The sequence below is a fragment of the Paenibacillus sp. J31R122 genome, from assembly GCF_056269185.1.
This window is the reverse complement of sequence record NZ_JBWDNM010000011.1, coordinates 1-230,686: the sequence shown is the minus strand read 5'-3', so window position 1 is coordinate 230,686 and position 230,686 is coordinate 1. Positions and strand designations below refer to the sequence as shown.

Sequence of the window (230,686 nt, the reverse complement as noted above, 5' to 3'; positions counted from 1 at the left end):
TTTGTTTATGCTATTCACGTAGCTGGTATCATTTTTTTCATATGTATCGTTAATGTTATTCATGCTGCTTATCCATACTCCTTATTTCTTCTTTTTGGGAAGTAATTTAATTCCCTGCACCATTGGCGAGCGGCAAAGCGGACAAGCGCGCTCGGATGTCTGAGAGTCTTCGTATGTGATAATACGCTGCCATACCTCGCATGAGCTGCTGGTACATAGCCAAGCTAACGCGGATTCCGCATCGACGTTTGAATCGTCTTCCTTTAGAAAGGCTGATCGAATAAAACGGGATAGCTCGGATGGCTTGCCGTGGTATATAGCTGGCGAACTAATATAAAGTTCTTCTTGAGCGCGAGTAACGGCAACGTAGGCGAGGCGTCTTTCTTCCTCTAAGGCTTCGGCTTTCGTGTCAGTTCCCGTTTGAATCGAGCTGCGGTCGCTTAGCTTATCTGCGGCGAGGGCAGAGCTATGCGGAAGAATCCCTTCCGTAGCGCCAATGATAAACACAATTGGAAACTCAAGTCCCTTCGATTTGTGGATGGACATAAGCGATATTGCGCTGCGATCATGGTGCTGCTTCTGCTGCTGCTTTAAGGCTGTATGCTTGTCCGTTATATCATCAATATAAGTAATAAATGCTTCTATAGAATCGTGTGCGCCTGCTGCGGCCTCAAGCTCATCAAGCACTTCCTTGAGGCCCTCCTTATGCTCGGTCAAATCATGACGTTTACTCGTTTCAAGGAATTGATCATAGAAAGCTTGGCGAAGCTGAATGATGGCGGCGGCTGGCTTGACGTCGGATAACGATTTAATGAGCTTGATTCGTTCTTTCACTTTGTCCTTCTGGAAATCCTTCAGCTGCGGCAATTCGAGTAGATGGATAAGCGGCCACTTCTTAGCGCGCAGCTTGTCTTGATTCCAAATGAAGGCCATAGCCTGCTCGCGATTTACATATAAGGTTGGCAGCATGCTCTCCATCGCATCAAAATTACGACGATCGATGGCAAGCCTTAAATGTGCCAGCAGCGGCTTGATGGTCCATTGGTTGTAGAAGAGCTGGCCGTCTCCGAAATCGATGAACGGCAGCTCGCGTGTGAGCAGCAGCTCGACAAGGGCGCGACTGCTGCTGGCTGTTCGGAAAAGGACAGCGTAGTCGCCATATGACCGTTCTCCTAGCTTTGTTTGAGCAAGAATCGTATCCGTGATCAATTGCGCTTCATCCTGAGTTGTTTTGAGACGAGCGTAGGAGGGATTAACACCATTTGGCTTAACAGCTAGCAGCGTCTTCTCCTTGCGAAGCTTATTAGATTGAATAATGGCATTGCCTAGACCTACGATAGTGGATGTCGAACGATAGTTGATATCCAATACAATCGTAACGGCCTCTGGGTATTGCTTCTCAAAGTTTAATATATAATCATTCCGCGCACCGTTAAAAGAATAGATCGTCTGGTCGTCATCGCCTACGACCATGAGGTTACGGTGCTTCTCAGCCAACATTTGTACCAGTTTATATTGCACTTGGTTTGTATCCTGAAATTCGTCGATCATAATATATTGGAAGCGTCTTTGCAAAGAGGCTAGCAGCGCAGCATCTGAGCACATCAAGCGATAGGCTTCAAGAAGTAGATCGTCATAATCCAGTTTATCCTGATCTTTCTTCCACTGCTCGTAGCGTGTGAACAGGAGCTTGAGCTCTTTCTCTTCTGTCGTTTTTTCCGGTAAATCGTTAATGCTGATCATTTGCAGCTTAATCGCGGAGAGCTGGGCTAGCAGCGTCTCAGGTTCATAGTCATTTTGCAGAAGAAGCTCCCGTATTAGTCGTTTGAAAAAAATATGCTTCTGCCCAGTTTCTCCGAGTATCGACTGACGATATCCGCGGCCCCTTAGCAGCTGCAGACAGAATGAATGAAAGGTGCGCGCTTCTACGCCGCTCGCTGCCTGCGCATCAAGAACAGGCAGCGAGCGGATGCGACCGCGCATCTCGTCGGCTGCTTTCTTGGAGAAGGTCATGAGCAAAATATGCTGTGGTTGAATATGCCGTACAGCAAGCAAATAAGCGGCGCGGCAGACGAGTACCGATGTTTTGCCCGATCCAGCTCCTGCTAGTGTCAGCGCGGCGCCTGTATGATGACGAACCGCAGCAATTTGCGGTCTATTTAATGAAATTCCATATTGCTCCAAGGATCGGAAGAACGCCGCGTCGGATTCTTTTGGGCCTACAAGCTGGAGGCTTGTCTCTGCTTCTGCCTTACTGGCAACAGGGACGGCGCTGTTAGGAACACCAATTGGGATTGTATAATATTTGTTGCTCAGAAAATCACCTTCAGAAATAGGATTCATTAATTATAACAGATGCCAAATCGATAGGTAGACTTAGGAGGAAAAAAGATGATTCAACCAGCATTGAAAGAAGAAGTACATGAGGTATTGCCGTTACTGCTTGCCGCAATTGGAGATATTGCTTATACGCTCGCGGGTACGGACGATGAGATTGAGGCAAGACAGATTTTAGCGGATTTCTACATACAGGAAGGAAATCGAATTAGCTATGAAAATGTAATTGTTGATAAAAGGGACGAGTGTATTGCCGGAATGCTTATAAGCTATGGAGGTGATGGCGCCGACATGCTGGATCGGCCTTTTGTCACACGGATAGGACGTGAAAAGGGTCTGAAAAAAGGTGATATTATCGCGTTGGAAGCCAAAGAGGGTGAATATTATTTGGATTCAATCGCGGTGGATGAGCGCTACCAAGGACAAGGAATCGCAAGAGAATTGATGGCAGCTTTTGAGCAACGGGGGAGAGAGCAGGGCTATGCGAAGGTGTCGCTAATTGTCGAACCGGAAAATTCGCGCGCCTATTCTTTATATCAGAAGCAGAATTATATCGAGGATGGTTTCATCGATGTAAGTGGCACACGCTACATTCGAATGGTGAAGCCTGTTGAACCAGAGGTATCTAACTGATATCTAATAGGAAAGTTAATTATGGAATAATAAGGAACTTTACGGTAAGATGAAAGTAATTTTAGGCCTATAGGAATGTTACTTTCATCTGAACCGGGAGCGTGTTGTTTATGGATAGTGTTAGCTTTAAATCCAAATTAGCGTATAGCTCAGGAAACTTATCGGTCAATTTGCTTGCACAAGCATTCGCGGCGTATATCGTGTTTTATTATGTCGACGTTCTTGGTGTAAGACCTGGCCTAGTAAGCGTTGCGATGGTCATTCACGGTATTGTTAATGCGGTGCTTAATCCGCTGTTTGGACATATCTCTGATCAAACACGATCACGCTTCGGCAGGCGTATTCCGTACATGATGTTTGGTATGGTTCCGCTTGCGGCATTGTTTACCGCTATTTGGTTTCCAGTAGGGACAGGTATGGCTTTGTTTTGGTATTTTCTTACCATTGTACTCTTGTACGATGTGTTGTTTGTTATGGTTGTATTGAATTATTCGGCGTTATTTCCGGAAATGTTTACAACTATTAAGGAGCGCGCGAGCGTATCCGCATGGCGTCAAATGCTCGGTATTATTGGAATGATTATTGGCGTGGCATTGCCGCCATTATTGTACGGCAATCTGGGCTGGGGAACGATGGGTGCTGTTTTCGCGGGAGTTGCCCTTCTATTTTTCATTATTATGGTATCTGCTAGCAAAGAGAATTCAGCAGTTCAACAACCAAGCATTGGGTTTGTTAAATCGCTAAAATATACGTTTACGAATAAAGCATTCGTTTTTTTTGTTCTAGGCAGCTTCTTTACGCAGTTTACGTTTGCGATGATTCCCGCAGCTATTCCTTTCTTCACGAAATATGTGTTAGGAGCGACCGAGGACAGTAATACAATTATGCTAGGCGCCATTTTTGTAGCGGCCATTCCTTGTGTATACATATGGGGAAGGCTTGTACAAAAGTGGGGAACCCGTACTACGATCATGGTAGCAATCAGTTGCTATGCGGCAGCTATGCTGCCCTTTCTTTTTGCATCTAACGTAGCCTCCGCGGCAATAGCAGCCGCTGGCGTTGGAATAGGACTTGCAGGGTTAATGGTTTTGCTTGATATGCTGCTTTCCGAAATTATCGATGAGGATGAGAAGCGGACAAATGTTCGAAGGGAAGGTATGTATTTTGGGATGAACGGCTTTATTGTCAAGTGGGGAATATCGCTGCAGGCTGTCGTACTTGGGATCATATTAGAAACAAGCGGATATGTGAAGGATGCGGCAGAGCAAACGGATATAGCAGTATGGGGCATTCGTTCGATGTTAAGCGTAATTCCGTTCATCGTTCTGTTGATCGCTCTCATTTTCTTTTACTTGTATCCTATTCGCAGCACCAATGCGACCCTGCCAACGAATAAACAAAGTGATCACAGTATATGACAAAAACACTTGAATGGACGAAACAAAATAGACTGCTCATTTTATTATTTACAGCAGGAGCTATTGTGCGTCTCATGTATGCGGGATCGATTCCCGGCGGCTTAAATCAGGATGAGGCATCTATCGGCTATGAAGCGTATTCGATTCTTCATTATGGAATAGACCGCAATGGTGTTTCACTGCCGATGCATTTAATCGCGTGGGGAAGCGGGCAAAATGCCTTATATGCTTATTTATCAATGCCCTTTATCTATTTGTTTGGTTTAAATGTGTTAACGGTCCGCGCGGTTAGCCTTTTATTTGGACTAATTAGTATGGTTTTATTTTACTTAATAGCCAGCCATTTATTTAAAAATAGGCATGCAGCGGCAACTGCTGCTTTCCTCATCGTCATTTGCCCTTGGCATATTATGATGTCGAGATGGGCTTTAGAATCGAATTTGTTTCCTTCACTTGTGTTGTTAGCTGTGTTTTTTTTATTTAAAGCCATTCAACAGCCGAAATGGCTGATCGGATTTACGATTGCTATTTCCGCTTCCTTATATGCATACGGCACGGCCTATTTTTTTGTCCCTGTGTTCGTACTAGGACTCACCGTTTTATTTGTTGTGAAGAAGACCTTCAAGCTGTATATACTACTATGGAACGCAGCTGTCTTGATCATTCTATCATTGCCGATTCTACTATTTCTCTTGATAAATAGATTTAACTGGAAAGCTATAGAGGTTTTTCAATTCTCCATTCCGAAGCTGACTGTGCCTAGAGTGGAGCAGATCTCGACTGCATTTCAAGGCGAAGCGATCTCTATGCTCATACATAACTTTAAGCAGTTCATTAATCTGATCATCACTCAAAATGATGGCTTGCTATGGAATGCCTTACCTCCGTATGGATTTTTATATCCACTTGCGCTTCCTCTTATAGGGATAGGAATTATAGTCGTCAGCACAAAATTGTTCAAGCAGCAAGACACAGCTACTGCTGTTATAGTACTGTGGTTTTTAACCGCGGTCACGATGACGTTTATTACGGATGTGAATATCAACCGAGTTAACATTATCTTTTACCCTATCGTTATGCTGGCTGTGTACGGTTTAGTGTGGCTTCGATGCCAAATAAAAGCTCTATTTTTCACTGCTATTGCTGCTTTTTCTATTTCTTTTCTTTTCTTTTGTGTTAATTACTTTACCGAATATCCTGAAAAAATTAGTCCGCTCTTCTATGAATCCTTTGGGGAAGCAGTGGAGTACGCTTCGGATGCGACAGATGGCAACGTATATGTAACAGACAAAGTTATGATGCCTTATATTTACGTATTATTTTATGAGAAAATAAATCCTCATCATTTCTTATCGACTGTGAACTATGTAAACCCTGGCGGTCAGTTTCAGTTCGTTCAGTCATTTGGTAGGTACTATTTCGAGGAGCCACAAATTAGGCATGGCGAGGATGCTGCTTATATTTTCTCGAATGCTGAACAGCACCCAGCGGTGGATTCGGGTTACACGATCAAACGCTTCAAGCACTATACAGTAGTCAGTGGCAGCAGCTCAGTTGTTGAAGGCAGGCTCATGAACCATTTAAAAACGGATAAATCGATAGAATGAAAAGGGTACGCTCCTAAGCTTAGTTTATAGCTTGGGAGTGTACCCTTTATTTTAACTTATCCAATTGATTACTGGTTCAAGCTGTCTTAAGGCTTTGCAGGAGGTTGAAAGGGTCTTAGAAATAGCTTGGGAATTTCAGTCTCAAACCGCATAAGCTCACCTGTGATTGGATGGGCGAAGGCTAATATCCGCGCATGCAGCCCAAGGCGGCCGATCGGCTTCGTGCGAGCGCCATATTTTTTGTCGCCGACAATAGGGTGTCCGATATCCTCCATATGGACGCGGATTTGATTTTTTCGTCCGGTCTCAAGATGAACCTCAAGCAGTGAGAATTCTTTGCTCGTACGAATCACTTTGTAGTGGGTGACCGCATGCAGACCGTCATTCGCATGAAAGCTGGAGTACATCTTTAACGTCTTGCTTTCTCTTAGCCAAGAAGTAATCGTTCCTTGCTCCTTCTTAATCGTTCCTTCAACGAGAGCGACATATATCCGTTCCTGTACAGTGTCATGCCAGCTATTTTGCAGCAGCTGCTGAATCTTCTCACTCTTTGCAAACATCATGACTCCTGAGGTGTCGCGATCCAGTCGGTGTACGATAAAAATCCGGTTTTTTGGGTTTTCTATGCGTACATGTGCGGTCAATTGCCGATAGGCGGTCAATTCGTCTGTCTTCGCGGAGTCGGATGCAACGGACAGTATTCCCGCATCCTTCAGAATGATAATAATGTCTTCGTCTTCATGCATGATAGAAACTCCGACCATTTGAGGTTTTTCCTTTGGTCGCTCCTTGCTAATCGTAACCGTCTGACCTGGCTGCAGGGGGAAATTGTAGGCCGTTGTAAATTTTCCGTTAACCGCCACTTGTCCATTAGCCAAAATTGATTTAACAACATTACGTCCAGCACCCGATATATTCTTTATAAGAAAAGGAAGCAGCTCCATCGGTTCAGTAACCGGATAGGATTTACTTTTGTCTGCTTGTTGAGCTGGGCGCTTTCTCCCCATATTCATGCCAAAAACCTCCTAGATTCAATGCTCCTACTATAACACGACTAAAGGCAACTTTTCTAATTGTTCTATTTATAGGAAAGTGTTAAATCTATGAAAAGCATTTTCATAGACAAGTTATTGAGTAAGGTGGTAGGATGAATGTATTAAAAAATGGAAAAGGTTAGGTGAAGTGATTACGTGAAAACAAAATTAATTCAAGCATTGCTTTGTCCACTTCTAGTGACTGGACTATTGCTGGCTCCACTGCCTGGGCTCAGTCATTCATCTGTAAACGCAGCAAGCGCTGCGACGACAGCGTCAGCCGCTAAGACGAAGCAAATAGAAGTGTTTGTAGATGGGTCGAAGCTGTCATTATCTGCTCCTGCATATAAGGTGAATGGCGTTACTTTCGTTCCAATGAAAGATATCTTCACGGCGCTCGGCGGTACGGTAGTGTTGGAAACGAGCACACAAACGATTATTGGCCGGAAGGACAATATTTCTATTTCTCTTAAAATAGGGAAGAAAGAAGCGATCGTTAACGGCAAGACGATAGCGCTAGATGCTGCGGCGGTAATATCCAAGGGCGTTACCTTTGTACCCGTTCGTTTTATTTCGCAGTCACTTGAAGCCGAAGTGGAGTGGGACAGCGCTGCAAATGCGGTTCGTATTACATCTTTGGAAGAAGCAGAAGCTATTGAGTATGAGGAATGGCTTGAAGAGCAGAATAATAGACCTGTGTTTACCCCGAAAGAAATCGTAGATACCTTTGATGAAAGAGTAGTTACGATATATACGAATTGGGGGCAAGGAAGCGGTGTTGTTATTGGCGAGCAGTTGATCCTCACTAACTATCATGTAATGATGGACGCCTCCTCCGCTACAGCCGTTTCTATATATGGAGACGAGCTGAAAATAGCAGGTGTAGTCAGCTATGATAAAGAAGCGGATTTGGCGATCATTAAGACGGAGGAAATATTAGAACTTCCATCAGTAGCAATCAGTTATGACTTCTTATCTCGCAAAGGAGAAAAAGTTGTTGCGATTGGCAGCCCGGAAGGGTTAGAAAATACAGCCTCAGAGGGTCTAATAAGTAATATCATTCGTGAAAATGGCGTCACCTATTTTCAGACAAGTGCCCCAATTGACCACGGCAGCTCAGGGGGAGCGCTCTTTAACGAATACGGAGAGCTTATTGGTATAACGACAAGCGGTCTCTCCAATACGAACGCTGATTTGAATTTCGCGGTGTCGATTACACATGCAGCCCTTTTGAAGGATGAGGTAACTGATGCTATGATCAAGAACGCGAAGTTTCTGCCTTACAGCTTGCCTGATACGCTTGTAGGGGCGTCAATGGCTGATATACAAAAGCTGATGACTTCTGAATATTCATCTCTACAGACATCAGAAGGAATAGCTGAATTTACAAAGTGGGAAGCAAAAAAGGATTCAAATGGATGGCTTGTATTGACTGCTAACATCGATCCGGACTTCTATTTATATTATGGAGCCTCAGCCTCAACAGCGGAAGAGCTTCGTATTTGGTCTTTGAATTTAGGATATGAGCTTAAGCGAATGCTTCCTGATGAGAAAATTCAACTGCTTATATCTTTTGAAAATGATTACGGATTCGAGATTCGAGGTGCTAATGCCGGTGAGTTAACCTCGCTAGGTAACAATAAATGGCGCCTTAGATATTCGGTCATTGATATGCAGCTTAAGGATAAAATTTATATTAAAATGAGATTCCAAGCGTAAACGGCTGTCGGCTTCCTTGGCGGCTAAGCTCGTTTCGCGGTGGTTATAAAGAATCGGATAAAACGTATACATTCTCTATAACTAGAAATTGGGGTGTTTGTTGTCGCGAAAAGCGACAATGGACGCCTCTTCTTTTTTTCATTCATTTTCGGTACAATAGAAGTCATGCTGCTTTACAGCCTGCAGAAGTTCAAAATTTGATGTATAAGCATTCGCTTAAGTTAGAGAGGTCATGTTATGAAAGTCGTACTGTCGACTTTAAATGCTAAATTTATTCACACCTCGCTTGCGCTGCGCTGTTTGAAGGCGTTTAGCGGAGAAAGGTTCGATATCGATATTGCGGAATATACGATTAAAGATCCGGCGATGAATATCGTATCGGATATTTTTTCACGTAATCCCGATGTGGTTGGTTTTTCGTGCTATATATGGAATATAGAGGAAACTATAACTGTCATTAATATGCTGCGCAAAATAAAACCTGAGGTCAAGATCATCCTTGGTGGACCGGAAGTCAGCTATGATATGGATTATTGGATGGATAGAATTCCAGAGGTTGATTTCATCGTTGTTGGTGAAGGCGAAGAGACCTTTCATCATCTGCTCACCGAAATTGAGGGCGATGGTAAATATCATATGGTGTTTGGGGTTACTTACCGGAAGCAACGGGAAGATCGTGTAGAGGTTCTTATTAACCCGCCACGGCCAAAGCTGAATTTGAACGAGCTGCCTTCGCCGCATCGTTTCCAGGAGGATATCGCTAATTTAGGAAGTCGAGTCGTTTATTTCGAGACAAGCCGCGGCTGTCCATTTAGCTGTCAGTTCTGTCTATCCAGCATCGAGGTTGGCGTTAGATACTATGATATGGAGCGAACGAAAGCTGATATCTTGTATCTAATTGATGCAGGGGCTAAGCTGATTAAGTTCGTTGACCGTACCTTTAATATCAAACGTGATTACGCGCTTGAGATTTTTCACTTCTTAATCGAAAATCATGGTGGCTGCGTATTCCAATTTGAAATTACAGCCGATATTATGCGTCCTGAAGTGCTGGATTATTTGGCTGAGCACGCGCCTCCGGGCATTTTCAGATTTGAGATTGGCGTACAATCTACGAATGATCCGACCAATGAAGCGGTTCAGCGTCGTCAAAATTGGTTAAAGCTTGTTCGTACTGTATTGAAGGTGAAAAATTCAGGTAAAATCGATCAGCATCTAGATCTAATTGCTGGGTTGCCATTAGAAAACTACGATACATTCCGTGGAACATTCAACGATGTATTCGAGCTTCGCCCCGAGGAGCTGCAGCTTGGCTTCCTCAAAATGCTTCGTGGAACTGGCCTTCGTCGTGAGGCCGACAAATGGGGTTATATTTATATGGATAGATCCCCGTATGAAATGCTTGGAAACGACTTGATGCCATTTAGCGATATCGTTCGCATTAAGCGAGTGGAGGATGTGCTGGAGAAATATTGGAATGCGCACCGGATGGATCATACGCTGCTTTATTTAGTAGATCGAGTGTTTCCGTCGCCATTTGATTTTTTCCAATCGTTCGGGGATTTCTGGGAAAGAAGCGGCTGGCAGAAGATCGGACATCAGCTGGAGGATCTATTCTCAAGACTTTGGGCATTTCTGGGGTCACTGCCACTTGCAGACGCGAATGCAATCGAGTCACTTCCGTCAACAGAGGACAAATCCATTGAGAAGATTGTTTCATATGACCAAGTGATCACAACTGCTGGAAACCGATTAGACACTGAAGTTGTGCTAGGGCTGATGAAATATGATTATTTTCTCAATCATAACTACAAGCCTCGCAAAACATGGTGGGAATTCACGATGGATAAAGCGATATGGAGCGGCTGGATGCGTCGTTTGGCTGAACGCCCTGCTGATGTGTCGGAAGAATTCGCGGCGCTGCGCTTCGGCGAGAAGGAGCTGCACAAGCACGCTGTTATTGAGAAGCTGCCTTTCGATTTGGCAGCATTCCTTGCGACTGGCGAGATTAATAAAGAACGACACACGTTACTCGTTGTTCTTTATGCTCTGGAAGCAGGCAGCAGCAAACCTAAGCCTAAGCCGTTCATGCTCTCGATCGAAACGGAAAGTGAAGTTCTTCAAGGGAAGTAGTTGTGTAAGCAAACGAATTATACAGGCGTAAACGGCTGTCCTGTCGCCGTCCTCTGCGGAAAAAGCGATCGTTTCGCCGAGATAGAAATAACAAAGGCTGACCCTTGGTAGATAATTCTACTTTGGAGTCAGCCTTTTTTAGTTGAGGCTTAATAGAGGGTGAATTTAGATCTTATTGCGCAGGAACAATGCTTCTAAGTATCGTCATGCTTCCGGAAAGCTCATAACCGCCCAAGTTAGCAGGAAGCAGGAAGCTTTCTCCAGCTTTCAGAGCTTGTTCGCCATCTTCCCATTTCAACTGGCCTTCACCGTCAGCAACGACAAGAATGACGAAGCTTTCAAGTGAGGTAGACAGCTGCCACGGAGCCGATACGATCCCTTTTTCAACGACAAAATAAGGAGAGGAAGCAATGGTTAGCCATTGACCGGCTACAGCGTGATCAGTTCTCATTCGCTGAGCTCCTGCGCCGCTATAAGCAATAACATTAAGTGAATCCTCGATATGAAGCTCGCGCATTTGACCGTCTAGCCCTGGTCGGTCATAATCATGCAGGCGATATGTTGTATCGGAATTTTGCTGAATCTCAGCAACAACAACTCCTGAGCAGAGTGCGTGAACGGTACCCGCCGGGATATAGAATGCATCTCCAGCTTCAACAGTTACTTCCTGCAGCGTATCCATAATGCGTCCTTCGTTAATAGCAGCTTCCATGGCAGTACGGTCGATTCCGTCCTTAAGTCCATAAATGATTTTTGCGCCAGGCTTAGCGTCAAGAATATACCACATTTCAGTTTTACCTAGCTCACCTTCTGGAAGCCCTTCGTAAGCATCGGTAGGATGCACTTGAATCGAAAGATCATCATTGCAGTCCAGCAATTTGATTAGAAGCGGAAAACGTCCCTTTTCGGAATAGCCTTGCGTACCAAACCATTCGCGTCCGTAGGTCTCACGAATGTGATCGAGACCAACGCCAGTAAGCTCGCCGTTCATTACTTTTGTTGTACCGTTCGGATGATCGCCGATCATCCAGCCTTCCCCGATTGAACCTTCAGGCAGTTCAAGGCCAAATGCTTCGAGCGCTCTTCCTCCCCAAATGCGTTCTTTCATTTCTGGTTTGAATTGTAATGGATATGGTTTTACTGTCATCTCTTATTCCTCTCCCATGTGAAAAAATGATAGGTATAGCACTTGCTGTTTTAAAGCTAACGTTTCTCTGCTGCAATTAAATAAGGCGCTGAAGGGCGCTGTGGTTGACGGTATGTAACAGTCTGTGCCAACGGCTGCGGAAGCTGAGCGGCCCACGCCTCGACTGCAGCTGCTTCTTCCGCGCCGCCGGGATGCCCCGGATACAGCACACAGGTAACAATACCTCCAGGACGCAGCAGCATAATTGCCGCGTCCAGCGCGGCTATAGTTGTATCGGACTCCGTAATGACCGATTGATCATCGCCTCCAGGCAAGTAACCGAGATTAAACATAACGGCGGCTACCTTCCCTGTGTAGACCGGGTCAATCCATTCAGCCATTTGAGCGTGATTAGCTAATATAAGCTTTACTTCAGCAAGTTTATCAGAGGTGCTTGTATGCAGTCGCTCCTTCGTGCGGTTTAGCGCATCCTGCTGTATGTCGAAGGCGTATACGGTACCCTTGTGGCCTACGAGCTCCGCCAGAGCAAGCGTATCGACGCCGCCTCCTGCGGTTGCATCTATTACGATGTCACCATTCGCAGCACGTTCAGAGATCCATTTGCGCGCCATGCTTAATACGGATAGAAATCCCATGCTATACCTCCAGCTGCCATAGCTTGCCTTGCCAAGTGTTACGTCTGCGCAGCTCATCGTCAAAGGCGTTAAGCACTTCCCATTTTTTGAGACTCCACATCGGTCCGATCAAGAGATCACGCGGGGCATCTCCTGTTAGACGATGAACAATCATCTCGGGCGGCAGAAATTCAAGCGTATCCACGATTAGCTTCACATATTCATCCTGCTCTAAAAATTGCAGCAGTCCTGCTTCATATTGCCGAACCATAGGCGTCTTGCGCATAAGATGGAGCAGGTGGATCTTGATTCCCTGTACATCCATTTTAGCTACAGCGCGGCCGGTATCAAGCATCATTTCATGTGTTTCTTGCGGCAAACCGTAAATGATATGCGCACAGACGCGGATTCCACGCGCGCGCAATCTTTGAACGGCATCGATATAACATGCGGTGTCATGAGCACGGTTTATAAGCACAGATGTTGACTCATGGACCGTCTGCAGACCCATCTCCACCCATAAATAGGTGCGCTCATTCAGCTCGGCTAAATAGTCGACAACATCATCGGGCAAACAGTCAGGACGCGTAGCGATCGATAAGCCGACAACGCCGGGCTGCTGCAATATAACTTCATAATATTCGCGAAGCTCTTCAACTGGCGCATACGTATTGGTATAAGCTTGGAAGTAGCCGATATATTGTGCTTCCGGCCACTTCTGGTGCTGACGATCACGAATATTGTTGAATTGGGTGACGAGGTCATCTCGTCTGCTGCCGGCAAAGTCTCCTGACCCTCTGGCGCTGCAAAATGTACAGCCGCCCTTTGCAATAGACCCATCGCGATTTGGACAAGTAAAGCCAGCATCAAGCATAACCTTAAATACTTTGCCTCCAAATTGCTCACGCATTTCGTAATTCCATGTATGAAATCGTTTATCGTTCCAAAGCATTGGCTGTTCCGGCGACGTGTGTAATTCAATCATCGGTTTTCCCCTTCTTTCAAAACGTACACTCCTTATTTTATCGAAAAACGAGCGAAATTACCATGTTTGATCTATGGATGTCTCATGAACGTTCGGAAATCGCTTTATTTGGAAATTATTTTTGTAATATACAATTTTGGGCTTGTGTAACCTTACATGAAGTGTTATATTAAAAGTGCGACAAAACAACAAATAAACCTAACACAGCCCATATGAACCTGAATACATGAAACGTTGCTTGTCTGGAATTCGGTTAAATAAATCGATGAGGTGATATGAGATGAGTACTATCGCTAAAATACCGCATGGCGACGAAACAGTTAAGGTTGAATTGACAGTTAAAGAATTGATGGCTCTGACGGGTGTTCGATTTCACAATAATCATAGTGTAGAAATTTCCGCCCGCAAGAAGCTCAATGAAGTGCTTATAGGAACATACCAGAATGAGCAAGAAGACAACAGCGCGATCCCATATCAGCTGCTGTTATAAGCTCGACTTAATCCATACACAAAGCTCAAGCCGTAATGCCGTGAGGCAGCGGCTTTTTATTTTGAAAATAGAAGTAGCCCAAATTACCAATAAAAGAGTGTTTAACGACCAATAGAACACATTATTCGTATAGCTTCGACGAGACCCCCTTTACAACGCAACCATTGTTGGGCACAATAAGGACTAGCTGAAATATTGGAGGAAAACCGAATATGCGTCTAAGAGGAAGAAAAGGAATTCGTGAAAGCTTGGAAGGTCAACCGGAACTGGTTGTTCTGGATGCTGCTCCCCACAAAGGGAAATGGCGTGAATTTTTCGGAAATGACCAGCCTATTTATGTAGAGCTTGGCATGGGCAAGGGCCGTTTCATTAGTGAAATGAGTGCTCGTTACCCACATATAAACTTTATCGGTGTCGACATGTACGATGAGCTGCTTCGCCGCGCAAGCGAGAAGGCTCGCAACATTTGGGAACAGAAAGGTGAGAAGCATCCGCCTAATCTCGCGTTGCTGCGGGCAAATATTGAAGGAATAGAAACAATGTTCGCTCCAGGAGAGATCGAACGGGTTCATCTTAACTTCAGCGATCCATGGCCAAAAAGCAAGCATGCGCGCCGCAGGCTGACGCATCCGCGTCTTGTCGCCAAATATATGGAGCTGCTTAATGAACGTGGCGAGATCCATTTTAAAACGGATTCACAATCGTTATTCGAATTTTCACTAAACAGCTTTGCTGAAATGGAGCTCATTATGCGAAATATTTCGCTTCATTTGCATAAAGAAGGTCCCCGTGAGGACCTCGTGTTTACTGAATATGAGATGAAGTTTATGGAAAAAGGTCAAAATATTTATCGCTGCGAGGTTGTTATTGGTTCTGAGGCGCTTCAAAAGCACCGTGATGCTAAACGGGAAAAAGCGCTTAAGGAAGCAAACGAAGCAGATGAAGCAAACGAAGCGGATGATGCGCCCGATAATGCAGACACAAACGAGGCTTAAAGGATGCCATTCAGAGCGGCTGCCCAAGCGAAGGTTACCGCAATAGCAGTAACTGTTCCAATAAAGGCGCCTGCAATAACATCAGAAGGGTAATGTAAGCCCAGATAAATTCTTGACCACCCAACTGATATTCCGATTAGTAAAGCCACCGGCATAAGCAGAGACAGCCATATACCTCCGCTCGTAAGCAATATAGGGACGAGCCAAGCGAATATGGCTGTCGTATGTCCGGACGGGAAAGAAGAATCTTGAAGAGGCTTTGGACATGTATTCACATTGTTCGGCATGGCCTGATAAGGTCGCAGCCGTTTGAATTTTCTTTTACATATCGCTACTGGGAAGTGGCTGATAATAACGGCAGCCAAGCATTGCCAACCTGTTGTACTCCAAGGCGTTGGAGTTAAAAGCGCGTATGATAGAGCTGTTGTGAGCGTAAAGGTAGCGCCGCCCAAATGTGTTACCGAGCTTAACCATTTCCCAATCAACAAGTGAAGCTTTCCTTTAGAATGTCTACGATTCGCCCAAATGAACATTCGCAGATCACTCGTTTTAAGCCAGTCTATAACTCGTTCCATAGCGGCCATCCTCCCCATTGATGCATGCTTTTTCTCCTATTCCGATCGTAACATGTTTTTGTTTGCTGAACGTTAACATTTAATTAGCCTTTATTAACAGTGTATTATTTAATTTGTTTTACAGTAATCGTTTTACAAATCGCTTCTATGGGTAAAACTATTACAGAGACATCTGCAGCAACTATGAGATATGTCAGTAGAAAGGCTTAAAAAAAATGTCGAGATTGCAAAAATGTGAGTTTTTTAATGGTGTGTTCACACGTTTGTCACAATAAAGAGTCGGTTTAGACGAAACATTTATAAACTTTTCATCGTATTTAAGGACAATAGTGCTAAAAAATTAGCAAATGGTTGAAAATAAGGCTAAGTTGAAGAAAAAGGAGGTACTGCGTTCATTGATCGGGGATGCAAGCGTTTTTCTGACGAGATTAAGCCTAATCACGTCATTTTCAACTTTTGACAAAGAGGATGTTTCTGTGGAGAATCAGTAAGGGTCAAGAGGCGTTTACAGAAAAACGCTCTTAAATCGCGAAACGAGCATACTGTGCCAAAGAAAGGCGTCAGTCGTTTACGCTAGAGAGAAATATATAATAAAAAGCTTGTCACCCATCCTTGTGATGGCGTTGAAACAAGCAAAAAAATGGGGTCTCAAGGGGGCAGTACCGCATGGTCTTAAGTACGATCTTTATTGTTTTACAAGTGTTAATGGCGTCTATCGCGGTGTATCAATTCGGTCTCTCCATCTTTGGTTTTATGAAAAATAAAAGCCGAAAGCATCACGCGCCTCAAAAATCATTTGCTGTACTTGTCGCAGCCCACAATGAAGAAAAAGTGGTTGCAGCTTTGATTGAAAACTTAAAAGAGATGGATTACCCAAAGGAACTATACGATATTTTTGTTATTTGCGATAACTGCACAGACGGAACGGCTGATATAACTCGCAGCCACGGCGTACAGGCATGTGAAAGAACCAATCAGCATTTGCGCGGTAAAGGCTATGCGATTGAGTGGATGCTAAAGGAACTTTGGAGCATGCCAAGACAATACGATGCAATTGTTATGTTTGATGCGGATAACCTAGTCAACCGTGATTTCTTGCAGCTGATGAACAATGATTTATGTGAAGGACATCAGGTTATACAAGGTTATTTGGATACAAAAAATCCGACTGACTCCTGGGTTACCGCGGCTTACGGCATCACTTACTGGTACTGTAATCGCTTGTGGCAGCTTTCCAGAACGAATTTGAAAATGAGTAATTTTCTAGGCGGGACTGGAATGTGCTTCGACACAGCACTGATGAAGGATATGGGCTGGGGCGCGACTAGCCTGGTTGAGGACTTAGAGTTCTCTATGCGCTGTATTCAACGAAATATCTATCCTATTCTAAACTATGATGCGAAAGTATATGATGAGAAGCCTGTTACATTCAAAGCATCCGCTCGCCAACGGCTGCGCTGGATGCAGGGACATTTTAATGTCGCTCGGAATTACTTCTTTCCACTGCTATGGGCAAGTATTAAAGAGCGGAATTTCGTTAAATTCGATTCGGCTATTTACACAGTATCTGTATACAATACGCTTTTGGGGTTTCTGCTTACTCTGGTGATGTGGATCGATATGGCGATTCCTCAATTTAATGCACTGAATTCGGTTTACAGTTACTTACCATGGTGGGTTATGGCGATCGCGATTTTTGCAGGTGTTATTCAATTCCCGCTAGCAATGATGCTTGAGGGAGTTAGATCATGGAAGCCGTATGCTTATCTATTAACATTGCCAATCTTCCTGATCTCCTGGTGGCCGATCACCTTCTATGCCTTCTTCACGCAAAATAACAAGCAGTGGAGTCATACGGAGCATTCACGCGTTATACGGTTGGAGGAAGTTCAGAATAAGCAGCTTTAACGGAAACGGGTATAGAGTCGGTCAAAGATTATTACAGCTTAAGATTGACATCCCTTTGCGGGCTATGGTATAGTAACGAAGTGAATTTTCAACTAACTTAATGACGCACAAGTAGAAGCACCCGCTTCTCACCTTTCGGCTAAGGCTGGCTGGTTAGCGATAATCGATTAGCCATTCCTCTGAAGAGAAGAAGCGGCATTAATGTACGGTTATGAGATGCGGGTTCGAGCGAACCCGCATTTTTTTTATTGTCTTTAACTAGGTAAGATCCCAATTTGGAGGTGGCACGTTATTAGCAGAGAACATCAAATCAATGATGAAATCCGGGCCAGAGAAGTGCGCTTAGTAGGCGCTGAAGGCGAGCAAATCGGAATTAAATCGATTCGTGACGCATTGCAGCTTGCAATTGAGCTGAATCTGGATTTGGTTAACGTCGCACCGACGGCTAAACCACCGGTATGCCGCATAATGGACTATGGAAAATTCCGTTACGAGCAGCAGAAGAAAGAAAAGGAAGCACGCAAAAACCAAAAGGTCGTTGATCTTAAGGAAGTGTGGTTCCGCGCAAATATTGAGGAAAACGACTACCAAACGAAATTCCGTAACGTCGTTAAGTTCCTTAATGAGGGCGATAAAGTGAAAGCATCCGTTCGATTCCGCGGTCGTGAGATTACTCATGCTGCAATCGGACAAAGGATTTTGGATCGCCTCTCCAAAGAGGTTGCTGAGATATGTAACGTAGAACGCGCTCCTAAGCTGGAAGGCCGGAGCATGATTATGATTTTGGCACCCAAAACCACTAGTTAACAACTGGATGATAAACCTTAAGGAGGAAAACTGAAATGCCGAAGATGAAAACGCACAGCAGTCTGAAAGACCGCTTCAAAATTACTGGAACTGGTAAAGTAAAACGTTATAAAGCATACCGCAATCACTTGCTTTCCGGTAAATCCGGACGTCAAAAACGCGTTCTCGCTAGTCAGCCGCTTATGGCATCTGGCGACGTGAAACGCTTGAAGCAAGGCCTAGGTAACTTGTAAGAAATATATCGACCAAATAAGATAACTACAGGAGGTTCCCACCCATGGCAAGAGTCAAAGGCGGTTTTGTCCGCACTCGTCGTCGCAAAAAGATTCTAAAATTAGCAAAAGGTTATTTCGGTTCGAAGCATCGCCTGTTTAAAACAGCGAAGGAGCAAGTAGGCAAGTCCCTAATGTACGCTTACCGTGACCGTCGCAACAAAAAACGTGACTTCCGCAGACTGTGGATCGTTCGTATTAACGCGGCAGCTCGTATTAACGGACTTTCGTATAACAAATTCATGCACGGCTTGAAACTTGCGGGCGTAGAAGTTAACCGCAAAATGCTTGCTGACCTGGCTGTTAACGACATTAGCTCGTTCAACTCACTTGCAGGTATCGCTAAGGAAAAAATTAACGCCTAGTCGTTAATTGATTATAGAGGCTGTCCCATGTCGTCATTGCGATGACACGGGACAGCCTTTTGCTGTTTCCACACATTTATAGTTCTATCGGACAAACATACAGGCGAACACCTTATTTCCTGAATATGCTGAAGAACAACAGGAAAGGAGGGATTTCGCATGCGTAATGTTTCCAAGCAGGATGTCCGGAAACTGATCGGCAAATCCATTTATGCAGTTAATCAAGACGGCTCAGTTATCACTGGCAAGCTTGTTCGGATTCACCAAAATAAACTAGTTATGGCTCCGCTCAAAAGAGATAAAGGTAAACGGGTTCAAACAAAAGCATTTATACTGCCACTCGTTTTGTTTGATCTGCTGGCAATAGGTACACTTCCATTTGCGGGCGGCTTTGGCGGAGGTGGTGGATGCTGCAACAACAATTACAATAACAACTACAACAATAACTGTGGCTACGGTGCCCCTAATGGGCCTATTGGGCCTTATGGGTATGGCAATCAAGGCTACAATGGCTTTTAAATCAATTAAGTAGTTAAGTAGCTAAGGGTGGGGTCAACAGCTTAAGCATCTCATAGCAGCGGAGCTCTGGATGGTAGTGGACGGTATCGTATCCAAGCTTAATGTATAATTGATGAGCTTTGGCGTTTATTTGATCCACGAACAACCGAGCTACCTTGCACTGGTGTGCTTGGCCATAGGCCTCGCTTTGCGCTATTAATTTTCTGCCCCACTGGCGATTGCGGTGATCGGGATGTGTGACCATCATATCTAAATAAAGAACCTCGTCCATTACTTCAAAATGGATGAATGCGACGGGTGCGCTTTTTTTAGAGAGAGAAGCTACATACGTAACACCGCGCCTGAACCGTTTCGGGAGCTCGCGGATCGTTTGCGCATCAAGCTGATGCACGGTATGAGACAGCGGAATAAGCTCGGTACGAATAAGGCGAACCAGCTCTGCTTCGTCATATCTAGGCTCGTAATATCGAATCATGTTCATTCACCTATTTCTGCAGCGGTGATAAAAGATTAAGCTGCATGAATTTGCCGTTTAAAGGCTAAATTAGTATATGTCACATGTTGATGTAGTGCGCCCAATATAATTTATAGGAAGAGTTGCTTCTGGTTATTGACGAACAGGATTTAACGGCATATAATAAGGAAAGTCTTATCTACCATGTTATGGTGTACGCACCGAAATGGTAAATACAAAATCGGCAATGATGAGGACGAAGTGTTAAGGGCTCTTTTGAACAGAGAGCGGATGGATTAGCTGCAACCATCGCCAATATCCCTTTTCTACGAGCTCACCTCGGAGCTGTTTCCCTGAAAAGCAACAACAGAAGCTGTTACTTATTAGGGGAAATCGCAGGGCAAGCGTTACAGTGCCAATGGTATGAACGATATTTGTAGAGCGTTCTTACCTGTGGAGGTTATACTTTGGAAGAGGTATAACGAATTTGGGTGGTACCACGGAAGTTATACCTTTCGTCCCTCTTTGCTTTCGTATGAAGCATGAGGGATGGAAGGTTTTTTTGTTTTTTCTGAGAGGAGGATGACTGATGGTAACGCAAGGTGCAACACTGAAGTCAATAGAGGAAATAAAGGAAAGGCTTTCGAAGCCCGAAGTCATAAGCGGCTCGGAAATTTTGCTTCGTAGCTTGGTGCTTGAAGGTGTCGATTGTGTGTTTGGGTATCCCGGAGGCGCAGTGTTGTACATTTACGACGCTATGCACGGATTCTCAGATTTTAAACATGTACTAACTCGTCATGAGCAAGGTGCTATTCATGCGGCAGACGGTTATGCTCGTGCTAGCGGCAAGGTAGGCGTATGTATCGCGACATCAGGTCCTGGAGCAACAAATCTGGTTACTGGTATTGCAACTGCCTTTATGGACTCAGTACCGCTCGTAGTTATTACGGGTAATGTTATTTCGAGCCTAATAGGAAGCGATGCTTTCCAAGAAGCGGACATTACAGGAATTACAATGCCGATAACGAAGCATAGTTACTTGGTACGCGATGTGGAGGAACTACCGCGTATTATCCATGAAGCCTTCCATATTGCCAATACAGGTCGTAAAGGCCCCGTATTGATTGATATACCGAAAGATATCTCTGCAGCAAAAACATTGTTCAAGCCGGTAACTGAAGTAAGTATTCGCGGTTACAACCCAACTGTATCGCCTAATAAGCTTCAAGTTGATAAGCTGATTAAAGCGATTGAGCAAGCAGAGCGTCCACTTATTTTAGCTGGCGGCGGAGTTGTATACTCCGGTGGACATGAAGAATTGATGGAATTCGTAACGAAGACTCAAATTCCAATTACGACGACATTGCTTGGCCTGGGAGCATTCCCAAGCGGTAATGATCTATTTCTAGGTATGCCGGGTATGCATGGCACTTACACTGCTAATAAATCGATTCAAGCAGCAGATCTGCTTATCAATATCGGCGCTCGCTTCGATGACCGCGTAACTGGTAAGCTTTCAGGCTTTGCACCTCTTGCGAAGATCGTTCATATCGATATTGATCCAGCGGAGATTGGCAAAAACGTACCTACAGACATTCCGATTGTTGGAGACGTTAAGACTGTTCTTCAGATGGTTAATCAACAAGCTAAGCTTGCGGACAAAGCCGATGCATGGCGTGCTCAGCTTAAAGCGTCCTGTGCGGAATATCCGTTCTCTTATAAGGATTCCGATGTTGAGCTTAAGCCGCAGTGGGTAGTGGAAATGATCCACGAAACAACAAACGGCGATGCGATTGTAACGACTGACGTTGGCCAGCATCAAATGTGGGCTGCACAGTATTACAAATTCAACAAACCGCGTTCATGGGTGACATCTGGCGGATTAGGTACGATGGGCTTTGGCTTCCCTTCTGCTATCGGCGCTCAAATGGCGAATCCGGAACGAGTAGTTGTTTCCATTAATGGCGACGGCGGTATGCAAATGTGCGCGCAGGAGTTGGCGATATGCGCAATCAATAACATCCCGGTTAAAGTTGTCATTATTAACAACCAGGTGCTCGGCATGGTTCGTCAATGGCAAGAGCTGATCTATGACAACCGTTACAGTCATATCGACCTTTCTGGCAGTCCTGACTTTGTTAAGCTTTCAGAGGCTTATGGAGTAAAAGGGTTCCGCGCATCTAACAAAGAGGAAGCTCGTGCTGTATGGGAAGAAGCGCTTCGTCATCCTGGCCCTGCGGTCGTTGAATTCGTTGTTCGCAAAGAGGAGAATGTATATCCGATGGTTGCGCAAGGAAGCACGATCGACGAAATGATCATGGGGGATGCGGAATGAAAAAGCACACGATCGCAGTAATCGTAAATGACCAGCCAGGCGTTCTGCAGCGGGTATCGGGCTTATTCGGACGCCGTGGCTTTAATATTGAAAGTATTACAGTTGGTTCGAGCGAGGAGAAAGGCTTGTCGCGTATGGTCATCGTCACTTCGGGTGATGACCATACCCTCGAGCAGGTCACTAAGCAATTGTACAAGCTGATTGATGTTATCAAGGTAATTGATCTCAGCTCGAATCCGATGGTTGCACGCGAGCTTGCGCTTATTAAAGTTAGCGCTGAGCCGGCATCACGCCCAGAAATTTTGGGTGTTGTAGAGACGTTCCGAGCAGCTGTTGTAGATATTGGGACTCATTCGCTTATTGTCCAAGTCGTAGGTGATACCGAGAAAATCGACGCGATGGTCGAATTGCTTAAACCTTACGGTATCCGCGAGCTGTCGCGTACCGGAGTGACTGCATTAAATCGAGGCAACGTGAAGTAATACCTTTATACCTTTATAGCTTTATACATTTCAACTTCCCGCTTTGAGTGGGAGTTTAAGGGGAGAACCGTAGAATATGCGGTATTCTCTACTTAAACACCCACTCAAAAGGGTTAAATTAAAGGAGGCAATTATTAATATGGCAGTTACAATGTATTATGAAAAAGACGCGGATCAAGGCGTACTTCAAGGTAAAACAATCGCAGTAATTGGTTACGGTAGCCAAGGCCACGCACAAGCACAAAACCTTCGCGACAGCGGATTAAAAGTTGTTATCGGGCTTCGTCCTGGTAAATCTGCAGACGTAGCAAAAAAAGACGGTTTTGAAGTACTTACAGTTGCTGAAGCGACAAAAGTAGCAGATGTAGTTCAAATCTTGCTGCCTGATGAAACTCAAGCTAGCGTATATACAGCTGAGATCGCTCCAAACCTGAAAAAGGGCGCTGCTCTTATGTTCTCTCACGGTTTCAACATTCACTACGGCCAAATCGTGCCTAATAAAGATACTGACGTATTCCTAGTAGCTCCAAAATCCCCTGGTCACATGGTTCGCCGTACGTACCAAGAGGGCTTTGGCGTTCCAGGACTAATCGCAATTGAGCAAGATGCAACTGGCAATGCTAAAGCTATTGGCCTTGCATATGCTAAAGGTATCGGCTGTACACGCGCAGGCGTTATCGAAACATCTTTCAAAGAAGAAACAGAAACTGATTTGTTCGGTGAGCAAGCTGTTCTTTGCGGCGGCGCTTCCGCGCTTGTTAAAGCAGGCTTTGAAACGCTTGTTGAAGCCGGCTATGCTCCAGAAATGGCTTACTTCGAATGTTTGCATGAGCTTAAGCTGATTGTTGATATGATGTACGAGGGCGGAATTTCGTCGATGCGTGATTCGATCTCCAACACAGCTGAATACGGTGACTATGTTACAGGTCCTCGTATCGTTACAGAAGAAACGAAGAAAGAAATGAAACGTGTATTGGAAGATATCCAATCCGGTCGTTTCGCTCGTGACTTCATCCTTGAAAACCAATCGAACCGTGCTATGCTAACGGCAACTCGTCGTAACGAAGCTGCTCACCCTATCGAGCAAACAGGCGCTCAGCTTCGTGAATTGATGCACTGGATCAAGAAGTAATAAAAGCTTAACCAATGAAATAGTATTACGAATAAACGATCATATCCCGGTTCGCCGGAGCGTTTGCCGAAACTTTACTGCATCGGCAAACGTCTCTTGTGCGTATCGGGATCATTCTGTTCTCGGAGGTGTATGGCAGAAATGCGGAAAATTTATATTTTCGACACAACGCTGCGTGACGGAGAGCAATCTCCTGGTGTTAACCTGAACACGAAGGAAAAGGTGGAAATTGCGCTACAGCTCGAGAAGCTTGGTGTAGATCGTATGGAAGCTGGTTTTCCTGCGGCATCGCCTGGAGATCTTGCTTCGGTTAACGCGGTGGCTCGTGCGGTTAAGAATGCTACAGTCATCGGTCTATCTCGTGCAAGAGAACAGGATATCGACGCGGTGCGTGAAGCTTTAATAGGCGCACAGGATCCATGTATTCACTTGTTCCTTGCCACAAGCCCAATTCACCGTAAGCATAAGCTGCGGATGGAGAAGGAGCAGGTGCTTGAAACGGCTGAGCGCGCTATACGTTATGCAAAGCAATATTTTGATAAAATTGAATTCTCTCCTGAGGATGCAGGTCGTACGGAGCTTGATTTTCTTTGTCAGGTTACAGATATGGCTATTAAAGCAGGCGCTACGGTTGTCAATATTCCGGATACGGTTGGATATTTGTACCCAGTAGAGTACGGTAACATCTTTAAGACATTGAAGGAAAATGTTCCGAACATTGAGACTATTCAATTAAGCGCGCATTGCCACAATGATCTCGGGATGGCAACTGCAAACGCATTGTCGGCTATTCTAAACGGTGCTGATCAAATTGAAGGTACCATTAACGGAATTGGCGAGCGTGCGGGCAACACTGCGCTTGAAGAGATCGCGCTAGCGCTTGAGACACGCAGTGATTACTTTGGAGCGAAAACAACGCTTAACCTGAAGGAAATTGCAAAGACTAGCCGCCTTGTCAGCAAGCTGACAGGTATGGTTATTCCAGGTAATAAGGCGATTGTAGGAGCGAATGCGTTCGCGCATGAGTCGGGTATTCATCAGGATGGTATGCTGAAGGAAAAAACGACTTATGAGATTATCTCACCAGATACAATCGGTCTAAAAGAATCGAAGCTTGTGCTTGGCAAGCATTCCGGTCGCCATGCATTCCGTGAAAAACTGATCGATCTTGGCTATGAGCTGGATGAGGATGCGGTAAATGCGATATTCGCTAAGTTTAAGGATTTGGCTGACCGCAAGAAAACCGTAAATGATGAAGATATCCGTGCGATGATCGAAGAGAAGCTGATTGATACGCCTGAGGTGTTCACACTTGAGACGATTCAAGTAAGCTATGGCAATCAGTCTACTCCAAGCGCATCTGTACGCATTCGTAAATCAGAAGGTGAAGTAGCGGAAGAAGTGGCGATTGGCAATGGTTCAGTTGACGCCATCTACAATGCTATCGATAAAGTAACAGCTGAAGTAGTTGAGCTTGAAGATTATTCGATTAAGTCTGTATCGCAGGGCAAGGACGCACTGGGCGAGGTACATGTTGTACTTAAACAAGATGAAGTGTCAGCGCAAGGTCGAGGCCTTAGCACAGATATTCTTGAAGCTAGTGCAAGAGCTTATATTGATGCGCTTAATCGTTTGATCGACAAACGGAAGTCTCCAGGACGCCGCGACAAGATGAGTTTAGTCTAATATAAAAGATGAGACAGTAAGCCAAAGGGTTTCCTTAGGGCATACTGTCTTTTTTTTTTGTATATAAGATCATATCTGTTGATTAACCGATAAAAGGTATTTCGATCGAAAAATGATTGCTGAGTGACAAGGGGGAATGAGTAATCTTTATTATCCTTTATTTAGTAGGGGGGGATGGGGATATTACTGTTTAAGTGCATAGTCGTCTCGTGGCTTTGAGGTAATGATAATTTAGTTTCACATTGTGAAACTAATGAGAGTCATTGTGGAATTCGATACGAATTAGGTTCACATTATGCACCTAATTCACCGGAAGGTGTACACAGACCGAGCTAACCTAGTAATTATGTTCATCCCTTGACACTAAATCGCAGCTAACCCTTTCGCGGCCTCATTATAATTGCAAATATTGAAACTAAGGAGGCATAGTAACTAAGAAAGCGGACAGTCAATCGCACACCGTTTATATCTAAACCTTCCCTATGGGACGGCGACAGCCTATTACACTTGCGTAAAATTTAATAGGTAATGCCTAAATAAGACGAATGTCCTTTATCATTTAATGACACGCTGCAAGCCTTTATAGTTATAGTCTATAAAGGCAATAGAATTTATATCTTTGTGTTCGAATAGGTTTTATGGTACAAATGATAATAGAATGAGAATGATTTCATAGGTTTGTTTGTATGGCAGAGTGCGCAGCGCTGATGCTGAATGAGCCTATATGAAAAAGAGGAGTGTTAAATCTATTATGTCAGACGTAAAAAAAATTGCAGTTATTGCTGGTGACGGTATTGGTCCTGAGGTCGTAGGCGAAGCACTTAAAGTACTTAAAAAAACAGAAGAGCTGTTCGGCTACAAATTCGAAACGGAGCACGGCCTGTTCGGTGGTATTGCGATCGACGAGAAGGGCACTCCGCTTCCTCAAGAAACGCTTGAGCTTTGCAAAGGAGCAGACGCTGTATTGCTGGGCGCAGTTGGCGGACCGAAATGGGACAACAATTCGAAAGAGCTTCGCCCAGAAACAGGCTTGCTAGGTATTCGCAAAGAGCTTGGCTTGTTCTCAAATATTCGTCCAGCTACTGTTTTTGACTGCTTGAAAGAAGCTTCGACACTGAAGCCTGAAGTGCTTGAAGGAACGGATTTGATCGTAGTGCGTGAACTGACTGGCGGTATTTATTTTGGTGAGAAATTCCGTCGTGAGAGTCAGTTTGGTGAAGAAGCAGTGGATACTTGCGCGTATAACGTGCTGGAAATTGAGCGCATTGTACGTCAAGCTTTCGATATTGCAATGACTCGCGGCAAACGTCTTGCTTCCGTAGATAAAGCTAACGTTCTAGAAACATCGCGACTATGGCGTGAAGTTGTTAACCGGATTGCACCTGATTACCCAGAGGTAGAACTGGAGCATATTCTTGTTGATAATTGCGCGATGCAATTGCTTCGTCGTCCTTCCAGCTTCGACGTTATCGTAACTGAAAATATGTTCGGCGATATTCTTAGTGATGAAGCAGCAATGCTGACTGGCTCGATCGGTATGCTTTCCTCTGCTTCACTTGGAGAAGGAAGCTTCGGCTTGTATGAGCCGGTACACGGCTCTGCGCCTGATATTGCGGGTCAAGGCATTTCCAATCCAATTGCAACTATTTTGTCTGTTGCGCTTATGTTCCGTCTTACATTCGGCTACCACGAGGCAGCTACAGCAATTGAAACAGCTGTTAAAGAAGTGCTTGATGCTGGACACCGTACAGGTGATATCGCTGTTGATAAGAGTAAGGCAATCGGAACGACAGAAATGGGCGATCTAATTATTGCAGCAATTAGAAAATAATTATTAATTATAATTAATAATTATAATTATTATAATTTAGTAATCGTTACAATATTGACTTCATTCTATTCCAATGATATTATTAATCAGGTAAGTCACAAAGATGAAGTGACATAGAAAATAAAATTTATGGACAAGTCAAGGAGGTTTTCTATAATGGCAGAGCGTTTGGTAGGCCGTCAGGCCCCGGATTTTACATTGGAAACAGTACAAGGTAACGGTCAAGATTTCGGTCAAGCATCACTTGCGGATTACAAAGGTAAGTGGTTGGTATTTTTCTTCTATCCACTAGACTTCACTTTTGTATGTCCAACAGAAATTACAGCACTTAGCCAAGCTGCTGAAGAGTTCAAGAAGCTTAACACTGAAATTCTTGGTGTCAGCGTTGACAGCAAACATAGCCACCGCGCATGGATTAACACGCCGGTAAACGATAATGGCCTTGGCCAACTTGCATTCCCTCTTGCTGCTGACATCACGAAGAGCGTTGCTCGTGACTACGGCGTCTTGATCGAAGAAGAAGGTATCGCACTTCGCGGCCTATTCATCATCGATCCAGAAGGCGAAGTTAAATACCAAGTCGTTAACCACAACGATGTAGGTCGCAGTGTTGAAGAAACACTTCGCGTATTGCAAGCTTTGCAATCCGGCGGTCTATGCGCTATGAACTGGAAACCAGGACAACAAACATTGGTAGCGAAATAATAATATTTTCGTACCTTCTAAAACCCGTACCATTTATGGTGCGGGTTTTATTCGATTTATTGGGTCGTTGATCATGTTTCGAACTTTTAAAGCAGGAATTACAGCCATGCTCAGCGAATAGGTTATACATAACTAATGCAAACAATCAGATTCTTACGAAGTAGGTTTGCTGCGCAAACCTTAACGTATTCTTACGAAATAGGTTTGATGTTCAAACCATGGAGGAGGAGTCGTCAATGAGTTTTTGCTGTGGAGCTAGTATGATCGGTACGAAGGGGACGTTAAAGCATTTTCGGACGCATATTCATAATGTGCCGATCACGTTTTGTCCGGTATGCCACCGTGTAGACATTCATTATTTAATTGAGAACGAATATGAAATATTAGCCGAATACGCACATGGCGACGGAGCTGTTGAGGTTGATTTTGAAGAGTATGTTGAGCAAGAGGGAAAGGCACTATTAGAAAATTGTGTGAATCATGAAAACGAAGATCCAATGGATGTTGTTCACAGTCAAATTGATATGGCATTAGATTTGCTAAGCTTCGCTAAGCAGATTGAGGATACGGAGTGGCAGCTGCTATTAAAGAAGCGTCTAGGCATGCTCAATAGCAGACGGAATAAGCTGCGACAGCGCCGAACGTCCGTCTAGTTATTCGGGAAACGAATCGCAAGCCTCCCTATCGGAGGCTTTTCTTTTTTTGTTTAAAGAACGAGCGCTGTACCCCCTAAAACCATACATGTTGAAACGAATTATACAGTAGTGAGGTGGAGTGATTGTTACTTGTTTTGTTCAAACGCTTTTTGCGGAATTCCAATTCCGCAGTAGCAGAGGAGTCCGAGCAGAAGCTTGCTCCAGAACAATGGGTTGCTCAAATTCGTCAAGGTGACGAGCTGCAACGCGAGCAGTTCATATCAGACTACAAACCTTATATTATGAAAGTAACAAGCCGATTTTCAAAACGGTATATTGATCCGACTCGTGATGAGGAATTTAGCGTAGCGCTGATCGCTTTTAATGAAGCGATTAATCAATTCGACAGTCACGCTGGAAAATCATTCATCGGGTTCGCTGAAACCGTTATAAGACGCCGGCTTATTGACTATGTCCGAAAAGAACAAAGGCATTCCAAGGTTGTGCCATACAGTATGTTCGACTCTGAAGAGGAAGAGCAGTTGCAGTATAATTCTATCGAAACCAAACAGGCATTGAATGCTTATGAAATCAAACAGACTGAGGATGACAGGCGGCTGGAAATTCTACAGCTAAGTCAAGAGCTTGGGCGATTCAGTATTTCCTTTAGTGAGCTGGCTGATCAATCACCAAAACATGCCGATTCTCGAAAGCTGCTTATTAGCATAGCGCAAAGGTTTGCTAGTGAGACAGTGTTATTCGAATCACTTAAACTAACGAAAAAACTACCGGTCAAAGAGCTTACTGAGATGTGCGGCGTATCGCGCAAAACGATTGAGCGGAATAGGAAATATATAATAGCAATTGCACTTGTTATTTCAGGTACGTATCCATTCATGCATGATTATTTAAATGTTACGGATAGTCAAATTGCAAAGAATCAGGAGGCTAGCAAATGAAGCGTGGAATCGTTATGAGCATTAATAAACAACATGCTGTTGTGTTGACGGCAGATGGAAGTTTTTTGCGAGCCCCTATTCAAGGAACGACGCAAATTGGCGAAGAAGTAACATTTGAAGAAGAGTATAGCAGGCGAGTCACTTTTAAAAGGTCGTATTGGTATGCAGGAGCGGCAGCTGTCGTTCTCTTTATGTTTATCCCGCTGATGCTGTTCGTGCAGCGTGATGCTCATCCAATTGTTGCTTATATGAGTATGGATATCAATCCGAGTGTTGAGATCGGGGTGGATGCCGAAGAAAAGGTGCGTGAGCTGCGCGCTTTGAATGCGGACGGCGAGCTCGTTATCAAGGGTCTGGCCTATAAAGGGATCAGAGTTGAAGAAGTAGCTGCTTCTATTGTGGAAAGGGCATCAACATCACATTATTTGGATGAGCAAGATAAGGATATTTTTATAACGAGCATGCTGCTGGAAAATAACGAGGCGTTAAAACTCGACTATGAAGCTAATATAGCTGAAAAGGTCGATCAATCATTAAAAGAGCTGCTTTCCAAGCTTGAGACAGAAGCTTCTAGTGCTAATGTCACAACCTTGTCTGTGCCGAATGAACTATGGCAGGAAGCTGAGGCTAATGGCATTTCTTCAGGCAAGATGGCTGTGTACTTAATGGCGAAGGATGAAGGCTATGAGCTGGAACTGGAGCAAATGAAGCAAAAATCGATAGATTCTGTAACGGAGTCGATCGGCGGGGTGAAAACAATCGTAAATGAGGAGACTGACACGAGCAAGAAAAAACTTGTGGAGCTCGTTCAACGCGAACAAAAGGAAAAAGAAAAACAGCAGAAGACGAATAAGAATGGCGCTTCAGCTAAACCGTCTGAAAAACCTGTTGTGAATAAGCCGGACAAGACTAATAAGCCCGACAAGACTAATAAGCCCGACAAGACTAATAAGCCAGAGAAGACCAATAAGCCAGAGAAGACGGCGAAGCCCATTCATACAGAGAAACCTAAGAAGACAGAATTACCGTCAAGCTCTTGGAAAAATGATGAAAATGAAAAAAAAAATAACTTTAAGCCATGGATAGAATGGAATAAGCCGACTGCAAGCACCAAGCCAAATGGCAATAAAAATGACAATGATAAATATGGAAATGGTCTTGATCGTAAGTGGAATAATAAAGACGACGATGATGACAATGATGACAATGATGACAATGATGACAATGATGACAATGATGACGACTATGATCGTAATATAAATAAAAATAAAAATAACAACGAAAAGGATCGTGATAAAGACCATAAAAATGAGCGGAACGATGAAAGAGATTATGGTGATAGCAATCACAAAAATGACAATCGAGATCATGATAAAAAACAAAATAAGCAAAATAATAAAAATGACAAAAATCAACAAAAAAATAGCGATGAAAGCTGAAAGGGGTTAGGGGTTTGGGTATGATATAGTTCATGATCTTCTTGACATAATTCGACAGTATTTCCGATTGACAGGGCTTGTGATGTCCACCTATGATAAGGATGAACTTTAACCGTTGTTCATAGACGTTGCCAGGGAGGAGTACATGATGCAGGCCATTCGAAAGCGCTATTTCCCAGCGCTTGCCGAGTATATCCGAAGTGGTAAGGAAGCATCGCTATTTCATGCCAGTGAACTTGGCAAAGAGCTTTATGGAATTAATCCTGAGGAAATTATTGCTATACATGAAGAATGTATACAATCACTCGTAGTGAATGTTGACTCGGATGAAGCTATTCGGTTGTATAATCGGTCATTCGTTTTTTTGATGGAAATAATGGTTACTTGTCGCTTTCGGCTACAACCTGATATAACACCTGAGCAGAAGTTTACTGAAATGCGAGAAATGCTATTTCGTTCAAATCGTTCGTTTGAAATGGTTAAAAATAAATACGAGAACGTTTTGCAACATATGGACAGCGGTATAGCTATTTTCGATAACGACGGTATTCTATCATTTATTAATGTACAGATGGCCAAGTTGTTAGACATGCCACGCAACATGCTAATCGGGTGTAATTTACGGGAAATATTAATGCACCCGCAGCTGACAATAAGCACGAAGCGAACGATACTTAGGCTGTACAAAGAAATGTTTCTTATGAAAAGCCGATATTACGAGTTTGAATACAAAGATGGCAAACATCTGCTCGTGACGGTTACATACGGTGATCAGCTGGACGGAGATTTTTTGTTCAGTGTTAAGGATGTGTCGGAGTACAAGCAAATTGAACAAACAGCGATGCAAAACGATAAACTTGCCATGCTAGGCAAAATTGCCGCTGCAATCGCGCACGAGATTCGTAATCCGTTAACAAGTATACGCGGTTTCATACAACTGCTACGTCCTTATCTTCTTGAAGTAGGCAAGGAAGAATATGCGCGTATTATTTTGACAGAAATTGACCGTGCGAATGACATCATTTACGAGTTTTTGAATTCGTCTAAACCGTCCGCGCCCATGAAGCAATTAGTGTCTATTGATCATTTAATAAAAGAAGTCGTTCTGTTAACAGAGAGTGAAGCGCTTCTGCGAAATTGTGAAATAAAGGCGGAGTGCTATTGCTCGGAGCATTATGTTTCCATTGACGTGAAGCAGGTCAAGCAAGTAATTCTTAATATAATCAAAAATGCGCTTGATGCGATCGAGGAAATCCAAGGTGAACGTAGAGGCCTTATCGATATCATAACGAGAAGCGAAGGCAAATATACCGAGATTATAATAAGAGACAATGGAAAAGGCATGGATAAGGCAACGATGAACCGCTTATTCGATCCGTTCTTTACGACGAAGCAATCCGGTACGGGACTTGGCCTATCAGTAAGCTACCGAATTATACGCAATCATAATGGATCGATACGGGTTGATAGTCACGCTGGAGTCGGAACGGAATTTACGATTTATTTGCCATTAGCCTAATAAACGATTAAAATCGGGGTAAACCACCCTGATTTTTTTATTTTCTAAATGTAGAAAGCGAGGATTAATAATATGAATGTACTATTTACATACGGCTTACAAGCCGCTAACCAGGCAACAGCGGACGCGGTCATTCGATTCATAAGTGAACAGGAGCTAGGGCATGGAGGGGGGGCTGAGCTCATTGTGGAGCCTCAGATCGATGCCGCTCTAAGAGGAATGCACGCGAAAGGATTATTTAAAGCGGAACAGGAGCAAGTTGAGGTCATAGCAACGCTAGGGCTTTATCCAGCCTCCCATATTATATTTGTAGGACTTGCACAAGCTGGCGGTGCGAAAGGGCTCCGTCTAGCGGCTGCTGCTGCTGCAAAAACATTAAAAAGACTACGTGCGGAGACTGTTCAGCTGCTTTTGCCTGATGCTGTGCTCGGAGGTATAGTTACGACGATTGGAGCCTCCAGAACAGCCCAAGCGATAACAGAAGGGTTGCTGCTTGCGCTCCATGACAGACAGCCGATGAAACGTGATCAGAAAGACCGCTTTACACTTAAGGACGTTACGTTTGTACCCCAAGGAGCAGTTATAGCGGCTACTAAGCAAGAGCTTTGGGAAAATGGAATATCAAGAGGGAAGCTCTTCACGGAAGGCGTTAGCTTTGCACGTGATTTGACCAATTTGCCAGGCAATGATCTTACACCGGAACGACTCGCTAATTATGCCGAAGAGCTTGCTATGGAGCTCGATTTGGAAATCGAGGTAATTGACGAATGGAGTGCTGCGGAACAAAGAATGGGCGGCTTGCTTGGCGTTGGCCAAGGTAGTATCAATCCTCCTAGAATGATTGTTATTCACTATAAAGGAGCGCCGCAATCTGACGAGGTGCTTGGTCTGATTGGCAAAGGCATTACGTTCGATACAGGCGGAATTTCGCTGAAGAGAGGCGAAGGCATGGAGGAAATGATCTCTGATATGGGTGGAGCTGCTGCAGTACTCGGCGCTGTCAAAATTATCGGTGAATTAAAACCTGCCGTAAACGTCATAGCGGTCATCCCGACTGCTGAAAATATGCCTTCAGACCGTTCGTTTAAGCCGGGTGATGTATTGCGGACAATGAGCGGTTATACAGTAGAGGTAGTGAATACAGATGCCGAAGGTAGATTAGTACTGGCAGATGGTTTAACAACAGCGATAACAAGGGGAGCAACCAAGCTGGTTGATGTAGCGACATTGACAGGCGCGGTTAGTGTAGCGTTAGGTATTGAAGCTACAGGCGCGGTTTCTAATAATGAGGCGCTTATGAACCAGGTGCTTGGCGCGGCTGAACGCTCAGGAGAACGAATCTGGCAGCTGCCAGCGTATCCGGAATATAAGAAGCTGATCAGAAGCGATGCAGCGGATTTGAAAAACAGCGGCGGTCGTTACGCGGGAACGATTACTGGCGGCTTATTTATTGGTCATTTTGCAGACGGTCTCCCTTGGGTGCATCTAGATATCGCTGGAACTGCATGGCTTGATTCAAGCAGAGGCTGGGAGCCTAAGGGAGCAACTGGTGTTATGGTCAGAACGCTAGTCGAACTTGTGGAAAACCAAGCGTAATCAATTATAAAGGTCTGGTGAGCGAACAGATGACGTATGAAGAGGTCATGCAGCAGTTGGAAGGTTTAGGATCAGAACAAACGAAAATGACTTTTATTCGTCATGGCGCGATGGAGCCTCTGTTTGGCGTGAAGATCGGTGATTTGAAGAAGCTCGTCAAATATGTGAAGAAAGATCCAGAGTTGGTATTGCGATTATTTGATTCCGGGAATAGCGACGCGATGTATTTAGCCGGGCTTGCCATTAATCCCAAAACAGTATCCAAAGAGCTTTTACAAAAGTGGGTGCAGCATGCGGATTGGTATATGCTTGCGGAATATACAGTTGCGGGAGTAGCTGCAGAGAGCCAATTTGCTCGTGAGCTAGCGTTGGAATGGATCGATTCGCCTCATGAAATGGTGGCTACCTGCGGTTGGAGCGTGTACGCGAATTTAGTGTCGATTACGGCGGATGAACTGCTGAATCTTGATGAAATAAGCAAATTGCTGAAGCGTGTAGGCGAGACCATTCATACGGAGCAGAACCGTGTGAAATATACAATGAATAGCTTCGTAATATCGACAGGTGTTTATGTTCAAGAGCTTCGTGAGGAAGCAGAAGCAATCGCGCAGAAAATCGGAAAAGTTGATGTCAATATGGGGAAAACGGCATGCAAGGTGCCTATGGCCTTTGACTACATTGAGAAAACCGTTGCAATGGGCAAAGCTGGCTTGAAGAAAAAGACCTGCATTTGTTAAAATCTTATCAAGTATAAGTTTCTACTCTCAAAATAATGGGGAATAATGGAATGTGAAAGGAATAAGTAAAATGAATAACGCTTTATTTGCATCAGACCGCAGGAGAAATGAATTGTTAGTGTACAATCCTGTAGCTACTTTAGATTTGGATGATTTAGATCGGTATTGGTCGGACATATTAAATAGTTATTCAGATAAGCCTCTGGACATAAAGCGCGAGTCAGTCGATACGCCTTTCCCGACCGTTCGCGCGGAACGATTGACCTATAAGGGTGGAGATGATACGCCTATTCACGGATGGTTTCTAGTTCCCGAGAAGGGTGAGAAACAGAAGGTACCTTGTATTGTAGCTTATCAAGGCTACACAGTAGACAAAGGATTGCCCGAGCGATATGCCGCTTGGCTACTTCTTGGATATGCAGTATTTGCCGTAGATGCTAGGGGTCAAGGCGGAGAGACGGGCGATTTATTGACGGAAGGCTCAGGTTCTATCAAAGGATGGATAACGCGGGGCATATCCCAAAAAGAGACGAGCTATTACCATGCAATAACGATGGATTCCGTAAGGGCTGTCGATGTGGCGATGCTGCAGCCAGAGGTAGATGCTTCGCGCATTGCGGTAACTGGCGCCAGTCAGGGCGGCGGACTCGCGTTGCTTGCAGCAGCGCTGCATTCGAAGGTTTGCGCGGTTGTTGCTGATATTCCGAATATGTGTCATATGGATTACGGTATTATGCACTCGACAGGCTCACTAACAGAAATAGCGCAATATGTAAAACGTTATCCGGAGAGCCTTAGCGCTGTACTTGATACGCTTGCTCATTTCGATTTATTAAACTTGGCAGAGAGGATTACGGCACCCGTTCTTATGTCTGTTGGTTGGAAAGACACCGTCTGCCTGCCAGAAACGATCTATGCGGTTTACAATCGAATTCGCTCACACAAACAGTTAAACGACTACCCATTTTCTGGTCATGAAGTTAGTGAGTATCAGACGAGAGCGGCCTTCGAGTTTTTGGAGAATGCGTTTGCGTCTGTTGTAGAGTGATTGAAGTATGCTTTACTTCATACAAATGAATGAATTAATCGCGAAGGAGCAATAATTCAAACTGAATTATCCGCTATAATTGCGGGCATACTATTAATTACATATCAGGTTTCATACATCGGAACATAAATCCATGCTTTTAATGGATGATATCAATGCCTTAAAGGTCATTGTTGGTAAACGGTTAATATACTAAAATATAAAGAAGCTGACAACTGGTGTTATTGCGCAGTTGAATAGCTTCTTCTTTGGTTTAGCACGGTGAGCTGCTTATTATAACAATATTTCAAGACGTGTAAGACAATGAACATGTATGTTAATGTTCACACTAGAAAATAATAGGACGGCAACGAATAGAGAGGGTGGAATTTCTGCAATGAGCATCCATGATGAGCGAAATCAATCGCCTTGGCAAAGCTACTATGGTCCCAATCTTGGGTATGTGCAGGAGCAGTACGAACGCTTTTTGACGGACCCAGAATCTGTTGAAACATCTGTACGCGAACTGTTTGTTCGCTGGGGGGCGCCGCCTTCCGAATCGCTTGGAACAGTTTCTACAATGACAGCGAAATCGGGGACGGAGCAATCAGCTTCGACGTTAAATGCGGTAACCGGGGCGTTTGATGCAAATATGTTAAAGAAGGTTGTAGCTGCGCATCAATTGATGCTCAATATTCGCAGATACGGCCATTTAGCTGCGGATATCAATCCGCTTGGGCTTAGCGCCACAGCAGATACGAAATTGACTGAGCCAGAAACATTCGGCTTGACGCAAGCTGATTTGACAGCTATACCGGCTTCGCTAATTTGGGATAACGCACCGTCATCCATTATAAACGGCTGGGAAGCCATTAATAGGCTCAGAGAAATTTATACCCGTTCAGCTGCTTACGAATTTACACATATCCATGACGAGAGCGAACGGAACTGGCTTCATAAGCAAGCGGAATCAGGATCATTTCCTGCTCCGTTATCTGATAGAGAGCGCTCCGCTTTGCTTGAGCGGCTTATGGAAGTTGAATATTTTGAAAATTTCTTGCACCGTACATTTGTTGGCCAGAAACGGTTTTCAATCGAAGGTGTAGATATGCTTGTTCCGGTATTGGACGAAATCGTTCGCGCAGTCGCTCATGACGGGGCTCAGCACATCTTGCTGGGAATGGCGCATCGCGGCCGTTTGAATGTATTGACACATGTGCTTGGCAAGCCGTATGAGAAGATTTTCTCTGAATTCCATCATGCACCTAACAAGGAGCTAATACCGTCCGAAGGTTCTATGGGCCTTAATTATGGCTGGACTGGTGACGTAAAATATCATCTAGGGGCAGATCGGGCTATTAAAGAGGGCGAGACGGTTCGTGCGAATCTAACGCTTGCTAATAACCCGAGTCACCTAGAGTTTGTTAACCCAGTAGTTGAAGGCTTCACGCGTGCCGCGCAAGAGAATCGCAGCAAGCCGGGAATGCCAGAGCAGGATACATCGAAGGCTGTTACGATTTGTATTCATGGCGATGCCGCATTTATCGGTGAGGGAATTGTAGCGGAAACGCTTAATTTTAACAAGCTAAAAGGCTATCACAATGGCGGAACGCTTCACATTATCGCGAACAATCGTCTTGGATTTACAACAAACAGCGTTGATTCCCGTTCGACACATTACGCGAGTGACTTGGCCAAGGGCTTTGATATTCCGATCGTCCATGTAAACGCGGATGAGCCGGAAGCTTGCCTAGCAGCTGTTCGTCTTGCTTGTGAATACCGTCTTCGTTACAACAAGGGGTTTGTTATTGATTTGATTGGATACCGCCGCTTCGGTCATAATGAAATGGATGATCCGGATGTAACGCAGCCGCTCATGTATTCGAAGGTTCGCAATCATCCAACGGTAAGCGTGCTTTACGGTGACAAACTGAAAGCGGAGCGCGCCATTTCCGAAGAGCAAGTGGAGGTACTTCGTCAACGTACGAATGACAAGCTTCAAGCTGCATACGATGCGATGAAAGCTAAGGCTAGTAAACCGAAATCGCGTGAGCAGCTGCAGCCTATAACTGTTTCTAAGGACGAGGCTCGTACAGCGGTACCGATTGAAGAGCTTCGCGAAATCAATTTGGAATTGCTGAACCGCCCAGAGGGATTCACGGAATATACGAAGCTACAACGTATTTTGCAGCGTCGGGCTACGGCTTTGAACGATGGCGAAAAGGTTGATTGGGCTCATGCGGAGACGCTTGCGTTCGCTACGATATTAGCTGACGGAACGCCGATTCGCCTAAGCGGTCAGGATTCGGAGCGCGGAACTTTTGCTCATCGTCATATCGTGCTTAACGACAATGCGACAGCTCAAAAGTTCTCACCGCTGCACATGCTGCCGCAAGCTAAAGCATCGTTTGCCGTGCACAACAGTCCTTTGTCTGAAACGGCAGTATTGGGCTTTGAATATGGTTATAACGTATATGCTCCTGAAACATTTGTTATATGGGAAGCGCAATATGGTGATTTCGCCAACGTAGCGCAGGTAATCTTCGACCAATTTATTTCAGCGGGAAGAGCGAAATGGTCTCAAAAATCAGGAATCACGATCTTGCTGCCGCACGGATATGAAGGTCAAGGACCTGAGCATTCAAGCGCTAGACTTGAGAGATTCCTGCAGCTCTCGGCAGATAATAACTGGACGGTAGCGAATCTGACAACTTCCGCTCAATATTTCCATTTACTGCGTAAGCAAGCATCGATACTTGGCACAGAGCATGTTCGTCCGCTTGTTCTGATGGCGCCTAAGAGCTTGATTCGTAATCCACGCGTCGCATCGCATGGAGTCGATTTTAGCGAAGGTTCTTTCAAACCTGTTTTGCCGCAATTTAGCTTAACAGAGCCGAAGGAAATGAAGGAAAAAGTGAGACGCTTACTGCTTTGCACGGGTAAGGTTGCCATTGATATCGAAGAAGCACTCTCATCGCGGAATGCTGAGGATAATGAATGGCTTCGCGTTGCTCGAGTGGAGCAATTATATCCATTTGCTCAAGCTGAAATCGAAAATATCATAAAACAATTTGATAAACTAGAAGAGATCGTATGGGTACAAGAAGAGCCGAAAAATATGGGCTCTTGGAGCTTCATGGAGCCGCGTCTACGCTCAGTAGCACCTAAGAAGGCAGCTGTTCGATATGTGGGCAGACAGGAACGCTCCAGTACGGCAAGCGGACATCAAGAAATTCATGCATCCGAACAACAATGGATTATTTCAACCGCATTAGATGGTAAAGCGGTTGAGTCAAGTTTGATAAGGGGGTAGTGACAAGTGGCTGAAATTAAAGTACCGGAACTAGGCGAGTCCATATCAGAAGGCACAATTACGAAATGGTTTGTGAAGGAAGGCGACTCCGTTAATCAAGGAGATGTCCTACTAGAGCTTGAAACGGATAAAGTAAATATTGAAATTAGTGCGGACAACAGTGGAGTAGTTGAACGTATTGTGAAAAAAGATGGTGATGTCGTTCAGGTTGGAGAAGCTATCGGTTCTATTGGAGCTTCTGCAGGCGGCTCAGCAGCTCCTGCGGCTCCAGCTGCACAACCTGCTGCAGCAGCGCCAGCTGTTGTCGCACCTGTTGCGCCTGCCGCTCAGCCGGCAGCTCCTGCGGACAGCGCTTCTGCCATTATTGCATCGCCGGCGGCTCGTAAACGCGCTCGTGAGCAAGGCATTGATTTATCACAAGCTCAGACAGGACAAGCTCCCGCACCGGTTGCTGCACCGCCAGCTTCTGCTCCAGCAGCAAAAGCAGAGCCAGCTAGCGTAGTTAAAGACGCGAAGCCGACTGAGCGTAAAAGGATGTCACGTCGCCGGGTTACAATTGCAAATCGTCTAGTTGAAGCACAACGTACGGCAGCAATGCTAACAACTTTTAATGAAGTTGATATGACTGCTATTCTTGATTTGCGTAAACGTCGCAAGCAAGCATTCTTTGAGAAAAACGATGTGAATCTCGGATTTATGTCATTCTTCACTAAAGCGGTAGTTGGCGCGTTAAAAGCATTCCCACTATTGAATGCTGAGATTGATGGCGAAGAAATCGTTGTGAAAAAGTTCTATGATATCGGTATTGCGGTGTCAGCTAAGGAAGGTCTTGTCGTTCCAGTTGTACGTGAGGCTGATCGACTTAGCTTTGCAGAAATCGAAAAAAGCATTGGCGCGCTTGCAGCTAAAGCTCGTGCTAACACATTAGCTATTTCTGATCTACAAGGCGGAAGTTTCACAATTACAAACGGCGGCGTATTTGGTTCCTTGCTGTCCACTCCGATTTTGAATACACCGCAGGTTGGTATTCTCGGTATGCACAAAATTCAAATTCGTCCGGTAGCAATTGATGATGTGAAAATGGAAAATCGCCCAATGATGTATATCGCACTGTCGTACGATCACCGTATCGTAGATGGAAGCGAAGCGGTTCGATTCCTCGTGATCGTGAAGCAATTGCTTGAAGATCCAGAATCCCTTCTTCTAGAAGGCTAATATAAAATAATAAATGGGACTGTCCTCGACGTAGATTTTTCTACTGGAGGGCAGTCCCTTTTTATTGAATATCTTTCTTAATGTATTAGGATACGAATGCTGTGTGATCAGTGGAAGGAGTGATCCGTTTACGTTTGTGGTGAAGTGTAAAGTAGATGACGGATGATAAAACAATGACAATTGCGCATATAACATACATAACACTGTAACCGAAGTTTGAGGCTAACGCTCCAAGAGAATAGGAGCCGAATCCGTAACCCAGATCAAATAGCAGATAGAAGGTTGCAGTAGCTAGTCCCCTTTTATGCACTGGGGCAGCTAGAACGGCAATCGTCTGGAAGCAAGGCAGCAATGCTCCGTAGCCAAGACCGATAATGGCGCCCGATACGAGCAGCATAATTGGCGTCTGAGCTTGACTAAGTAGAAGCATACCGATTGCAAAAACGGCAATGCTTGGATAGACAATAACATGCTCACTCATTCGATCAATAAGCTTTCCAATTATAGGACGTGGTAAAACGATCATAATGCCGAAGCAAACAAAGAAGTAGCTGGCATATTGATCGATTGCTCGCGCATGCGCAAAGATCGACATAAATGTCACTATGCCACTGTACGCGAAAGCTACTACAAATCCGCAAATTGCGATTGGAATGGCTGTACGCTCAATTAGATTCCGCCATTTAAACTTTTGTGCAGCAGGAAGAGAAGTGAACTTATCTTCAACAGCAGCAGCTTTCGGCTGGTCTTTATGTCGTTTCTTAATAGAAGCACCTAGAACAAGAGCAATCAATGCACATACCGCACACATGGCGAACATGGCTGTGAAGCCCCATTTTGAAGTAATGGTCAGACCTGCGAACGGACCGATTACCATTGCAAGGCTCATAAACAAACTAAAGTAGCTTATTCCCTCTCCCTTGCGGTGCTCAGGAATTATACTGATTGCGGTTGTATTCGTTGAGGTTGTAGCAATAGCGAAGGTGCCTCCGTGAAAAAAACGAACAAGCAGCAGCATCGCATAACCAAAAACGCCTAAATAAGCTACGGAACATAATAAAAATAACAATAAAGATATGGTGACTACTTTTTGCTCACCAAACCGGTTCATGAATTGGGCAGCGAAAGGTCTGAGCAAAACCGCTGCAATAATAAATATGGTCATGGATAAACCCGCTTGGGTTTCGGTACCACCAAGTCCATTGGTTACATAGGAGGATAAGGCGGTCGCGAGCGTATAAAATGCAAAAAATAAAAAAAAGCTGCTCAAACAAACCTTAATGAAATCTCCGCTCCACAATTTTGTATGACTCATTAAATGTTCCCCTCTCAGATGCAGACAAAGCCAGTTGCTGGAAGGCATCATTCATTTTTTTGTGCTAGATGTTCATCCACGTTTTTATTGACTTTGGACATAAATAGTTTAAATACTTCCATTTCCTCTTCTGTGATGCTCTTTAAAATACTTTCGACAAAAGCAGCTTCTATTGGTGCTAAGGCATGCGCGGCAGCCCTTCCTTTATCAGTTACTTGCAGCAGCAATGATCTCCGATCTGCTGGATTAGCTGCACGCAGCACAAGTGCCTTGCGCTCTAACTGATCAACGAGGCGTGTAAGGTTGGCAGGGTCCTTCTCGGTGCGCTGAGCCAAATCCTTATGACTAATATCGTCCTCCGCATCTAAGCAAACGAGCAGAGACCATTGCTCAGGAGTGACATCATGACCTTGGAAAAGCTGTTGTAAGCAATGACTCAGCTTTCGTCCAGTATTGCTGATTAAATAACCAGTGGAATTTTTTAGATCCATCGTTTTCACCTGCTTCTCTTAAATTAGTTGTTATAACAATAATACGCTAGACAAATAAAAAGGTCAACCGCTGCAATCACAGAACCCATCGCCTCGGTTGACATATTTAGTTAGTGCTGTTTGATTTCAGCTTATGTTGTTTACGGTATTGCTCCGGTGTTAAATAAGTTTGAAGCTTGAAGGCACGGCTGAAGTGAGAAGGATGCTTAAAGCCTACTTCATAGCCAATGTTGGTAATAGGCTGGTTGCTGTCGATAAGCTCAACCTTTGCCTGGTAGATTCTTCGTTGCATAAGAAATTGGAAAATAGTTATTCCGGTTACTTCTTTAAAGGTTTTGGCTAAGTAATATTTACTAAGATGCAGCTCGGACTGTATGCCTTCAAGCGTTATATCATCATGATAGTTATTCTCTAAATAGGAGATTACTGCTTGTACATGATGTTCTTTGGAGGATGGGAATTTAGTTATCGCTTCAAGCGGCGGTTTGCAAAGCTCACAGATCATGAGCATAAAATCGAGTAGTACAGCCTGAAAGCGTTGGTGTGAGTGAGTCGTATGTTGTTTATATAGCTGCTCAAGCTTTTGAAGTGTTGCTTCTATTTCGATCTTCTCTGCTCCGCGCAGCTGTAATCGTACATTTTGAAGCTTCTGAAACGGAATAAGAAGATCTGGGGCATACGCTGGCTGAATGAACTGTTTAAAATAGGAAGGGTCTAGATGCATCGTTGTTCGATGATAAGGCTCGCTTGGATCAACGTGAGCTCTGTGCAGCGTCATGCCATGCATGAGCAATAGATCACCTTCTTCTAGCACATAAATACGATCATTAATAAGATAGTTTACTTTTCCCCCATGAAAATAGTAAATTTCATAATAAAAGTGGCTATGGTATGGGATATAGGCGTTATAGTCATTGCTGGTGCCAATGTCAAAAGGTAAACCGAATTTTTGCTGTGTGCCCACTAACTCACCCCCGTTGGAAATACCCTCATTATACACCAAGCAGAGTCAAATAAAAGCGTAAACAGATTAATTCGAATGAAGTCATCACTTCTTTAAAGTGCTACCATAAAAGCATGAAGTATATCATTAAATGCCATTAAAATATTTTCAAATAAAGGAGATAAACAATGATGAGCGTAGTTCGTCTAGGTATTATTGGGCTTGGGAATATGGGGAGAGCACATATCAGTTATTTAAAGACCGGTGAAGTGAAAGGCGCTGTAATAACGGCTGTTAGCGACAGCATACCGCAGCAACTGGATTGGGCAAAAGCAGAGCTTGGTAATGAGGTTGCTTTTTTCTCAAGCCCCTATGCACTCATGGTCTCTGGATTGGTAGATGGCGTTCTTATTGCAACACCTCATTTTTCACATCCGGAGCTATCAATTGCTTGTTTCGAACGTAATCTGCATGTATTGTGTGAGAAGCCGGCTGGCGTGTATACCAAGCAGGTTAGGGAGATGAACGAAGCGGCAGGCAAGACGGATGTGAAGTTCAGCATGATGTACAACCAACGTACAAATCCACTTTACGTAAAGCTTAAGGATCTCATCGATTCAGGTGAGCTCGGAGAGGTGAGAAGAACCAACTGGATCATTACGAATTGGTACCGTTCGCAAAGCTATTATGATTCGGGAACATGGCGGGCTACATGGGCTGGCGAAGGCGGCGGTGTACTGCTTAATCAAGATCCTCATCAGCTCGATTTATGGCAGTGGACGATCAGTATGATGCCAAAACGCGTTCGTGCTTTTTGTTATTTCGGCAAACACCGGGACATAGAGGTCGAGGACGATGTGACTGCTTTCGTAGAGTACGAAAATGGAGCGACTGGCGTTTTTGTTACAACGACCGGAGAAGCGCCTGGGACCAATAGGCTGGAAATCAGCGGTGATCGCGGTAAAATTGTCATTGAAGACAATAAGCTGACATTCTGGAGACTTCGTACACCAGAGCCAGAGTTTAATAAACAATATAAAGGCAGCTTCGGCGCTCCGGAATGCTGGAAATGTGAAATACCGGTAAGTGGGAACAGCTTGGAACATAAAGGCATAACACAAAACTGGGTTAATGCAATTTTGCATAATGAGCCTTTAATCGCTCCAGGTGAAGAGGGTATCAAGGGATTGATGCTTTCCAATGCAATGCTGTTATCGACGTGGACGGATAGTTGGGTGGATCTTCCGATTGATGAAGAATTATTTCATAAACATTTGCAGGATAGAATCGAAAACTCTTCTTATAAGAAGGAGGTTTAAATCGATGAGTAAAGCGGATGGGATGAATTATGCCCCTCAGGGTACACTGAATAAAGTAGTCGAAAATGGACAGTTTATTATAGCTGCTGTAAGTTTGGATCATGGACATATTTATGGGATGTGCAACGGGCTCGTAGAGGCAGGGGCAACCTTGAAATGGGTATACGATCCAGACCCGGCTAAAGTTGAAGCATTTGTCAAGACGTATCCGCAAGTGGAAATCGCTGAGTCAGAGGCTCATATATTAGCGGATTCAGAGGTTCAGCTGGTGGCAGCTGCCGCAGTACCCTCTGAGCGCGGCCCGCTTGGCGTACGTGTCATGCGCAGTGGTAAACATTACTTCACGGACAAAGCACCGTTCACGACGCTTGAGCAGCTTAAGGACGCTCGAGCAGCGGCTGTTGAAACGAGCAAAAAATATGCTGTTTATTACAGTGAGCGACTGCATGTTGAAAGTGCTGTATTTGCTGGCCATTTGATCGAAAATGGTGCGATTGGAAGAGTCGTTCAAGTTATCGGACTTGGTCCACATCGACTGAATGCACCGTCACGTCCGGGATGGTTTTTTGAGAAGGAGAAATACGGCGGCATTTTATGTGATATCGGCTCGCATCACGTAGAGCAGTTTCTAGCTTTTACGGGAAATCGCAACGCTAGAGTTGTTAGCAGCCAAGTAGCCAACTATCATAACAAGAACTATCCAGAGCTAGAGGACTTTGGAGATATGACTCTTGTAGGGGATAATGGAGCGACCGGTTATTTCCGTGTAGACTGGCTGACACCGAGCGGTTTGAGCACTTGGGGCGATTGTCGAACGATTATTTTGGGAACAGAAGGTTACATAGAGCTTCGCAAATACGTAGATATCGCTAGAGACAAGGATGGCGATCAGCTTTACTTGGTTAACTCAGACGGAGAACAGCATATGCAGCTTAAAGGAAAAGTCGGATTCCCGTTTTTCGGACAGTTGATCTTGGATTGCTTGAATGGAACCGATGCTGCTATGAGCCAAGAGCATACCTTTAAAGCTGCTGAGCTGTCATTACTTGCACAGGAGAACGCAGTGCGAATAGAATAGATAAATCAATAGTGCTGTCTCATTAGTCATTGACTAGAGGCAGCCTATTTTTGTTCATGATTGTATTGCATAAAAATACATAGTATTGTATATTAATAGAATGGCATTATTAATAGCGGAGGAAGTGAAGGTTTGCTGAGGGACAAAATAGTAAATAAAATGACAGGTATATTAACATATGGCATTACGCCGCCTAAGCTAAATCATACACCGGAAAAGCTTATAGAAATTTCAGAGAAACAATACAACAGAATGAAAGATCTTGATATAGATGGGTTAATTGTTTACGACGTTCAAGAGGAAGCTGACCGTATAGATCAGGAAAGACCATTTCCATATATGCAAACCATCGATCCAACTATATATAGTAAAGACTATCTCGGGCAATTGAACATTCCTAAAATTATTTATCGTTGCGTGGGAAGAAATACGGAAGCTCAGTTATCCGAATGGATTCAGTCTGACTCCGATCAGGATAGGTTTTCTGTATTTGTAGGGGCGTCGTCAAGTAAGCAGGAAGTGAAAATTAATTTAGCGGAAGCGTATAAAACAAGCAAAAATATAAATGAACATTTAGTTTTAGGTGGAGTTGTCATTCCGGAGAGACATACTAAATATAACGATGAGCATATACGCGTTGTAAATAAAGTGAATTATGGCTGCGATTTTTTTGTATCACAGGCTACTTATAATGTAGAGGCGTCAAAAAACTTTTTATCTGATTACTATTATTATTGCCAAGCTAACGAAATTGAGATGGTGCCTATATTATTCAACCTTGCGCCATGCGGCTCCCAAAAAACTTTGGAATTTATGAAGTGGTTAGGAATTAGTATACCGAAATGGTTAGAAAATGATTTAACAAATACTAACGATATTTTGGATAAGTCAGTCAGTCTATCAAGAAAAATATTTGAAGAATTATACGATTTCGGTATTGAAAAAGGGATTCCTATTGGTTGCAGTATCGAGAGTGTATCCACTAGAAAAGTCGAAATTGATGCATCCATACAGTTAGTAAAAGATATAAAGGGTTTTATGGATCAAAGGCTTCTCAAGTAAAGGAAGCCGTAATAGTAGGAAGTATGGCGGATGGGATAGGGGCGGGCTTATGCAAAATGAGGTGCAACAAAACACCTCACTTCGCGTAGGCCTAGCTTATTTTGAAGCCAATGCGTTTAATTCCTTCATCATTTCTTTGTACTCATCCGAAGCAGCAAGGGTGGACGTAAAGCTCTGCCAATCAGCAAGTGAAGCTGCGCCAAGTATGACCTTAATTTTGAATTGTATAAGTTTGTTGTTCAGCTCACTATATTTGCCTGTATTCAACAAGCTATTTGCTGCGAGAAAGGTCTTTCCTTCATAAGAGGTTTTCCTCCACTCGGAAATAACCGCTTCATATGCGATGCTTTTTGCAGCGGGCAAAGATTGCAAGCTGTCGTTTTCCAGCAGATCGTTTTGCCCAAATAGATTGTCGATAGCTGAACGGTCAGCTGGTTCCAGCTCCTTCAATTCATTCCACTCACCGTTTTCTGCCATTTCAAAGCCTCGATCCAGCCATTTAAGCAGCTGTTTAGGCTCCTCTTTTGACATACGTGAAATAAAATACATCCCATTACCTTTGGTATTCCATGGTGAAATTGAAGCACCGGCAGATGTTGCCTTGATGCTCTGAAGAGGCATCCATGTTATCTTGTCGGTAGAAAGAGACAAGGTGTCCGCTACGCTTATAGCTGCAAGACCTGCTTGATTGTCACTTAATCGCTTCGTCGCTTGTTTATTATTTATAACAGGGAATTCTTTGTCAATAAGTCCGTCGGAATAAGCGCGGGCCAGCCATTTTAGAGCAAGATCTTCTTCTGGGCTAACGGCATGGTCAATGACCTTGCCATCCTTGACTGAGAATCGATCTGGACTACCTGTGTATGCATGTTCAACCCAAGCTAACGAGCCAAGTCCGGCTCCATTTGTATATCCGGTCATTCCAAAAGTATCGTGCTTGCCATTGCCATCAGGGTCCTGGGTAGTGAACCTCTTCAGCACTTCATACATCTCATCCATCGTCTTTGGCTGCGTAAGGCCAAGCACGTCCAGCCAGTCCTGTCTGATAGCTGGAAATATAGCATCATGCGGATCACCAGGGCGAGGTATACCGTATATTTTGCCATCGATTGTTCTGCCGCCAGCTCCCATCGCCAGCTTCTTCAAGCGTGGGAATGCTTCCAGCTCTGGGGTTAGATCAATTGCAATACTCTCTAGTAAATCATCTGGATACTGGTAAGGCTCATCCAGCAGCATGATCGATGACATGTCGCCAGCAGCAATCATTAAATTGACCTTGTCACGATAATAATCAGGTGGAATAAGGTTAAATTGAACATTAGTTTTCATACTTGTCTTCATATATTCCATTAGTTTCAATGGGGGATCCGTTATTCCGTTATCTGCTCGCGTGCTTATTCGGATTAAGGGCAGTGCATGTGGATCTTTAACGAGTGCGAATCGATTGACCGAGTCCCATGAAACAGTTAGGCCGCTGGCTTCAGCAGCAAGACGAAGCGGGATCCACATCGTTTGTTTGCTAATAAAGGGTGCTGCTTTGAGATCAGTAATTTTGTTGCCGTCTATTTCTGCTTCATGGCGATTAACCCAAAATGTGAGTGTAGGCTTGTCTTTGTGCGTAGCGACCAGCTTTCGCTCAGCCGCGTCCCACAGTGTCTCATATCCAAGCCCCTCTAGCATTGCTTTTCCCGGAACCATCATTGTTGAGTTGACGATTTGAGGGGGATAAGGAAGTCCGACTGGCAGGTTCTGAAAGGATACGGATACTGAGGATCGAATACTAATACTTTCAATAATTTCACCCTGCTCAGTATTCTCCCATGGACTTTGCGGTGAAGCAGCAGCAGCAGGGAAGCTGCTCATTACAGTTGCAGCAATAGCTACTGAAAAACCGGTTAGTGTCGACTTGCGAAACTTACGTTGCTTCATTCAGTTCCCTCATTTCCATTTTTGGTAACAATTATTAGACGTGAATGGAGGCCGAAGGTTTCGTTAATCTTTCCTTAACTATACTTTTTTTCTAGACATTGGTTAGACTCTGATTGGCGCAGTGCATATTCAATTGCTGTAAGCTTCTGTTCAAAAAAATGATCCGACCCGACAAGCTTATACAAACCCATTTTCTTCAATACTTCCAAAGGCTGTCGTTGAATTCCTGAAATAAGAACGGTAGATCCAAGTTTCTCGAAACGTTGTACAATGCGGGCTAGAGTGAATTCTCCTGTGGTATCCATGTAAGTTACTTTCTCCATATGAAGAAGTATAATGTTAGACTTTACATAAATCTGATTTATAGTAGACCTCTCAAGCCCATTCGCCGTCCCGAAAAAGAGCGGACCTTCAATGGAGTAGATATTAATTATTGGATAATCAAGTTCTTCTATTACCGTTAATGCTTCACTCATCCGTTTCACAAATAGGATGACAGCCATGATTAATCCGACTTCAACTGCCGTTGTTAAATTTGTAAATACGGTTAACAAACAAGTAACTAGGAGTACAAGAGAATCACTCGTTTTGTTTTTCAAAATATGGACAAATTCTTTACGCTCACTCATATTCCAAGCTACTAGCATAAGAATGGGGGCCATACTAGCAAGAGGAATATCAGAGGCGTAAGGAGCAAACAAAATAAGCACTAGTAATACAACTGCACTGTGCAGAATACCTGACATAGGTGATACAGCTCCACTCTTGATGTTGGTTGCTGTCCGTGCAATTGCACCGGTTGCCGGAATACCGCCAAAGAGAGGAGATACCATATTTGCAATGCCCTGCCCAATTAATTCACGGTTGCTATTATGACGGTTGCCAGTCATGCCATCCGCTACTTTGGCCGACAATAAGGATTCTATACCGCCCAGTATGGCAATAATAAATGCCGGACGAATCAAAGTCTCTATACGTTCAAGGGTTATTTCCGGAAAGTGGAAACGGGGTAATGTACTTGGAATCGCTCCGAAGGAAGAGGCGATGGTCGCTAAATCTCCCCTAAAGAATAAGGCTGCTGTTAGGCTTGATACGAGAAGGCCTACTAATGAACCAGGAACCTTAGGTAGAAATTTCGGTGTAAGCAGCATGCACATAAAACAAATACCAGCTGTTATGACACTGTAGAAATTTATGGTTGTAATATGCATGATTATTTCTTTCATGTTGGGTAGGAAATTTTCATGGTTTTCTATATCGTGAAGTCCTAAAAAATTTGAAATTTGCCCGCTAAAGATAATGAATGCGATGCCAGTGGTAAAACCGATAGTTACAGGACGTGGGATAAATTTAATTAGAGCACCTAGCTTGAATACACCCATAAGAACAAGAATAATCCCAGCTAGAAACCCGGCGATCAATAAATTTTCGTACCCGTGTTGTATGACAATAGCTAAGAGGATCGGGATAAATGCACCGGTTGGACCACCGATTTGAAATTTTGATCCACCAAACAGGGAAATAAGAAATCCGGCCATAATAGTCGTATAAATGCCGGATTCGGGTTTGACACCTGCAGCAATAGCAAACGCCATTCCTAGAGGAATGGCGATAATACCAACAATTAAGCCAGAAATGATATCTTTGCGAAAGGATCCTGCATGGTATCCATTGAATCTACCCATCCATCTCACTCGCATTACCTTCCGTTATTCATATATTTGATTATTTGAATATATAAGGAATATTACTCCTGGGAGGATGCGATGTCAACGCTGATATTCGTCTGATTTTCGCCGAAGAGGATCGATAAAAACAAAGAAACAAGGTGATCCTAAGTATCGCTCAAGGATGCCCTTGTTATTTTCGTTTATGGCTCGTTTCGGATGACTTCAAGTAATGAAATAGCATCAACGAGGTGATTATCAAAAATTTGCTTCGCAACGGATAACAACTCTTTAATCAACGGATCTCGTAACGAATAGATGACTGAAGTGCCATCCTTTAAGCCGTAAACCACATTTTTATTTCGTAATACTGATAATTGCTGAGAAACGGCGGAACCTTCCGATCCCAAAATACTTTGCAATTCATTTACGTTCTTATCGCCTTCGCTTAGGACTTCAAGGATTTGAATTCTCATCGGATGAGCCAACGCTTTAAAGAAGTCGGCTTTAAATTGTTGAATATTTTGATTTTGATGCATAGCATATGCTCCCTTAGCAGATAAACTTTTGAATATAGGAATATAATATCACAAATAACAAAACATCGTAGAAAAGGCGTTAAAACGATCCTGATTTGTTAATTCGTTATAAATGCAGTATAATGAAACGAATATTCAATAATTTGAATATTTGAATGATTGTTTGGCGTGAATAAGGAGTTGTTGCGAATGCAAAGTAATAAGGTTAGCGATCAATCTCATCATAATTCGCAATCCTTCTATGGATTATCTTCAAAACTAGCAGAAACTAATAGTAGACTGACGGTCATAGATAGTGGAATCCAGGCTCTTCAACAGTTCGGAGCGGATTCCATTTGTAAAGTCTGTATTTCTAATGGAGGCTCCTGCTGTAACGGTTGCGGACATCTAAAGCATGGGCTGGGATGCCAACAACGAAATACAAGCTGTACGGCGTGGTTATGCGGGTTTCTAAAATTTTTATTGTATGAGACTGGTCACTTACGTCAATGGAATGATTTTTGGGAAGAGGTGCCTGGCAGAGAGTATCGTGAGGACTTTACCCCTGATTATTTCTTACTTAAAAAGTCGTTGCCTGCTCAAAATCTACGCATTCTTAGTGAAGCTCTCGCAGCGGACCTGTTGGAGCTGGCTAGAGGACATATAGCAATTGGTTTCATACTTACACTTCGGGAGAAAATTGATAAAAATATTGACCGATTAGATGAATGCAGTCATGATCCAAAGAAGCAAGTGAGAATACGAAGGAATATAAAAATATTATCGAGTCCATTTCATCGATTCAACCAAGCGCTCGTTGTGTATAAACAACAATTAAATGAAAAAGTAATGGATTAATACATGGGTAGAAGAAGCGCCTGATTTGACTGTAATACATCCAATCATATCCACATCCAAGACGATTTTTTTGAGTATGACTGTATTTCGTCCATATTAATTGTCATTTCCGTACTTAAATGGTCTCTAGCGTCGTATTAGATTGGATCTTTTCCATTCAAATACAATAAAAACGAAATAGATAGGTGTTTGATTGGACAAATTCCATTCTAATCACTGATCATTGGCTTATGAAAAGGGACTCGACTCTCTCCAATCCATCGCCTACGTATAGGGCTCGGTGAAATAGGATGCTCGTCCGCATACCAAGTCGAATATGCGCTTTTCTTTGACTCACAAGGCAGACCGATGAGCTTGTAACTATCTCAAAGAGTGATTCATATAACATATTAAAGGAGCTGTCATGCAAGTCTGATTAGACTTGCGTGACAGCTCCTTATTGTTGTTGATTATTATAGATAAAATTATAGATAAACCGCTTTGCCGGTTTTGGACGATTCATAAATCGCTTCAAGAATTTGAGAAACAACGAAGGCTTGCTCTGGTGTAACAACAGGCTCAGTATCCTCGTCAATTGCTTTAATCCATAGTCTCATTTCCAGGTCAGAATCGCTCTCCGATTTGCCGTCGTAGAAAGCAACGCCGCCAGCTTTCAAGTCAATTTCTTTTGTGTATAAGCGGCTGTGCTGTTCACCGTTAATACGAAGGCCGCCCTTCATGTCAGCGCCGCCTTCCGTACCGGATAGCGTACATTTAGCTTCATCTACTTCAAGTGTGTTTAATGCCCAGCTGGATTCCAATACGATTGTAGCGCCGTTTTCCATTACGATCATACCGAATGCGGAATCTTCAACTGTAAACTTAGCAGGATCCCAAGGTCCCCATGCGTTAGCAGCATTTTCGCGTTGTGAAAGCTTGTGGTAGGATGTACCAAGTACTACTTTTGGCTTGTAGTTATTCATCATCCAAAGTGTTAGATCAAGTGCATGCGTACCGATATCGATAAGCGGGCCGCCGCCTTGCTTCTCTTCATCTAGGAACACTCCCCAAGTTGGAACCGCGCGGCGACGAACAGCATGAGCTTTAGCATAATAGATCTCACCTAGCTCGCCTGCTTCGCAGATTTTTTTCATTTGTTGACTGTCCGTACGGTAGCGATTGTTATAGCCAACTGTTAGCTTCTTGCCTGTACGACGAGCTGCTTCAACCATACGACCAGCATCAAATGCTGTTTTGGCCATAGGCTTCTCACTCATAACATGCTTGCCTGCTTCAAGAGCAGCGATCGAGATGTCTGCATGCATGTCATTTGGAGTCAAGACATGAACGATATCGATAGTGGAATCCTTAAGCAATTCTGTATAGTCGGAATAAACTTTAGCATCTTCTGAGCCGTATTTTTCAGCAGCTTCAGTAGCACGTACTTCCACGATATCACAGAAAGCTACCATTTCAACATTTTCAAGCTTTTTTAAGCTTGGAAGATGCTTTCCGTTAGCGATACCGCCGCAACCAATAATACCAATACGATAAATTTTTGACATGAATAAATTCCTCCTACATTTTTATATTATAGTTTTTAGTATTTCACTCTTCCGATACTCAGAGGGAGTAACGCCGAATTTTTTGCGAAAAACAGCGTGCAAGTAGTTGCCTCCCGCAAAGCCGGATAGCTTGGCAATTTTTTCAACAGACTGCGTGGTGCTTTTAAGCTCTCGGCACACGGCTTTCAAACGGATATCTTCTAAGACATGACTGAATGTATGTCCGTGATGAAGCTCCTTGAATAGCCGCTGAATATGTCGTGTACTGAGGTTGAGCTTCTCCGCAACATCCTCGAGCGTAATCATACCGTTGTAATTTGCGTACATGTATTCCATCGCAAGCTGATAGCGGTAAGCTTTCATATCTCGCGTTGGAAGCTGCTCTTGTTCATTCGCGGTATCGTAGGCTCGTGCGGCGCGGAGCAATATTTGAATGACATTTTGCTTTATTGTTGTGTAGCTGCCGCTGTAATTTTTGTTCAATGCTTGATAGGCTTCCAAAAAAAGCGGCATCGCGTTATGAATGTCTACTGTCGGGAAGAGTGGAAGCGCCGCTAGGTTCCGCATACAATTCTGTGCTTCAGATGCTTCCCAGTCATCATAAGAATTAGCGTTATCCCTGTCAGCTTGAGCGCCCCGATCGATTATATCGACATGAAGGCACAGCTCATCCATTGCTTCGTGTGGATCTGCCTCTTGATAATGCATGACATCGGGACCGGTTAAATAAAACATGCCAGGCCTTAAGGCATACTCTTGATCGGCAATAATAACTTTTCCTTTGCCTTGTGGGATGAAATGGAATTCGTATTCCGAGTGCTTATGAAACCCGATGACTCTGCCAGGTAAGAACCGCGCCATATGGAAACGAAGGACATGAATGTCATATTGGCCCCATCTTATGCGAAGCTCCAGACGCTCGAGCGCATCTTGCTTCTCCAGCATCACCTCGCAAGAAATGTTAGGCATGCTAATTCCTCCTGCAGCCATTCAGTTGTTAGCTGCGTATTATTGGTCTAACTCATCTAGTCTTACAGAGCGATGCTCGCCGGCAGAACGAACGGATGCTTCCATCAATCTAGTTAAATCAACAGCTAGACGAATATTTTCTTCCGCCTGCGTATCTTCTGTAATATGATTCACCCATTGATGGAAAGCACTTTCTTTAGCAAGCGGGATAGGCTGTGACACCCACTGCTCAGACAACTCACTGCCACCAGCAGAAGTTTTAAGCAGCAGTTTATCATCAGGAGTACCGTAAAGCAGGCTGCCTTCTGTACCATGAATCTCAACAGTAAATGGAGAATGATTGTTGATAAAGCCTGCTTCAACAATTCCGATTGCGCCAGAATCTGTGGATAATACAGAAACCGCGTTATCTTCAACTTCTTTACCTGTGATATAACCGAAATGAGCCGATACCTGGGTAGGCAGCTCGTTCAAAAACAGTCTAGTCAAATACATAGGGTGACAACCTAAATCGATAAGTGCACCGCCGCCACACTCCTCCAGGCTGAAAAAGTGTTCAGGCAGCCATCCAGCAGTAGCTCCGTTATGCGACAAACGAGCCCGCACTTGCGTAATTCTACCAAGTAGCTTTTGATCTAAAATATCGCGAATAGCAAGTGTATAGCCATCGTTCAAGCGTGGCAGTGAAACCGTTAATTTAACATTATTTTTGGATACTTCATCTAAAATTGTATTTACTTCACGCAATGTTGGGGCAATGACTTTCTCAGTGAAAATATGCTTGCCTGCTTTAGCAGCCGCAACCATTATCTCAGCATGGCGAGTAGTAGGCGCATCAACGATAACTGCGTCAATATCATCACGGTTTAACAGCTCATCCAGGTTGGCGTAAAAAGGTACGCCAAGCTTTGCTGCTGCTGCTTGTCCTCTTTCGACAATTTCATCCCATACCGCCGTAATTTCTGTTCCAGGATGCTCTTGCGCTTGCTTCGTATAATCCCATGCATGTACATGCCAATAGCTGATTTTCCCAATTCGTAACATCGGTCCATCTCTCCCTACGCAGTTATCAGTTATACTGATTTTAATATATAATTTTATGACAACACCATTAATCTACCACACTTTCCTCCTTATTTTTAGTGTAAATAGATGACTTTAAATATGTGATATTGCGACATCCTAATTATATTCTTTCCGATAGTCACGAGGGGAAAGATGAGTTTTCTTTTTGAACGTTTTGCCAAAATGGGAGAAGTTATCGAAGCCGACGGCTGCGGCAACATCCGTAATACTCATATCTGATTCTCGCAGCAGACGCTGCGCCTCCTTAATTCGTGTCAAGATGACATAATCTGAGAAAGAGAAGCCGGTAATTTCCTTGAACACGCGGCTTAAATAGTAAGGACTAATAAAAAATTGCTCGGACAGCGAGCTTAGTCTGAGCGGCTCATTGAAATGAGCATTGATATAACGGACGATTTCGGATATTTTGGCATGCATTGGCGTCGAGTGATGAAGAACAGTAGAACCATTCTGCTCTAAATATCGGGCCGCTGAGAGCAATAGCTCAGTAATCGCAATGCTAGGGAATAACTCATAGCCAGTAGGTTTACATTGCATTTCTGATATCATCCGCTTCATGACTTGCTCGATTGCAAGCTGTTCCTGCCGTGGAAGTCTAATAATATGACTTTGATGTTGAAACGGGCTTAGCAGAAAGTCAGCATGGCCAGCCGATAACCGCTTCATCATCACATCATCGAAATGTGCGATGACACGCTCATGAGAAGTTTCTCCTGCTTGCATGGTTTTATGAAGCTCGTGCTTATTAATGAAGACGAGGTCACCTTGTTCCACGGAGTATGAGCGATCACGGATGAAATAGATACGTTTGCCGGATAACAGATAATAAATTTCATAATAGTCATGATAATGATCATCGGTCATTGTAAACGCTTTCGAACGTTTCGCGTATTCTACGTAAAGCTCCGTAAGGGAACCGAAGCTAAACGCTTCAGGATCATTATCCATTAGGCTAGCTCCTTTGTCAAAATTCGCAATATAAGCGGTGTTTTATGAAAAACGAGCACCATTTGAAGAGAATTATATCATTCTTATACGGTAATATGGAAGTAATTAAATTTAGAGGGGAGCTATTAAAATGACAAAGAAACGTTATGTGTTAGTAGGAAGCGGGGGGAGAGCGGAGTTTTTTTATGGTGCGCTTGCAACAAATTTCAAAGAGACTTCCGAGCTGCTCGCCTTTTGCGATATTAATCAAACTCGAATGAATTACGCGAATAGCATTTTAATGAATAAATATAACCATGAACTGGTTCATACCTACAAATCAAATGAATTCGATCGTATGATCGAAGTGGAGAAGCCTGATATTGTAATCGTTACTAGCATGGACCGTACACACCACACATACATTATTCGTGCGCTCGAGTTAGGCTGCGATGTCGTAACAGAAAAGCCGATGACGGTAGATGAGAAGAAATGCCAAGAAATATTGGATGCCGTCGAGCGTACAGGCCGCAATGTGCGAGTAACCTTTAATTATCGCTATGCGCCGCATCATACGAAAGCAAGAGAGCTGATCGCAAACGGTGTAATCGGGAAAGTGAACTCCGTGCATTTCGAATGGTTGTTGAATACGCAGCACGGCGCAGATTATTTCCGCAGATGGCATCGCAACAAGCAGAATAGCGGCGGCTTGCTCGTTCATAAATCAACGCATCATTTCGATCTCGTAAACTTCTGGATTAATTCGCAGCCGGAGTCAGTATTTGCTTTTGGAGATTTGCTCTTCTACGGCCGTGAAAATGCCGAGGAGCGCGGCGAGACGCAATTTTATGAACGCGCTACCGGAAATGCCATTGCTGAAAATGATCCTTTTGCGCTGCACTTGGATAAAAATGATCATTTAAAATCGATGTACTTAGATGCGGAGCATGAGGACGGCTATCGTCGTGATCAGAGCGTATTCGGAGATGGTATTAATATAGAGGACACTATGGGGGTGCTCGTGCGGTACAAAAACAATGCGATTCTTACGTATTCTCTGAATGCTTACTTGCCATGGGAAGGCTATCGTATTGCATTTAATGGTACAAAGGGGCGCTTGGAGATGAACATCGTAGAGCAATCCTACGTGAACTCTGGCGGTGAAAAGGCGCAAGAGGGTGCTTTAAAGGAACATCGGATAACGGTATTTCCAATGTTTGCGGCACCTTATGAACTTGATGTAGAGGAAGGCATTGGCGGTCATGGCGGCGGAGATCCGGTGCTGCTTAATGATTTGTTTGGTACACCTGTAGAGAACCCATTCAATCGTGCTGCAAATCATGTCGATGGCGCAAGATCTATATTGACCGGTATAGCGGCGAATCGTTCGATTCAGACAGGTCAAGCAGTGAAGATTGATGACTTAGTGAAATTCTATAACTAGAAAATGGAGGGTGTATATATGAAGCCGTTTATGGATGACAATTTTTTGTTATCAAATGAAACTGCTGTGAGGCTTTATCATGATTTTGCTAAGGACATGCCGATTATAGATTACCATTGCCATCTAAGTCCGCAGCAAATTTATGAAAACACAAGCTTCGCGAATATTACGGAAGCTTGGCTTTACGGTGATCATTATAAATGGCGGGCTATGCGCGCAAACGGTGTGGAGGAACAACTTGTAACCGGCGGCGAGGGAGTTACCGATTACGAACGGTTCGAGGCATGGGCGCAGACGGTGCCGCAGACGATTGGAAATCCGCTCTATCAATGGTCACATTTGGAGCTTCGCAGATTTTTTGGAGTGAATGAGCTCATCAATGAGAAGAATGCGAAGGCGATATGGGAGCAGGTTAACGCTAAACTTAATGAAGGCAGCTTCAAAGCTCGTGATTTGATCAAAATGTCTAAAGTTGAAGTGATTTGTACGACGGATGATCCCATCGACTCACTAGAGTATCATATTGCAATCAAAGGGTTAGAAGACTTCGATGTGCAAGTATTGCCTTCATTCCGTCCAGATAAAGCGCTTGAAATCAATCGCTCGACTTTTCAAGATTGGGTTAACAAGCTTGGGGCTGCAGCTTCCATAACAATAGATAATTATGATAAAATGCTCGATGCTCTAGCAGATCGAGTGCAGTTCTTCCACGACGTTGGCTGCAAGGTGTCTGATCATGCTCTTGATTATGTTGCCTATGCGGAAACGACTAAGGATGAAGCGGCTGTTATATTCGCAAAAGCACGAAACGGTGAATCAGTCAGCTTAGAGGAAGAGAAGAAATATAAAACATATACGCTGCTTTTCTTGGGACGCTTGTATGCGGAGCGTGGCTGGGTCATGCAATTCCATATTAATGCAGCGAGAAACAACAGTACGCGTATGGTTGAAATGCTAGGTCCAGATACAGGCTTCGACTCCATTAATGACAGCTCTGTCGCGTACCCGCTTGTTAAGCTTCTTGATGCACTTGATATGGATAATGCGCTGCCGAAAACGATTGTGTACTCACTCAACGCAAAAGATAATGATGTGCTCGGTTCAATTATCGGCAGCTTTCAAGGCGGAGGTATTCCGGGCAAAATACAGCTGGGCTCAGCATGGTGGTTTAACGATACGAAAAAAGGAATGCTCGATCAAATGAACGCGCTCGCGAACCTTGGTTTACTTAGCCGATTTGTCGGCATGCTGACGGATTCACGCAGCTTCTTATCCTATACCAGACATGAATATTTCAGACGACTGCTCTGTAATTTACTAGGGGAATGGGTAGAGAACGGTGAGGCGCCTCATGATATGGAGCTGCTAGGGGACATGGTTCAAAATATTTCCTATCGAAACGCGAAGGCATACTTCGGTTTCTAGCGTATAAGTAACGTTCTGCAGCACCGTTAGGTTGACGGTGACTGCTGAACGTTTTTCGCAGTGTATAAGGCGTTATGCTACGTATAACGTCAGTCATTTCATGTTGCTGCCTACCGGGCACTTATTTTAAGAGGGGCCAGTTGGGCAGCAGACCTATTAATTAAAGTTTAGAACTCCGCATCGTTGCTGCTTGATCGAATACACGACGCAAGAGGACTAGCATTTGATCGACTTCTTCCTTTGTTACGATCAGCGGGGGCATTAATCTGATGGTAGACGGATTCGGGGAGTTAATGAGCAAGCCTTCCTGTAAGCTCATCATGACAAGCTCACTTCCCATTCCATCGGCAACATCGAATGCTAGCAGCAAGCCTTTACCGCGTATATTGGTAATCTTATAATCGCATGAGAGCTCTTGAAGCCCTTTCTTTAAATAATTGCCTTGCTGCTCCGCATTGTCTGCTAGGTTTTTGTGCAATACCTCTTGAAGTACTGCATAGCCTGCCGCCATCGCAAGCGGTTGTCCCCCGTAGGTTCCGCCCTGATCCCCAGGATCAAATAAATCATATTTGTCAATCGTCAGCATGGCGGATAACGGGAAGCCGCCTCCAATTCCTTTTCCGAGCGTCAAAACGTCCGGTTTTATTCCATAATGCTCGTAAGCGAATAGCTTGCCCGTTCTGCCGATGCCAGTCTGAATTTCATCGAAAATAAGGAGCATACCGTACATATCGCATATTTTGCGAAGTGCGAATAAGTAGGCTTCATCAACCGCGTTTACTCCGCCTTCTCCTTGTACAAGCTCAAGCATAATAGCACAGGTATTATTCGTAACAGCCGCAAAGCAAGCATCAAGATCATTGATCGGTACATGCTTGAAGCCGTCTATCTTAGGAGTAAATAAGCTCTCCCAATGCGCTTTTCCTGTTGCCGACATAGTAGCCAGCGTACGTCCATGAAAGCTATTGGTGAGCGTGATGATTTCATAAGCTCCGTTCATATTAACCTTGCCATGCTTTCTTGCCAGCTTAATGGCGCTTTCGTTTGCTTCTGCTCCGCTGCTGGCAAAAAACACTTTATCCATGCCGCTGACACTCGTTAACAGCTCAGCGAATTGAATTTGTGGCTTATTATAGTAGGCTGGGCTCGCGTGAACTAGAGTAGATGCTTGGTTTGACAATGCTTGTTGAAGTACAGCGGGGGAATGCCCCAAACCATTAACTGCCCATCCGCCTACAAAATCCAAATACTTTTTTCCTTCCGTATCCCACAGATACATCCCTGTACCGCGTTCCATCACGATGTCAGGACGCTTGGCGGTAAATAAAATCGATTTGTCCGCTGCTGCCAGTAAGCCGTTCGTTACATTAGTTTCTGTCTGAAGCATATCTAATCACCCGCTTATTTAAAGTATTGAATAATTATACAACTAAGAGAATAAAAATGCAACAATCCATTTAGTGAGCTTGAGCAGTCATGTGAAAAGAGACTGATATGGATTATAATGGGGATAGTACTTGCTTATTACGAATGAATTGATAAAGGGGAAGTCATTTTGACGTTAATTGGTAAGATCAAGGAAATTAATCGTTATCCTGTAAAATCTTTTGCAGGTGAGAGTTTGGATAGATGCAAAGTAGAGAGCTATGGTTTATATGGCGACCGAATTCATGCTTTTATAGATGAAACAAAGGAAGGATGGGATAGCTTTTTTACTGCTAGAAGTATCCCGAAAATGCTTGCTTATAGGGCAAAACTTGAGGACGAGGATTTCGAGAATGATTTGGGAGCAGTAAGTGTAGCTTCACCGGATGGACGAGTTTTTAACTGGAATGAAGATTTATTGGCTGAAATTCAAACACATTCGAAAAAAAAGATGGTTATGATGAGCTATAGCATGGAAAACTCTGAGCTTATGGCTGTTGATGCTAGCAGTATTTTAATAATTACGGATCGTACAATACGCCGGCTTGAAGAGCTTTGGGGGAAGGATTTAGATCCACGTCGCTTTAGAGCGAACCTAGTTGTGTCAGTAGAAGAGAACGCATTCCACGAACAGAATTGGATAGGAAAAATATTGTCAGTAGGCAGTGCGGAATTACAAGTTGATACGTATTGTGAACGCTGCTCTATGATTACAATTGACCCTGAAACACTTGAGCGGGATTCTTCTCTATTGAAGAAAGTAAATGAAGAGATGAATTTACAATTCGGTGTGTATGCTTCCGTTAGGAAGACGGGACAGATTCATATCGGAGAGAAAGTATATTTATTAGACTAGGATGGTTTATGAAAGGAGAAATCATGGAAGGCAACAAAATTATATTTGAATCAATTGATGATTATATTTCAAAATTTCCTCCAGAGGTTCAGGAAATACTTCAAACATTAAGAAAAGTTATACAGGAGTCAGCACCAGGGGCAGATGAAAAGATAAGTTATCAAATGCCTACCTTTGCTTTACATGGTAATCTGGTGCATTTCGCTGCTTATAAAAATCACATAGGGTTTTATCCATCAGCTAGTGGAATTGAAGAGTTTAAAGATGAATTATCGGAATATAAAGGGGCAAAAGGATCCGTACAATTTCCTATAGATAAGCCAATTCCATATAAATTAATTAGCAGGATCGTTAAATTTAGAATAGCTGAAAATATAGAACGAGCAGAGGGCAAGATGAAGAAGAAGAAATAAGTGTTATGATAAAGCAATGTATGGGTATGAACTAGATCAAAAAATCGATCAAGATTCAGAAGGATTTCTTCAATTTAAAGAGGGAACTCTTTATCCGGCATTAAAAAGATTGGAATCACAGGGGCTTGTAGAAAGCTATTGGCAGGAATCACATGAGGGACCTCGCAGAAAATATTATAGGATTACAAAAATAGGTAAAAAAGCATTATCGCATTTTAGGAAGGAATGGGCACTTTTTCAGCAAATTATGAACAGGATTGTAGGTGTTCAGAATGGATAATTCCTCCTCTTGGAAAATCCACTTATTAAAAGAGATGCTTGTTTGGATAATTTGTTTAGTCGCTGCATCCGTTGGACCTATTCTGCTAATCAACGCACAATTTCAGATGCTCTTTATTTTTGGTCCTATGGTACTGCTTACTATTTGTTATGGAATATACCACGGACTTATAAGACGAGTAACCTCTCCTGTTTTATGGCTAATTATGCTGCCTATTTTGTATGGGTGTTTTGTTTTTCTCATGTTAATGGACATATCGATTGAGGATTTTATGAGTCAATTAGTGGCATTAAATTTAAAAGGGGATGGTATATTCACCATATCAGTCATTCACTTATTATGGATGGGGATTATTATAAGATCTTTGGCTTTGCAGGCTACCAGCCGTAAAAAGTGGGTTGAAGTCGTTCGATCTAGTTTCGAATACTGGGCCATGCTTATGATCTCACTCGTTATTGCGATTTCGGAAATATTAATGAATTCGGGAGAAGGTAAAGTCATTATTTTAAACATTTTTCTACTGTACGTATTCCTCCAAAAAATCATCGAACCGACTTCTTTTATTAAATCGAAAAATAAATTGAAATATTGGTTGACTTAAAGAAGGTTGGTTAATGCTACAGAAGCTCAAAACTGAAACCAGCGGTTATCAGATTGTGTTTAATTTTCATTTGTCGGATTTGATTGTATTTCATCCAGTCAAATCTACTTTAACCGACGTTTTTTGACTCAGACTGTATTTCATCCAAGCTAATCGTCCATTCAAAAGATAAAGGGCTTATAACTACCAATTTGGTTGTATCTTTTCCATTCAAACACATAGGAAAATAGAAGTATCAGTTGTTTGAATGGACAAAATCCATTCAAACCGCCGATTACGTAACCTTGCTTGAAATAGAACGATAGTAACTGGATGCTCAACCCGTCCCGTTTGTATAGAATATCACCAATCATATTCATCAGCGACTTGGATGTGATGTTATATTAGGTTCACATTGTGAAACTAATGACCGTAATTGTGGTAGTAGAGACGAATTAGTTTCAGAATTTGCGGCTAATTCACCTGATAGAGGGCATGTCCCTTATAATAAACAATCAAGTAATAAAAAACCTCCAAGACCAGTTTAATTGTGGTTTTGGAAGTTTTTTTATTTTGGGATTGTTCCATTAGGCTCTATCCTTTAGGGGACAGCTCTTTCGTATTATTTAGTTTATACGTTGGGCTTATTGTATTGTTTATTTTATTATTTTTTTGAATGTGTAGGTTACTTCAATTGGAATGTCTTTAAGCGCCAAAAGCAATGCGGTAACCATTATTATCGCGGATGGTCATTTCACTCCACCCTTCAGACCAATTAGGCCCATTTACGATTTCAACACCTTTAGACAGGAATACCTCATAAAGTTGTTTCAATTCCTCTGGTTGGGTATAACAGAACGCATCAAAATACAGCCCACCATCAACAGAAGAGCTAGGTCGGACATCACTTATTTGTTTAGCCTCGTGTAGAATAAATGTGACGGCTCCATGGTTCATATGTATATGACCACCAATAATTTCTTCGGTGAAGCCTATTCTCTCATAGTAACGAATTGAATCCTGTAAATTAGCAACAAGTAAAACAATAGAAGATCCTTTCAAGCCTACCGAAATTCCACCACTTTGTCCCAATCTCATCCCCACTTCCATTTTTAGGATGTTACCAAAACTATTATGCAATATTCAGAGGGATTTTTCCACTAAAAGAGGCTGGATAAGTCTCGATAAGTTTTTATGAGTCTCTAGCTAACACCCCAAAACCTGAGCTTAGTTACTTAAAACGCTATTCGGACGTGGTGTAACGTGATTTGTTGTGGCTGATTTGGTAGGGCAGGGTAGGATAGAACTGGCAGGACAGTGAGAGTTACCATCGTTTTGTATAAAGAAACGTAAAGGAATATCAGGTATTTGAATGTATTTTATCCATTCAAATACCTGATATTCCTTGTTCCTATATGTTCGAATGTAATAGATACAATCAAATAGCTAGTTAGGAGCATTTTGCTTGCGAAACGGACGATTAGCCTGTATGAAATATAGGCTGAGTCAATTTACGTCGTTTTGATGTTGGTTTGCTTGTATAAAATACAGTCAAATACGATAAACAAATGAACAGTAAGCTTTTCTCGCTATTTATGCGCGGCTGACTTCTGTTTTGAGCTTAAATAGATAGCCGAAAAGATTTATCGGCCAAAATGATGGGGGACATATGAGGGGAGCAAGTGTGCTATCAGTAGAGAAAACGGTGACGGATAGAAACGCCAACTAACCCTTTTTTAATGTAGAATTGCTTTTTCAATTGGTGATGCTTAAAAATGTTCTGTTTTCGTTCGTAAATGTGTGTTATTATTATAAACGAACTAAAACAAACATATTAGGAGGTTTTACCCCCATGGAAGTACGTCACACAACTAACCCAACAGATGTAAAGCAATATACAACAGATCGTTTGCGCAGTGAGTTTCTAATTGAAAGCCTGTTCGAACAAGATCAAATCAAGATGACTTATACACATTATGACCGTATGATTGTCGGCGGCGCGGTTCCTGTGAACGAAGCACTTGAGCTTGAAGATGCGGCTACTTTGAAGACTGAATATTTTCTGGAGCGCCGCGAGGTTGCTTTCTTAAATATTGGCGGTCCTGCATCAATTTCCGTTGATGGTGAAGTCTATGAATTAAATAAACTTGATGTACTGTATGTTGGCAAAGGAAAGCGTCAGGTTCTATTGTCCAGTGTTGACAAGGCTAATCCAGCGAAGCTATATTTCTGTTCTGCACTTGCGCATGCGGTAATCGCTACGCGCAAAATGACGATGGAGGAAGCAAACCCTACTCATCTTGGTTCACAAGAAACATCAAATGAGCGGATTTTGTACAAATACATTCATGCGGACGGCATCCAAAGCTGTCAGCTTATGCTCGGTGTGACAAGTCTTAAGACAGGCAGTGTTTGGAATACAATGCCTTCTCACGTACATGATCGCCGGATGGAGGCTTACCTCTATTTTGACATGAATGATGATGCGCGCGTATTTCATATGATGGGTGAGCCATCGGAAACTAGACATCTTGTAGTTGCGAACGAGCAAGCTATTATTTCACCGCCTTGGTCGATTCACTCAGGTGTTGGCACTAGTAATTATACATTCTGCTGGTCAATGGCAGGAGAGAACTATACGTTTACAGACATGGACGCAGTGCCTGCGAGCGAGCTAAAATAGAATTATTCGCGACAGGAGGTGCTTCATGCTTGCTGCTGAAAGGCATCGTATAATTATTGAGAAATTAGAACAGCTCGGTGCTGTCAAAGTATCCGAGCTAAGTGAGCAGTTCCAGGTTACAGAAAAGACGGTTCGTGAGGATTTAGAGAAGCTCGAGGAAAAGGGGCTTCTCAAGCGTACGCATGGCGGCGCGGTACCTGAGCAAAGCGGTGAGGACAGTCTCTTTCCATTGCAATTCCCAAACAGTAAGCATCAGCAGGAAAAAAAGGCGATAGCTTCACTTGCTTTGACCTGTATTGAACCTAACGATATTATAGCGCTAGATGCGGGCAGTACTACGCTTGAGATGGCGAAGCGGCTGCCTAACATACCGGTAACTGTACTTACGAATGACCTGCTCATTATTCGTGAACTGATAGCGAAGGATCAAGTTAGACTCGTAATTCCTGGAGGATATCGTCATAATAATTTGCTGATTGGCGCCGAATCACAGGAATGGATTAGTCGTCTGAATGTCCATAAGCTGTTTCTATCTACGACAGGCATACATTTGGAGTACGGTCTTACTATTTTTACCGAGGAATTGACGAAGCTTAAGAAGCTGTACATGGAAAACGCAAAAACAGTCTATTGCTTAGCTGATCACAATAAATTCGATAAAGGCGCATTGATCACGTTTGCCGAACTTAATGAAATTGACTATATCATAACGGATGATGGTATAGATTGTGAGGTAGAGGCGAAATACGAGGCACAGGGGATCCGTATGATGAAGGCGGAGCTTTCTGATCAAGCGAAACGGAATAATGGAAAGGTGTGAAATCATGAGTTTGTTTGACTTGACAGGGAAAGTGGCTGTCGTTACAGGAGCAGGTCGCGGTCTTGGCGAAGCGATTGCAATTGGACTGGCACAGGCAGGCGCTGATGTGGCGTTAGTAACAAACCAAACTCCGGCTGACAAAACAGCAGATGCCGTTCGGGCACTCGGACGAAAGGCCATTACAATTCAGGCGGATATTTCAGATCGCACCAAGCTTGCAGGCATTATTGAGCGCACAGTTGATGAACTGGGACGCATTGATATTTTGGTGAACAACGCGGGTATTATTCGCCGGACACCGGCTGCTGAACATAGCTATGGGGATTGGCAGGATGTGCTGGATGTCAACTTGAATTCAGTATTTGTACTTTGTCAGCTTGCTGGTAAGCATATGATTGAGCAGGGCTCAGGTAAAATTATAAATGTAGCGTCAATGCTGACTTTTCAAGGCGGTATTAACGTTCCGGGTTATACCTCCAGCAAGCATGCGGTTGCGGGACTTACAAAGGCACTCGCGAGTGAGTGGGCAAGTAAGGGACTGCAAGTAAATGCGATTGCTCCAGGTTATATGAGTACTGATAATACGGAGGCGCTTCGCGAGGATCCAGTGCGCAGCGCGCAAATATTGCAGCGTATTCCAGCAGGCCGTTGGGGTACATCTGAGGATTTGATAGGGCCAGCAGTATTTCTAGCTTCGAGCGCGTCGGATTATATGAACGGACATATTTTGGCCGTTGATGGCGGTTGGCTAGTTAGATAGATTGTTAGATAGATAGACAGATAGTTAGTTAGTTAGATAGACAGACAGACAGACAGACAGACAGACAGACAGACAGACAGACAGACAGACAGATAGATAGTTAGATAGATAGGTGTAGCTTGTTGTATCTGAATAGCTGTCCTAACGTAGCTTTGGCTGCGAGTGGGGCAGCTTATTTTCATTTTTGGCTAAAAGATTCGACGACTATTCTCTTATTTGTTGATGTGAAATCACGATGCAGCAACTAGCGGCTTGGAGATAAGGTGAAAAAAAGTGAAATTAAATTCATATTCTGAAACTAATGAGCGGTTTAATGGAATTTGAGACGAGTTAGTTTCAGAAATTGCACCTAAAGGACCGAAAAGAGACCGCACATCGAGTGAACCCAGCAACTAAGTTCATTCTCTGACACTAAATCGCTGTTCATCCTTTTTCGGCATCGACTAAATGCAAAAAATGAAACTACGGGGGCGGGGCTTTAGCGCATAAGTTAGTGGATATAGAAGTACTTAGTGGATATAGAAGTATTTATTTAGTGAATATTCTCATATTCGGCGATTCATGATAACAGAGGGACAACGGAAGCTATGTTTGATTCCAAGTAGTAGGATAATCAATAGGCATAGTCTTAATTAGATTTTATCATTCTATTTATAAGAAACGCTTATATACAAAGTATTGTATATTTATTAGATCGAGTGTATAGTTATTCGTATTGCTAGACGATAGCGATCAACAAACTAAATAATGTGGAAATAGGTGCTCTTGCCAAAAACTTGAGCTTAAAAGGGAAGTCCGGTGTAACGCCGGCGCGGTCCCGCCACTGTAACAGCGGAGTTTTAGCGTGTAAACCACTGATCTGTAACTAGATTGGGAAGGTAAGCTATAGATGATAATGCTGGAGCCAGGAGACCTGCCTATTTGAACGACACTGCTTTTACCTACGGGAGATAGGGAGGTGTTAAGACAAGACCGCGGTTCTATTAAACGACGGGCGTCTTTACCTTGCTTCTTAATAAGGTGACGACGCCCTTTTTGCATTTTCGTATTATCCAATTCGATGCAAATTTCGCTATGAAAACAAAGCGTATGCACTCAATGTCATTCCGCTAGGAAAACAAAGCGTATGCACTCCAAGTCAGTCAGCGCCGCAAACAAAGCAAGTTTGCTTCGCAAAACCAGCCTTAGGCTACCGTAGAATTTTTTACATTTTACAAAAACAATCTAGGAGGAATTATAAATGAATAAATTAACAAGCAGTGTGCTTGGATATCCGCGAATTGGGGAAAATCGTGAATGGAAAAAAGCGCTTGAGTCTTTTTGGAAAGGGGATTTGGAGGAAGCTGTATTTCTTGAAACGCTGGAGGGTATTCGGTTGAACAATCTTCAGCTGCAGAAGGACAAAGGGATTTCTATAATTCCTGTTAATGACTTCACGCTATATGATCAAATGCTTGATACGTCAACAATGTTTGGGCTTGTCCCGTCTCGGTTTGAATATGCCGGAGGACCTGTTCCTATTAAAACCTACTATGCCATGGCTAGAGGATCTAAGGAGGCGCAAGCCTGTGAAATGACCAAATGGTTTAATACCAACTACCACTATATTGTTCCTGAACTCAGTGGAGCTACACCTGTCTTGACGGAGAACCGCCCGCTTGCAGCGTATCTTGAAGCGAAACAAAAGCTAGGAATTGAAGGTAAACCGGTCATCATTGGACTATATACTTTCCTTAAACTTTCCAAAGGGTATGATGCGAAGCAACTGCCTGAATGGATAGAGCAATTCATACCGTTGTACGCTCAAATGTTGCAAGAATTGGAGCAAGCAGGTGTGCAGTGGGTGCAAATCGATGAGCCAATTCTCGTAACATCTATTTCAGAGGATGAGATCAAGCTTGTAAAATCAATCTACAAGCAGCTTAATGCAGCAGCTCCTAGTCTTAAGCTGATATTGCAAACTTATTTTGATGCAGTGGAGCATTATGAAGCTGTTGTATCACTGCCCGTTCAAGCGATCGGACTTGATTTTGTACATGGCCTAGAAACAAACCTGAGTGCTCTTGAGAAATTTGGTTACCCACAAGATAAGCTGCTTGCAGTCGGTCTTGTAGACGGACGTAACATTTGGCATTCGGACTATGAGCAAAAGCTGGCATTGATTGAGAAAATTTCTTCATACGTACCGAAAGAACGCCTCATTATCCAATCGTCAACGAGCCTGCTTCATGTTCCGGTTTCAGCAAAAAACGAAACGAACTTGCCTTCAGAATTAAGAGATGCGCTCGCATTTGCCGAAGAAAAGTTGGATGAAATCGTATGGCTGAGCGCTGCTGCTTATTCTGTCAATGCTGCAGCTTCAAACTCATTTGCTGAGGTACTGAAACAGAACAAAGAAATAATTCACAACTTGTCAGCATCTCCAGCGCGCAATAGCAAAGCGGTAGATGCAAAGGCGATCGCGGCGCATCCTTCTGCTAGGCAGAAGCCTTTCGCTGTAAGACAGAAGCTTCAGCAGCAAAAATGGCAGCTGCCATTTCTGCCGACGACGACAATCGGCAGCTTTCCACAAACGCTGGATGTTCGTCAAGCAAGGCAGAAGTGGAGAAAGAACGAGCTAAGCTCAGCTGATTACACTTCCTTTATAAACGAAAAAATTAAGCATTGGATTGAGATTCAAGAAGAGCTTAACATCGATGTCCTTGTTCACGGTGAGTTTGAACGTACAGATATGGTGGAATTTTTTGGGGAAAAGCTGGGTGGGTTCGCGTTTACGCAGAGCGGCTGGGTACAGTCATACGGATCACGCTGCGTGAAGCCTCCGGTTATTTACGGAGATGTTGTATTCAAAGAGCCAATGACTGTAACGGAAAGCGTGTATGCGCAATCGTTAACAACAAAGCCGGTAAAAGGGATGCTGACTGGACCAATTACGATTTTGAACTGGTCATTCCCTCGTAACGACATGACACGCGAACAAGTAGCTTATCAAATTGCACTGGCCTTGTCTGAGGAAGTAAAAGCGCTTGAAGCAGCGGGTATCGAGATGATTCAAGTCGATGAACCGGCATTACGTGAAGGACTGCCGCTTAAACGCAGTGAGTGGGACGCCTACTTGAAATGGGGGGTACATGCATTTCGCCTTTCAACAGCTGATGTTCGTGATACAACGCAAATTCATACACATATGTGCTATTGCGAATTCCATGACATTATCGATTCGATTTTAGCGCTTGATGCGGACGTTATCTCCATTGAAACATCTCGCAGCCATGGTGAATTAATTCACAGCTTCGAGGAGAATACGTATGATCAAGGCATTGGACTAGGCGTATACGACATTCATAGCCCACGCGTACCGTCCGTTGAAGAGATGGTTAGCATGATTAACCGCGCGCTTAAGGTGCTCGATCCTGCCCTCTTCTGGATCAACCCAGACTGCGGCTTGAAGACAAGAGGAATGGAAGAGACTGTTGCATCGTTACGTAACATGATGCTGGCTACTCACCATGTAAGAGAGAGTGCTGTCCAAGTATAGCTTCAACGATTGCTTTTGCCGTAAAGAACGCCACCAAAAAAACCACTCGGGACGACTTTGGTTCAGCATGAACCAAAGGACCTGAGTGGTCATTTTGACGAAATCTTCAGTCAATTCAAAGATACATAATGAACAGCCCGCTGTCTCAAAACAAATTCCTCTGACTCATTAATGAATTGAGCTGAATCGGTGGATAGAGCGACAATATGATTGACCGCATCTGTAAAACATTCAAATATTCGACCGTCTTGATCATTCTTGTCATAATGGTAATCGTTCAAAGTAGAGAGATCGATGCTGCCAATGAAAGAAACAAGCAGATCGCTACAGCGATCCAAATCAAGCATATCCTCATTGTCATTTACAAAGAGCTCACTCCAGCCATAACCCTGGCTGCTTGTTAAACGAAGGCACACGCGAAATCCTGCGGAATCGATTGCGAGAGCGGGAATTACGAACAACTCAATACGAGAAACCGTTAACGAAGGGGACTGTTCAGCGAAAAATGGTGCTTGATTAGAAGACTGACAAAACATAAATAAACCTCTCCTCTTTCCGCTTACGAGGTTAGCTGTCGGATTCGGGCTAGAGAGAATGCCCTACCAGGGTTACAAGTCCCCGGATTCACCCCTTGCGAATGTAACAATACAGATTCGCGTTGGTTCCCCCGCTTTTTCAATTGAAAAATTCAGCGTTTTTTTGTTTGTTCCTATATTTTAAAACGGTTTTCACCGTTTGTAAACCTTTAGACAAACCAAACCGTAGACGGCTTGGTTTGTTTGAGTGGAATTAGTTTATATCATATTCAGTTACTGGCGCTATCCAATCCTGAGACCAAACTTGAATTTCGCGAATAATCGGCTCAAGCGCGCGGCCTTTTTCCGTTAATGAGTATTCAATGAGAACGGGTATTTCCGGATAAACCAGTCTATCGACGATACCTTCACTCTCTAGCTCCTTGAAGCGCTCCGATAATAGTCTGCCGCTAATTGGCAATGCGGACTGTACAGCACTGAAACGCTGCGGTCCAGCTAATAATTGATATATGATTAAGCCGGTCCAACGTTTGCTAATAAGATCCATTCCCTTCTGGAAACGGGGACAAAGGTTTTGCTGTTCCATGCATATCACCTCTTTTAGATTCCTTCAATTATAACCTCAATAACTTATTTATACAAGCAAACCTCAGTAATGTTAATAACTTGACTATGCTAAGTGATAAAAGTATAATTAGTTACAAATAGTAAGTGAATAAAAGGAGGTATAACGTTTGAATCCATTATTTTTAGCACACGGCTCACCAATGCTGGCTGTTGAGCAAAATGAATATAGTCAATTTCTTCGACAAACGGGTGCTAAGCTGCAGCCGGATGCGATCGTTATATTTACAGCGCATTGGGAAACAGAAGAAGTAACCATTTCATCGAAGGACGATGAATATGAAACGATTTATGATTTTTATGGTTTTCCTGATGAGCTTTATAAGCAGAAATATCCGGCAAAAGGGTCGACGAAGATTGCTGCTCTAGTAGGAAAGCTCTTGAACGATAAGGGAATACCGACTGCATTTGATACAGTACGCGGACTAGACCATGGCTCTTGGACAATGCTGAAGCATATGTTTCCGAAGGCGGATGTTCCCGTAGTGCAAGTGTCCGTTAATCCATACCGATCCGTGGAGGAGCAGTACCGAATAGGCGAGGCATTGCGCAGTTTAAGCTCACTGAATATATTGCTGATTGGAAGCGGCGTAACGGTTCATAATTTACGCGCGGTTAAATGGGGACAGAAGGAGCCGGAGAGTTGGGCTATTGAGTTTGACCAATGGTTAGTAGATAAAATGAACGTTCAGGATTTAAAATCTCTCTTCCAATATGAAAAACTTGCGCCGCATGCTAAAATGGCAGTACCCCGTGCCGAACATTTTGTACCTTTATATATAGCAATGGGCAGTGGCAACGCTGTGGAAGCACCTAAAGTCATTCATCGCAGCTACGAGTTTGGTACACTTAGCTATTTATCGCTGCAATTTTAATATTTCATATAACTAAAGCAGGTGAACAGGATGATAAAATCAAATATTTCAGCACTATTGAAGGAAAAAATAAAACGAATCGAAAGCGGAGAGGGTGACATTTATGTTGTCGGGCCTATTAATCTGCCTGTCGATGTAGACGGTGAAACGAAAATGTTCCACTGGTATAGCTGGCTGCGCAAGGAGGCGGGGGAAGAACAATCGGTTGACGAGCTTGTCAATGACTTAAATCGTTTCTCCTATGCAGACATGCAGCAATCCAGTGTGCTCGTATACGGCGATTTTAAGAATAATGAAGATGCGCTGATTCGCATGCATAGTATATGTCATACGGGTGATATTTTTGGAAGTGAACGTTGTGATTGCGGTTTTCAATTGAAGCAATCTATGCGGATGATTACAGCACACGGTACAGGCGCTTTATTCTATTTGGCTAATCATGAAGGACGTGGAATCGGCCTTTTTAGCAAAGCAATCGCTTATTTATTGCAAGAGGATGGAATGGATACCGTGGATGCAAATACCGAGCTCGGCTTTGCGGATGATGCGCGTAATTATGACGAAGCTATTGCCGTATTAAAGCTACTGCGCGTTTTGCCTGTATCAATTATTACGAACAATCCACGCAAAGTAGAGGCTATGAAGACCGCTGGCTTGAACGTTGCGACGAGAGTTCCGTTATGGGGCAATTCTTCCGTCTACAATGAGAAGTATTTGCAAACAAAAATGAATCGTTCTGGACATTTTGGTCAAGAGCCGCAGTCGCTCGTTAAGTAGTAGTATTTAGGAGTTATGGAAACCGTTTTTCACGTGTAAACGAGAAGGCGGTTTTTTTAATGTGAACATTTTCGGCTTATGTCTCGTCTATAACAGGAGAGCAACAATTGTAATAGCGATAATGTTGACAAAGGAGTGGAATGAATTATGCAAATAAATGGTCATACTAAGAAAAACAAATGGACAAAACGGGCGGCTTTATTTTCAATGATCACACTCATTGCTTTGGCTGGTTGCAGTAATAATGAGGGAATCAAGCCGGAAATTACAGACACACCAACAACACAAACAGAAGCTACAAACGCTGCTGAAACAGATGGGGAAAAGGATACCCAGAAAGAACTGCTCGTACAATTCAAGGCTGTATTAGAGTCTGCTGCCGATGCTGTGGATATTGTCAGCTTTCTTAATGGGCATATCAATGAGGCTGATCAGGGGACAGCAGATATGATGCTTCGAGAGCTGCATACGTATTACGCGGCAAATATGGAGGCGAAGCAGGGCGCTTTCTTTTCGCAGAGCGTTCAGGCGGTATTGCTTAAGGAAGTATGGCCAATAACCAAAGACACAGCTGAAACCATCAAGGATGAAGGGGTAAAAGAGCTTGTGCGGACAGCCTACGAAGGAGGCTACAAGCTTGAAATGGTTGAAGGGTCAATATTCCCAGTTGTTGATTACAGCTTTCAGAAGCGTTATAAAGACTATGTCTCCAAGCAAATGAATGATTTCATCTCGTTAAGCGCTGTCGAATCAGATGAGCCTACAGCTAGCGATGGCGGATTAATTATTACTTGGGATGAGCTAGCTGAGCGGGCGCTTTTGGCGGAAGCTTTCGTACAAGAATATAAAGAATCCCCGGAACGTGAGGTTGTTCAGAGTTTATATTTGACTCGTTATATAGAAATGTATATAAATGGTTCTTATAATACGCTCATTTATGATTATGAAACCTACAAGCTTTTAGACGAGGTGAAGGCAAGCTATAAGAAAACGATCAAGGAGTCGCCAGATTCGGTAATAGGGCAACTATCGGCTCATTTCTTGGAGCTGCTAGCTTTATCCGATGATCAGCTTTATATGTACAAGGACGGTCAAAAAACGGATATTCCGGAGATAGAGAAGTTCCTCGCAGGCCTATCGGAAGAGGCTGAGGCGCTTCTAAATTAGCCATAATACGACAAAATTATTTTGCGTTCCTTATCCTTTTCAAGTATGATGAGAAAAAAGAACTCATGTTCACAATCAAAGGAGTATTAGCGCATGAACTCAAAAACAAGTCATTGTAAAATTGTTGATTGCACGATTCGTGATGGCGGACTCGTAAATAATTGGGATTTTAGTGTCGAATTTGTTCAGCATCTGTATGCTAGCCTGAACGAAGCCGGCGTCGATTATATGGAAATCGGCTATAAAAACTCTCCTAAGCTGTTGAAAGGCGCTGAAAGCGCAGGTCCATGGCGTTTTCTGGACGATGATTTCTTGAAAAAAGTAATTCCGCACAAAGGCAATACGAAGCTTTCAGCACTTGTTGATATCGGCCGTGTAGATGAGAACGACATACTCCCTCGCAGTGAGAGCTTGATTGATCTTATCCGTGTTGCTTGTTACATCCAAGATGTAGATAAAGCGTTGGAGCTTGTTAAAGTATTCCACGATCGCGGTTATGAGACAACAATCAATATTATGGCGCTTTCCAACGTTATGGAAAATCAACTTATTGATGCTTTCTCTCTGATCAATGATAGTATAGTAGATGTTGTGTACATCGTTGACTCCTATGGCAGCTTGAAACCGAATGATTTGAGCTATCTTGTAGATAAATTCCGCAAACATCTGCCGAACAAACGTCTAGGCGTTCATGCGCATAACAATATGCAGCTTGCTTTCGCTAATACACTAATTGCCGCAGAGAACGGCGTCGAGCTGCTTGATTCCTCCGTATACGGAATGGGTCGCGCTGCCGGAAACTGTAATACGGAGTTGCTTGTAGCTGAGCTGCAAAATACGAAGTACAACATCCGACCTGTTCTGGATATGATCGAGAAGTTTATGATCCCACTTCGTGAGAAGGAAGAATGGGGTTATATCATTCCATATATGATCACGGGAATATTGGACGAGCATCCACGTTCCGCGATGGCGCTTCGCGATTCGGCTGACAAAGATAAGGGCGTAGAATTTTACGACCGTCTGACAACTCCGGAAATTGCACACCGTAACTAATAGATAAAGGGCAGTTCGCATAAGTCATGAAGTTGACTTATGTGAACTGCCCTTTCTTATATTTTACCGCAAAACAAGCTTATACCGCTAAGGACGGCGCAAGCTCTTTTCGCATGTGTATATGTACTACTGTTCTTGAAGCTTGTCGTCGCCTCGAATTGCTGCAGCCTGGTGCTGCTCGTTTGGATGAAGATAGCCTTTGCCGCGGAAGGTTTGTCCACTTCTTGCTGCAGCAGTAAGCTGAACCTCTATATTCTGGCTCTGTCCAAACCATTGTAATAGCTTATGGTCGTCCACGCCGTTAATATCGACATACCACAACCGACTGCCGTATTCCGTGACACGGACAAGCTCTGCCGAAGTGAAAGCAAGCTGCGTTGTGCCTTGCTGGTACGTTATTTCAATAGAAATTATTTCAAATGTTTCCACGCTGATAGCCCTCCTCGTCAATCAAGCCCAATGCAGTCAAACGAAATATCTACGCTTTATCTGTAAATCATTTCAATTTCACACGACTCTTTCATGCAACAATTGTAAACCGATCTACGTCAGATTAGCAAATACAAATATAAGGGGCTGAAGGAATGAAGGTCGGTCATTCGTTCAATGGGTCAATTCGAAAAAGATTCGGAGGAAGCGGGAGCTGGATAATCGCTCTATTGCTCGCTATCATACTCATGCTTAGTGCTTGTTCTTCCTCGTCAAGTAACACAGCTAGTCGTGAGAACAGAACCGGCAATGATTCAGCAAATAGTCCATCTAGTGAAGAAGAAGATCGTTCGGTTAGTAATAAAACAGAAAGTAGCAGCAAATCATTAGACGATAGAAGCACGGAGCCTATGCCGCAAGTTAAGGAGAAAAAGGGTGGTAAACGCGGCTATGAGTCTCCAGATAAAGAAGTGCAGGCTGGCCAATTAACGGCAGGCGAATGGGACGATATTGCATCATGGGAACGATTCGGAAATTTGCTCAATAGCCAAGAGGGCGATAGCAGTAAGAAAGCTTGGGGATTTTGGAATTTTCATCGGTTGGAGGTAATCGTGACTGCAAACGGAAATGCGACGTCCGATGCTAAAGTGCAGCTCATGGATGGATCCCAGAATGTATGGACTGCACGCACGAATACGGAAGGAAGAGCTTACGTATACGCTGGTCTGTTCGAGCGTGATGTGCGAAATCAGAATAAGTATACGGTGCAGGTACAAGCAGGGCAGATGAGTAAAACAACAGAGCAAATCGATATTCCGCAGCAAGGCACTGTTAAGGTTGATTTAGCAAAAGGGGAATCGCTGTCAGATAAGGTTGACGTTATGTTCGTTGTTGATACGACAGGCTCCATGGAGGATGAGTTGAATTATTTGGAAGCAGAGCTTAAGGATGTCGTAAAACGCGTTGCAAACGAGCACGCGAATAAGCTGGATATGCGCCTTAGCGCTAATTTTTATAGAGATACGTATGATGATTATATTGTTAAGCCGTATCCGTTTATTACAAATATCGATACGATTACCGATCAGTTTAGTGAGCAGGATGCACGAGGCGGAGGTGATTACCCGGAGGCTGTCGATCAAGCTCTGCGCAACGCGATACACGAGCATAAGTGGAGTAAGGAAGCAAGGGCAAGGCTGCTGTTTCTCGTCTTGGATGCCCCTCCGCATGGTGAAGAACAAATTATAGACGAGATTCAACAGCTTATACAGGATGCGGCAGAGAAAGGCATTCGTATTATTCCTGTTGCTTCAAGCGGTGTAGATATAGATACAGAGTATTTGCTGCGGTTCATGGCGGCAGCAACTGGAGGCACTTACTTGTTTCTAACTGACGACAGCGGAATTGGCGGGAGCCACCTGGAGCCGGCAGTTGGAGAATATGAAGTGAAGCTGCTGAATGACCTGCTTGTCGAAGTTATTAACCGTTATGTGCAGGAGTAGTAAGCAGCGTATCAGCATTATTTTCGACTGTTGGAAATAGTTACTACAGAGCTTTCGTCGTATTTATCCCCTAATAACAGCTGAGATATGCGAAGATTATATAGGGGTGATGAACGGTTATGACAAAGAAACTCTGTTTGTTCTGTGATGAATACGTGTCAATTGAATCAGTAGGTGATCACGACAGGTATATAAGTTGTTATTGCGCTCCTGGAGGCTCATATAGTCTCTTGAGAGACGATTATGAACCAACAAATGCGTTCTCCTATATTAAGAAACGTCAGCTATTTCCAAACATATCGGCTTATATAAGGGAGCTCACAGATTGTGACGAGAAGGTTGTTTTGTCGATAGATGATTTGGAGGCGATTGGAATCTCGCCGAGAATACCAGCTACAGTTGAAGAAAAAGGAGAACGTTTGCTGCAATATTTGTACAGACATTCTGAAGGACCAGATGATCCAGTGAGCATTCATCCGCTTTCTCAAAACTATAATTTAACCTATTCTCCTAACTTACAAGAGCTTGTTTATATTATCGAAATGCTGCGAGAAGCGAAGTCAATTGTTAGAGAAGGTGTGAGCTTTAGGCTTACAGAGAAGGGCTGGGGAGAAGCGGCGGCAAGAGCAGGCGGAAGAAAGCTGAAGTCATGCTTTGTCTTGCTTTCGGATGACGATGAATGGTGTGCGGAATGGTCGGAGAGGGTACTTCCGAAAATCGAGCAATGTGGGTATTTGCCACACTTGTTTAATCATGCGGGTACGGATAATGGTAAAAAATATGACTTGAAGCAAATAGCTGAGAGTAAACTCATTATCGCGGACTTATCCAATCAATCGCCGGACGTTTATTTTGCAGCTGGCTACGCGCTTGGATTGAACATTCCGGTTATATTTACGGTGAAACGCGGCGAGGCGGAGAAGCTGTACGTTCAAAATGATCATATCCGTCCTCTCGAATGGGAAACTTCTGAGGAGCTGACAGCTATGCTGCAGCAGAAATTAAACGTATAGGCGATTCCACGAAAAAAAGGCTATTCGATGAGCAATTTAAGGTGCTCAGCGAATAGCCTCTTCTTTTTTTAATATAGTTTGCCTTGTCTATACAGAACGGTGGAAAGCTTCATAACGGCATGGTTGTAGCAGTTTTGGCGAAGCGGGAACGGGTCTCCGAAGAAGGCTGGCAAAATGAGATTCAACGTTTTTTGCATTTTGTCGTAAAGCATTTTGTAAACCTGCTCTTCAGTGAAAAATTGCGTTTCTCTACCTTGCAGCCATTCAAAATAGGAGACGATAACACCGCCGGCGTTCGCTAATATATCGGGGATGATAATCGTTCCTTTGGCAGTGAGCGCTTCGTCCGCTTCGCCGGTTACTGGAGCATTAGCTCCTTCGACGATAATTTGAGCTTTAACCTGCTCCACATTTTTTTTATGGATTTGCTCCTCGAGCGCGGCAAGAATAAGTACATCGACATCCAGATAAAGGACATCCTCTCGCCCAAGTATTTGGGCTTTAATTCCTAACTCGGATAGCCCAGCTTCAGTCGTGGGCAAATCTCCCCGGTTTTGAGCGGCAAATTCAATTAACGTAGGGATCGACAAGCCCTCTGGATTGTAGAGAGTAACGTTACGGTCGCTGACGGCGACTACTTTATTTTGCAAAAACGAGCATTTGTATGCTTCAAGTGCAGTTACCGATCCGACATTCCCGAAGCCCTGAACAGCTAGTGAAAGCGGACGATTCATGTGGGCTAGCGCAGTTTGCGCGAATGGATTCGTGCTTTTAGAAAGCAATTCGTTTTGCTCCTGAAGAAAGTTATGAAGCATATATCGGAAAGTGAAATATACACCTTTGCCTGTCGCTTCTTTGCGTCCTAACGAGCCCCCATTGATAATACTTTTACCGGTGAAGCTGCCAAGATAGGGCTGTCCGGGATGTGTGCTTTTATATTCTGCCAACATCCAATCCATTTCCCGTTCGCCTGTCCCCATGTCGGGTGCAGGAATATCCTTGTCCGGACCTAGAATATCACTGAAATATCGTACATATTTTTTGCAAATAGTATAGAGTTCCTTCGTGGAATAGTTACGTGGATTTATAATGACTCCGCCTTTACCACCGCCGAAAGGTACTTCATGTAACGCGTTTTTGAGTGTCATTAGCGCAGCGAGATTCGTTACCTCTTCCTCGCTCACGGATTCGTGGAATCGGATACCGCCTTTGTAAGGACCCAGTGTGTCATTATGCTGAATTCGATAGGCTGGAATACGTACTACATTGCCGTTGTCGACTGTAATACGCAAAAAGGCTTTGTGAACTTTATTTGGTGTAGAGAGAATTGAGGCAAGCGAAAGAAAAGCTTGTTCGCGAGCTTGGTTCTGTAAATTAGGCAAAAAGCTTGTGTCTCCCATTAAAGCTTTTAAGGATTGCTGTACGATGGCGCCGGTTTGGCTTGCCATATCTAAACGACCTCCTCAGAATTACAAATGGATGGTACGAATCTGTATTCTATCACACCCTAACAGTTTAGCCAAAATTCACCTCTTTAATATATGTCGGAATAAAATCAAATGCTAATAATCTGGTTAATAGCTATCGCAAGGACTCTATTGCAGCGGTTAGATCAAAATCGAAGGCTGCGAGCTCTTTCCCATTTATAATAATGGAGAGCCGATGCATTCCTGGATAATGCTTTCGCGTCGTTAGATCTTTGAATTTATGGGTTCGTGTGTATGAGCGCTCCATATTGTCATAATTGTTCTCTGTTATTTTGAATAGCTTTCGTGATGTTGTACGGTTCGCTTTAACAAATTCGATTCCATATTCGACACGCAGCCGCTGTAATTCGGAACTATTTGTGCGAAGTGAAAAAGAAAACAAAAGATTTTCGCCGATGGCCAGTGTCTCTTTGTCAAAGGATAGACCGCTAACCGTTACATCCGGCGATAAGATAAAGCCAAATAACGAAAGCGCGTCTGGATCACCTTGTCTTAGTAAAGTGCGGCACCCATGCTTAATAATCCAATTGGTCTGCAAGCTCTCTCCATGCCATTCTCGAGCGAGCTGCTTGACGAGTTTGGGATGATCCTTGGAAATATCGTTCAGATTGTTGGCCACACTTTTTTGAACATAGACGGAAGTATCCTTTTTTAGTAATTCCAGCACAGGCGTAATTGGCGAAGGATCTTCCTTGTACATGTCCAAGGCCATTGCCCAAGGTAATCGTGGACGGCATCCTTCGCTAGCCAACCGCCTGACGTGATGATCAGGATGAGCAGCCCATTTCAGCATTTGCCCCATCATTCTCTCCGGATCTTGAACAATAAACGGGCGTACGGCAAACTCTGAACTCGAATAAGGGGTTAGCTGCTCTAGTGCTTGAATAGAAACATTCCAATCGTCAAGCCCGTAAGCCTCCACAAAATCAGGAAAACATAAAAATTCAACTCCTCTACACTCAGGAGCGATAGAGATTAAGACAGATAATGCTTCTCTATATGACTTTGGCAGTGTCAGCCGCAAAGACTCGCTGATATGTCTGACGCGCTGTTTAAATGCTTTCTGTTCCCATTGATCATCATAGATGAGCTCCATGAATCGAACCGGTTCGAATGCTGGATACTCACGTTTAATGCGGGTCGTTAATTGTTCGAAAAATTGCTGATTATATTTTCCTGCAATGGTGTCAGCCATGTCTCATCACCTCTAAAAAAGATTATATAGCTTTTATCGTCCATTGACTTCATAGATAAGCATACGTGATAATAGTGCCATCTGATGGCACTATTCTTTGATAAAATATATTTCGAGGAGGGAGCGGCCTATGCACAAAGCGCAGCGACTTATTAAGCTTATTATGTTGGTCAACGAACGCAAGAAGTTCACAATACAGGAGCTAGCCGACGAATGCGGCGTTTCGCGGCGAACGATGATTCGCGATTTGATGGAGCTGAGCGAGCTGGGTGTGCCGCTGTATTCCGAGGCTGGCTCCAAAGGCGGTTATCGCGTTTTGCGTGAGAAGGTATTGCCGCCGATCAGTTTCACAGAACACGAAGCGATCGCTCTGTTTTTTGCTTGTCAATCTTTGCGGAACTATAAATCTCTCCCTTTCAAAAATGAAGTGGACAGCGCGCTTCATAAATTTTTTCATTACCTTTCGAGTGAGCTCAAGCAAAGGATCGAGAGCATGCAGGATCGTCTTTTATTTTGGGTTCCTCCGCATGAGCTGGAGGTTAAGTTCTTGAAGGAGCTGCTCGAGGCTGCGCTGGAGCAGTGCGTCGTCACAATCGTATACGAAGCTGCCTCCCTGAAAGAAAGAATGATTCAACCGCTTGGGATATATACGATGAATGGTTTATGGTATTGCCAAGCATATTGCTTCCTGGCAGGAGATTATCGCGTGTTCCGAGTGGATCGTGTGAAAAAGTTTTCACTCCAGGAGGATCAAAGTATGCGAATGGATACTACCGAGGATCGTATTCAGTCGTGGATCATGCGGATGGATGAGAGTGACGCGTTGGAGCTTGAGGTGGATTTAACACCGGAGGGTGTAAGGCGATGTCAATCAGACGTATGGTTGTCCAAGTGTATCGAGATGTATGAGGACGGATCAGGCACAATCCGTACGAAGATGAGTACATCGTTTACCCCGTGGACGGTACATTTATTTCTCGGCTTCGGCATGGAGGCAAACGTTAAGCGTCCTCAAATAGTCCGAGAACAAATCCAAGAAAAGCTTCGATATATGATTAAACAATACGAGCATTAGAGGTACAATATAAATAAAAACCAGACTAACACGTTATTTACGTGTGGTCTGGTTTCTATTTATTAGTTTTGAGTTTACGATACGTATGAACCGAAACCGAATCTGTTATTTATTTTCTTCTTCGTTATCGGTAGCGTATGCGATCAATGCTATATCAGAGCCGTATTGATTGCTGAGCTGCTGCTCAAGCTTACGAATGGCATCGAGGGCATCGGTCTGGCTGTTAAGCTCGGCAATTCGAAAGTCTTTATCGTTCATCGACTATCACATCCTTCTATAAGGGTCTCAATTAATAGAATGATCAAATTGGTTGACCGCTATACGTCTAACAGCAACTGCCTTTGTCAGAGTCATGGATCGGGGTGCTGATTAACTGGAAGGCTGCCGTTAATTGTTCTTTTGGCTGCGGTCTAGTAAACTGTAGCTGAACAACATAAAGGAAGTGACAATATTGGCCTACTCATTTTTGCAAAAAAGAATAAGCACATCTTCGCACGCAGGACGGTCTGCTGGACGTTTGAAATACATAATCGTATACCTGATGCTTTTTCTAATCATGCTAGCCTCCTCATTAATAATTGTGCCGTATAGCAGCGTATCCGCCCAGCAGATTGCTAATGAACGGTTAAGCTCTACACTCTCTGTCATTCCAGCTCCAACCGCAGCTGCTGTTGCGATGGAACATGACCATTCATCCATTTCACATCCAAATAGCGCTTTCGATTTAGGGCAGATTTTATTCTACGCAGTACGGGTTATTTATTATTTCGCATTCATGCTTGCTGCAGGTATGATGCTCTGGTCGTTAGCCATTCCGGCTGGGAGTGGAGGAACTCTAAGACAATTCGTGGATAAGTGGCGTTTGTATGCGATAAGGGGATTTTTGCTTGCAGTTCTCATATTCGTCTTTGTTCATATACGTGAGGTAATGAAAGGCTACGATGGAGGCACTCCGAACGATTGGCTTCAATATTTAACGTCAACGACGACGGGTCTCTCATGGCTAGGCTTACTAATTCTTGCATGGCTGGGGTTCGTGATCCTGCGTCTTAATGATACTTTCAAAGCGGTATGGGCGCTGCTGCTGGCAGCGGCGGAGAGCTACAACGGACATGTTATGTCTCTGTCTTCCAATTCGACAGCTATCGTACTGGATTTTATCCATCTGGTTTGCTCATCATTATGGGCTGGAGGCTTGATGGTGCTCTTGTTGCTTTGGTACAAGGATCGTAAGGAAGCGGGCGTATTTGCTGAGAAGTTTGCAAGAATTGCTTGGATTACAATTGTATTGCTAGTGTTCAGCGGGTTAATCATTACTTTTTTAATTTTGCCTTCATGGCATTATCTGTTGTATTCCAGCTGGGGTATTTTACTGCTAGTAAAAGTGATTCTAATTGTATTTGTAATTGGAATAGGAGCTTTACTGCGTAAGCAAGCGAAGAGACGTGATTTGCCAGGCGGCCAACTGCTGAAGGTCGATGCCCTCTTTATGAGTCTTATTCTCGTTATTGCAGCGGTGTTCACTTATTTGAGCCCTATGCCGGATACGGAGCCGCTTCGTTATCATAAAATGGGGGAGACCCTGCACTATACATTGGCCATATCGCCCAATGGCCCAGGTCCAAATCGAATCAGCTTGAAGATTTGGCTGCCTGAACAGCTTGGCGCTCCTGCAGATATCCAGCTTAAACTAAAAGCAGTTGATCAGAAAAAGCATGCTGCAATTGATGTGCCACTGCTGGGAGAAAAGGCGGATGGGACGGAATCGTTCCCGGATTTTACTGAAACGGATTATTATGCGGAGCAGGTAGATTTACCTGTACGCGGAGCATGGGAGGCAGAGCTGGTTATTACGGATCAAGCAGGAGCGGTAAGGAAGGAAATAATCCCATTTCGCAACGATTAGTAAAATAATTACGGGACTAGAGTAACAAAGGGGAGCCATTATGATGGCTCCCTTTGGCGTCTTTGTCGGCTTTTATAGAGAATTATGTGAGAGTGAAATGATAGAATGGATGCAGCTAATAACTGCTAAAGGGGCCGCTATGTTGCGAACAGAGAGTTTTATAATACAAGGAGCTTATCTCTAGACATTATACAAAGTTTGAGGCTGCTTATTTGAAAATAAATGATTAAGGCATCATTCTTTTATGTTCTTACTGGATATATGGTAAATTAATAAGTAAGAATAATAGGCTAGGAAGTATTGGCAAGAAGGAGTGACGCAATTGTTTGTACAGCAGCGGCATCAGTTAATTATTAAAAAGCTCAATAGGGACAAATCAATCAAAGCCTCTGAGCTCATCGAAGAGTTCGGTGTTTCGTTTGAAACGATAAGACGAGATCTGGAATTTTTAGAAGGCGAAGGATATTTAAGGCGTGTCTATGGCGGGGCAATCTTGAAGGAGCCAGATTATAGCCGGGAAATTCCACTGCCGATTCGCGATTCCATCTATTTGGAGGAGAAGGTGCAATTATCCCAAATCGCGACCCGCTACGTTACTGAGGGGATGTCCATTGCGCTAGACGTAAGTACAACCAACACGCATATCGTGAGGGCGCTTAAGACTAAGTTCGATCGTCTGACGATCATAACGAACTCGTTGCCGATTATGAATGAATTAATCGATATGCCCGGATATACTCTCATTATGATCGGCGGTATTATTCGACAGGAAGAGCAGAGTATTATCGGCGACTTAGCAGAAGAATTCGCATCTCGTTTTCATGCCGATATCTTTTTTATGAGTTTGAGCGGTGTTACTTTAGAAGAGGGTTTTACAGATATCGCAATAGGAGAAGTACAAGTAAAAAAAATTATGCATGCAAACGCGAAATGTACGATTGCGCTTACGGACAGCAGTAAATTTGACCAAGTCTCCTTAATCAAAGTGTGCGGTTGCACGGAAGTTGAACGGATTGTAACGGATTCTAAGATTGATAGACAGATAGTTGAGAAATACAAACAGAACGGTATTGAAATTGTCTGTGAGTAAATCGAATAGTAGGAATAAGTTTTCCATGAAACGGCCCTTAGTGTGATGCTGAGGGGCGTTTTTTGTGAGCGAAGTTGTATTTGGTTTTTTTATATTGTGTATATGTGTGTTTGTGTGTTATTGTGTTTTTGTAAATATAGGGAGGAGTTGTTTTTAATATGATCGTTATTAGCCTAGTCCTAGTCTTATGCTCGGGTTTGGCACACGTTGTATGGAATATGTTTGCAAAGCAAAGTACAGATAAGCCGGTGTTCCTATGGGTAATATATATTCCGGCAACCTTACTATTGCTGCCAAATCTGATGTTTGAATTATCTGGTGCGCATTTTACACTGAACCAATGGTTAATGATCGGGTTATCACTTATGATGCAAGCCATATATTCTATGCTGCTTGCTTATACCTACAAAGCGGGAGAGCTCTCTCAAGTGTATCCGATTATGCGTGGTACTCCGACCTTGCTTATACCATTAGCTAGTGTCATCTTATTGGGGGAAAGCTTGCCTTTATGGGGATGGTTAGGTATCAGCTTGATGTTGGCGGGGTTCGTCGTCATGGTCGGACGGAAATCGGGAACAGAGCAAAATCATGCTTACCTTAAACCGATATTGCTCGCGTTAAGCGTCGGATTGTGTATTACGACGTATTCTGTGGTTGACAAGGTAAACCTGCAATACATTTCACCGCTTGCGCTGCTTGAAGTGACGAATATTGGTTTTATACTCGGTCTGACTCCTGCTGTTCTTCATTTTGATAGAGTAAAACGTGTCATTCGAAATCATCGAAACATCATTTGGATTGGGGCGATATTGTCGCCGGGCTCCTATCTGCTATTTTTGTTTGCGGCTAGAAATGCTAATCTGTCTACTATCGCGCCTATGCGTGAGGTAGGTATTGTTTTTGGTACTTTGCTTGGTTTTTTTGTACTAAAGGAGTCGCAAGGCGCTCGAAGAATAATGGCTTCGATCGTTGTAGTGACAGGTATCATAATGATCGCGTCATCTGGACACTAATCGGTTTTAGAATATGAGAAGCATGCTGTCATTGCTCCCGTAGTTTCATTTTTTGAATTTATATAAAGCTGCAAATGGGTAAGTTGCGAGTTAGTTACACAGAATGAACTTAACTGCTGGGTTAGCTCGATCCACGTACTCTTTCCGGTGAATTAGCCGCATATTCTGAAACTAATTCGTCATTTTTTCTATAACGCCACTCATTAGTTTCAGAATGTGGAACTAATTTAACGATGTAATAAGCAGCATAATGAAAAAGGAATGTAAAAAAGCGTAATGCTCATCTAAGGATGAATATCACGCTTTTTTGTACTGCTTCCTATCGAATAAGTGCTGCTTAAGTCAAGTATATCGCGACATTCTCTGGTGTGCGGCCTTCAGGTTCGTGCTTAGCCTGTTCTAACTGCGCAGTTCCATCCTCTAAGTGAAGCCAAGTATCGAAGTTTCTTTCTCCTTCTTTCAAGGAAATGATTCTGGCTCCTGTAGAAAAGGGCCGATCTAGATAAGCATTCCGGGTCGTCCGTCCATAGCAGAGACGAATGCCGTGCCAGTCGCCCCAGAAATCGTGGCCGTGGTCATGGCCAGCGAAGGTGCCCATGACATCACCCATCTCGATCATAGCTGCGAAGAAGCCTGAGTTCACCCAAGGCGCGCAGCAGAATGGGGCATTACGCTCTCCGTAGCAGACACCGAAGTCCCATACATCGTTGTATTCAGGAAGCGGAATATGAAAAAAGGCGAGAGATGGCAGCGGTGTTCCGCCATTGCTTCCGGTAAGTCGATAGGACTCACGTGTGTACCAATCAATCTGATCACGACGAATCCAGTCATAGTAGCCCATTCTGCTATACTCCAGCGGAGAGTAGCTGCCTGAATCCAAGAAATAGAGGGCAGCGGCCGCTTCACGCTCTTTCCCTTCAACAGTCAGGACATAATTTCCCGAGCCGTGAATGCCTGGCGGGTCGGGTTTCGCATAATTATGTGGGTAAGTCAACTGCAACGCATGCAGCTGCTCCCGCGTGACCGTTCCCTCCGTATCATGGTTGCCGAACACAGCAGCCCATGGAATGTTTAAGCTCTCAGGCACTGAACAGGCGCGGCGAAATGCGGCTACCGGGTTAGGATGACCGGCGGAAGCGATGACATCTCCTGTGTAGACGACCAGATCAGGCTGCTCGTCTTTCAAAATACGGAGCATCATAGCTTCCATTCTCTGTTCTTCCGCATCATATGAAGAGAATTCAGGATCTGTGAACTGCACGATCTTAAACGTCCCATCTTCGCGAAATGTTAGAGACTTAGCCATTCTGGGACCCCCTAGCGGCATCTATTTTATTGTCGACTATAGCGATGCTCTTCGAGATCCATGTATCGTCCAGCAATCCCTCCGGTAACCTTGCGTCCCATTGCTCAGACAATGTCAGACCTAGCGCTAGCGCGGTAATCGCGGCTGTATCCGTTATAGATACGGAACCATCCAGAAGGCCGGTTCGAATCCCAGGTCCGATACAGCCCCAGAAGACGTTACGGTCCATGGGGTGGCCGCTGCCATGGCTGTACTTGTTCTCGCCGCCTCCACCATGGTCAGTGAGCAGAATAACAAGGCTGTCCTCCATAAGACCAAGCTGCTCCAGTCGCTCCAGCACTCTGCCGATTTGTGCGTCACATGTAGTAATCGCGGATAGATACTCCGGACAATCATCTCCGTATCCATACCGATGTCCGGAGCCATCCGGCTCATCCAGTTGCAGAAACAGCAGACGTACATCGGGATTCTCTTCAACGTATTCTAATAGAGCTGGGATAATCTCCGCATCGGGCAGCGAAACCTTATGTATGCCAAGATTCTCTTCGATAATACCGGAATTAATCGGACTCCAGCTGGCAAAGGAAGCTAGCTTAGCATCCGGCTGTTGTTCTCTAACTAGTCGAAAGAGGGAAGGATAGAGAGAATCGTTTGGGTAAGATAGTTCCGCAGCCTTCTCATTGTTCAAACCATGCTTTTCAGGTATCACCCCGTGAAGCACAGAGCCCCAACATTCTGCACTGATCGTCGGCATTTCCGCCTTCGCTTCAAAGGTATAAGCGCCGCGTGCCAGCCAGGCATCTAGATTAGGGGTTTCTGCTTGTTGTACGAAATTTCCGGCTCCATCCATTCCAAGAATAAATACGCGCTGCACAACCTTTGTTTGCTTCATCATGTTTCACTCCTTCATATGAGATCTTTCATGAAAGGCGGAATTCCCCGAAAGAGAACACGACACCTTCTATTCACGCTTATAGCATACGAGTGCCTTCCAAAGCCGTCAATATGTGATTCTATGTTCTAAGATAACTAGTCATTATCGTTATAATGATAGGTCATCATTCTAGTAGTTCGTTAGAATAGTGACCTACTATAATAAGTGGCAGAGAACAGCAACAAGAAAGGGTGACCCTCATGACGGCGTTTGCATCAAACGATACATCCCATACATTGCGCAGCCGAATGAGAATATTCAAAAAAAAAATAAAGAAATACAGAGCTTTACTTATTATGATGATCCCTGGGCTGGCATACTTAATTTTAAACAATTATATTCCGATGTACGGAGTCATCCTAGCCTTCAAGGAACTGAACTACGTGGACGGCATTTGGGGCAGCCCCTGGGCAGGAATGTACAACTTTAAGTTTTTGTTCAGTTCTCCTGATGCCTTTCTGATTACGAGAAATACGATTGTGTATAACGTGTTTTTTATCATTGTGAATACAACGCTTGCGTTGCTTGCCGCACTGCTGGTCAATGAGATCAAGGATAAAGTAGTCACCCGTTTTTACCAGAGCACCTTTTTGCTGCCCCATATTATTTCTATGGTAGTCGTCGCTTATCTGGTGTACAGTTTTCTAAACACGGAAAGCGGACTTGTCAATCGGCAACTTGCCAAATGGTTCAGTGCAGGTTCCATCTCTTGGTACAATGAGCCGGATTACTGGCCTTACATTTTGGTTGTTGTAAATGCATGGAAAAACGTCGGGTATCTGGCTATCATTTATTTTGCGGCCATTATCGGCATCGATAAGGAGTATTATGAAGCGGCGACTATTGACGGCGCCAACAAGTGGAAACAAATGACTCGGATTACTATTCCAATCATCTCACCGACGATAATCATCATGACGCTGCTAGCGATCAGTTCCATTATGCGTTCGGACTTCGGTTTATTTTATCAGGTACCAATGAACTCGGGTCCGCTAATGCCTACTACTAATACCATCGATACGTTTGTCTACCGTGCAATGATTGAGCGTGGAGACATAGGAATGTCTACTGCCGCAGGTATCTATCAGTCCGTTGTATGTTTCTTCTTGATCTTAGGAGCAAATCTCACCGTTCGACGGATTAGCAAGGACGACGCATTATTCTAATAGATAAGAGTTTATAAGTTTACGCTTGACGAAAGGAGGCATCAATCGGATGCTGGTTACATCACGGTTACGTACTCCCTTTATTCATCTGTTCTTTGTGCTTTTCAGCATTGCATCCCTATTCCCGTTCGTTCTAGTATTCATGGTCTCCATTTCAGATGAGAGCTCTATTGCCCAGAACGGATACAGCTTATTTCCAGGCCAAATAAATTTTTCCTCCTATCAGTTTTTGTTTAATGACTTTGGTCAGATTGCGAGATCCTATGGCGTGACCATCCTCGTCACACTGATTGGAACAACGGTCAGCTTACTTATAACGGCGCTCTTCGCGTACCCGTTATCTCGCAAAGACCTGCCGCTGCGCCGCTCCATGTCATTTCTTCTATTTTTCACCATGCTATTTAGCGGAGGAATGGTGCCCTGGTATATCACCTATGTGACAATGATTGGGCTCAAAAATACGCTGCTTGGCATGGTGATTCCGAATTTGTTATTGAGTGCCTTTAATGTTTTGTTGATGCGAAGCTTTTTTGCCAACACAATTCCTGAATCCATCGTTGAGTCAGGCACCATCGACGGGGCGAGTGAGCTGACTGTCTTTCTGAAGCTAGTGGTGCCGCTATCTGCTCCGATTATGGCGACAGTCGCCCTGTTCAATTTGCTAGCTTATTGGAATGACTGGTACAACTGCATGCTGTTTATCGATAAGCCGGAGTTGATGAACATCCAGTACCTGATGACCAAGACGCTTAATAATGTACAGTTTCTAATAATGAAGGCGGATACATCCAGCCAGGTAGGCGAACTGCTCTCCAAAATGCCATCCGAGGGTGTCCGTATGGCGCTAGCCATTATAGGTGTCGCGCCTCTCCTGGTCGCTTATCCGTTCTTTCAAAAGTATTACATCAGCGGTATCACCAGCGGTGCGGTTAAAGGCTAGCATTGCGCATTTAGGTTTCCGATAAAAACAAAGTGATGAAGGGATTGGTTAAGTTGAAGAAAAAGCTGCAAACCGCATTGACCCTGATCATCGTTGCTATGCTAATTCTGTCGGGATGCTCTCAGAACAACTCCAGAAAATCCAACACTCCAAAAGAGGAAACTAATCATACACCAACAAATGAGGCTGGCGAGGCGGCAAACCTCAAGCCATATAAGCTTACGATGATTTATCCGGGTGCTGTGCCTAAAGATCTAAAACTTGTTCAAGATGAAATGAGCAAATACTTAACAGAAAAAATTAACGCGACTATCGAATTGAAACCGATTGATTGGGGCTCTTGGACTGATAAAACTAACCTGATGAAAATTTCCGGGGAATCCTTTGATATCATGTTTACTGCCGGATGGTTTGGTTATGGGCAGGATGTATCCAAAGGACAATTTCTAGAGCTCACAGATCTCATTGCAAGCCACGGCAAAGATATCCCTACTATTTTGGGTGATGATTTTATGGAAGGCTCGCAAATCAGCAACAAGACTTATGGCGTACCCACCAAGAAGGAATTTGCACAAGGCTATGGCTTTCTTCTAAACGAAGAATTGGTTGATAAATACAACTTTAATACTGAAGGAATTAAAACTTTGGAAGAAATGGAAGAAATGTTTAAGGTAATCAATGAGAAGGAACAAGGTATTGTACCCGTTGTTAGTAATAAATTTGCATTGACTTGGGGTGCATCTAACTATGATAGCGGGATAATTTCACGTGAAAGCAAAGAGCTAAAGGCTATTGATAACCTAGAGGATCCTAAATTTGTCGATTTTCTTAAGCGTATGAGACAATGGAATCTTAATGGCTGGTTCGATAAAGATGTTATGACTTCAGATTCAAGCGGTCAGGCCGAGAACATGATGAAAGCCGGCAAAGCATTTGCGATCGGTTCATCTTTGAAGCCTGGCAAAGACAAGGAAATGTCTGTGATGATGGGATTGCCGCTTGTACAAGTGGAAACAGCTCTGCCTTATACGACAACTGGTGAAGCTACAGGAGCTATGCTCGCCATTTCCCGCACCTCTGAGGATCCTGAGAGAGCGATGATGTTCATTAATATGCTTTACACCGATGCTAAACTGCTTAACATGCTGGATTGGGGAATTGAAGGCAAGCACTATGTCAAGAAAGCAGATAATGTCATTGATTATCCCGAAGGCGTAACAGCGGAGACACAAGGCTACCTTAGCCCGGGCGGTTGGATGTTCGGCAATCAGTTTATCTCTTACCTATGGGCAAACGAAGACCCTGACAAGTGGGAACAATACGAGAAATTCAACGAAAGCTCCGAACGCTCTATCGCTCTTGGTTTCACCTTTGATGAGTCGCCAGTCAAGGCGGAGAAAGCAGCGGTCGGCAACGTGGATAAAGAGTTCCAAATGGTTCTATACTCGGGTGCTGTTGATGATGTAGAAGGAACGCTGGCCAAATATAAAGCAAAGCGCGACGCGGCTGGATACAAGAAAATTTTAGAAGAACAGCAGCGCCAGTTAGACGAATGGGCCAAAGGGAATACGAAATAAGCTGCGTATAGGAGTTGGAGAGTAATTCTCTAACTCCTCCTTCCTTTTCCAAACTGGGATATGCCATAATAACAAGCAGAATGAGTACCGACATGAAGGAATAGGGGAAGAATTGCGATGAATCCAAGAGGCTCTTTGCGTTTCAAGTTAACGGTCGGCTTTATCACTATTACGATGCCTCTAGTCTTTCTGCTGCTTTACAGCAATTACATGGCATCGAATTCCATACGAGAACAAGCGGCGGAGTCGAGCAAAAGCATGATCACCCTATACGCTAACCAAATCCAGACCGCTCTTGGTATAGAAACCAATTTTCTATACGATTTGGCTTCCGCCGATTCGGATATTTTGTCTTTAAATAAGTTGGTCTACAACTCTAATGAGTATACTTTGACCAAAATGCGCATATTGAACAGCTTAGGCCGATATAATCGGTTTGATGGCACCGTTGATATTCAGTTTGCCTATTCTAAAGCATACCGTGATCTCATCCATACCAATATCAAGACAGCCTCATACGATGAAAATCTGGCCATTAAGCAGTGTATTCAGGACTTGCTTGACACGGTAAAGCCTGGCAGCCCATTATTTTCGGGGTGGGTGATGGTTAGCTCTGGAGATATACATGGCTTAGTACGCATTGTGGATGCGGGCGTAGGTATATACTTGGGAGCATGGGTTCGCCTTGAAAAGCTGATGATTCCTCTAGAGCTGATTCAGCTCGGCAGAGATGGATTTGCTGCTCTCGCGGATAGTGAGGGGAAACTGATCACCGGCAGCTTCGATGTTGGCGGTTTCGCCGAACCTCCTCTTATTGACTCCTACGAGAAATACCAGAGGATTATGGGAGAGAAAGATACCTACATTGTCGTCAGTAATCCAATTATCTCAACAGATGTTACATTGACTGCTTTCATTCCGGAAGAGAGAATGCTGCATAATCTTGCTCGTTTCCGTGCGGTTATTGCTTGGATTCCGGTATTCGCCGTTGTGCTGCTCTCTCTCTATCTGATCTATCTTAACGGTATTATTCTCAGACCGATGAATGAATTACTCAAGGGCATGCGTACACTTAAAAGAGGGGACTGGGCGTACAGACTGAACAACTCTCCCTCCAGAGAGTTTTATACGGTCAACGAAACCTTCAATGATATGGCGCTTCAAATTCAAAAGCTAAAAATAAATGTTTATGAAGAACAAATTCGAGCCCATAAGGCGGAGTTAAAGCATTTACAGCTGCAAATCAATCCTCATTTCTTGCTCAACAGCATTAATGTTGTCTATAATCTGGCACAGCTCAAAAATTTTGCCGTCATCCAAGCGATGTGCCTTAATCTAGTAAAATACTTCCGCTTCACGACCAAAACGAGTCAGCAATTTGTCACTCTCTCCGAAGAGATGGAGCATATGGACAGCTACCTGCGCATACAGCAGCTCCGTTTTCCCGGTAGGATAACCTTCCGGATCACGTTGGATGAGGACTCAAAACAGGTTCAGATTCCACCCCTGATTGTACAGCCTTTTATCGAGAATGCGATCAAATATGGATTTGACTTCATGGATGAACCTTTCCATATTGAGATTCATGCAATTCAAGATACCGAACAAAAACGTTGCCGCATTCGAATTGAAGATAACGGCTGCGGGTTCTCGCAAGAGATGCTGGATTCCTTACAGAGTGGTCATTATTTCCATCAAACTAATGACCAGCATCTGGGCATCTGGAACAGCTATCATCGTTTGAAGCTCCTGTACGGGAACACCGTTCACTTGAAATTCAACAATTGTGCGGATTCCGGTGCTTTAATAGAGCTGGATATTCCTATCAAGGCGCCAAGTAGCGAATGCAGCTGATTCGGAAGCAAGAGCTAAGTTCATGATTGCCATAGAGTTTCATTAAAGCTGGAGGTGAGAAGTATGCATATTCTTATTGTTGACGATGAGATGTACTCGGTCATGGGGATTAAGGATGCAATCAATTGGGAGGCGCTAGGTGTCACTGCAGTATACGATGCCTATAATATGAGGGAAGCTGTTAAAATATTTCAACAGCAAGAAATTCAAATCATGATTAGTGATATCGAAATGCCAAAAGGAACGGGAATCGAATTGCTAGAGTGGGTCAACGAGTTTTCACCTCATACGGAGACGATCTTCTTGACGGCTCACGATGATTTTAGGTTTATGCAGCGGGCCGTTCAACTCAGCAGCTTTGACTATATGATGAAGCCAGTGGAATATGAAGTCTTGGAAGAAGCTATCCGGAAGGCGATTGTTACTGTTAACAAGAAAAATGCAGAACTGTTGCAGAGTGAACAATATAAGCCATATTATGAGTTGTGGAACAAAAAAAAGACGCTGCTTAGCGAACGTTTCTGGTACGATCTTCTGTCGGAGCGAATTGTAGCCAGAGAAAACGACAGCTGCAGCCTCCCTGCGGAGTACGGCATTACCTTACAGCCTGATGATCGACTGCTCCCGGTTATAGTTAGCGTGGAAAATTGGAAGCGGGAACTCACTACAAGAGACGAGGAAGTGATGGAGTACGCTATTCGCCAGTCATCCTCCGAGTTGTTGATTGCTAGCTCAAGGGGGGAGGTCGTTCAGACGAAGAACGGTGTCACGATGGCTATTATCTACTTCTCACCGCAGGAGGAGATCACGCTTCGGGATAGTATCGGTGATAGATGCAACTTGTATATTGATTCTTGCGGTAATTACTTGAACTGTACGGTATCCTGCTACATTGGTGAGCCCGTGAGGCTGCATGAGTTGACAGCGATGTACAAATTGCTGCTATCTATGGAGTACAATAACCTCAGCGAGTCCAATCAGCTTAATTGGCTTAGCAAGCAGAGCCCGGACACTGTCCCAGATCCCTGCCTGCCTGATTTCACTGCCTGGGCGCTGCTGCTGGAAAATGGCAAGGAGAAAGAACTAGTTCAGCAGCTAAGGAATAGTATTCAGGAGCTGGCTTCGGACCGACGCTTTGGAGCAAAGGTTTTACTTGCTTACTATCAAGGATTTCAGCAGATGATACACTACCTACTGCAGAAGAAAGGTCTCTCGGCCCATCAACTGCTTCAAGACACTAGCGTTCGCCAAATAAAAGCACCGCCAAGGACGCTGGAGCAGATGGAGGAATGGGGAATAAGCCTAATCCAAAAGGTACATTGTTATCTCTTTCAAGAAGAATCAGTCATTCCGCGTCTTAGAGCTTTTATCGCAGATCATCTGAGCGAGAACATTACCCGCGAGATGCTTGCTGAATACGTTCACCTAAACCCTGCTTATCTCTCCCGCTTGTTTAAGAAAGAGGCAGGGATGAGTATTACGGACTATTTGCTTAACGAGAGGATGCGGATTGCCAAAGAGCTGATTGCCAACTCAACGATGCCTATTTCGGAGATTGCGCAATCTATTGGGTATAGTAACTTTTCCTACTTTTCTAAAATGTTCAAGCGGGTCTATCAAGCCAACCCCCAGCAGTTTAGGAAGCTGTCAGGAAGCTCGAATAGCTAATTATTGTCTATATATTGCAGCCGCCGGTTTTATTTGGCGGCTTTTTTTATTGCCCCTGCCTATAGTTGTAAATGAAGTCACCAGTCTGTTAGTAGAAAGTCATTATTCTGGTAGAGTGAATTAAGCTGTGCTCATACAATTCAAGTACAGTATTCTTTACAGTAAAGTATCGGATCGGATCCAACAGGAGCATTAATAAAAGGGAGCGCAATTGGCTGTCGCTAACCTACTGAATATGGTCTTCATTTCTTTAATGAGTTGCCCGATAAAGAAGCGTAGGCTGAGCATAATCAATCATTTTAAAACATTGCAGGAGGTTGCGGATAATGAAGAAGTCATTGCGATTTAACGAAGATGGAACCTTTAAAATTGTTCAGTTCACGGATTTACATTGGCAGAATGGGGATGAGCACGATATGCGGACACGCTCGCTTATGGAGCTTGTCTTGCATGAGGAGAGCCCTGATCTTATTGTTTTCACTGGCGATGTGATCTACAGCGAAGCATGCTTAGACCCGCTTCAGTCGTTGCGAGAAGCGGTATCGACTGCCGACCAGAGCGGAATACCGTGGGCGGTTGTGCTTGGCAATCACGATGCTGAGAAGAATGTAACGAGAGAGGAACTGCTGCATGTACTCATGGAATATGATAACGGCATGACGGGACATACACCGGGAGTAAGCGGTTATGGCAATTATTCTTTAACAGTATCTGGCCAAGATGAATCAGAGGCCGCAGTTCTCTACTTTCTAGACAGCGGCGACTATTCAAAGCTCCCCCATGTTCAGGGTTACAACTGGATCAGCAGAGACCAGATTGATTGGTATCTCTCTGAAGCTAATAGCTTTAAGGAAAAGAATGACGGGCAGCCTCTGCCGTCTCTGGCGTTTTTCCACATTCCGCTGCAAGAGTACTTCACAGCTTGGGAACGTCAGGTCTGCTACGGCAATAAATTTGAGAATGTATGCTGTTCACAAATAAACTCGGGACTTTTCGCGGCAATGGTAGAAACGGGAGATGTGATTGGGACATTCGTTGGGCATGATCACATTAATGATTTTTGGGGATCTATGCTTGGCATACGTCTTTCCTATGGACGAGCGACGGGTTTTAATACCTATGGCAAGGAAGATTTCCCTCGCGGGGCGCGGGTTATTCAATTAAGAGAAGGCGAACGCGAACTGAAATCCTGGCTGCGTTTGGATGACGGAAGCGTGGATATGCAGCTTAGCGCTCATGAGCCTACGGAAAAATAGCCAGCATTCCTCAAGGAATTTACTTCAGAGAGGAGATTAACAGGAGATGGGTAGAAAAATGAAGTTTCGAGATGATGGCACTTTCGTCATTGTCCAATTTTCAGATGTGGAGTTTATTGACGCGGAGGATTATGATCCGGATACTCCGGAAATTAATGACATGACTAGGGCGACAATGGAATGCGTCATTGAGCATGAGAAGCCGGATCTTATCGTATTTGCCGGAGATGTAACGGCGAGCGCCAGAGGCAGGGATCCGATTCAATCATTTCGCGATGCTGTCGCGGTAGCGGAGGAGCGCGGCATACCATGGGCGGCTGTATTCGGCAATCATGATTCAGAAGGAGCCGTTCCTCGCCGGCAGATGCATGAAGAGCAGCTAAATCACAGCTTTTGTGTTGCCGAAGAAGATCCACCTCATGTAAGCGGAGCCGGTAATTATATGATTACTCTTCTGGATCAGAATGATGAAACGGCCGCAGCTTTATATTTCCTCGACAGCGGTGATTACTCATCTATCCAGTCCCTTGGAGGTTATGATTGGATTCGAAGAGACCAAATTGGGTGGTATATATCGGAATCACTGAAATTGTCATCCATGAGAAATGGTTTGCCCTTGCCATCGTTGGCGTTCTTTCATATTCCGCTGCCGGAGTATCAAGAGGTATGGAATAATCAGGTTTGCCTGGGACACTGCTATGAGGGAGTAAGCTCGCCGCGCGTCAATTCCGGTTTCTTCACGGCAATGGTGGAGATGGGAGATATTATGGGGACGTTCGTTGGTCATGATCATGCGAATGACTTCAGCGGAACGCTGCATGGCATCCGGCTTTGTTACGGCCGCTCCACGCGATATGTGAGCTATGTAGATAACGTTCGCAAGGATCATTTTAAGACTGGGGCTAGAGTCATCCTATTAAAAGCAGGAGAACGGGATTTCGATACATGGATTCGCCAGAATGACGGATCTATTGCAAATCTGCCTGAGCATCATCCGAGCTAGTCCGATTATTTATACTAGTTTGTGCGGTATTTAGACAAGTACATCGACGGTTACTGGAAGCCGCCTCCTCTTGAACAACATTTAACTAACATGTTAACTCCCTCATAAACGTTTGGTACATTTCACTGCCAAGCTCTTATCGGGGAGTCTCCCCACTTAAAATTCATCAACCTACGCATGAGAATGGAGCGATAGACGTGACACTGCTGCGTAAGCTTACGATTCGTTCACAGTTATCCATAATCGCGCTATCCATCACCTTTGTCATACTATTCATAATAGGTACCAATTATTTGCAAATGACCAAAAACATTAGCACCGACAACGAAAAATATACGAGCGATCATTTCTTGAAGATGAAGCAGACGGTTCATTCTAATAAAGACGTTCTTGAGAGAATTATGACAAGCATTGCCTTCAGTTTGGATGTTCAAAACTTTCTGACTGAATCGGAAAATGTTCAGAGCTCTATGCTCGCCAACCGGGTAGACAGCTTGTTTATCAACTCTCGAACGCTAAAAGAAGGAATTCTTGATATTATCATTCACGGAGAAGACGGACGCTCGATTGATATAGACGGGGGTACGAGACTTACAATTCCTTATCGAGGATCAGATACGGAGGGGCAGACTTTCCATTTCTATGGCCTGCAGCATTTCGAAGGTCAATACAATACGGAGCTTGTGTTTCTTATCGGGCTCAACATTAAGTATTTACAGCCTGGTGAGCAATTTAATAAAACGATCGGCACTTTATTTTTAGTTGTATCTCCTCAAGCGCTTGTGGACAAAAGCAGAGCGTTATCAGTAGAAATGAATGCGTTTTCTATTTTTGCTGACAGGCAGAAGAAAGTAGCGGTGTCAGGCAGTGACTCACAGCCAATTGGGATTGAGCTTCTCGACAAATTAGGACATGATCAACCCGATATAAGCAAGCGCGAGATCAATTGGAACGGCAAAACGTATGTCGCCCAGATGGAATATCTTCCTGAGATCAAAAGCTCAATTGTGGATATGATTCCTAAAGACGCGCTGATGCGCGAGATGAACGCGAACGTCACTTTTATTATTTGGATATTTGTATTCGGAGCTATCGTTATAGCATTAAAGATCACTATTAATGGCTGGGCTGTGATCAGAGAGCTGGCTAGCGAATTTAAAGTCATGCTAAATAAGAACGATTCCTTAACGAAAGAGCTTCTGCAAACAAATGCGGTTCTGAATGTCATAGAGCTGGAGAAGAAGAAATCGGATATGGCTTATTTACGCAGTCAAATTAATCCGCATTTCCTCTACAATACACTGGAAATGATTAAAGGTATGGCAGCAGTAAAAGGGGTTCAGGAAATAAGGGAGTCCGCCGCTTTGCTTGGAAGTATATATCATTACAGCATTAAGGGGGGAGGGATCGTTCCCCTGAATAAGGAGCTAACTATCGTACAATCTTATTTACAAATTCAAAAGCTTCGTTTTGGATCCCGCTTTAGCGTAAACTTTGATATCGTTGGTGAGGTACTTAACTGTCAAGTGCCAAAGATGATTCTGCAGCCTATTGTCGAAAATGCGGTTTATCACGGACTGGAGTTAAATGAAAAGCATGGTTTATTAAAAATAAGTGCGTATCTGGATGCGTTCAGAGATTTGATTATCGTCATTGAGGACGATGGGGTCGGGATGAATCCGGTGCAGCTGAAGCAGCTGCAAACGACATTGGCAGATTCCGATTCCAATGGATGGCTGCTAGGCGAGGGAGATAATAGCATCGGTGTTGCCAATGTGAATGCAAGGATCAAGTTTGCCTGTGGCTCTGCGTATGGTCTAGATATTGCTAGCAAGGAAGGCTCAGGAACCCGAGTAAGTGTGAAGCTGTCGACGAAGGGGGAAGATGTAAATGGGCTACAAGGTTCTGCTTGTTGATGATGAGGCATGGGTAGTTGAAAGTCTTAAGGCGAGTGTTGATTGGCACGCTTATGGATTCGAGGTTGCGGGAACAGCTCTTAGCGGGGCTGAAGCGCTGAAAATGATAGAAACTATAAAACCTGATGTCGTATTTACGGACATCCGCATGCCGGGAATTAATGGTCTAGAGCTAATTAAGAAAGGGTGCGAGCTGTCGCATAAAGCGCAATTTATTGTTGTGAGCGGTTATGCGGAATTTGCTTATGCGCAGAAGGCTCTCTCTTATGGCGCGCTTGCTTATTGCTTAAAGCCATTCGACGAGCAGGATATTATTTCGATTCTATGCAAGTTTAAGAAAAACAATGAGACTCCTCAGAGGGTGACGGAAAACTCGCTTCAATTATTTTTGGAAGAACCAAACGAGACAAATCGCTCCAAGCTCCTCAATAATCTTGAACAGTATGGCATAAAGGGTGGCTTTAAAGAGGGTATTGGCCTGTTCGTTTGTTCCTTTATCGGGAATGCCGCTCAGCATGCTTCAGATAAATATTTGCAAGTTAAGATCGGAAGATCGAAGTCTCTTTATATTGTAGCTTGGGATCAACTAGAGGAGACACTTTACGAAATAAGCAATGAAATGCCTGATCATATCCGGGGAATTGGCGTAAGCCAAAGATTAACGGACATGAGTAAGCTGATTGAATCGGTCGAGATCGCAAAGGTGTTATCCGATCATTACTTTATTACTGGAAAAGCCGATATTTTTCGTGAAAAAACACCGATGCGCGAACCTTTTAACGAAATGCTGAAGTGTATTGATGATGCTATTCGAATAGGCGATATAGCTGCAGCGAATGTTGCTTTTGACCAGGTTCTTGACCTGTTCAGAGAAGGCTGCCTGACTATGAGCCATGCGCTCAAGCTTTATAATATCGTACTTTCATTCATGTACCAGTTCGGAACAGAGCTGTCTGACAAGATGTTATATAGCAACGAATTGCTGCTTGCCTCCTTTGGCTCACTTTCTGGAATGATTCATTGTTTACGTCAATACGTCAGCAGATATATTCTTGAAGCGTCCGAGTACGTTTCACAAGAGATAAGCAATGAAACCTTTAGGTCAATTTTGAATTATGTGAATCAAAATTACATTCAGGATATATCGATTCAAAGCTTATCACTGAAATTTTACACGAACCCAAGCTACATCAGTCAATTATTCAAGAAAGAGGTAGGTGAGACGTTTACGGCATATATCGCCAAATTACGCATTACCTATGCCTGCAAGCTGCTTGGCAATACCAATCTAATGGTGGGTGAAATTGCGGAAAAGGCGGGATATCAGGACTACTTTTATTTTACGAAAATTTTCAAAAAAGTCGTAGGAACGACGCCTTCTCAATTTCGAGCAGAGATGAAGCCAGCGTAGTATGTAATATTTTTAGATAATCTATAGTTAATTATTATGATATTTATTGGTCCCTATTGTATAGGCTTTTTATGTAGAAAAAGTATGAATTTGAACAGATACCTAGCACCAAAAGCATCCCCTATAATAAGTATTATTACAGTATGAAATCGCTTTCACAGCGAGCAATCATTCGGTATTGTAATGTAATGTTTCCAAAATAATGATGTGTGGGGGGAAGAAAAATGAAGCTTAAATGGTTATCGTTTATGCTGGTTATCGCAATGTTCGTGGTATTTACTGGGTGCTCTCAGAACTCGGGAACAAATGCGCCTACGGATGAGCCGAAGCCAACCGAGACAAGCGAGCCAGTCAAGGAGGAAGCAACTGAAGCGCCACCTTCAACTGAGCCAGTCGACGAGAAGATCGACTTCAAAGGCGGTACGATCCGCATCGGTCAATGGTGGGGAATGGAAAACTATTTGAATGAAGAAGAGAAAGAAAAGCAGAAAAAAGCAGAAGAGAAGTACAATGTTAAAATTGAGTATGTAACGGTTCCTCTTGACCAGCTTGTATCCAGAATCATTACAACATCCGTTGCGGGACAGCCTTTTGCTGACGTTGTTATGATTCCGACGGAATGGGCGCTTCCTAAGTTGGCTAGTGAAGGTTACATTCGCGCTATTGATGACATAGTGGATTTAAAAGACCCTAACTGGAATGCAATGATGCTTAAGAGTGGTAAATACGACGGTAAGCAATACAGCTTCACCGACAAAGATAACAACGGTTATGGTCTCTACTATAACAAAACGTTAGTTCAAAAATTAGGCGTAGAAGATCCATATGTATTGCAAGAAAAGGGCGAGTGGACATGGGATAAGTTCCTAGAGTTGACTAAAGCCGCTACGAAGGATGATACATTCGGATTTGCACCTTACGGTGGTGATGCTACCATGGCAGCGAATGCGTTCATTTATTCCAATGGCGGAGCTGTAACGACGGATGACAAAATCACTTTCGACTCACCGGAAGCTTTGGAAGCTATTCAGTATGTATCTGATCTATACAATGTTCATAAAGTTATAGGTGGAGATTTTGCCCAAGGTAAAGCGCTATTTATGTCTGGAGCTCGTTGGGCTGCTTATGATTTCAACGGCAGTATGGCTGACGACTGGGGCTATGTATTCTTTCCAAAAGGGCCTAAAGCTACAGAGTATGTAGTGCCTATCACTGTTAACATGTGGCATATGTTGGCTGATGTAGAAAACCCTAAAGCTGTTATGACGGTTTGGCAAGAGCTTTATGAGATGGATCCAGAAAAAGGTTATGATAACGTAATTCGTGGAGAAGAAGCTAACTTTAGAAATGAAGAAGGCTTGAACACTCTTCGTCAAATGCTTGGTAATGGTACTGTAATGAAGTACTACGCTTACGAAGGATTCGATGGTTATTACGGTGAAGCAATTAAGAACATCATGGCAGGAACAGGTACTCCTGCAAGTGAACTTGCTAGAGTTAAACCGCTAGCTCAGGCTGCAATTGATGTAACATTAAAAAAATAGTTTCTGGTTGCATAAAACGCTGCAGCACCTCAATTGACATTGGGGTGCTGCTCTTAGGCGGGAAGGGGGATTCCATGTGGCCTATGTCAACAAATATGGAATAGTCAAGGTGGTACTTTTAGTGTCTTTATGTGCTATGTCTATCCTGCCCCAGGGCTTTCAAGCGGATGACAAGTCCACAGTAAAGGCAGCCTCAGAGGCTTCTGATGCAATCTCTGATCAGTTGCTCGGAAGTAAGACTGAGGGTGGATATGATCAATATTTGGTGAAACATAAGAATGCTTCTAAGCCTGACCAAGAGATCCTTATTCCAGGAGAAGCTTTTTCTAATGTGGTAGAAATGAAAGCTAATGTCGTTAAAGACATTGGAGGGATGACGGGCAGTGCGGTTGAAACCGATGAAGTAGGAAGTATTTCATGGGATTTCAATGTATCGGAAGAAGGCCTTTATAATATTGGAATTCTTTATTATCCAATGGAGGGTAAGGGTGCGGATATTGATCGGGAATTGCTGATTGATGGTGTAGCACCTTTTGCTGAGAGTAAAAACTTAGTGTTCGCGAGAGTATGGACGAGTAATGGTGAAATATTACTCGATGAGCGCGGCAACGACACACATGTCCAGCAGGTCGAGTTTCCGATATGGCAAGAGACTTATGCTCAAAGTGCTGATGGTCGTCATAATGATCCTTATTTATATCACTTTACGCCAGGGAAGCATACTATCACCTTAGTTTCCGCAAAGGAAAAGATGCTGGTTAAGTCTATTAAGCTGAGCCAAGCTGAACAAGCGAAGGATTACGAAGCGGTTGCCGCTGAATATGAAGCTAAGGGCTATAAAGACACATCAGATTTCATGATCAAGGTTCAAGGAGAATTAGCGAATTTGAAGTCAAGTCAAGTTCTTTATCCGATGATGGACCGCAGCAGCCCGTCTACGGAACCTTATCACGTGTCAAAAATCCGACTCAATACAATTGGCGGCTTCAACTGGGCGGAATCCGGACAATGGATAACTTGGGACGTAGAAGTGCCGGAAGACGGACTTTATAATATCGGCATTAAATATTTGCAAAGCTTTCAAAGAGGTATGACTTCCTACCGTAAGCTGTATATTGATGGCAAGATTCCGTTTCGTGAGGCTAACGATCTTACCTTTGGCTTCTCAACTAACTGGGAAATGAACGAGATTGGAGACGGGGAAAACCCATATCAGTTTTATTTGACCAAAGGCAAACATGAGATAAAGCTTGAAGTTACACTCGGTGAAATGGCACAGTTGCTGCGAACGGTGGAGTCCAGCGTACTGGATCTGAATCGTATTTACCGGCGCATTATTATGGTCACCGGAACGGTTCCCGATGATAATCGGGATTATCAGCTTGAAGTGAAAATACCAGAGCTGATTGATGTCTTTACAAAACAAATAGAAGTATTACAAGCTATTGTCGACCGTGTGGAGCAAATATCAGGTGGCAGCAGTGATCGCACTGCTACATTGACGAGGCTCATTTATCAACTGAAGGAAATGGTGGATGCCCCGGGGACGATCGCACGCCGATTAGAGGCGTTCAAATCCAATACGGGCTCATTAGGGGATTGGATCTATTCCTTGAATTATATGCCATTATCGATCGATTATCTCGTTGTTGCCTCTCCTGATCAGAAAATGCCTGCAGTCAAAGCTAAGTTCTTCAAAAGAATGAAGCATCAAGTGGGAACGTTCTTATCTTCTTTCGTCACCGATTACAATGTACTCGGAGCGTCGAAGAAAGGTCAGAAAACTATTACGGTGTGGATGACACAGGGAATAGATCAGGCAACAATTACAAAGAGGCTCATTGATGAGTCGTTCACATCAGAAACAGGAGTTGCAGTCAATATTCAGGTTGTCACTGAAGCCGTGTTGTTGCAGGCGATGCTGGCGGGACGGGGGCCTGATATTGCATTCCAACTGGCAGATGATAAGCCACTCAATTACGCTTTGCGCAATGCTGTGGAGGATTTGTCGAAGTATCCCGGGTTTGACAAGGTAGCGCAGCGCTTCCACGAAAGCGCAATGGTGCCTAATAGATTTAACGGGGGAACCTTTGCACTGCCGATCGAGCAGTATTTTCCAATTTTATATTATCGCAAGGATATACTTAAAGAATTGAATTTAGAGGTTCCGCAAACTTGGGATGACGTCTTCGAGATGATTCCTGAGCTTCAGAAACAAAACTTATTATTCGGTTTCCCTATTCAGGTTTTGGTGAAAACAGGTTCGAATCAAAAGGATAACTCGAACTTACCTGTTAACTTTACCTACGGCACGATGCTGTATCAGAACGGCGGTGAGTTGTATCGCGATAACGACAAAGCAAGCGCATTAGATTCCGAGGTGTCAATCAAATCGTTTATCGATTGGACGGAACTATATACGACTTATAAGTTGCCGCTGACGACAGACTTCATCAACCGTTTCCGTAGTGGAGAGATGCCAATCGCAATAGCTCCCTATTCGGATTACGGTTTGGTCAGCATCGTAGCGCCGGAGTTGAAAGGGTTGTGGGATATTACTGTTGTTCCAGGACTTAAAGGGTCGGACGGCACCATACACCGAGAAGTACCTTCGAATGGAACTTCTGCTATTATGCTGAAGGACAGTAAGCATAAGGCGGAGGCTTGGTCCTTTCTTGATTGGTGGACCAGTACAGACGTGCAAGCGAAGTATAGTCTGGAAATTGAAGCGATGTATGGTCCCGCAGGACGTACTGCGACAGCTAATCTAGAAGCTGTAGCTCGGCTTCCATGGCAGGTAAAGGAATACAAAGTTATCATGGATCAGTGGCAATGGGTACGGGGAATTCCTCAGGTTGCAGGCGGATATTTCACAGGACGTCATCTTGATAATGCGTTCCGCAGCGTCGTTATTTCTGATGGGGATCCACGTGAAGCCATAGACAATTATACCCGATTTATTAATGAGGAAATTACAAAAAAACGCAAAGAGTTCGGCTTGCCAAAATAGAGAAAGGGGGCGGTTGCATTGTCCGACCCAAATCAAGCAAGCGTTGAATTACAGGTCCCAGGCAGTTTGTCAAAGCAGCCCAGCCAGAGGCGGAGGAAGCTTGATCATCTGCGGAGTGAGATAAGTGTGAAACGGCATGGCTATGTGCTCCTTGCGCCATACTTCATCCTCTTCTTTATCTTCACCGCCTTTCCAGTCCTTATGGCATTCGGACTTAGCTTCACTGATTTTAATGTACTTGAAGCGCCAGGCTGGGTTGGTTGGGAAAATTATGCTAACTTGTTCGTCAAGGATGAAGTGTTTCTGATTGCTTTGAAAAATACGATATTGTTCGCGGCGATTACCGGACCGCTCAGCTATATTCTATGTTTCTTTCTTGCATGGCTCATCAACGAATTGTCGCCTAAAATTAGGGCAGTTATAACGTTGCTATTCTATGCACCTTCCATCTCAGGAAGCGTCTATTTAATATGGCAGGTTGCCTTCTCCGGTGATTCATTCGGCTATGTCAATGCTTTCCTGATAAAATGGGGATTTATATTTGAACCGATTCAATGGCTTCAAAATCCCAAATATATGCTGGCGATTATTATGCTAGTGCAGCTATGGTTAAGCCTCGGCACGGCCTTTCTTGCCTTTATAGCTGGATTGCAGGGAATGGATATGACGCTTGTTGAAGCTGGAGCGATTGATGGAATAAGAAACCGCTGGCAGGAGCTGTGGTTTATTACACTGCCTTCACTACGTCCAATGCTGATGTTTGGCGCTGTTATGCAAATTACAGCTTCATTCGCAGTCGCTGAGGTGGCAACGAGCCTTGTCGGTTTCCCAAGCCCGCAGTATGCGGGACATACAATCGTAACCCATCTGAATGATTTCGGGACGATTCGTTTCGAGATGGGATATGCTAGTTCCATTGCAACCGTATTATTTGTTCTTATGCTTGGCTCGAACATGGTCGTGCAGAAACTGCTTCGGAAGGTGGGTGATTAGAGAGCATGAATATTAGCTTTCGTTTGCGTCGAGAGAAGAAGCTCAATCGTTCTCTTCCTGTTGATATCGCTTTATTTCTTATACTAGCAGCAGCGGGAGCATTTATGGCGGTGCCTTTCGTTTTCATGATCAGCACTGCGCTGAAGCCATTGGATGAGATGTTCCTGTTTCCTCCGACATTTATTGTACGCTCTCCAACACTGGATAACTTTTATGACTTAATACTTATTTTTTCTAACGCATGGGTACCGATATCACGTTATGTGTTTAATACCCTATTTGTTGCATTCACCGGAACGGTCGGACATGTCATCTTGGCATCCATGGCGGCATATCCGCTAGCAAAGCTGAAGCTTCCGGGAGGGAATATCCTATTTTCGATCGTTGTCCTGTCATTGATGTTCGCTTCTCAGGTAACCGCGATTCCCAATTATTTAACGATTACTTGGCTTGGCCTACTGGATTCTTACTGGGCGCTCATATTCCCAGCGCTCGCCACGTCGCTAGGTTTGTTCCTAATGAAACAATTTATGGAGACGATTCCCGATGCACTAATTGAAGCCGCAAAGATTGATGGCGCGAGCGAGTACCGTATCTTTTGGACCATAGTCATGCCAATGGTTAAGCCTGCCTGGCTAACACTTATCATTTTTTCCTTTAAAGGTTTGTGGGGAACGGGCAGCGGTGGTCAAGGCGCTTCCTATGTGTATAGCGAGCAGTTGAAAACGATGGATTATGCTTTTAGCCAAATTTTGTCCGGAGGGTTTGTTCGTTCAGGACCGATGGCTGCTGCTTCACTCATCATGATGCTTGTGCCGATTTCGATCTTTATACTGACGCAAAGCAGCGTTATGCAGACTATGTCGACATCAGGCCTGAAAGATTAATAGAGAAAGGGGGGAGCGCAATTGGCGTCCATAAGGGGCATTTTATCAGTTCTTATCCTTATGAGCTTCATGATCGGCTTCACTGTTCCGGCTCATGCTGTTCCGGCCAATTCTCTTCCTGATTATGGATATAACTATTCATACTGGCAACAGGCAGAGCCTGCACCGTACCCTTATTTGGCTGAAAAGCATGTGTACGGTTCAGAACTCGGAATTGGTAATTTTAATGTTCCGCAGGATTTATTCGTTGCCGATGATCGTCGGATTTACATTGCTGATACGGGAAACAACCGCATCGTTTCCTTAGATGAGAATGGTCAGCTTATTCGTACGATAGATAGCTTTGACAATGGCGGGAAGAAGGATGTATTCAACAAGCCTTATGGTGTATATGTAGGTCCTGACCATATTATTTATGTGGCGGATACGTACAACAACCGGATTGTTAAACTTACCAATGACGGTAAGTTCATCGAATCATTCGGAGCTCCTACTTCCAGCATCATTCCAAAGGAATTTCAATATTTCCCTTTGAAAATAAATGTCGATAAGTTTGACCGGATGTATGTAATCGCACAAGGTGCTTTCGATGGGGTTATGGAGCTTGACTTTGAAGGTAACTTTAAAGGATATGTTGGAACGATTAAAGTTAGATTTAGCCCAATTGATAGATTTTGGAAGCGTTTTGCAACCAAGCAGCAGTCAGAGCAAATGGAGTTATTCCTGCCGGTTGAATTCAGCAACATAGATGTCGATGATCGTGGTTTTATTTACGGCGTATCCGCTGAGACCAATTCGGAAAAACCGATCAAACGCTTCAACCCTGGTGGGGATGACATATTGCGCCGAGAAGGATATTTTAATCCGAAGGGTGACATTGGGGTATTTTCTTCGTCGACAGAAGTAGTAACTAGCACAAGGTTTAGAGGTAGCTCTAGATTCATTGATGTCCTTGCTGATGAAAGCGGTATGTACAGCGGTTTGGATGCCACACGGAATCGTATCTTTACTTATGACCGTGATGGCAATCTCCTCTATCAATTCGGAGGAATCGGAACGCAGTCGGACAATTTCCAAAAAGTAGTTGGGTTTTCGATGGTTGGAGAGAAAGTAGCCGTACTAGATAATGAGATGAATCGTTTGACATTTTTTGCACCGACACGCTACGGCCAGCTGATTCGTGAAGCTGCCAAAGCTCATTATGCGGGTAAGGTAGAAGAAGCGGAAACTGCTTGGAAGCAAGTGCTTCAACTGAACGCTAACTTCGATATTGCTTATATTAGTATGGGGAAAGCGGCGCTCAAGAAGGACGAAACTAAGCTGGCTATGGAATATTTCGAAAATGGTAATAACCGAAAATACTATTCTGAGGCGTTCAAACGTTATCGTAAGGAATTTGTATGGAATAATTTCGGAACGATGATGACGATCTTGATTTCCGCAGTTGCACTATTTGTTGCTGGCCGTATTTACTGGGTTAGAAGACAACCTAAGCTTTATTTTGTAGAAACGGGTATATTGAAAGCTCCATTCTATACGATAATGAGACCGTTTAACGGCTTCTGGGAGATGAAGTTTGAGCAGAAGGGCAGAGTAAAGATTGCGCTGTTCATTGTGGGCGCACTCATCGTAACGATGATTCTGAAACGCCAATACTCTGGATTCATTGTCAATACCAACAGGTTGTCAGAGCTGAATAGCATTGATGAGCTTATTTATATCGTGCTGCCGTTTGTATTGTTTTGTGTGGCCAACTGGTCACTTACAACACTTATGGATGGAGAAGGAAAGTTTAAAGAAATTATTATGGCTGTCGGTTATTCACTACTGCCGCTTGTCATTTTGTATCTGCCGCAAATCATATTTAGTAATATGATTACGAAAGAAGAAGCAGCTTTCTATTATCTAATTGATTCGATAGCTATTGTCTGGACGATGTTCCTATTGTTCGTTGGTCTTATGACTGTTCATCAATACTCTATTTTCAAAACAATTTTAACACTATTCCTGACTGTTATCGTGATGATATTTATTGTCTTCCTAAGTATTCTCTGCTTCAGCTTGCTGCAGCAGGTCATGGCATTCGTTATTTCAATCATTACAGAAATTAGGGCAAGAGCGTGAGGAGGTACGTGCATGAGTAAGATAAAAAAACGGCTGACGATCATGATAGTATGCTGTCTTATTGCAGCAGTATCTCTAAATGAGACTCTATTTCGGAGCCAGACTGAGGCTGCTGTCAGTGGTCAGCAGGTGAACAAAGATAACCTTGAAGTGACCATTGCTTCCGTAAACAGTCTTCCCGATGGCATAAGCATGATTGCTGAGAATGAGCATCTTGAGCTTTATCTTGATAAGATGACGACTGCGGTCAGTGTGAGGGAGAAGCGTAACGGTCAAATATGGACGACAAACCCAATTGATAATGATAAAGATGCGATTGCTGCGGGTATGAACAAATCCAATCTAGCCTCACAAATGATTATCTCGTACTACAACGATAAAGGGCATGAATCCTTTATTAACAATTTCGATGAGAGCATTAAGAAAAATCAATTTGAGATTACTCTCATCGATAAGGGTGTCAAAATTAGTTACGAAATTGGAAGCTCGGAGAAAGGATTAAGCTCCATTCCAGCAGTAGTTACGAAGGAACGATTTGAAGAACGGATTTTGAACAAAATTGAGGATGAGAAGGTCAGAAATAAACTTCGTACTCGCTTTTTTTTCAATGAAGAGAAGCAACAGTATGAGCGTAAAAAAATGCAAGATTATATCGTGAAAGACGTTGTTTCGATTCTAGAGTCCATTGGCTATACAAAGGAAGACGCGCAAGAGGATAATGCGTTGGCAGATGGTGGAGAAACGGTAGTAAATGCCGCACCCAATTTTACAATTCCTATTACGTATCAGCTAGATGGTGATAATCTCGTCGTTCGAATTCCAACCGAAGAGGTTAAGGATACTGAACTATTTCAACTCCACACGTTGCAATTGCTGCCATTTTTCGGAGCCGCTGAACAAGATCAAGAAGGGTATATATTTGTCCCGGATGGTTCAGGAGCGCTCATTAATTTGAACAGCGAAAATAAAGCGGCGCGTGCCTATGAAGTTCCGCTTTATGGTAAGGACCAGACGCCCTATAAGAGGGAGACTCTAATTCAGCCTACACAGATTTCAAGATTTCCAGTGTTCGGCATAAAACGTGATAACTCCGCTATGTTTGCCGTTATTGAACAAGGAGACGCACAGGGAAAAATCACTGCGGATACGAGCGGAAAGCTGAATAGTTACAATAGTGTAGGTGCCAAGTTCCAAATGAAGGACATGGAATTGGTCACTTTTAGAGCAGGATCAGTTAAGAAAGCAATTCCCAAATTTTCAGAAATGTATGATGATGGCATTCAGATTCGCTATGGATTTTTAGCGAATAGTGAGGCAGATTATATAGGGATGGCTAATTATTATAGAGACTATCTGATCAGTAAATACAATCTGACTCGTCAAACAAGTGGCAGCAACACGCCTTTCGTTCTGGATCTGATCGGCTCGATTCCCGTCCGCAAAAACTTTCTCGGTATTCCATATCAATCTGTTGAAGCGGTAACAACCTATTCACAGGCAATGGAAATACTAGACTTATTGGAACAACGAGACATATCCGACATTCAACTTAAATATTCAGGATGGTTTAACAAGGGCTTTCAGCATTATCTCCCGTCATCAATCAAACTAGATAAAGTTCTTGGAGGCGAGAAACAGTTTGAAAAGTTATTGAACTATGTTGAGGAAAAGAATGTCGAATTGTATCCAGATGTTGCTTTTAATCGGGTATACGTGGATGGAAAGGGCTTTAAACCTTCGAGAGATGCTACGCGCTTCTTTAATTGGAAGGAAAAGATAGCCATGGATAAAGATATTGTAACAACGAATTCTCAATTTTTCCTGTATTATTTACTTTCTCCAAGTAAATTGAGTGGTGTCGTAAAGGGCTTTTTGAAGGATTATGAGAAATACGATATAGGTGGAGTTTCTTTACGTGACATGGGAGAGGACTTAAACAGTGATGTTACTCCACGTGAAACGATTAATCGACAGGAAACAATCGGGATAATAGGTGAAAACCTGCAACTGATTAAGAACAAAGCCGAAAATATTATGATTAGCGGAGGTAATGCTTACACATTGCCTTATGCGAAGACGATTGTTGATGCACCGCTTACGAGCAGTAAATTTAATATTGCTGCTGAAGAGATCCCTTTCTTCTCCATTGTTTTGCATGGATATGTAGACTATTCGGGAACGCCTTTGAATCACGAGCGTGATCAGAATAGTAAAGCTGCCTTGCTTAAAACACTTGAGACGGGGTCAAATGTATACTATCAATGGTTCTACGCACAACCTTCCGTAATTCGGGACACGAAGTTAAATGACTTGTATTCTGCTCACTATATGGATTGGTTTGAGGAAGCGGTACAGCTCTATAACGAAGCGAATGCGGTTCTGAAAGACGTACAGGACCAAACGATTACAGGCCACCGTAAGTTAGCGGATGGCGTATACGAGACGACTTTTGAAAAAGGTAAAAAAGTAATAGTAAACTACAATAAAACAGCGGTTACTGTTGAAAGTATTTCTGTTGAGGCAGAAGGTTACCATGTGATCGGCGGTGGATTATGATAATGCGTAAAATTCCGACGCTTCAGCAGAAAAAGTCTAGATTAGGCATGTTATTCGTATTACCGTGGTTTCTAGGATTCGTTTTCTTATTTATCATTCCGTTGTATGAATCCTTTATATACAGCTTAAATGGGCTAACGCTTGGAAAAGGCGGCTTCATTACAGAGTATAAAGGGTTTTCATATTACAAGGAGTTATTTACGTCGCATCCCACGTTTACTCGAACACTGGTTGAATCGATTTCTGATCTTTTGATCAATGTGCCGTCCATCACGATTTTTAGTTTGTTCGTTGCTACGTTGATTAATCAGAAGTTTAGAGGAAGGGTATTTGCACGAGCTATTTTTTTCCTTCCTGTCATGCTTGCAGCACCCGTACTTTCACTAGAGAGCAGCGGCGAGATGGCAACCATTGCTTCGACGATAACAGGTGCATCACCTGAGGGCGGGGGCGGAGCATTTTCATTTACTAGCTTCGAGTTGGAGAGATTGCTGTTTGAAGCTGGTGTCGGGGGTGGGTTAATATTCTATATAACCGATTCAGTTGATCGGATTTATGAGATTATTAGTTCATCTGGTGTTCAGATACTGATTTTCCTTGCAGCGCTCCAGTCCATTTCTCCTTCTCTTTACGAAGCAGCAAAAATTGAAGGAACGACAGGCTACGAAGCGTTTTGGAAAATCACTTTTCCAATGCTCAGTCCAATCATGTTGACGAATATTGTCTATACCGTTATTGATTCCTACAGCACTAATGCATTAAGCAAAATGATATCGGACACTGCGTTTGTATCACTCAATTTCAGCTTGAGCGCAGCGATGGCATGGGTGTACTTCGTTATCGTATCGCTTATTCTAGTAGTGACAATGGGACTCGTCTCACGTAAGGTGTTTTATCAAGACTAACAGGATAGGGGGGGGGACTGTGAAGCTGGCCCACCATTCAAGCACAGCAGCATGGAGAGAACGTGCAAGGCGATTCAACTTGCTTAATTGGAGTAAGCATTGGAGTTGGGTAACCGTTCGAACGATACTTGTGATCGGGTTTTGTTTTGTTATTTTATACCCATTGTTTTTCAAGCTTTCAGTGTCATTCAAGGATCGTGTGGATTTGTATGACTCAACCGTACTTTGGATTCCTAAACACTTCACATTGGATACGATTAAGATTGCTTTTGAAGCACTTAGTTATCCAAAAGTATTTATGAATTCCTTAGCTATTGCAACGATCTCGACGATCTTACAGGTCGTTTCTTGCTCCTTGGCAGCATTTGGTTTTGCTAGGCTGGCCTTTAAAGGGAGCAAGTTATTATTCGGCGGCGTGCTCTTTACGATTATCGTTCCTGTACAAACCATTATGATCACGACCTATCTAAATTATCGTTACTTTGATGTTTTGGGTCTTGTCCAATTGTTCACCGGGCAGAAGGGAATTAATCTGCTAGACAGCTATTGGCCTTTCATCCTTCAGTCAGCTACCGGAATGGGAATAAAGAGTGGTTTGTTTATCTTCATATTCATTCAGTTTTTCCGAGGTCTTCCTAAGGAGCTGGAAGAGGTTTCTTACATTGATGGATGCAGCGTATTTCAATCGTTTTGGCGTATTATGTTGCCTAACGCGGTACCAGCGATGGTAACAGTTCTACTGTTCTCGTTCGTATGGCAGTGGAATGACAATTATTTCGTTTCTCTATTCCTGACATCTTCGGAAGTACTATCGACAAAGCTTCCAATTATGTGGGCTTCGTTCTCTATGACAGATCCACTATATGCTTATATGATAAAAAATGCGGGGGAGCTGCTGTTTATTGCTCCGATCGTACTATTGTATATGTTTGCTCAACGTTATTTCGTAGAAAGCGTAGAGCGCAGCGGATTGATAGGTTAAGCTATTCTCAAAAAGGGCTTCCCTAAAAGGTTTAACGAACCTTTTAGGGAAGCCCTTTTTGAATTGTGTACAATGCTGTTATATAAAGAAGCTGTGATTTGCCCTTTGTTGTTCAATCGATTTGCTTCGACAACGGAGAAAAGTCACACGTATTCGGTTATTGGAAGAAATGATGATGAGAATTGATTCGTAAATAAACTTAGAGAAAACAACGTATTAATGAACCATAATTGTTGCATCGTGACTGATGTTTGCATATAATATAGATTAATGTATCATAATCGATGTAAAGCTATGATGGAGAAGAGTAAGCAGTGCTTTCGCACAGGGAGAAGACACCGTTGATTGAGAGTGTCTTTGTGAAATAAGGCTGCTGAAGTTCACTCCGGAGCAGACCCCTGAAACGCCGAAGCGGTGTGCCGCGAAGCGCAAGTAGGGTGCGTACGGTTCCCGCCGTTATGGGGCTAGAGGAATTACAAGCTTCCGTCAGTGCAAAGGATGACGTTATTTTAGTCATTTACGAGCACTAAGGCCAGGCAGTAATTCAAATTAGGGTGGTACCACGGTTCTTTCGTCCCTTTAGGGAGAGAGGCCTTTTTTTTGTGCAAATATAGGAAAGTAAAAGTTTCACGCTTATACTCCGCCTAGATTTCACAGCGGAACGAATGCTTTTACCGCAAAGACGGCGCCAGCCGTTTACGCTTGAATGATTGAGGAAAGATGATATGGAGGCGAAGAAAAATGAAGGAACGTTTGGAAGGGCTGCGCGTAGAAGCGCTTCAAGAGCTGCAGCAAGTGGAAAACCCACAGCAGTTAAATGATTTACGTGTTAAATACTTAGGAAAAAAGGGCGCGTTGACTGAGATTTTGCGCGGCATGGGCGGACTCAGCGCGGAAGAGCGTCCGGTTATTGGTCAGGTTGGCAATGAGGTTCGTGCGGCAATCGAGAGTGTAATCGAAGAGAAGCAGGCCGCATTCCAACAAGCTGAAACAAATAATAGACTTCTTGCGGAGACGCTTGACGTAACGCTGCCTGGCAAGCAATTGCCAACAGGTTCTGTTCATCCGTTGAACAAAGTGGCACAGGAGATTGAGGATATTTTTATCGGATTAGGCTATACAGTAGCGGAAGGTCCAGAGGTTGAGACCGATTACTACAACTTTGAAGCGTTGAACTTACCGAAGAATCACCCGGCTCGCGATATGCAGGATTCGTTCTACATTACGGATGATATATTGATGCGTACGCAAACGTCACCGGTACAAGTGCGAACAATGAAAGCCAAAAATGGCGAAACGCCAATTCGAGTTATTTGCCCGGGTAAAGTATACCGCCGCGATGATGACGATGCGACTCATTCGTTCCAATTTAATCAAATCGAAGGACTTGTTATCGGCAAAAACATTCGAATGAGCGATTTGAAAGGGACGCTGCTGCAGTTTGCACAGCAAATGTTCGGCTCCCAAACACAAATTCGTCTACGTCCAAGCTTCTTCCCATTCACAGAGCCAAGCGCTGAGGTAGATGTAAGCTGTGCCCAATGCGGCGGAAAAGGCTGCCGGATGTGCAAGCATACAGGCTGGCTTGAAATTCTAGGCTGCGGTATGGTGCATCCGCGCGTACTTGAAATGGGCGGCTACGATCCTGAAGAGGTGAGCGGCTTTGCATTTGGTATGGGTGTTGAGCGTATCGCGTTATTGAAATACGGCATTGACGATATTCGTCATTTCTATACGAACGATCTGCGTTTCTTAAGTCAGTTTGCGAGAATGTAACAAAGAGAGAAGGGAAGAAAAACGATGAATGTATCCTATCAATGGTTGAATAAATATATCGATCTTTCTGGCTACACAGCGGAAGAGCTAGCAGAGAAGATGACGCGCGGCGGTATTGAAATCGATGTCGTGGAATCCCGCAACAAGGGCGTGACTGGCGTAGTAGTCGGCTATGTTAAATCGAAAGAAAAGCATCAGGATGCGGATAAGCTGAACGTATGTAAAGTTGACGTCGGGACGGGAGAAGAACTTCAAATCGTCTGTGGCGCTAAAAATGTCGATGCGGGGCAGCTTGTTCCTGTAGCTGTTATTGGAGCAGTACTTCCTGGTGACTTCAAAATTAAACGCGCGAAGCTGCGCGGCGTTGAATCACAAGGTATGATCTGTTCGGCAAAAGAGCTTGGTCTAAATGAAAAGCTGCTGCCGAAGGATCAGCAGGAAGGAATTCTGGTATTGCCTGCATCAACAACGATCGGCGCATCAATTGGCGACGTTCTAGCAATTAATGATGAAGTGCTTGAGCTTGATCTGACTCCGAATCGTTCGGATTGTCTTAGTATGATTGGCGTTGCTTATGAAATCGGCGCTTTAACGGGACGCGAGGTTCTTTTGCCAAATGCGTCTATACCGGCCAGTACTGTGAAAACGGACGGTCTCGTATCTGTAAGTATTAGCGCTCCTGAGCATTGCTCGCATTATTCAGCTCGTTATATTAAAGATGTTAAAATCGGTGCTTCTCCCTTGTGGCTGCAAAATAAATTGATCGCCGCTGGCGTGCGGCCGATTAATAACGTCGTTGACGTAACCAACTTCGTAATGCTTGAATATGGCCAACCGTTACATGCTTTCGACGCAGATCGTCTGCCGGGCGGAAGAATTGATGTTCGTCTTGCGAACTCAGGTGAAACGCTTGTAACTCTCGATGATCAAGAGCGCAAGCTTGAGCCTCATATGCTCGTTATTACGGACGGTACTAATCCGATAGCGCTTGCGGGCGTTATGGGCGGAGCTAGCACAGAAGTAACGGATTCAACTGTTAATATTTTACTGGAGTCGGCAAGATTCGACGGCGGAACAGTTCGGAAAACGTCACGTCAGCTCGGACTGCGCTCGGAATCAAGTATAAGGTTCGAGAAGGAAGTAGATCCAGCAAGAGTGATTCCTGCACTTGACCGCGCTGCAGCTCTAATTGCCGAGCTTGCTGAAGGTCTTGTTACGGATGGAATCGTTGAGGTTTCTACTGGCGAGGCTCAAACAACAAAAATTGACCTATCTTTAGATAAAATTAACAGCTATCTTGGAACGGATCTATCTCGTCTTGAAGTACAGACGATATTTGGCCGTTTACATTTTGAATATGAGCTTTCTAGTAATGACTTATTCACAGTGAATGTGCCGACACGTCGCGGCGACATTACCCGTTCTGTTGATTTAATTGAAGAGGTTGCCCGTTTATATGGCTACGATAACATTCCTACAACGCTTGTTCACGGAGATGTTATACCGGGCTCGCTTACTAAGCCGCAAGCGATTCGCCGCGAACTGCGTAAACGATTGTCAGATGCTGGCTTGCATGAGGTCGTAAGCTATTCCTTCACTGGGCCTGAGCGCACTAAGCTGTTCCCGGTGTTAGCTGAGAATACGAAGCCCGTACAATTGGCAATGCCGATGAGTGAAGATCGCAGCTTGCTGCGGACTACGCTTATAGCACAGCTGCTGGAAACAGCGGCATACAACCGTAATCGTAAAAATGAATCCGCGGCATTATTTGAAATCGGCAGCGTATTCCATACCGATGAGGAGCAGCTTACTCGTTTGCCACAAGAGAAGCACCGCTTTGCAGCGCTTTTAACAGGAAATCGCACAGAGGCGCAATGGAGTGGCAAGGCGGTTCCGGTTGATTTTTATGATGCGAAGGGGATTTTGGAGACGGTATTCGGGGTGCTTGGTTTAACAGCCAGTGTAACATACGAAGCGGCTCAGCCAGAGCATTTCCACCCAGGAAGAACAGCAGCTGTTCTAATCGACGCGGGTAAAGGACCAGAAGTAATAGGTTATGTGGGGCAATTGCATCCTGGACTTCAACTTGAAGCTGATCTAGCGGATACGTATGTGCTTGAAATAGGTCTCGATCTGCTTTATGAGCTGGCGGATTCGGATATTGCTTATAAGGTGCTTCCTCGTTATCCGGCTATGCAGCGAGATATCGCTGTTGTCGTTGATCAAGAGGTAGCGGCGGCTAATCTGACTAGTACAGCTTGGAGTACTGCTGGTGAATTGCTGGAGTCCGTACGAGTATTCGATGTGTTTACAGGAGAGAAGCTGGGCGCGGGCAAGAAGAGCATTGCAATCTCCCTTGTATACCGTCATGGAGAGCGTACATTGACAGATGAAGAGGTCAGTGCTGTGCACGAGAAGGTTGTTTTAAAATTAGAACAATCTTTTGCAGCGGAATTACGCAAGTAGGCAGGAAACCTTCAAAGTCGCATCGAAATAGTTCCTAGTGGGCTTCGATGCGACTTTTTTTAGAGGAAGGTAAGAGGTATGATTTCTTTGGATACTTTGTTTATCTTTCAACGCGAAACCGCATCATCCATAAATTACGGATAATGCGCTCGTTTCTGCTAGACTAAGAGGCGCAACTTAGATAATAGGAGGATTCGCCTTAATGGATACTGAACAAACGGTAGTAACAGTTGATATATATGGAGTTCAATATAAGCTAAAAGGTCACACCAATGTAGAATATATGAAGCGAGTCGCCAGTTCGATCGACGAGAGCATGAAGAAGCTGGCTAAAGGTTATCCGCGACTGGATATGCCGAAGCTTGCTGTGCTTGCGACTGTTCAAGTTACAGAGGAAGTATTTCGTTTGCGCCGCGAGAATGCAAGACTTACAGAGGAAGAAGCTAAGCTGGTCTTAATGAGCCAGCAGCTTGAGCAGGCGACTCAGCAAGCGGCAATGCTGCAAGCATCGTTAATCGAGACAAAGCGAGAGTCAACTGAGCAAATTCAAGCGGCAAAGGCTGCCGCAGAAGCGGATATCGCGCAGATGCTGGAGATGGCGGCAGAGCAAGCAACTGTTCAGCAAGCAGCCGCTGCAGAAGCGCTTAAGTCGTTTGAGGATCAGACAGCTGCTCTTAAGCAGCAAAATGAACAGCGGGTAGCTAATTTGATTCGCGATAGAGAAGAAAAGCTTGCTGTGCTTGGTCGTAAGATGGATGAGAGGCTGGCAGCGCTTGAACTAGAGAAGAATGAAAAGCTGGCAGCACTTGAATTGGAGAAAGACGGGAAGTTTGCAGCGCTTGTGCTGGAGAAGGACGAGAGGATAGCAGCTCTTGAACTGGAGAGAGACGAAAAGCTGTTAGCGCTTGAGCTAGAGAAAGATGAGCAGTTAGTGTCGCTTAAACTAGTGAAAGACGAAAGGATAGCAGCTCTTGAACTAGAGAGAGACGAGAAACTGGCAGCGCTTGAACTAGAGAGAGACGAGAAGCTGGCAGCTCTTGAACTAGAGAGAGACGAGAAACTGGCAGCGCTTGAATTAGAAAAAGACGAGCAGCTACTTGCTCTTGAGTTAGAGAAGGAAGAACAATTTGCAGCTTTTGAACGACAAAAAGCGGAGCAGCTTGAAGCTATTAAACGGAAGAAGTCTGAACAGCTAGCAGCGCTGGAGCTTGAGAAGACGGAGCAGATTACACGTTTAACTGCAGACAAGGAAGCAGAATTAGCTGCAGTGACAGCGGAGAAAGACGCGTTGCTGACAGAGCTTGCACTGAGCTGGCAGACTAAATGGGATAATCGCGAGCAAAGCTGGATTTCGGCAGCAGATGCTGAACGCTTAGAGCAAGCGCGTCTGAATGAGGAACGGGAGCAGGCGTGGAAGACGAAAGAAGTCGATACAGAGCAAGCATTCCGTGCGGATCTTGAACGACGTAGAAATGGCTGGCTTGAGGAACGAAGCCGTCTGCAGGATCAGGTTGCTGATTTGAAGCAAGGCTGGATAACAGATAAAGAAGAGTTAGATCTTCGTATTGCATTAGCAGAAGAGCAGCTTGTGCAGGCGATGGAGCAAGAGGAGCATTTCCGAACTTCATATGCGCAGCTAGAGCAAGAAGGAGAATTACAAGCAGCGCAACTTAATGGAACCCGAGATGAGCTTACTCAATTACAAGAACAGAAGGGTCATGCTCTTGAGCGAATTGAGGAGTTAGAGCAGAAGCTCCTGCATGAGCGGAGTCATGTATCTGCTGCTGATAAGCGCTCATCAGAGCTGCAGCAGCGCTTGAACGAATCGCAGGAGGCTGAACGTCAGCAGCAAGAAAAAATGCTGCTGCTGGAGGAACAATACAAGCAGCAAGAAGAGCAGCTGCTGCAGGTTCAGCTGGAGCAGGAAGAGTTAGAGCTTGCACATAAACAAGATATGGATGAACGCCGGCAAGCGCTGAGAGAAGAGCTTGAGAAGCAGCGACATACACTTCAAGAAGCTTATGAGGATCAGCTGGCATTGCGTGAGCAGGAGCATGCACAACTGTTAGAGTCGCTTCGAAGAGAGCATTCCGAGCAGCTTGAGCTTACTGAAGCAGAACATGATGATTTATTTAAGCAGGTGGTTGCTGAAGGCGAGGAACGCTATAAGAAATCGATAGCGGAGCGCGATGAGCGTTATATGAAAGCTGTTGCAGAGCATGAAGCAATCCTTAAGCAAACGATAGCTGTCCATGAAGCACGTTATAATCAAAAAATAGCTGAGCATGAAGCACTTCTCAAGAAAAAAGCAGCTGAAGAGGAAGCTCGCAATAGACAAGCAGCAGCCGGGCATGAAGCACGTTATAATCAAAAAGTAGCTGAGCAAGAAGCACTGCTTAAACATAAAGCAGCTGAGCAAGAAGAGCGCAATAAACAAACAGCTGCGGAGCACGAAGCATTCATCAAGCAAATCATAGACGAGCATGAAGAGCGTTATAAGCAGCTTGCAGCAAATCAAGAGGAGAAGCTTTTGCTGCAGCAGCATGATCATGATGAAAGCATGCAAAAACTGCAAGTCCAGCTTGAGCAAATCAAGCAGGCAGCTTCGGCCAGCGCACAAGGCGAGCAAACTGCCAAAGTTGAGCTGGAAAAGCTAGCGGCAAAGGAGCAGGAGCTGACCGAGCAGCTTGAGCTAACTGCGGCTCGTGAGCGAATTGCGGCGCAGCAGCTTGAAGCAGCCGCTGCCCGTGAGCGGGAGCTAAGCGAGTTGCTTCAAGCACAGCAGAAATATGCGGATCAAGCGGCAGCCGAGGCTGAGAGACTTGTGCTTGAGAAGCAAGCTCAGGAAGCTGACGGAGAGGCGCTGCTCGATCAATTGGAGCAAGCCTTGCAAGAGGCGGCAGCTGCATCAGAGCTGAAGGAAGAGCTAAGCGAGCATACTTCAAAGCTTACTCTCGAGCGAGATGCGGCGGAACGTACGGTAGAAAAGCTAGTTAACGAGCGAGATGAAGCAGCGCGGATAGCGGAATCATTAGCCTACGAGCGTGATGAAGCTGCACGAACTGCTGAGAGACTAGCAGAGGATCATACGCATTTACAAGAACAGCATCATAAGCTCAAAAACGAGTATTCCAAGCTGCAAACGGAGTACAACGAGTGGATTGAACTAATCGAACAAAGCTAACAAGCTAACAAGCTAACAAGCTAACAAGATAACAACAAAGCCGCAGTGGGAGCAAGGGTGAATGCCTTTGCTGACACTGCGGTTTTTTTGTAGCGGATAAGATTAAATATTTTCTGTTGGATCGTTATGATGTAAGCGGAGGTTATAAGGCTTAACAGGAATCGGATACACAATAGATACACGATACCATTTAGATATAATCAATTTCTACCAAATAATAGCGAGTGAGTATGGTATTATAATTGGGCTTAATGCTATTAGGAGAGATCGTAAATGGATCCGACAGTGAAGATTTTATTGTCAAATGGAGTAGATAGTCAGTCTGCAGAGTTGTTTGGAATAGATCAGAATTCGTTGGTTAATAGGAATGGATTCCAAAACTTTGTGTACTCAGGCGTCAAAGGAGAAAGCAGAATAGTGTTTAGAATAGCGCATTCGTCACACCGTTCAGAAGAGCTGACTATTGCTGAACTGGAATTAGGTCAAGGCAACAAGTTATCAACGTCCTAGTTCAACGAACGTGAAAATTAGGCATGTAGAATGTATATTGTCCATTCAAACATCTGATATTTCTCTTTTTTATGTGTTTGAATGGAAAAGATACAATCAAATAGATAGTGAGAAGCTTTTTTTCTGCAAAACGGACGATTAGCTTGTATAAAATACAGTCTGAGTCGAAATACGATGTTTTGATGTGGAGTTGATTGTATGAAATACAGTCAAATACGACTAATGAAGAGCAAGCCAGCTTACTCACTAGCTGTCAACGGCTGATTTCAGTTTTGAACTGGTTTTGGTATGGATTAAAATAAGTCACCAAGATGAGATTGGTGACTGATGGTGACTTTCGTAATATTAGCGTGCATTGAAGCGTTACTTTCTTGGCCATAAATAATGACTTTCATAAAATTAGCGGACATAGGAGTGCTAATTTCTTGATACTATAGGTGATTAACTGGAATCGAATGTTTATATGATTTCTGCTAATTAGCATTATCCGTAGGAAACAAGCGTGCCGGTGGGGCCACCAGCCGGGAGATTAGCTAAGCGAATAAGATCAGGAGTAACGACTGCAGGGTCTTTGCCAGTGGCATGCATTTCGGTGCGGAGCGTGCCTGGATTATATAAGTTAACGAGGATTCCATGCTCATGCTCTTCATCGGCGAGCGTGCGCGTTAACGATTCCAACCCGGCTTTGGCTGCGCTATAAGCGGCATAACCGCCTGCTCCATTCCAGGAAAGACCGGATGTAATATTTATAATTCGTCCGTATTTCACTTTACGCATAGCTGGTATTACAGCTTTACTTAAGAGAAAAGGTCCGGTTAAGTTCGTATCGATCTGATTTTGCCATTCGTTAGAAGTTAACTTTACTACGGTGCCAGACTCAAGAACAGCGGCATTATTCAGCACAATGTCGATTCGGCTCCATTGTTGAAGCACAGCAGCAACAGCTTCCTGTACCTGATGCTCATCGGACACATCGGTTTGCAGCACAAGCGCTTCTTTACCTGTACGATCTTTTACGATAATCGCGGTTTCCTCAAGCTTTTGCTTGCGACGTCCTAGAAGAACGACATTGGCTCCTTCTGATGCGAAGGAAATGGCTGCTGCGCGTCCAAGTCCTGTGCCTGCCCCGCTGATGATGGCAACTCGATTGTTTAATGATCCCATACAATTCCTCCATTCATGGTTTATGTGGTGACTATTTTAACAAAGGGCAGACTGCAGGGGAAGAGTCTACGCGATCAAAGTTTTTTAACTATTTGTTAAGCTGTGATTATATTTGGGCTAGACTTATGCGAATAGAGACTAACAGATCCTATATGTTATGCTGCTATTCCCGCAAACATAACAAAAAGCCGTGAACCTACGAGACGTAGTCATTCACGACTTATTCGGCAGCATTGGTATATACAGCTAACCGTGGCTTAGGCTTAAGGAGCCATATTGTTGTTAAACGTATTTAGCGACTGGTTATATAACAATTAGTTTTGATTTCATAGTGCTATGGCCTTTACCGCATGGCACAGTACATATGATGTTGTATTCGCCAGGCTCATCAAATTTGACAGCTGTTGTTTCATTATTTTTAATATCATCAAATTTTGATTTTAAAATCTTAACACTATGAACGCCGTCAATCGACTTCAGGGAAATGTTAACCGTTTCACCTGCTTTTATTTTGTATTCCGTCTGATCAAACTTCCAATTAGAGGCTGTAATTACTAATTCTGAGGTTGCTGGCCCAAGATCAACTGCGCTGCTGTTCCCGCCGTTATTCGTATTATTTTTAGCTCCGCATGCTGCTAGAACAAGCGCTAGACACAATACACTTGCCAATAGTAAATATTTTTTCACCTGTAGTACCCCTCTCAACTCTAAATAGATAGTTAAAATTTCTCAATCTTATTGTAACGTATCCTATTTATAATTGCAGTGACAGCTCTATGACAAAGTGATGAACAAGGTGTGAAAATGATTTTGATTTCATGTGATTAGTCATATAGACAGCAAAAAGCCCTTGTCAGCCATATTAGGCGATCAAGGGCTGATAAAGCAGCCTTTGTATTAGTCGTGACTGCGTTTTCCTGCTTCATAAGGAGTGCTGACCGGAATGAACAGGTCAATAATCCCGATAACGAGAGCAGCTAAGATCGCGCCAAGTACTGTTACGGAAACGCCTCCGACGATGAATTGAGCAATCCAGATGACGGCGGCACTAACGATAAATCCGACAATACCACGTCCAAATGGTGTAATCCGTTTGCCAAATATCCCTTCAATAACCCAACCGATTGCCGCGATGACCAGAGCAAGAAATAACGCGCTCCAAAACCCACCGACTTTAAACTGAGGGACGATAAACCCGACAATCATTAGCACAATCGCAGACACAACAAACCGGACAACATGGCCTAAAAAACTCATATCTTTACCCTCCTTAGATTAAACTTAGGTTGTGCAATACAAAAGTTACTTTGTAAGGCGGCTTATTCGTTTCTAGTGTAGCCAATTGATTGTTATTTATGTATGGAACTGATCTTGAATTCGTGCATCGAAGCGCGCATTCGGCTATAATAGTAGGGCGAGAGGAGTGTGTCAGATTGGACACTAAAATATTAACGACACTTGAATTTCCTAAAATCATATATAGATTAACGCAGCATGCCGCGACTTCACTTGGCAAAGCTACTGCGGAGGCATTGCTTCCAGTATCTGATTTGGAAGCGGTTAAGCCGCTGCTGCAGATTACAGATGAAGCTTATACTGCGGATCGTCTAAAGGGCAGCGCTCCGTTTGGCGGGATCACCGATATCAAATCGCCGCTGCACCGTGCTCGTATCGGGGGGACGCTGAACCCGGCCGAGCTGCTTGATATTGCTAATACCGCTCGTGGCGGCCGCCGTGTCAAGAGACATATTAGCGTTTTGCATGAAGATAATCCAATACCGATGCTACAAAATTTAGCTGATCAAATCAGTGAGCACAAAACGCTGGAAGATGCGATTTTTGACTGTATCGATGACCAGGCTGAAGTCATGGATAGCGCCAGCGCACAGCTCGCTTCCATTCGACGTGAGCTGAGAACCGGAGAATCACGCATACGGGAGAAGATGGAGCAGATGATTCGTTCCACCTCTGTTCAAAAAATGCTTCAGGATGCGATCGTAACGCTGCGCAATGATCGATATGTCATTCCGGTCAAGCAGGAGTACCGTTCCAGCTTTGGTGGAATCGTGCATGACCAATCTGGATCAGGCGCGACCTTATTTATCGAGCCGGAAGCAATTGTAGCGATGAATAATAAGCTGCGGGAGCTTAAAGCAGGTGAGCTGCGCGAGATTGAGAAAATTTTACAGAAGCTTACTGCGCTCGCTTCAGATTATGTAGAGGACCTGATTACTAATCTGGATCTGCTTGGTCAGCTTGACTTTGCTTATGCGAAGGCTCGGCTTGCTCATGAGATGAGAGCAACGCTGCCGCGGATGAACGACAGAGGCTTTCTCAAGCTGAAGCGCGGTCGTCATCCATTAATTGCTCATGAGAAGGTCGTTCCAATCGATGTGGAGCTTGGAAATAACTATACAGCGATTATAGTGACGGGACCAAATACGGGCGGGAAAACCGTTTCCTTAAAGACAATTGGCTTACTAAGCTTAATGGCGATGTCCGGTTTGTTCGTGCCGGCCGAGGATGGCAGTCAGCTCTGTGTGTTTGATGCTATTTATGCCGACATTGGCGATGAACAAAGCATTGAGCAGAGCTTGAGTACATTTTCCAGCCATTTGATGAATATTATTCGCATTTTGAAATCGATGACCTCGAAGAGTCTAGTGCTGCTTGATGAACTAGGTGCGGGAACTGACCCTGCCGAAGGCTCAGCGCTTGCAATAGCAATCTTGGAGCATGTGCATGCCATGGATAGCCGTATTATTGCTACGACGCATTATAGCGAGCTGAAGGCGTATGCCTTTAATCGCAAAGGAGTAATTAATGCGAGCATGGAGTTTGACGTTGCGACGCTTAGTCCTACGTATCGGTTGCTTGTCGGTGTACCTGGCAGAAGTAACGCGTTTGCGATTGCAGAGCGTCTAGGACTTGCGCGTTCGATCATTGACCATGCACGAGGCGAGGTTAGCGAAGAGGATCAACGGGTTGAAAATATGATCGCCTCACTCGAGGAAAATCGTTTGGGAGCGGAATCCGAACGCCAGACCGCGGAATCGCTTCGCCGTGAAGTCGAAGCACTCCGAGCGCGTCATGAAACAGAGCGTCAGAGATTTGAGGAGCAGAAGGAGAAGCTGCTGCTTAAGGCTCAGGATGAAGCACGCGAGACGGTAGCAAAAGCGAAGCGTGAGGCTGAACAAATTATATCAGACCTGCGCAAGCTGGCTATGGAAGAGGGCGCTTCAGTTAAAGAGCATAAGCTTATTGAAGCGCGCCGCAAGCTGGATGAAGCATCACCTGAGCAGAAGAAGGTGATGCGCGGCGGTACCAAAGGTACTCAAAAATCAGCCAAGATAGAAGCTGGTGACGAGGTAACGGTTTACAGCTTAAATCAGAAGGGTACAGTAGTCGAGGTTCATGGTTCAGATGCCACCGTTCAGCTTGGTATTATGAAGATGAAGGTGGCTCTGAATGATTTGGAGCTGCTGAAGTCAACCACTTCTACAAAGAACCAGCAGCCAAAGCAAGCAGCTAGCTTGACACGCTCACGCGAGGATAATATTAAGATGGAGCTGGATTTACGCGGTGAAAGCTTAGAGGAAGCCATCGTTGAGGTCGATCGCTTTTTAGATGAATCGTTCTTATCTGGATTCAGTCAGGTTTTCCTGATTCATGGCAAGGGAACAGGCGTATTACGCACAGGAATACAGCAATATTTACGTAAGCACAGCCATGTGAAAAGCTTTCGTTTAGGTAATTATGGCGAGGGTGGAGTCGGAGTTACAGTAGCGGAGCTTAAATAATAAAGCATATGTAGGAAGGCTCAAGTAACGGACAGTTCATGAGCAACGAATCGGCCTAATGATGGAGGGATATTTGGATGGAAAATGAAGTCGATAAGCTTTTAAGCAACCCCTATGCCGCTTCCCTTGCTTACGTATCGGTATCGGTGCTTGCGCTTATTGTGTTTTTGTCCTGCTTTGAGCTGGTTACAAGATATAAATGCTGGACTGAGATCAGAAAAGGCAACGTGGCAGTCGCGATGGCAACGGGAGGGAAAATATTTGGTATATGCAATATTTTCCGATTCTCGATTGAAGCTAACGATTCTGTGTATCAAAGCCTGATTTGGGGCGCATTTGGATTTGTTATTTTGATGGCTGCCTACTTCTTATTCGAATTTCTAACACCTGTATTTCGAATTGACGATGAAATCGAGCGAGATAATCGGGCGGTAGGCTTAATTTCGATGATTATTTCTGTGTCGCTCTCTTATGTGATTGGGGCAACGGTTACTATTTAGTTGGAGGCAGTTCGTATGAATTATTTGTGGAAAATATTAGTTGTGGTAGCTATTTTGTTTTTTGCTGTCGGTATCATTTATTTAATGAACAATTAAAAGGGGATAAAAATGATGGAAGAGCAAGTGATTTGTCCATGGTGTGTAACAGAAATAGTTTGGGATGAAGAAATCGGTCCTGAGAAAAATTGCCCTCATTGCGAAAATGAGTTAAGCGGCTATCGCACCATGCAATTCGGAATTGGCGAGGACGACGAATTAATGGAAGAAGAGGATGTTCACATACAATCGGAAGAATGGTCAGATGACTATGAAGAAGATACATTAGATACCAAACATAAAGAGTGGTTAGAGCAGGGTGAAGGCTATCGTAATACGAATAGCGCTTTACTTGCAATAGAAGGCTCGCTCCAAAATATATTTGATGACCAGGAGGAAGTACCAGAATGTCCAAGCTGCCGTGAGTATATGCTCGAGGCAGGCACACAGACGATCAACGAACAAAATTTTGTTTCAACGACCGCGCCTTCGCTGGGCGGACCGATTTTGCCAGCGCCTTTTGAAGTGAAATGGTATGTGTGTCCCGCTTGCTTCCATACCGCTTCATTGTTGGCCAATAAGGATAGAGAGATATTAATTAACCGGTTGACTCCAAAGGAATAGTTACTTATGGAAATAATGGACGGGCATGGCTTGCCCTGTTTAAGGGAACCTTACAAAACGTATTTCTGATCACGCTAACGAACGGTATGACATTGTTCATACGGGCTCATTCGTTAGGCAGGAGGAGTCGTTTTGATTAAATCTTTAGGCAGTCAAGCTGCCTTATTACTTATCGTGCAAGCATTGTTCGGAGTTGCAAACGCGTTGTCCGGTACGTTTGTCCCCATATACTTATGGAAAGCAAGCCAGTCGTATATGCTGATTGGATGGTTTACATTAAGTCAATTCGTAATGAGCGGGCTGACTTTCTGGATAGTAGGGAAATGGGTTAAAGAGCATAACAAAATGAACAGCCTGCGTGTTGGCATCGTTTTGTCCGGCCTCTTCTATTTCGCGGTATTACTGTTAGGGCAGCAAGCCAAATTCTACAGTGTGCCATTAGGCATCTTGCATGGCGTAGCACTCGGTTTTTTCTGGCTTGCATATAACGTCGTCTACTTCGAAGTGACTGATCCGGATAATAGGGATCGATTCAACGGCTGGGCAGGCTTGCTCGGATCTGCCGCTGGAATTGTCGCACCATGGGTGTCAGGTCTGCTGATTACGTCCTTGCACGGTGAACGCGGCTATCGCATTATTTTTACGATATCTCTGATCATCTTTGCCATTAGTGTCGTCTTGAGCTTCTGGCTTAAGAAGAGGAAAACAGAGGGTGTCTACAATTGGAAGCACGGCTACGAGCAGCTGCGGCAAAAGGGCAACCCTTGGCGGCGTATGTTTCTAGCGATAGCTGCGCAAGGCGTTCGTGAGGGTGTATTCATGTTTCTGGTTGGACTTACCGTATATGTAGCAACACAGAAAGAAAGCAAACTAGGAACCTATTCGTTAGTTACATCATTCGTAGCTTTAGTGAGCTTCTGGCTAGTCGGAAAGCTGCTCAAGAAGAAAAATAGGAAAGTAGTCATGTTCATTGGTGTCATCATGATCGCGGTCGTCATATTGCCTCTATTTTGGAAGGTATCGTATACGACGCTGCTGCTTTTTGGGATAGGCACCTCGTTGTTCATCCCGCTCTATATCATTCCAATGACATCAAGAGTATTTGATTTAATTGGACAATCGGAGGAGAGCGCGCGTGAACGAGAGGAGTTTATTGTGCTGCGAGAAGCAGGGCTAACCTTAGGCAGAATCATTGGCTTATCCTCATATTTGATCGTATTGCCGCTTAATCATTCTCCTGCAGCAATTACATGGCTTTTGTTTGGGGTTGGCATAGTTCCTATAGCAGGCTGGTGGTTTATGAGGCCGTTTCTGTCGCAGCAGCAAGCGAAGGATACAGCATAAGAACTAGAATGAATGTCTAAACGTTATGAATGAATTGGAGGTTGATACGGATGCCGAGGATAGTATCGGATATAACAAAGCTAATTGGCGATACACCGGTGGTGCGTCTTAATCGGCTTCCTGATACAGACAGTGCTGAGGTATGCGTCAAGCTGGAACGATTTAACCCAAGTGGCAGCGTAAAGGATAGAGCGGCATTCGCACTCATCGCAGAAGCAGAGAAAAGCGGGCTTATCCGACCTGGCGACACAATTATTGAGCCTACAAGCGGTAATACGGGCATTGGGCTTGCGATGAACGCGGCCGCCAAAGGTTATCAAATGGTTTTGGTCATGCCAGATAATATGTCAGCGGAGCGTATCAAGCTGCTGCAGGCTTATGGCGCAGAAGTAGTGCTGACACCAGCCGCGCAGAGAATGCCTGGAGCCATTCGCAAGGCAGAGGAGCTGCAAGCGCGGTGTCCAGGCAGCTATATTCCTAATCAATTTAAAAATAAAGCAAATCCCGATATTCATCGCGTAACGACGGCTCAAGAAATAATGCGGCAAACCGGTGGTAAGCTGGATGCTTTTGTCGCTACGGCAGGTACTGGCGGCACGATAACTGGAACGGGTGAGGAGCTGAAGAAGCTGATCCCGAATATTTATATCGCAGTCGTGGAGCCGCAGGGCTCTCCGGTCTTATCGGGAGGACAGCCAGGTCCGCATAAGCTAGTTGGGACAAGTCCCGGCTTTATACCGGATATTTTGAATACATCCGTATATGATGAAATTATACAAGTATCTGATGAGCATGCTCTAACGACGATGAAAGATTTGGCTAAGAGAGAAGGATTGCTGCTAGGGCCGTCATCCGGCGCTTCCATATGGGCAGCGATGCAGATCGCGAAGCGGTTAGGCGCTGGAAAACGTGTGCTTTGTATAGCGCCGGATACTGGCGAGCGGTATTTGAGTATGGATATTTTTTGATGGGTATGGAGCTCAGAATTTACGCCCACTCCCGCAACGCTTGCTGAAGAATTTCTCGCCGCTCAACAATGTAATGGCGAATGAAGGACGGCTCAGAAAGAAAGGTGTCATAGCTGGATTTCCGTGTATAGTCATTGCGAATCGCGGGAGATAAGCGTAAATGCATCTTTTTGATAACGGGCTCCAGCTTATCGACTGTAAAGGCTGCTTTAAGCAAATCTTTCATAATGATACGATACTTCTTACGGCATGCTGGGAAGGTGAACAGCATGCTAGTAAGCTTGTTATAGCCTTGAAACCTCACTAAATCACTTCCGCATGGCTTTCCGTAGCAGTTTCTCCCCCATGTCCCCTCATAATCCCAAGGAATAATTCGATACTTCCCGCTCGATTGATGTTCATACAGCGCGTAATTTTGATCAAAACCATCATAGTTTCCGGTTAAGACAGCACCCGCCAGCCATAACAAATATTGAGAAATATCTAGTCTTCGAGCGGTTAGCTCTCCTAGGTTTTTACCCGACATACGATTTAGATTGCGTACAAATGAAATCAGCCTTCTTTTTGCCCCGCCCTTACCCTGTCTCATCTCGTAGCCATCGAATAAAGAGGGCTTGATCCCCTTCGTAACAGGATCAGTCAAGCTGAAGTCAGCACTGTCATTTACCGCGTATAAAAGCGAGCGATAGCCAATGCCTCGTTTCTCGAAGAAAAGTCGATCGACCGATTCAATTTCCAGGTATACACCTTGCGCGGTCCCGTTTAGGATTAGCCAAAAATGGTTGGTTTCAGGCGATGGAACGCCAATTTTATTGAAGAAATAAAAGGAGAGCGCATTTCGCATCATCGATGGATCATCGTATTCCGCATTCCAATGAAATGTCTTGCCGCCTTCAAGCCGAACCTCATAGGATTTTTTGGAATAATTACGCGTATGACCACCCCGAAGTCCGAATGTTACGTTATGCTTCTGTCCATCTATGTCGAGCTCTGCCGGTTTAAATTGATTGCTCCAAGCATTGCTTTGAATCTCCTCCAAGTCAGAATCATCAATACGTATATTACGTACAGGTAATAAATCTGCAGCAGCCATGTCATTATCATCCTCCGAGGAAAAAGATAAAGCCTGTCGTCAGACGATAGGCTTTAATACTTATTTACCTTATTCAGATGGCGCCCACATGGTCACTTTAATTTGAGCTTAGCCGGACCTTAAGTGCCCCCTTAATCTATTCTATTAATCATAACGAGATAAGAGCGTATTCTTTTAATAAATAGATATAAATCTAGTACCGCTACTATATGGGATACATATAAATATATTACAAATCATCTCCCATGATAGATGAACTGAATCAAGTATTGGAGGGATGCTCGCCGCAATTCATAGTCTATGCTGATGACAGAATTAAGAGATTGGATCTGAAGGTACTTTTGTAATCTACTATTAAGGAAAATATCGGAGGGATTAATTATGAATTATTGGCATGAAAGTTTAGCTGGACAAACCCATAGAAGTGACCGCAACGAGCGGACAAATTTCCTGAACAGCTTGGTTGGCAAAAATGTAAAAATTAATCGTGGTGGACCAGACTCGATTCAGGGAAAATTGCTGGCTGTTAAAAGTGACTTCCTGGTTATTAGCACAAACGAGGGTGTTGTATATATCTCTACTAGCCATGTGAAAAGTATAATCGAGATGACAGGCAGCAAAGGTAATAAAAGCGGCCGCCGTGATCCTGAATATGTGAATGCTACTAACTTTGTGGGGGTTATTCGTTCTTTCAACCACAAATTCGCACAAATTAACTGGGGTGGACCAGAGAAAGTGGAAGGATTCGTTGCAGATGTAGGCAACAAAGCTGTACTTCTCGTTGCTGGCCAAGAGGTTTCGCAAATTCAACTCTTCCATATCAAAACGATAAAAGCAGCGGGTAAAAATAAATCGGGCGGAAACAAATCCGGCGGCAACAATCAAAACAAAAGCAACAACAAAAGCAACAATCAAAACAAAAGCAATAAAAACAACAGCAAAAACAACAATCGGACTGGTGGACAAGGAAGCAGCGGCAACAAAAGCGGAGGTAAAAATCGCTAAAGTGAATGTACTCTAAATTATTTTAGAAGAAAGATACGGTATGTGATCAATAAAGCTGACTACGTGCCGAGCAAAGGTCAAGAACCGTTGCTCGGCTCTATTAACTATTTGGAGAAATGGAGGTTGATCGCTTGAAAAATAATCATCCGCTGCTGAACCGTTATATCGAATTAGAAATTTCCGGAAAAATCGCGCCAATACGCGGTAAGCTGATCGAATTTGGCCAAGATATTTTAGTGCTGCACACTGGAACTCAGTTTTTTTATGTTCCTCTTATTCATCTGCAGCAGCTTCGTCTCTCGACGAGTGAGGAAGCTGTTATTGAAGTGCCGGAAATGCCCTTTGAGCCTTATAATGAGCCAATTTCGTATCGCAAAATGCTAATGAACGCGAAAGGGATGTTCTCCGAATTATATATTACAGGAAATCAGTCCATTCACGGTTATTTGACGAATGTAATGAATGATTTCTTCGTTTTCTACTCTCCTGTCTATCATACTGTAATCATTTCGCTTCATCATTTGAAGTACTTGATCCCATACAATCCGAATGTAACGCCTTATACCTTAACGCCAGAGCAGTTTCCACTTAGACCATCGCCGCTTACGCTAGCCAGAACCTTCGATCAACAGCTTCGAAAATTAATCGGTGAATTTATTGTTTTAGATTTAGGCGGTAATTCAAGTAAAATCGGTGTTTTGAAAAATGTAGATCAAGGCATGATCGAGCTTGCATCAGTAAGCGGAAACGCCGTATATGTGCATTTTGACCATGTGAAAACCGTGCATATACCTTAACAAGCGCAATTGCATATCTTCATAACGGAGATAGACTGTACTCTCAACTAATTATTAATTGGAGTGCAGTCACTTTTTTTTGTATGAAAAATGGTACATAAAAAAAGGAACTATTGCTGATAATACGTTTGGCACGAAAAAATTGGAGGAGGATGAATATGATTCAGCCAATGACAGCAAAAGAGCTGGAATATGTCGCAGACTCGATGTCAAACGAGGATTTGCAAATTAAACAATGTGTTGCCGGAATAAATGAAGCAACAACACCAGCAATGCGCAACTTACTTACGCAAATGGTTCAGACGCATCAACAGCATTATAATTCGCTTTTGCATGCTATATCGCATCATCTGCAAATGGCGCCAACACAGCCTCAGCAGTAAACTACAGTGTTAAAAGAAAGAAACAAACAGCTTGTAAAAAAAGTATAGGAGGTTTCTATTATGTATCAGAAGCAGACGCAGTCCATATTAACAGAAGAGGACTTGGCAGGCACTGTGCTCGCCGATCTGAAGCGAATCGTTCGTGAATATGCGACGGCGGCAACCGAAGCAACCTGTCCCGATATCCGGCAAATGTTTACTAAGCTATTGAATAGCACCTTGACTATGCAAGGTCAACTATTCGAGACGATGAAGCAGCAAAATATGTATAACACCTCGTCCCCAGCTTTACGCCAAGATATGAGCAAGCAAGAAAAGCAGTATCAACAAACGCAGCAGAAGACCCAACAGTTCCTGCAGCAAAACCTTGGACAACAGCAAGGACAGTCATACTATACGCCGATGTCTCAGCAACATGGACAGCAGCAGCAGCAGCAGCAAGGCAGTCAACCGTACTACATGTAAAGACCCTTTGGGTCTTTTATTAACACATAACCATTTATAAGCTTACACCTTATAAATGTGTATATATATCCATGAAACGAACGCTTTTGCCGCAGAAGACGACGAAGTCGTTTCTTCTTATTTACCTCTATAATTTTATTGTTAAAGGGCTGAAGCTGCAAATTTGCGGCTTCAGCCCTTAATGCTATGTTTGCAGGAAAAACGAATTCGTTGTAAAATATTCTTTATAATCGCAGCGTTCTGGAAGGAGTTATACAATGACCGAATTACAGTTGAAAGTGTTGGAGCTGCTGAAGGAAGATGCGCGTAGGGATGCCGAGTTAATAGCAACCATGCTTGCCGTATCGACAGAAGAAGTGAAGCAAGCAATAGCGACATTAGAGGAAGATCATGTCATTGTTAAGTATGCAACAGTCGTTAACTGGAGTAAAATTGACGATCAAAAGGTAACAGCACTCATTGAGGTTCAAATTACACCTGAACGCGGACGCGGATTCGAGGGTATTGCGGAGCGTATTTATTTGTATCCAGAAGTGAAATCAGTTTATTTGATGTCTGGGGCGTATGATCTGCTTGTTGAAGTAGAAGGGAAAAATTTAAAAGAGGTTGCCTCTTTTGTATCTAATAAATTATCGCCAATTGATGCGGTTCTATCAACTAAAACATTTTTCATATTAAAAAAATACAAACAAGACGGCATAATCTTCGAGGAGCATGAAGGTGACCATCGATTGATGGTTTCGCCGTAAAAAAGGGTGATGGCAATGATTAAAGATGAAGAAAAGCAACCCACCACACCTGCGCAACGCTTAGAGATGGCAAATTATTTGTCACCGCTTGTACGAGGCATTAAACCGTCGGGTATCCGTCGGTTTTTTGATTTAGTTAGCACGCGTAAGGATGTCATTACTCTCGGAGTAGGTGAACCTGACTTTGTAACGCCTTGGCATGTGCGTGAAGCTGCTGTATACGCGCTTGAAATTGGGAAGACGCAATATACATCCAATGCGGGTATGCCTGAGCTGCGTGAAGCAATAGGTCACTATTTACATAATTCATTCGCGGTAGAATATGATCCTGCGAATGAAATACTAGTGACGGTAGGCGGAAGTGAAGCGATCGATCTCGCGCTTCGCGCTTTAATTGCGCCAGGAGATGAAATATTAATTCCTGAGCCTTGTTATATTTCTTATTCTCCAATTACTACACTCAGCGGCGGTGTTGCAGTAGGCATCGAAACATTTGCAGAAGACGAATTTAAGCTGAAGGCGGAAAGTTTGCAAGCGGCTATTACACCTAGATCCAAAGTACTTGTACTTAGTTATCCAAGTAATCCTACTGGCGCGACAATGAGCTATGAGGACTGGCTGCCGATTGCGAAAATAGTCGAGGAAAACGATCTGATCGTCATCTCGGATGAAATATACGCGGAATTATCCTATAACATAAAGCATGTAAGCTTTGCATCAATACCGGGAATGAAGGACCGGACCATTCTCGTAAGCGGCTTCTCCAAAGCATTTGCGATGACTGGATGGCGGATGGGCTATGCCTGCGGTCATTCGGATATTATTGCGGCGATGCTGAAAATCCATCAGTTCACCGTAATGTGCGCGCCGATTATGGCGCAATACGCTGCTCTTGAAGCACTTCAGCATGGCTTAGAAGAGAAGGACCGTATGGTTGAAGCATATAATCAACGGCGTCGGTTAGTTGTAAAAGGATTCCGCGATATTGGACTTGATTGTCACGAGCCGCAAGGTGCGTTCTACGCGTTTCCATCGATTGCGTCAACTGGATTAACAAGCGAGCAATTCGCGCAGCGGCTGCTTGACGAAGCCAATGTTGCAGCTGTTCCGGGTGATGTTTTTGGCCTTGGAGGCGAAGGACATTTGCGCTGCTCTTATGCGACATCCGTCACGAATTTGACAGAGGCACTTGATCGAATTGGAAAGTTTGTGTATAGCTTAAAGCAGCAGGGCTAAGCTAAGGCTGTACAAGATGTTCCAGCAACAAGCAGCAGGTCAGGAGAGCATCCGGCCTGCTGTTTGTATTTTGTGGTGAAAGTGTGCTTGGACGCAGCTAAATGCGTTTGTAATTGAGCTGGTGATGAGTAGTTTATGATATAGTGAGAAGAGATTTGTATGTATAAAGGGGAGCGGTGGAAGATGAAGCTGTATACGAAAACGGGAGATAGCGGGCAGACATCATTAATTGGCGGGCGAGTACGCAAAGACGATTCACGAGTTGAAGCGTATGGCACAATAGATGAGTTGAATTGCTTTGTAGGGCAGACTGCTGCTGAAGCGGCTAAGCACGATGAGTTTGCGGAGCTGTCTGAGAGGCTTATCGAAATTATGCAGGAGTTATTTGACTGCGGCTCAGATCTCGCTTATGCGAAGGAGGGCTCACCTTTAAAAATAACAGCGGAACCAGCTGTTCGCTTAGAAGGCTGGATCGATCAATATATTGTCGAAGCGCCAGAGCTTACTAGATTTATTTTGCCTGGGGGAAGCTCCGTTTCGGCTTTGCTGCATGTATGCAGAACCGTATGCCGCCGAGCAGAGCGCCGCGTTGTGACGCTATCTGTGGAGCATCCGATTAACGTTGATGTCTTGGCCTATTTGAATCGCTTGTCTGATTTCTTCTTCGCGGCTGCAAGAGTCGCGAACGCGAAGCTTGGAGTTCCGGATACGGAGTATGTACGCAGTGCGGAAGTATTTCGGAATCCGAAAAAATGATGGAAGCGTTGGATAACCTCTACTATAAGCCGTTAGTCGTCATCGTTGGCGAAGCGGAGCATGGAAAAATGGTGCGCTCGGTGCTAGAGCGAAAGCTTGGCGTATCACGTAAGCTGCTGTCTCAGGTGAAGCAGACTGAGCATGGACTCACCGTTAACGAAGTCCGCGTGTATACGACTGCTAAGGTTGTAGAAGGCGATGTTATACGAGTAAGAATGGAACGGGAAATATCCGAGGATATTTTGCCGGAGCCGATACCAATTCAAATTGTGTATGAGGATGAAGATCTTCTTATCGTCAATAAACCAGCGGGAATCGTTGTACATCCGACACATGGCCATTACACGGGTACGTTAGCAAACGGCGTCGTCTATCATTGGCGGGAAAAAGGCGAGCGGGTTCGTTTTCGACCCGTTCATCGTCTTGATGAGGACACTTCGGGACTTGTTGCTATTGCCAAAACTTCCTACGTTCATCAGCAGCTATCTGAGCAAATGCAGGCCAATACAATTATGAAAATTTATCGCGCTTACGTTTACGGAATGCCAGATCCAGCAGAAGGAATCGTAAACGAGCCGATTGACCGTGATCCTGCTGAGCCTCATATTAGGATCGTAACACCTGAGGGGTATGCTTCCGTAACTCATTATAATACGGTGGAAAGCTTTCATTATGATTCAGGAATGAATGACAAACCCGCTGCGGCTTCCGTCCGCTTAAAGCTGGAGACAGGTCGAACCCATCAAATTCGCGTTCATATGCAATATATTGGCTGTCCTTTGATTGGTGATAAGATGTATGGTCCGAAGGATAGCGCTGTAGTCGAATGGGAAGAAGCAGCCGGAAGACAAGCGTTACATGCTGAGACGCTAGGCTTCACTCATCCGATTACGAAGCAATGGATGGAGTGGGATGCGGAGCTGCCGCCTGAGCTCATTTACTTGGAGCAAATACTCCGACAATCTCAATAGCGTTTAATTGCTAGCCTATATTCACAACGCATCAGGAGGACATCGTTTATGACGACAGCAAAAGTGTTAACGATCTATCAATATCCTAAATGCAGTACATGCAAGGCGGCGGTTAAATCGCTGCAAGCGAAAGGGAATGAGCTTGATTTGCGCCATATCGTAGAGCAAACGCCAACCGCGGTTGAGCTGAAGCATCTTATTGCGATAAGTGGTTTAGATATGAAGAAGTTTTTTAATACATCTGGCGAAGTGTACAAAGAGCTTGGTCTGAAGGACAAGCTGGGGGTCATGGAAGAGGATGAGAAGCTTGCGTTGCTAGCTTCTAATGGGATGCTTATTAAACGTCCAATCGTAACAGACGGCAATCAGGTGACTGTCGGCTATAAGGAAGAGCAATATGAACAAGTTTGGAACGGGAATGGGTGATTCAGCAATGACGGAAACGAAATGGAGATCGGAACGGTTATCACAGCTGGGATCTTCAATTTTTGCCGAAGTAGCCTCATGGAAAATGGCTGCCGCGGCTAGTGGCCAGCATATTATTGATCTTGGAATTGGAAGTCCGGATCAGCCGCCAACAGAAGCAGTAAGACAAGCTTTAAGCGAAGCTGCGCTTCGTTCAGATATGTACGCTTATCCTGCTACGAAAAGCGGTCTTCCGTTTCGGGAGCATGCGGCAGAATGGATGAAGCATCGATTTGGTGTGGAGCTCGATCCCGTGAATGAAATGGTTACATTGCTTGGGTCGCAGGATGGTCTTGCTCATTTGGCTATGGCACTTTGTGATCCTGGAGATATGGCGCTGCTGCCTAATCCCGGTTATCCCATCTATGCTGCATCGTTAGCGCTTGCTGGTGTCGAGTCTATATTGATGCCGCTACGAGAGGAAAATCAATACATGCCGGACTTGGACGCGATCTCGGACGAGGATTGGGACCGTGCAACCTTTTTACTGCTGAACTATCCCAATAATCCAATATCAGCAGTAGCCAATTTAGCTTTTTTTGAAGCTTTGCTTGAGAAGGCTCGTCGTCACGGGGTGTTAGTCGTGCATGATCTAGCTTACTCGGAGATGGGCTTTGACGGATGTGAGCCGCCTAGTATTTTGCAAATCCCAGGCGCGCTGGAGCAAGCGGTCGAGTTTCATTCCTTGTCCAAGAGCTTTAATATGGCGGGCTGCAGAATCGGGTTTTTGGCCGGGAACAAAGAAGCAGTCGGCGCGTTGCGCGAGCTGAAGGCGAATATAGATTACGGCGTGTTCGATCCTATTCAGGAAGCGGGAATAGTTGCCTTGCAGGAAGCGATGAACAACCCGGATATGCCGAAGGCAGGGAAGCTGTATGAGCGTCGCCGTGATGTATTTCTGGAAGCCTTGCGCGCGGAGGGTTGGTCCGTGGTCGCTCCAAAGGCAACCATGTTCGTATGGGCGCAGCTGCCTCCGATGCTTTGGTCGCATAAAGAGCCTTGGACATCACGACTAATTTCCCAGGAAATGCTTGCTAGGACAGGAGTAGTTGTCGTACCTGGTGAGGCTTTCGGTACAGAAGGCGAAGGTTATGTCCGCATTGCGTTAGTTGAAGATGAGGATCGATTAAAGGAAGCAGCAAGCCGGATTGGTAGATTCATTCGCGGGGAATAAATGAAGTAGATTATAAAATGAAGCAATAAAGGAGTTAGATAGAATGAGTGAGCAAAGAGTGCTTTTGGTAGATGGAATGGCTATCTTATTTAGAGCCTATTTTGCAACGGCCTTCGCAGGAAGCAGCAGCATTCGCAGAACGAGTGCAGGTGTACCCGTCAACGCGGTGCACGGTTTCGTACGTTATTTTATGGATGCTATTAATACGTATAGTCCTACGCATGTCGTATGCTGCTGGGATATGGGGAGTTCGACATTCCGTACAGAACAATATGATGGTTATAAATCCAATCGACCGTCTGCACCCGAGGATCTTATTCCGCAATTTGATCTTGTCAAAGAGGTTGTAGCAAGCTTCAACGTGCCGAACATTGGGATTGCCGGTTTTGAAGCGGATGATTGTATTGGAACTTTAGCAGCGTCACTTAAGGACCAAGCCCATGTTTTTGTAGTGACGGGTGATCACGATATGCTTCAGCTTGTCGATGATCGCGTATCGATCGCTATTATGAAGAAGGGTATCGGAAACTATATGGTGTATACGCCTGAGAGTTTAATGGAGGAGCGTCAGCTTACGCCAGCGCAAATCATTGACATGAAAGGCCTTATGGGTGACACGAGTGATAATTACCCAGGTGTGAAAGGGATTGGCGAGAAGACGGCACATAAGCTGATTACAGAGCATGGCTCTATTGATCAATTGCTGGAGAACCTTGACGCAGTGACGAAAACCGTTCGCGCGAAGATCGAAAATGATCTTGAAATGCTCCATTTGTCGCGCCAGCTTGCAACTATTCATTGTGAAGCACCGGTTGCAATCGAGCTAGCTAGCTGCTGTTGGGCGTATGAACGCGAGAGTGTACAGCGTAAGTTCGAAGAGCTTGAGTTTAAGAACTTAATTTCTCTTATTAGCTAGAAGACAAAAGATGACTTCTGAATTTATCTAGGGTACTGAAAATGTTCATGTAGGAGCTCTTTCTCGAAGAATCGAGGGAGGGCTCCTTTATTCATTGACAAGATTGCTTTTTGGGTTATAATTAATCTGAAATCTGAAATTTCAGATTAAGGATTTTAGAATCTATGACTTATCTTATCGCAGTAATAACATGGTATGAAAATTTGGGGTTATTTGTTGAATACCGTTTTTGAAGAGGGATGATAGTTAGTGTCTATGGAAATTGAGCACATCGAGATCACAGAAAAAGTATATCGGGCATTGAAGCAGATGATTCTTAACCGCGAATTTTGCGGCGGACAGAAATTAGATTTGAACACCCTTGCAACTCAGATGAAGATTAGTAGAACACCACTTAAAGACGCGGTAAACCGTTTAGTGTCCGATGGATTAGTAGAAGTAAAGCCTCGTTCCGGTACTTTCATTACTCAAATAACGAGCGAGGATATTCGTTATATCATGGAACTACGAATAATGACAGAGCTTTGGTCTCTCTCGAGATTAACGCCCGAGTCCGCTCGTATGCTAGCGGACTCCTTGAAGCAGAATGTTGAGCTTTCTAGGCGAACGGTAGAATTGGAGCCTTTTTCCTATGAGGAATTTTTGGATCTGGACATTGGGTTTCATCAAAAAATCGTTCAAGCCTGCGATAACCCGAAGATTTTCGAACAGTATATGTCCGGAAACAATTTCTTGAAGTTTGCCCGTGTCTTTTATTTCAAAAGTAAAGAAAGGTCATTCAAAGGGCAAATGGAGCATGAGGAAATTTGCACTCAAATCAGTCTTTTTCAGCTTGATGAGGCAAAATCCCAACTGCTCAACCATCTTGAAAATAGCATGAAAACAATGATCGACTTGTTAGAAGAAAACGGAGGTTCAATATAAGTAACGCGATAGAGGGTGAAACGCAATGAAAGGCCGTTATCGGAAGCAACGTAACTATGGATGCCGGATACATGACAGCTTTACCCATTCTGGAATGAAAGCATTGGTTTTGGAAAATGAACTCATCCGAATATCGTTGCTCTTAGATAAGGGGGCGGAAGTATTTGAGTTCTTATACAAGCCGAGAGACTTGGACTTTGTCTGGTTGACCGAGAATGGAATTCAGAATCCTACCGATTATTTGCCCACATCGCCGGATCCGATTTCTAGCTTCATTGACTATTATCCCGGTGGATGGCAGGAAGTGTTTCCGAACGGAGGTCCAACGAGTAAGTCCTTGGGAGCTGAGTTTGGACAGCACGGCGAGATTGCCCATATGCCCTGGGATTTTGAAATTGTAGAGGATCAACCTGAGAAAATTACCGTCCGTCTAACTGTAATGCCCAGGAAGATTCCCGTGCGATTGACCAGAACATTAACGCTTGTAAGCAACAATTCATCTTTGTTTGTAGAGGAAGAATTAGAGAATTTGAGCGATGTGTCATTACCCTATATGTGGGGTCAACATTTGGCATTTGGGAAGCCCTTTCTGGGCGAAGGAGCTGCTATTATTTTGCCGGAAGGAATCTCGGTGATCACGGATGCTGCCGATTCGGCACCAGATCAGACTGCCCGAGTCAACCGGGGAAAAACGTATGATTGGCCTTTGGTGGATGACCCTCAAGGAGGCAATCTTGATCTTTCAATTGTTCCGCCAGTTGAAACGCCCTCCGAAATTGTTTATTTAACAGGTTTCCAGAATGTAGGCTGGTACCGATTAGAGAATCTTCAGCTGGATATGGGAATTAAGGTTGAATGGGACGCTGATCGGATGCCTTATCTTTGGTATTGGCAAGAATTTGGCGCAACCAAATCTTATCCATGGTATGGCAGGCACTATAATATCGGATTAGAACCCTTTTCAAGCTACCCGACGCAAGGGCTGCATAAAGCGGTTGAAAATGGATCGGCTGGAATGCTCGACGGTTATTCGACCCAAACGTTCTTTATGAATGTCAGACTTTACCCTATTGGATCAGTTAATGATCAGACTTGAATGGAGGGAAGCTTATGTTTGTTGATTTGAAGGACAAGGTTGCGGTTATCACCGGTGCGTCATCCGGAATTGGTCGAGCTATTGCTATAAGATACGGGGAAGAAGGAATGAAAGTCGTCATTGGTTACAATCGCGGAAGCGAGCAGGCACGGGACACCGAAAAAGCAGTTAGACGTGCAGGTGGTGAAGCAATAGCTGTAAAGGTAGATGTATCCTCAGAGGCAGATATCAAGAATCTTATAAACGGCACTGTTGAACGATATGGACGGCTTGATGTGATGGTTAATAATGCAGGGATTGAATCTACTTCGCCTACCCATGACCTCGAATTGGATGAGTGGAATCGGGTGATTCAGGTGAATTTAACAGGTACATTTCTAGGTGCGCGTGAGGCTTTGAAAGTGATGAGGCAGCTTCACATACAAGGAAATATTATTAATGTATCGAGCGTTCATCAGAAAATACCAAAGCCGCTGCATGCTCATTATGCTTCTAGCAAGGGTGGGCTTCGGCTGCTAACAGAATCGCTTGCAGCTGAATACGCCCATTTAGGTATTCGGGTCAATGGAATTGCTCCTGGGGCTATCCGCACCCAAATGAATGAGCATTTACTGGATGACCCAGCTGTTGCAGAACGGATTCTGAAATTGATTCCAACAAGAAAGATAGGTAGTCCAGAGCAAGTGGCTGCTGCTGCCGCATGGCTCGCATCAGAGGAATCAAGTTACGTCACTGGGATCTCCTTGTTCGTTGATGGCGGTATGACCTTATATCCAACTTACGTTAACGGAGAAGAGTAGATCAAGAAAGTAGGAGGAGAGAAACATGAAGCTAGGGCTTGGATTGTATCGCGATAGATTAACTACAGACAATTTTAAATTCGCAAAACAGGCGGGATGTTCGCATATTATTGTTCATCTTGTAGATTATTATAACGGTCTTAATGGGCTGCCTTCTACGGATAAAGAACGAAATATGGGAATTGCGCGTCCGAACGAAGATATTTGGACATATGAGCATTTGTCGTCGCTGAAGCGCGAGATTAATGAACAAGGCTTAGAGCTTGAAGCGATCGAAAATTTCAGTCCTGCCGATTGGTACGATATTCTGTTGGATGGCCCCAAAAAAAGGGAACAAATGGACCACTTGAAAAGAATCGTTCAGACTGTAGGTAAAGTTGGCATACCTGTCATCGGATACAATTTCAGCATTGCCGGGGTCTGGGGGCACGTGAATCGATCAGTTGCCAGGGGAGGAGCAGTTTCGGCCACTTTTGATGCCACTAATGGACCAGAAGAAACGCCGATACCTCATGGTCAAATATGGAATATGACTTATGATTTTGATGCGCCTCCCGGTTTCATTCCTCCGATCTCCTCAGAGGAATTGTGGGAGCGCCTTGAATGGTTTTTAAAGGAACTTCTGCCTGTTGCAGAGGAAGCGGGCGTTCGTTTGGCAGCTCATCCGGATGATCCGCCGATGCCGACCATCCGTGGTTACGGCAGACTAGTGAATCAGCCCTCTCTCTATCAACGGTTATTGGATATCTATCCAAGCCACAGCAATGCATTGGAATTTTGCTTGGGTACACTGCAAGAAATGACTGAGGGCGACATCTATGACACAATTGATCAGTATACCAAACAAGATGCGGTAGGGTATGTTCATTTTCGGAATGTGAAAGGTAAAGTGCCTAATTATCAGGAAGTGTTCGTTGATGAGGGCGACATCGATATGATCCAAGCTATGAGAATATTCAAGAAAAATAATTATAATGGTGTTTTCATTCCGGACCATACGCCGCAGTTAGCTTGTAATGCACCTTGGCATGCAGGTATGGCCTATGCACTAGGCTATATGAAAGCATTACTCGCAATAATTGATAGAGAATAGATCAGTCGAGGGTAGAAGTAACGAAAAAATGACATATGGAGGGCGGTTTAAACGATGAGTATTCCTAGCAAAGACCAAGAATTATTTGAACTTATGAAGCGTGAATTATATACACCTGTAATCGGTGATATTTTGGATGACATGGGCAGGTATCATCAAATTCTTCCTCCTGCCATTCAACCGATGAAGGAGCATATGGTATTAGCCGGACGGGCAATGCCGGTAAATATGATCGATGTATATGGCAAACAGGAGAAGCCTTTCGGATTATTAACCGAAGCTCTTGATCAATTGCAGCTGGGTGATATCTATATAGCAAGTGGGGGCCACATGAGGTGCGCGTACTGGGGAGAAATCTTAACAGCGACTGCTAGGTCGCGCCAAGCAGCGGGTGCCATCATTAACGGATACCACCGGGATACACCTCAGGTGCTGGAGCAGAACTGGCCCGTCTTTTCCCGAGGACGTTATGCACAAGACTCTGGGGTCCGCACTAAAGTTGTGGATTACCGCTGCCCGATCGAGGTGGATGGTGTTTGGATCAACCCTGGCGATTTGATCTTTGCTGATCTAGATGGCGTATTAGTCATTCCACAGGAGTTGGAGGCTGAGGTTATCGAACGTGCTTTGGAAAAGGTTAAAGGTGAGAAAATGGTACGGAAAGAAATTGAGGCCGGAATGTCGAGTACTGCTGCTTTTCAAAAGTATGGTATTTTGTAGTTAGGAATCGGATTGAGCGGCTGCCTGGTGTGGGAAAACGGCGCGTCGCTGAAAGTAAGTCTCGACTGGGGAGGGCATGTGAAATGATCAAGGCACTAATTGTTGACGATGAAAAATTGGTCCGCAAAGGGATTATTTCCGTCTTTCCATGGGAGCAATTCGATATCGAAATAGTGGGCGAAGCTGGTAATGGGGAAATCGCTCTTGAAATCTTGCAAGAAAAGTCGGTCGACCTGATGTTCATCGATTTGACGATGCCCGTCATGGGTGGACTCGAATTGATGAAACAGGTCGGTCAGCGGTATCCCGAGATAGGGAAGGTCGTGCTCACTTGCCATCAAGATTTCAGCTACATTCAGGATGCGATGCGTCTTGGCGCCATCGATTACATCGTTAAAACGCAGCTTGACCAAGAAACGATGGAAGACGTTCTCGAACGCATATCAAGCCGGATCATGAAGGAAAAGCGGAGCCGAACAACCGAGCAAAGTAAGGCCGTGAATGGGACTGGCATAATCGGTTACGTGTTAGCTGGAGAAGAGTCAGCCGAATTTCCGTTCGATTTTATAGATCCGAATACCGTGTTCAATATCAATAACAATGCTTGGTTCGTTAGCCAAGTGAAAAGCCAAGACATCATCAGACAAGTCCAATCTTATATTTCCCGTCATGAGAATTGGACCTGGCTGGATGTTACGGTGTGGCAAGGGCCGTCCGCGTCCGATTATTTCTCCATGCTGCGCGCTCTCGTGCCTTTGTTTTTGTTTTATCATAATGAGCCGGGTCGAAAGACTGGAGAGCTCGCTTTAAAGGATGCAGCCGATTTTCGCATAAACGGTCTCAGTGATTGGTCTTTGTTGCAAGAAAAGTGGCAGATCATGCGCTGGATCTACGAAGATGACGAATTTGCCGCGCTAATCGAAAAGACTGCCCAAATAATGCCTGAGCCGGCGAAAATAACCCAATTGTTGAATGAATTATTTGCCCCATGGCTTGAGGTTATTCAAAACGGAGATTTCAGAAAGCGTTTACAGACAAGAGAAGCATTTCCCTCTTGGCATCAATGGAAAGAGTGGTTAGCGTCGATCCGGTCGCAGTTACAAATCGAGATGAAGCGACATTCGTATGCAGCAGAAATCATCGTGAGTTTGGTGAGAGCTATTCGTAACATTCAAAATTCGAGCGATTATAGTTATAGCAGAGACGAGCTGGCTGCCCGATATTTGATGAGCGGCAGTTACTTTAGCAAGTGCTTCCAGAATGTCGTCCAAAAACCCTATGGTGAGTATGTCAAAGAAATCCGGCTGAACAAAGCGGCGCTCCTGCTTCGGGAATCGAATTATCCCGTCTATCAGATTGCTGAGCAAACGGGGTTTCAAGACGATAAATATTTCAGCAAACAGTTTCGTCAGCAATTCGGACTTAATCCTCAAGATTTTCGGAGGCAAGGAACGGCAAACGTCGAGGAGAAGGTATGATCAAATTCAAATTCAAATCCTCAAAGCCACATACTTTAAAGTCGCGCATGATTCTCATTTTGCTATTGAACTCGTTGATTCCTTTGGCGCTGCTAGGCGTGGTATCCGTGTATTCGATCAAGGATTCAACGAACCAAAAAATCGAATCCGGATTGTTCAACGTTTTAAAATTAACGAGCTCTAACCTGCAAAGCACGTTAAACAACATGGATTACGCATCTCTCCAGCTTTCGGATGAGGGAAGTGTAGGGCAAAAGCTGTTTGATTATCTAAACAGCAGCGGCTATGAAAAGAGGGAAGTCAGCACTGAAATTCAAAGCAATTTGAACGTGGTCAACTTTACGAATCCGAATCTCGGCGTGATGTTGTACTTTTTTTCGAACGGAAATAAAGTGCTTTTCGAAAATTTGATGATTACCCCGAATGTGGATATAACAAAGCTTCCATTGCTGGCGAAGACAAACGACGTCACATTTTCAGGGCCTCATCCAACGTTATACCATTACGGGGAAAACCAGGTTTTTTCTTTGCTGCGTCCGATCCACATTCCGGGCAACTCCGACGAAGCCGATAAAGCATATGTTTATATCGAGACAAATTCGGTTTTTTTTGAAAAAATCTTGAACAAGCAGCAATACGGCATGGCCGCCTCCAACGTGTTGATCGATGATCAAGGTTTAATCGTATACAGCGACGCGGAGGAAGACTATACGGTTGGCATACGCTTCGAGGTTCCGGGAACGACAGACGCCTTTAAGAGGGTTGAGAAAAAAAACTATGTATTCGGCCAACGTAATGCACAGGGCTGGAGCCTGCTTGCGGTCATCGATAAGGACGATTTTGAGAAGGAATTTAATACTTGGCTTTGGCAATTCGTATCGATCGTCTGCGCAAGCTTGTTACTCGGCTTGCTGTTTGCTTATGTGTTATGGAGAATGGTGTACCGGCCTTTAAGAAAAGTCGGTAAAGAGATTGAGCTTTTGGCGGATAATCGAACTGGCACTCTCATTCAATACACGAATATCGCGGAGTTCGACGTGCTCGTGCACAAATCGTATCAAATGAAAAATCGGATTCAAGAGCTGATCTCCGACGTGGAACAGCGGGAAATAAATAAGCGCAAGTTGGAAGTGGAAAAGCTTCTCTATCAGATCAATCCACACTTTATTCATAACACGTTAAACACGATTCAGTGGCTTGCCAAAATGAACGGCCAAACCGAGATCGATCACCTTGTGTCGGTATTCACACGCGTCTTGAACTATAATCTAGGCAAAAAGGGTGACATCGTTCAACTTAAGACCGAGCTGGACGCCATGCGCGACTATGTCGAACTTCAACGGATCCGTTACGATTATCAATTCGAAGTGGTTTGCGATGTCGATGAAGACTTGATGGACGTCGACATTCCAAGATTCATCCTTCAGCCGATCATCGAAAATGCAATTTACCACGGTCTTGATGACGAGAATGGTGAAATATCGGTTCACATTGGCAGAGGACGCCAGCACTTCATGACGATCGAAGTCAAGGATAACGGAAGAGGTATGACCTCTGAAGAGATTGCTAGAGTTATCAGCGAAGAACAAAATCCGTTAAAAGAATCCGGACTCGGCATTGGTCTTGATTATGTTAAAAGAATGATGCAAGCGAATTACGGTGATCGTTGTCGGTTCCACATCGAGAGCGTGAAAGGACATGGAACGGTCGTTTCTTTACAATTTCCACTGCAGATTTCAAGCACTATGCAAATAGAATAGTGAGAAAATGGTTACCATCGGTATGAAAATAGTTACGATCGATAGGGAAATAGTCGATGGCCCCCTTTTTATGTCTCATAAAAGACGGTATTCCTACAGAGAATACCTCGATTCTCTCCATGGATTGTCGTGCCCAGTGCTAAGATAAAGGTGAAATTCATACTAAAGGGGGCAAGAAGATGTTAAAAAAATGGACATTGTTATCATTGGTCATGTTAATGGTAATTGTAAGCGCATGCAGTAACGGAGGGAAAAACGATCCCAAGCCTTCGAACACCGCTTCAGAGAGTGACGCGCCGACAACGGCGGCCAGCGATTCGCCGGAACAAGCAAAAGGCGACCCGTATGGCAGATACGAGCAACCCATTAAGCTCTCCCTCGCTAAAGCATACAATACCAAAGATTTAAAACTTCCGAACGGTGATACCGTTGGAGACAATGAGTACTTCCGCTATGTCGAGAAGAAGCTTAACGTAAAGGTGGATCTAGCTTGGCAAGTGGAGACGCCGGAAGCTTACGATCAGAAAGTGGGCGTCACCATCGCAAGCCGAAGCTTACCGGATGCATTCGTTGTCAATGAACAACAGTTAAAGCAGTTGGTCGCAGCTGATCTGATCGAAGACCTGACGGATGCGTACGAGAACAACGTAAACGACTACTTAAGAGGAGTATACGATTCCTATGATGACCGGGTGCTAGGCAGAGCAACATTCAAAGGTAAATTGATGGCGCTTCCAACCACGCAGATCGGACAGCAAATGAACATCACTTGGATTCGTCAGGACTGGATGGACACGTACGGCTTGCAGGCTCCGCAATCGTTGGACGATGTCATTAACATCGCGAAGACTTTTATCGATAAGGATGCCAGCGGTAAAGGAACAGTCGGCTTTACGGGTGTACCGGACTTGGCAGGCTGGAACATGGTACATGGATTCGATCCGATCTTAGGCGCACTTAACGCATATAAGAGCCAGTGGTTGAAGGATGATTCCGGTAACATCGTATACAGCTCGACCATGCCTGAGATGAAGACGGCACTTGCCAAGCTTCATGAATTGTATGGTCAAGGCATTATCGACAAAGAGTTTGCCTTGCGCAAAGACCCGAACGAGCTTGTTGCGAACAATCAAGTCGGCATCGTCTTCGGTCCATGGTGGATTCCTTATTGGCCGCTTGTTGACTCCTTGGCGAACGATCCAAAAGCAGAGTGGAAGCCTTTCCTGGCACCATTTGACGCTGACGGCAAATTCAACTCCACGGATCAGGACCCGGTCGGCGGTTACCTCGTCGTCCGCAAAGGATATGAACATCCGGAAGCCGTCGTTCGTGTCATGAACGTGCAGTATGACGGCATTCGATCGTTTGATCCGGTGTCCGCAAAAATTACTACTGAGACGTACAAAGACGTTATAGGATTATCATGGGCTCTGTGGCCGTTTACCATTCAAGTAGGTCCAGAAGGCACTGTTTATGAGACTCATGCGGAGCTTAAGAGCGCGGTCGATGCGAAAGACCCTTCTACCTTAAATGCGGAGCTTCAAAGCTGGTATAATGACGTCATGAAAAACATAGAGAATCCTAAGAAAGACGTCAACGTTTGGGCTAACTCAATGGCCCGTATGGAAGGCTCGGAGCTAATGGGTTCGGATAAAATCAACATGATTCGCAACCAATTTTTCGGTAAAACGAAGACGATGGACCAAAAGTGGGCTATCCTTCAGAAGCTCGAGAAAGAGACATTCCTGAAAATCATCATGGGCGAATCTCCAGTGGACGAATTTGATAAATTTGTTGAGAAGTGGAACAGTCTTGGTGGTAAGCAGATCACGCAAGAAATCACGGAAATAATCAACAGTAAATAAGTACAATAATTAAGCACTGACGTAAGGGGGCGCCAGTTAGGCCGCTAGGTCCATTTCCGGCGCTCCCTTTGTATAAGAAGCGATTGGAGGTTCGAGCATGAGATCAGGCAAATGGCTCTTAAGCTATCATTTGATGCTGCTTCCAGGCATGTTGATGCTCATTTTGTTTTATATTATACCGTTGTTCGGTTCTGTCATCGCGTTTCAATATTTTATTCCAGGAATTCCTATCTTTAAGCAAGAATGGGCCGGTTTTGACAATTTCAACTTCATGTTCCAGCTGCCAGATAGCCGCAGAGTGTTTATGAACACGATCATCATCGCCTCTATGAAAATGATCGCAGGAATTATCGTTCCCGTTACCTTCGCGTTGCTGCTGAACGAGGTAAGAACCAGATGGTTCAAACGATGGGTTCAGACCGTCGTTTACTTGCCTCATTTTATATCTTGGGTTATTTTATCCGGCATATTGACGACGATGCTCTCTCTGGACGGCTTCTTCAATAAGATCATCAGCATATTCGGAGGAGATCCGATTATGTTCTTAGCCAGCAACGAGTGGTTCCGCTATATTATCGTCTTAAGTGATGTTTGGAAGGAATTCGGCTTCAGTGCCATCGTTTACTTAGCGGCGCTTGCAGGGATTAATCCTTCGTTGTACGAAGCCGCGGAAATCGATGGGGCAGGACGGTTAAAAAAGCTGTTCCATGTGACGCTTCCAGGTATTTTGTCCACCGTCGTGTTGTTGTCTACACTTAGTTTAGGAAATATTTTAAACGCTGGATTCGATCAAGTGTTTAACTTATATAACCCTCTTGTTTATTCTACCGGAGACATTATTGATACGTATGTTTACCGAATAGGGCTTGTCGAATATCAGTACGGTTTGGCTACGGCCGTCGGTCTATTGAAGTCGGTTATCGCGCTAATCTTGATTGCTATTTCCTACAAGCTGGCAGATAAGTACGCCAACTATCGTATTTTTTAATTATAAGTTTCACACTTATAAAACACCGCGAAACGAGCATATGCCGCGAAGTAAGGCGACAGCCGTTTACACTTGAGCAAGAAGGGATGGACTACTATGGTGCAATCCAAAACATGGCTGAGTCGCAGCGCGGATTACGGCATTTATCTAATTTTAGCGCTAGTATTTTGCCTTTCTCTATTCCCGCTATGGTATACGGCCGCTCTTTCTTTCAGCGAAAAAGCTGCGGCAAACGCGGGAATCGTATCTCTTTGGCCAGTGGGTTTTAATTTATCCTCATATAAGATAATATTAGAGGATCATAAATTTTTCCAGGCTTTTCTCGTATCGGTGGAAAGAGTCGTTCTCGGCGGAGCAATCAACTTTGTTTTGACGGTACTTATGGCTTATCCACTGGCTCGAGGGAAATCCATGTTTCCAGGGCGAAATCTTTATATGTGGTTTTTAGTGTTTTGCATGCTCTTTTCGGCAGGGCTCATCCCGCTTTATATGACTATAGCAGAGTTGCGCTTGCTAGATTCAATATGGGCGCTCGTGCTTCCGGGAGCCGTGCCAATTTTCAACGTTATTCTAATCATGAATTTTTTTAGGAATTTGCCAAAGGAGTTAGAGGAAGCGGCGTTCGTTGATGGCTCGGGTCCCTTGGGCACACTCTTGCGAATCTTTCTTCCGGTTTCACTTCCGGCGCTAGCGACGGTCACGCTATTCAGTATAGTCGGGCACTGGAATTCTTTTTTCGACGGATTGATCTTTATGAACTCGCCGGATAATTATCCTCTTCAAACGTACATTCAACAATTGGTCGTACGTATCGATCCAGCAATACTGTCAACTTTGACAACGGAGGAACTGATCAAGTTGTCGAAAGCGTCAGATAAAACATTGAATTCCGCTAAGCTTGTGGTGGCCATGATTCCTCTATTGATTATCTATCCGTTTTTGCAAAAATATTTCATAACCGGGATCGTACTTGGATCCGTGAAGGAGTAGGAGAAAATCTCATGACAACTGTAAAAAGAGTACACGTTATTTTCAAAACACATCTGGATATCGGTTTTACGGATTTAGCAGGCAACGTCTACGATAAGTACATGAATCAATTTATTCCGCAAGCTTTAACGTTATCGGAACGATTGGCACAGGAGAACGGGAAACCGAAGTTCATCTGGACGGTTGGATCTTGGTTGATTCGGGAGTTTTTAACAACGGCGGCGGAAGATCAGCGAGAACGTATGGTTGCGGCTATAAAGCGGGGCCATATGGCTTGGCACGGGATTCCGTTTACGACTCATTCGGAACTTATGGACGAGAAGCTGTTCGAGTTCGGCTTGTCACTATCCCGTAAATTGGATCAGCAATTTGGCAAAACGACGATCGCTTCGAAAATGACGGATGTGCCTGGGCATACGCTCGGCATGGTGCCTATTCTGGCTAGAAACGGAATTCGTTATTTGCATCTGGGCGTTAATCCGGCTTGCAAACCTCCGAGTGTCCCAAAGGTGTTCGTCTGGCGGGCGGCCGACGGTTCCGAGATCGTTGTCAATTACGCAGCAGATTACGGTGAAACGCTCCAAGTGGCAGGGCTCGAGGATGCGCTTTATTTTGCACATACCGGAGATAATTCAGGCCCTCCTTCTATCGATGATATTGAGCAAATGTACGAGCGTTTGCACGAACAATATCCTGGAGCAGAAATCTTCGCCTCGACGCTTGATGACTTTGCAGAGAAGTTGCTTGCCTACAGGTCATTATTGCCTGTTATTACAGAAGAAATCGGGGACTCTTGGATTCATGGCGTCGCTTCCGATCCTAAGAAGATCGCGCATTATCGGGAGCTGCTCCGTTTACGGGATAAATGGGTTGATTCCGGACTTCTGGATGCCAACAGTGAAGCTTACGAAAGGTTTTGCAGCCGTCTGATGCTGATACCGGAGCATACATGGGGATTGGACGAGAAAAGCTTTTTGGCCGATTACTCGAACTACAGCGCGATGGAATTTGCTGCGGCTAGAGCGATGGACGATATCTCCGAACTTCCCGTGAAAAATAAATACGAAGCGTTGTACAAATATTACAAAAACCGCAGCTACCGATTGCTCGAAAGTTCCTGGGAGGAACAACGCGCTTACGCTGATCAAGCTCTGTCTGCGCTGAGTCCAGATCTGCAGAAAGAGGCACGGCAGACGTTCGAGAAGATGCAACCGGAAAATACATTCAGCGGGGTAACCGGGGAAACGCTGGAAGCGAACAGGAGCTACGAGCTTGGAGCATTCAAAGTAAGCTTCGCGACAGACGGCTCGATCCAGCAATTGGACGACCACAACGGAAAGTCGTGGGCAACAAAGGGAAAACGGTTAGGTGTATTTCAATATGAGACGTTTGGCAAAGAAAATTACGATCAGTTCTACAAGGAATATGGCAAAGACTTTCATGCTCATTACGGGTGGGCAGAGCCCGATCTCGGAAAACCAGGTATAGAGTATGCGAAGCCGACTCCCGAGCATAAGCGGTACGAGCCTGAATTAAGAAGCCTGCGGCTGGAGAGGCAAGCGAGCTGTGCCATTGTTCGTGCCACATTGGAAATGCCATCTGAAGCTTGCCAGTATTTTGGAGCGCCTAATGAACTTATGGTCATCTATCTTTTCAAAGCTGAGGAGTCGATCATCGAGATCGAACTGCATTGGAAGGACAAACCAGCCTGCCGCCTGCCGGAAGCCGCGTGGTTTTCGTTCATTCCTTCCGTGGACAATCCGAACCAATGGACGATGGACAAACTGGGTCAGCGGATTTCGCCTTTGTCAGTTGTTAAGAACGGAAATCGGAACATGCATGCTGTAAATAGCGCGATTTTCTATGAAGCTTCAGATGGGAAGCTGTCCATTGAGACACTGGACGCCCCTATCGTTTGCCCGGGCGAAGCGCGGCTGCTTCAATTCGACAATACGTTCGCGCCGCTGGATAGAGGATTTCATTTCAATTTGCACAACAACGTTTGGGGAACGAATTTCCGCATGTGGTTCGAAGAAGACATGAAATTCAGGTTCAGATTAACATTCGGTTCCTATCGAGTTTAGATCCTTAAGTTCCTCCCTCCATTGCCGCTGTCCGATCTGTCCGCACTATCCTTCGGAAGGTTCGAGACGAAAGAAGAGAACGTTCCGAAGTTCTATCGGGCTGAATTCCATGTGGACGTAGACCGAGCGTATGGGGTTATATTGCATAACCCAAGACGTTCGGTCTTGTTCCGATTTCATATCTGCTTCCAAATTGTATTATCGATTCCAATCAATAGTACGGAATGTATTCGTATTTGCTGACTCATTTGCTTTCAAGCATAATAATGCGCTTAGCAGGCCATCTTCAAGCGGTGTTGCGGATTGCTCAAGCCCTAGCATGATTCTGGTGAAGTTAAGCAGCAGCTTCGTATCTCCCCCGCCATGTCCATCATAGGCGTTCGCGTCAAGCTGATGGGTTTCCACTCGGGCTTCATGATGCATAAACACCTTCAATTCACTTGTGAACCAATCAAATTCCAATGTGCCTTTGTAGCCGAGGATTCGTGCGCCTCGTTTTCCTGCGCCTCGTCGAGCGAAGAAATTTTGCGAATAGGACACATGCATCCCGGTATCATAACGTATAAGCGCGCTTCCTGAATCTTCGTTCCCCGTATCTTCGGCAAAGCTGCAGTATTCGCCTAAATCATGGTTTAAAGAGCTTTCTGGGCAAGTATGTTTCTCTTCGCAATCTGTACATTTTAATCCGGCTGGTTTGTCGCCTTTAAAAATCTGCTTTGATTTCATGGCGCATACAGCTACCGGATTTTGGCCAACGAGATAATTAATATAATTGAAATCATGTGTTGCTTTCTGAAGGAACAATCCCCCGGTAATCCTCTCATCTCTATACCAATTGTGATAATATACACCGCCGTACGGAACATTATTAACAGCTTGCACGTGTTCGACAGTGCCAATCTTTCCGGAATCGATAATCTCTTTAGCGAGCTTTACCAAGGGTGTGTTCCTTAACGGAAATGAGACCACAACCTGTGACTTGGAGGCTTCATACCCTGCCTTTAGCCGGAAGAGATCATCGTAAGTTGTTGCGACTGGTTTTTCCAGAAATAACGGCAAATTTCTCTTGAGCACTTTAAGCGCGATTTCCGTATGCAGATTGCAGCGAGTGCCAGTGACAACACCATCCAGTTCTACGTTCTCAAGGAGTTCATCTGCACCTTCAAACAATTCAATCTGATCCGCATTATCGTACGTTAATAACGGCTTGATCTCGTCTTTGCGCGGATCGGCGATGGCAACAATACGACAGCTGGGATCTACCTTTGATAATTCCGCAAATACACCTCGAACCCGCGTTCCATACCCGATAATACCGATTCTCATAGAGTAACATCCTATCCTTAGTATGATTTTTTTGGAAAATTGTTTATTGTCGATTTGGTGTTTTAATATTATCATTGGTTAATCATGATGTATTTGCTATTTTCCGTCATAAAGTTGCAAAAAGTCGATCTGTTTACTCGCGAATGGAAGGATTTGGATCATAGTGGAAAATTCACATCCTAAACCCCGTAAATTTGATAGCCGTGAACTTATACCCAGTGTACATTGGGCACAGAATCAATATGTGTTGTGCATGTATGGAACGACCCGGCGGCTCTATGATTTTGAATTTATGTATGTAATCTCTGGTGAAATGCGTGTACATTTCAGTGATGAGTCGCTGCCTTTGACTTACCATTCTGGGGATTTGCTGTTTCTGCAATCGTCAATTCAACATCGAATTGAGATTACATCTGATCCAGGAGCGCATTTGCTGGGCATCCATTTTGACTTTTACGATGAGCTGGATGTGGGACTTGATCTGGGTATGGTTGTCAATGAGGAATGTGTCGACGACAGCCAATTCTGCTTCATGCCAGCTAATGGACAGGGAGATTCTTTATTTGCCCGCCGATATTCCTCGGTGCCTCTTGAAATCGTACGTTGGATGGAGACCGTAAAGGAGGAGTTTATTTCCGCCAGACCTGGATTTGAAACGGTATGCAAAGGTTTGATGCTGCTAATCATTACAGCTTTGATGAGACTTCAAACGAATGCCGCACGGTTAGCATCTCCTGCGTATGACAAGGCGCTCCATGAATTGAAGGACGAGCTGCACAAGGAAATGCATTTGCAGTGGTCTAATTCAGCGATGGCTCATCGTCTTAATCTGAGCGAGGATCATTTCATTCGCTTGTTTAAGGAAACTTTCGGGACAACACCGCACCAATTTTTACAGCGTATACGCCATCATGAAGCCAAAAAATATTTGCGAGAGTCGGATATGAAGATCGAGTATATTGGCAAGCGTGTTGGGTATGAAGATTTGCATCATTTTAGTCATGTATTCAAGAAATGGCAGGGAGTTTCACCGAGGCAGTATCGGAGTATGTGCAATATCTTATGAGGCTGTGACGGTAAGATGATGTCGCTATATTATTAATTGAAAATAGATGACTCCCAGCAAACGGGGGTCATCTATTTTTTGCCTGCCTATACCCGGCATATTTCCGCGGGGCAATTCTCACATTTACAAATGCTACGAAGATAATGAATATCTTTAATGATAATAGCTCCGTGTTCAATGGCAATTACATCTGCTTTGCGCATCTCACTTAGCATCCGATTTACGCTTTCGCGAGTAGCTCCGATCATCTCAGCCAACTCTGAATTATTCAATTTCTTTCCGATCTTGATCTCATTACCATGATGAACACCATAAGAATTGCTTAACCGGATCAACAGCGAGCATAAAGCACCAGGTTTTCCATAGAGCAGTAGATCACGGAATTTAGTTTGGGTCATGCGATGCATCACACCCATCCATTTCATAAACTCGATTGCAAGATCACCATGCTGCCAAAGCAGCGTTTCTAAATCCTTTTGTTGTATAATGCCAAATTCCGCATCTTCGATGACTTCCGCGTTGAAGGTTTGTGTGGATTGTTGAAAGGGATCAATTTGTCCAAACATATCACCCTCATTATAAAGATAAAGCGTAATTTTATTTCCATTATCCGTGCTTTTTGTTAATTTTACTTGGCCCTTTTTCACAAAATATAAATAATCCGCTTGATCGCCATCCCAAAATAAATAAGACCCGGTCATCACAGTTTTGGAATACATAATGCTCTTTAGTCTCTCCAGATTTTCCGCTGAGAAGAAAGCCGATATACCCTGATGTCTCTTATCAGTCTCATCATTACTTGCTGTATATGTGTTAACGGCCATTTACAACAGCCCCTCTCCGTTTTTCGATATACTAATCATACCTTTTACTTCCATGCGGGGGTATCGGGGGAACCCCCCATCTTTGCAGGGTGAAATCCCTTAGCGCATTGTGAGGAAAATCACAGTAGACAGGGTATATCCCTGATCGGCTTTGGGGGAATTCCCCGACATACAAATTCATCTATAACCTTTACAATAAACATAAAGATGTGTTCGGCGAGAAAGGGGGAAGGGATATGAGTAACTACGAGACTGATCCAATAAGCAGCTTCATTAATCATATACGAACGAGTTCGTTAAGCGATTTTGTGGCTCTTGCCCTTCCAATAGATAATGGAAACAAATACCGCTGGACCTATGTAAGCGGCAACACTAATCGTCGTTATGAGCAAATGCTGGTTAAACGAGGCAAGGAACTATCGGGAATGGCGCTGCTGTTAGAAAGAACTTTGATTAAGGAAAATAGACCGATTGAAGCCGAGAAATATCGACTCGATTGTCCTTTAATGCTTGCGGAGGGGCTGAAGACAGCCGCAGCTATTCCAATTCCTTTGAAGATGGGTGGTATGGCGGTTCTATTGGTCGGGGTACGTCATGTACATCACTATACGGCAAGCGACCTTAGCGTTCTCGAAGCATCAGCTAAAGAGCTATCATTATAAATAGCAAAATCAAAAGAATATCTTGAGGAAAATGGATTTCGATTTCAGAGATCCATTTTTTTTGTTAAAATATATGAAAGCATACGTTTCACTTTATACTCAACTTATATTTCACCGCGAAACGAGCTTACGCTGCCAAGGACAGCGAAGGCCGTTTATGCTTGAGATTAGAGCACACATGACAAAAGTAATCGGCTAACCATTGGAGGAATAACATGATTAAGCTATGTATTGTCGATGATCACGCTGTTGTGCGGTCAGGTCTTAAAATGCTGTTAAATGAAAAAGAGGATATGAATGTAATCGGTGAAGCTTCTGAAGGTGACGAAGCGATAAAGATCGCGCAAGAGCTGCAGCCGGATGTCATACTGATGGATCTTAGCATGCCTCATGGCAAAGACGGCTTAACGGCGACAAAAGAACTTAAGCAGCTATTTCCCGATATAGTAGTTCTGTTTCTTACGATGCACGATGATGACGAGTATTTATTTCGGGCCATTCATGCCGGCGCGTCGGGTTACATACTTAAAAGCGCTCCGCATGAAGAGCTGGTAACCGCGATTCGAACAGTTGCCGAAGGAAATGCCTATTTATATCCGACAGCTACTAAGCGACTGATGAGTGAGTATTTGGATCGGGCTCATAGCGGCGGGAGCGGTAAAACGATGGAAACACTGTCCGATAGAGAGAAGGAAATTGTCTCCTTAGTCGCTAAAGGATATAGCAATAAAGAAGTAGCAGAGCAGCTTGTTATAAGCATAAAGACAGTGGAATCACACAAAGCGAATGTGATGGACAAATTAGGCTTAAGAACGAGGCCGGATCTGGTCAAATACGCGATGAAAAAGGGGCTGCTGCATTTTGATTAATTCGGGTTGGGAAGAGGAGAGCTCAAATGCGCATATGTATTTGGCCGATCTAAAGTTCGCTTTGAATGAATCTTCAATCGTAGCCGTCACCGACCGAAAAGGCTTTATACTGTATATTAACGATAAGTTCTGCCAAATTTCTAAGTACGAACGCGAAGAGCTTTTGGGTAAGGATCATCGAATCATTAATTCTGGGCATCATAGTAAAGCTTTCATGGAAGAGCTATGGCGCACCATTACTTCCGGAAACGTTTGGCGAGGCGATATTAAAAATCGGGCGAAAGACGGCAGCTATTATTGGGTAAATACAACGATCGTACCCTTTATTGATGAAAGCGGGAAGCCTTATCAATACCTGGCAATCCGCAATGAAGTGACTGAGTTGAAGCGGGTGCAGGAAGAGCTTCAACAGATGATGAAGCAAAGTATGATTACACAAGAGGAGGAGAGAAGAAAGTTTTCCCGTGAGCTGCATGACGGTATCGGGCAAAGCTTGTTCTCGCTTCTTATCCAGATAGATCGGTTGAATAATAAGGACTCTAATCCGGGATTGGAAGAAATCCGTACTAGTGTATCGCATATTATCGAGGATGTGCGAAGTCTTGCTTGGGAATTGCGACCATCAGTGTTGGATGATCTGGGTGTTGTACCCGCTATTCGGACTTATATTGAAAATTATACGGAGCATTATGGCATTCGGGTCAAGCTTGATATTAATTTTAGACGCCGGCTGGATGCCCAAGAAGAAACAACCATTTACCGAATTATACAAGAAGCTCTGACCAATATCGGCAAGTACGCGGATGTTGATGAAGCCTATATCTCGTTGTCTGAATTTCCTGAGCGAATAGAGGTGCGCATCAAGGATGAGGGGAAAGGGTTTATACGGAATAAGAGCATCAAAGGGGTCGGTTTATTCAGTATGGAGGAGCGAGCAAGGGCTATTGGAGCACAATTAGTAGTTCATTCACAGCCTGGGCTTGGAACTGAAATTGTATTAACTCTCCCCGTAAATAAATCGCAATAACGGTTAAGGCATTCAACTTTTCCTGATGGAATGGTTGAATGCCTTTCGTTGTTATTAAGTTATATTGTGACTATTATCACTGCGAGTACCGCTCGCTTCGTGATGTAATTTAAGAAAGTCAACCGTCATCAGACGTTGTATATAAATGATATCGATGAGGCGTTTGGATTAAATAAGCGCTAAACGGAACGAAGATCAGCAGTAGAATGGAGGGATAATATGCTGACTGGGGTAATTTTGGCTGGTGGGCAAAATCTTAGGATGGGCGGCGAGACTAAAGCGCTGCTTCCGTTTTCTAATGAGCTCCTTATTCAGCGACAAATCCGGATAATGGAGAAAATTTGCTCTGAGATTATTCTCGTGACCAATAATCCAAGAAGTTTCTTGCCGTTGCTTGGGAATACGATCCGTATTATAACGGATTATATTCCAGGGAAGGGACCGCTAAGCGGTATGCACGCGGCCTTTACCCTGGCAACTAACTCCGAATTTTGGGTGGTTGGGTGCGATATGCCTTTTATATCTAATCAATCCGCTGAGCTTATGTGGAAGAGAAAACAGGAGCTTCAATGCGAAGCTGTAGTCCCGTTAATCGACGGACAACTCCATCCACTGCATGGGATATACGACAAGAGCTGTGTGACTGAGATCTCAGGGCTTTTAGCTTCAGGGGAGTCTAGGTTGGATGAATTATTGCAGGTCATTCATTATGAAACGTTGGAGGATGTAGATTTTATAGAACAGGATCAAAGTCTTCTTTTTGTCACGAATGTAAATACGAAGGAAGAATACGAGCAAGCATTGCAGCTGATCTTCTAGCAGCCCTCATACGTAAGCACAGGAAAGCAACAGACCGTCCATACTGGGCGGTCTGTTGTGCTTTTATTGGGGGAATGCAATTGCCTGAATGATAGAGCTAAATATCGGAAAAATGTAAAAAAAATTCGAAAGAAACGTCAACATTTTCGTAGGAGATGTTGATATAGTAAATATATGTTAATGAAGTGATAGTGGGAGATGGGGAGGGATAATTCAGTGATATTAAACCGGTTGGGAGTGCTGACGGATGAAGTGTCGGACAATTTCGAGGAGGCGCTGGACTGGGTTGCGAAGAAAGGCTTGAAGCATGTTGAAGTCCGAGTGATTAACGGACAAAATGTTGCTGACCTGAATGACGATCAACTGCGCGAGGTTCGTAGGCAGGCTGAAGCGAGAGGCTTGTTCATTTCCGCCATTGCTTCGCCCTTATTTAAATGTAAGCTTGATCCTGCAAGAGAAGTTGCGGCAGGGGACACCTTCGGTCAAGGGGAAGAAAGTGTAGAAGCGCATTTAGCAAAGCTAGAACGAGTTATCGAGATTGCAAAGCTGCTAGATACGACTCGAATTCGTATATTTTCATTTTGGCGGGAAGCTAACCCTGCCTTATATAAGGATGAAATTATCCGCTATTTACAGAAAGCTGCAAATGCAGCAGAAGGACAAGGGGTTCTTCTCCTGTTGGAAAATGAGCCTGCCTGTAACGGAGGAATTGCGGAAGAGGTAGCGGACCTCGTCCATGGAATTGCTTCCCCAGCTGTTAGAAGCTTGTGGGATCCGGGCAATGAAGCATATGCCGGTCGCGAGGCGTTTCCAGCAGGTTATGCTTCTATAAAAGATACGCTTGCACATGTTCATCTTAAAGATGCTTATATCCGTGAGGACGGTACGGCTCGTTGTGTTCCGCTTGGCTCCGGTAATGTAGCGGTAATCCCGCAGATCAAGGCGTTATTGGCTGATGGATACGACGGACTTTTCACAATTGAAACACATTTTATTCCTGAAGGGGGGAGTCGAATGACCGGTACTCAGATGACGCTGGATTCATTGTGTATCCTGCTGAGGGAGGTAGAGGCAGAATGAAAATGTGGAATTTCGGTATCATAGGATGCGGATCGGTCGCTAATTTCCATACGGAAGCTATTCGCCAGATCGAGGGTGCAACTCTGACGGTCGTTTCCAGTCGTAGTGAAACCAAAGCGAGAGCGGTAGCGGAGCGGGAGAACTGCGATTGGACAACCGAGTATCAACAATTAATAATCCGCAAGGATGTCGATATTGTCTGTGTGTTAACATCGAGCGGAAGCCACGCCCGCATTGGGCTGGATGTGTTGAACGCTGGCAAGCACTTAGTAATTGAAAAGCCGATTGCCATGAATGCTCATGATGCATCTGAGCTTGTTCGAACGGCAAAGGAACGCGGCGTTACCTTCTCCGTTATGTCTCAACGGCGTTTTGAATCTCAGCATCAAGCGGTTAAACGTGTGCTGGAGGAGGGCGCGCTCGGCAAGCTTCTTTTGGCAGAGGTGTCTCTTCCTTTTTTTCGAACGCAGGCCTATTACGACAGTGCGGATTGGCGGGGCACGATTGCAGAAGACGGCGGCGCTCTCATGAATCAAGGCATTCATAATTTAGACCTCCTGCTTTGGTTTGCTGGGGAAGTAGATACTGTCTTTGGAAAAACAGCTACTCAAACGCATGTAATGGAAGCGGAAGATTTGGGACTGGCGATCGTACAGTTTAAAAATGGCGCATTAGGCACGATCATGGCTTCAACCAGCATTCGGCCCGGCTTTGCCGCTGCTATTAATTTGTATGGGGAACATGGCACGATTAAGCTGGAGGGCTCTTCTATTCTACATTGGTCGGTACCGGGCAGGAATAAACCGAATTGGATCCATTCGGACACGTATGGCGGAGTGGATGACCCTCTAAGCATTGCTTTCACCTTCCATCAAAGTCAGCTTATTGATGTGATATCTTCGATTGAAATGGGGATTGAGCCATTGGTAACCGGTGAGGATGGATTGCGGGCTGTGAAGCTGGTAGAAGCTATTTACGAAAGTGCGGCTAGCGGTATGCAGCTTAGCATGGGTTAACCATTTTAGGGTGACTATTTTCTATTGAAAACAGAGCTACATATCGGGAGGAGCAAGGAGATGAGTGAACCCTATTCAGCCTTAACGTTAAACGTTGATTCCTTGAAGGTTTCCGTCTATGAGAATCGTTTTATACTTGGTGCCGCTGCAGGTGCTGAGGTAGCGGCTAAGATCAAGGAGCTGTTAATGGTAAAACACAGCATTCGGATTATTTTTGCGGCAGCGCCTTCGCAAAGTGAACTGCTGAATAGTCTCGCTATGGATAGTTCTATAGATTGGTCTCGCATTACGGTATTTCATATGGATGAGTATATCGGCCTGCCGAGTAATGCCAACCAAAAATTCAGCCGTTTTTTAAGTGAACATCTATTTGACCTAGTTAAGCCGGGTACTGTGCACCTGATCGAAAGCTCCAATACAATTGAAGGCGAATGCAAACGATATGGCGATCTAGTACAGGAAGAGCCTATTGATATCGTCTGTTTAGGTATCGGAGAGAATGGCCATATTGCCTTTAATGATCCGCCTGTAGCGGATTTTAACGACTCGCAGGTGATCAAAGCTGTGGAATTGGACGATGCATGCCGCCAGCAGCAGGTGAACGACGGCTGCTTCGCTTCATTTGAAGCTGTTCCCCAATATGCGCTAACGCTAACAATTCCCTCTCTGTTATCGGGAGCTCATCTGTACTGTGTAGTACCAGGACCTACGAAACGTAAAGCAGTCCACCGTACGCTGAACGGTACGATTTCCACGGAATGTCCGTCTACCATTTTGCGGATGCATCCGGACTGTACGTTATACCTGGATCATGACTCCTACGGGGATTTGTAATATGAGTGTGAAGGCGATTCATTATGCAACGGGAGAGCCGGTCTTAGTACGAATGAGGCAGGGGATCATCACAGAAATAGAATCCGTTCAATTAGAGAGCAAAGAAAAGTCCGACCTGCCGTTTATTGCTCCTGGCTTGATCGATTTGCAGATTAACGGATACAGCGGTTATGATTTCAATCAAATGCCGATTCTGGAAACAACGATAAGTGCAGTCATTCGCAGGCTTTGGCAAGAAGGAGTGACCTCCTGCTACCCAACTGTGATCACGAACAAAACTGAAGCGATTCAAGAAGCGCTGGAGACGATAGCCCGGGTATGCAAGCAGGATTACACTGCGAATCGAGGAATCGCAGGGATTCACTTGGAGGGTCCGTTCATATCTCCAGAGGACGGTGTCCGAGGCGCACACAGACATGAGTATATAAGGCCTCCAGATTGGGAACTGTTTCGTCGCTGGCAGGAAGCTGCAGGCGGTCGAATCCGAATCATAACCTTATCGCCGGAATGGCCGGAAAGTGTTCGTTTCATTGAGAAATGTACGGAGAGTGGAGTAACGGTATCGATCGGACACACAGCGGCGACGGCTGAACAAATTCAGGAAGCGGTCGAAGCCGGCGCCCGAATGTCCACTCATCTGGGCAACGGCGCTCATCTGACGCTTCCACGTCATCCCAATTATATATGGGAGCAGCTAGCACAAGACCGTCTGTGGAGCTGTGTCATCGCTGACGGCTTCCACTTGCCTGATCAAGTATTAAAGGTTGTGCTTAAGGTAAAAGGGTCGCAAGCGATGTTAGTCAGCGACGCGGTATCATTAAGCGGCTTGGCAGCAGGTTCTTACACGACGCATATCGGCGGGCAAGTGATATTAACGCCGGAGGGTAGGCTTCATATGGAGGGCAATGAACGACTATTGGCCGGTTCAGCGCAAATGCTGTTAAGGGGGATTGAACACTTAACCATTCGTGGGATCGCGGAATTGAAGGAAGCATGGGATATGTCGTCCATAAGGCCAGCCGCCTTTATGCAGCTGCCGGCGGCTGCCGGTTTAGTCGCGGGAGCACCCGCTGATTTCGTTTTATTCCGCAGGATCGGTAATCGAATTCGACTTCAGCAAACGTACAAATTTGGAGAACTAGTATTTTCAAATGGAGAGTAAGGATTATAGGAGGAGTAGCATTGAAATTTGCGGCGTTTAGCGGAGTGTTTATCGATCACAGCATCCAGGAAGCTATGCAATTAACGAAACGACTAGGCATGGACGGTATTGAAATTGCTGTTCGTGAGCCTCACCTTTCATCATTAACGAGTGTAACGCGAGTGAAAGAGATGAAATCCATAGCAGATGGCCTAGATTTGGAAATTCCAGTCTTGGCTGGATACATGGGAGGTTTTTCTACTGCAAGTGATAAAGAAGCTGAATTAGCATTCGATGATTTCAAGCGTTTGCTTCCCATAGCCGAAGTTCTGGGTTCTACTATGATCCGAGTCTCGCCGGGAGGTCCGAATGCCTTTCTTGCTCATGACTATCACTATGCGAAAGCAGCTTATTGGTTAAATCTCTGTGCAGCGGAAGCAAAAGCATGTAACATTCGTATTGTACTGGAAATCCATAATCAATCGTTGATTGAGACTGTGGAAAGCAGCTTACGCTTGCTCAGCATGCTCGAGTACGATAATGTAGGAATGATTCATGACGCAGGGAATATGTATATCACGGATACCGACTATGGTCCTGATTCCGTCTATAAACTGGGCAGGCATTTATTCCATGTGCATGTAAAAGATGAGCGACGCGTCAATGAAGTTGGTGAACCCGGCACATTTGTCAACTTGACGCACCGAGGCGAGGAAAGTTTCCTGCAATGCCGTATGGGTGAAGGTGAAGCCGATCATAAGCCCTTGTTCAACACTCTCGTTGAAACAGGATATAAAGATTGGGTTACTTTGGAATGCCATGCGCCATTTCCTGCATACGAACGGTTGGAGCATGATTTAAGCTTTGTGAAAAAACTACTGAATTGCAATTAGTTCAGATTTTCAGATTCATTTCGATTGATTTCAATAAAAGCGTTCACTCTTGCGAATTCAAATAGGCTAGATTCAAGACTTTCTTGCGACTGGAGGTATTGTCATGGATATGCCTTTTTTACAAAGTAAGGATCAGCTGAGCAGAGATTTTCCTTTTAAAATCATACGTTATACGAGCCATGCACTCAAGCAGCCTTTGCATATTCATGAATATGTCCAGATAGCCTATGTGCTTCGAGGGGTATGCAATCATCAGCTGCGCGGAAAGTTGTTAACCGTGAGTAGAGGCGATATTTTTATTATTTCTCCCGGAATTGAGCACGGCTTTAGTGCTATCGAAGATAAAGAATACGAAATCGTACTCCTTGATTTCATGCCTTTTCTGGTAAGTGAACAGTTGAAGCCCTTTTCTGAAACACTAGACCCTTTCCTACAACAAATAGAGGTTGGAGAACCTTCTTCGCTGCATCAGCCTTGGCTGCATATCAGTAAAAATAAGCAGACGCTCGTTGAGCAGCTCCTCCAGGATACTCAGGATGAGTTTGAGCATCGTGAAGCCGGATATGAATATTCAGTCCGTACTAATCTTGTTAAGCTGTTGATCTTAATTGACCGCGAATATCGCAAAAGGATGCGAAAACCTAAAAGGCAGCCAGCGCTCGTGGATCAACATCCGGTCGATGAAGTAAAGCGGTATATCTATGATAATTACAGCCAGGATATCCCGCTTGAGCATGGAGCCCTTATCGCTAATATGGCACCTGCTTATTTCAGTCATATGTTCAAAAAAGAGACAGGACAGACGTTTATTGATTTTATCAATGAGGTCCGAATTGAACAGGCGATGGAGCTTATCCGACGTGATTCTCATACGATCACACAAATTGGCTTTCAGGTGGGCTTCCATCATCTGAGTCATTTTATTCGTACATTTAAGAAACGAACCGGAATAACGCCTACAGAATATAAGAAAACGTTCGGAAATACACCATAAATCCAAAAGAAGAGAGAGGTTCACAACAAATGGCTCAACAAGCATTGAAGGTCGGAATTATCGGGCAAGGCCGAAGCGGGCGTGACATTCATGGCAACCTACTAGCTCAAATATCCGAATATTATATTATCGCCGCGATTGCTGACTCAATTCCCGAGCGCCGGGAACTTGCTATAAAGGAGTATGGCTGCAAGGCTTATGCTACGTGGGAGGAGATGGTTGAACAGGAGGCGCTCGATCTTGTCATTAACGCATCCCCAAGCCATCAACATTTTTCTATTTCAATGGATTTGCTGAATCGTGGATTTCATGTACTTTGTGAGAAGCCGCTTGCCAAAACAGCGGAAGAAGTAGATCAATTGATTGAAGCCTCTGAGAGTTCAGGCAAAATATTGGCGGTATTCCAGCAATCTCGTTATCAGCCAGCGTTTGTTCAGATTCGCAAAGTAATTGAGTCCGGTGTGCTTGGACGAATTGTTCAAGTTAATTTCACTCTTAACGGCTTTGCTCGGCGCTGGGATTGGCAGACGCTGCAAAGCAATAACGGCGGCAACTTGATGAATACGGGTCCACATCCTATAGATCAAGCGCTGCAGTTATTTGGAACAGATGCAACGCCTGAAATTACATGTATTATGGATCGCGCCAATACATTCGGTGATGCGGAAGATTATGTGAAGCTGATCATGAAAGGACAAGGGCGCCCGACGATAGACCTTGAAATCTCTTCCTGCTGCGTTTATGGCCGTGAGCAATTCAATATCCAAGGCACGAATGGCGGAATCCACGGTACTGGTGAGAAATTGGAATGGAAATATTTCAAGCCAGAGGAAGCGCCTGAGCAGCAACTAATGAAAGAGCCGCTTTTTGATAAACAAGGATTGCCTGCCTATTGCAGTGAAACGTTAACCTGGCATCAAGACAACTGGGACCTATCAATTCCTGGTGGTAAATCATCGCTGAATCATATGACAGAGCAAGTATATTTGATGTTATATCGAACTATAAAAGAAGGTGCCGCTTTGGAAATTACACCTCAGCAGGTACGTCAGCAAATGCTGGTCATGGAAGAGTGCCGCCGTCAAAACCCACATATTTATTCAGAATAAATTCTATTAAATAGATGATAAATAATAGTAATGAAGGATTGCTCCGAGCAGATGTGGGTCTGCAGGAGCAATCTTTTTGTTTCAGTTTATATAGAAAAGCAATTTAATAGTATTGACCTGTTCTTATTAAAGAACTAAAATAGGTATATCGTCTGTTATTACGTCTGTCGATAAGTATATACTGGTCTACTTTTAGGAAGGGATCTAAACTGGCCGAAGGAGAATATTATGATTGGAGAACGGATTAAATGTTTACGGGAACAAAAAGGCTATTCGATAACGAAGCTTGCTGATCTTGCAGGTGTTTCCAAGTCATACTTAAGCTATATCGAACGAAATGTACAGAATAACCCCTCTCTTCAAGTCATATCAAAAATCGCTGCACACTTAGATTCTAACATTGAATATTTGCTTGGTGAGGAACTGTTACCCAAGCCTCGAATGGATGAAATTATGGATGAGGAATGGCGATCCATAATAAATAATGCTGTAGAGGAAGGGATGAGTAAAGGGGATTTTCAAGTACTAAAAGATTTGGTTCGTTCGAACAAGTGGAGAGAAAACAAGCCAGAGGTAAACATCCGCAATAACAGTAAAAAGAAAACATCCAATATCATTATTCTTCATATTGATAATTAAGTAAGTGAATAGAAAAGTAAATTTTTATGTTGACACGTTCTTTATTAAGAACTACTATTGATATAGTGTTCACTATACGAAACGTAATGGGCAGGTGTATCAATGGAAGCAATACGTATTGAAGGCAAACAAGCTGTGAATAAGGAAAAAGAAATAAATCTTAAAGCACTCTATGTGGTGCTGCGGAAACGTTTGTGGATGATCGTACTCCTTACTTTTGTATTCACGGTACTTGGCGGTATGTATAATTCAAGGCCAGAAACACCTCTTTATACAGCTTCTACACGTATGATTATTGCCACAAGTCAGGAAATGATGACTACAGCCAGGACCCTTCTTCGAGAGCCAATCGTCTTGGATAAAGTTATTGAAGAGCTTGATTTAAGCCAATCCGCAAGCGGGCTAAGAAGTCAAATTAGAGTGGATAACATTGATGGATCACTTATAATGGTCATTTCAGTTGTGGATACGAATCCGGTGCGTGCGGCAGATATTGCTAATACAAGCTTCCAAATTTATAAGCAAGTAGCTGCCGAAACGCTGAATATCACGAGCATTAAACTGTTAACGGAAGCAGCCCCAAACCCGAACCCGATAAATGAAGAAACGAACACTTTGGTGTATGTAGCATTCCTGATGGGGCTTTTCTTGGGTGTAGCTTTAACTTTCTTATTGGATTCATTGGATGATTCGATAAGATCCGAACGTGAAATTGAGCAGATACTAGGCTTAACGGTATTAGGTCATGTATCGGCAATGAAGAAAAAGGATTTAGCGAAGCATTCCAAAAAACAGAAGAGTGTAATGGTTAGGGGTGAGGCAATTGGTTCGTGAACGGCAGAAGAAGGCTAAGCCATTCGTTAGAAGAAGCTTACTGACGTTTCTTAGTCCCTATAGTACCATTGCGGAGCAATACAGAACGATTCGAAACAATATACAATATGCAATTGAAGGAAAAAATATCCAATGCCTGCTTGTTACATCGCCTTCTGACGGTGAAGGCAAATCAACTACGATCGTTAATTTAGCAGCAAGTATGGCACAACGCGGGGATAAAGTATTGATTATTGATGCTAATCTTAGAGCTCCCTTGCTGCATAAGCAGTTTAATACCCAAATGTCTCCAGGCTTGTCGAATATACTGGCTAAGTTGCAGCATATCGAGGAAACCATTCAGCAGACTGAAATTGAAGGACTTGATATTTTACCAAGCGGTCAACGTCTGACACACTCTACAGAGCAGCTTGATTCTGTGGCCATGCTTGAGGTGTTGGATTATGCGAAGGGGCAATACGATATCGTGTTGGTAGATTGTCCATCCGTTCTTGATGTGCCGGATGCTAGTGCTTTAGCAAGCATATGCGACGGGGTTGTGCTGTTGGTTAAAAAAGGAAAAACTAAACTCGGCTTGGCTGAGGAAGCTAAACGCTCATTGGAGTTTGCCAAAGCGAATATTGTCGGTATCATTCTTAATCAGAAAAGCGGATAAGCCTAAAAGCGAGTCCTCTCTTTTTTTTGAGAAAATGTTCTTTATTGAGCACGAAAAATGTAATAAATTGACTTTATAGTTCGGTAATGTCTCCTAACCGTTATCAATGGAGGCACTCGACCATGCTGTGGGTTGGTTAAAACCTTAGACGTTAGTCGTCAAGGGTGTGGTGTGAGGACGGGTTAAATGCCCACGGCTCTGCATTAGAGTATTTAACTATACGGTTTTATTAAAAACCTTGCAGTTAAACACTCTAATAAGGTGTCTTGTTAATCAAACGTATTGTATTTTCTGGAAAGGGTGAAGTAGATTTGAATTTTCGACAACGGTTATCTCTATTAGTTTTTCTGGATTCTTTTATCGTGTTAACAGCTATTTTCTTTAGCAGGTTTCTGCTGAGCGCATCTCTTCATGTTGTAACGGTTCCGCTCATCATCAGCTCGCTTACTTTGCTGCTCAGTCATCATTTTTTCTCTTTATATTTCAAGCTATATAAGAAGGCCTGGGAATACGCGAGTATTGGGGAATTGCTAATCATTACAAAGGCAGTCACCTTCTCCATCATTACTGCTGCTATTATTCAGCAAATCGTTGTTCAAGATGTTTACTTCCGTCTTTTGGCCGTAACTTGGATGATTCACATGCTCCTAATTGGCGGTTCAAGGCTTTCCTGGCGAATATTCCGAGGCAGCTACAATAAGTATTCCGGCAAGCGGAAGCGTACATTAATCGTAGGAGCTGGATCAGCAGGGACAATGGTCGCCAGACAGCTCTTCAGTAATAGTGATACTGAGCTGATTCCTACCGCATTCATTGATGATGATGTCAAAAAACAGCATTTAGACATTATGGGCATTCCGGTAGTTGGCGGTGTCTCATCTATAGCAAAGGCTGCAATAAAGCTTGGCATTGATAACATCGTCATCGCTATTCCTTCACTTAATAAGAAACAGCTGAATACGATCTTTACCGAATGCGCCAAGACGACAGCGAAGACGCAAATCATTCCAATGCTGGAGGATTTGGCGACAGGGAAAATATCAGTCAGTCACTTTCGTGATGTTCAGGTAGAGGATTTACTCGGACGCGAGCCGGTCGAGCTCGACATCGAGAGCATATCAGGCTACGTCACGCAGAAGGTTGTTATGGTTACAGGCGCTGGCGGTTCAATTGGTTCTGAGGTATGCCGGCAAGTATCCAGGTTCCTTCCTGAAAAGTTAATATTACTCGGACACGGCGAGAACAGCATCTACTTGATTGAGATGGAGCTGAGGGAGCTATACGGGGATACGAAAATTGAATTTATTACCGAAATTGCTGATTTGCAGGACGCGAAAAAAATGATGTCAGTGATGCAGACGCATCGCCCTCATGTCGTTTATCATGCAGCGGCTCATAAGCATGTACCTCTCATGGAAAAAAATCCAGAAGAAGCTTTTAAAAATAATGTTCTCGGTACACTGAATGCGGCGAAGGCAGCCAGCATGAATCGTGTCGAGACTTTTGTCATGATCTCCACAGATAAAGCGGTCAACCCTACTAGTGTGATGGGCGCGACTAAACGTATTGCTGAAATGATCATTCAGCATATGGGGCGAGCGAGCCTGACAACAAAGTTTGTTGCGGTTCGTTTTGGCAATGTTCTTGGCAGCCGCGGCAGCGTCATCCCTCTATTCCAAAAGCAGATAGAGAAGGGCGGGCCAATTACCGTTACTCATCCGGAAATGGTTCGGTATTTCATGACGATTCCCGAAGCATCGAGACTGGTCATACAGGCTGGAGCGCTAGCTAAGGGCGGGGAAATATTTGTGCTTGATATGGGTGAACCAGTCAAAATAACCGAACTCGCTCAAAATGTCATTCGGATGTCAGGTTATACCGTAGAGGAGATTGGCATTCAATATACCGGAATTAGACCTGGGGAAAAGCTATTCGAGGAAATGCTTAAGGAAAACGAAATGGATGACCAGCAGGTGTACCCGAAAATATATATTGGTAAGTCTGTTGAAATCTTTTATGACGAAATCGAGCTTATGATCGCAGAATTCAACGGAATGAGCAAAGCAGAATTACGGGTCCGTTTGCTTGATATCGCCAATAACAAGATTATACCTAAATTTGTGTCTGTAACGGGCTAATAGAAAAAAGGAGCTGATAACCGCAATGCGAGTAAGAAAAGCGATTATACCTGCAGCAGGTCTCGGAACTAGATTCCTTCCTGCTACTAAAGCGATGCCTAAAGAAATGCTTCCGATCGTGGATAAGCCAACTATTCAATACATAGTGGAAGAAGCGATAGAGTCGGGGATCGAAGATATCATTATTGTTACCGGAAAAGGCAAACGAGCGATCGAGGATCATTTTGACAACTCGGTTGAACTAGAGCAAGTACTTACCGCGAAGCATAAATTTGAATTATTATCTGAAGTCCGCAAATCATCGGATATGGTCGACATTCATTATATTCGTCAGAAAGAGCCAAAAGGCTTAGGGCATGCTATTTGGTGCGCCAGAAAGTTTATTGGCGACGAGCCATTCGCTGTTCTGCTTGGCGATGATATCATCTCCGCTGAAAAGCCTTGTATGAAGCAAATGATTGAGAAATATGAACAATATCACACCTCAATTATTGGGGTACAGCGTGTTGCTGAAGAAGCAGTGTCCCGTTACGGAATTGTAGATGGTACGCTGATGGAGGATTCCTTTCACCGAGTCAGACATTTGGTAGAGAAGCCTAAACGTGAAGACGCCCCATCCAATATGGCGATTATGGGGCGCTATATCCTTAATCCGTCGATATTCGACATTTTGGGCAATCAGGTACCAGGGGCAGGAGGAGAAATTCAGCTGACGGATGCGATTGCGGCTTTAAATCTGTTTGAAGCGGTATATGCCTACGAGTTTGAAGGGGTGCGACATGATGTTGGCGAGAAGATGGGCTTTATTCAAACAACCATCGAGTTCGCTCTGCAGCGGGATGACTTGCGTTATGAGCTCATGTCCTACTTATCGAAAATTGTAGAGAGGGAAGCCGCTCATAAGTAAGGCTTTGATAGGATACTAAACATGCGGAGTAAAATATTGTTCTGCGCAACTGTCGATTATCATTTCAAGGCATTTCATCTGCCCGTGATGGAATGGTTTAAAGAGCAAGGATGGGAGGTTCATGTCGCCGCAAAGGGCGATATGGACCTTCCTTTCGTAGATCAGAAATTCAATTTGCCCATTCAACGATCACCTTTTCATAAGGAAAATGTGACTGCATACAAGGAAATTAAAGCGATTATTCAGCAGCAGAACTATAAGCTTATTCATTGTCACACACCGATGGGTGGTGTACTGGCAAGACTAGCTGCACGGGTAGCAAGAAAGCAGGGGACGAAGGTCATTTATACCGCGCATGGCTTTCACTTCTGCAAGGGAGCTTCGCTCCTTAATTGGATGCTGTATTATCCGATCGAGAAGAGCTTGTCTAGTATCACAGACTGTTTAATCACGATTAACGACGAGGATTATAAGCTTGCCACTAGCCGGAACTTTAAAGCGAAACAGATTACACATGTTCACGGGGTTGGCGTGGATACAACTCGCTACAAGCCGATTCCGCTCAATGATAAGTGGCTGCTTAGACAACAGTTCAATTACAAGCCAGATGATTTTCTAATGTTCTATGCAGCGGAATTTAACCAAAACAAAAACCAGAAGCTGCTTATTGGGGCGTTGGCATTGATAAAGGAAAAGGTGCCTAAAGCACGCCTCTTGCTCGCTGGAAAAGGACCGCTGCTAGAGTCATGCAGGGAGCTGGCTTCTTCACTCGGGGTATTGCCGATGGTAGAGTTTCTCGGTTATCGGAGCGATATTGACAGGCTGCTGCCTATCTGTGATATTGCTGTCGCATCAAGCCTTCGTGAAGGCTTGCCCGTTAACATTATGGAGGCAATGGCTTGCGGACTTCCGATCGTCGCAACGCGGAATAGAGGTCATTCGGAGCTCGTTCATGATGGGGGGAACGGTTATATCATAGAGCCAAGTGATGCTCAGGCATTTGCTTGGAGGATTGAGATGTACTATAAATTCCAAGAGCTTAGACAACAGATGGGTGCGGAAAGCATGGCGTCTGTTAGTTCTTATTCAATGGCGGTGGTAGGTCGAGAATTAGAAAAGATTTATAAGTCATTTATGTTGGAGGAGTCAGATGAATCCCAAAGTCAGTATCATCGTGCCTATATATAATATGGAACAGTATTTGGATAAATGTTTTAAGAGTCTGCTAACGCAAAGCCTATCGGATATTGAAATTATTGCCGTCAATGATGGCTCACAGGATCAAAGCTTATTGATCATTCAGAATTATGCCGAGCAAGATTCTAGAATCAAGATCATCAATAGGGAAAATGGCGGATTATCGGCTGCTAGAAACGATGGCTTGTTAGCAGCTAAAGGACAATACATAGGTTTCGTTGACCCGGATGATTGGGTACATGGGAGTATGTATGAGGAAATGTATCAGACGGCTACAGAAGAAGATGCAGATATTGTCATGTGTACCTATATTCGCGAATTTGAAACGCACTCGAAGGAAAAAGTATTTCCTCATCCTAACAAGCTTATTTATCGTTTCGAACAGGTTCAAGCCAATATGCTTAAAAGGATTATAGGACCTTTAAAAGAGGAGCTTGCAAACCCGGAGTATCTAGATGCTTGGGGAACGGTATGGAATAAGCTCTATCGCGCTAAACTATTGAAATACAATAATTTGAAATTTACGGATCATAAAATAATTGGCAGTATTGAAGACACTTTTTTTAATATTCCTGCATTTTATTATGCGAATTCATTTGTATTTATAAATCGCCCTTTCTATCACTACTGGCGTGCCAATGCCACTTCGATTACTTCGAAGTATAACCCGCATTTGGTGGAGAGATTTGGGAACTTATATCATCTCATTCAAACATTTATAACGGAAAAAGGACTATCTGATGATTATAAAAAGGCTTTAAATAACCGTATATGCATGAATGTGCTTGGTCTGGGACTAAATATTTCGAACTTGCGTAATACTGCTTCCACAAGAGAAAAGTTGCGATTAATAAAAAAGCTTTTGAACAATGAACGCATAACAATGTCTCTCAAACAATTTGAAATTCATTATTGTCCATTCGTTTGGAAGATGTTTTTTTTGTGTGCAAAAATGAAGTTTTCTCTCGCTATGCTTATCATGTTGGCAGCTATCAATTGGCTTAGAGAAACAAATTTGAGGAGGACAAACGTTGGAACCGGTTCGAATCTTGCAAGTAGTCACAGTGATGAATCGCGGCGGTCTAGAAACCATGATAATGAATTACTACAGACAAATGGATCGAAGCAAAATACAATTTGATTTTATCGTTCATCGTGCGGATGAGGGTCATTATGACCAAGAAATTATAGCATTAGGTGGGCATATTTATCGTATGCCTCAGATTAGACCAGGCAATTATCTGAGATATTTTAAACAATTAGACGATTTTTTTAAGAGGCATTTTTATTATAATGTGGTTCATTCTCATATAAACGAGAATAGCAGTTTCATTCTTAAGGCAGCAAAGAAGGCTGGTGTTCCATGCCGCATAATGCATAGCCATTTAAGCGATCTTGGGTTCGATATCAAGTTACCATTTCGTTTGTATGCAAGGCTTACCATAAGAAATAATCCTAATCGCTATTTTGCATGTTCGAAGAAAGCGGGTCAGTGGTTGTTCGGCAAGCAAATGAGCGAGTCGGGCAAGGTGATGGTTCTTAATAATGCGGTCAAAGTAAGTGACTTTTCATATGATCAAGTCATTCGTGATGAAATCAGACAAGAACTATCTGCTTGCGATCGTTTGGTAATTGGACATATTGGAAGATTTAATGAGCAAAAAAATCATAATTTTCTAATTGATGTATTTAAAGAATTGCATGATAAAAACAGCAATGCTTTACTTGTCCTTGTGGGAGAGGGACACTTAAGACCAGTGATCGAAAAAAAAGTGAGAAAGTTGGGTTTATCAAATAGTGTAAGGTTTCTAGGTGTTCGTACTGATATTTCTAAGCTATTACAAGGAATGGATCTATTTTTGTTTCCTTCCTTATTCGAAGGTCTGCCAGTAGTCATGATTGAAGCACAAGCCGCTGGATTGAAGTGTGTAATATCTGATCGAATCACTGCAGAAACAGATGTAACGGGCAGAATTCAATTTATTAGTTTAAAGGAATCTGCTGAATACTGGTCTCAAAGAATAATAAATACAACCTATGAACATGAGGATACTTCGGAGTCTTTACGAAGAAATGGTTACGATACGACCACAATGGTGGAGTGGCTTTCTCAATATTATATAGATCAAGTTTCCATAGCGGATTAGAGGTGAGGGGGAGAACGATTGAAACCGATGTTAACTGTATTTACTCCTTCATATAACAGAGCATATTCGCTGCACTTATGCTATGAAAGTCTACTACGCCAAGAGTGTAAAGATTTTATATGGCTAATTATTGATGATGGTTCAACGGACAATACAAAAGAGCTCGTTGCTGAATGGATACAGGAAGCACTAGTCAACATACGTTACCATTATCAAGAAAATAAAGGGATGCATGGCGCACATAACACAGCATACGAACTTATCGAAACAGAACTTAATATTTGTATAGATTCCGATGATTACTTGGCAGATAATGCTGTGGAAGTAATAACTGCATTTTGGAGGAAGGAAGGGGGCAGACATTACGCGGGAATCGTAGGCTTAGATGCAGCGCCTAACGGAGAAGTGATTGGAACGGTTATGCCTGGGAATTTGAAACAGTCTACTCTAACAAGCCTTTATGAGAGGCATAAGGTCAAGGGGGATAAGAAGCTTGTATATCGATCGGATCTTACGAAGCTGATTCCACCTTATCCAATATTTCTTGGTGAGAAGTACTGTCCACTTTCTTACAAATATATTCTTATTGATCAAGAGTACCCATTGCTGATCATGAACGAAGTGCTCTGTTTCGTAGAATATTTGCCTGATGGTTCAAGTATGAACATCATTAAGCAGTATAAAAAAAACCCTAGAGGATTCTCTTTCTTTAGAAAAGTTGCAATGACTTATTCGCCAACCAATAAAGGAAAGCTAAGGGAAGCAATACATTATGTATCAAGCAGCATAATGATTAAAAATTGGAGGTTTTTACTCGACTCGCCACGCAAATGGTTTACCCTTATAGCGATTCCATTTGGGATGATACTTTACTTCTATATTCAGAATACAAGTAGAGCTACTGTTATGAAGGGAACGGAAAGATGACAATGTTATGGCTTACATTGGTTGTCGTGTTCGTAATGTCTCTTATGGCCAGATATTTCTCTGCACCTGCTGCAGTAGGAACAGTATATATCCATCCGAACAAGATATTAGCGGCGGTAGCCGGGTTATCATTAGCGTTGGTATCTGGTCTACGTAACAATATTGGGGACACATTTTTCTATATGCACTCATATAAAGTAAACGATTTTAGTTGGCAAGCCGTTATCCAGGGAAAAGATTTAGGATTTAACATCTTACAAATGTTACTGAAGGAAATCTCTGATGATCCACAAATTTTAGTGTTTTCAACTGCTTTGGTAACCAATTTACTTATTGTCATTGTGCTGTATAAGTATGCACGATTGTATGAATTGACCTTATTTGTTTATATAACGTCTGGCGTATATATCGTTTCCATGAATGGAATTAGGCAATTTTTGGCAGCGTCCATTGTGTTCGCAGCTACTAAATCGCTAGTTGAAGGTAAATGGAAAACCTATATGTTGGTAGTCTTGTTTGTTTCGTTATTGCATCAAAGTGCACTGATCATGCTGCCGCTCTATTTTATTGTCCGAAGGAAAGCTTGGACAGGAATATCTTTTGTTTTTCTACTATTGGCTGTTCTAATTGTTATGGGTTTTAGTTATTTCTCAGATATGTTATTTGCTGCTTTGAAGGATACGCAATATAGCGAATATAAAAGTTTTAACGAAGGTGGAGCAAGTGTAATTCGGGTATTCGTATATGCAGTACCTCTTATCATAGCTTATTTTGGAAGAAATAAACTGAGAGAAATTTTTCCGGATAGCGATATTTTTGTAAACTTATCTATTCTGGGATTGGTCATAATGATAATTTCAACGCAAAATTGGATTTTTGCGAGGATGGGCATTTATTTCAGTTTGTATCAACTAGTTTTGATAGGGTGGCTCGTAAAATTATTTCGTCAGAAAGATCAGAAACTTGTCTATCTAGCAATACTATTCTTTTACTTCATTTATTTCTATTTCGAGAACGTAATTACATTGGATATCCGATATAGAAGTGATTACTTGAATTGGTTTACTTAAAGGAGGAAGTTAGGTGGACGAAACTGAGCAAATTCCACGCATCCTGCATTACTGTTGGTTTGGACGTGGTGAGAAACCGAAGAAGATCGTGAAGTGTATGAAAAGCTGGAAACAACATCTAGGCGAGTATCAGTTTGTTGAGTGGAATGAGGATAATTTTGATCTTTCTACTAACAGATATGTGAAAGAAGCATATGAAGCACGTAAGTATGCTTTCGTAAGCGATTACGTTCGACTATATGCGCTATATCATTGTGGTGGAGTCTATTTGGATACAGATGTAGAGGTTATTAAACCACTCAGTCCGTTTCTACTTCACGAAGCCTTCTCAGGCTTTGAGGATCAGACTTATCTTCAATCAGGAACGATGGGGGCAGCGGCAGGCCATTCATGGATAAAAGAGCTTTTGGAAAATTACGACAGCAGAAGCTTTCTGCATCCAGATGGGACTTATGATATGACGACTAATACAGCAGTCATAACAGAGCTTTGTAATAAGCATGGCTTAATACTAAACGGGGAGTATCAAGTGCTTAGTAATGGTGTTACCTTTTATCCGAGAAGTTACTTTAGTCCATATGATTATATTAATGGCGGCAACTACATAACAAACGAAAGTCACACAATTCACCACTTCGCGCAAAGCTGGCTCCCTGCTCATGTGCGTATCAGAGGAGAGATTAAAAGAGTTGTAAGCCGATTGGTAGGGCCTAAAATGATTTCAAAAATGAGAGAAAAGCTATCTTCAAACTAAATATAAACAGATTGAAATTTAGGAGTCGAATGATGATAAAACGAATGTTTGATCTCATTATTTCATTTTTTCTTCTGCTTGTGCTATCACCAGTTATATGCGCAACAGCAATATTGGTGCGAATTAAATTAGGAACGCCGATTGTATTCAAACAGCAGCGTCCTGGACTGCACGGGTTGCCCTTTTATGTATACAAATTTCGAACGATGACGGATGAGAAAGACAGCTCCGGTCAATTGTTATCGGATCACTTCCGATTAACCGCTTTTGGAAGTTTTTTACGTAGATTCAGTCTTGATGAGCTGCTACAGCTAATTAATGTCATTAAAGGCGAGCTTAGCTTAGTTGGACCTAGGCCGCTTTTGATGGAATATTTACCACTTTACACTAAAGAACAAGCGATGCGGCACCAAGTCAGACCCGGGATAACAGGATGGGCTCAGATTAATGGACGAAACGCAATTTCGTGGGAGGATCGGTTTAAATTGGATGTATGGTATGTACAGAATCAAAGCCTATGGCTTGATTCTAAAATATTAATTCTTACCATTAAGAAGGTCATACGCTCTGAAGGAATATCGAATTCTAATCACGTCACGATGCCGTTGTTTAAGGGAACGACAGGTAATTATGAAGGATAGGGCCATATCTCAAGCAAATGATTTGCATGGGGTGTGGCTTATTATTTTTAAGAAGGATGTGAATTGTTGTGTCGGTAAATGAGATGAAAAAAATATATTTATCCCCACCACATATGAGTGGAAATGAGAGGAAGTTCATTGACGAAGCTTTTGATACAAATTGGATTGCGCCTCTAGGTCCACACATAGACGCTTTCGAAAAAGAGTTTGCTAAGTACCTCGGAGTAACAGATGCAGCAGCAGTCAGCTCAGGAACAGCAGCGATCCATTTAGCTCTTCAGTTATTGGGTGTAGGGAAAGGAGATAAGGTATTCTGCTCAAGTCTCACATTTGTCGCCAGTGCCAACCCCATTAGCTATTTGGGAGCAGAGCCGATATTTATTGATTCTGAGCCTGAAACGTGGAATATGTCACCACATGCATTAAAGGATGCATTAGAGGATGCGGCAATTGAAGGACGATTGCCTAAAGCAATAATTGTCGTTCATTTGTACGGACAAAGTGCAAAAATGACTGAAATTATTTCACTCTGCAATCAATATGAAATACCAGTTATAGAAGATGCAGCTGAAGCTCTTGGTTCCACATACAGAGGGAAATCAAGTGGGTCTTTGGGGAAATTTGGGGTCTATTCATTTAACGGAAACAAAATAATAACTACCTCTGGCGGAGGTATGCTTGTGTCTGATGATGCTGAGCTATTAAGAAAAGCACGGTTTCTAGCTACCCAAGCAAGGGATCCAGCACCCCATTATCAACACAGTAGTGTGGGCTTCAACTACCGAATGAGCAATGTGCTTGCTGGCATCGGCAGAGCACAATTAGAGGTTTTAAATGATCGTGTTCAAGCTAGGAGAACTGTATTTGAGAATTATCAGGAAGCATTTTCGGGTTTGAAAGGTGTTCATTTTATGCCTGAATTGGAGTATACCAGGTCCAATCGGTGGCTCACAGCATTAACAATCGATGAGCAGGAAACAGGCATATCGGTCTCCCGATTGCTGGATGCGTTAGCAGAGAAAAATATTGAAGCTCGACCAGTTTGGAAGCCGCTTCATATGCAGCCCTTATTCGAAGGTAGTAGGTTCTATGCCCATACATTAGAAGAGCCTGTGTGCGAAAGGTTATTTAAGAATGGTATTTGTCTGCCCTCAGGCTCGAGTTTGACGATAATCGATCAGGTTAGAGTAATCGATTGTATCAGCGAATTCTTTGACAAGCAAGCAATTAAAAGGATCGAAACTGTATAAATCAAGTTGAATGATTAGCTGAAAATAGAGGGAATTTGAACCTATGGAGGGGAAGTTTTTTGAAAGTATTATTTATGGGAAGGAAAAGATACGCTGCAGAAATGTTGGAATGGACCTTTAAAAAAGGCATTGACATAGTTGGTGTAGTTACTGACTCTCATTTTGTTAACTCTCCAACTGCTAAAAAAGCTGAATCTCTGGGTATACCAATAATGTCGCTGGAAGAAGCTGAAGTCCATTTTCAAAATAATTGTGAATTTGCGGATTTGGTGGTGTCCTATTTATTTTGGAAAAAAATTAAAAGCCCGCTAATCGATAATCCAAAGTATGGGTGTATAAATTTTCATCCTGCGTTATTGCCGGATTGGAGAGGGACAGCTGGTTATAATATAGCGATTCTTAATAAATTGCAAGAATGGGGCGCGACAGCTCATTATGTTGATACATCAATAGATACTGGGCCTTTAATTAAGATATATAAATTTAATTTTGATTATAGAGAAGAAACAGCGTACTCTTTGGAAGAAAAAACCCAAAATATACAACAGGATTTGTATAAGAGTGTTCTTTTAGATGTGATTGAAAAGGGAAGACTTGAGTCTATCATGCAAACTAAAGAACAAGGTACTTACATATCAAGAGAACAGATGGAAGCGATGAAAAGGATAGATGTTGATAATGATGATATAGATCTAAAAATTAGAGCTTTTTGGTTTCCTCCTTACACGGGTGCCTATCTCGAGATAAACGGAGAAAAATATACACTTGTAAATGATGAATTGTTAAAGAGATTAGCAAGAAATGGGGAAACATCTAATGCTTAAATATATAGAATGCTAATTGACAGAAAATTAGATAGGTGTTAATCTGTACATGTGTTCGTTTTATAGAACAACATATATAATATTTGTTCGTTATTGGCTAATTAGCAAGAGGGAGAAATTCATGAATAACAACGTCACTCTCCATACGGGAGACCTATCTGATGAATTACGTCTGTTACTTGGGCTTCTTGCGATGGACCAGGGGATAAAGCACAACTTTGAAATCCAGGAACTACTCCGTGAAACGGACTGGGACCGGTTTATAGAGCTGGCAAGGCATCATCGAGTGTTCCCGCCAATAAATCGCAGATTGCAAGAAATGAAACCAATAGAGGTTCCAACATTTGTGACCCAAATGTTTCAACGTGATTATTATCGAAATACAATACAAATGCTGGCTTTAAGCGGTGAGATGGAACAAATTACAAAGGTATTCTCTGAGCAAGGCATACGCTCACTTTTTCTGAAAGGACCAGTTATTGCTGCTGACTTATATGGTGATGTGTCATTGCGGACTTCTTGTGATCTGGATTTTCTTATTCCGATTCAGGATCTCGAAAAGGCTGAAGAACTGCTCATAGCACATGGTTATGTAAAGGATGACTACATCGTATCGATACTGAACGATTGGAAATGGAGACATCATCATATAACCTTCTATCATTCAAGTAAAGGGATAAAGGTTGAGGTCCATTGGAGATTGAACCCAGCTCCATCGAAGGAACCTAATTTCAATGATTTATGGGAACGTAAGAGAAAGAGTTCCCTAATTAACCGCCCAATCTATTATTTGGGAAGGGAAGATTTATTTCTATTCCTTGTTTCTCACGGAGCGCGCCATGGATGGTCCAGGATTCGTTGGTTGCTGGATATTAAACAATTGGTGAATCAACAAATCGATTGGCCCAAACTGATAGTTTTACTCAAGAAACATGATTATACAAATGTTGGCGGGCAAGCTCTTTTTCTAGCGGCACGGCTACTATCGGTGCCACTAAGGGAAGAGATGATGCCATTGCTTACAGGGAGGAAAACACAGTGGTTAGCGGAGGATGCCATATTTTATGTGCAAAGGATGGTCAATTTACATACTCCACCGCTACCACAGGATGTTAAGAAGTACCATAGCCGCTATTTATTCTCTCTACTCACACTTCGTCAAAAAATGATATTTATTGCAAGTTTTTTCTTCCCGTATCCAGAGGACGCTGAAACACTCCCGCTGCCGAAGCCACTTCATTTTCTATATTTTCCGTTACGACCATTCTTGTGGGCTTGGAGAAAAATTAGAAAGAATGCTATAGCCTAATACATTCAATCATTAATTAGGAGAACAAGATGAAAAACGTATTAATCGCTTCCTATGATATGGAGGTCGGTGGTGTTGAACGTAGCTTAGCCGGTATGTTGGACGAATTTGATTATACTAGGTACTCAGTAGACTTAATGCTCTATAGGCATAAAGGCGATTTCATGAGTTTGCTGAATGACAGTGCGAATCTGCTTGGTGAAATTCCTCAATATGCATCATTTCGTAAATCAATCGGCGAGACGCTTAAAGAGAAGCAGCTTCAAATAGGAATCTGTCGAGCTATTTCTAAAATTCATGCTTATATGATTGGCAAGATAAAGAGAATATCGGAATCAGGGTATATTCAGCAGCAACTGATGTGGGAATATGCACTACCGTTCCTCCCAGCTGTAGAACGTGAATATGATGTAGCAATTAGCTATTTGTGGCCGCATTATTTTGTAGCAGACAAAGTTAAGGCAAGTAGAAAGGTAGCATGGATACATACGGACTATTCTACGGTGGAGACTAATGTGGAACTTGATCTGAAGATGTGGAATAAATTCGACTACATCATTGCCGTATCCGATGCATGTAGAAATTCGTTTCTCGAGAAATATGAGTCACTAAGAAATAAGGTAGTCGTAATAGAAAATATTGTGTCGCCTGAGTTCATTAGAACGATGGCGAATGTAGAAATAGCTAGTAATCCGATGACCAGTGACACCAGGTTCAAGCTGTTGACGGTCGGTAGATTGTCTCACGCCAAGGGAATTGACAATGCGGTAAAGGCATTCAAGTTGTTGATAGATAAGGGATATGACGATATTGTTTGGTACATCGTAGGATATGGCGGCGACGAAACGCTGATTCAGCAGTTAATTGCTGAGCATCAACTAGAAGGACAGTTTATTCTGCTTGGAAAACAAACTAATCCTTATCCATTTATAAAAGCCTGTGACATGTATATACAGCCATCTAGGTACGAAGGTAAAGCTGTCACAGTGACGGAAGCAAAAATACTAGGCAAACCGATTATGATTACAAACTATGCTACTGCTCAAAGCCAGGTTATGAATAAAATCGATGGTTATATAACGGAACTATCTATCGAGGGTATTGCTGCTGGTGTAGAAACATTGTACAACAACCAAGAGCTTAGAGAGCGCATCGCCAATAACTGTGCCAATATTGATTATGGCAACAGTGCTGAATTAAATAAACTTTATGAGCTCTTGTGAGAGAAAGGGAGTGGAGTTGATGAGCGTAAAGGTTAGTGTAATCGTCCCTGTGTACAATGCGGAACGATTTATAGGCGAATGCATCGAATCTCTTCTCGCCCAGACTCTTCAAGATTGCGAATTTATTTTTGTGAATGACGGATCTACGGACAGCAGCAGATCTATCATCGAGCAATATCAATACAATGATAAGAGAATTACATTAATTAATCAGGTGAATAAGGGCGTGAGTACTGCGCGAAATGAAGGCTTACGTGTGGCATTAGGACAATATATAGCCTTTGTCGATGCTGATGATTATATTGATACAGACATGTACGAACGACTATATGATACTGCTGTTGCAGGAGAATGTGATGTCGTCCTGTCTAACTTCGAAAGCGAGATTGAAGGCAATCGAATCGTTACGAGTTATCCATTTCCAATCGGAACTGTCCTGACAACAAATTATATCCAACAAGAAATACTGCCGATTTTCTTAAGAAGCGAGCAATTAAATACGGTATGCAATAAAATCTATCTTAACAAAATCATCCAGGAGCATGCCGTTCTGTTTCCAGATCAAGTAGCACTTGGAGAAGACGGAATGTTTAACATGACATTGTTCAGTCATGTGAGGAAGATGAAATACATAGACTACACCGGGTATCACTATCGGGACGTGAGTGGCAGTGCTACCAGAAATATAGCTGAAAAGGATTATTTCCTTAGAGCGCTAGAGGTCTTTCTATCAGAGCCACCAACTCATTATTCTGATTTGTTGAACATAGCGACAATCAGACATCTCAAATCTATTAAGCTTATTCATAGTGTAATGGCTTATATTCACATCTATTTGGCTCCTTCATCTGGAATGAGAATTTATAAGCAACTTAGCTATGTAAAACACATGGTGAACAACAAGGAAGTAAGAGGAGCATTACCTCTGTATATCAATGAAATGGGCGCCAATCTGGGGAGATACCAGAAATTAATAGTTGCTCTGATTAGAAGGAAGTCGGTAGTTGGCTTATATTGCGCCACAACCTATAGCAGATTCAGAAATAAGAGACAGTGGGGGAAAGTAGCATGAAGATTATGATGTTTGCCCATGGAGGAAGCCTCAACAGAGGATGTGAGGCGATTGTTCGTTCTTCGTCATCGATTCTAAAAGAACGTATAAAGGGTGCAAAAGTATATTTGGCTTCTGAAAAACCAGAAACAGATACAATTATAACAAAACTAGACGGAATTTATGATGGTTCACCAATTACGTTAAGGAAGTTTTCTTATCACTGGTTCGTATCTTCACTAAAAGTAAAACTGTTTAAAGATGAATCTTACGCGCTAGGGAGAATTCATCGCAATATTATTAATAATATAAAAGATATGGACGTCTGCCTCTCCATTGGGGGAGATAATTATTGTTATGGTGAGCAGCCGAGCTGGTATGAGATCGACAAGCGAGTTAAGGCACAAGGGAAGAAGCTCGTTCTCTGGGGCTGCTCCATAGGAGAGGAAGATATGTCTCAGAGAAAATTGGAGGATCTGCAATTATTCGATTTAATATTATCAAGGGAGTCACTTACTTACAACATGCTTGTAAGTAAAGGTCTTCGAAATGTCAAATTATGTGCTGATCCTGCATTTACGATGGAGAAGGAAGAGCTGGATCTGCCGCAGGGCTGGCAGGATGGGAACACAATAGGAGTTAATTTTAGTCCATTGGTGTTAAAACGAAATGAGCAGTCTCGAGCTGCAGTTAGTGAGTTAATTCAATATATATTAGATACGACAAACATGACGATTGCCCTTACCCCGCATGTCTTCGATCAAGGAAATAACGATTATGAAATACTAACGGAATTTTATGAGGCCTTCAAGAAAACGGGAAGAATCATCCTATTAGAGGATCAATTGACAGCTATCCAGTATAAAGGTTACATAGCAAAAATGAGATTTTTTGTAGGTGCCAGAACCCATGCGACGATAGCAGCTTATTCCAGTTACGTTCCTACTATGGTTTTAGGATATAGCGTGAAATCCAAGGGAATAGCAAAAGATATTTTCGGTGAAGAAAAGCTGGTTCTTGGGATAGAAGAAATATCGAATAGCAGCAAGCTAATCGGGAAATTTGATGAAATGATTTGTGATGAGGCGGAGATAAGGAAGCAATTAAAGCAATCAATTCCAAAAATAAAGAAGATGTCATACAAAGCGGTTGAGTATATAAAAGGCTTAGGTTAAGAGGGACATATGAAAAAAAACTTATTGTTTGTAATGCCTAGTTTATCAGCTGGCGGAGGAGAGCGTAGTTTAGTCAACTTACTTTCCCAAATAGACTATAACCAATACAATGTAGATCTGTTTCTGTTAAATCGTGAAGGTATCTTTATGGATCTTATCCCTAATCAAGTCCACATCTTGCCAGTCTCAGATAATTATACTCGGTTTTCGCTGCCACTAGGTAGATCACTACAACAACTTATGTTAAGTGGTAATGCTTTTCTTGCTTATAACAGAGTCATGTTTAGCATGAAAAACAGGATATCCAGAAATGTTGGAATTAGAGAGCAGATTAGCTGGAAACATGTTGCCTTCTCGATGATTAAGATTGATAAACAATACGATGCTGCAATAGGTTTTTTAGAAAAAACATCAATATATTTTTGCGTCGAAAAGGTAAATGCCCACAAAAAAATTGGATGGATTCATAACGACTATGACAAATTAGGAATGGACCCTTACTTTGATCATAATTATTTCAAAAAGTTGGATCATATAGTCACGGTTTCTGAAGAATGTTCAAATATTTTAAAAAGAAGATTCCCAGATCAGAATCATAAAGTGAATGTAATCTACAATATAGTATCACCAACTGTCATCAAGCATTTGGCTAATAAGGACCTCAAGGATGTATTCGATCGTAGAGAAGATGAGATAGTAATACTTTCAGTCGGACGGTTAAATGTTCAGAAAGGATTCGAATTAGCTATTAAAGCCTGTAAATTATTGGTTGATCGTGGATTTAAGTTTCAGTGGAACGTTGTTGGCGAAGGTGAAGAGAGAGCAAAATTAACGGAATTAATTAAGAATAATGGATTAGAAAATCATTTCAAGCTATTAGGATTGAAAACAAATCCTTATCCCTACATCATGCAAGCTGATATTTATGCGCAAACTTCTAAATTTGAAGGAAAGTCTATTGCTATCGATGAGGCTAAGATACTTAATAAACCTATCTTAGTTACAAACTTCAGTACAGCTAGGGATCAAATTATTGATGGAACCGAAGGGTTGATTGTCGATATGGACTCAGAATCCATTGCTGCAGGAATAGGGAAATTAATTGATGATTCTCGGACTAGGCACAAAATGGCGGAATATTTATCGCGATTACAATTAGGTACAGAATCAGAAATAGAGAAGTTGTATAAACTTCTCGGGTAGGCGGGCAATCATGAAGAAAAAAATATTATTTATTATGAATAATTTAAATTGTGGTGGTGCTGAGAAATCACTGCTTTCACTATTTCAAACTATGGACTATTCCAGATATGAAGTGGACTTGTACTTATTCAAGCACGAGGGGATGTTTTTTAACCAACTACCTAAAGAAGTGAATGTTTTGGATGAGCCCTTGCAGTATGTCTATTTTGATATGCCGATACGTAAAGCCATTATTGATTGTCTGAAAAAAGGAAAGTTCAGCTTGGCATTATCAAGACTTTGTGCCGGGTACATCTTTTATACTGAAAAAAACCCGGCAAGATGCGAACAGAGGGTTTGGAAGTATCTGAAGAAAGCACTTCCTGATATTGAAAAAAAATATGATGCAGCGATAGGATATCTGGAGAAAAACCCTGTTTATTTTGGTGTAGAAAAGGTCCATGCAGTAAAAAAAATAGGGTTTATTCATAATGATTATAATAAGTTAAGAATGGATTCAGACATTGATTTTAAATATTTCGAGCAACTTGATCATATTGTCACGGTATCAGATGCGTGTGGAGAAGTACTCGAGAAAAAATTTCCAGATTTTAAAGATAAAGTAGTAGTTGTTCATAATATTGTATCTCCAGCAATGATACATAAGATGTCATTAGAGCATGTTACTTTAAACCTGGGTAAAAGTACAAAGATTGTATCGATAGGGCGCTTGAATTACCAGAAAGGGTTTGAACTCGCCATTGAAGCATGTAGAAATCTGATTGATGATGGTTACGATATAAAATGGTATGTGATAGGAGAAGGTGAAGAACGGAGCAAGTTGGAACAGATGATTGAACAATACAAAGTCCAAGAACATTTCATTTTGATGGGTTTGAAAGAAAACCCCTATCCATATCTAAGAGAAGCTGATATATATGTTCAACCATCTCGATTTGAAGGTAAATCGATTTCGATTGATGAGGCTATGATATTAAATAAACCCATCATTGTAACTAATTTTAGTACTGCTAAAGATCAGATTAAACATCTACTGAATGGCATGATCGTTGACATGAATGCCAAGTCGCTAGCGGAAGGAATTGAACAAGTAATAAAGGAGGATGAATTAAGAAAAGCTTTAGTCGAACAGCTCTCCAAAGAAGATTTGGGAACGGAATCGGAGATCGAAAAGTTTTATGCGCTGATCTAAGTGTAATGGGAGGGATTGTATTGGTTGAGGCTATTGTTGCCGTATTCTTCATATTAACAATCATCGTTTTTATAATAGATATATGGCCAATCAGTAAGGATTGGTTAAGCCGGATACATATAGGGAGATATAAGGATAAACAGAATTGGAACCAATCTATCACACAAATCGGCGTCAAATGGTTAAATCATACTCCAAAAGTTAAGGTGACTGATAATACCAGACTAGTTGCCATTGACATGCTTAAGGGTAATTATTCCAAAAATACCATACAACATTGGCAAGAAGCATCATTAATTATGGGCCTTTCAGAGTATTTAAAACAACATGACGATAACGAGCTAAGAAAAGGAATTAAGCAGTTTCTTAAATCAAAGTTCGATCAGAGTGGACAGTGGTCAGTTATGCCTGCGCATGTAGATGCTGCCATTCTAGCTTACGCTGTTATGAAGCTAGAGGAGGTTGACACAGAAGCTTACAAGCCTGCCTTTGATAGCATCTGGGAATTAATTAAATCCCACATTGGTGAGGATGGTACTGTATTATATCGGAAAACGATGAAAAACTATCGTTATGTGGATACAATTGGATTTATTTGTCCGTTTTTGATTGCTTACGGAATAAGATACAACAAAGATGAATGTGTGCAATTAGCAGTGACTCAACTGAAAGAATATGATCGCTGCGGCATGCTGGAGAAGCATTATATTCCAAGTCATGCTTATCAGCTGAATAATACGATGCCACTGGGCTTATACGGGTGGGGTAGAGGGTTAGGCTGGTTCGCGATTGGTTTAATGGATGGATGGCGGGAATTGCCAAACGAACATCAATTGAAGCCGATACTAGAGGGATTTATTAAGAAATTCGCAAATGCTGCACTGGCCTTCCAGGGAATTAACGGCAATTGGAATTGGACCGTCACTCGTAATGAGTCAAGGCCGGATTCGTCAACGACAGCAATACTCGGTTGGTTTCTACAGCAAGCATCCAAAATAGATGGACTCACGGAAGAATGTAACAAAGGTGCGGATCGAGCTATCGGATATTTAATGAAGGTGACAAGAAGAAATGGGGCTGTTGATTTCTCACAGGGAGATACAAAGGACATTGGTGTATATTCGATGCTGTTTAATATACTCCCTTTCACGCAAGGCTTTTGTATTCGGATAGTTAATGCCCACAACAATTCAAAGGTTGTGTAGTATTACTTAGATAGGGGAATAAAATGAGAGTTAGAAACTCATTACTGAATATCTCGGTTGGATTGGGTAATCAAATTATTATTATAGTACTAAGTTTTGTTTCGAGAACTATGTTTATCAATAGCCTTGGTATCGAATATTTAGGTATTAATGCATTGTTCACCAGTATTTTAGCTATGCTGTCTTTAGCAGAAGCAGGCATAGGATCCAGTATTATATACAATCTTTATAAACCGGTGGCTGAACAAGATCAACCCAAAATTTTGGCACTAATGAAGTTATACAAAACAGCTTATCTTATTATAGCAGGAGTTGTGATGTTACTTGGATTAGGCCTCCTTCCTTTTCTTGATTTATTTATCAAGGATTCAAGCGTTAATAACGTCACTTTAATTTATTTGCTATTCCTTGTAAATACAGCTGCTCCATATTTGTTTGTGTATAAGAACTCATTCTTGAATGTAAATCAGAAAAATTATATTGTAACAGGCGTGTTTTCTGTATCCTCTATCATTTCGACTTGTGTGAAAATTGCTATCTTATATTTTACTGAAAGTTATATTTTGTATCTTATAGTAGAGAGTATAATCACTATTACGACATCAATTCTATTAGCAATATTGGTGGATAGAATGTATCCATTCTTGAAGCAGAAAAAAATGATCAAGCTTGACCCCGAAACGAAAGCTAGTTTTATCAAGAACATGAAAGCCATAATGATTCAAAACGTAGGGAATTATTTTATATTCGGTGTGGAGAGCATTCTCATTTCTTCATTTATCAGTGTTGTAGCAGTCGGTCTGTATTCCAATTACAAAATGCTAATCGATATTTGTCGTACATTGGTTAATCAAGTATCCTCGAATATGTCTCACAGTGTTGGTAATTTGGTTGCTAAGGAAAGCCCGGAAACGGTTTATCGTGTATATAAAGTAATGATGTTCCTTAATTTTTGGCTGTATTCGCTCCTTGGTATCATACTTTATTTATTAGTCGAACCGTTTATTAAGATATGGATTGGATCCGAATATGTAATGGGCCAAGTTGTATTGTTCTTGCTTGTCCTCACATTCTACGAAAGAGGCATGCGTAATGCGATAAGCACGGTCAAAACGACAGGTGGTATATTCCACGAGGATCGATTTGCTCCATTATGTCAGGCAGTAATAAATCTTGGCGTGTCTTTAGTTTTCGTTAAATACATGGGTATTAAAGGGATTTTTGTTGGAGTGCTGATCAGTGCACTAGCAATACCTTTCTGGTTAACTCCGTTTTTGGTCTATAAAAAGGTGTTTCATCAACCAGTACGTCACTATTATAAGCTCTACTTATACTATACCGTAATTGGAATAATGGCTTGCGTAGCAGCAGTCACTGTTTGCTCCTTTGTTCCGGCTAGCAATTTTGGATGGCTAATTCTCCAAAGTATCATTTGTTTTGTAGTAGTGAATCTTATCTATGCGGCTTTGTTTTATCGTACAGAGGAATTTAAATATTTACTTGGTATTGCACAAATGCTTCTTAATAAAATACCAAATTTGCAAACTATTATTGAAAAAGTGTTTAACCGTAAGAGAAAGCTAGAAACTAGCGGAAATAAGTAACGTCTGACTGACAAGCCTCATATGTTGAAATAAAAAGAGGTGAGGCAAATGGCGCAAACAGAAGGGACTTACCTTATTGAGCTCGACCGTTTTGGAATAAGTAATAACAGTACTAATGCAGTCCAATCGACTCAAGGTATTAATGATGCTATCTTATGGGCAAAGTCTCAGGGCTACAATCATGTGATCCTGCCTACGGGTAACTATTTGGTGAGGATGAACCCCTCTACTATGGTGGCAATCGAGATGCAGAGTGGTATGCATCTCGAGTTAGCACAGGGATGTAACATGCAAATGGAGGCGAATTCATCTCCGAATTATACCATAATTAATATGAAAGGCATTAAGAACGCGAAGCTCTCAGGTGGAAGAATAATAGGTGACAAAAAGACGCACAGTTATGAAATGTACGTAAAGTTCGTAAGAGGTGGCGTAAATACTGATGGCTCACTTAATAATAATCCAAACTGGATCCGTAGCGAGGTTATTGATCGCTATGAGAACCCAGGGCTTCTATCCAACTTTAGGTTATGGAGTATACCCAACGTAATTGCAAGCAATTTTAATTTCTATCAGTATAAAGACACTGTGACTAAAGCTACCCTTGTCGGATACCGTAATAACGGAATATTTACGCCAGCTAGCACTGCTGGTAGAGGTTGGTTCGCTAGCATCACGGATAGCAACAAGATGATATTTACGATCCAGCTTAACTCCCCATTAACTGATCAACAGATTGGGGGGATTCTGGCAAAGGTCGATAATTCTTATTACACCCATGAAAGTGGTTATGGCGTTGGATTGTTTGGTTCTAATTATATTGAGATCAGTGAGATTGAGATTTTAGATTGTATAGGAGACGGTATTTTAACAGGATGGGAGCAATATCATATTGACCCTATGTCGTATACACAAGATCAGATGGGTCAGCATATTCGAATTCATGATTGTCACATTCATCATTGTCGAAGACAAGGAATATCCCTATGTGCTTCAAATGATACGCATGTTTATCGAAATAAAATTCACCATATAGGCTACGATGATGATGGTGTAACAACCAATTTTCGCAATGGCACCCCTCCAATGTTCGGTATTGATATTGAATCGATGTATAGTGAAACGAATATTCCAATTAAGACACCAGAACGTCCAGATGGGATTGAACTTAACTATAGAATCCACATATCTGATAATCACATCTATAACAATGTACGTGGACATTTAGTTAATGCAGATGGCACTCAAATTGTGTTAGAAAGTAATACTTTTGAAGGATACAACGTCGGAGGCGTGAATTCCAATCCAAATTTTAAAGATGTCAAATTTCTTAACAATACCTTTATTGGTTGTGAGCTATGGGTACAAGGTGACAATTTCGTTAACGGTGCGGTCTTTCTAAAAGGTAATTTGAGAATATCGGATGCAAGAGGTTCTGTCGTTCAAAATTGTCAGATTAAGGATGGAATGTTATATGGATCAAGTATGTACGGATACTTCGGAATGCCAACTGTTAATACTGCTACAGGAACATTCACTTATAAGTCACCGCATAGTATGGGAAATGGCGCCCAAGTTATCTTTGAGCAATGGTTAGGTAAAGTACCCACTGGTATCAGCATTGACAAGCTATATTATACTGTAAATGTAACATCGTTAGGCTTTCAAGTATCGGAAACTAAAGGAGGAGCACCGGTAACCATTAATGACGTGGGTCAACCTGGGTTTAATATTAGCAGATCCAGTCATGGAAGATGCTACCTATACAATATTACGGTGGAAAGGGAATGGCGCTCCGATAATACATTAACACGTAATTTCAGCCTAATGGCCGCAGGTGCAGTGCTAAAAAATATCTTAGTTAAAAATTACGATGTGTCAGTATTGGTGCCCCAAGACTATGTCGGACCACCGATCAGCATAGAAGGCTTAACCTTAATCGAAGGATCTGCAAGGTTTGAGGGTTGTAATATTAGTAATAGTGAATTTATAAGAGTGAAGACAGGGTTGATGGGTGCAAGTGATATTCAGCTTGGATCCAATGATCCTAAGTATTATAGAACCGTTATATTACGTAACAGCTTGCTGCAAAACCTAGGTCTCTTCATGGATGGAAACGCATTAGTAAATGGATGTACGATTATAAACGCTTCAATTGGGAAAGGCGATAATACAAATAAAACCCTCGTTGTACAGTCCTATCTAGAAAATACAAAAGTTAATTTACATTGGTTGCGAAAAGAGCAATCTGTTACGATTGCCAAAAGTGTGTTTAAAGGGGTAACCATTACAGGTACTGCACCGTATGTGAGGTTGGTTGAAAATACAGATATAAGTAACCAATAATTTAAATAACAAATACATCCTTGTGGTTTGTTGTAAACTGCAAGGATTTTATTTAAATATAATGTTCTTTATAAAGAACTGAATGTGTCTTATAATGAATTAACAGGGGGTATTTGAATGGCTATATTAATTACAGGTGGAGCTGGATACATCGGAAGTCATACTTGTGTAGAACTTCTTGAGGCTGGATATGAGATTGTAATTGTCGATAACTTCTCTAACAGCAATGAGATCGCTTTGAAGAGAATAGCTGAAATAACGAACAAAGCATTTTCATATTATAAATTAGATCTTTTGGATAAGGCTGGACTTGATGATGTTTTTAAAAAACATTCTATTGAGGCAGTCGTTCATTTCGCTGGGCTTAAAGCCGTAGGTGAGTCTGTTCGTAAGCCGTTATCCTATTATTCTAACAATATAACGAGTACTTTAATGCTATGTGAATTAATGAATAAGCATAACGTTCATAAGCTTGTATTTAGTTCGTCAGCAACGGTATATGGATTACCAGAACAAGTTCCTATTTCAGAAGATTTTCCTCTTGCTGCAACAAATCCTTATGGACACACAAAGCTCATGCTGGAACAAATATTACAGGATTTGGCTGAATCGGATGATAGATGGGGAATTTCGATTTTACGTTATTTTAATCCAATTGGTGCGCATAAGAGCGGAAGAATAGGTGAAAACCCGAGCGGTATTCCGAATAACTTACTGCCTTATATTTCGCAGGTTGCTGTAGGGAAGCTTAAGGAAGTAAGTGTGTTTGGTAATGATTATCCGACAGTTGATGGAACAGGCGTAAGGGATTACATACATGTGGTTGATTTAGCTTTAGGTCATTTGCGAGCTCTTGAGAAGGTTGTTGATCAATCGGGAGTAGATGTATATAACCTTGGAACAGGTCGCGGTTATAGTGTTCTAGAGATGATCAGAGCTTTTGAGAAAGTATCAGGTTGCAAAATACCATATCGAATTGCCGACCGAAGACCTGGTGACATTGCGCTTTGTTATGCAGATACAACGAAAGCAAATAAAGAGCTGAACTGGATAGCAGCAAGGGGAATCGAAGAAATGTGCAATGATTCATGGCGGTGGCAATCAAGTAATCCGAGTGGTTATTTGGAAGAAAGTGATGCTCAGCCTCAGCTGTCATTTTGATCATGCTTGTTAGTTTGAATCCTAAGGAGCTATAGAAAATTTATGAAAACAATTTCAATTCTTATTCCTGCGTACAATGAAGAAGAGGTGCTTCAGAAGCTGTATGAAAGATTGGTCCTTGTCATAGATCATTTACCCTGTTATAAATTTGAGATGCTGTTTATTAATGATGGAAGCAAAGATAATACTTTATTCATTATAAAGTTTCTAAGGGAACTAGACAAAAGGGTTAGCTATATGGACTTATCAAGAAATTTCGGTAAGGAAGTCGCGATGATAGCAGGGCTTGATTATGTAAGGGGAGATGCGGTCATTATTATTGATGCGGATCTCCAGGATCCGCCTGAGCTTATCCCGCAAATGATACAGTATTGGGAAGAAGGTTATGATGACGTTTATGCGAAGAGAAGAAGTAGGTTAGGCGAGACTTGGATAAAAAAATGGACCGCAAAGTCCTTCTACCGCTTGTTGAAGGGCTTAACAAGAATACCGATTCAAGACAATACTGGTGACTTTCGATTACTTGATCGTAGATGCATTGAAGCTTTAAAAACGTTACGGGAAACGCAAAGGTATACAAAAGGGATGTTCAGCTGGATAGGTTTTAACAAACAAGAAATTATATTTGATCGGGATTCTAGAGCTGCCGGCGAAACTAAATGGAATTATTTTAAGCTGGTGGATTTGGCAATCGAAGGAATAACATCATTTACAACAGCCCCACTGCGCATATCCGCATTGTTTGGGGTTCTCATATCAGTTGTCGCTTTTATTTATATGGGATGGGTCATCATAAAGACTCTGCTCTTTGGCGAATCTGTGGCTGGTTATGCTTCGTTAATAACTGTTGTTTTGTTCTTAGGTGGCATACAGTTATTGTCTCTAGGCATTATTGGTGAATATTTAGGAAGAGTATTTAATGAAACAAAGCAGAGACCCTTATACTTTATCGATGAATATGACGGAGAGAAGGTTTCTGTCAAGGATAAAGCTAAAGAAACTGTATCCATAGGATAATGGCATGCCATACTTAAACAGAGCTCTAATAAATTGAATAGTAGGATGGTATATAATGACAGTTACTAAATATAGCAGTATAACGTTATTACTATTATTGTTCACGTACATGTTAACGGTGAATCTACTTTCACCGATGTTTGCAGATGATTTTAACTACTCATTCATGTGGGATAAGTCTAAACGAATTGAAAATTTATTTGATGTTTTTAGGTCACAGTATATGCATTATTTCGAATGGGGCGGTAGGACTGTTGCCCATACAATTGGTCAAATATTGCTGATGTTGAATAAGACTGTTAGCGCAACGCTAAATGCATGTATATATGTTTCTTTCATTTACTTAGTTTATTGGCATTCGCAAGGGAAAAAACTAATGATTCAATCAGGTGCAGTCCTGTTGTTAATCATATTTTTTTGTTGGACAAGTCTACCTTCCTTTGGTGAAACTACCATCTGGATAATTGGCTCTGTCAATTATTTATGGACCTCGGTCATTATTCTTTTATTTCTTCTGCCCTTTAGAATAACTATGATAGGTGTAGGATTAAAGGATCGGTTTTTAAGCCGTTTGAGTATGTTGATTTTAGGTGTCGTTACAGGCTGGACGAATGAAAATACTGCTTTATCAACATTACTGCTAGCAGCAATATTATTAGGATATTTTTATTTCAAGAAAAAGATAGCCATATGGATGCTGACAGGCTTTGGCGGTATGATAGTAGGCTTCCTGCTCCTAATGCTGGCACCTGGTAATATGGTAAGGGCAGCGAGAATGGAGAAGGCCGAAGATTACTCTTTTATGTTGTATCATATTAAAATACCAGCAGCTATGACTATTAAGATTATGCTGATTCAAGCGCCACTCTGGATAGCATTATTTATATTTATAGCCATATTATTGGCATATTTCAACAAAAGAAGAAATAATTGGCTTGGATTTTACAAAAAAAATGGCTCTGATTTGCTCTATTCATTTGTATTTATTCTACTTAGTGTAATTAATAATGTAGTTATGTTCGCTTCCCCGTATTTTCCTTTGAGAGCTGGCTTTGGCTCTAGTGTCTTCCTAATTATTGGTGTTATGGGTCTTCTTCGGATGAACGTTATTCGAGCAGTATTCATGAAACAAAGATTTGTATTTTCAATTATATTAAGTGTAGTGCTACTTATTTCTATGAGTCTCGTTTTGCTTAAATATACGCAACTAAATGAAGAGCAGCAGAATCGTCTATCTGTAATCAAAAGTCATATAAACGAAGGGAAGCCTGATGTTAAAGTTTCCTCTTTTTCAATTAACAATAAAAATCCTTACGAAACCTATCTGGATCATGTATTTGTCAGTGATATTGGAGAGGATCCCGCAATTTGGCCAAATACGATTTATGCGAAATACTTTGGATTAGAATCAATCAAGCTTCAAAAGTGAAAAGCAGGAATTGATATTTATATGATTGCCCGTAAGTATTCAGCCATTTTGATCCATTCTAAAGTGGTGTGACAGTCACAATTTTTTTGATTTTTACAAGCTGATTCGACAAAAAATACAATTATCTCCCAAATTTCAAGTACATAAAGCGACAGCATATGCGTCCGAAGGGGGATATAATACTTATAGTTAGTGAAAGGGAGACGTTGAAATGCGTTTAGTATCTGGGCACCTTAAACGCATGGAGTCAGTGGTGCAACCGGCCCCGATATGAATGGGGGACAAGGTGATATGACGCTTGGACAAGTAGATAATATTCAAGATTTGGATATGGAGTGGGTTGAATTAATTGTTAGCGCGCGTAAAATGGGACTTAATACAGACGACGTTCGTAAAGCACTTCTTTGCCTTGAGGAAGAAGGTAAGGTAGACAAACAGGATAAAGCTGTGTAAATAGGTTAAATGCTATTCACGCTTTATTTTCCACTTATTAAATTCCAAGAACTCTTTGAATTGATCTTTACTAACGCCAGATGCCATTGCTTCCTTAACTAGGTCTGACCACTCACGATCTAGATGCTCGGGATTACTTTCAGTTTGATCGGTATTTAAAAACTCTTCAATAGTTACATTTAATACTGCGCCAACCTTCTCGAGAAACTGTATCGAAGGATTTTGCTGTAGTCCACGCTCTATTGAACTAAGATAAGACTTTGCGACGCCTGCTCTTTGGGAAAGCTCCGTTAGGGAAAGTCCTTTTCTCTTGCGCAGCATTTGAATGCGTTCTCCAATCATAGCCAATTCCTCCGTTTGTACATAGATGTAAACTCACTTCTATTATAACTAATAATTCTCAATTAAGAAAGCTTGTAAGTAATAACGAATATATTTTTCTGGGTGATTGAATCGAATCCACTAAGTTAGTAAATAAGTGGATTTTTTTTTGTGAGAGAAAGCGATTGAAATGTAAAAAATAGCTTGAAAAAATGTATTAAGGTTTGATAAAGTTTTGTTTTTTATAAAGAACAAAACAACAGCTTTCATTTACATAAAATTGAATATTTTTGATTGACAAACCCTTTTTAAGGGTGTAACATTCAGATATGTTCTTTATTGAGAACTAATGCTCGCTTGGATGATATTCGTATTTGTTAAGTAAATAGAACGGATCGATATCACATCGGAGGAACAAATGAGTGCGATCACAGCCGTATATGAAATCGATCATACTAACTTAGTGTTAGAGCAGGGCAATCGAATGATGCATGAATTATCTCAATTTCCTTGTAACTCTTCACAAGCTTGGAATGTTGATAATGTGTTTCTTGGCTGTCACAACCAGTGGATTACACCTGAATCTGTTGGTGAGCGCAATCCCTTTTATGATTCCGAAAGACGATTAGTCATTACCGCAGACGCTATTATTGATAACCGTAATGAATTATTTAACTTACTCCAGGTACAGCATGATAGCAGAGAGCATATTACCGATGCTGAGCTTATTCTGCTTTCCTATTCCAAATGGGGCGAGGATTCTCCCAAATATTTGATAGGTGAATTTGCATTTATCATATGGGATGAGCGTGAGCAGCGAATGTTCGCTGCAAGAGATTTCTCTGGCAGCAGAACGTTATATTATCACTGGAGTGGTGAAAGACTTGCGTTGTGTACAACAATGAAGCCATTGTTTACTATACCGAATATTGTAAAACGTCTGAATGAACAGTGGTTGGCTCAGTATCTGGCAATCAATACAGCGATATTAAGTGTTGATGTTACTAGTAACGTATATAAGGACATCTATCAAATACCCCCCTCACACAGTCTGATAGTGAATGGTAATCAAATGAAGGTGTCGAGGTACTTTACAATAAAGACGGGGATGAAGCTTCGCTTTAAGACGGATGAACAATATGTCGAAGCGTTTCAGGATGTTTTTCAAGAGGCTGTGAATGCTAGACTGCGAACTCATCGCCAGGTTGGATCGGATTTGAGCGGAGGACTGGATTCAGGAGCGGTTGCCGCTTTCTCAGCCAAAGCGCTTCGTCCAATGAACAAGCAGCTTCATACGTTCAGCTATATTCCCACTAAAGACTTTATTGATTTTACACCTCGTCATAGTATTGCGAATGAGTCCCCCTATATTCAATCGACTGTTCAGCATATTGGGGGTATTACACCACATTATCTGGATTTTGAAGATAGAAATTCGTTTACAGAAATAGATTCTTATCTTGAACTGTTGGAAATGCCTTATAAAAATTATATGAATTCTTTTTGGATTAGAGGTATTTATGAAAAAGCTGCAGAGATAGATGTTGGCGTATTGTTAACAGGAGCTCGAGGGAATTTAACGATATCCTGGGGCGACGCATTAGCAAATTATACTCACCTCTTTAAGCAATTAAGATGGATTCGCTTAGTTCACGAACTGAAGGCATACAGCATGAATATGGGAACAGGGCGTGCGAGGTTGCTTTCAGTGATGATGAATAAAGCATTACCGATGTTAAATAAAAAAAGATCACAGGATTCAACGGATTCAACTTCTTTAAAACCGATCATTAATGCAGAATTCGCTAGGAAGACGAGAGTTTACGAGCAGCTCCGAATGCATGGATTAAATGATGCGGGTATGTTTACAGAAACAAATATTTATAACTTTAGGAAATGGCACTTCGAGGATCCGTTTCATTGGAACTCGACAAACACGCTTAATACTAAATTGTCTTTAGCTAGCGGCTTGTGGAGTAGAGATCCAACAAACGATATTAGAGTGATCCAATTTTGTTTATCGGTTCCCGAAGATCAATATGTTCAAAATGGATTAGATCGTGCATTGATAAGGCGAGCAACTGAAAACCTGCTGCCGGATAATATAAGGTTGAATCAACGAGTACGTGGCGTCCAAGGTGTGGATTGGCTGCATCGTATGCTTCCTTATTGGCATTCATTCATCGAGGAAGCTGAGCAGATGAGCAAGGACGAAAGAATCATGGAATTTGTTGATGGCAGCTTGATTAAAGAAGCTTTGAATCGGTACAAAGATGCTGTTCAGCCAGAGCAAGCTAATGATGGAGGCTTGCGAGATTTAATGTGGGGCTTAAACGTGTATCGATTTCTGAAGCGCAATTTATAAAAGGAGGTGATATACATGGAGAAAAAGCAATGGAGCAAGCCTGAGTTAGAAGTTCTTCAAGTCAATATGACTGAATTACAACCTACACTTGGTCAAGGACTTGATAAGGATTATCCTACAGGAACACCGTTTCCTGATCTTACCTGGAGCTAACTTACTTAGCAACAATTGGAAGCCCTTGTACGAACTTTGTATAAGGGCTTTCAATATCAATTGATTTTTTAATGGAGTGAGTATTTTGCAAAGTACAAGGACAAGAGAAGGGTATAAAGCGTTTGGCTTGAGCATCATAAGTGACATTTCGTTTCCCGAGCTGCTGAGGACTGACGTTGAACAGGATTGGGCAGAGGTTGAGATTATTGTAGATCCTTTTCTTAGAAACGGGTTTGAAGCTAATACTCAACATATTTCTGTTGAAGATGGTACTGTAACGCTGCAAACACAAGATGCTGGAGTTTTTCGAATGATTAATGGAAATAAGATTATTGTTTCTCCTTATGCTTGGACAGACGAGGACATTATCCGATTATATATACTTGGTACTTGTATGGGTATTGTGTTATTACAAAGGTCGATTTATCCGCTGCATGGCAGTGCTGTTGTTATTAAAGGAAGAGCTTACGCCTTTATTGGTGAATCAGGAGCTGGCAAGTCTACGCTTGCTTCAGCATTTGTAGGCCGCGGATATAAGCTACTAACCGATGATATTATACCTGTAACCTTCTCGTTATCGGAAGAATTGCCGTTCGTGACACCTTCCTACCCGCAACAAAAGCTGTGGCAGCAAAGTTTAGATGCTTTTGGAATGGAAAACACAAATTTACGCTCCATACACGGTCGTGAAACGAAGTACTGTGTATCGGTTGAGGATAAATATTGTACGGATCCAATTCGTCTAGCGGGTGTATTTGAATTGACAAAGACTGAGGCAGACGGAATTAGTATCCAACCGGTAAAAAAACTAGAAAAGCTGCCTTTGCTCTTCCAGCATACGTTTAGACAGTTTTTAGTTCCCAGAATGAAGCTGACAAATTGGCATTTTAGTCTTTCAGCACAGCTTGGTGAACAGCTTCCAATCTATCGACTTCAGCGTTCAAATACAGAATTTTCAGCTCCTCAGCTTGTTGACCTAATATTAAATACCATTGCTATGGAGGAATAAATGATGACAAAAAGTCTAAACAGCCAATCGGCGGCAGTAATCGATCAAGTCCAACTATTAAATGCGAGGGTAGTCCGTAATTCTAATAATATCGTTAGCGACATGGGTGGAGAGAAGGTCATACTAAGTGTTGAAAATGGCAAGTATTATAATCTAGGTGCAATGGGGGGACAGATTTGGGATCTCATCCATGAGCCTATCGATGTCATACAGCTTGTTGATCAACTTACTGAGCAATACGAAGTAGAACGAATAACCTGCGAAGAACAACTTCTCCCTTTCTTACTTCACTTGTCGGAGGAAAAGTTAATTCACATTAATTAATAAGGTCATGGTGCTGAATATGGGATTGATCAGAAAATGCAGGTTGATTTTTTCCTTAGATTTAGAAACTATTTTTCTTTATATAGAGGCAGCACTTTATTTGGGGTGGGCGAGATTTCATCTTCTTTATTATCCATTTGCCCGAATTGCGCCTAAACTTGGTACATACATGAAAGAAACGGATACCGCTTATATTAGGGAAAACCATGCAACCTTATCCAAGGTACATCATGCAATTGAAATTATGAGCAGAAATACGTTCTGGGAAACAAAATGCTTAGTTCGTGCGATTACCGCGATGAAGATGCTTGAGAAGCGTCGTATTGAAAGCACCTTATACTTAGGAACCGCAAAAGATGAATCCGGAAAGCTGATTGCCCATGCGTGGCTTCGGAGTGGTTCTTTGTATATTACTGGATCAGAAGAGATGAGCAAATTTACAGTCACGGGCATGTTTGCCAAGCTCATCCAATGAATATGAAAAGAAAGTGATGATCCGATGAATCACATTATATATTTCACTTTAAAACTGCATAAGTTTGCGGGGAAAGTATTGTATCTTAATTTATTTGGAATGATGATAGTCGGTCTTTTGGATAGCTTAGGACTACTTATTTTGGTGCCGTTACTTTCCGTTATTGGGATTATCGATTTTCAAGTCTACAAAATTCCTGGTATGAGTTTAATAGAGTTTTTAAATCAAATGCCAAGGCTGCAAGCATTAACTATCGTTTTGTTAGTATTTGTGGGCTTGGTACTGTGTCAAAGTCTCATTAGTCGCAGTCTTAGTATTCGAAATTCCATTATTTCGACGGGCTTTATTAATAGTCTTCGATTAGAGGTATATCGAGCATTGCTGCAGGCGCAGTGGGGCTTTTTTTTGAGGAAACGAAAATCAGATTTAATAAGTTCATTAACTGAGCATATCGGTCTTGTTTCGAATGGCACTTACTTGATTTTGCAATTTATTACATCTCTTGTGTTTACGATCATTCAGGTCGGTATTGCCTTTCTTATTTCCTCTAAGATGACTTTATTTGTATTAGGTTTCGGTTTAATCGTTGTTTTCCTATCACGTCGATTTATTAAACAATCACATCAAATAGGCAGCGTGGCGATTGATCTTTATCAAAGCTATATTGCAGGCATAACGGATCATTTTAATGGAATGAAGGATATTAAAAGCAATTCTTTGGAGCTTTCACGTTATCAATGGATGCAGGAGTGGTCTCAAAGATCAGCGGACGAGCGTTATGTTCACATAAAATTAAGAAGTAATTCGCAGCTTGTTTATAAGCTAACCTCCACAGTTATGATAGCTGTATTTATATTCACATCAGTTATGCTTTTTAAAAATGAGGGCGGATATTTACTATTAATTATAGCGATGTTCGGGCGCCTATGGCCTCGTTTCACAGGCATACAAACCAATTTGGAGCAGATTTCTGCGAATATGCCTGCGTTTAAAACACTTATGGAGCTTCATCAGGAGTCTATTAGAGCGAGGGAGTTAGTAGATGTAATTGTTAATGATGGTGATGCTGTGTTACCAACTCGGCTAGAGAAGCATTTGGAATGTCGACAAGTCTATTTCAGATACGATCAACTGGAACCCCATTATACATTAGAAGCGATTAATTTGATGATTCCAGCAAACGGAATGACGGCAATCGTGGGCCAGTCAGGCGCTGGAAAAAGTACTTTAATCGATGTTATGATGGGACTTATAAAACCAGAGCTGGGACAGGTATACGTTGATGACAAGCTGCTAACAGATGAAGACTTATTAGCATTTAGAAGTTCAATTAGTTATGTGCCACAGGATCCTTTTCTTTTCCATGGAAGTATTCGAGACAATTTGATGATTATTGATCCAAATGCGAACGAGCAGCAAATGTGGGATGCTATGGAGTTTTCATCTGCTGCGGAGTTTGTTAGAAAACTGCCACAAGGCTTGGATACGATTATAGGTGATCGTGGCATCCGGTTATCTGGTGGGGAGCGTCAAAGACTTGTTTTAGCTAGAGCTATATTGAGAAAACCATCTATCCTTATACTAGATGAGGCAACGAGCGCACTGGATTCGGTGAATGAGACAAAAATCCAAGAGGCAATAGAACAATTAAAGGGCAAGATGACGATTATTGTCATTGCTCATAGACTTTCGACGATCCGGAATGCGGATCAGGTCCTTGTACTGGATAAGGGAAAAATCGTGCAGACCGGTAATTTTGTGAAGCTGTCTGAGGATAAAAAGGGCTTATTCAGTAGATTGCTAGGTAATCAGCTGCAGCTGGCTTTATAGTGGATGGTTTATTATACTGGATGTTAAGGCACACCATGACAATACTGTAGAGGAGGACACCTTTGGAAATCATACTAACTGTTGCGACAGCAGCGCTTCTCCTCTATCTACTGTTTATACTGCCAACACAATGGTTGAAAGTAGAGTGGATACAACATAGTACGGGTATTAACAAACGTATCCTCCAAATTAGTGATCTGCATGTAGACATGCTGCGGATCAGCGCGGAGCAATTACGCCGAATAATTGAGGAGAATAAGCCTGATTATATTTTTCTCACTGGAGACTTTACGTATAGGAACCGCTATATCCCGCGTTTGAATCACTATTTGAAGATTATTGCTGAATGCGGAATACCCACATACGCTGTTTTGGGTAATCACGATTATCAGAACCGGCGTCTAACCGGAGCAATTCTAGACTTGTTTGATGCCTTTGGAATCCCTGTCCTACGTAACGAATCGCTATCACTTCCTGATTTCGATTTAGTAGGCATCGATGATTATGGAACAGGCCACAGTAATGTAGAAAAGGCGTTTAAAGGGATTTCTAATAAGCGTCCAGTCATCGTCATTACGCATGATCCTAACGTTTTGCTTCGTATTAAGCACCGATTTGATTATTTAATGGCGGGTCACCTGCATGGTAAGCAGTTGAATGTGCCGTTCTTTTTTAAGTTAAAGCCAAAAGGGCCTCTTGCTGCGAGAGGTATCTACAAAGGGCTTCATACGAATGAATTCGGTGCATTCTACATTTCCAAAGGGATTGGTCAAGCAGGTGTGAATGCTCGGTTTATGGTAAGAAGTGAAATTACGCTCCATGATTTATAAATAAACTGTTTAAAAAAAGACCTGTTATGTGAAGCTGCAGCTTCATATAACAGGTCTTTTTTTAACTAATAGAAGACGATACGAGCTAAGAATAAAGTGGAATTACATATGCATCATATTTCACTCTATAAACGTTTTGCGCTCGGCACGATGTGAGGATCTGATAGTATGGGCAGAAGAGGCGATTATGGAATAGAGACGCGGGTTAGAATGATATCTAAATAACTGATATTGAGGCTTCGTGTTCGCTTCTATTAGCCAAATCTGCTTATTGTTATCAATGGCAATATCTAGCCCAAGCTCACTAATATTCGGGAAATCCTTTTTCATTGCTTGTGCTATGCGTAGGGACAAGTCTTTAAGCTTATCATTCCATTCGATGTTCTCTTCCTTGGTTACACCAAACGATATAGCTAGCGCTTGACCAAGACGAATCGCCAATCCTCCGCTGCTATGGTTCGTTACGAATTTGTTTTTTGCCGCGACTTTCCCCATAATACCGAAAAATCTCCACTCGCCGCTCGGCTGGATATGCAGAAGCGCACGGAAGTCTGCTGGGCTCCCTTTTATCTGAATCAAGTCGATTCCTTGCTGAACGAGATATTTTTTAGTTCCGATGATCTGTACCAGCTTTAAGGCTGCAGATTTTAGATTACGAAACGTATATGCGTTGGTCGCAGTACGTATGACGTAGCTATCATCCTCGCGTGAGACCTTCAGTATGCCATGTCCCTTCATCCCTAAGTCCGGTTTGAGAAAAAGTATAGGATGTCGTTCAATCATCTCTGTGAATGACTGCGTAGTAAATAACTCGGTTTCAGGTAAATGGGCACGCAGCTCAGGATCGCTCCAAAGCGCGACGTGCTTTAACCATTTTCTCCCGGGATATTTGATCAATTTTCCGTTCACTTTGGGATCTCCTCCATAGATTAACAGCTGTTGCTAGTCATCGAATGGACTTCGAACGACGTAATTCATAGTATTCCATCATGAGATAAAGAGTACCTATCATGCTGCGCGATCATACAGCTTAAGGCACATATACAATTATAAATATAGGCGAATATCTAAGGCGGTACAGATGCCCTGATCATATAATAATTAACGGTTTCATACCCCGCAGAGGAAAGATAGGAGTGCGTTTATGGATGACATTCTAGGAATCATGACACATCGGGTTAACAGTCCAGGAAGCTTTCGAAGACATGCTAAATCCGCTTTGGCGGAAAATTTTAACGGTGTAATTGTGTTCACGCCTCATGATGTGAGCTTGGACCGCAAGCAGATCCGCGGCTACCTGTTTCGGGACGGTGTATGGACTAAGAAAACAACTTCATTTCCAAAAATTAATATGGATATCGGCTTCTACACTTCATCTGCTGTACAGAGAGCGAGCCTTGTGAAAAGAAATAAGACGTTCGAATTTACTGGTTATGGTCTGGGGAATAAATGTAAAATACAAAGTCATTTGCTTGAATCATCTTTGCTGAAGCCTTATCTTCTTCCGACCGAGCAGGTTAAAAATGTGCAGCAGTTCGTCAAGTTTCTGTACAAACACGGAAGTATAATGCTGAAGCCGATTAACGGCTGGGGCGGACGAGGAATAATAAGGGTAACCCGTGATAAGGAGCAATTTATCGTACAAAGAAATGAAGCAGCTGCGTTGAGACTGCCAGTCAGCCAGCTGGGCTCCTATATAAGAAAGGTATTGCGTAATGGAAGACATCTGATGCAGAAGTGGATCGATATTCGAAACAAGAAAGGAAATGTATACGACATTCGTGTGCTTGTGCAAAAGAACGGGGAGGGAAATTGGCAGACGACTGGTATGGCAGTCCGTGAAGCGAAGAAGGATAAAATTACATCCAATATTAAATCTGGAGGCCGCGCTTACGATGTGGAGGGCTATATGAACATGGAGTTTGGCCAGGACAAAGGGGAAGCTCTAACAAAAGCGATTGCTGAGGTGGGCGATCATATCCCGGATTTTGTGGAAAAATCATATAATTCCAGGTTATCTGAATTAGGAATTGATCTCGCGGTTGATTCTAGCGGCCGCCTTTGGCTGCTGGAAATTAATATTAAGCCAGGCAAAGAGGTCATTAAGCAGGTGTATGGTAAAAAGGCTTGGGAACAAAGCCTTCATAATCATTTTCAATACGCACGAAATCTATTAGAAAAAGCTTAATCACATTCACCCTTCGTTTTGCTTATTTGGAAGGTGAAGGGTGAGTAAATTTTATACAAAAACAAACAAAAAATAGAAATGTCAAATGGAAAAATATTAACTGATGGAATAAAAGTGAACAACTTTATTGTCAGTGATAGCAAGGGTTTGAGCGGCATGGCTATATGTACCAGTTAAAATTACTAGCAATAGTTGCTAATATTGTGATGTAACCTACATGAGGAGCTGATACATTTGAAGAAAAAGATAATTAGTTTGACGTTAGCATTATCTCTAGGAGCGACAGGTGTTGTCTTCGCTGATACAAGTTACTCCACTTCAGAAGCAATTTCCAAATATAAGAAATACATAAATGCTGACAGCTACGTGAAGGACGAGCTTTACAATGTAGCAGATTTCCATTCCAAATACGCTGGAAAAACAGGAACATTAGCTTACCAAGTTGTAGAACGCGCTATTTGGTACATGGAACACGGATATTTCATTTATGGTCATGGGATAGACGCCTACGGTAAATATGGGTATGAGGATTGTTCAGGCTTTACCCGCTTGGTATATGGTGACTTTGGCATTAATATTACGGGGACTGCTGCTAATTATGATTCCGTTGGAACAAAGGTAGCAGGCGTAGGCAAGAAGAAAGTAAACGGGAAATGGCAGCTAACCGGCATTGAAAACCTGCGAATTGGAGATATTTTAACCTGGAAGAAGGACGGTAAAATATCTCATGTCGCTATCTACATGGGGACGAATCGTGACGGTCAGCCGGTCGTAATTGGGACAAGGAGTGACGGTAACCCTACGGCGCTAGGAACTGTGGATAGCTGGTCTTATTGGTGGGGAGAGGCATTCCATTCTGCAAGGCGTGTATTGCCTAACAATGCTCTAAGTGGAATGGCAGGGCATAAGGCGCAAGCGCCCGTTATTCCAAAGAAATATGTCCTTACGCCACAGAAGAAGGTTCCAGCTTGGACAGGAAGCGGCGTAAAGCCTCCGCAGGTTACACCGACACCGCCTGCGAAGCCGGATACTGGAAAACCAATCGGAAATACGAAGCAGTACGTTGTAACGAAAAAAGGGTGGGTATCACTTAAAGCATCCGCTAAACAGAGCTCAAGCACGGTCGGAAGGCTGGAGCTGGGACAGAAGGCTGAACTGATTAAGAAGATTAATCAATATTGGTATCAAGTAAAAGTGAATGGCAAGACAGCATACATAACAGCTAATAGTACTTATACAAGTGTAATAAAAAAATAGTTAGGCTCGATAAGAGGAGGTATGAGAGACAGCTCATACCTCTTCTTTTTTTTCTGAAAATTTATCCTATTCTTTTATAAAAATATAGGCGAATATCTAATGCGGGACAAAAGCCTTAGTCATATGATATTAAGCGGCTCCACACTTTGGAGAGCATAGTATTAATGAAACTAATGATAACGGAGATGAGCCATGAGTACGGACATTACGATCGCCGCGGTCGGAGATTTTTTGATGAAGACAAGGATTATTAACTCTGCCAAAGTTTCCGGTGAACGGGGTTACGTATTTGATGACATATTCGAACAGATTGCTCCATATTTACGTGACGCTGATTTTACGATTGGAAATCTAGAAACAACTTTCTCAGGGCCAAATCCTGACTATAAGCAAGGTTCAAAAACGAACGAGAGCGTATACTCTGTAGTAAGAAGGAATCCTAAGACGGGCTGGCCGATGTTTAACTGTCCTGACCAGTTTGCAGACACCCTAAAGAACCTCGGCTTCGACGTGCTCTCTACAGCAAACAATCATTGTATGGACTGTGGGATTAGCGGACTTAAACGAACCTTAAAGGTGCTTGATTCCCATGGCATAGCACACACCGGCACCTTTCGTACCTTTAAAGAGTCTCAGGAGCATGTCATCAAAGATGTCAAAGGAATTAAGATCGGGGTCTTAGCCTACTCCAAAACGACAAATAAAATACCAGTACCATCAGATCATTCCTGGGCAGTCAATCTGATTCAACCAAGCAAAATCGTTGCGGATATTAAGAAATTGAAGGAGAAAAAGGTAGACCTCGTAATCGTATGCATGCATTTCGGAAGAGAATACAGCATGTATCCGATAGAGCAGCAAAAGAATCTTGTTCAATTATTATTTAAAAATGGTGCAGATATTATTCTAGGCGCGCATTCACATGTCATTCAGCCTGCGCTCTTCTATGAAGTGAAGGACGTTACGGGGGTAAGTAAGCCTAGATTTGCTATTTATTCACTTGGCAATCTCATTTCTACACGTCTTTATAGAAACGACCATACGCTAACGGGCCTTATTGCAAGATTCGATATTAGAAAGCATGATGACGGCACAGTGCAGATCAAGGATGTAGAGTTTATTCCAACCTGGACGCGTATTACCAAATCCGGAGCGAGATCTGTCTTCCGATTGCTGCCTTTGGGGAAGACATTGGAGAAGCAAAAGGAGCGTACCGGAAATGAATTGGATAGGATGCGGAAAATGTTCGAGCATGTGAAGCGACATATTCCAAGCCATTCGAAAACGGCTCGATTTAAGATCATATAGGAATAAAGACGATAAAAAACCTTTCAAGCAGGCAGTGTTGAATACTGGCTGCATGAAAGGTTTTTTTAGAATAAATCAGCTTCTGATGCTTACTTAATTACTCGTCTTGCTACAATAAATCTATCTTTATAGTAGCTGCTTTTATAAATGTCCGAAATAACAACGTCGCTCTTGCTTGAAGCGTTGTGAATCATTTTACCGTTGCCGATATAAATGCCGACATGTCCGACATCTTTTTTATTTTTAGAGCCACCATTCCAAGTAAAAATCAAATCGCCTTTTTGGAAGTTGCCCCATGCAACCTTTGTGCCTACTTTGGCTTGGTCATCATCATCTCTGTTGACAAGACCTACACCTACATTTGCTTTTTTATAAACAAGGTAAGCAAAGCCGGAACAGTCTGTTTTATAAGGCGCATGGTTTTCTTGGCGTTTTGTCCAATGTACGTAATCAACTTTATTTTGCAATGATATCGCAGTTTTTACAAGCTTTTCCCTTTTCGCTGTTATAGTGTTTGATGCTGCTGCAGCGTTGGCATCTTGCATCAATCCAGATGCTGGAATGGTAATAGCTAACATTAAGATAGCAATTTTACTTATTATACCCTTCTTCATATGAACAACTCCTTCTAAGTAATGTTACAAGTATTATAAGATTAGTTATTGGATCAATTAAACCTGAAAAAATTGGTAAGCATCGACCAAAAAACATAAATAATTATTGAAAAAGCTAGCAATGAAGCAGTTTTATATACGTTATTTGAAGAGCTGGTCCTCTCATATGATAATTTTTTTTCTTGTTGCAGCCTGATTACTGTGTTAGAATGCGAATTTTCCTTATTTGAGCTCATATATCCCTTAAAACGACTGTTCACACACATAGAAAAAGCCCTTGGCGATACACATTACGTGTATAACCAAGGGCTTCACCTGTTCAAGGCTCATCTTGAACATCGGGAATTATAGTGTTGTGGACATCTTCGCCGGGATAATCACGATCGATCCCCTCATGAAGTGTTCGATTCTCATAGCCAAATGGGTTAGACGATCGCTGATTGATTCGCCAGGGCGTACTCTTACCAAGAGTTTCGGTAAGCAGATCAGAGCCGTAAGAGCCTTCCGGAAACTCTTCTGGAATAAGGTCATTGCGTTGTGATTCTACTGTCGAAACATCGGTGTACGGCTCACGATCTTCGTTAATAAACCGATCCATCAGCAAACTCCTCCTGAAATGGTAATCTATTACCACTTCAGTGTACCCTGATTAGTCGGTAAAATTCACTGTACCTACTACAAAGTATAGAAACTGGACAAGCTCAGCAGCTTCTTCTTCCGTAATTTTGTAGGTATGCTCCAAATAACCTTCTTCTTCTAAGTCATCGGGACCAATAATAGCTGTTTTACCGGATTGCATGTCGGTTATGAGTTGTTTTCCGTAAAAACGGCTTGTTGACGTAATGGCGAGGTCGAATCGCTTCATGCTTGGTCCGATAAAGGTAACAAACCTAGTCGATGTTTGCTCGGTAGTGTCAGACAAAAAATCGAAGTCGGGCAACAGCATAGGGTATAACCTCCACTCTATTTATTAGATTTATTATACACCATTAAAATGCTTGTAATAAAGAAATCATTATGATAGCATATAAGCAATCGGATCATTGAACGTGAGAGGAAGCACCTCTTCTGCTAAGGCAGGAGGGGTGCTTTTTTTTGTTGCATGGCACCTTATCCTGAACCAGAAGTGTTGTTCGCCGTTCAATTGACTCGCTACAAACTGGTGGGATGAAGGAGTGTGCTTAGTATGCAAATCGTTTTTTTGAACACGTTTGAGAAGCAAGGTGAGGGTCATGAGGTTGTAAGTGCGCAGCTGTCAATATGCGAGCGTCAAGGCTTATGGGCTGTGCTGTGGATGGAAGATAAGGAGGCTGTGGACAATCCTCAAACTTGGTTCGAAGGCACTTCATGGGAAGAGCTGATCATATCTTTCCGACATGGAATAGCAAGAATGATGGGGGAGGGCTTCGCGCCAATTATTGATGGGATGTTGGATGATCGGCGTACGACAACGGGAAGCTTCTTATCCATGCAGCAATGCTACGGTGAATTGTATGCCAATCAGCAATTGTTTCAGTTGTTGCGGGAGTGGCGGCGTGCGAAAGCGATTGCGGAGAAGAAATCGGCCTACTTGATCGCGACCAATCGGATGCTGTGGATGATCAGCGCGTTTATTCCGCATACCGAGGACGAATTAAAGCAAATACCTGGATGGGGCAGTATGAAGCATTCATTATATGGTGTGGAAGTGCTGGCTATTACAGCCGAGACCAACAGAATTACCGAGTTTCCATTGCAATGGGTAACGGAGCAGCTTGATCAAGCTGCTTATAAACAATGGCTGTTCAAGCAGAAGGAAACCAAATATAAAAATCAAATGAATCGTCAGACGGCTAAAAAGCTTATTTTATCGACTGTCCAGCAAGGAGGTTCATTAGAACAGCTTGTTACAGAGCTCGAAATGACAAGACGCGAGCTTTTGGACAGGATTGAGCAGCTTGAACAAGAAGGCTATGACTTCGAGCCGCTCATTACAAAGGAGCTTTGTGAAGTCCCTGAGACTGAGCAGCAGCTCGTATGGGATGCGCTTTCATTGGTGGGCGATAAATATCTGAAGCCTGTACTCCAGCAAGTATACGGATCAACTGAAGCGTCTCAGCTTAATAAGCCTGTTGAGGTGCTGTACGAACGGCTTCGATTAATTCGACTTCGCTTTCGAAGGAACAGTACGGCTAAAGCGGTATGAATAGGTATTAATAGCCTGTTTATTTGTACTTTTTTCCATAAAACATCCTTAATAAGAACTAGGTCTTTTGGTTCATCTATCTCCGTTATAGTATACTTGTCCTAATTCTTTAAGTATAATATAAACAAAATAGACAATTAGCGAATTTTGTCGAAAAGGAGCGTAACCTCTTTATGCAGGCAGAATATATTAATCCGTTTCTTGAATCTGCGAAAATTGTAATTGAGCAGGTCATTCAAATTCGACCTGCTACAGGTGAACTTGGTCTAAAGGATATCAAGTTCGTAGAAAACTATGTTTGGATTCAAATTGGACTCAAGGGCCAAATGAACGGTGACATTGTATTCGGTCTTAGTGAAGAGGTTGCACTCAAAATGGTTTCTGCAATGATGGGCGGATTTGTTGTTTCTGAAATTGATGAAATCGTTAGCAGTGCTATTTCTGAGCTCGGCAATATGATTAGTGGAAATGCCAGTACGATGTTATATAATCTCGGTGTGAAAGTTGATATTACCCCGCCAAAAGTGATCCATTCAGCAAACTCCGCTGGTTTTTCTACACAACAAGCGCTGACGATCCCGCTCATTATGGATGGTATCGGACAACTGGACATTCAAGTTTTATTCGCATCTTAGCACAGAGATGGCTCCTTAGGGAGCTTTTTTTGCGTCTTTAAGGCCAATCAAGTAAAATTGTGAATGGGTGATGTTGGATGTTAAACGGGAAAGTTGTATTCATATCTGGAGCTTCGAGCGGCATTGGTGCAATAACGGCTAAAATGCTGGCTGATCGAGGTGCCATACCAGTGCTTACTGGCCGTAATCTCAATAAGCTGAGGGAGACTGCCGAATTAATAAAGGGCAAATGTGCTTATTATCAGATGGATGTTACAAACACCGAACAAGTGCTGCAGACAGTGGATGCTGTCATTAAAAAATACGGGAAAATAGATATTTTGCTTAACAACGCGGGCTATGGGAAATTTGCGTATTTCATGGATGAATCGGTGGAAAGCTTTGAGCAAATGATGGATACAAACTACATGGGTATCGTCCGTTGTACGAAGGCGGTTCTGCCTCATATGCTGCAGCAAGGCAGCGGGCACATTGTCAATATCGCTTCTATGGCAGGGAAAATCGGTTCAGCGAAGTCAACCGGCTATACAGCAACCAAGCACGCTGTGCTTGGATTTACCAATGCTCTGCGAATGGAAATGAAGCCAAAGGGCATTTTGGTATCGGCTGTTAATCCAGGTCCGATAGATACGCCTTTCTTCTCTCTTGCTGATCCTTCGGGCTCTTATGTGAAAAATGTAGGCTGGTTTATGATGAAGCCTGCTTATGTGTCCAAAATGATTATTCGTGTTATGGAGCGTAAGAAGGCTGAGGTGGATCTTCCAAAGACGGCCGGAATAGGCATTAAGCTGTATCAATTATTTCCAAGAACAGCGGATAGGCTGTTTGGCGGATTATTTAATCGAAAATAAAGGTTTGAATAAGAGAGGAATTAAGGAATGAGTAAGCAAACATGGAATGAGATAGGTATTGTTAATAAGCTGGAAGAAAAGCTGAAGGAGAACGGAATCGTGGAACCGACTGCGGTGCAAGCTGAGACGATTCCAATTTTGCTAGGAGGTAGCGATGTATCAGCAAGGTCGCAGACAGGAACAGGCAAAACATTGGCCTATCTGCTGCCGCTTTTGCAGCGTCTTAACGCGAATTCGAACGCTTTGCAAGCGGTTATTTTGTCACCGACTCAAGAGCTGGCGATGCAAATTTTAAGAGTAGCGGAAGTTTATGCGGAGCCGCTCAATCTTCGCGTACAGCAATTAATTGGCGGTGCGGCGCTTAAGCGTCAGGTGGAGAAGCTAAAGCTTCATCCTCAGTTGGTGGTCGGTACACCTGGCCGGATGCATGAGCTGTTGAAGCTTCGGAAAATTAAGCTGCATGATGTTATCAGTGTCGTTGTGGATGAGGCTGACCAAGTATTCCAGCTCGGATCCACGCGTGAGGTGGAGACACTTCTGCATGGGATGGGCAACGGCAGACAGATCGCATTTTTCTCTGCTACCTATCCGGATATTATGGCTCGATTTGAAGGACGCTGGATGAAGAACCCTGTTCGAATCCAAATAACTCCTGAGCACCGGGTATCTGAAACGATTGATAATTATTATATTGTGAGTGATAAGCGGGATAAGACGGACACAGCTAGAAAGCTTATTCGTTTGCTGAATCCTTCATCTGCACTTCTGTTCCTAAATGATACGGACAATATATCCAATTGGGAGTCGAAGCTCAGCTACGAAGGATTTTCGGTTGAAGCTATATATGGAGACGCGGATAAGCAGCGGCGCGCGGCGACGTTAACGCGATTTCGGGACGGCCGCTGTCAGCTGCTGCTTGCTACGGATGTTGCGGCACGGGGTTTAGACATTGAGGGTCTCCCGTTAGTTATACATTTGGATCCGGCAAGTGATGCGGATCATTATGTTCACAGAGCAGGAAGAACAGGCAGGATGGGCAGGTCTGGAACTGTCGTGTCCATCGTAACGCCACAAGAGCTGTTCATTATGGAGAAGTTCCGCAAGCAGCTTGGCATTGATCTTACTGAACGCACGATGTTCAAAGGGAAGCTAATGACCTCGGATCAGCTTAGGGATGCAACTCGTCCATTCCAAGGACGCCATGAGGCGGCATCGGTGCAGCCTAGAAAGCCATTGCTTGGAAGCAGTACTGAAGAAACTTCTACGAAACGGACAGAGGGAAGAAAGGAACTTTCCAGCTCGGTTGACTCAACTAAGCAGGTAACGACAAGTTCAGCTGTAATACCGAACAAACCTATAACAAAACCAGCGGCGAAAAAGGTCGAACGGAAGCGCGAGGGTAAAAATAAAGGCGCTCCGAAATGGTTGAAAGCAAAACGTGAAGCGGATAAAGAACAATAAAATATGTTTTTTTTGGAAGCCACCCTCTTAATTCGAATAGCCTTTCCCGAAATGTATTGGCGAAGGTAAAAAGCGGCAATGTCCGCAATCGAAAACAAGGAGAGTGGCTTTTTTGTTGAAACAAACGATGTGGAGAAAGACAGTGATATCCTCACTTGCTCTGATGATGCTCGTAGGGGGAGCAACTTCAACATTTGCAAGTGGCAAAGGAAACGGCCATGACAAAGATCACGATGATGATAAAGGCCGTCATGAGGACAAGTATGACAAAGACGATGATGATGACGATGACGATGATGATAAATATAAAGTAACATGGAAATTCAATGATGAAGAAGAAATGCAATGGGCAACGGAATACATTATGCGTCTAGCTTCGAAGGGCGTTTTCAATGGTTATGATGATGGAACGTTTAAACCAAGTCAAAAAATTAACCGCATTGAAACATTAACAGCAGCTGTTAGACTTATGGGACTTCGCGATCAAGCAGAATCAGCAGAAGAAATGAACACAGATCTACAGTTCAAAGATGCCGAGAAATTAGAAAAAAAATACCCATGGGCAGTTGGTTACGTAGCTGTTGCTTTGGAGAATGATCTATTTTCAGAAACGGAAATGGAAATTAAGCCGGAACAAAATGCAACAAGACTATGGTCAACTATTCTTCTTATTAAAGCACTCAAGCTCGAAGATGAGGCCAAGGCACTCAATAATACGAAGCTGGACTTTAAGGATGCTAAAGAGATTCCTGCAGGATCAGTTGGTTATGTTGCTCTCGCGCTTCAGAAAGGTATTATTACCGGCTATGATGACAAGCACGGCAAAACCTTCCGCCCGAATCAACCTGTAACTCGCGCGGAGCTTGCGGCACTTCTTGACCGTACCGATGTAGAAATGCCTGATCATGATGCTAAAGCTATTACAGGCAAGCTGGATGCAAGTGCAGCGGATGGTAAAATAACGGTTGTGAAATCGGATAATTCGAAGGTGTCACTCGTACTAGATCCGAATGTATTTATTTTCAGAGACGACAAGAAAGCTCCAGTCAGTGCGCTGGTTGCTGGTGATGAAGTGCTCGTGCGCACGTATCAAAATAAAGTGGTATTTATTGAAGTCATTAAAAAAGCTCCGGTCAGTACAGCCTTTACGGAATATGGCGTTGTGAATACATTGGAATTCAACTCGCAAGCGAAGCTTTCAACTATATCAATCACACGCGTAGAAAACGGACAATCGGTTAAGTATCCTATTGACGCCAATGTTGCCATTGTTGGCGACGCTTCACTTCTCAAGCCTGGTCAACTTGTACTATTGAAGGGCGAGAACGGGACGATTAAATCAATTGAAATTGTTAAATAAGAAGCATGAAAGAAGGCATCACCGCACGCGGTGATGCCTTTTTTTTGATATTATACGGAAATTTCGGTATGCTGGTAATTAGTTTATATCAAATCGTCGTACTGAAGGTGAGCGAATGGATAATATTTTACAGGTTAAAGGTTTAACAGGCGGTTACAGCCCAAGGAGACCTGTACTGCACGACATTTCATTCGAGGTGAAAGCGGGTGAAATGGTCGGGTTAATTGGTTTGAATGGTGCTGGAAAGAGTACGACTATTAAGCATATTCTCGGACTAATGAAGCCGCAGACCGGGGAGGTTAAGGTTGCCGGGGTAACCTTGGAGGAGCAGACAGAGCGTTATCGCTCGGCGTTTGCTTATGTGCCGGAGGCGCCGGTATTGTTCGACGAGTTGACGGTCGAGGAGCATTTGCGCTTAACCGGCATGGCTTACAGTGTACAAAATCCCGATTTTGAGACGCGGGAGGAAGAGCTGCTGATGCAGTTCCAAATGATGCCGAAACGGAAGGCATTCGCATCCCATTTGTCTAAGGGTATGAAGCAAAAAGTAATGATTATGAATGCGCTGCTCGCGGACCCTTCGCTGTTCATAATAGATGAGCCCTTTCTCGGACTTGATCCACTAGGCATTCGTTCTTTGCTTGAGAGGCTTGTCGAGGTGAAGGAGAAGGGAGCTGCTATTTTGATGAGCTCTCATATTTTATCCACGGTTGAAGCTTATTGCGATCGATTTATTGTGATGCATCATGGTCGAATCGTAGCGCAAGGTACACTGGCAGACGTCCGGGAAGCGGCAGGAATGGATTTGCGGAATGGGTCATTGGAGGATGCTTTCTATAAGCTCGTAACCGGAGGCAAGGACTGATGGGTACGGATAAAATGCTAGAAGCGATATGGAAACAGCGCTCGCGAGCGTTTCGTGCAGAAACGTTGCCCTATATACGGTATATGGGGCAAAGCGGCTTTCCCGCTTTTTTATCACTTATTTTCATAGCCTCTACTCTTGGCTACATCTCCTTGATCAAAAATTTACCGAACAACTTCCCTATTACAACAGTTGGTGTTATTTTGTTAACGTTGGTAATAGGCTGGAGTCCTCTTCGTACATGGCTTGCTTCTGCTGATACCGTGTTTATGATGCCTCGTGAGGTAGAGATGTCAAATTACTTACGCCTATCTTTTCGGTATACTACCGGAGGCTGTCTGCTTCTATGCTCGATCGCTCTACTGTTATACCTGCCGATTTATAATCAAGGCAGTGCTATTAATGGAGGCTGGTCACTCGTTTTTGCAGCAGCAGCGCTTAAGACGGGCAACGTATGGGGGGCATGGAGAGAGAGGCAAATGACGTGGCCAAGTATGAGACGTCTTATGCGTCTGCTGCGCTGGGTGTTGACCGCGCTTATTTGGACAGTGTGGCTCACCTGCGAGCTTTGGCAAGGAGCAGCTTTCGCTGTGCTTATCGGGGTTCTCTTCCTATTGGTGCATCGACTTCCAAGCAGGCATTTATTGCCTTGGGAGAGGCTTATTGAAGAAGAGGCAAGAACTCGCAAACGCTATTATGTCTTTTTTGGAATGTTCATTGATGTGCCTACGCTTCCGTCCAGCATCGCCAAACGTTCCTATTTAAGCTGGATGATGCGTGTCGTGCCCTATTCGAATAAAAGTACATTTGTCTATCTGTATACAGCATCTCTTCTGCGTTCCGAAATTGGCGGAATCCTCCTTCGACTGCTGCTGCTTGGCTGTCTAGTTATTTATTGGTTTGCGGATGCGGTTTCTCTTTCAGGCTGGGGATCGATATTCATATTGCTCCTTTTTATAGGGCTGCTTGCGGTCCAACTGGGAGGCTTGCGTCATGTTCATCGCTATTCGGTATGGAAGCATGTCTATCCGCTGCCGGAAAAGCAACGTGTCGCGCAATATCTGAAGGTGGACCGAATGGCTATGGTGCTATGTATCATTCCGCTTTGGCTCTTCGCGGCGATACCATTAGCCATGTCAAACGTATACCTGCCTAGTGCTGCATCCGCTGTTATTGTACTGATTTATTTACTCATTCGTCCGTCACGATTAATTAAAAAGCTGCATGCGGATGCTGAAGAGGAATAGCAGATTGTAGTTCCTTTTCGATGAGTTTTTACGTACGAAATCAAAACCCCCTTGCTTGTTGTTGTCTTCGAGAGACACAGCATGCAAGGGGGTTTTGGTTAAAAACATCGTATTGCTTCTAGCCTGTATTAGCTCAGTTCTGTTACCGCTTTGTAGATCGTATCGAAAAGCTCTTCGAGGTTTGCTTCCTCAATGCAGGAGAAAGCGACACGAAGATCGGTTTCGCCAAGAGCTATCGTTCCAATACCGTATTGGTTCAGCAGGTGAACACGAACTGACTCCGCGGAAACCTTGTTAAGCTTAAGACACATAAAGTAGCCGGAGTTGAATGGATAGTAGTCCCATACCTTGTTGTAGCGCCCGCTATCAAGCAGTGACTTAACAGTATTGGCACGACGTTTCATAATATCGTATTTTTCCGCTTTTTGCTGCTCGAATTCAGGTGACTGTAAAGCATGCAATACGAATGTTTGCGATGGGTGCGGTCCGCTTGAAATGGTAGCCCGAATAATACCGAGCGTTTTTTGCTCAAGTGCGTTTAACATCGCTGTAGACGAAGAGCCATAAGTAATAAAGCCTACACGGAAGCCCCATACGTATTCTTCCTTCGTTGCGCCATCTACTTTGACAGAAAGCACACGAGGATGAAGGTCAGACAGCTTGCCAAATAGCGATTCATGCATGGAATCCTCGAAGAAGAGACCGAAATAGGCATCATCAGTAACAGCAACGACATTAATTCCCGCTTCGGCTGCATCGCGAATCGCCGCAACAATTTCTTCGCCTTCTTCTGGACCAGGCGTATATCCAGTCGGGTTATTCGGGAAGTTGAGTATTACAATCGCTTTTCCTTTGTCCTTCTGTGCTAGCAAAGCCTCGCGCAAGCCTGCGCTGTTGAATTTCATTTGATCGTTATAAAGCGGATACTCTACTATTTCGGCGCCTCTGCGAACACCGAAAGTTAATTCGTAGTTTTCCCAGTTTTTATTCGGAATGATGACAGAATCGCCAACGTCGGCGAATAAATCAGCTACAATACTTAGACCGTGTGTCAAAGCGTTAGTTACGATTGGATTGCTAAATCCTTTCGTTTCAAGCGATGGGTTTTCTTTTATCATTTTGGAACGCCAAGCTGTACGAAGCTCCGGCTTACCTGCTGGCGGTGCATATTCGTACAAATCTTTCGGATTGTAAGCGGAAAGCGTCTCTTGAATAACCTTGAGATGCATAGGCTGACTATTTTCTATTGCAATACCGATAGTAGCGTTAAACTTCGTTGCTTTTGATTTCGCTTCGGCGGACTGACTGAGTATGCCCTCCTTCGGGAAATAAATCGCTTTTCCTAAAGCTGACAACATCGTGTAGACATTCGAGTTTTCTGATTGCAATGTCTCGTTTAACTGCTGAGCAAGTGGGTTCATTGACTTCATTCCATCCTTCCGAGATTATTCCTTTTTTTGTTTTCGGGTGCTATTATAACATTTTTATTACGCTGGTAGCCATTCTAGGTTCAAATATTTTCGTAACATTACTCCTCTTGCATTAAAGTTTACCACTGTTGTATGATGACGGCATATATTTACCACGGGAGGTTGCTTTATGCTGCATATTTCGCCTGATTCACTAGTATTAATGCCTGCTTTTGCAAAAATTGTTTGTGAGCCTGGCTGGAGATGGGCCAAACGAGAGAAACCGATGCCGAATTATGATTTATTTTATATTTGGAGCGGTGAGGGGGAGTTGGAGGTTAATGGCACTCTCTATGAAGTAGGCAAAGGCAGCTGCTTTCTATTTCGTCCAGGCGATTATACAAGCGCTACTCATAATCCACAGCGGCCGCTCGTATTATCCTATATTCATTTTGATGCGACAGATCCGGTAGAAATGGTGCCAAACCGTTATCGCAAGCTGAATGATACGGTCGATTTCGAATATCTGCTGTCTCGTTACGTACGGCTATTTCTCTTTCAGACTTATGCTGCCAAAGAGGAAGCACAGCTCGTGCTGAAGCAGCTTATGATTCATTTATTGCGTGAGGATAATCAGCAGCCAATTGAGAAGAAGGGGAGCAATCAGCTGACTGAGGCTATTCATGAGATCGCTAACTATGTTCGCCAAAATCCAAGCATAGCCCATCGTGTCGAGGATTTGGCGATGCGAGCGGCATTGTCGCCGCGATATTTTTCAATGAAATTCAAGGAGCTTATCGGGATGTCGGTGCAAACCTACATGATACGTACGCGAATTGAGAGAGCGCAGCATTTACTTATGCAGCAAGGAATGAATGTAACCGAAGTAGCGGATGCTTTAGGCTACCGTGACATCTTCTTCTTCAGCCGTCAATTTAAACAATATACCGGACGGAGTCCGTCAGAGATACGTTAAGAGCGCATTCGTCTTGTCCTCTATAGAGGAGAAGGCAAATGCGCTCTATGCTTTGAGGACCCTAACCGTTCAGCCGATAGGGCGGTTAATTAATCCTAGCTGCTCGCCCATTTGAACTTTAAGTCCAACCTTCAAATCCTCTCGAGGCACAAATGTCTCATCCTCCATTAAGAGCACAACAGTAGAGCCGAACTCAAAGTATGCTAGTTCATCACCCTTTGCCATTTCGTCTCGCAGTGGCTTAACATATTGAATGCTGCTTACATTCAACGCCCCTACCTTAACGACGGCGATTTCTCCTGATTCATGCTTGATGTATGTAATTAGCCGTTCATTACGGCTGAGCACGCGGCGCATATGACGCAACCCGAATTCGTTTACGGGATATACTTTACCTACAACATGCTCACGCTCTACTATAAGGCCGCTAGCGGGCGTATGGATACGATGATAGTCTGTCGGGCTCAAATAGAGCACCATATAATAACCATTCATGTAGCATGCCGCGCGCGGTGATCGGTTAAGCAGCTCATCGATTGTGTAGTCCTGACCTTTAACGTTCAAAATAGTTCCGGCATTAATCGGGCCAGCACCGGTTATACGTGCATCGACAGGACTGACCAGTGAATCTACAGCCTCATGGATCGTTCGAAGCCCAGGCTTTAGCCGTCTTGTGAAAAACTCATTTAACGTTTTATATTCGGTAAGGCTTTTTTCTGCTTCCTCTGTATTAATGCCGTAAGTCGCGGCAAATCGGGAAATAAACCGACGGCTAGCAGTTGATTGTGCGAGTTTTCCGGTTATACGGGATACCCATTTGCGCGAGCTTAATTCTGTCATGGAACGAAGCAGCCAATTTACCACAGGTGTACCGTCACATCCTTTCCTGAAAGGGACAAAACATATTTTACCCACCAATCAGTGTGACATATCCGGTAGTATTTATCAATAGATTGCGGTCGTTCTTTGATTGATTTTATGAGAACAAGCGGATGGCTGTAAGTAATTTTCGACTCGTACCAGGTTGAGTATTTTTAGCATTTAAACAAATAATAACTATTCGATAATACAGTTGAGGTGAACCTTGATGATGATGATGATCTTAATTGGACTAGCGCTTGCTATTGCAGCATTTGTTATAGGTTGGGGGAGCAGAGCTAGCAGAACAGCCAGTCGTATATTTGATGGAATAGCATTAGTGACGTTTTTTATGTTTTTTGTGATTGCCGCAACGGCTGTGATGGATACGATTGCTGATGGCACCGTTTTTATGACAGAGGTGCATCATGTGTTTTTGAATCCCCTATTGTTAGCTAGCGGAGCTTATTTGGGACCCTATACGCTTTCGAGGGTTGCGATGTTTTCGGCTCATCCAGTATGATAAGGACAGACTTTGAAAGGGGATATGAATATGAGTAAAATAAAACTGCCGATACCAGAAGCAGTCATATTTGATATGGATGGAACGTTGTTGGAAACCGAAACGCTGCTTGTGCCTGTCCATAATCGCGTATTTGAGACGCTTCGGGAGGAAGGGCTTTATGAACTTGATACACCTCCTATAGATAAGCTGTTGGGCTGCTTAGGCATGCTGCTTGAAGATATATGGCGCCAGATTATGCCAGATGCTTCGGAGGCTGCTCGTAAGCGCGCGGACATCCTGCTGCTCCAATATGAGCTGGAATACTTGGCTGCGGGAGAAGGGCAGCTGTACCCTTATGTGGAACAAACGCTGAAGCAGTTGAAAGAGCGGGGGATGAAGCTGTTTGTTGCCTCCAATGGACTCGAGGATTACGTTAAAGGGGTAGCGCAACATAAAGGAATTTCGGAGCTGTTTGACGGACTTTATAGCGCGGGTGAATATGCGACAGCCAGCAAGGTTGATCTAGTAGCAAAGTTGCTTAAGGATCATGACATACAATCTGCTTGGATGGTTGGAGATCGTTCCTCCGACGTGGAAGCTGGAAAGGGCAACGGACTACAAACAATTGGCTGCGCTTATGCTACATACGGACGAGCAGCTGAGTTGGACGGAGCAGATGTACATATTTCAGATTTTCGCGAGCTAATTGCCTTACTGGACAAATAAAGCCGCTCTTATTTATAAAAAAGTCAAAGAGGTCACATCTACGCAGTGCTGCTGCTTGAACGTGACCTCTTTGACTTTTTTTTATCATTGTCATTATCGAATCGAAAAGTCGGACTGCTTAGGCAGTAAGAGGTTATTAGCATTTTCTTTGACGAATCGCAGCGTCGGCTTGCCGGTCGGGCCGTGGTGCATGGATACTGCAGTCATGCCAAGCCGGAAGCATAGCGCCATACTGGCTGTGTTGTCGGTAGCCACATTACAAGTCAGCTTGCCGAGCCTTTTGATCATAGCCTGCATAATTACTCCGCCTATGCCTAAGCTTCTTGCTTCGGGGTGAACGACGACCATACATCCAGCCTCTCCTCCGTCTGCAGCGAAGCCAAATCCGGCTATGCGTTTATTTTGCATCGCGACCGCGATGACTGCTTCGTACTCATCTTTAAGATCTTTCTCAAGCAAAGAGCCGTCTAAATGGCGAAGCGCATGAATGGTGGAAACAGTAAGCCGCTTATCACCGAACCTTACAGCGAAGCTTATCAGCCGTTTTTGCTCTAATAACCACTCCGATGATGTAAGCAGCTTAAGCTCCATATTAGGCGCCTCCCAATTTTTCTTTTTTCGGTTTAGTCAAATAAGTTCCATAATGAAAAATAGTTTCCAGCGATTTTTGTCGAATATGTGGCTCGTCGAATTTCATAGGCTTTGAGTTAGCTTCGAAAAACCACATATTCCCCTCACTGTCGATTCCTAAATCCATCGACATCTCTCCGAGCAGCTGTCCTGACGCGCGTTCGATTTGCTTTGCAATAAGCAAGGCTTTATTTTTTGCATTAAACAACAGTTTACGCGCTTGATCTTCATTAAATGTGTGGACCAGCAATTTCTCCGGGTCTTCAATTCTGCCGCCTCGCGGTACATGTGTCGTAATGCTTGACTCGCCAGCGATACGCGCGCCAATTCCAGTGACGGTCCATTTTCCGCGTTTATTTTTTTGCACGAGCACCCTCAGGTCGAATCGGCGGTCATTGAAGGATGCGAGCTGAATGCCTTGCTGGGCAATATAGGCTTCACCGCCGCTTTCCTTTTGTATTCGACTCCAAAGCTTAGTGATCGTTGAGCAATGATAGGTCATACTCTTCTTATCCTCTTGTATTTTCAAACGAAACGGCATTGGCTTTTCCATTTGAACCTTGATTGTCATAATGCCTTTGCCTGCTTTGCCGCTCTCTGGCTTTAGATACAGGTAAGGGTGCTGTCGCATCATACGACTAAGTCCGCTAACCGTCATAAGCTTGCGCGTAGTTGGTATTAATGGTTTGGTCATCTTAGACTGTCGCAACCACTCGAATAAGTCCCACTTGTTGAAAAAAGAAGGATTAAACAGCTTAACGCGTGGATGATTGTCGCAGGCAGCGATTTTCTGTTTAACCTCCGGCAGTATTTCATCCTCCCGCAAAGGAATTCGATTATAAATAATGTCTGGGAAAGGAACGATATGCTGCTGCCAGCTATTTGATTCCTCATCGAAAATAAAGCCTCGCAGCGTGTTTCTTGTAAATAACAAATTGTTTATCGTCAGCACGTAGACGATAAATCCCATCGATTGACCGGTTCGAATCAAGTCGGCAAAGTTTTTGCGATTACCCCGGAAGAATTGATTATCGTCATCGATGGTCAAGATGGCGAATACCTTCCTACTCGCACGTAAGTGTTTGAGCCCTAGTTCTTCCGGAAGCATGCTGTCCATTAGCTATTACCTCCTTGGAATCGGCTGAGATACAAGCAATGCTCAAAAATATATGAAATGGAATCGCGCCCTTCTGAACGCAGAGCAGGGTGTTTGAAAATGGAGCGCCCAGGCTTTGCGTTGGCTTCGAACATCCATACTTCTCCGTTCTTATCAATGCCAATATCAAGACCGAGCTCACCGAGGCGATGCGGGTAATTCCGCTCAATTGCTTCTGAGAGTTTAACAGCAGCCACTTTTGCTTTCTCAAGCACCTCTGTAGATTTGCTGCCGAATGTATGGTCAAGCGCATGTTCAGGCGTCATAAGCGCGCCGCCATTTTTGACATGGGTGGTCACACTGCCGCGTCCCGCTTTTTTTGCGCCGATACCAGCTGGAACCCATTCGTTTTTTCCATTTTTATGCATATGAAATCTGAAATCAAGGGGGCAGCCGTCAATTTCAACCAAGCGAATGCCTTGCTGGATGATGTAATTGTTCAAGCTGTTCCCATGTCTGGCTTGGAGCATTCGCATTAAGCTTTGAAAGGTGTTGAATCTGAGCAGAACATTTTGATTTCCTTTGCGATAGCGCGCGAAATAGCCTCGTTTTGCATGGTAAGTCAGTCGATATATACCGATTCCAAAGCTGCCTGTCGCTGGTTTTAAATAAAGAAATTGATGCTTTTCGAGAAGCTCTTTTATTTTCTCTGATGTTGGCTTAGATACCGATTCAGGCAAATGTTGAAGCGCCTCGGGATCATTGTCGAGCAGCTTATAGACATCGGCTTTATTTAAGAAGCTCCAGTTGAAAAAAGGTATTTTTCGCTTAACGAAGCGTTCACGAAGCGCATTGATCGACGCCGAAAATTCAGCCTTGCGGCTAGGCAATCGATTGTAAATCACATCAGGTAGAGGGACAACCTTACGATACCAGCCGCCTTGTGGATTTAGAAAATATGCGTTAATGGTTTCTTGCTGCCAATTAATATCGCTGGGTGTGAATCCGAATAAATAAGCTTTTTTCTCGCCGATACGGATAATCTCCTTAATAAAGCTCGATCTTGAGCCAAAGGGATTGCTTTCCGAGTGACTAAAGTTATCGGTTAATATGCCGACTAACGGACCAAGCTTTACCTCATTGTCACCGGTGCTGACGGCATAGACGTTTCCTGATTTAGGAATTTTGATCGCTTGGCGGATTCCTGCTGACAAATACAAGTGATTACCCGGCCGCTTCAGCTGTTTAACCTCTGCAATGATAACTTCTTTGCCGAGTTTGAAGTGAACTGACTTTTTGTCGGACAGCTTCAGCTTCTTCAGCAACGGGCTGGTCAAGTAGACAATTTTATCGGACTGCTGGGAGAAATGTACGTTACAAGTCGTCAAACTCATGAATGAACCTCCTGAACATTGAAAGGCCGTAATTGGTTGCCGGTATTGGCGTAATTGGGATATTGACCTTTTGCGGTTGCATTGGTAATAAGGGCTGGAGTTAATCGTCTTGATAGCAATCGCGCGTATAAGAGCGGTCTTTCGATCGATTGCCGTACAGCTTCGTGGTCACATATGACTCGAAAGGAAGTTCGGCCAGGCTTGGAATTTGCTTCAATAAGCCAAAGCCTGGCATCCGGCTCAATACCGTAATCGAAGCCAAACTCGGCAAATCTGCCGAATTTGCTTTCTAGTCTCTTTGCTATTTTCTTGCTTATTGTATGGATTTGATCCAGTAAACGTTCGGTTTTTTCTTTGCCAAAAAGGGGAACAAGCTGCTCGGAGGTAGAACGAGCATCACCGCCGCCATGCAGGTTAGAGGTTATCTCGCCTGCTTGGCCGCAGCGGATCACACTGCCGCTGCGCGACCATTCGCCTTTGTCATCCTTTTGGAGTAATATCCTTACGTCAAAAGGCTTGTTATTATAATCTTTAAGCTCTAGGAAGGGTTGTATGATAAAAGTGGATCGATTAATGAAGCGATTGACCCATGAGTAGAATGCGTCATCCTCGGAAAATGAGAAAGAGATGGAGAAGGAATTGTTTTGACGAGTTCTTCCTCTAACAAATGTCATGCGTTCGAGAGGGCAGCGTCTTATATGAACGACACCTCTGCCTTGCATACCAACAGACGGCTTTAGAATGACACCATGATGATGGCGATCAGCAAGCTGTTTAAGCTGTACAGCTGAGTGAAAGCGAACGGTTTCTGGTAAATAACGCGCGAGCTCGCTGTCATCATAAAGAGCGTTGAAAACGTCTAGCTTGGAAGGGAGATTGCCATTTAGCATGAGATAAGGTTTATGGCTCGCTAATTTCTCCAGCATTTTTCGACAGTTAATGAGAACATTCGTTTTTGTATAAAAGCAACGGTCATAGATGATATCCGGTAAAGGTACGAGCATGCGCCTCCAGCTGTTTTGAACAAAGCGATAGCCACTAATCTCAGCAGTACTCTCCCGAAATCCTTCAGCAGAAAATACAAACACATCAATGCCGAGTCGTTTCGCGGTCATGGTCAGATCGCGGTAAAATATCGGCTCAGGCAAAACCGGAGCCATCTCCGTTCCATTTACGGGATAATCAATAGAAGCAACGAGGATACCAAGCTTGATTGACCCAGTTATCATAGGCGCCTCCGTTAAAAGCCCGATAAAAATCGGGAATATTGAATGATTCTGGGTACGGATGGACGAATTTTTTGCTCCTTCAGCGGCGTGTTATCACTTTTGGATGGCTTCGAATTAACTTCAAGAAGCCATACGCGTCCGCTCGTATCCAATGCTAAGTCAATACCAAGCTCACCGAAATGAGCGGGAATTTGCTCATCGATGCCATGAGCGATATGAAGGGCTGCCTCTTGCAGTCTCTTTGCCGCGTCTTTTCGACTAACATTCGATTGTAAATTCGATTTCACTATAGCTTCCAAAGCAGTGCTTAACGTTCCGCCGCGTGCCAGGTTGGACACGAAATGCTGACTTCCAGCTGTACGTGCGACGATTGAAGTAATCTTCCATTTTCCTTTTACATTCTTTTGAACCAGCGCGCGAAAATCAACAGGCCGGCTCTGGATTTCGATGAGCTGAAGTCCCTCCTGAATTTGATAGCGAATAGTTTTCATTTTTGCTGATATGGAAGAGAAAAGCTTCGTCAAGCTGGTAAATTCCTGCTTGCGCGTACCTGCTGCTGTTGCATACATCGCCTGAAAGCTGTTCGTTCCTGAGCCAGTTATACGAATGATGCCCTTCCCTAAGCTTCCGCGTATAGGCTTTAAGAAAACGTTTCTATGGCGAGAACACATTGCTTTGAGCATGTTGTAGTTCCGTAGTAAATGAGATTCAGGCAAATAGCGGATTAATGAATCATCTTTTTTCAGCGCATCAAAAACCTCGGCTTTATCTAGAAACTTTTCATTGAAAACAAGTGTCTGATGATTTAATTTCACTTCTTCAAAAAAACGCTGTACTCGGGGTTTGCTTTCTAATTTTCTTGATGTAATGCGATTGTTGATGATGTCAGGAATAGGCAGACTGACTCGTCGCCAGGTGTCTGAATAGATCCAGCCATCAATGCTGCTTAGGCTGCTGCCGATTTGATTCGGGGTGAAAAAATAAACATACGCGCCTTGCGCTGCACAGGCATCGATTAATTCCTTGCAAAACATAGTAATGGAGCCAAATGGTTTGTCTGGTATATGAGGATAATCTTGACTGATGAGGACGCCAATAAGCGGTCCAAGCACAAGGGTTGAAGTATCCGAATTGTACTGCAGTCTAATTGTCGTACCAAACCATATTCCCATTTGCCTCGCTAGGCTTTGACTAACCCGCATCCCGTCATACCTTGCAACAGGTATGACCTTCACATGCTGATGAAATGAGCCGAATTTCAGTTGGATATGTTGGCCTTGTGGAATTTTCCATTGCTTCATCAGTGCTTCGCCTAGCATTAGCGTATCTATGGGCAGCATGTCGGAGCTGATCACCTGAACAGCTACTTTCGATTTGAGCATCATAAAGCTCCTTCCAGGCAGGAGGTGATGAAAGAGAGAGACGGCCTATAGGTTTTTGTGACGTATTACCTCATCATATGAGGACATCTATTCCTTGGTGAATCAGAAAGTACGCGATACGGATCGATTGTTGATTAGAGTCATAGTTCATATGCTTCATTCATAGGCTGTTAATACGGACAAGTTGATAGCCGTTTACAACGATATAGAGGAGTTGAATGGAATGTTTTCCGGTAAAGGCCGTCATTTATTGTATTTGATTATCGCGCTTTCGATGCTTGTTTATGGATGGCCGCAGCTTGAGTTTGGAGGTTCGTGGAATGCTGCCAGAGTCTTTGGTCTCATTTGGACGTTGTTTGCTCTTCTTATTGTTACAGCCAATGTAAATGCGTTGCTGCTCGTGAATGAGGAGAAGCGTAAGGAGTTGGCGCGGATTAAGAACGCTAAAGCAATGCTATGGGAGCGCAGACTGCTGCAGAGGGCTGCCGGTACTAGAAAAGCTAGAGGTTAGATTGATTGTGGTGAGAGTTATATCTGTATGAAATTAAAAAAGATGCAATGGCGTTAATTGGAGGCCACTGAAAAACTTACGTTTTTAATTTGTTAAAGATTTGTTTTAAATCAAAAAGGCGATATTTCGTTCACATTGGAACGGAATATCGCCTTTCTTTTTATTCTTTTA

At 43.3% G+C, this 230,686-nt stretch carries 205 protein-coding genes, 3 riboswitches and 2 other annotated features (1 of these 210 cut by a window edge); of the genes, 159 read left to right on the top strand and 46 right to left on the bottom strand.

The window, feature by feature from the left end; translation table 11 throughout:
* A protein-coding gene (locus AC0YN7_RS19280) for an HD-GYP domain-containing protein (RefSeq protein WP_475811644.1) crosses the window boundary here: on the bottom strand, nt 1-63 show its beginning. The gene continues 990 nt to the left of window position 1, outside the view; the window shows 63 of its 1,053 coding nt (coding positions 1-63); it begins with the start codon at nt 61-63; the stop codon falls past the left edge of the window.
* 18 nt (nt 64-81) lie between these two features.
* Nucleotides 82-2,343 (bottom strand): UvrD-helicase domain-containing protein, encoded by a 2,262-nt coding sequence (locus AC0YN7_RS19275; RefSeq protein WP_475811643.1) that lies wholly within the window; start codon nt 2,341-2,343, stop codon nt 82-84.
* A gap of 48 nt (nt 2,344-2,391) precedes the next feature.
* Here AC0YN7_RS19275 and AC0YN7_RS19270 point away from each other — a divergent pair, with 48 nt between their 5' ends.
* The 3 genes from AC0YN7_RS19270 to AC0YN7_RS19260 all read left to right on the top strand — a co-directional run bounded on the left by AC0YN7_RS19270 (nt 2,392) and on the right by AC0YN7_RS19260 (nt 5,995).
* Nucleotides 2,392-2,970: a GNAT family N-acetyltransferase gene (locus AC0YN7_RS19270; RefSeq protein WP_475811642.1), complete on the top strand. Its 579-nt coding sequence runs from the start codon at nt 2,392-2,394 to the stop codon at nt 2,968-2,970.
* A 110-nt stretch (nt 2,971-3,080) separates the two neighbouring features.
* Nucleotides 3,081-4,388 (top strand): MFS transporter, encoded by a 1,308-nt coding sequence (locus tag AC0YN7_RS19265; RefSeq protein WP_475811641.1) that lies wholly within the window; start codon nt 3,081-3,083, stop codon nt 4,386-4,388.
* The gene (locus tag AC0YN7_RS19260; protein WP_475811640.1) at nt 4,385-5,995 is read left to right on the top strand and encodes a glycosyltransferase family 39 protein; all 1,611 of its coding nucleotides are present in this window, start codon (nt 4,385-4,387) and stop codon (nt 5,993-5,995) included. Before AC0YN7_RS19265 ends, AC0YN7_RS19260 begins: the two co-directional genes overlap by 4 nt.
* 86 nt (nt 5,996-6,081) lie before the next feature.
* Here AC0YN7_RS19260 and AC0YN7_RS19255 read toward each other — a convergent pair whose 3' ends face one another.
* Nucleotides 6,082-7,008: an RluA family pseudouridine synthase gene (locus tag AC0YN7_RS19255; protein ID WP_475811639.1), complete on the bottom strand. Its 927-nt coding sequence runs from the start codon at nt 7,006-7,008 to the stop codon at nt 6,082-6,084.
* Between the two features lie 177 nt (nt 7,009-7,185).
* On the opposite strand from AC0YN7_RS19255, the gene AC0YN7_RS19250 reads away from it, so the two are divergent.
* Complete coding sequence (locus tag AC0YN7_RS19250) at nt 7,186-8,748, top strand: stalk domain-containing protein (RefSeq protein WP_475811638.1); 1,563 nt, start codon at nt 7,186-7,188, stop codon at nt 8,746-8,748.
* A 237-nt stretch (nt 8,749-8,985) separates the two neighbouring features.
* Nucleotides 8,986-10,881 (top strand): B12-binding domain-containing radical SAM protein, encoded by a 1,896-nt coding sequence (locus AC0YN7_RS19245; RefSeq protein WP_475811637.1) that lies wholly within the window; start codon nt 8,986-8,988, stop codon nt 10,879-10,881.
* 172 nt (nt 10,882-11,053) lie between these two features.
* On the opposite strand, the gene AC0YN7_RS19240 is transcribed toward AC0YN7_RS19245, so the two are convergent.
* The 3 genes from AC0YN7_RS19240 to mnmL are packed head-to-tail and all read right to left on the bottom strand — an operon-like array spanning nt 11,054 to nt 13,627.
* Nucleotides 11,054-12,028, bottom strand: a complete 975-nt coding sequence (locus AC0YN7_RS19240) for a type I phosphomannose isomerase catalytic subunit (RefSeq protein ID WP_475811636.1) — start codon at nt 12,026-12,028, stop codon at nt 11,054-11,056.
* Nucleotides 12,029-12,084: 56 nt separating this feature from the next.
* Nucleotides 12,085-12,663: a tRNA 5-(aminomethyl)-2-thiouridylate-methyltransferase MnmM gene (mnmM, locus tag AC0YN7_RS19235; RefSeq protein ID WP_475811635.1), complete on the bottom strand. Its 579-nt coding sequence runs from the start codon at nt 12,661-12,663 to the stop codon at nt 12,085-12,087.
* A 1-nt stretch (nt 12,664) separates the two neighbouring features.
* A complete protein-coding gene (gene mnmL, locus AC0YN7_RS19230; RefSeq protein ID WP_475811634.1) occupies nt 12,665-13,627 on the bottom strand; it encodes a tRNA modification radical SAM protein MnmL/YtqA in 963 nt (320 codons plus the stop codon).
* A gap of 280 nt (nt 13,628-13,907) precedes the next feature.
* Here mnmL and AC0YN7_RS19225 point away from each other — a divergent pair, with 280 nt between their 5' ends.
* On the top strand, nt 13,908-14,117 hold the full coding sequence (locus AC0YN7_RS19225; protein ID WP_475811633.1) for a hypothetical protein: 210 nt from the start codon (nt 13,908-13,910) through the stop codon (nt 14,115-14,117).
* A gap of 212 nt (nt 14,118-14,329) precedes the next feature.
* Nucleotides 14,330-15,112 carry a tRNA (guanosine(46)-N7)-methyltransferase TrmB gene (trmB, locus tag AC0YN7_RS19220; RefSeq protein ID WP_475811632.1) on the top strand — a complete coding sequence of 261 codons (783 nt, stop codon included), beginning with the start codon at nt 14,330-14,332 and terminating at the stop codon, nt 15,110-15,112.
* Here the strand turns inward: trmB and AC0YN7_RS19215 are convergent.
* Nucleotides 15,109-15,687 (bottom strand): phosphatase PAP2 family protein, encoded by a 579-nt coding sequence (locus tag AC0YN7_RS19215; RefSeq protein ID WP_475811631.1) that lies wholly within the window; start codon nt 15,685-15,687, stop codon nt 15,109-15,111. The two genes, trmB and AC0YN7_RS19215, sit on opposite strands and share 4 nt — an antisense overlap.
* A 666-nt stretch (nt 15,688-16,353) precedes the next feature.
* On the opposite strand from AC0YN7_RS19215, the gene AC0YN7_RS19210 reads away from it, so the two are divergent.
* From AC0YN7_RS19210 to AC0YN7_RS19190, 5 genes are all read left to right on the top strand, one after another.
* Nucleotides 16,354-17,595 (top strand): glycosyltransferase family 2 protein, encoded by a 1,242-nt coding sequence (locus AC0YN7_RS19210; RefSeq protein WP_475811630.1) that lies wholly within the window; start codon nt 16,354-16,356, stop codon nt 17,593-17,595.
* Nucleotides 17,596-17,698: 103 nt separating this feature from the next.
* Nucleotides 17,699-17,847, top strand: a sequence feature (ribosomal protein L20 leader region).
* A 57-nt stretch (nt 17,848-17,904) separates the two neighbouring features.
* Nucleotides 17,905-18,402 (top strand): translation initiation factor IF-3, encoded by a 498-nt coding sequence (gene infC, locus AC0YN7_RS19205; RefSeq protein ID WP_475811674.1) that lies wholly within the window; start codon nt 17,905-17,907, stop codon nt 18,400-18,402.
* Between the two features lie 35 nt (nt 18,403-18,437).
* Nucleotides 18,438-18,635: a 50S ribosomal protein L35 gene (rpmI, locus tag AC0YN7_RS19200; RefSeq protein ID WP_475811629.1), complete on the top strand. Its 198-nt coding sequence runs from the start codon at nt 18,438-18,440 to the stop codon at nt 18,633-18,635.
* Between the two features lie 44 nt (nt 18,636-18,679).
* Entirely contained in the window at nt 18,680-19,039 is a 360-nt protein-coding gene (rplT, locus tag AC0YN7_RS19195; RefSeq protein ID WP_475811628.1) for a 50S ribosomal protein L20, read from the top strand.
* A 159-nt stretch (nt 19,040-19,198) separates the two neighbouring features.
* Nucleotides 19,199-19,558: a hypothetical protein gene (locus AC0YN7_RS19190; protein ID WP_475811627.1), complete on the top strand. Its 360-nt coding sequence runs from the start codon at nt 19,199-19,201 to the stop codon at nt 19,556-19,558.
* 13 nt (nt 19,559-19,571) lie between these two features.
* On the opposite strand, the gene AC0YN7_RS19185 is transcribed toward AC0YN7_RS19190, so the two are convergent.
* Nucleotides 19,572-20,033, bottom strand: a complete 462-nt coding sequence (locus AC0YN7_RS19185; RefSeq protein ID WP_475811626.1) for a GNAT family N-acetyltransferase — start codon at nt 20,031-20,033, stop codon at nt 19,572-19,574.
* A gap of 568 nt (nt 20,034-20,601) precedes the next feature.
* Here AC0YN7_RS19185 and ilvB point away from each other — a divergent pair.
* The 15 genes from ilvB to odhB all read left to right on the top strand — a co-directional run bounded on the left by ilvB (nt 20,602) and on the right by odhB (nt 40,623).
* A complete protein-coding gene (ilvB, locus tag AC0YN7_RS19180; protein ID WP_475811625.1) occupies nt 20,602-22,347 on the top strand; it encodes a biosynthetic-type acetolactate synthase large subunit in 1,746 nt (581 codons plus the stop codon).
* Nucleotides 22,344-22,829, top strand: coding sequence for an acetolactate synthase small subunit (gene ilvN / locus AC0YN7_RS19175; RefSeq protein ID WP_475811624.1), 486 nt, complete (start codon nt 22,344-22,346; stop codon nt 22,827-22,829). Before ilvB ends, ilvN begins: the two co-directional genes overlap by 4 nt.
* A gap of 139 nt (nt 22,830-22,968) precedes the next feature.
* Complete coding sequence (gene ilvC / locus AC0YN7_RS19170; protein WP_475811623.1) at nt 22,969-23,961, top strand: ketol-acid reductoisomerase; 993 nt, start codon at nt 22,969-22,971, stop codon at nt 23,959-23,961.
* Nucleotides 23,962-24,102: 141 nt separating this feature from the next.
* Nucleotides 24,103-25,647 (top strand): 2-isopropylmalate synthase, encoded by a 1,545-nt coding sequence (locus AC0YN7_RS19165; RefSeq protein WP_475811622.1) that lies wholly within the window; start codon nt 24,103-24,105, stop codon nt 25,645-25,647.
* Nucleotides 25,648-26,398: 751 nt separating this feature from the next.
* Complete coding sequence (leuB, locus tag AC0YN7_RS19160; RefSeq protein ID WP_475811621.1) at nt 26,399-27,478, top strand: 3-isopropylmalate dehydrogenase; 1,080 nt, start codon at nt 26,399-26,401, stop codon at nt 27,476-27,478.
* A gap of 156 nt (nt 27,479-27,634) precedes the next feature.
* Entirely contained in the window at nt 27,635-28,183 is a 549-nt protein-coding gene (locus tag AC0YN7_RS19155) for a peroxiredoxin (protein ID WP_475811620.1), read from the top strand.
* A 236-nt stretch (nt 28,184-28,419) separates the two neighbouring features.
* Entirely contained in the window at nt 28,420-28,836 is a 417-nt protein-coding gene (locus tag AC0YN7_RS19150; RefSeq protein ID WP_475811619.1) for a hypothetical protein, read from the top strand.
* 125 nt (nt 28,837-28,961) lie between these two features.
* Nucleotides 28,962-29,777, top strand: a complete 816-nt coding sequence (sigI, locus tag AC0YN7_RS19145) for an RNA polymerase sigma factor SigI (protein WP_475811618.1) — start codon at nt 28,962-28,964, stop codon at nt 29,775-29,777.
* Nucleotides 29,774-31,216 (top strand): anti-sigma factor domain-containing protein, encoded by a 1,443-nt coding sequence (locus tag AC0YN7_RS19140; protein WP_475811617.1) that lies wholly within the window; start codon nt 29,774-29,776, stop codon nt 31,214-31,216. Before sigI ends, AC0YN7_RS19140 begins: the two co-directional genes overlap by 4 nt.
* Before the next feature lie 148 nt (nt 31,217-31,364).
* The gene (locus AC0YN7_RS19135; RefSeq protein WP_475811673.1) at nt 31,365-32,735 is read left to right on the top strand and encodes an ATP-binding protein; all 1,371 of its coding nucleotides are present in this window, start codon (nt 31,365-31,367) and stop codon (nt 32,733-32,735) included.
* 72 nt (nt 32,736-32,807) lie between these two features.
* On the top strand, nt 32,808-34,331 hold the full coding sequence (locus AC0YN7_RS19130) for a leucyl aminopeptidase (protein WP_475811616.1): 1,524 nt from the start codon (nt 32,808-32,810) through the stop codon (nt 34,329-34,331).
* 29 nt (nt 34,332-34,360) lie between these two features.
* Nucleotides 34,361-35,068 carry a DNA alkylation repair protein gene (locus tag AC0YN7_RS19125; protein ID WP_475811615.1) on the top strand — a complete coding sequence of 236 codons (708 nt, stop codon included), beginning with the start codon at nt 34,361-34,363 and terminating at the stop codon, nt 35,066-35,068.
* Between the two features lie 70 nt (nt 35,069-35,138).
* Nucleotides 35,139-36,116 carry an acetylxylan esterase gene (locus AC0YN7_RS19120; protein ID WP_475811614.1) on the top strand — a complete coding sequence of 326 codons (978 nt, stop codon included), beginning with the start codon at nt 35,139-35,141 and terminating at the stop codon, nt 36,114-36,116.
* Between the two features lie 376 nt (nt 36,117-36,492).
* Entirely contained in the window at nt 36,493-39,408 is a 2,916-nt protein-coding gene (locus AC0YN7_RS19115; protein ID WP_475811613.1) for a 2-oxoglutarate dehydrogenase E1 component, read from the top strand.
* Nucleotides 39,409-39,414: 6 nt separating this feature from the next.
* Complete coding sequence (gene odhB / locus AC0YN7_RS19110; protein ID WP_475811612.1) at nt 39,415-40,623, top strand: 2-oxoglutarate dehydrogenase complex dihydrolipoyllysine-residue succinyltransferase; 1,209 nt, start codon at nt 39,415-39,417, stop codon at nt 40,621-40,623.
* 85 nt (nt 40,624-40,708) lie between these two features.
* Here the strand turns inward: odhB and AC0YN7_RS19105 are convergent, their stop codons facing one another.
* The 3 genes from AC0YN7_RS19105 to AC0YN7_RS19095 form a co-directional block, all read right to left on the bottom strand.
* Entirely contained in the window at nt 40,709-41,938 is a 1,230-nt protein-coding gene (locus tag AC0YN7_RS19105) for an MFS transporter (protein WP_475811611.1), read from the bottom strand.
* A 47-nt stretch (nt 41,939-41,985) separates the two neighbouring features.
* The gene (locus AC0YN7_RS19100; RefSeq protein WP_475811610.1) at nt 41,986-42,429 is read right to left on the bottom strand and encodes a MarR family winged helix-turn-helix transcriptional regulator; all 444 of its coding nucleotides are present in this window, start codon (nt 42,427-42,429) and stop codon (nt 41,986-41,988) included.
* A gap of 106 nt (nt 42,430-42,535) precedes the next feature.
* Nucleotides 42,536-43,393, bottom strand: coding sequence for an AraC family transcriptional regulator (locus AC0YN7_RS19095; protein WP_475811609.1), 858 nt, complete (start codon nt 43,391-43,393; stop codon nt 42,536-42,538).
* A gap of 170 nt (nt 43,394-43,563) precedes the next feature.
* Here AC0YN7_RS19095 and AC0YN7_RS19090 point away from each other — a divergent pair, with 170 nt between their 5' ends.
* The 3 genes from AC0YN7_RS19090 to AC0YN7_RS19080 all read left to right on the top strand — a co-directional run bounded on the left by AC0YN7_RS19090 (nt 43,564) and on the right by AC0YN7_RS19080 (nt 46,831).
* Nucleotides 43,564-44,691 (top strand): Gfo/Idh/MocA family protein, encoded by a 1,128-nt coding sequence (locus AC0YN7_RS19090; RefSeq protein ID WP_475811672.1) that lies wholly within the window; start codon nt 43,564-43,566, stop codon nt 44,689-44,691.
* Between the two features lie 4 nt (nt 44,692-44,695).
* The gene (locus tag AC0YN7_RS19085; protein WP_475811608.1) at nt 44,696-45,769 is read left to right on the top strand and encodes a Gfo/Idh/MocA family protein; all 1,074 of its coding nucleotides are present in this window, start codon (nt 44,696-44,698) and stop codon (nt 45,767-45,769) included.
* A 132-nt stretch (nt 45,770-45,901) separates the two neighbouring features.
* On the top strand, nt 45,902-46,831 hold the full coding sequence (locus tag AC0YN7_RS19080) for a methylenetetrahydrofolate reductase (protein WP_475811607.1): 930 nt from the start codon (nt 45,902-45,904) through the stop codon (nt 46,829-46,831).
* 96 nt (nt 46,832-46,927) lie between these two features.
* Here the strand turns inward: AC0YN7_RS19080 and AC0YN7_RS19075 are convergent, their stop codons facing one another.
* The 3 genes from AC0YN7_RS19075 to AC0YN7_RS19065 form a co-directional block, all read right to left on the bottom strand.
* Nucleotides 46,928-48,760: an extracellular solute-binding protein gene (locus AC0YN7_RS19075; protein ID WP_475811606.1), complete on the bottom strand. Its 1,833-nt coding sequence runs from the start codon at nt 48,758-48,760 to the stop codon at nt 46,928-46,930.
* 74 nt (nt 48,761-48,834) lie between these two features.
* Entirely contained in the window at nt 48,835-50,454 is a 1,620-nt protein-coding gene (locus AC0YN7_RS19070) for a SulP family inorganic anion transporter (protein WP_475811605.1), read from the bottom strand.
* A 176-nt stretch (nt 50,455-50,630) separates the two neighbouring features.
* Entirely contained in the window at nt 50,631-50,966 is a 336-nt protein-coding gene (locus tag AC0YN7_RS19065; RefSeq protein WP_475811604.1) for an ArsR/SmtB family transcription factor, read from the bottom strand.
* A gap of 189 nt (nt 50,967-51,155) precedes the next feature.
* Between AC0YN7_RS19065 and AC0YN7_RS19060 the strand changes: the two genes are divergently transcribed.
* Nucleotides 51,156-51,803: a hypothetical protein gene (locus tag AC0YN7_RS19060; protein ID WP_475811603.1), complete on the top strand. Its 648-nt coding sequence runs from the start codon at nt 51,156-51,158 to the stop codon at nt 51,801-51,803.
* Between the two features lie 464 nt (nt 51,804-52,267).
* On the opposite strand, the gene AC0YN7_RS19055 is transcribed toward AC0YN7_RS19060, so the two are convergent.
* The 4 genes from AC0YN7_RS19055 to AC0YN7_RS19040 form a co-directional block, all read right to left on the bottom strand.
* Complete coding sequence (locus tag AC0YN7_RS19055; protein WP_475811602.1) at nt 52,268-53,347, bottom strand: Gfo/Idh/MocA family protein; 1,080 nt, start codon at nt 53,345-53,347, stop codon at nt 52,268-52,270.
* 21 nt (nt 53,348-53,368) lie between these two features.
* Entirely contained in the window at nt 53,369-54,316 is a 948-nt protein-coding gene (locus AC0YN7_RS19050) for an AraC family transcriptional regulator (protein ID WP_475811601.1), read from the bottom strand.
* Between the two features lie 39 nt (nt 54,317-54,355).
* Nucleotides 54,356-55,360 (bottom strand): Gfo/Idh/MocA family protein, encoded by a 1,005-nt coding sequence (locus AC0YN7_RS19045; RefSeq protein ID WP_475811600.1) that lies wholly within the window; start codon nt 55,358-55,360, stop codon nt 54,356-54,358.
* Nucleotides 55,361-55,498: 138 nt separating this feature from the next.
* On the bottom strand, nt 55,499-56,350 hold the full coding sequence (locus AC0YN7_RS19040) for an AraC family transcriptional regulator (protein ID WP_475811599.1): 852 nt from the start codon (nt 56,348-56,350) through the stop codon (nt 55,499-55,501).
* A gap of 130 nt (nt 56,351-56,480) precedes the next feature.
* Between AC0YN7_RS19040 and AC0YN7_RS19035 the strand changes: the two genes are divergently transcribed.
* Both AC0YN7_RS19035 and uxaC read left to right on the top strand, forming a co-directional pair.
* The gene (locus tag AC0YN7_RS19035; protein WP_475811598.1) at nt 56,481-57,773 is read left to right on the top strand and encodes a Gfo/Idh/MocA family protein; all 1,293 of its coding nucleotides are present in this window, start codon (nt 56,481-56,483) and stop codon (nt 57,771-57,773) included.
* A gap of 18 nt (nt 57,774-57,791) precedes the next feature.
* A complete protein-coding gene (uxaC, locus tag AC0YN7_RS19030; RefSeq protein WP_475811597.1) occupies nt 57,792-59,198 on the top strand; it encodes a glucuronate isomerase in 1,407 nt (468 codons plus the stop codon).
* A 160-nt stretch (nt 59,199-59,358) separates the two neighbouring features.
* Here the strand turns inward: uxaC and AC0YN7_RS19025 are convergent, their stop codons facing one another.
* Nucleotides 59,359-60,585 carry an aspartate aminotransferase family protein gene (locus AC0YN7_RS19025; protein ID WP_475811596.1) on the bottom strand — a complete coding sequence of 409 codons (1,227 nt, stop codon included), beginning with the start codon at nt 60,583-60,585 and terminating at the stop codon, nt 59,359-59,361.
* A 168-nt stretch (nt 60,586-60,753) separates the two neighbouring features.
* Here AC0YN7_RS19025 and AC0YN7_RS19020 point away from each other — a divergent pair, with 168 nt between their 5' ends.
* From AC0YN7_RS19020 to AC0YN7_RS19005, 4 genes are all read left to right on the top strand, one after another.
* Nucleotides 60,754-61,479 carry an MOSC domain-containing protein gene (locus AC0YN7_RS19020; protein ID WP_475811595.1) on the top strand — a complete coding sequence of 242 codons (726 nt, stop codon included), beginning with the start codon at nt 60,754-60,756 and terminating at the stop codon, nt 61,477-61,479.
* Between the two features lie 23 nt (nt 61,480-61,502).
* Complete coding sequence (locus AC0YN7_RS19015) at nt 61,503-61,892, top strand: iron chaperone (RefSeq protein ID WP_475811671.1); 390 nt, start codon at nt 61,503-61,505, stop codon at nt 61,890-61,892.
* A 16-nt stretch (nt 61,893-61,908) separates the two neighbouring features.
* Entirely contained in the window at nt 61,909-62,172 is a 264-nt protein-coding gene (locus AC0YN7_RS19010) for a PadR family transcriptional regulator (RefSeq protein WP_475811594.1), read from the top strand.
* A 271-nt stretch (nt 62,173-62,443) separates the two neighbouring features.
* Nucleotides 62,444-62,773 (top strand): hypothetical protein, encoded by a 330-nt coding sequence (locus tag AC0YN7_RS19005; RefSeq protein ID WP_475811593.1) that lies wholly within the window; start codon nt 62,444-62,446, stop codon nt 62,771-62,773.
* Nucleotides 62,774-63,457: 684 nt separating this feature from the next.
* Here AC0YN7_RS19005 and AC0YN7_RS19000 read toward each other — a convergent pair.
* Nucleotides 63,458-63,850 (bottom strand): VOC family protein, encoded by a 393-nt coding sequence (locus AC0YN7_RS19000; RefSeq protein ID WP_475811592.1) that lies wholly within the window; start codon nt 63,848-63,850, stop codon nt 63,458-63,460.
* A 754-nt stretch (nt 63,851-64,604) separates the two neighbouring features.
* On the opposite strand from AC0YN7_RS19000, the gene kduI reads away from it, so the two are divergent.
* The 4 genes from kduI (at nt 64,605) to metE (ending at nt 70,553) form a co-directional block, all read left to right on the top strand.
* Nucleotides 64,605-65,435 carry a 5-dehydro-4-deoxy-D-glucuronate isomerase gene (gene kduI / locus AC0YN7_RS18995; RefSeq protein ID WP_475811591.1) on the top strand — a complete coding sequence of 277 codons (831 nt, stop codon included), beginning with the start codon at nt 64,605-64,607 and terminating at the stop codon, nt 65,433-65,435.
* 25 nt (nt 65,436-65,460) lie between these two features.
* Nucleotides 65,461-66,255 (top strand): DeoR/GlpR family DNA-binding transcription regulator, encoded by a 795-nt coding sequence (locus AC0YN7_RS18990; protein ID WP_475811590.1) that lies wholly within the window; start codon nt 65,461-65,463, stop codon nt 66,253-66,255.
* 4 nt (nt 66,256-66,259) lie between these two features.
* A complete protein-coding gene (gene kduD, locus AC0YN7_RS18985) occupies nt 66,260-67,015 on the top strand; it encodes a 2-dehydro-3-deoxy-D-gluconate 5-dehydrogenase KduD (RefSeq protein WP_475811589.1) in 756 nt (251 codons plus the stop codon).
* A gap of 740 nt (nt 67,016-67,755) precedes the next feature.
* A riboswitch (cobalamin riboswitch) is annotated at nt 67,756-67,950 on the top strand.
* A gap of 305 nt (nt 67,951-68,255) precedes the next feature.
* A complete protein-coding gene (gene metE / locus AC0YN7_RS18980) occupies nt 68,256-70,553 on the top strand; it encodes a 5-methyltetrahydropteroyltriglutamate--homocysteine S-methyltransferase (protein WP_475811588.1) in 2,298 nt (765 codons plus the stop codon).
* Nucleotides 70,554-70,663: 110 nt separating this feature from the next.
* Here metE and AC0YN7_RS18975 read toward each other — a convergent pair whose 3' ends face one another.
* Complete coding sequence (locus AC0YN7_RS18975) at nt 70,664-71,089, bottom strand: hypothetical protein (protein WP_475811587.1); 426 nt, start codon at nt 71,087-71,089, stop codon at nt 70,664-70,666.
* Between the two features lie 5 nt (nt 71,090-71,094).
* Nucleotides 71,095-71,257: riboswitch (cyclic di-AMP (ydaO/yuaA leader) on the bottom strand.
* Between the two features lie 85 nt (nt 71,258-71,342).
* Complete coding sequence (locus AC0YN7_RS18970) at nt 71,343-71,675, bottom strand: winged helix-turn-helix transcriptional regulator (RefSeq protein WP_475811586.1); 333 nt, start codon at nt 71,673-71,675, stop codon at nt 71,343-71,345.
* 148 nt (nt 71,676-71,823) lie between these two features.
* Here AC0YN7_RS18970 and AC0YN7_RS18965 point away from each other — a divergent pair, with 148 nt between their 5' ends.
* The 4 genes from AC0YN7_RS18965 (at nt 71,824) to AC0YN7_RS18950 (ending at nt 75,588) form a co-directional block, all read left to right on the top strand.
* Entirely contained in the window at nt 71,824-72,588 is a 765-nt protein-coding gene (locus AC0YN7_RS18965; protein ID WP_475811585.1) for a DODA-type extradiol aromatic ring-opening family dioxygenase, read from the top strand.
* 30 nt (nt 72,589-72,618) lie between these two features.
* On the top strand, nt 72,619-73,365 hold the full coding sequence (locus AC0YN7_RS18960) for a GTP cyclohydrolase II (protein ID WP_475811584.1): 747 nt from the start codon (nt 72,619-72,621) through the stop codon (nt 73,363-73,365).
* A 147-nt stretch (nt 73,366-73,512) separates the two neighbouring features.
* The gene (locus tag AC0YN7_RS18955; RefSeq protein WP_475811583.1) at nt 73,513-74,532 is read left to right on the top strand and encodes a hypothetical protein; all 1,020 of its coding nucleotides are present in this window, start codon (nt 73,513-73,515) and stop codon (nt 74,530-74,532) included.
* Nucleotides 74,533-74,625: 93 nt separating this feature from the next.
* Nucleotides 74,626-75,588: an aldolase catalytic domain-containing protein gene (locus AC0YN7_RS18950; protein WP_475811582.1), complete on the top strand. Its 963-nt coding sequence runs from the start codon at nt 74,626-74,628 to the stop codon at nt 75,586-75,588.
* A 126-nt stretch (nt 75,589-75,714) separates the two neighbouring features.
* Here AC0YN7_RS18950 and AC0YN7_RS18945 read toward each other — a convergent pair whose 3' ends face one another.
* On the bottom strand, nt 75,715-76,017 hold the full coding sequence (locus tag AC0YN7_RS18945; protein ID WP_475811581.1) for a hypothetical protein: 303 nt from the start codon (nt 76,015-76,017) through the stop codon (nt 75,715-75,717).
* 155 nt (nt 76,018-76,172) lie between these two features.
* Between AC0YN7_RS18945 and AC0YN7_RS18940 the strand changes: the two genes are divergently transcribed.
* Both AC0YN7_RS18940 and AC0YN7_RS18935 read left to right on the top strand, forming a co-directional pair.
* The gene (locus AC0YN7_RS18940; RefSeq protein WP_475811580.1) at nt 76,173-77,519 is read left to right on the top strand and encodes a vWA domain-containing protein; all 1,347 of its coding nucleotides are present in this window, start codon (nt 76,173-76,175) and stop codon (nt 77,517-77,519) included.
* A 230-nt stretch (nt 77,520-77,749) separates the two neighbouring features.
* Entirely contained in the window at nt 77,750-78,532 is a 783-nt protein-coding gene (locus AC0YN7_RS18935; protein ID WP_475811579.1) for a hypothetical protein, read from the top strand.
* 68 nt (nt 78,533-78,600) lie between these two features.
* Here the strand turns inward: AC0YN7_RS18935 and AC0YN7_RS18930 are convergent, their stop codons facing one another.
* Both AC0YN7_RS18930 and AC0YN7_RS18925 read right to left on the bottom strand, forming a co-directional pair.
* Complete coding sequence (locus AC0YN7_RS18930; RefSeq protein ID WP_475811578.1) at nt 78,601-79,980, bottom strand: Glu/Leu/Phe/Val family dehydrogenase; 1,380 nt, start codon at nt 79,978-79,980, stop codon at nt 78,601-78,603.
* A gap of 133 nt (nt 79,981-80,113) precedes the next feature.
* Complete coding sequence (locus tag AC0YN7_RS18925; protein ID WP_475811577.1) at nt 80,114-81,214, bottom strand: DNA alkylation repair protein; 1,101 nt, start codon at nt 81,212-81,214, stop codon at nt 80,114-80,116.
* 130 nt (nt 81,215-81,344) lie between these two features.
* On the opposite strand from AC0YN7_RS18925, the gene AC0YN7_RS18920 reads away from it, so the two are divergent.
* Nucleotides 81,345-82,289, top strand: coding sequence for a helix-turn-helix transcriptional regulator (locus AC0YN7_RS18920; protein WP_475811576.1), 945 nt, complete (start codon nt 81,345-81,347; stop codon nt 82,287-82,289).
* A 105-nt stretch (nt 82,290-82,394) separates the two neighbouring features.
* Here AC0YN7_RS18920 and AC0YN7_RS18915 read toward each other — a convergent pair whose 3' ends face one another.
* Nucleotides 82,395-82,547, bottom strand: a complete 153-nt coding sequence (locus AC0YN7_RS18915) for a hypothetical protein (RefSeq protein ID WP_475811575.1) — start codon at nt 82,545-82,547, stop codon at nt 82,395-82,397.
* A 193-nt stretch (nt 82,548-82,740) separates the two neighbouring features.
* On the opposite strand from AC0YN7_RS18915, the gene AC0YN7_RS18910 reads away from it, so the two are divergent.
* From AC0YN7_RS18910 to AC0YN7_RS18900, 3 genes are all read left to right on the top strand, one after another.
* Nucleotides 82,741-84,195, top strand: a complete 1,455-nt coding sequence (locus AC0YN7_RS18910) for a copper resistance D family protein (RefSeq protein WP_475811574.1) — start codon at nt 82,741-82,743, stop codon at nt 84,193-84,195.
* 322 nt (nt 84,196-84,517) lie between these two features.
* Nucleotides 84,518-85,285, top strand: coding sequence for a DeoR/GlpR family DNA-binding transcription regulator (locus tag AC0YN7_RS18905; RefSeq protein WP_475811573.1), 768 nt, complete (start codon nt 84,518-84,520; stop codon nt 85,283-85,285).
* A 158-nt stretch (nt 85,286-85,443) separates the two neighbouring features.
* The gene (locus tag AC0YN7_RS18900) at nt 85,444-86,298 is read left to right on the top strand and encodes a DMT family transporter (RefSeq protein ID WP_475811572.1); all 855 of its coding nucleotides are present in this window, start codon (nt 85,444-85,446) and stop codon (nt 86,296-86,298) included.
* Between the two features lie 337 nt (nt 86,299-86,635).
* On the opposite strand, the gene AC0YN7_RS18895 is transcribed toward AC0YN7_RS18900, so the two are convergent.
* A complete protein-coding gene (locus AC0YN7_RS18895) occupies nt 86,636-87,604 on the bottom strand; it encodes a metallophosphoesterase family protein (protein ID WP_475811571.1) in 969 nt (322 codons plus the stop codon).
* A complete protein-coding gene (locus AC0YN7_RS18890; RefSeq protein WP_475811570.1) occupies nt 87,597-88,499 on the bottom strand; it encodes an alkaline phosphatase family protein in 903 nt (300 codons plus the stop codon). The genes AC0YN7_RS18895 and AC0YN7_RS18890 overlap by 8 nt, the downstream gene beginning before the upstream one ends.
* Nucleotides 88,500-88,738: 239 nt before the next feature.
* Between AC0YN7_RS18890 and AC0YN7_RS18885 the strand changes: the two genes are divergently transcribed.
* The 21 genes from AC0YN7_RS18885 (at nt 88,739) to AC0YN7_RS18785 (ending at nt 122,266) form a co-directional block, all read left to right on the top strand.
* Nucleotides 88,739-89,704 (top strand): ABC transporter permease, encoded by a 966-nt coding sequence (locus tag AC0YN7_RS18885; RefSeq protein WP_475811569.1) that lies wholly within the window; start codon nt 88,739-88,741, stop codon nt 89,702-89,704.
* Nucleotides 89,705-89,753: 49 nt separating this feature from the next.
* The gene (locus AC0YN7_RS18880) at nt 89,754-90,644 is read left to right on the top strand and encodes a carbohydrate ABC transporter permease (protein WP_475811568.1); all 891 of its coding nucleotides are present in this window, start codon (nt 89,754-89,756) and stop codon (nt 90,642-90,644) included.
* A gap of 53 nt (nt 90,645-90,697) precedes the next feature.
* A complete protein-coding gene (locus AC0YN7_RS18875) occupies nt 90,698-92,221 on the top strand; it encodes an ABC transporter substrate-binding protein (RefSeq protein WP_475811567.1) in 1,524 nt (507 codons plus the stop codon).
* Between the two features lie 117 nt (nt 92,222-92,338).
* On the top strand, nt 92,339-94,075 hold the full coding sequence (locus tag AC0YN7_RS18870) for a cache domain-containing sensor histidine kinase (RefSeq protein WP_475811566.1): 1,737 nt from the start codon (nt 92,339-92,341) through the stop codon (nt 94,073-94,075).
* A 63-nt stretch (nt 94,076-94,138) separates the two neighbouring features.
* Nucleotides 94,139-95,743, top strand: a complete 1,605-nt coding sequence (locus AC0YN7_RS18865) for a helix-turn-helix domain-containing protein (RefSeq protein WP_475811565.1) — start codon at nt 94,139-94,141, stop codon at nt 95,741-95,743.
* Between the two features lie 326 nt (nt 95,744-96,069).
* Nucleotides 96,070-96,999 (top strand): metallophosphoesterase family protein, encoded by a 930-nt coding sequence (locus tag AC0YN7_RS18860; RefSeq protein WP_475811564.1) that lies wholly within the window; start codon nt 96,070-96,072, stop codon nt 96,997-96,999.
* 46 nt (nt 97,000-97,045) lie between these two features.
* Nucleotides 97,046-98,002, top strand: a complete 957-nt coding sequence (locus tag AC0YN7_RS18855; RefSeq protein ID WP_475811563.1) for a metallophosphoesterase family protein — start codon at nt 97,046-97,048, stop codon at nt 98,000-98,002.
* Between the two features lie 197 nt (nt 98,003-98,199).
* Complete coding sequence (locus tag AC0YN7_RS18850; protein WP_475811562.1) at nt 98,200-99,918, top strand: sensor histidine kinase; 1,719 nt, start codon at nt 98,200-98,202, stop codon at nt 99,916-99,918.
* Nucleotides 99,893-101,329 (top strand): response regulator transcription factor, encoded by a 1,437-nt coding sequence (locus AC0YN7_RS18845; RefSeq protein WP_475811561.1) that lies wholly within the window; start codon nt 99,893-99,895, stop codon nt 101,327-101,329. The genes AC0YN7_RS18850 and AC0YN7_RS18845 overlap by 26 nt, the downstream gene beginning before the upstream one ends.
* A gap of 224 nt (nt 101,330-101,553) precedes the next feature.
* Nucleotides 101,554-102,873, top strand: coding sequence for an ABC transporter substrate-binding protein (locus AC0YN7_RS18840; RefSeq protein WP_475811560.1), 1,320 nt, complete (start codon nt 101,554-101,556; stop codon nt 102,871-102,873).
* A gap of 121 nt (nt 102,874-102,994) precedes the next feature.
* The gene (locus AC0YN7_RS18835) at nt 102,995-105,883 is read left to right on the top strand and encodes an extracellular solute-binding protein (protein ID WP_475811559.1); all 2,889 of its coding nucleotides are present in this window, start codon (nt 102,995-102,997) and stop codon (nt 105,881-105,883) included.
* An 18-nt stretch (nt 105,884-105,901) separates the two neighbouring features.
* The gene (locus AC0YN7_RS18830; protein WP_475811558.1) at nt 105,902-106,876 is read left to right on the top strand and encodes a carbohydrate ABC transporter permease; all 975 of its coding nucleotides are present in this window, start codon (nt 105,902-105,904) and stop codon (nt 106,874-106,876) included.
* A 5-nt stretch (nt 106,877-106,881) separates the two neighbouring features.
* A complete protein-coding gene (locus AC0YN7_RS18825; RefSeq protein ID WP_475811557.1) occupies nt 106,882-107,763 on the top strand; it encodes a carbohydrate ABC transporter permease in 882 nt (293 codons plus the stop codon).
* A 21-nt stretch (nt 107,764-107,784) separates the two neighbouring features.
* On the top strand, nt 107,785-109,887 hold the full coding sequence (locus AC0YN7_RS18820; RefSeq protein ID WP_475811556.1) for a YIP1 family protein: 2,103 nt from the start codon (nt 107,785-107,787) through the stop codon (nt 109,885-109,887).
* A 12-nt stretch (nt 109,888-109,899) separates the two neighbouring features.
* Nucleotides 109,900-112,443, top strand: a complete 2,544-nt coding sequence (locus AC0YN7_RS18815; RefSeq protein WP_475811555.1) for a DUF5696 domain-containing protein — start codon at nt 109,900-109,902, stop codon at nt 112,441-112,443.
* Nucleotides 112,444-112,445: 2 nt separating this feature from the next.
* On the top strand, nt 112,446-113,348 hold the full coding sequence (locus tag AC0YN7_RS18810) for a carbohydrate ABC transporter permease (RefSeq protein ID WP_475811554.1): 903 nt from the start codon (nt 112,446-112,448) through the stop codon (nt 113,346-113,348).
* A 19-nt stretch (nt 113,349-113,367) separates the two neighbouring features.
* Nucleotides 113,368-114,330, top strand: a complete 963-nt coding sequence (locus AC0YN7_RS18805; protein ID WP_475811553.1) for a carbohydrate ABC transporter permease — start codon at nt 113,368-113,370, stop codon at nt 114,328-114,330.
* A gap of 285 nt (nt 114,331-114,615) precedes the next feature.
* Nucleotides 114,616-114,912, top strand: a binding site (T-box leader).
* 159 nt (nt 114,913-115,071) lie between these two features.
* Nucleotides 115,072-116,106 (top strand): phenylalanine--tRNA ligase subunit alpha, encoded by a 1,035-nt coding sequence (pheS, locus tag AC0YN7_RS18800; protein ID WP_475811552.1) that lies wholly within the window; start codon nt 115,072-115,074, stop codon nt 116,104-116,106.
* Nucleotides 116,107-116,130: 24 nt separating this feature from the next.
* Entirely contained in the window at nt 116,131-118,572 is a 2,442-nt protein-coding gene (gene pheT, locus AC0YN7_RS18795) for a phenylalanine--tRNA ligase subunit beta (protein WP_475811551.1), read from the top strand.
* A 202-nt stretch (nt 118,573-118,774) separates the two neighbouring features.
* The gene (locus tag AC0YN7_RS18790; protein ID WP_475811550.1) at nt 118,775-121,756 is read left to right on the top strand and encodes a hypothetical protein; all 2,982 of its coding nucleotides are present in this window, start codon (nt 118,775-118,777) and stop codon (nt 121,754-121,756) included.
* A gap of 273 nt (nt 121,757-122,029) precedes the next feature.
* Nucleotides 122,030-122,266 (top strand): hypothetical protein, encoded by a 237-nt coding sequence (locus tag AC0YN7_RS18785; protein WP_475811549.1) that lies wholly within the window; start codon nt 122,030-122,032, stop codon nt 122,264-122,266.
* A gap of 483 nt (nt 122,267-122,749) precedes the next feature.
* On the opposite strand, the gene AC0YN7_RS18780 is transcribed toward AC0YN7_RS18785, so the two are convergent.
* From AC0YN7_RS18780 to AC0YN7_RS18770, 3 genes are all read right to left on the bottom strand, one after another.
* A complete protein-coding gene (locus AC0YN7_RS18780; RefSeq protein ID WP_475811548.1) occupies nt 122,750-123,430 on the bottom strand; it encodes an SDR family NAD(P)-dependent oxidoreductase in 681 nt (226 codons plus the stop codon).
* A gap of 303 nt (nt 123,431-123,733) precedes the next feature.
* A complete protein-coding gene (locus AC0YN7_RS18775; protein WP_475811547.1) occupies nt 123,734-124,117 on the bottom strand; it encodes a cupredoxin domain-containing protein in 384 nt (127 codons plus the stop codon).
* A 210-nt stretch (nt 124,118-124,327) separates the two neighbouring features.
* A complete protein-coding gene (locus tag AC0YN7_RS18770; RefSeq protein ID WP_475811546.1) occupies nt 124,328-124,687 on the bottom strand; it encodes a phage holin family protein in 360 nt (119 codons plus the stop codon).
* Between the two features lie 176 nt (nt 124,688-124,863).
* Between AC0YN7_RS18770 and AC0YN7_RS18765 the strand changes: the two genes are divergently transcribed.
* From AC0YN7_RS18765 to cysK, 5 genes are all read left to right on the top strand, one after another.
* Entirely contained in the window at nt 124,864-127,230 is a 2,367-nt protein-coding gene (locus AC0YN7_RS18765) for an endonuclease MutS2 (RefSeq protein ID WP_475811545.1), read from the top strand.
* Nucleotides 127,231-127,307: 77 nt separating this feature from the next.
* Nucleotides 127,308-127,730, top strand: a complete 423-nt coding sequence (locus AC0YN7_RS18760; protein WP_475811544.1) for a DUF350 domain-containing protein — start codon at nt 127,308-127,310, stop codon at nt 127,728-127,730.
* 108 nt (nt 127,731-127,838) lie between these two features.
* A complete protein-coding gene (locus AC0YN7_RS18755; RefSeq protein ID WP_475811543.1) occupies nt 127,839-128,390 on the top strand; it encodes a hypothetical protein in 552 nt (183 codons plus the stop codon).
* Nucleotides 128,391-128,522: 132 nt separating this feature from the next.
* Nucleotides 128,523-129,734, top strand: a complete 1,212-nt coding sequence (locus AC0YN7_RS18750; RefSeq protein ID WP_475811542.1) for an MFS transporter — start codon at nt 128,523-128,525, stop codon at nt 129,732-129,734.
* A gap of 50 nt (nt 129,735-129,784) precedes the next feature.
* A complete protein-coding gene (cysK, locus tag AC0YN7_RS18745) occupies nt 129,785-130,702 on the top strand; it encodes a cysteine synthase A (RefSeq protein ID WP_475811541.1) in 918 nt (305 codons plus the stop codon).
* Between the two features lie 19 nt (nt 130,703-130,721).
* On the opposite strand, the gene AC0YN7_RS18740 is transcribed toward cysK, so the two are convergent.
* Nucleotides 130,722-131,795 carry a CotH kinase family protein gene (locus AC0YN7_RS18740; protein WP_475811540.1) on the bottom strand — a complete coding sequence of 358 codons (1,074 nt, stop codon included), beginning with the start codon at nt 131,793-131,795 and terminating at the stop codon, nt 130,722-130,724.
* A 381-nt stretch (nt 131,796-132,176) separates the two neighbouring features.
* On the opposite strand from AC0YN7_RS18740, the gene AC0YN7_RS18735 reads away from it, so the two are divergent.
* From AC0YN7_RS18735 to AC0YN7_RS18630, 22 genes are all read left to right on the top strand, one after another.
* Nucleotides 132,177-132,800 carry a DUF2642 domain-containing protein gene (locus AC0YN7_RS18735; protein ID WP_475811539.1) on the top strand — a complete coding sequence of 208 codons (624 nt, stop codon included), beginning with the start codon at nt 132,177-132,179 and terminating at the stop codon, nt 132,798-132,800.
* 131 nt (nt 132,801-132,931) lie between these two features.
* Nucleotides 132,932-133,597: a DUF2642 domain-containing protein gene (locus AC0YN7_RS18730; protein ID WP_475811538.1), complete on the top strand. Its 666-nt coding sequence runs from the start codon at nt 132,932-132,934 to the stop codon at nt 133,595-133,597.
* A gap of 158 nt (nt 133,598-133,755) precedes the next feature.
* Nucleotides 133,756-133,980, top strand: coding sequence for a hypothetical protein (locus tag AC0YN7_RS18725; protein WP_475811537.1), 225 nt, complete (start codon nt 133,756-133,758; stop codon nt 133,978-133,980).
* A 60-nt stretch (nt 133,981-134,040) separates the two neighbouring features.
* Complete coding sequence (locus AC0YN7_RS18720; protein ID WP_475811536.1) at nt 134,041-134,445, top strand: spore coat protein; 405 nt, start codon at nt 134,041-134,043, stop codon at nt 134,443-134,445.
* 257 nt (nt 134,446-134,702) lie between these two features.
* Complete coding sequence (locus tag AC0YN7_RS18715; protein ID WP_475811535.1) at nt 134,703-135,194, top strand: Lrp/AsnC family transcriptional regulator; 492 nt, start codon at nt 134,703-134,705, stop codon at nt 135,192-135,194.
* Nucleotides 135,195-135,209: 15 nt separating this feature from the next.
* On the top strand, nt 135,210-136,430 hold the full coding sequence (locus AC0YN7_RS18710) for an aminotransferase class I/II-fold pyridoxal phosphate-dependent enzyme (RefSeq protein ID WP_475811534.1): 1,221 nt from the start codon (nt 135,210-135,212) through the stop codon (nt 136,428-136,430).
* A 183-nt stretch (nt 136,431-136,613) separates the two neighbouring features.
* On the top strand, nt 136,614-137,186 hold the full coding sequence (locus AC0YN7_RS18705) for a cob(I)yrinic acid a,c-diamide adenosyltransferase (RefSeq protein ID WP_475811533.1): 573 nt from the start codon (nt 136,614-136,616) through the stop codon (nt 137,184-137,186).
* On the top strand, nt 137,183-138,157 hold the full coding sequence (locus tag AC0YN7_RS18700; RefSeq protein ID WP_475811532.1) for an RluA family pseudouridine synthase: 975 nt from the start codon (nt 137,183-137,185) through the stop codon (nt 138,155-138,157). The genes AC0YN7_RS18705 and AC0YN7_RS18700 overlap by 4 nt, the downstream gene beginning before the upstream one ends.
* A 48-nt stretch (nt 138,158-138,205) precedes the next feature.
* Nucleotides 138,206-138,583 (top strand): arsenate reductase family protein, encoded by a 378-nt coding sequence (locus tag AC0YN7_RS18695; RefSeq protein WP_475811531.1) that lies wholly within the window; start codon nt 138,206-138,208, stop codon nt 138,581-138,583.
* The gene (locus AC0YN7_RS18690) at nt 138,555-139,796 is read left to right on the top strand and encodes an aminotransferase class I/II-fold pyridoxal phosphate-dependent enzyme (RefSeq protein ID WP_475811530.1); all 1,242 of its coding nucleotides are present in this window, start codon (nt 138,555-138,557) and stop codon (nt 139,794-139,796) included. The genes AC0YN7_RS18695 and AC0YN7_RS18690 overlap by 29 nt, the downstream gene beginning before the upstream one ends.
* Before the next feature lie 43 nt (nt 139,797-139,839).
* Nucleotides 139,840-140,712, top strand: coding sequence for a 5'-3' exonuclease (locus AC0YN7_RS18685; protein ID WP_475811529.1), 873 nt, complete (start codon nt 139,840-139,842; stop codon nt 140,710-140,712).
* A 255-nt stretch (nt 140,713-140,967) separates the two neighbouring features.
* Nucleotides 140,968-141,636 (top strand): GntR family transcriptional regulator, encoded by a 669-nt coding sequence (locus tag AC0YN7_RS18680; protein ID WP_475811670.1) that lies wholly within the window; start codon nt 140,968-140,970, stop codon nt 141,634-141,636.
* Between the two features lie 25 nt (nt 141,637-141,661).
* Nucleotides 141,662-142,732, top strand: a complete 1,071-nt coding sequence (locus tag AC0YN7_RS18675) for a DUF4432 family protein (RefSeq protein ID WP_475811528.1) — start codon at nt 141,662-141,664, stop codon at nt 142,730-142,732.
* 14 nt (nt 142,733-142,746) lie between these two features.
* On the top strand, nt 142,747-143,532 hold the full coding sequence (locus AC0YN7_RS18670; RefSeq protein ID WP_475811527.1) for a glucose 1-dehydrogenase: 786 nt from the start codon (nt 142,747-142,749) through the stop codon (nt 143,530-143,532).
* Nucleotides 143,533-143,557: 25 nt separating this feature from the next.
* On the top strand, nt 143,558-144,625 hold the full coding sequence (locus tag AC0YN7_RS18665; protein WP_475811526.1) for a mannonate dehydratase: 1,068 nt from the start codon (nt 143,558-143,560) through the stop codon (nt 144,623-144,625).
* Between the two features lie 54 nt (nt 144,626-144,679).
* Nucleotides 144,680-145,345, top strand: a complete 666-nt coding sequence (locus tag AC0YN7_RS18660; RefSeq protein WP_475811525.1) for an RraA family protein — start codon at nt 144,680-144,682, stop codon at nt 145,343-145,345.
* 83 nt (nt 145,346-145,428) lie between these two features.
* Nucleotides 145,429-146,823, top strand: a complete 1,395-nt coding sequence (locus AC0YN7_RS18655; RefSeq protein ID WP_475811524.1) for a response regulator transcription factor — start codon at nt 145,429-145,431, stop codon at nt 146,821-146,823.
* Nucleotides 146,820-148,583: a cache domain-containing sensor histidine kinase gene (locus AC0YN7_RS18650; protein ID WP_475811523.1), complete on the top strand. Its 1,764-nt coding sequence runs from the start codon at nt 146,820-146,822 to the stop codon at nt 148,581-148,583. Before AC0YN7_RS18655 ends, AC0YN7_RS18650 begins: the two co-directional genes overlap by 4 nt.
* 179 nt (nt 148,584-148,762) lie before the next feature.
* Nucleotides 148,763-150,448, top strand: coding sequence for a type 2 periplasmic-binding domain-containing protein (locus AC0YN7_RS18645; protein ID WP_475811522.1), 1,686 nt, complete (start codon nt 148,763-148,765; stop codon nt 150,446-150,448).
* Nucleotides 150,449-150,545: 97 nt separating this feature from the next.
* Nucleotides 150,546-151,436 (top strand): ABC transporter permease, encoded by an 891-nt coding sequence (locus AC0YN7_RS18640; RefSeq protein WP_475811521.1) that lies wholly within the window; start codon nt 150,546-150,548, stop codon nt 151,434-151,436.
* Nucleotides 151,437-151,532: 96 nt separating this feature from the next.
* Nucleotides 151,533-152,426: a carbohydrate ABC transporter permease gene (locus AC0YN7_RS18635; RefSeq protein ID WP_475811520.1), complete on the top strand. Its 894-nt coding sequence runs from the start codon at nt 151,533-151,535 to the stop codon at nt 152,424-152,426.
* 11 nt (nt 152,427-152,437) lie between these two features.
* Nucleotides 152,438-154,510, top strand: coding sequence for a DUF5054 domain-containing protein (locus AC0YN7_RS18630; RefSeq protein ID WP_475811519.1), 2,073 nt, complete (start codon nt 152,438-152,440; stop codon nt 154,508-154,510).
* Between the two features lie 198 nt (nt 154,511-154,708).
* Here the strand turns inward: AC0YN7_RS18630 and AC0YN7_RS18625 are convergent, their stop codons facing one another.
* Nucleotides 154,709-155,836: a Gfo/Idh/MocA family protein gene (locus AC0YN7_RS18625; protein ID WP_475811518.1), complete on the bottom strand. Its 1,128-nt coding sequence runs from the start codon at nt 155,834-155,836 to the stop codon at nt 154,709-154,711.
* A 163-nt stretch (nt 155,837-155,999) separates the two neighbouring features.
* Between AC0YN7_RS18625 and AC0YN7_RS18620 the strand changes: the two genes are divergently transcribed.
* Entirely contained in the window at nt 156,000-156,902 is a 903-nt protein-coding gene (locus AC0YN7_RS18620) for a helix-turn-helix transcriptional regulator (RefSeq protein ID WP_475811517.1), read from the top strand.
* Nucleotides 156,903-156,988: 86 nt separating this feature from the next.
* Here the strand turns inward: AC0YN7_RS18620 and AC0YN7_RS18615 are convergent, their stop codons facing one another.
* Entirely contained in the window at nt 156,989-157,726 is a 738-nt protein-coding gene (locus AC0YN7_RS18615) for a Crp/Fnr family transcriptional regulator (RefSeq protein ID WP_475811516.1), read from the bottom strand.
* A 236-nt stretch (nt 157,727-157,962) separates the two neighbouring features.
* Here AC0YN7_RS18615 and AC0YN7_RS18610 point away from each other — a divergent pair, with 236 nt between their 5' ends.
* From AC0YN7_RS18610 to AC0YN7_RS18425, 38 genes are all read left to right on the top strand, one after another.
* The gene (locus tag AC0YN7_RS18610) at nt 157,963-158,388 is read left to right on the top strand and encodes a hypothetical protein (protein WP_475811515.1); all 426 of its coding nucleotides are present in this window, start codon (nt 157,963-157,965) and stop codon (nt 158,386-158,388) included.
* 215 nt (nt 158,389-158,603) lie between these two features.
* Nucleotides 158,604-159,257: a response regulator transcription factor gene (locus AC0YN7_RS18605; RefSeq protein WP_475811514.1), complete on the top strand. Its 654-nt coding sequence runs from the start codon at nt 158,604-158,606 to the stop codon at nt 159,255-159,257.
* A 34-nt stretch (nt 159,258-159,291) separates the two neighbouring features.
* Nucleotides 159,292-160,284: a PAS domain-containing sensor histidine kinase gene (locus AC0YN7_RS18600; protein WP_475811669.1), complete on the top strand. Its 993-nt coding sequence runs from the start codon at nt 159,292-159,294 to the stop codon at nt 160,282-160,284.
* Nucleotides 160,285-160,503: 219 nt separating this feature from the next.
* Nucleotides 160,504-161,103, top strand: coding sequence for a molybdenum cofactor guanylyltransferase (gene mobA / locus AC0YN7_RS18595; RefSeq protein ID WP_475811513.1), 600 nt, complete (start codon nt 160,504-160,506; stop codon nt 161,101-161,103).
* Between the two features lie 216 nt (nt 161,104-161,319).
* Nucleotides 161,320-162,183 (top strand): sugar phosphate isomerase/epimerase family protein, encoded by an 864-nt coding sequence (locus AC0YN7_RS18590; RefSeq protein ID WP_475811512.1) that lies wholly within the window; start codon nt 161,320-161,322, stop codon nt 162,181-162,183.
* Entirely contained in the window at nt 162,180-163,199 is a 1,020-nt protein-coding gene (locus AC0YN7_RS18585; protein WP_475811511.1) for a Gfo/Idh/MocA family protein, read from the top strand. The genes AC0YN7_RS18590 and AC0YN7_RS18585 overlap by 4 nt, the downstream gene beginning before the upstream one ends.
* Before the next feature lie 60 nt (nt 163,200-163,259).
* Nucleotides 163,260-164,033 carry a 6-phosphogluconolactonase gene (locus tag AC0YN7_RS18580; protein WP_475811510.1) on the top strand — a complete coding sequence of 258 codons (774 nt, stop codon included), beginning with the start codon at nt 163,260-163,262 and terminating at the stop codon, nt 164,031-164,033.
* 1 nt (nt 164,034) lies between these two features.
* Nucleotides 164,035-165,195: an N-acetylglucosamine-6-phosphate deacetylase gene (locus AC0YN7_RS18575; RefSeq protein ID WP_475811509.1), complete on the top strand. Its 1,161-nt coding sequence runs from the start codon at nt 164,035-164,037 to the stop codon at nt 165,193-165,195.
* A 20-nt stretch (nt 165,196-165,215) separates the two neighbouring features.
* Nucleotides 165,216-166,067: a sugar phosphate isomerase/epimerase family protein gene (locus AC0YN7_RS18570; protein WP_475811508.1), complete on the top strand. Its 852-nt coding sequence runs from the start codon at nt 165,216-165,218 to the stop codon at nt 166,065-166,067.
* A 103-nt stretch (nt 166,068-166,170) separates the two neighbouring features.
* On the top strand, nt 166,171-167,061 hold the full coding sequence (locus AC0YN7_RS18565) for an AraC family transcriptional regulator (RefSeq protein ID WP_475811507.1): 891 nt from the start codon (nt 166,171-166,173) through the stop codon (nt 167,059-167,061).
* A gap of 29 nt (nt 167,062-167,090) precedes the next feature.
* Nucleotides 167,091-168,170, top strand: a complete 1,080-nt coding sequence (locus tag AC0YN7_RS18560) for a Gfo/Idh/MocA family protein (protein WP_475811506.1) — start codon at nt 167,091-167,093, stop codon at nt 168,168-168,170.
* 228 nt (nt 168,171-168,398) lie between these two features.
* On the top strand, nt 168,399-168,809 hold the full coding sequence (locus AC0YN7_RS18555) for a helix-turn-helix domain-containing protein (RefSeq protein ID WP_475811505.1): 411 nt from the start codon (nt 168,399-168,401) through the stop codon (nt 168,807-168,809).
* A gap of 102 nt (nt 168,810-168,911) precedes the next feature.
* Complete coding sequence (locus AC0YN7_RS18550; RefSeq protein ID WP_475811504.1) at nt 168,912-169,643, top strand: YveK family protein; 732 nt, start codon at nt 168,912-168,914, stop codon at nt 169,641-169,643.
* Complete coding sequence (locus tag AC0YN7_RS18545; RefSeq protein ID WP_475811503.1) at nt 169,633-170,298, top strand: CpsD/CapB family tyrosine-protein kinase; 666 nt, start codon at nt 169,633-169,635, stop codon at nt 170,296-170,298. Before AC0YN7_RS18550 ends, AC0YN7_RS18545 begins: the two co-directional genes overlap by 11 nt.
* 311 nt (nt 170,299-170,609) lie before the next feature.
* On the top strand, nt 170,610-172,436 hold the full coding sequence (locus AC0YN7_RS18540) for a polysaccharide biosynthesis protein (protein ID WP_475811502.1): 1,827 nt from the start codon (nt 170,610-170,612) through the stop codon (nt 172,434-172,436).
* A gap of 25 nt (nt 172,437-172,461) precedes the next feature.
* Nucleotides 172,462-173,343 carry a UTP--glucose-1-phosphate uridylyltransferase GalU gene (gene galU / locus AC0YN7_RS18535; protein ID WP_475811501.1) on the top strand — a complete coding sequence of 294 codons (882 nt, stop codon included), beginning with the start codon at nt 172,462-172,464 and terminating at the stop codon, nt 173,341-173,343.
* A 21-nt stretch (nt 173,344-173,364) separates the two neighbouring features.
* Nucleotides 173,365-174,531: a glycosyltransferase family 4 protein gene (locus AC0YN7_RS18530; RefSeq protein ID WP_475811500.1), complete on the top strand. Its 1,167-nt coding sequence runs from the start codon at nt 173,365-173,367 to the stop codon at nt 174,529-174,531.
* Complete coding sequence (locus AC0YN7_RS18525) at nt 174,494-175,681, top strand: glycosyltransferase (RefSeq protein WP_475811499.1); 1,188 nt, start codon at nt 174,494-174,496, stop codon at nt 175,679-175,681. Before AC0YN7_RS18530 ends, AC0YN7_RS18525 begins: the two co-directional genes overlap by 38 nt.
* On the top strand, nt 175,572-176,687 hold the full coding sequence (locus AC0YN7_RS18520; RefSeq protein ID WP_475811498.1) for a glycosyltransferase family 1 protein: 1,116 nt from the start codon (nt 175,572-175,574) through the stop codon (nt 176,685-176,687). The genes AC0YN7_RS18525 and AC0YN7_RS18520 overlap by 110 nt, the downstream gene beginning before the upstream one ends.
* Nucleotides 176,688-176,705: 18 nt before the next feature.
* The gene (locus AC0YN7_RS18515) at nt 176,706-177,614 is read left to right on the top strand and encodes a glycosyltransferase family 2 protein (protein WP_475811497.1); all 909 of its coding nucleotides are present in this window, start codon (nt 176,706-176,708) and stop codon (nt 177,612-177,614) included.
* Nucleotides 177,611-178,684, top strand: coding sequence for an EpsG family protein (locus AC0YN7_RS18510; protein ID WP_475811496.1), 1,074 nt, complete (start codon nt 177,611-177,613; stop codon nt 178,682-178,684). The genes AC0YN7_RS18515 and AC0YN7_RS18510 overlap by 4 nt, the downstream gene beginning before the upstream one ends.
* A gap of 13 nt (nt 178,685-178,697) precedes the next feature.
* Entirely contained in the window at nt 178,698-179,438 is a 741-nt protein-coding gene (locus tag AC0YN7_RS18505; RefSeq protein ID WP_475811495.1) for a glycosyltransferase family 32 protein, read from the top strand.
* Nucleotides 179,439-179,473: 35 nt separating this feature from the next.
* Nucleotides 179,474-180,079 (top strand): sugar transferase, encoded by a 606-nt coding sequence (locus tag AC0YN7_RS18500; protein WP_475811668.1) that lies wholly within the window; start codon nt 179,474-179,476, stop codon nt 180,077-180,079.
* 83 nt (nt 180,080-180,162) lie between these two features.
* Entirely contained in the window at nt 180,163-181,329 is a 1,167-nt protein-coding gene (locus AC0YN7_RS18495; protein WP_475811667.1) for an aminotransferase class I/II-fold pyridoxal phosphate-dependent enzyme, read from the top strand.
* 59 nt (nt 181,330-181,388) lie between these two features.
* Nucleotides 181,389-182,153 carry a methionyl-tRNA formyltransferase gene (locus AC0YN7_RS18490; RefSeq protein ID WP_475811494.1) on the top strand — a complete coding sequence of 255 codons (765 nt, stop codon included), beginning with the start codon at nt 181,389-181,391 and terminating at the stop codon, nt 182,151-182,153.
* 121 nt (nt 182,154-182,274) lie between these two features.
* Complete coding sequence (locus AC0YN7_RS18485; protein ID WP_475811493.1) at nt 182,275-183,462, top strand: nucleotidyltransferase domain-containing protein; 1,188 nt, start codon at nt 182,275-182,277, stop codon at nt 183,460-183,462.
* A 29-nt stretch (nt 183,463-183,491) separates the two neighbouring features.
* Nucleotides 183,492-184,685, top strand: a complete 1,194-nt coding sequence (locus AC0YN7_RS18480) for a glycosyltransferase (protein WP_475811492.1) — start codon at nt 183,492-183,494, stop codon at nt 184,683-184,685.
* A gap of 19 nt (nt 184,686-184,704) precedes the next feature.
* Entirely contained in the window at nt 184,705-185,757 is a 1,053-nt protein-coding gene (locus AC0YN7_RS18475) for a glycosyltransferase (RefSeq protein ID WP_475811491.1), read from the top strand.
* The gene (locus AC0YN7_RS18470) at nt 185,754-186,911 is read left to right on the top strand and encodes a polysaccharide pyruvyl transferase family protein (RefSeq protein ID WP_475811490.1); all 1,158 of its coding nucleotides are present in this window, start codon (nt 185,754-185,756) and stop codon (nt 186,909-186,911) included. Before AC0YN7_RS18475 ends, AC0YN7_RS18470 begins: the two co-directional genes overlap by 4 nt.
* A gap of 9 nt (nt 186,912-186,920) precedes the next feature.
* Nucleotides 186,921-188,114: a glycosyltransferase gene (locus tag AC0YN7_RS18465; protein WP_475811489.1), complete on the top strand. Its 1,194-nt coding sequence runs from the start codon at nt 186,921-186,923 to the stop codon at nt 188,112-188,114.
* 10 nt (nt 188,115-188,124) lie between these two features.
* Nucleotides 188,125-189,306, top strand: coding sequence for a glycosyltransferase (locus AC0YN7_RS18460; protein ID WP_475811488.1), 1,182 nt, complete (start codon nt 188,125-188,127; stop codon nt 189,304-189,306).
* 5 nt (nt 189,307-189,311) lie between these two features.
* Entirely contained in the window at nt 189,312-190,511 is a 1,200-nt protein-coding gene (locus AC0YN7_RS18455; protein ID WP_475811487.1) for a glycoside hydrolase family 88 protein, read from the top strand.
* Between the two features lie 23 nt (nt 190,512-190,534).
* Nucleotides 190,535-192,115 carry a lipopolysaccharide biosynthesis protein gene (locus AC0YN7_RS18450; RefSeq protein WP_475811486.1) on the top strand — a complete coding sequence of 527 codons (1,581 nt, stop codon included), beginning with the start codon at nt 190,535-190,537 and terminating at the stop codon, nt 192,113-192,115.
* A gap of 48 nt (nt 192,116-192,163) precedes the next feature.
* Entirely contained in the window at nt 192,164-194,461 is a 2,298-nt protein-coding gene (locus AC0YN7_RS18445; RefSeq protein WP_475811485.1) for a right-handed parallel beta-helix repeat-containing protein, read from the top strand.
* Between the two features lie 117 nt (nt 194,462-194,578).
* Entirely contained in the window at nt 194,579-195,622 is a 1,044-nt protein-coding gene (gene galE, locus AC0YN7_RS18440) for a UDP-glucose 4-epimerase GalE (protein ID WP_475811484.1), read from the top strand.
* Nucleotides 195,623-195,664: 42 nt separating this feature from the next.
* Nucleotides 195,665-196,639: a glycosyltransferase family 2 protein gene (locus AC0YN7_RS18435; protein ID WP_475811483.1), complete on the top strand. Its 975-nt coding sequence runs from the start codon at nt 195,665-195,667 to the stop codon at nt 196,637-196,639.
* Nucleotides 196,640-196,694: 55 nt separating this feature from the next.
* Nucleotides 196,695-198,068: a DUF3329 domain-containing protein gene (locus AC0YN7_RS18430; protein WP_475811482.1), complete on the top strand. Its 1,374-nt coding sequence runs from the start codon at nt 196,695-196,697 to the stop codon at nt 198,066-198,068.
* A gap of 190 nt (nt 198,069-198,258) precedes the next feature.
* A riboswitch (cyclic di-GMP riboswitch) is annotated at nt 198,259-198,342 on the top strand.
* A 17-nt stretch (nt 198,343-198,359) separates the two neighbouring features.
* Nucleotides 198,360-198,521 (top strand): anti-repressor SinI family protein, encoded by a 162-nt coding sequence (locus AC0YN7_RS18425; RefSeq protein ID WP_475811481.1) that lies wholly within the window; start codon nt 198,360-198,362, stop codon nt 198,519-198,521.
* Between the two features lie 12 nt (nt 198,522-198,533).
* Here AC0YN7_RS18425 and AC0YN7_RS18420 read toward each other — a convergent pair whose 3' ends face one another.
* Nucleotides 198,534-198,863 carry a helix-turn-helix domain-containing protein gene (locus tag AC0YN7_RS18420; protein ID WP_475811480.1) on the bottom strand — a complete coding sequence of 110 codons (330 nt, stop codon included), beginning with the start codon at nt 198,861-198,863 and terminating at the stop codon, nt 198,534-198,536.
* 397 nt (nt 198,864-199,260) lie between these two features.
* On the opposite strand from AC0YN7_RS18420, the gene AC0YN7_RS18415 reads away from it, so the two are divergent.
* From AC0YN7_RS18415 to AC0YN7_RS18385, 7 genes are all read left to right on the top strand, one after another.
* Nucleotides 199,261-201,207 carry an asparagine synthase-related protein gene (locus tag AC0YN7_RS18415; protein WP_475811479.1) on the top strand — a complete coding sequence of 649 codons (1,947 nt, stop codon included), beginning with the start codon at nt 199,261-199,263 and terminating at the stop codon, nt 201,205-201,207.
* A 15-nt stretch (nt 201,208-201,222) separates the two neighbouring features.
* A complete protein-coding gene (locus AC0YN7_RS18410; protein WP_475811478.1) occupies nt 201,223-201,360 on the top strand; it encodes a paeninodin family lasso peptide in 138 nt (45 codons plus the stop codon).
* A gap of 85 nt (nt 201,361-201,445) precedes the next feature.
* Entirely contained in the window at nt 201,446-202,369 is a 924-nt protein-coding gene (locus tag AC0YN7_RS18405) for an aldolase (RefSeq protein WP_475811477.1), read from the top strand.
* Complete coding sequence (locus AC0YN7_RS18400; protein WP_475811476.1) at nt 202,370-202,693, top strand: lasso peptide biosynthesis PqqD family chaperone; 324 nt, start codon at nt 202,370-202,372, stop codon at nt 202,691-202,693. It abuts the gene before it with no gap.
* Nucleotides 202,694-202,712: 19 nt separating this feature from the next.
* Nucleotides 202,713-203,168: a lasso peptide biosynthesis B2 protein gene (locus tag AC0YN7_RS18395; RefSeq protein ID WP_475811666.1), complete on the top strand. Its 456-nt coding sequence runs from the start codon at nt 202,713-202,715 to the stop codon at nt 203,166-203,168.
* A 24-nt stretch (nt 203,169-203,192) separates the two neighbouring features.
* On the top strand, nt 203,193-204,998 hold the full coding sequence (locus AC0YN7_RS18390; RefSeq protein WP_475811475.1) for an ABC transporter ATP-binding protein: 1,806 nt from the start codon (nt 203,193-203,195) through the stop codon (nt 204,996-204,998).
* A gap of 62 nt (nt 204,999-205,060) precedes the next feature.
* Nucleotides 205,061-205,828, top strand: a complete 768-nt coding sequence (locus tag AC0YN7_RS18385) for a metallophosphoesterase (protein ID WP_475811474.1) — start codon at nt 205,061-205,063, stop codon at nt 205,826-205,828.
* A gap of 120 nt (nt 205,829-205,948) precedes the next feature.
* On the opposite strand, the gene AC0YN7_RS18380 is transcribed toward AC0YN7_RS18385, so the two are convergent.
* On the bottom strand, nt 205,949-206,737 hold the full coding sequence (locus AC0YN7_RS18380; RefSeq protein ID WP_475811473.1) for a YheC/YheD family protein: 789 nt from the start codon (nt 206,735-206,737) through the stop codon (nt 205,949-205,951).
* A gap of 235 nt (nt 206,738-206,972) precedes the next feature.
* On the opposite strand from AC0YN7_RS18380, the gene AC0YN7_RS18375 reads away from it, so the two are divergent.
* From AC0YN7_RS18375 to AC0YN7_RS18365, 3 genes are all read left to right on the top strand, one after another.
* Nucleotides 206,973-208,016 carry a YheC/YheD family endospore coat-associated protein gene (locus AC0YN7_RS18375; protein ID WP_475811472.1) on the top strand — a complete coding sequence of 348 codons (1,044 nt, stop codon included), beginning with the start codon at nt 206,973-206,975 and terminating at the stop codon, nt 208,014-208,016.
* Between the two features lie 234 nt (nt 208,017-208,250).
* Nucleotides 208,251-209,273: an NlpC/P60 family protein gene (locus AC0YN7_RS18370; protein ID WP_475811471.1), complete on the top strand. Its 1,023-nt coding sequence runs from the start codon at nt 208,251-208,253 to the stop codon at nt 209,271-209,273.
* 192 nt (nt 209,274-209,465) lie between these two features.
* Nucleotides 209,466-210,581: a CapA family protein gene (locus tag AC0YN7_RS18365; RefSeq protein WP_475811470.1), complete on the top strand. Its 1,116-nt coding sequence runs from the start codon at nt 209,466-209,468 to the stop codon at nt 210,579-210,581.
* 89 nt (nt 210,582-210,670) lie between these two features.
* On the opposite strand, the gene AC0YN7_RS18360 is transcribed toward AC0YN7_RS18365, so the two are convergent.
* The 3 genes from AC0YN7_RS18360 to AC0YN7_RS18350 all read right to left on the bottom strand — a co-directional run bounded on the left by AC0YN7_RS18360 (nt 210,671) and on the right by AC0YN7_RS18350 (nt 212,141).
* Nucleotides 210,671-211,195: a C40 family peptidase gene (locus AC0YN7_RS18360; protein WP_475811469.1), complete on the bottom strand. Its 525-nt coding sequence runs from the start codon at nt 211,193-211,195 to the stop codon at nt 210,671-210,673.
* A 319-nt stretch (nt 211,196-211,514) separates the two neighbouring features.
* Nucleotides 211,515-211,793, bottom strand: coding sequence for a hypothetical protein (locus AC0YN7_RS18355; RefSeq protein WP_475811468.1), 279 nt, complete (start codon nt 211,791-211,793; stop codon nt 211,515-211,517).
* 51 nt (nt 211,794-211,844) lie between these two features.
* Nucleotides 211,845-212,141 (bottom strand): DUF3055 domain-containing protein, encoded by a 297-nt coding sequence (locus AC0YN7_RS18350; RefSeq protein ID WP_475811467.1) that lies wholly within the window; start codon nt 212,139-212,141, stop codon nt 211,845-211,847.
* A gap of 240 nt (nt 212,142-212,381) precedes the next feature.
* On the opposite strand from AC0YN7_RS18350, the gene AC0YN7_RS18345 reads away from it, so the two are divergent.
* The 7 genes from AC0YN7_RS18345 to AC0YN7_RS18315 all read left to right on the top strand — a co-directional run bounded on the left by AC0YN7_RS18345 (nt 212,382) and on the right by AC0YN7_RS18315 (nt 219,799).
* Nucleotides 212,382-213,380, top strand: coding sequence for an HRDC domain-containing protein (locus tag AC0YN7_RS18345; RefSeq protein WP_475811466.1), 999 nt, complete (start codon nt 212,382-212,384; stop codon nt 213,378-213,380).
* Nucleotides 213,381-213,553: 173 nt separating this feature from the next.
* Nucleotides 213,554-214,015: a chemotaxis protein CheX gene (locus AC0YN7_RS18340; RefSeq protein ID WP_475811465.1), complete on the top strand. Its 462-nt coding sequence runs from the start codon at nt 213,554-213,556 to the stop codon at nt 214,013-214,015.
* A 77-nt stretch (nt 214,016-214,092) separates the two neighbouring features.
* Nucleotides 214,093-214,866 (top strand): SDR family NAD(P)-dependent oxidoreductase, encoded by a 774-nt coding sequence (locus AC0YN7_RS18335; protein WP_475811464.1) that lies wholly within the window; start codon nt 214,093-214,095, stop codon nt 214,864-214,866.
* A gap of 27 nt (nt 214,867-214,893) precedes the next feature.
* A complete protein-coding gene (locus AC0YN7_RS18330; protein WP_475811463.1) occupies nt 214,894-216,327 on the top strand; it encodes a DEAD/DEAH box helicase in 1,434 nt (477 codons plus the stop codon).
* Between the two features lie 112 nt (nt 216,328-216,439).
* Complete coding sequence (locus tag AC0YN7_RS18325; RefSeq protein ID WP_475811462.1) at nt 216,440-217,687, top strand: S-layer homology domain-containing protein; 1,248 nt, start codon at nt 216,440-216,442, stop codon at nt 217,685-217,687.
* A gap of 115 nt (nt 217,688-217,802) precedes the next feature.
* On the top strand, nt 217,803-218,552 hold the full coding sequence (locus tag AC0YN7_RS18320) for an ABC transporter ATP-binding protein (RefSeq protein ID WP_475811461.1): 750 nt from the start codon (nt 217,803-217,805) through the stop codon (nt 218,550-218,552).
* A complete protein-coding gene (locus tag AC0YN7_RS18315; protein ID WP_475811460.1) occupies nt 218,552-219,799 on the top strand; it encodes an ABC transporter permease in 1,248 nt (415 codons plus the stop codon). Before AC0YN7_RS18320 ends, AC0YN7_RS18315 begins: the two co-directional genes overlap by 1 nt.
* A 128-nt stretch (nt 219,800-219,927) precedes the next feature.
* Here AC0YN7_RS18315 and AC0YN7_RS18310 read toward each other — a convergent pair whose 3' ends face one another.
* The gene (locus AC0YN7_RS18310) at nt 219,928-221,220 is read right to left on the bottom strand and encodes an aminotransferase class I/II-fold pyridoxal phosphate-dependent enzyme (RefSeq protein ID WP_475811665.1); all 1,293 of its coding nucleotides are present in this window, start codon (nt 221,218-221,220) and stop codon (nt 219,928-219,930) included.
* A 178-nt stretch (nt 221,221-221,398) separates the two neighbouring features.
* On the opposite strand from AC0YN7_RS18310, the gene AC0YN7_RS18305 reads away from it, so the two are divergent.
* Nucleotides 221,399-222,184, top strand: coding sequence for a helix-turn-helix domain-containing protein (locus AC0YN7_RS18305; protein WP_475811459.1), 786 nt, complete (start codon nt 221,399-221,401; stop codon nt 222,182-222,184).
* A gap of 69 nt (nt 222,185-222,253) precedes the next feature.
* On the opposite strand, the gene asd is transcribed toward AC0YN7_RS18305, so the two are convergent.
* Nucleotides 222,254-223,024 (bottom strand): archaetidylserine decarboxylase, encoded by a 771-nt coding sequence (gene asd / locus AC0YN7_RS18300; protein WP_475811664.1) that lies wholly within the window; start codon nt 223,022-223,024, stop codon nt 222,254-222,256.
* 247 nt (nt 223,025-223,271) lie between these two features.
* Between asd and AC0YN7_RS18295 the strand changes: the two genes are divergently transcribed.
* Both AC0YN7_RS18295 and AC0YN7_RS18290 read left to right on the top strand, forming a co-directional pair.
* Entirely contained in the window at nt 223,272-223,565 is a 294-nt protein-coding gene (locus AC0YN7_RS18295) for a transposase (protein ID WP_475811458.1), read from the top strand.
* 24 nt (nt 223,566-223,589) lie between these two features.
* A complete protein-coding gene (locus AC0YN7_RS18290) occupies nt 223,590-224,273 on the top strand; it encodes an HAD family hydrolase (protein WP_475811457.1) in 684 nt (227 codons plus the stop codon).
* 93 nt (nt 224,274-224,366) lie between these two features.
* Here the strand turns inward: AC0YN7_RS18290 and AC0YN7_RS18285 are convergent, their stop codons facing one another.
* The 5 genes from AC0YN7_RS18285 to AC0YN7_RS18265 are packed head-to-tail and all read right to left on the bottom strand — an operon-like array spanning nt 224,367 to nt 230,004.
* Nucleotides 224,367-224,864, bottom strand: coding sequence for an N-acetyltransferase family protein (locus AC0YN7_RS18285; protein WP_475811456.1), 498 nt, complete (start codon nt 224,862-224,864; stop codon nt 224,367-224,369).
* 1 nt (nt 224,865) lies between these two features.
* Nucleotides 224,866-226,020 carry a YheC/YheD family endospore coat-associated protein gene (locus tag AC0YN7_RS18280; RefSeq protein WP_475811455.1) on the bottom strand — a complete coding sequence of 385 codons (1,155 nt, stop codon included), beginning with the start codon at nt 226,018-226,020 and terminating at the stop codon, nt 224,866-224,868.
* On the bottom strand, nt 226,020-227,393 hold the full coding sequence (locus AC0YN7_RS18275) for a YheC/YheD family endospore coat-associated protein (protein ID WP_475811454.1): 1,374 nt from the start codon (nt 227,391-227,393) through the stop codon (nt 226,020-226,022). Before AC0YN7_RS18275 ends, AC0YN7_RS18280 begins: the two co-directional genes overlap by 1 nt.
* On the bottom strand, nt 227,390-228,622 hold the full coding sequence (locus AC0YN7_RS18270; RefSeq protein ID WP_475811453.1) for a YheC/YheD family endospore coat-associated protein: 1,233 nt from the start codon (nt 228,620-228,622) through the stop codon (nt 227,390-227,392). Before AC0YN7_RS18270 ends, AC0YN7_RS18275 begins: the two co-directional genes overlap by 4 nt.
* An 11-nt stretch (nt 228,623-228,633) precedes the next feature.
* Nucleotides 228,634-230,004, bottom strand: coding sequence for a YheC/YheD family endospore coat-associated protein (locus AC0YN7_RS18265; protein WP_475811663.1), 1,371 nt, complete (start codon nt 230,002-230,004; stop codon nt 228,634-228,636).
* A gap of 223 nt (nt 230,005-230,227) precedes the next feature.
* Here AC0YN7_RS18265 and AC0YN7_RS18260 point away from each other — a divergent pair, with 223 nt between their 5' ends.
* Complete coding sequence (locus AC0YN7_RS18260; RefSeq protein ID WP_475811452.1) at nt 230,228-230,515, top strand: hypothetical protein; 288 nt, start codon at nt 230,228-230,230, stop codon at nt 230,513-230,515.
* Nucleotides 230,516-230,686 lie beyond the last annotated feature (171 nt).

Coding starts and splice junctions, on each gene's coding strand:
- AC0YN7_RS19120 (WP_475811614.1), top strand. CDS start 35,139: ATGAATAACGCTTTATTTGCATCAGACCGCAGGAGAAATGAATTGTTA.
- AC0YN7_RS19060 (WP_475811603.1), top strand. CDS start 51,156: ATGCAAAGTAATAAGGTTAGCGATCAATCTCATCATAATTCGCAATCC.
- pheT (WP_475811551.1), top strand. CDS start 116,131: ATGAATGTATCCTATCAATGGTTGAATAAATATATCGATCTTTCTGGC.
- AC0YN7_RS19105 (WP_475811611.1), bottom strand. CDS start 41,938: ATGAGTCATACAAAATTGTGGAGCGGAGATTTCATTAAGGTTTGTTTG.
- AC0YN7_RS18900 (WP_475811572.1), top strand. CDS start 85,444: ATGATCGTTATTAGCCTAGTCCTAGTCTTATGCTCGGGTTTGGCACAC.
- AC0YN7_RS19190 (WP_475811627.1), top strand. CDS start 19,199: ATGCGTAATGTTTCCAAGCAGGATGTCCGGAAACTGATCGGCAAATCC.
- AC0YN7_RS18785 (WP_475811549.1), top strand. CDS start 122,030: ATGGATCCGACAGTGAAGATTTTATTGTCAAATGGAGTAGATAGTCAG.
- AC0YN7_RS18465 (WP_475811489.1), top strand. CDS start 186,921: ATGAAAAAAAACTTATTGTTTGTAATGCCTAGTTTATCAGCTGGCGGA.
- AC0YN7_RS18555 (WP_475811505.1), top strand. CDS start 168,399: ATGATTGGAGAACGGATTAAATGTTTACGGGAACAAAAAGGCTATTCG.
- pheS (WP_475811552.1), top strand. CDS start 115,072: ATGAAGGAACGTTTGGAAGGGCTGCGCGTAGAAGCGCTTCAAGAGCTG.
- AC0YN7_RS18530 (WP_475811500.1), top strand. CDS start 173,365: ATGCGGAGTAAAATATTGTTCTGCGCAACTGTCGATTATCATTTCAAG.
- rpmI (WP_475811629.1), top strand. CDS start 18,438: ATGCCGAAGATGAAAACGCACAGCAGTCTGAAAGACCGCTTCAAAATT.
- AC0YN7_RS18955 (WP_475811583.1), top strand. CDS start 73,513: ATGCAAATAAATGGTCATACTAAGAAAAACAAATGGACAAAACGGGCG.
- AC0YN7_RS18970 (WP_475811586.1), bottom strand. CDS start 71,675: ATGGAACAGCAAAACCTTTGTCCCCGTTTCCAGAAGGGAATGGATCTT.
- AC0YN7_RS18610 (WP_475811515.1), top strand. CDS start 157,963: ATGAGTAACTACGAGACTGATCCAATAAGCAGCTTCATTAATCATATA.
- AC0YN7_RS18310 (WP_475811665.1), bottom strand. CDS start 221,220: ATGAACCCACTTGCTCAGCAGTTAAACGAGACATTGCAATCAGAAAAC.
- AC0YN7_RS18635 (WP_475811520.1), top strand. CDS start 151,533: ATGGTGCAATCCAAAACATGGCTGAGTCGCAGCGCGGATTACGGCATT.
- AC0YN7_RS19010 (WP_475811594.1), top strand. CDS start 61,909: ATGTATGGGTATGAACTAGATCAAAAAATCGATCAAGATTCAGAAGGA.
- AC0YN7_RS19150 (WP_475811619.1), top strand. CDS start 28,420: ATGAGTTTTTGCTGTGGAGCTAGTATGATCGGTACGAAGGGGACGTTA.
- AC0YN7_RS18665 (WP_475811526.1), top strand. CDS start 143,558: ATGAAGCTAGGGCTTGGATTGTATCGCGATAGATTAACTACAGACAAT.
- AC0YN7_RS18455 (WP_475811487.1), top strand. CDS start 189,312: ATGGGAGGGATTGTATTGGTTGAGGCTATTGTTGCCGTATTCTTCATA.
- AC0YN7_RS18550 (WP_475811504.1), top strand. CDS start 168,912: ATGGAAGCAATACGTATTGAAGGCAAACAAGCTGTGAATAAGGAAAAA.
- AC0YN7_RS18625 (WP_475811518.1), bottom strand. CDS start 155,836: ATGAGAATCGGTATTATCGGGTATGGAACGCGGGTTCGAGGTGTATTT.
- AC0YN7_RS19000 (WP_475811592.1), bottom strand. CDS start 63,850: ATGAGATTGGGACAAAGTGGTGGAATTTCGGTAGGCTTGAAAGGATCT.
- AC0YN7_RS18645 (WP_475811522.1), top strand. CDS start 148,763: ATGTTAAAAAAATGGACATTGTTATCATTGGTCATGTTAATGGTAATT.
- AC0YN7_RS18715 (WP_475811535.1), top strand. CDS start 134,703: ATGACCGAATTACAGTTGAAAGTGTTGGAGCTGCTGAAGGAAGATGCG.
- AC0YN7_RS18865 (WP_475811565.1), top strand. CDS start 94,139: ATGCATATTCTTATTGTTGACGATGAGATGTACTCGGTCATGGGGATT.
- AC0YN7_RS19210 (WP_475811630.1), top strand. CDS start 16,354: ATGGTCTTAAGTACGATCTTTATTGTTTTACAAGTGTTAATGGCGTCT.
- AC0YN7_RS19260 (WP_475811640.1), top strand. CDS start 4,385: ATGACAAAAACACTTGAATGGACGAAACAAAATAGACTGCTCATTTTA.
- AC0YN7_RS19265 (WP_475811641.1), top strand. CDS start 3,081: ATGGATAGTGTTAGCTTTAAATCCAAATTAGCGTATAGCTCAGGAAAC.
- AC0YN7_RS18390 (WP_475811475.1), top strand. CDS start 203,193: ATGAATCACATTATATATTTCACTTTAAAACTGCATAAGTTTGCGGGG.
- kduI (WP_475811591.1), top strand. CDS start 64,605: ATGGAAGTACGTCACACAACTAACCCAACAGATGTAAAGCAATATACA.
- AC0YN7_RS18285 (WP_475811456.1), bottom strand. CDS start 224,864: ATGGAGCTTAAGCTGCTTACATCATCGGAGTGGTTATTAGAGCAAAAA.
- AC0YN7_RS19255 (WP_475811639.1), bottom strand. CDS start 7,008: ATGAATATGGGGAGAAAGCGCCCAGCTCAACAAGCAGACAAAAGTAAA.
- AC0YN7_RS18315 (WP_475811460.1), top strand. CDS start 218,552: ATGGGTACGGATAAAATGCTAGAAGCGATATGGAAACAGCGCTCGCGA.
- AC0YN7_RS18495 (WP_475811667.1), top strand. CDS start 180,163: ATGAAAAAAATATATTTATCCCCACCACATATGAGTGGAAATGAGAGG.
- AC0YN7_RS18920 (WP_475811576.1), top strand. CDS start 81,345: ATGCACAAAGCGCAGCGACTTATTAAGCTTATTATGTTGGTCAACGAA.
- AC0YN7_RS19125 (WP_475811615.1), top strand. CDS start 34,361: ATGACGTATGAAGAGGTCATGCAGCAGTTGGAAGGTTTAGGATCAGAA.
- AC0YN7_RS18915 (WP_475811575.1), bottom strand. CDS start 82,547: ATGAACGATAAAGACTTTCGAATTGCCGAGCTTAACAGCCAGACCGAT.
- AC0YN7_RS19115 (WP_475811613.1), top strand. CDS start 36,493: ATGAGCATCCATGATGAGCGAAATCAATCGCCTTGGCAAAGCTACTAT.
- AC0YN7_RS18975 (WP_475811587.1), bottom strand. CDS start 71,089: ATGTTTTGTCAGTCTTCTAATCAAGCACCATTTTTCGCTGAACAGTCC.
- AC0YN7_RS18585 (WP_475811511.1), top strand. CDS start 162,180: ATGAAAATGTGGAATTTCGGTATCATAGGATGCGGATCGGTCGCTAAT.
- AC0YN7_RS18480 (WP_475811492.1), top strand. CDS start 183,492: ATGAAAAACGTATTAATCGCTTCCTATGATATGGAGGTCGGTGGTGTT.
- AC0YN7_RS18420 (WP_475811480.1), bottom strand. CDS start 198,863: ATGATTGGAGAACGCATTCAAATGCTGCGCAAGAGAAAAGGACTTTCC.
- AC0YN7_RS18355 (WP_475811468.1), bottom strand. CDS start 211,793: ATGGATCGGTTTATTAACGAAGATCGTGAGCCGTACACCGATGTTTCG.
- AC0YN7_RS18740 (WP_475811540.1), bottom strand. CDS start 131,795: ATGGCTGCTGCAGATTTATTACCTGTACGTAATATACGTATTGATGAT.
- kduD (WP_475811589.1), top strand. CDS start 66,260: ATGAGTTTGTTTGACTTGACAGGGAAAGTGGCTGTCGTTACAGGAGCA.
- AC0YN7_RS18755 (WP_475811543.1), top strand. CDS start 127,839: ATGATGGAAGAGCAAGTGATTTGTCCATGGTGTGTAACAGAAATAGTT.
- AC0YN7_RS18470 (WP_475811490.1), top strand. CDS start 185,754: ATGAAGATTATGATGTTTGCCCATGGAGGAAGCCTCAACAGAGGATGT.
- AC0YN7_RS19090 (WP_475811672.1), top strand. CDS start 43,564: ATGAGCGTAGTTCGTCTAGGTATTATTGGGCTTGGGAATATGGGGAGA.
- AC0YN7_RS19075 (WP_475811606.1), bottom strand. CDS start 48,760: ATGAAGCAACGTAAGTTTCGCAAGTCGACACTAACCGGTTTTTCAGTA.
- AC0YN7_RS19245 (WP_475811637.1), top strand. CDS start 8,986: ATGAAAGTCGTACTGTCGACTTTAAATGCTAAATTTATTCACACCTCG.
- AC0YN7_RS18280 (WP_475811455.1), bottom strand. CDS start 226,020: ATGGACAGCATGCTTCCGGAAGAACTAGGGCTCAAACACTTACGTGCG.
- AC0YN7_RS18770 (WP_475811546.1), bottom strand. CDS start 124,687: ATGAGTTTTTTAGGCCATGTTGTCCGGTTTGTTGTGTCTGCGATTGTG.
- AC0YN7_RS18735 (WP_475811539.1), top strand. CDS start 132,177: ATGAATTATTGGCATGAAAGTTTAGCTGGACAAACCCATAGAAGTGAC.
- AC0YN7_RS18685 (WP_475811529.1), top strand. CDS start 139,840: ATGAGTGAGCAAAGAGTGCTTTTGGTAGATGGAATGGCTATCTTATTT.
- AC0YN7_RS18260 (WP_475811452.1), top strand. CDS start 230,228: ATGTTTTCCGGTAAAGGCCGTCATTTATTGTATTTGATTATCGCGCTT.
- AC0YN7_RS18895 (WP_475811571.1), bottom strand. CDS start 87,604: ATGGCTAAGTCTCTAACATTTCGCGAAGATGGGACGTTTAAGATCGTG.
- AC0YN7_RS18710 (WP_475811534.1), top strand. CDS start 135,210: ATGATTAAAGATGAAGAAAAGCAACCCACCACACCTGCGCAACGCTTA.
- AC0YN7_RS18270 (WP_475811453.1), bottom strand. CDS start 228,622: ATGATAACTGGGTCAATCAAGCTTGGTATCCTCGTTGCTTCTATTGAT.
- AC0YN7_RS18615 (WP_475811516.1), bottom strand. CDS start 157,726: ATGGCCGTTAACACATATACAGCAAGTAATGATGAGACTGATAAGAGA.
- AC0YN7_RS18460 (WP_475811488.1), top strand. CDS start 188,125: ATGAAGAAAAAAATATTATTTATTATGAATAATTTAAATTGTGGTGGT.
- AC0YN7_RS18565 (WP_475811507.1), top strand. CDS start 166,171: ATGGATATGCCTTTTTTACAAAGTAAGGATCAGCTGAGCAGAGATTTT.
- AC0YN7_RS18885 (WP_475811569.1), top strand. CDS start 88,739: ATGACGGCGTTTGCATCAAACGATACATCCCATACATTGCGCAGCCGA.
- AC0YN7_RS19140 (WP_475811617.1), top strand. CDS start 29,774: ATGAAGCGTGGAATCGTTATGAGCATTAATAAACAACATGCTGTTGTG.
- AC0YN7_RS19015 (WP_475811671.1), top strand. CDS start 61,503: ATGGAAGGCAACAAAATTATATTTGAATCAATTGATGATTATATTTCA.
- AC0YN7_RS19165 (WP_475811622.1), top strand. CDS start 24,103: ATGCGGAAAATTTATATTTTCGACACAACGCTGCGTGACGGAGAGCAA.
- AC0YN7_RS18450 (WP_475811486.1), top strand. CDS start 190,535: ATGAGAGTTAGAAACTCATTACTGAATATCTCGGTTGGATTGGGTAAT.
- AC0YN7_RS19215 (WP_475811631.1), bottom strand. CDS start 15,687: ATGGAACGAGTTATAGACTGGCTTAAAACGAGTGATCTGCGAATGTTC.
- leuB (WP_475811621.1), top strand. CDS start 26,399: ATGTCAGACGTAAAAAAAATTGCAGTTATTGCTGGTGACGGTATTGGT.
- AC0YN7_RS18660 (WP_475811525.1), top strand. CDS start 144,680: ATGAGTATTCCTAGCAAAGACCAAGAATTATTTGAACTTATGAAGCGT.
- AC0YN7_RS18580 (WP_475811510.1), top strand. CDS start 163,260: ATGAGTGAACCCTATTCAGCCTTAACGTTAAACGTTGATTCCTTGAAG.
- AC0YN7_RS19225 (WP_475811633.1), top strand. CDS start 13,908: ATGAGTACTATCGCTAAAATACCGCATGGCGACGAAACAGTTAAGGTT.
- metE (WP_475811588.1), top strand. CDS start 68,256: ATGAATAAATTAACAAGCAGTGTGCTTGGATATCCGCGAATTGGGGAA.
- AC0YN7_RS19135 (WP_475811673.1), top strand. CDS start 31,365: ATGCAGGCCATTCGAAAGCGCTATTTCCCAGCGCTTGCCGAGTATATC.
- AC0YN7_RS19155 (WP_475811620.1), top strand. CDS start 27,635: ATGGCAGAGCGTTTGGTAGGCCGTCAGGCCCCGGATTTTACATTGGAA.
- AC0YN7_RS18560 (WP_475811506.1), top strand. CDS start 167,091: ATGGCTCAACAAGCATTGAAGGTCGGAATTATCGGGCAAGGCCGAAGC.
- AC0YN7_RS18840 (WP_475811560.1), top strand. CDS start 101,554: ATGAAGCTTAAATGGTTATCGTTTATGCTGGTTATCGCAATGTTCGTG.
- AC0YN7_RS19100 (WP_475811610.1), bottom strand. CDS start 42,429: ATGGATCTAAAAAATTCCACTGGTTATTTAATCAGCAATACTGGACGA.
- AC0YN7_RS18340 (WP_475811465.1), top strand. CDS start 213,554: ATGCAGGCAGAATATATTAATCCGTTTCTTGAATCTGCGAAAATTGTA.
- AC0YN7_RS18690 (WP_475811530.1), top strand. CDS start 138,555: ATGAACAAGTTTGGAACGGGAATGGGTGATTCAGCAATGACGGAAACG.
- AC0YN7_RS18670 (WP_475811527.1), top strand. CDS start 142,747: ATGTTTGTTGATTTGAAGGACAAGGTTGCGGTTATCACCGGTGCGTCA.
- AC0YN7_RS19185 (WP_475811626.1), bottom strand. CDS start 20,033: ATGATTCGATATTACGAGCCTAGATATGACGAAGCAGAGCTGGTTCGC.
- AC0YN7_RS18330 (WP_475811463.1), top strand. CDS start 214,894: ATGAGTAAGCAAACATGGAATGAGATAGGTATTGTTAATAAGCTGGAA.
- AC0YN7_RS18680 (WP_475811670.1), top strand. CDS start 140,968: ATGGAAATTGAGCACATCGAGATCACAGAAAAAGTATATCGGGCATTG.
- mnmL (WP_475811634.1), bottom strand. CDS start 13,627: ATGATTGAATTACACACGTCGCCGGAACAGCCAATGCTTTGGAACGAT.
- AC0YN7_RS18295 (WP_475811458.1), top strand. CDS start 223,272: ATGATGATGATGATCTTAATTGGACTAGCGCTTGCTATTGCAGCATTT.
- AC0YN7_RS18655 (WP_475811524.1), top strand. CDS start 145,429: ATGATCAAGGCACTAATTGTTGACGATGAAAAATTGGTCCGCAAAGGG.
- trmB (WP_475811632.1), top strand. CDS start 14,330: ATGCGTCTAAGAGGAAGAAAAGGAATTCGTGAAAGCTTGGAAGGTCAA.
- mnmM (WP_475811635.1), bottom strand. CDS start 12,663: ATGGGATTTCTATCCGTATTAAGCATGGCGCGCAAATGGATCTCTGAA.
- AC0YN7_RS18265 (WP_475811663.1), bottom strand. CDS start 230,004: ATGCTCAAATCGAAAGTAGCTGTTCAGGTGATCAGCTCCGACATGCTG.
- AC0YN7_RS18890 (WP_475811570.1), bottom strand. CDS start 88,499: ATGATGAAGCAAACAAAGGTTGTGCAGCGCGTATTTATTCTTGGAATG.
- AC0YN7_RS18410 (WP_475811478.1), top strand. CDS start 201,223: ATGGAGAAAAAGCAATGGAGCAAGCCTGAGTTAGAAGTTCTTCAAGTC.
- AC0YN7_RS18725 (WP_475811537.1), top strand. CDS start 133,756: ATGATTCAGCCAATGACAGCAAAAGAGCTGGAATATGTCGCAGACTCG.
- AC0YN7_RS18430 (WP_475811482.1), top strand. CDS start 196,695: ATGACAGTTACTAAATATAGCAGTATAACGTTATTACTATTATTGTTC.
- uxaC (WP_475811597.1), top strand. CDS start 57,792: ATGAAGCCGTTTATGGATGACAATTTTTTGTTATCAAATGAAACTGCT.
- AC0YN7_RS18925 (WP_475811577.1), bottom strand. CDS start 81,214: ATGGCTGACACCATTGCAGGAAAATATAATCAGCAATTTTTCGAACAA.
- AC0YN7_RS18705 (WP_475811533.1), top strand. CDS start 136,614: ATGAAGCTGTATACGAAAACGGGAGATAGCGGGCAGACATCATTAATT.
- AC0YN7_RS18290 (WP_475811457.1), top strand. CDS start 223,590: ATGAATATGAGTAAAATAAAACTGCCGATACCAGAAGCAGTCATATTT.
- AC0YN7_RS18870 (WP_475811566.1), top strand. CDS start 92,339: ATGAATCCAAGAGGCTCTTTGCGTTTCAAGTTAACGGTCGGCTTTATC.
- AC0YN7_RS18485 (WP_475811493.1), top strand. CDS start 182,275: ATGAATAACAACGTCACTCTCCATACGGGAGACCTATCTGATGAATTA.
- ilvB (WP_475811625.1), top strand. CDS start 20,602: ATGGTAACGCAAGGTGCAACACTGAAGTCAATAGAGGAAATAAAGGAA.
- AC0YN7_RS18445 (WP_475811485.1), top strand. CDS start 192,164: ATGGCGCAAACAGAAGGGACTTACCTTATTGAGCTCGACCGTTTTGGA.
- AC0YN7_RS19045 (WP_475811600.1), bottom strand. CDS start 55,360: ATGTTACGAATTGGGAAAATCAGCTATTGGCATGTACATGCATGGGAT.
- AC0YN7_RS18855 (WP_475811563.1), top strand. CDS start 97,046: ATGGGTAGAAAAATGAAGTTTCGAGATGATGGCACTTTCGTCATTGTC.
- AC0YN7_RS18510 (WP_475811496.1), top strand. CDS start 177,611: ATGACAATGTTATGGCTTACATTGGTTGTCGTGTTCGTAATGTCTCTT.
- rplT (WP_475811628.1), top strand. CDS start 18,680: ATGGCAAGAGTCAAAGGCGGTTTTGTCCGCACTCGTCGTCGCAAAAAG.
- AC0YN7_RS18575 (WP_475811509.1), top strand. CDS start 164,035: ATGAGTGTGAAGGCGATTCATTATGCAACGGGAGAGCCGGTCTTAGTA.
- AC0YN7_RS19085 (WP_475811608.1), top strand. CDS start 44,696: ATGAGTAAAGCGGATGGGATGAATTATGCCCCTCAGGGTACACTGAAT.
- AC0YN7_RS19050 (WP_475811601.1), bottom strand. CDS start 54,316: ATGCCTAACATTTCTTGCGAGGTGATGCTGGAGAAGCAAGATGCGCTC.
- mobA (WP_475811513.1), top strand. CDS start 160,504: ATGCTGACTGGGGTAATTTTGGCTGGTGGGCAAAATCTTAGGATGGGC.
- AC0YN7_RS19055 (WP_475811602.1), bottom strand. CDS start 53,347: ATGTCAAAAATTTATCGTATTGGTATTATTGGTTGCGGCGGTATCGCT.
- AC0YN7_RS18815 (WP_475811555.1), top strand. CDS start 109,900: ATGAGTAAGATAAAAAAACGGCTGACGATCATGATAGTATGCTGTCTT.
- AC0YN7_RS18320 (WP_475811461.1), top strand. CDS start 217,803: ATGGATAATATTTTACAGGTTAAAGGTTTAACAGGCGGTTACAGCCCA.
- galU (WP_475811501.1), top strand. CDS start 172,462: ATGCGAGTAAGAAAAGCGATTATACCTGCAGCAGGTCTCGGAACTAGA.
- AC0YN7_RS18720 (WP_475811536.1), top strand. CDS start 134,041: ATGTATCAGAAGCAGACGCAGTCCATATTAACAGAAGAGGACTTGGCA.
- asd (WP_475811664.1), bottom strand. CDS start 223,024: ATGACAGAATTAAGCTCGCGCAAATGGGTATCCCGTATAACCGGAAAA.
- AC0YN7_RS18395 (WP_475811666.1), top strand. CDS start 202,713: ATGGGATTGATCAGAAAATGCAGGTTGATTTTTTCCTTAGATTTAGAA.
- AC0YN7_RS18960 (WP_475811584.1), top strand. CDS start 72,619: ATGATAAAATCAAATATTTCAGCACTATTGAAGGAAAAAATAAAACGA.
- AC0YN7_RS18350 (WP_475811467.1), bottom strand. CDS start 212,141: ATGCTGTTGCCCGACTTCGATTTTTTGTCTGACACTACCGAGCAAACA.
- AC0YN7_RS18360 (WP_475811469.1), bottom strand. CDS start 211,195: ATGAAGAAGGGTATAATAAGTAAAATTGCTATCTTAATGTTAGCTATT.
- AC0YN7_RS18790 (WP_475811550.1), top strand. CDS start 118,775: ATGGATACTGAACAAACGGTAGTAACAGTTGATATATATGGAGTTCAA.
- AC0YN7_RS18640 (WP_475811521.1), top strand. CDS start 150,546: ATGAGATCAGGCAAATGGCTCTTAAGCTATCATTTGATGCTGCTTCCA.
- AC0YN7_RS19275 (WP_475811643.1), bottom strand. CDS start 2,343: ATGAATCCTATTTCTGAAGGTGATTTTCTGAGCAACAAATATTATACA.
- AC0YN7_RS18940 (WP_475811580.1), top strand. CDS start 76,173: ATGAAGGTCGGTCATTCGTTCAATGGGTCAATTCGAAAAAGATTCGGA.
- AC0YN7_RS18760 (WP_475811544.1), top strand. CDS start 127,308: ATGGAAAATGAAGTCGATAAGCTTTTAAGCAACCCCTATGCCGCTTCC.
- AC0YN7_RS18860 (WP_475811564.1), top strand. CDS start 96,070: ATGAAGAAGTCATTGCGATTTAACGAAGATGGAACCTTTAAAATTGTT.
- AC0YN7_RS18605 (WP_475811514.1), top strand. CDS start 158,604: ATGATTAAGCTATGTATTGTCGATGATCACGCTGTTGTGCGGTCAGGT.
- AC0YN7_RS18435 (WP_475811483.1), top strand. CDS start 195,665: ATGAAAACAATTTCAATTCTTATTCCTGCGTACAATGAAGAAGAGGTG.
- AC0YN7_RS19005 (WP_475811593.1), top strand. CDS start 62,444: ATGAGTCAATTAGTGGCATTAAATTTAAAAGGGGATGGTATATTCACC.
- AC0YN7_RS18425 (WP_475811481.1), top strand. CDS start 198,360: ATGACGCTTGGACAAGTAGATAATATTCAAGATTTGGATATGGAGTGG.
- AC0YN7_RS18810 (WP_475811554.1), top strand. CDS start 112,446: ATGCGTAAAATTCCGACGCTTCAGCAGAAAAAGTCTAGATTAGGCATG.
- AC0YN7_RS19240 (WP_475811636.1), bottom strand. CDS start 12,028: ATGACAGTAAAACCATATCCATTACAATTCAAACCAGAAATGAAAGAA.
- ilvC (WP_475811623.1), top strand. CDS start 22,969: ATGGCAGTTACAATGTATTATGAAAAAGACGCGGATCAAGGCGTACTT.
- AC0YN7_RS19040 (WP_475811599.1), bottom strand. CDS start 56,350: ATGGATAATGATCCTGAAGCGTTTAGCTTCGGTTCCCTTACGGAGCTT.
- AC0YN7_RS18695 (WP_475811531.1), top strand. CDS start 138,206: ATGACGACAGCAAAAGTGTTAACGATCTATCAATATCCTAAATGCAGT.
- AC0YN7_RS19025 (WP_475811596.1), bottom strand. CDS start 60,585: ATGCTTCAGACAGAAACTAATGTAACGAACGGCTTACTGGCAGCAGCG.
- AC0YN7_RS18375 (WP_475811472.1), top strand. CDS start 206,973: ATGGATGACATTCTAGGAATCATGACACATCGGGTTAACAGTCCAGGA.
- AC0YN7_RS18780 (WP_475811548.1), bottom strand. CDS start 123,430: ATGGGATCATTAAACAATCGAGTTGCCATCATCAGCGGGGCAGGCACA.
- AC0YN7_RS18525 (WP_475811499.1), top strand. CDS start 174,494: ATGAATCCCAAAGTCAGTATCATCGTGCCTATATATAATATGGAACAG.
- AC0YN7_RS18990 (WP_475811590.1), top strand. CDS start 65,461: ATGCTTGCTGCTGAAAGGCATCGTATAATTATTGAGAAATTAGAACAG.
- AC0YN7_RS18825 (WP_475811557.1), top strand. CDS start 106,882: ATGAATATTAGCTTTCGTTTGCGTCGAGAGAAGAAGCTCAATCGTTCT.
- AC0YN7_RS18675 (WP_475811528.1), top strand. CDS start 141,662: ATGAAAGGCCGTTATCGGAAGCAACGTAACTATGGATGCCGGATACAT.
- AC0YN7_RS18365 (WP_475811470.1), top strand. CDS start 209,466: ATGAGTACGGACATTACGATCGCCGCGGTCGGAGATTTTTTGATGAAG.
- AC0YN7_RS18345 (WP_475811466.1), top strand. CDS start 212,382: ATGCAAATCGTTTTTTTGAACACGTTTGAGAAGCAAGGTGAGGGTCAT.
- AC0YN7_RS18950 (WP_475811582.1), top strand. CDS start 74,626: ATGAACTCAAAAACAAGTCATTGTAAAATTGTTGATTGCACGATTCGT.
- AC0YN7_RS18630 (WP_475811519.1), top strand. CDS start 152,438: ATGACAACTGTAAAAAGAGTACACGTTATTTTCAAAACACATCTGGAT.
- AC0YN7_RS19035 (WP_475811598.1), top strand. CDS start 56,481: ATGACAAAGAAACGTTATGTGTTAGTAGGAAGCGGGGGGAGAGCGGAG.
- AC0YN7_RS18335 (WP_475811464.1), top strand. CDS start 214,093: ATGTTAAACGGGAAAGTTGTATTCATATCTGGAGCTTCGAGCGGCATT.
- AC0YN7_RS19065 (WP_475811604.1), bottom strand. CDS start 50,966: ATGCATCAAAATCAAAATATTCAACAATTTAAAGCCGACTTCTTTAAA.
- AC0YN7_RS18880 (WP_475811568.1), top strand. CDS start 89,754: ATGCTGGTTACATCACGGTTACGTACTCCCTTTATTCATCTGTTCTTT.
- AC0YN7_RS18305 (WP_475811459.1), top strand. CDS start 221,399: ATGCTGCATATTTCGCCTGATTCACTAGTATTAATGCCTGCTTTTGCA.
- AC0YN7_RS18930 (WP_475811578.1), bottom strand. CDS start 79,980: ATGGCAAGCCAAACCGGCGCCATCGTACAGCAATCCTTAAAAGCTTTA.
- AC0YN7_RS18475 (WP_475811491.1), top strand. CDS start 184,705: ATGAGCGTAAAGGTTAGTGTAATCGTCCCTGTGTACAATGCGGAACGA.
- AC0YN7_RS18600 (WP_475811669.1), top strand. CDS start 159,292: ATGTATTTGGCCGATCTAAAGTTCGCTTTGAATGAATCTTCAATCGTA.
- AC0YN7_RS18650 (WP_475811523.1), top strand. CDS start 146,820: ATGATCAAATTCAAATTCAAATCCTCAAAGCCACATACTTTAAAGTCG.
- cysK (WP_475811541.1), top strand. CDS start 129,785: ATGCCGAGGATAGTATCGGATATAACAAAGCTAATTGGCGATACACCG.
- AC0YN7_RS19270 (WP_475811642.1), top strand. CDS start 2,392: ATGATTCAACCAGCATTGAAAGAAGAAGTACATGAGGTATTGCCGTTA.
- AC0YN7_RS18845 (WP_475811561.1), top strand. CDS start 99,893: ATGGGCTACAAGGTTCTGCTTGTTGATGATGAGGCATGGGTAGTTGAA.
- AC0YN7_RS18275 (WP_475811454.1), bottom strand. CDS start 227,393: ATGAGTTTGACGACTTGTAACGTACATTTCTCCCAGCAGTCCGATAAA.
- AC0YN7_RS18400 (WP_475811476.1), top strand. CDS start 202,370: ATGATGACAAAAAGTCTAAACAGCCAATCGGCGGCAGTAATCGATCAA.
- ilvN (WP_475811624.1), top strand. CDS start 22,344: ATGAAAAAGCACACGATCGCAGTAATCGTAAATGACCAGCCAGGCGTT.
- AC0YN7_RS18700 (WP_475811532.1), top strand. CDS start 137,183: ATGATGGAAGCGTTGGATAACCTCTACTATAAGCCGTTAGTCGTCATC.
- galE (WP_475811484.1), top strand. CDS start 194,579: ATGGCTATATTAATTACAGGTGGAGCTGGATACATCGGAAGTCATACT.
- AC0YN7_RS19130 (WP_475811616.1), top strand. CDS start 32,808: ATGAATGTACTATTTACATACGGCTTACAAGCCGCTAACCAGGCAACA.
- AC0YN7_RS18415 (WP_475811479.1), top strand. CDS start 199,261: ATGAGTGCGATCACAGCCGTATATGAAATCGATCATACTAACTTAGTG.